The sequence below is a fragment of the Thermoflexus hugenholtzii genome (genome assembly GCF_018771565.1).
GTDB lineage: Bacteria > Chloroflexota > Anaerolineae > Thermoflexales > Thermoflexaceae > Thermoflexus > Thermoflexus hugenholtzii_A.
Genome location: NZ_CP076326.1, coordinates 2,266,949 through 2,494,074, shown reverse-complemented (window position 1 = coordinate 2,494,074; position 227,126 = coordinate 2,266,949). Strand labels below are relative to the sequence as shown.

Below are 227,126 nucleotides of genomic sequence, written 5' to 3'. Positions count from 1 at the left end.
TTCACCATCTCCTCCTGCAGCCGCTGGATCTGCTGGAGGATCTGCATCGGGTTGCCCAACCCACGCGTCTTGGTCATCGTCAGGCTCCTGAACGAAAGGATGGGGATCTCATTCCTCTTCCACCTGGGCGCCCAGGTCCTCCACCGCCCGCCGGATCAGGGGATCCTCGGCCGCCGGGCGCCGGCGCGGGGTCTTGCGGGCCACGATGTTGCGGATCGTCACCGGGACCCCAAAGGTGTGGCTCAGGATGTCCTCCACCAGCGCCTGAGCCTTCGCCCGGGGATCCTGGAACTTGTCCCGCAGCAGCTCGGAGGGCCAGGCCAGGACCACGGTGTGGCCTTCCACCGCATGGAGGGCGCAGGATTTCAGCAGCGCCTCAGTGGGCAGGCTCTGAGCCCGCACTGCCTTGAGGATGCTGGCCCAGCGCTCCCGGAGGGCCTCCAGGGTCAGCCCCCCCGACGGGGAGGCCGGGCCCGGAGGCGCGGGCGAAGGGGGCGCGGGGATCGCCGCCGCGGGCGCCGGCGAGGGAGCGGGAGGAACAGGAGGGGCGCTCCGGGCCGCTCGGGCCTGCTGACAGACCAGGGCCGCCTCCACGAAGGCCAGCTCCAGGGCGAGCTGCGGCGACCAGGCGCTCCGGAAGTCCGCCGCCGCGGTCGTGAACAGGCGGATCAGACGAGGGAGGACCTCCGGGGGCAAGGCGCGGGCGTGCCGCTGGGCCGCGGCGCGCTGCTCCGGCAGGAGATCCGCCCCGCTGGCATCCCCCCATTGCAGCCACATGACCGCACGCAGGTGTTCCACCAGCTGCCGGGCCAGCTGCGGCGGATGGGCGCCCTCCTCCACGGCGCGGGCGAGGAGGGTCAGCCCGCGGGCCGTTTCCCCTTCGCTCAGGGCCTCCACGATCTCCCCCACCAGATCCCAGCGCCCGGCCCCCAGGGTCCGTTGCACGCGCTCCACCGTGATGGGCTCTTCATCGGCGGCGAGTTGATCCAGCAGGGTCACCGCGTCCCGCAGGCTGCCGGCCGCCTGGCGCCCGATCCAGGCCAGGGCTTCCGGCTCGGCGGAGAGCCCCTCGGCGGCCACGATCTCCTCCAGCCGCCGAACGATCTCGGCCGTCGTCAGGCGGCGGAAATCGAAGCGTTGACAACGGGAGAGGATCGTGGCGGGGATCCGATGGGGCTCGGTGGTGGCCAGGACGAAGATCACGTGCGGCGGAGGCTCCTCCAGGGTTTTGAGGAGGGCGTTGAAGGCCTCGGTGGTCAGCATATGGGCCTCATCGATGACGTAGACCTTATACCGGGCCTCACTGGGGGAGAAGCGAACCCGCTCCCGCAGATCCCGGATCTCATCGATGCCCCGGTTGGAGGCGGCGTCGATCTCGATCAGGTCGATGAGGCGCCCTTCGTTGACCGCCTGGCAGATCCGGCAGCGATCGCACGGTCGCTCCTCCACCGCTTCGGCCAGGCAGTTGACCGCCTTGGCCAGCAGGCGGGCCGTGGTGGTCTTGCCGGTCCCCCGCGGCCCGGCGAACAGATACGCGTGCGCGATGCGACCCAGGCGCAGGGCGTTGCGCAGGGTGCGGGTCACATGCTCCTGGCCGACCACTTCCTCGAACCGTCGGGGGCGCCACTTGCGGTAGAGGGCCAACGGCATCGGCGGCACGCTCCGGAGTCCTGCCGGTCTGGCCGCCATTATAACCGACGGGCGGGAAACCGGCAACGCAGCGCCCTGCCCCTGCCTCCGGCGCAGGACATGGAGGGCAACTGCGAGCAGTTGCCCTACGCCCCCGGCGAAACTTGACAAAATCCCCGATCCGATTATGATAGAAGCGAATCGGAACGCAGAACCGGAGCGCGAGGGGGATGTTCTGAGGGTTTGGCCGTCGGGTCAACGCAGGACTCGCCCGACGGCTTTTTGTTTGGAAGCCCAGGCGCCTGCTCACCCCCGAGGCCGCGCCTCCCTCCCTCGGATCCCCTTCTTCCGGTCGGATCGTTCCGCAACCTGAAGCAGGGAGTCCGCCCCTCGCGGGCTTCAAAAATCTTTCTTAAGGAGTTGCAGCAATGGCTGGTCAGCGTGTCAAGGGCACCGTCCGCTGGTTCAACCGGACCAAGGGGTACGGCTTCATCCGGCCGGACGAAGGGGACCGCGACGTCTTCGTCCACTACACGGCCATCGTCGGCCAGGGGTTCCGCAACCTCGAGGAGGGCGAGCGGGTGGAGTTCACCATCCGCGAGACCCCCAAGGGCCTCCAGGCCGAGCAGGTCGTGCGCCTGTCCGAGTGAACACGGTGCCGGCTCCACCCGACCCGGGGCAGCGGGAGCCTCCGTTCGGAGGCTCCCGCTGCTTTTTACGAGGCGCCGTCACGAGAGACCTCCTTAGAGCGCGCCAATGTCGGGGGCGAGTTGCGCCTCTCGGCGATGAGAAGCAGAATACCTTCGTCGGAATACGCGGCGGACGCTCGGCCTGGATCATGCGTGGAGCGCGGGCATGCCCATTCGGGTGCTGGACCCGGAGCTGGTGGCTCAGATCGCGGCCGGGGAGGTGATCGAGCGCCCGGCCTCGGTGGTTAAGGAGCTGGTGGAGAACGCCCTGGACGCCGGCGCCTCGCGGATCGAGGTGGAGACGGAGGGGGGCGGCCGTTCGCGCATCCGGGTCGCCGATGACGGGTGTGGCATCCCGGCCGCGGAAGTCGCCCTCGCCTTCGCCCGCCACGCCACCAGCAAGATCTCCGCGCCCGAGGACCTCTTCCGCATCGCCACCCTGGGGTTCCGGGGCGAAGCCCTGGCCGCCATCGCCGCCGTCGCCCGGGTCACCTGCCGGACTCGGGCTGTCGGGGAAGAGCTGGGCACGTATGTTCGCATCGAAGGAGGAGAGATCCGGGAGCAGCGGCCCATGGCGCGCCCCCCGGGCACGGAGATGATCGTGGAGGACCTGTTCTTCAACACCCCGGCCCGCCGGAAGTTCCTGAAGGGGGAAGGGGCGGAGCGGCGGGCCATCGACCTCTGGATCAGCCGCTACGCCCTGGCTTACCCGAGGGTCGCGTTCTTCCTCCGGCATGACCGGCGGGAGGCCCTGACGCTCCCTGCCGCTCGCGAGCCCCGCCATCGCCTCGCCGCCCTCTACGGGGCGGAGGTGGCGGAAGCCCTCCTGGAGGTGCACGAAGCGGACGAAGAGATGCGGATCTCGGGGTGGATCAGCCCGCCGGGGATGGATCGCCCGGACCGCCAGGAGATGGCCTTCTTCGTGAACGGACGCTGGGTGCAGGACCGCATGCTCCCGGCGGCGGTGCTGCGGGCCTATCACACCCTGCTCCCCGCCGGCCGCTTCCCCTGGAGCTTTCTCTGGATCGATCTTCCCCTCGATGCGGTGGATGTGAACGTTCACCCGGCCAAGATCGAGGTCCGTTTCCGGGATCCGGATCGGGTGTTCCGTCTGGTCCAGCGCGCCGCCCACCGAGCCCTCCGCCAGACGGCTCCTCGCGTCTTTCAGTCCGTCGCCTCCCCGATGGCGCCGGTTTCGATGCCTGCCCGTCCCCTCCCGCCCGGGGAGCCCGCAGATGTCCTTCCGAAGCCATCCGGGGAGGAGGCCGGCCTTCCCCCGCTCCGGGTGATCGGGCAGCTCCAGGCGACCTACATCGTCGCCGAGGGGCCGGATGGCCTCTACCTGCTGGACCAGCACGCGGCGCACGAGCGGGTGCTGTATGAGGAGCTTATGGCCCGGCGTCAGGAGGGGCCGCTCCCGGCCCAACCGCTGTTGCAACCGGTGCTGCTGGAGGTCTCACCAGAGGAAAGGAGCCTGCTGGAGGAACACCAGGAGACGTTGCGGGAGCTGGGGCTCTGGATCGAGCCCTTCGGCCCCCGCGCCGTCCGCGTGCGGGCCATCCCGGCCGTCCTCTCCGCCGAAGCGATTCGGGCGGTGATCCAGGACCTCCTGTTCGACCTGCATGAAGCGCGACGGCCGATGAAGGCGGCTTTAGAGGCCCGCTGGATCCGGAGCATCTGCAAGCGCGCCGCTGTGAAGGCCGGGCAGGTCCTCGGCATGGAGCAGATGCAGCATCTGGTGCGGGCGCTGGAGCGATGCGCCATGCCCTGGACCTGCCCGCACGGCCGGCCGACGGTGTTGCGGTTCCCGCTGGGCCAGCTGGCCCATCAGTTCGGACGGGAGCCTTGAGGGGACAGGCCCGCCCATGGCCTCGGAGGGGCTCACCGGCCCCGGCCTTTGGGCATCTTGCCGCTCGGGTTCGGCTTCTTCGAAGAGGCGGAGCCCGAACCCGTCGCCGGGGTGGGGGACGGCGTGGGCGTGACGAAGGCCCTGGACCGGGCGGAGCGCATGATGACGCCCAGGCCCCGGCCGCCCGGATGGAGGCCGTAAATGCGATAGGCCTGGCCCCAGCCGACCTGGCGCCCCAGCTGGAGCGCCTGCTCCAGGGAGAGATCGTTCGTGGGATCGGCGTCGCTCTGAGAGGCCAGGACCAGCTGAAGCGCTCGGGCGATCTCGCCGTAGCCGAAGCCCTGGGCGTGGAGGCCCATCAGATCCGTGACGGAGATCGTCGGCGTGAGGCCGAAGGTGGGAAACGTCTGGCTGATCCAGCGGGCCAGGGCCAGGGCGACCGGATGGATCCGGGTCACCGGCACCGTGGGGGTGAGCGTGGGCGTCGGTGTGGGCGTGGGCTCCTCCGCCGGCGCCGCCGCGCCGGCCCCCCGGGCCATCGCCAGCCCCAGGCCCAGGGCCAACCCGATGCCCAACAGATTGCCAACCATCCCGATCACGATTCGTCGCATCGCAGATCCCTCCGGTTTGGGAGTAGGAGAACGAACACCGCTCCAGCCCCGGGTGCCCTCCGGGTCGACAGGAGGCCCGGGACCGGATGACGGCCCGTTCCAATCCGCAGGCGGAAGTGGTCAGAGCGGTCTGACTGCGGATCTTCCAAATCATAAACCGCTCCAGGGTTCGGAGAAGATACGCGTGACGTTTGCTTCATTCCGGACGGTTTCATAGGAGGATGAGGGATGGGCCTGCTCACCCCTCATCCCGAAGAGCGACGCTGGATCGCCCGGGCGCGGAAGGGAGATCCGGAGGCCATCGCGGCCCTGTATCAGCATTACGCCGATGGCGTCTACCGCTATCTGCTCTACCGGGTGGGCGACGCCGAGCTGGCGGAGGATCTCACCGCGGATGTGTTCCTCAAGATGATCGAGGACCTGCCGCGGTATGAGGAGCGGGGCCTTCCCTTCGGCGCCTGGCTGTTCCGCATCGCCCGGGCCCGTCTGATCGATCACTGGCGACGACAGGGGCGGCGCCCCCTCGTGGCGCTGGAGGACACGGAGACGGGGCCGCAGATCAGCCAGGACATCCCGGAGGACGAGATCGCGGTCTCGGAGATGATCCAGCGGGCGCTGCGGGTGCTCACCGAGGAGCAGCGGGAAGTGGTGGTCCTGCGCTTCCTGGTCGGGATGAGCCTGGAGGAAGTGGCTCGGGCGATGGGGAAATCCGTGGGCGCTGTCAAGGCCCTCCAGCATCGCGCCCTGAGCGCCTTAGCCCGTTATCTGGAGAAGATCCGGTGATGGATCCGAAGCGAGACGCGCTTGAGATCGAGATCCTGGAGCGCTGTCTGCGCCGGCTGGAGCAGGGCGCGGACCTGGAGACGCTCCTGCGGGAAGTCCCCGAGGCGGTCCCGTTGCGCCCGCTTCTGGAGACCGCCCTCTGGCTCCGGCGCGGCCAGGAGGTGGCTCTCTCTCCCGCAGCGCGCCGACGGCTGATCCGTCAGGGGCAGCTCCGCGCAGCCCGGCGGGCGGCTGCCCCGCGGGCGTCCCGGCCGGTCTTCCGCTGGGCGTGGGCGCTGGTGGCCGTCCTGGGCTTGATCCTGGTCCTTTTGAGCGCGGTGGGAGCGGCGGAGGCCAGCCTGCCCGGCGAGCCCCTGTATCCGGTCAAACGGGCCGTGGAAGGTCTGGTCACCCTGGGGATGTCGCCGGAGGAGCGGGCCCTCTACCTGGCGGAGCGACGCTGGTCGGAGTTCGAGGCGAGCGCCGCCCGGGGGCGCTGGCTCCCCGACCTCGCCGAGGAGAGCTTGGCCCGTCTGGAAGAGGCTGCCCGTCTGGGGGCGGAAGGCCCCGCAGGGCCCGCGGCGCGGCTGCGCGCCCTCTACGAGCGTCAGGGCGTCCTCCTGGAGGAGGCCGCAGCGGTCGCCCCGCCGGACGTCCGTTCCGCCCTGGCCCGCGCGCGCCAGCGCTGGGCCGGGCTGGCGCCGGTCCTCGGCCGGCCCGAAGGGGGGATCCCCGAACCGACCCGGTCGGTGGAGACGCCGGTCCTGCCGGAGCCGACGGCGGAGATCCTGCGGGAGCGAATCCACACCCCGCCGGGCCTGGAGAAACAGGAGACGCCTTCTGCGCCGCGCACCCCACCGGGCCAGGAGAAGAAAGAAACGCCTCGCCCGGTCCGCACCCCTCCAGGCCAGGAGAAAAAAGACACTCCGGGCCCTCCCCGAGGCCAGGATTCCGCTCCGCCGGGAGATCAAGGCCCAAAAGGCTCTCCGGGAAGGTAGAGGTAAGGCTCTCTCCGGCTGCATATCCTCATCACAAGGGGTGTGTCCCAATTTTGTCGGGCCTGGCTGCTTTGTAGGACAACTGCTCGCAGTTGTCCTACGATTTTGGGACACACCCATCACAAGGCCCGGCCGTCCAGGGCCGGGCCGCTTTGTCGATCCCCGACAAAACGGATAAAATGGGGGGGAACCTGCCCTCAGGCGGAGCAACGATGGAACGGCTCTGGACCCCCTGGCGGATGGCTTACCTGAAAGGGGAGGGCGAGGCGCCTCAGGGTTGCATCTTTTGCCGGAAGGTCGACGGTTCCGACGAGGCGGAACACATCCTCCTTCGCGGGCGCACCGCATATGTGACCCTCAACCGATACCCCTACAATAACGGCCACCTGATGGTCATCCCCTACGCCCACGTGCCCAGCCTGGAGGATCTGGACCCTCCGACGATGCTGGAGGTGATGCAGCTCGTCGCCCTTTCCTTGAAGGCCCTTCGTCAAGCCTACCGGCCGGAGGGGTTCAACGTCGGGGCCAACATCGGCCGGCCCGCCGGCGCCGGGGTGGCCGATCACGTCCATATCCACGTCGTCCCCCGCTGGACGGGGGACACGAATTTCATGCCGGTCATCGGCAACACCCGCGTGCTCCCCGAATGGCTGGACGACACCTATCGCCGTCTCCGGCCGCTGTTCGAAGAGCTGGCTTCCTCCCTTCAGCGGCCATCCGGAGATCCCTGATCCGAACGGAGCGGATGCGGAGGCGCATCCCGGCGGAGGGGAACGATCGTTCGTTGGCCCGGGAGGGGGATCCCCGGCAGGGCGGGATGGATGAGAGGCCTTGTTCACGGAGGGATCGCCATGCGCAAAGACGGTCGGGATCCGGTGATTGTGGGGGCGGCGCGCACGCCCATCGGGAAGCTGCTGGGGGCGCTCTCGCCCCTCCCGGCGCCCCAGCTGGGCGCCGTGGCCATCCGCGAGGCCATCCGTCGGGCGGGCGTCGATCCTGCCCATATCGACGAGGTCATCATGGGGGAGGTGGTCCAGGCCGGCAGTGGCATGGCCCCAGCCCGGCAGGCCGCGGTCGCCGCCGGGATCCCCGTCGAGGTGGGGGCGGTCACGGTCAACAAGGTCTGCGGCTCAGGGTTGAAGGCGGTGATGCTGGCGGCCCAGGCGGTGAAGGCGGGGGATGCAGACGTGGTGGTGGCCGGGGGGATGGAGAGCATGAGCAACGCCCCGCACCTGATCCGATTGCGGGCGGGGATGCGTTACGGTCACCTCCAGGCGGAGGACAGCCTGATCGCCGATGGCCTGCGCTGCCCCTTCAACCAGGTGCTGATGGGGGAGCTGGCTGAGTTCATCGCTGACCAGTTCGAAGTGACCCGCGAGGAGATGGACGCCTTCGCCCTGGAGAGCCATCGCAAAGCCGTGGCCGCCATCGACGCCGGCCGGTTCCGGGCGGAGATCGTCCCGGTGGAGGTCCCTGACGGCAAGGGAGGCACCCGGGTGGTGGACACGGATGAAGGCCCCCGGCGGGATACCTCCATGGAGGCCCTGGCCCGCCTCAAGCCGGCCTTCCGGCCCAACGGGCGGGTGACGGCGGGGAACTCCCCCGGGCTCAACGATGGGGCGGCGGCGGTGGTGGTGATGAGCCGAGCGAAGGCGGAGGCCCTGGGGATCCCGCCCCTGGCTCGGATCGTGGGCTACGCCCAGGCGGCGGTGGATCCGCAGTGGTTGTTCTACGCGCCGGCGAAGGCGATCCCTCGCCTCCTGGAGCGGGTGGGCTGGCGCTGGGAGGAAGTCGATCTCATCGAGATCAACGAGGCCTTCGCCGCCCAGGTCCTGGCCGACGCCCGGGCCATGGAACGGCAGGGATACCGGTGGGACTGGAGCCGGGTGAACGTGAACGGGGGGGCGATCGCCCTCGGGCACCCGGTGGGGGCGAGCGGCGCCCGCATCCTAGTCACCCTGATCTACGCCCTGCGGGACCGCGGGCTGCGCCGGGGCATCGCCACCCTGTGCCTGGGCGGAGGGGAGGCCGTGGCCATGGCCGTGGAGCTCGAGCCGTAGGAGCGGCTTCCGCTGCGACCTTTGCGTCATCGAAGATGGGAAGTTCGGGGCGAAAGCCCCTCCTACCGGAAAACGGATCACGCACCCCAACGATGGGGAGGATCGCCATGACGCTGCAGGATGTTCGAACGGTGGGCGTGGTGGGTTGCGGCCTGATGGGCTCGGGGATCGCCGAGGTGTGCGCCCGGGCCGGCTTTCAGGTCATCGTCCGGGAGGTGAACGAGGATCTCCTCCGCAAGGGGCTGGACCGCATCCGGGCCTCGATGGCGAAGGCGGTGGAGCGGGGCAAGCTGGCCGCCGCCGAGATGGAGGCGGCCTGGGGGCGCATCCGGGGCACCCTGCGGATGGAGGACTTCGGCGCCTGCGACCTGGTCATCGAAGCGGTGGTGGAGGACATGCCGACCAAGAAGCAGGTCTTCGCGGAGCTGGATCGCATCTGCCCGCCTCACGCCGTCCTGGCCAGCAACACCTCCTCCCTCTCCATCACCGAGCTGGGGAGCGTCACCCGGCGACCGGAGAAAGTCATCGGCTTCCATTTCTTCAACCCGGTCCCGGTGATGCCGCTTCTGGAGATCGTCATCGGGCTGCAGACGGCGGAGGAGACGGTGGCCCTGGGCCGGGCCCTGGCCGAGCGCCTGAACAAGACGGTGGTGATCTCCAAGGACCGCCCGGGGTTCATCGTCAACCGCCTGCTGATCCCCTACCTCCTGGACGCCATCCGGCTCCTCGAGGAGGGGGTGGCGACCATGGAGGACATCGACACGGCGATCCGGCTGGGCCTGAACCACCCCATGGGGCCGTTCACCCTGATGGACTTCGTGGGATTGGACACGTTGCTCTTCATCGCCGACGCGATGTTTGAGGAGTTCAAGGACCCGCGCTACGCGGCCCCGCCTCTGCTGCGCCGCATGGTGGCCGCCGGCTGGCTGGGCCGCAAGAGCGGGAAGGGGTTCTACACGTACGCGGCGTGAGGGAGGCGGGTTAGAGCAGACCCGGTGGTGTTCGATCTGGACATCGGGTCCATCCTGAGCTTTAAGGAGGTTTCCGATGGGGGTGGAGATCCTGGCGCAGGCGGGGTTGAACTTCGAGCTCTCCGAAGAGCATCGGATGTTCCAGCAGGTGGTGCGGGAGTTCGCCCAGAAGGAGATCGCCCCGGTGGCCGCCCGCTACGATGAGACAGGGGAGTTTCCCTGGGAGACGGTGCGCAAGATGGCCGCCATGGGGCTGATGGGCCTGGAGGTCCCCGAGGAATACGGCGGCCAGGGGCTGGACGCCATCGCCTCCGCCCTGGCGATGATCGAGATCGCCAAAGCCGACGCCGCCCACAGCGCGATCATGTCCGTCAACAACACGCTCTTCTGCTTCCCTATCCTCACCTTCGGGACCGAGGAGCAGAAGCGCAAATACGTGGCGCCGGTGGCCACCGGCCAGGCCATGGGCGCCTACGCCCTCACCGAGCCCCAGTCGGGCTCCGACGCCGCCGGCATGCGCACGCGGGCGGTGCGCAAAGGGGACGTCTACATCATCAACGGGCGTAAGTCCTGGATCACCAACGGCCCCGTGGCCGATTACATCGTCCTCTTCGCGATGACCGATCCTGAGAAGAAGCATCACGGCATCAGCGCCTTCATCATCGAGACCAACCGCCCCGGGTTCAGCCGCGGCAAGAAGGAGGAGAAGCTGGGCATCCGGGCCAGCGCCACCTGTGAGATCTACCTCGACAACTACGAGTGCCCGGTCGAGAACCGGCTGGGGGAGGAGGGCGAGGGCTTCCGGATCGCCATGACCACCCTGGACGCCGGGCGGGTGGGGATCGCGGCCCAGGCGGTGGGGATCGCCGAGGCGGCCTATGAGGCGGCCCTGGCCTGGGCGAAGCAGCGGGAGGCCTTCGGCCGCAAGATCGGGGAGTTCCAGGCCATCCAGTGGAAGCTGGCCGACATGCGGGTGAAGCTGGAGGCAGCCCGGCTGCTCACCCTCCAGGCGGCCTGGAAGCGGGAGCGGGCCAAGCGCACCGGCGAGCGCTACACGCTGGAGGCGGCCATCGCCAAGCTGTTCGCCAGCGAGGCCGCCCAGTGGATCACCTACGAGGCCATCCAGATCCACGGCGGCATGGGCTACAGCCGGGAGATGCCGGTGGAGCGCTACTTCCGCGACGCCCGCATTACCACCATCTACGAGGGCACCAGCGAGATCCAGCGCCTGGTCATCGCCCGTCAGATCCTGGGGTTCAAGAGCAGCGTCTGAACGCGACATCCTCCAGGGAGCGGCAGATCCACCCATGAAGGCCATCGTCTTCTATCAGCACGGGGGTCCGGAGGTGTTGCAGGCGGCGGAGCTGCCCACGCCCCATCCGGGGCCGGGGGAGGTGCAGGTCCGCGTCCACGCCTGCGCGATGAACCATCTCGATCTCTGGGTGCGGCGCGGGATCCCCGCCCTGCGGCTGGAGATGCCCCACATCCCGGGCTCGGATGTGGCGGGGGTGGTGACCGAGGTGGGCCCGGAGGTCTCGGGGGTTCAGGTGGGGGATCGGGTGGTGGTGAACGCCACCCTGAGCTGCGGGGAGTGCGAGTTCTGCCTGCGAGGGGAGGACAACCGCTGCCGCCGGGGGGCCATCCTGGGCGAGCACGTGCGAGGGGGCTACGCGGAATACGTGGTGGTGCCGGCCCGCAACGTCTTGAAGCTGCCGGGGGGCTTCCCTTATGAGGAGGCGGCGGCGGCCTCCCTGGTGTTCCTCACCGCCTGGCACATGCTGATCACCCGGGGCGGGCTACGGCCCGGGGAGGATGTGCTCATCGTGGGGGCCGGGGGCGGGGTGAACACCGCGGCCCTTCAGATCGCGAAGCTGGCGGGCGCCCGCGTGGTGGTGGTGGCTTCGAACCCGGAGAAGGCGGAGCGGGTTCGCGCCCTGGGCGCCGATCACGTCATCGATCGCTCCCAGGAGCCGGACTGGTCCCGCGTGGTCTGGCAGTGGACGGGGAGGCGGGGGGTAGATGTGGTGGTGGACAACGTGGGGCAGGCCACGTGGATGAAGAGCATTCGCTGTCTGCGGCCGGGTGGGCGCCTGCTGGTGGTGGGGGCCACCTCCGGCCCGAACCCGGAGGATTTCGACATCCGGTATGTGTTCTCCCGGCAGATCAGCATCCTGGGGTCCACCATGGGGACCCGGGATGATTTCCGGACCGTGATGGGGCTGGTCTTCGCCGGCCGGTTGCGGCCGGTGATCGACCGGGTGTTGCCCTTCACGGAGGAGGGGGTGCGGGAAGGGCATCGCCTGCTGGAGAGCGGGGTGGTCTTCGGCAAGATCGTCTTCCGGATGGATGAGGGGCGGTGAGCCCGCGGCGGCGCGCCCTGGGGGCGCTGTGGTTGGCCTACTTCGCCCTGCTCAACGCCCTGCGGGCCCTGTATTACGGGCTGGCGGTCCCGCGGGCGTGGGCCGAGGAAGGGATCCACGGCCCGTGGGGCTATCTGGCGGGGGCGGCCGGGTTGTGGGCCGTGATCTTCGGGGGGCTGGCCGTTCTCTGGTGGCGCCGGGGGCGCCGGGCTTCGAGGTGGGCCCTGGGGGCGATGGCCCTGTATCAGGCGCACATCTGGGTCCACCGCCTGCTGCTGATGCGAAGCCCCTTCACGGCCGGCAGCCACGGCTTCGCCCTGCTGATCAGCCTGCTCACCCTCCTTCTCACCGTCGGGATCCTCGGGGGCATCCGATGGGCCTGGGATGGGGCAGAAGTGAAGAAGAAGGGGATGTCCTGATCGGGACATCCCCTTCTGTTCATCGATGAACGGATCGGCGTCTGGCCCTCAGCCTTCCATCACCGCCTGGATCTGATCCAGGGCCCAGTCCAGGTCCTCCGGGGAGATCACCAGGGGTGGGGCGAAGCGGAGGATATGCTCGTGGGTGTCCTTGACCAGCACGCCCCGCTCCTTCAGGGCCTCGGCGAAGCGCCGGGCCCCGCCGGCTTCAGGATGGAGCTCGATCCCGATCAGCAGGCCGCGGCCGCGCACCTCCTTGATATACGGGCTCCGGATCGCCCGCAGCCGCTGCATGGCGTGCTCCCCCAGGGCCGCCGCCCGTTCCGGCAGACCCTCCTCCACGATCACCCGCAGGGCCTCCCGGGCCACGGCCGCGGCCAGGGGGTTGCCGCCGAAGGTGCTCCCGTGATCCCCCGGCCGGAAGACGCCCAGGATGTCCCGACGGGAGACCACGGCCGAGATGGGCACCACCCCGCCTCCCAGGGCCTTGCCCAGGATCACCATATCCGGCTGCACATCCTCCCACCACGAGGCCAGAAGCTTCCCGGTCCGTCCGAGGCCGGTCTGGATCTCATCGGCGATGAAGAGGACGTTGTGGCGCCGGCAGATCTCGGCGGCGCGGGCGAGATAGCCGGGCGGCGGCACCCGCACCCCGCCCTCCCCCTGGATGGGCTCCACCAGGAAGGCCACCGTGTTCGGGGTGATGGCCCGCTCCAGGGCCTCCGCGTCCCCATACGGGATGATCACAAAGCCCGGCGTGTAAGGGCCGAAGTCCTCCCGATACTGCGGCACCGTGGAGAAGCTAATGATGGTGGTGGTCCGGCCGTGGAAGTTCCCCTCGCAGACGATGATCTCCGCCTGATCCCGAGGGACTCCCTTCACCCGGTATCCCCACTTGCGGGCGGTCTTGATGGCGGTCTCCACCGCCTCGGCCCCCGTGTTCATCGGCAGGGCCATCTCATAACCGAGCAGCTCGCAGAGCTCCTTCAGGAAGGGCCCCAGCTGATCGTTCCGGAAGGCTCGGGAGGTCAGCGTCACCCGCTGGGCCTGCTCAATCAGGGCCCGGATGATGCGGGGATGTCGGTGCCCCTGGTTGAGGGCCGAGTAGCCGCTCAGGGCGTCCAGGTAGCGGCGCCCCTCCACATCATACACCCAGGCCCCTTCCGCCCATGCGATGACCACGTCGATGGGCTGATAGTTCGGGGCGCTGTAGGTGTTCTCCATCTCAATGTAATCGATCGAGCGAAGCAGCGTCTGAGCGGACATGGATGCCTCCTGGTTGGATCAGGATGGGACTCACCTTCATGGGGCCAGGCCCTTCGGGTCTGGGACCGGGGCCGGAGCGGCGCGGGAGGCCGGGACCCGCATCGCTTGCTCCAGGGCCTGCGCGACCAGCTCCTCCATCCGCACCCGCGCTTCGATCTCCCGTACGGTCTCCAGGGCAGGCCGGGTGATCACCCGGGGCGGCATCAGGAACTGGCAGCAATCCTCCCCGGGCATGATCGAGAGCTCATAGGTCCCGATGGCCCGCGCCCGCTCGATGATCTCGACCTTGTCCATCCCGATGAGCGGGCGCAGGATGGGCATGGTCGCCGCGTCCTCGATGACGGACAGGCTCTCCAGGGTCTGGGAGGCCACCTGCCCGAGGGAATCCCCGGTCACCAGGGCCAGCCCGCCCTCCCGGCGGGTGAGGGCCTCCGCCACCCGGACCATCAGGCGGCGGTAAAGGATGAGGCGATAGGGGGCGGGGGCGGCCAGGACGATGGCGCGCTGGAGCTCCCCGATGGGCACGATGTAGAGCCAGGGGTTCATCCCGTAGGGCTGGAGCTGGCGCACCAGGGCCGCGGCCTTGGCCTCCGAGGCGACCCAATCTCCGAAGGGCCCGCTGTGGAAGTGAATGGGGATCACCTCGCAACCCCGCTTGAGCATCAGATAGCCGGCCACGGGGGAGTCGATGCCGCCGGAGAGCAGCAGCCCCACCTTCCCGCTGACCCCGACCGGCAGTCCGCCGGGACCCCGATGGCGGGCGAAGTAGACCAGGGCGGTGTTGGTGGCGATCTCAATGTAAGCGACCCAGGCGGGCTCCTCCAGGTTCACCCGCCAGCCGGTGCGGCGCTGGACCTCCGCGCCGATGTGGCGCTCGATCTCCTGGGAGGTGAAGGGGAAGGATTTATCCGCCCGGGAGGCTCGAATGCAAAAGGAGGGGACGGGCTCGGAGGGGAGGTGGCGGAGGACGATCTCGGTGAGGACGTGGAGATCCTTCGCGGCGGGGATGGCCGGCGCGAAGTAGGCGATGCCGAAGACCGTGCGCAGGCGCTCCACCCAGAGGGCCTCCGGGATCGGGCGCGGGAGCCGGATCAGGAAGCGGCCGGGGAGGCGCTCCACGAGGGCCGGCCCGACGTCCTGGAGCCGCTCCTCGATCCGCCGGGCCAGGGTCCGCTCGAAGAAGCCCCGGTTGCGGCCTTTCAGGCCGATCTCCGCATAATGCACCACGGCATACCGGCTTTCCATCGCTCCTTCCTCGTCCTGGATCCGGATCTCGGTCCGCTCCACCGCGCCGGACGTCGGCCTTGACGCCGATTGAAATCGGCCCCTCAAGGCGCTGCGCGCCGGGCGTCGGCCTTCGCCGACGCAAAGAGGGATTCTTCGGTCGGCGCAGGTCGACCGTCGGCCGGAGGCTCTGCGCCGATTGAAATCGGCCTTCCGAGGCGCTGCGCGCCGAGCGTCGGCCTTCGCCGACGCAAAGAGGGATTCTTCGGTCGGCGCAGGCCGACCGTCGGCCGAAGGCTCTGCGCCGATTGAAATCGGCCCCTCAAGGCGCTGCGCGCCGGGCGTCGGCCTTCGCCGACGCAAAGAGGGATTCTTCGGTCGGCGCAGGCCGACCGTCGGCCGAAGGCTCTGCGCCGATTGAAATCGGCCCCTCAAGGCGCTTGCGCGCCGGGCGTCGGCCTTCGCCGACGCAAAGAGGGATTCTTCGGTCGGCGCAGGCCGACCGTCGGCCGGAGGCTCTGCGCCGATTGAAATCGGCCTCTAAGGCGCTGCGCGCCGGGCGTCGGCCTTCGCCGACGCAAAGAGGGATTCTTCGGTCGGCGCAGGCCGACCGTCGGCCGGAGGCCCCTGGAGGCCGAATTCATTCGGCGCACCCTGCGCCAAGCGTCGGCCTCCGCCGACGCAAAAGATGCTTTCCGGTCGGCGCAGGCCGACCGTTGGCCGAAGGCCTCCCGAGGTCGAATTCATTCGACTCACAAGCCGACCCCCGGCCAAAGGCCTCCCCAGGTCGAATTCATTCAACGCGCAAGCCTCCCTGGGCCCAATTCCTTCGGCGTGCAAAAGGGGCGCGGCCTTCGCGCCCCTTTTGCACCATGGGCGAGGCAGGACTCGAACCTGCGACCCTCCGCTTGTAAGGCGGATGCTCTCACCCCTGAGCTACTCGCCCGTTTTCCCCGCCGGCCGGGTCGCCGGCTGGGTGTTGAAGCGGTTCATCGCGGCCTCCAGCCCCTCCTCAATGAACGTTCGCATCGCCTGAACCGCCCGGTGCAACACCCCCTCCAGGATCTCCTCCTCATCCGGCCGGAAGTCCTGGAGGACGTAATCCGCTGGGTCCATCTGCCCCGGAGGGCGCCCGATGCCGATGCGCAGGCGCGGGAACTCGGTGGTCCCCAGAGCCTGGACGATGGATTTCATCCCGTTGTGGCCGCCCGGGCTGCCCCGGGGCCGCAGCCGGATCGCCCCCAGCGGGAGGTCCATGTCATCGTAGACCACGAGCAGCCGGTTCAGCGGCACACGGTAGGATGAAACCAGGGGACGCACGGAGCGGCCGCTCAGGTTCATGAACGTCTGTGGCTTGGCCAGGATCACCCGCTGGCCGGCCAGGCGCCCCTCGGCGAGGAGGGCCTGATGCTGGATACGTCGGAAGGCCATTTGATGGGCCTGGGCGAAGAGGTCCACCGCTCGGAAGCCGACGTTGTGGCGGTTGCGGGCATACTCCGGCCCCGGGTTCCCCAGGCCCACGATCAGCACCGGAGGCCCCTCCGGGATGTCCTCCTCCGCTGTCTCCCCCCCAGCGGGCTCCGGCCGCAGCGCCCGGAGGATCCGATCCAGCCGCTCCAGGGCGTCTTCGTAGTGCAGAGTCACCGGTTCGTTTCTCCCATGGAGGTTCCGACGCAGCGGCTCACTGGGCCCGCACCAGGATCGGCGCCCCGCGCCACAGGGATTCCAGGTCGTAGTAGCGACGCTGCGGGGGTGCGAACACGTGGACGATGATGTCCCCGTAATCCATCAGCACCCATCCGGAGGCGGGGTCTCCCTCCACCCGCGCCGGGTCCACCTGGTATCCCCGGGCCGTGGCCTCCGCGATCCCCTCCACGATCGCTTTCAGCTGTCGCTCCGAGGTCCCGGTGCAGATGATGAAATAATCGGCGAAGGCCGCCCGGGACCGGATGTCCATCAGCACCACATCCATCCCTTTTTTGTCCAGGATGGCGTCCACAATCCGGTGTGCGAGATCCAGCGTGTTCAGGGATCCACCTCCCGGGTCGAGGATCGATGGGCTCTCCGGGCTCGTTCGAACCCCCTTATCATTCTACCATGCCGAACGGGATCCTCCCATGTGGATCTTCCCCGCCTCTCGGGCCTCCCGGTTTTCCGTCGCAGGTGGATCCACGGGCTTTGCGCCCTGGCCGGCGGCAAGGCGGCGAGGGGAGATGGCGGGGATACGGGCCTTGCCCGGGCTCTTCGATCAGCGAAAAATAAGGTGAACCCGTGCGGGGTCAACGGATGTGAGCGGGCGTCCCTCTGAGTTTTCCGGTCCGAAATCCTCTGCGGACGGGAGGTGAGCATGGCGGAGGCGTTCCTGGAGACAGGGATGACGGCGGAGGAGATCGTGGCCCTCTGCCGGCAGTATACGATCTATGAGTGGTCCGCCCAGGGGATGGTGGATCCCATCCCGGTGGTGCGGGCGAAAGGGGTTTACTTCTGGGACGCCAGAGGGCGGCGCTATCTGGATTTCAACTCCCAGCTGATGAACGTGAACATCGGCCATGGCGACGAGCGGGTCATCCGGGCCATCCAGGAGCAGGCCGCCCGGCTTCCCTATGTGAATCCCTTCATGGCCACGGAGCCCCGCGCCCGGCTGGGCCGCATGCTGGCGGAGATCGCCCCCGGGGATCTGAAGAAGGTCTTCTTCACCCTGGGCGGGGCGGACGCGAACGAGAACGCCATCAAGATCGCTCGCCTTTACACCGGTCGCCATAAGATCATCGCTCGCTATCGTTCCTATCACGGGGCCACGGCAGGGGCTATCACCCTCACCGGCGACCCGCGGCGCTGGCCCGCCGAGCCCGGCATCCCCGGCGTCATCCACGTGATGGATCCATACCGCTATCGATGCCGCTGGTGCATGCGCGAGGAGCGCTGCACCCTGGATTGTCTGAATCATGTGGAGGACGTCATTCAGTTCGAAGGCCCGCACACCATCGCCGCCGTCTTCATCGAGACGGTCACGGGGACCAATGGGATCATCATCCCGCCCGATGGGTATCTGGAGGGCTTGCGGATGCTCTGCGATCGCTACGGCATCCTGCTGATCTGCGACGAGGTGATGAGCGGCTTCGGGCGGACCGGAGAATGGTTCGCCGTGAACCACTGGAAGGTGGTTCCGGATTTGATGACGGTGGCCAAGGGCCTGACCTCGGGCTATCTGCCCCTGGGCGCGGTGCTGATCTCAGAGCGCATCGCCGAGTTCTTCCGGGATCGGCCCTTCCCGGGCGGGCTCACGTATAACTCTCACCCCCTCTGTCTGGCCGCGGCCATCGCCACCCTGCAGGTTTATCAGGAGGATCGCCTCATCGAGAACGCCCGGCGCATGGGGGAGATCCTGGCCCGGGAGCTCGCCCGGCTGAAGGAGCGCCATCCCAGCGTGGGGGATGTGCGCAGCATCGGCCTGTTCGGGGTGGTGGAGCTGGTCAAAAACCGCGAGACCCGCGAGCCCCTGGTCCCCTTCAACGCCCAGCCCCGTGAGATGGGGATCATGAACCGTTTGAAGGAGTTCTTCCTCCAGAACGGGCTCTACACCTTCATCCGCTGGAACACCTTCTTCACCAACCCTCCCCTCTGCATCCGGGAGGAGGAGCTGATGGAGGGGCTGGAGATCATCGATCGGGGGCTGGAGATCACGGACGACGCGGTCGCATAGGCCGCGGATGCCCCGGCCTGTTCCGACATCCGGCAAGGAGGCGAGACCATGCGCGTCACCGTCTTCGGCAGCGGCGGCGTGGGAGGCTACTTCGGGGCCTTGCTCGCCCGGGCCGGCCACGAGGTGACGTTCATCGCCCGGGGTGCTCACCTGGAGGCGATGCGCGCCCGCGGCCTGCAGATCAAAAGCGTCCACGGGGATTTCCACCTGCGCTCCGTCCACGCCACGGACCGCCCGGAGGAGGCCCCGCCGGCGGATCTCGTCCTCTACGCGGTGAAGACCTATCACATCCCGGAGACGGTGGGGGTTCTGCCTCGCCTGCTCGCCCCGGAGGGGGTGGTGCTGACCACCCAGAACGGCGTGGAGGCCCCGGATCAGGTGGCCGCGGCGGTGGGGACGGAGCGGACCCTGGCAGGCGCTGTCTGGGTGGTTTCGCAGATCGAGGCGCCCGGCGTCATCCGGCAGGAGAGCGCCTTCCGGCGGGTCGTCGTGGGGGAGCTGGACGGACGGCTGACCCCCCGCGCTCAAGCGATCGCCGGCGCCTTCGCGGCGGCGGGGGCGGAGGCGGAGGCCACCGCGGAGATCCGCAAGGTGCTCTGGACCAAGTTCCTCTTCATCGCGGCCATCGGCGGGGTGGGCAGCCTGGTGCGTTTGCCGGTAGGGGCGTGGCGGGAGGTCCCGGAGACCCGGGCGCTGCTGGAGCAAGCGATGCGGGAGATTGAAGCGGTGGCCCGGGCGGCGGGCGTGCCGCTGGATCCCGATGTGGTGCCGCAGACGATGGCCTTCATCGACCGCCTGGCGCCGACGGCCACCTCCTCCATGCAGCGGGACGTGGAAGCGGGCCGCCCGCTGGAGATCGAAGCCATGAGCGGCGCGGTGGTCCGTATCGGGGCGCGTTACGGGGTCCCCACCCCTGCCCACGCGTTCATCTACGCGGTCCTGAAGCCCATCCACGCCCAGGCGCAACGGAGGGCCGGGGTATCCGCGGAGGCTTCCCCTTGAATTTCTTTCCGAAAACCCGGGGCGAGGAATCCGCCCAGGCGCTCACCGCTGCGGAAGGCCGAGGCTGAAGCCGCAACCCTGCGTCACCGGGGACCAGGATGCGGGGCGGAAACCCCTCCGTTGCAGGAGCGGCGTCCATCTCAACCCGTCGCCTCTGTAGGCCGGAATTCATTTCGGCATCCTTGCCGTAGGACCGGCTTTCGCCGCGATGGAGTAACCTGTTTTGCCGCCTGAACAGGCCTTAAAAGAACGCCCCCCGGCGGGTGGAGCTGAGCAGATACAGGAAGAAAGGTCCGCCCAGGAGGGCGGTGAGCAGGGTCAGGGGGATCTCCTGCGGAGGTATCAGGATGCGGCTCAGCAGGTCGGCGAGGGCCAGCAGGGTTGCCCCCAGGAGGATCGAGGCGGGGATCACCCGGGAATAACGTGGGCCGATCAGCAGGCGGGCCAGATGCGGGGCGATCAGCCCGACGAAGCCGATGATCCCGGTGAAGGCCACGGCGCCAGCCGTGGCCAGGGTGGCGGCGGCGATGGCCAGCCGTTTCACCCGCTCCACCGGCAGGCCCAGCTGCAGCGCCTGCTCCTCCCCGAACTGCAGCACGTCCAGGGGATAGCCCAGGGCGACCAGCGCCCCCAGGCCCAGGGCCACGTAGGGGAGCGCCCCCCATAGGGCTGGCCATCCGCCCAGGGCATAGCCCCCCAGCATCCAGATCCAGGCTCGATAAGGGGCGATGCGGCCGACCATCAGCATCAGCAGCCCGAGGCTCAGGGCGTTCAGCACCGCTCCCACCGCCACCCCGGACAGCAACAGCGTGGTGAGGGGGAGGGTCTTCCCGACCCGGGCCAGCCGGTAGACCAGCCCCACCGTCAGGATCCCCCCGATGAAGGCGGCGAGGGGGAGGCCCAGCAGGCCGGCGAAGACGCCGGGGAAGTTCAGCGCCACGGCGATGAGGGCGCCCAGGTTGGCCCCCGCCGCCACGCCGATCAGGTAAGGATCCGCCAGGGGGTTGCGGAACAACCCCTGATAGGCCGCGCCCGCTCCGGCCAGCGCGGCCCCGGCCAGGGCCATCAGCAACACCCGGGGGATGCGCACCTCCCACACAATGGTCATCAGGGTGGGATCCACCCCTTCCCCGGGTCGGATCCGCGCCATCAAAACCCGGCCGAGCTCCGGCAGGGGGATGCTCACCGGCCCCAGGGCCATCCCCATCCCCAGGCTCATCCCCAGCGCCAGCGCCAGGCCGGCCCACAGGCCGATCCGCATCGGGCGGGCGCGGCGTCGAAGCAGGCGAAGGGTCTCACCGGCCATTGGATGCTCCCCGGCGGAATTCCCCCACTCTCCCGCTCACGGCCAAATCCGCAGCGGGGCAGCCCGGGAGAGCCCGAGAGGCCAGCGCGGCGCCCGGACCTGCTGCGGGAACAGCTCCGGGTGGATGATCCGGGCCATCGCCTCCAGGCCCTCCACGATGCGCGGGCCGGGCCGGGAGATTCGATCCGCGTCGATGGGGTAGATCCGCCCCTCCCGCACTGCCCGCAGGCGGTTCCAGCCCGGCCGCTGTCGGACCTTCTCCGGCGTCTCGCCGTAGTTCGCTGTCCCCAGGATGATGAGATCGGGATCCTGGCGGAGCAGCTCCTCCAGGCTGAGCTGGCCCCACTCGCTGGAGAGGACGGCTCCGACGTTCTGCCCGCCGGCCATGGTGATCAGCCGGTCGATGAAGGAGCCCGGCCCCGCCGTCCAGGGCTTGCCCGGATCCGTGGCGTCCAGCTCATAGAACACCTTGGGTCGGCTGGAGGTGGAGCGGATCTTCTCCTCCAGGGCGGCGACCCGGGCGCGCAGATCGGCCACCACCTTCTCCGCATGAGCCGTGTTCCCGGTGAGCCTTCCCACGGTCAGGATCTGCTGGAAGATCCCCTCCAGATCCTTCGGGGTGCTTTGATGGAACACCGTCAGCCCCAGGTCCTCCAGAGCCTTCACCTGCTCCGGGCTGATCACCCCGGGCGCCAGGATGAGATCCGGCCGCAGGGCGACGATGGCCTCGGTGTTCAGGGTCGGATAGGTGTTGCCGATGCTGGGGACCTGCTTGGCCTCCGGCGGATAATCCGATAGCTCGTCCCGTCCGACCAGGCGATCGCCGGCCCCGACGGCGAAGATCATCTCCGTCGCCGAGGGAGCGAGGGTCACGATGCGCTGGGGACGGTCCTTCAGCACCACGGTCCGCCCGTGGTCGTCGACGATGCGCAGGAAGGGCGTGGGCGTGGGGGGGACGGTGGGCGTGGCCGTGGGCGCCGGGGTGAACGTGGGAGCAGAGGTCGCGGTGGGCGTGGGGGAAGGTGCCCCCGCGCAGCCGGCCAGGAGCATCAGGATCAAGAAGAGGATCACAGCGCGTCGCATTGGAAACCTCCCGGTTCAGGATGGGCGCCTCGCCGGAAGGGGCGAGGCGTGCCCATCCCGAACGGGGGCCGGAAACGAGCGGCCTCCCTGCCGGAACGGACAGGGAGGCCGCGTGAGGCCCGAGGGAAAGTCGGGACGGTGCAGGCGGCGCTCCTACCCCTTCCGCGAGGCTCGGAGGAGGCCGAGGCGGGCGACCGGGCTTCCATGGTCCGCGGTGGCGGCCATGGTTACCGTTGCGGGACAGCGCCGGACTTTCACCGGACTTCGCCTTTCAGCCCTGCCATCCGGGGCGTCGGGCACCTCGGCCGTATTCAGTTGTCCGACACGGCCAATGATAGTGCGAAGGGAAGGGGCTGTCAAGCCCGGCCACCGCCCATGCTACAATCAGGCCGCGTCCGATCGAGATCGGGAGGGATGCGGTGGATCAGGTGCTTCTCGCATGGATCGCGCTGATCCTGGGGATCCCGGCGGTGGCGGCGGCGCGGCGGCTGCTGGGCCTGCGCGGGCCCAGCCTGGCGATGGCCATAGCGCTGACGGGCGCCCTGGGGCTCTGGCTGGCGGCAGCCGGACAGCCGCCTCAAGAGGCTGCGTTGCGCATCGAGCGACCCTTTTCGGTCCTCCAGACCGCCTGGGTGTTCCGCCTGACTCCGTTTCTCTGGAGCCAGGGGCTGGGAGCTCTCCTGGCCGGGTTCCTGGTCGGATGGATGTGGACGGCTTACCCGGGACAGGGCCGGCGGTGGCCTCGGGTCCTGACGCTGGGGATGCTCGTGGCCGCTACCGGGGCGGTCCTGGCGGCGGATCTTTTCACCCTTCTGATGACCTGGGCCGCCCTTGACGCCATGTTCCTGGCCCTGTTGCTGGTCCGCCGGGGGCAGGCCGTTGTCGACCGCGCGGCGCTGGCCGGGCTGGTGAATGGGGCGGCGCTCCTGGCCCTTTGGGCGGCGGCCTGGCAGCTCTGGCGCGCCGGCGACAGCCTCTTCTGGAGCCGGATGGGAGGGGAAGCGGCGCTGCCCCTCTTCGTCCTGGCCACCCTCATCCGCCTGGACATCTATCCCTTCCACGTGGGGCGTCCCCCTGAACTGGCGGATGAGGTGGACCGCGCGGCGCTGCTTTACATCCTTCCCACCGCCGTGGGCTTGACCTTCTGGGCCCATCTGGTTCCGATGCTGCAGGGGTGGCCGGGGATCCCCTGGGTGGCCGGAGCGTTGGGGCTCACCGCGGTGCTCGGAGGGCTATGGGCGTGGGCGGAGCCGGATCCAAGGGCCGGGCTGGTGGAGGCGGCCTGGGGGAGCGCGGCGTGGTGGGCGCTGGTCGCGCTGATGGAGCCGGCTCTCGCCCCGCTGGCGGCGGCCCTCTGGCCGGTCTGTTTCGCCCTGCTGTTCACCGCGCCCTCCTTTCACCCGGCTTCTCCGTGGGGGTTGCCCGCCCTGGTGGCGATCTTGACCCTGGCGGGCGTTCCCCTGATGCCCGGCGCCGCTCTCTTCGCCGGGCTGTTCCGCGCCGCGCCGGCATGGGCATGGCCGATTCTGCTGCTCCCACACGGCCTGCTGCTTAGCGCCCTGGTGCGGGGATGGCTCCGTCCGATGGAGGAGGTGCTCCCCTCGGAGCGAGCCTGGCGGGTTCTCTACGGCCTGGGGCTCACCCTGGGGGTGGCCGGGTTGATCGGCCTGGGCCTCGCCCTAAGAGCCTGGCGGGAGGAGCTGTCTCCACCCCTTCGGGTGGTCCTGGTCGTCGGGCTGGGGCTTGCGGTCGGGATCCAGATGCAGGCCCATCGGGTGCATGAGGCGGCCCGGCGGTGGGCGCGGGTGCGTCCGTTCCTGACCCTGGACTGGCTGTATGCGGGCCTGACGCACCGGATCTCCCGTCCGGCCGCGGCGCTGCAACAGGCGCTGGAGTTCCTGGGCCATCCCGCGGCCATGTGGCTGTGGGCCCTGGTCGTGGGGGGGATCCTGCTCCTCCTCTGGCAGGGAAGCGCCCGGTAGCGGCGGGGAAGGCGCAGAGGCCGGCCTCCCGACATCAGCGTTCCCTGTCCGGGTCCGCTTGGTTGCAGGGCAGGTTTTCATTGCTCACTCAAATGGTTCGCCTCTATAATGCCCTTAGGGAGGCGCGCGATGGCCTTCACGGTGGAAGATCTGCGGGATCTGGCGGAGCTGCTGCGGGCGCATCCGGAGTGGCGGGAGCCCCTGTGGGCCCTGCTGGCCTCCGAAGAAGTGCGGCGGATGCCCGAGCGGATGGAGCGGAGCTTTCAGCGGGCCGCCCGCCTCATCCTGGCCCTCTACCGCGCCCAGCGGCAGCACTACAAGGAGTTCGTCGCCCATCGGGCCGAGACCGACCGCCGCTTCGCTGAGCTGGCCGAGGCCCAGCGCCGCACGGAGGAAAGCCTCCGGCGCCTGGCCGAGGAATTCGCCGCTCACCGTCAGGAGTTCATCGCCCATCGCCAGGAGTTCATTGCCCACCGCCAGGAGTTCCTGGAGTTCCGCGCCGAAGTCGACCGCCGCTTCGCTGAGCTGGCCGAGGCCCAGCGCCGCCACTACGAGGAGTTCGCCGCCTATCGGGCCGAGACCGACCGCCGCTTCGCCGAGCTGGCCGAGGCCCAGCGCCGCCACTACGAGGAGTTCGCCGCCCACCGGGCCGAGACCGACCGCCGCTTCGCCGAGCTGGCCGAGGCCCTCCGGATTCTGACCGAGCGGGTGGACCGGATGGAGCGCCGCCAGGAGGACCACAGCCGGGATCTGGGGCGGCTGAAGTCGATGCGCCTGGAGGCCCTCTACCGGGAGGACCCGGGCCTCTTCCGCCCTCTGTTGCGGCGGGCCGCCGTCGTCCCCAGCGCGCGCAAGATGGAGCTCCTGGAGGAGGCCGAGGCGGCCGGGCGCATCACGACGGAAGAGGTTGACCGGGCCGCCCCCCTGGACGCCCTGGTGGAGGGCTTCCATCGGCGGGAGGACCGCCGGGTGTATCTGGCGGTGGAGATCTCCTGGCAGGGGACGACGAAGGATGTGGCTCGGGCGGTGGAGCGGGCGGCCGTTTTTGCCCGGGCGCTGGGGGCGGAGGTGATCCCGGTGGTGGCGGCGAAGGAATTGACGGCGCCGGCGCGGCGGATGGCCCGGGCGCGGGGGGTGTGGTGGCTGCAGGACGGGAGGGCCTTCGCCCCCCAAGAGATCCCCGAGGAAGGACCGGAATCAGAAGAGGCCTGATCCCCTTTGTCCGGGCTGGCTGATCCGAGCGGGCTGAACGGCTGGATCCACCCGGATCCCATGGCGGCGACCTTTCCCCTGAGGCGTGGAGATGGCTCCCCCACATATCCTGATCGGAGGCGGCAGATGCCGATCTATCGCGGCCCGATCCCGGAGCCCGTGCGGGCCCAGCTGCGGGAGCTGGCGGGGGCCTGGCTGCCAGAGCCCGATCTCGAGCGGGCGTGCCTGCACGTGGGGACCTCCCTGGCCCGTCTGATCCTGCGCGCGATGCCCGACCCGCTCCCGGGCGTGGATCCGGCGGCGGTGACCCTGGGCCGGCACATCTTCATGGACCCCGCTTACTGGCCCCCCGATCGCCTCTCGGGGTTCCGCCTGCTGGTCCACGAGCTGATCCATGTGCGTCAATGGCGGGAGCGCGGGGTTCTGGGATTCCTGTGGGCGTATCTGCGCGATTATCTCGCCCGCCACTACGCGGGGGTGCGCCTGGAGCAGGAGGCCGAGGCGGTCGCTGCGGCGGCGGCGGAACAATGGCAGGCCCGCGGTCTTCCCGTGTAAACTTTTCCCCACAGGCTCTGGAGAACACCCCGGTATGGAGGGAGGCGATGCGACGGGTGCTGATCCTGGGAGGCGGGTTCGGGGGAGTGGCTACGGCCCATGCCCTGCGGCGGCGGCTCCCCCCGGAGGACGAGATCGTGGTGGTAGAGTGGCGTCCCTACTTCATGCTGGGCTTGCGCAAGACGTGGGCCCTGGTCGGCCGGGGCACCCTGGAGGAAGGACGCCGCCCGCTCCAGGCTCTCGAGCGCTTCGGCATCCGCGTCCTCCCCGGCACCATCACCGCCATCGACCCGGCGAACCGGGCGGTGGAGGTGGACGGCCGACGCTGGGAGGGGGACGCCATGGTGGTGGCCCTGGGGGCCGAGCTGGCCCCGGAGGCGATCCCGGGCTTCCGGGAGCACGCCCTCAACGTCTATGATCCTCAGGAGATCCCCCGGGCGATGGAGGCGGTGCGCGCCTTCCGTGGCGGCCAGGTGATGATCGGCATCTTCGGGGCGCCTTACAAGTGCCCGCCGGCCCCTTACGAGATGGCCTTCCTCCTCCAGGATTTCTTCGAGGCCCGTGGCGTCCGGGCGCGCATCTCCGTCTTCACCCCGCAACCGATGTCCCTCCCCGTCCTGGGAGCGGCCGGCTGCTCGGTGCTGGAGGGACGCCTGGCCGAGCGCGGGATCGATTTCCTCCCGAACCACAAGGCCACGGCGGTGGAGGCGGGGGCGGTGGTCTTCGGCGAGCGGCGGCGGCCCTTCGACCTGCTTCTCGGCATCCCTCCCCACCGTTGCCCGGAGGTCGTGGTCCGCAGCGGCCTGACGGACGGCGGCGCGTGGGTGCGGGTGCACCCGCGCACGCTGGAGACCCGCTTCGCCGGGGTTTACGCCATCGGGGACATCACTGAGATCCTCCTCCCCAACGGCATGCCGCTGCCCAAGGCAGGCGTCTTCGCCGAGGCCGAAGGGGAAGTGGTGGCGGAGCGGATCGCGGCCGTTTTCGCGGGGCGGGAGCCCGAGGCTTCCTTCTCCGGCGAGGGCTTCTGCTACCTGGAGCTGGGCCGGGGCGAGGCCATGCTGGTGCGCGGCCGTTTCCTCGTCGAGCCGGCGCCGGAGATCGAGATCACGGAGCCTTCGCCGAACTATCTGGAAGAGAAGAAGCGCTTCGAGGCCGAGCGCCTGCGGACCTGGTTCGGGGACGTAGCGGCCTGACCCGCGCCATCCGTTGGGGGAAAGGGGATGGAGCGACCCCGGGCGGCGCTGCGCTGGAAAGCGGAACGGATCGATCGGGCCCTGGAGGCGTATTACGGGATCCCGGCCCGCTGGCGCCTGGACCCCCTCTCCGAGCTGGTCCTGACCATCCTCTCCCAGAACACCAGCGATGTGAACAGCTGGCGGGCCTTCGAGCGGCTGCGGGAGCGCTTCCCCACCTGGGAGGCGGTGCGGGATGCGCCGGTAGAGGCGGTGGAGGAAGCCATCCGCCCGGCGGGCCTGGCCGCTCAGAAAGCCCCGCGGATCCAGGCCATCCTGCGCCGGATCACCGAGGAGCGCGGGGAGCTGTCGCTGGATTTCCTCGCCGACTGGCCGGTGGAGGAGGCGAAGGCTTACCTGCGGCGCCTGAACGGCGTGGGTCCGAAGACGGCAGCCATCGTGCTTCTTTTTTCGCTGGGCAAGCCAGCCTTCCCGGTCGATACGCATGTGCACCGCGTGGGGACGCGGCTCGGGCTGATCCCGGAGGGGATGTCGGCGGAGCGAGCCCACGCGTGGATGGAGGCCCTGGTTCCCCCGGAACGCTATCTCCCTTTTCATTTGCTATTGATCCGCCACGGCCGGGAGATCTGCAAGGCCCAGCGGCCCCGCTGTGACCTCTGTCCGGTGCGCCGCGACTGCGATTTCTACCGACGGCGGCGCGCGGCGGGGCGATGATCCCGGCTTCCGCTGTTTTAAGAGAGGACCTCCAGCCCGGCGAAGGAGGCCAGCAGCCGCTTGAGGCCCGCCTCCTCGAACATCACCACCACCTCCTCATCCGTGCCGATGGGCCGGCATTCCACCACCAGCCCCTCGCCGAAGCGCGGATGCCGGACCCGCAGGCCGGGGCGAAAGCGGGGGGCGGGGGGTGTGAAGGCGGGGGCCTCCTCCTTCCGGCGGCTACGGCCGGCGGCGGTTGGAGAGCGGGCGGCGGTTCGGGCGACGGCGGGGATGAGCAGCTCCCGGGGGATCTCCCGGAGGAACCGGGAGGGGGTGCGGAGCTCATCGTAGCGGCGGAAGGCGTAGGTGAGGAAGAGCTGGTCCTTCGCCCGGGTCATCCCCACGTAGAACAGGCGGCGTTCCTCCTCCAGCGCCCCCGGCTCGTCCATGGAGCGGCTGTGGGGAAGGAGCCCCTCCTCCAGGCCGGCGATGAACACGGTGTGGAACTCCAGGCCTTTGGCGGCGTGCAGCGTGAGCAGGATGGGGGCCTCCTCATCGCTTTCCAGCGTGTCCACATCGGTCAGCAGGGCGACGTCGGCCAGGAAGGCCGCCAGGGGATCCTCGAAGGCGCCGGGGCGGTAAGGCCCGGCGACCTTCAACAGCTCCAGGACGTTGTCCCAGCGGCGGCCGCCAACCTCCCGCTCTCCTTCCTCCAGAGACTCCACGTATTCCGCGTATCCGATCTCGTCGATGATCCGTCGCAGGAGCTCTGCCACACCGAGATGCTCGCGGTCCGCCCGCCAGACCCGGACGCGCTCGACGAAATCTGCCAGGGCGCGGCGGATCTTCGGGCCCAGGGAGATCCCCGGGGCGCCGGCGACGGCCTGCTCCACAGCAGCGAAGAGGGAGGTCTTCTCCTGGAGGGCCAGGGCGCTGAGCCGGGCCATGGTCGCCGGGCCGATCCCCCGCGGCGGGACGTTGAGGACGCGGGCCAGGCTGAGGTCGTCGTGGGGGTTGAGGACGAGCCGGAGGTAGGCGATGAGATCCTTCACCTCCCGGCGCTGATAGAACCGAACGCCGCCCACCAGCCGATAAGGGATTCCCGCCTGCAGGAAGGCCTCCTCCAGGGCGCGGGACTGGGCGTTGGTCCGATACATCACCGCGATCTCCCCCGGTCGGATGCGGCCGGCCTCGATGAGCTCCTGGACCCGCCGGGCGATGAAGGCCGCCTCATCCTCTTCGTCGAAGGCTTCGTAGAGGGTGATGGGAGCGCCGGGGCCACGGGCGGCGATCAGACGCTTCTCGTTATAGCGCTCGGTGTTGCGGCGGATGACCGCCTGAGCGGCCTGCAGGATGGTCTCGGTGGAGCGATAGTTCTCCTCCAGGACGATGATGCGGGCGTCGGGGAAATGCTCCCGGAAGCGGATCACGTTGCGGAAGTCCGCGCCGCGCCAGCCATAGATGCTCTGGTCCTCATCCCCTACGCAGAACAGGTTGCGGTGTCGGGAGGCCAGCAAGCGCAACAGCAGATACTGCACCGTGTTGGTGTCCTGGAACTCGTCCACCAGGATGTGGCGGTATCGCTCCTGATAGCGGGCGAGGACGTCGGGGTGTTCCTCGAAGAGCTCCACCGCCCGCAGGAGGAGATCGTCGAAGTCCAGGGCGTCGGCGGCCCGCAGGCGCTCCTCATAGCGGGCGTAAACCCGGGCCACGATCTCGTCGAAGTAGGTCCGGATCGGGTAGGCCTCGGGGCGGACGAACTCGTTCTTGGCCCGAGAGATGGCCGCCCGTAAGGCGCCCGGCCGGTAGCGCTTCTCATCCAGGTTGAGATCCCGCAGGGCCTGGCGGATGGCCTCGAGGGTGTCCTCCTCGTCGTAGATCACGAATTGGGGGTGGAGCCCGAGGAGAGGGGCTTCCCGCCGGAGGAACCGGGCGCAGGTGGCGTGGAAGGTCCCCAGGGTGAGCTCTCGGACCCGGTCGCCGAAGAGGACCTCCAGGCGGGAGCGCATCTCCTCCGCCGCTTTGTTGGTGAAGGTCACCGCCAGGATGTGGAAGGGAGAGACCCGGCGGGCGGTGAGCAGATAGGCGATGCGGTAGGTGAGCACCCGGGTTTTCCCGCTGCCCGGGCCGGCCAGCACCAGGATCGGCCCATCGGGGGCGGTGACCGCCTCCCGCTGGCTTGGGTTGAGCTCCTCCAGGAAAGAGAGATCCCTGCCCATGGTCCTCCGATCCGCATCAGGTCCTGGAGGCGTCCTGCCGTCGGCCACCGATGCGCCAGGGCGGATCCCCCAGGAGGGGCTCCAGGGTTTGGATCCACCGGGCCAGACGCTGGGCGAAGCGCTCCAGGCTGTCCTCATCCAGAGAGGTCAGCGGATGGGTCTCGAAGACCTTGGCCCATCCTCGATCCCAGGGCTCGGCCTCCACATAAGGGCCCAGTTGCGCGCGGATCTCCCAGATGTGCGCGCAGACGGTCATCAGCATCGCCCGGTTCCGCGCCGGATCCCGGCTCTCGAAGTGCAGGCCCACCTCGATCCGCCCCCGTCGCTCCCCCAGATGCCAGACCTCATAGTGGAAGGCCGGATCCCGGTAGTAGACCTGGACCAGCCAGGGCCGGGCGGACCAGCGGAACCCCTGCAGGTCCGGCGGCAGCAGCGGCTTCAGCCGTTGAGGAAGGGCCTCCATCCAGTCCCGCAGCCGCATGGCCTCGCTCCGGGCGCTCCACCCCATTTTACCCGGAGGCGAGGCTTCCCGGCTTTGAAGCGGGAAGATCGGGCGTGTCCCGATTTTGTCGGGCCTGGCCGCCTTGTAGGACAACTGCGAGCAGTTGTCCTACGATTTTGGGACACACCCGGAAGATCCCTTTCGGCCCGGATCGGCTCGACGATGGGGGTGAAGGCCCGCAGGTCCGTTCCCGGCGAGAAGCGGGAGAAGGCCCCGGGCCTGGAGGTCTCCGGTTGCGGTAGATCCGGTTTCCGGTTAGCATGAAGCGCCGGCCGATCCCCCTGTTTCCATGAGGATCTATGTCGCTTCCATCGGGGATGCGGGGGAACGCCGTGGGAAACAGTCTTCGATGAGGAGGTGGTTCCGATGGGTGCGTTGCCCAAGCGCCGGGTGACCCGCACGCGGCGGGGGATGCGTCGGGCGCACGATGCGCTCCGGCGTCCCAACCTGGTGCCGTGTCCCCGGTGCAAGAACCGGATCCTTCCCCACCACGTCTGCCCCCATTGCGGGACGTATCGGGGCGTGCAGGTGATCGAGGTGGAAGGGCGCGCCTGATCCTCGCTCTCCATAATGGGCAGGACCTCGGGATCCCAGGGCTGGAGGGGTGAGCGGCTCATCCCTCCGGCCTCTGTTCTCCCGGGGCGGCGCGCCGGAGCGCGAAGGGAGGTGAGGACGGATGGCCTGGCCGGGGGATGGGCAGGGGGAGGGATGGCCCTTCCCGGTGGAGGGGGAAGCGGGCATCCCGTCCGCTGCGGGACGGAAGGGACGGGTGTTCCTCGCGCTGTTCGGGGGGGTGTTGCTGGTGGGCCTCTGTGCGCTCTTCGCCCTGGCGGTCTTCGGCGCCCCCTGGACGCCGCGCTGGCTGGACACCGGGGTGCCGCCGGATCGCCTGAGCGAGGGGGCGCCGTTTCCCCTGACCCTCTCCGACCGGAGCGGACGGCTCTACCCGATGATCCTGGTGCGCACCGGCGATCGGATCCGGGCTTTCCCGATGCAGCCCCCCGGCATCCCGTGCCTGCTGAAGATCGAGGGGACGCAGCTGTGGGCGGAATGCGCCGGATGTCGCTTCGGGGCCGACGGCCGCCCGATCGCTGGGCCATGCGCGGCTCCGCTGCCGTCCTATCCGGCCCGCGTGATGAGCGGCTCCATCTGGGTGGACGTCAACCGGTCGCAGTAGCGAAGCGGAAGGCGAGCGCTCCGGCCTTCACGGCTCCGGAAACGCAGGGAGGAGGGGCACGATGCGGGAGGTGGTCATCGTCGCCGCGGTGCGGACGCCGATGGGCAAATACGGAGGGGCTTTAAAGGACGTGCGCCCGGACGACCTGGCCGCCCTGGTGATCCGGGAGGTGGTCCGGCGGGCCGGGATCGACCCGGCGATGGTGGACGAGGTCTACATGGGCTGCGCCAACCAGGCGGGGGAGGACAACCGCAACGTCGCCCGCATGGCGGCGATCCTGGCGGGCTTCCCCTACCACGTGGCGGCGGTCACGGTGAACCGGCTGTGCGCTTCGGGGCTCACCGCCGTCAACCTGGCGGCCCGGACCATCCGCTGCGGCGAGGCGGATGTGGTGGTGGCGGGCGGCGTGGAGAGCATGACGCGGGCGCCCTGGGTGATGCCCAAAGCCGCCGTCCCCTTCCCGCGGGGGAACGTCACCGTCTACGACACCGCCCTGGGGTGGCGGTTCCCCAACCCGAAGATGGAGGCCATGTTCCCCCTCGAGTCCATGGGCGAGACGGCTGAGAACATCGCCGAGGAGCATCCGGAGATCACGCGGGAGGAGCAGGACCGCTTCGCCCTGCTCTCCCATCAGCGGGCGGTGGAGGCTATCCGCTCCGGGAAGTTCCGCGAGGAGATCGTGCCGGTGGTGATCGAGCGCCCGGGGCAGCCCCCTCTGGTCATCGATGTCGATGAGGGGCCGCGCTATCGCATCGAGAACGGGGAGATCGTCCTGGACACGGATCTCGAGCGCCTCTCCCGGCTGCCCCCGGTCTTCCGGAAAGGGGGGACGGTGACGGCGGGGAACGCCTCGGGGTTGAGCGACGGCGCTGCGGCGCTGCTGTTGATGAGCGCGGAGAAGGCGCGGGCCCTGGGCCTGCAGCCGATGGCCCGCTGGGTGGCCTCGGCCGCAGTGGGGGTGAACCCCCGGGTGATGGGCTACGGCCCCGTCCCCGCCATCCGCAAGCTGCTGGAGCGGACCGGGCTCACCCTGGATCAGATCGATCTGGTGGAGATCAACGAGGCCTTCGCCGTCCAGACCCTGGCGTGTATCAAGATGCTAAGGCTGGACCTCAACAAGGTGAACGTCAACGGCGGGGCCATCGCCCTGGGGCACCCTCTGGGTTGCAGCGGGGCGCGGATCCTCACCACGCTGTTGTATGAGATGCGCCGGCGTCGGGCCCGCTACGGGGTGGCCGCCCTGTGCGTGGGCGTGGGCCAGGGGGAAGCGGCGCTGGTGGAGGGCATCCACGCGTAGCCGTTTCGCGGCGATCCGGGCTTTTCCGTTTCCCGGGCGGGGCGACCTCTCCTCTGCCTTGCTTCCATCGACCCATCGCTCGCAGGCCGGGCGCCGGGAGCGCCCGCTCCACCGCCATAGGGGGCGACCGGTTGGTCGCCCCCTTTCCCGCTCCTCCGATCGCGGGCTGCTGTCGGCCCGCTTCGCCAGGCCGTTCGTCCCGGCCACCTTCCCCCTTCCGGCTCAGGCGATCCATCCCTGCTGGCGGGCGAAGGCGGTCACCACCGGGATCTCGAAGTAATAGCCCTGGTAGGCCTGGATGGCGTAGTAGATGAAGAGCGCGAAGGCGGCCAGGCCGAGCAGCGGCGCGATGCAGCCGATGATGGGGATCAGCCCCAGGGCGAAGAAGATCACCATCAGGGCCACCTGGGCCGCCAGGGCCTGAACGGCGTGATACCGCTGGAAGGGACGGTTCTTCATGTCGGTGAGCAGGATGATCAGGGGGACGATGATCCCGATGAGGTAAGCCAGCAGGGCCATCAAACGGTCCGAATCCCCCGCTTCCTCTGCCGATGCCTTCCGAGGATTGATCAGCATGGAACCCTCCGTATAAGATTTTTGGCTTTTACTTCATTCTTGCAGCTCGCGGATGGAAGGCGCCCTTGCGAAACGTAGCCCTGCGAACACCTCTTCGATTCGCCGAAGCCTGGGCAAGCGCTCGCAGAGGTCCATGGTCCTCACCCCGGGCTCTTTCGTGCCAGCGCGGTCGCCACGAACCGCAAGAGCATCCTTCGGGCATCCTGCGATGAGGTAGGAGGATGGATGCCTGATCCGCGCTCCTGCGCCCGGGCCGGAAGCGACCTGCGCTCCCGGCCCGGCTCGTGGCCCTCCGGCCGAAGGGCTCTGGGGCTTAGGGACAGGCTGGGAAAGGCGCGCCGGAGACCGCATCCCGGACCCTGAAGGCCTTCTCCCAGGTCTGCGCGAACATCTCAGCAGAAGACATCAAGGAGCTGTGGACCTCCGGGTCCACCGCTTGGACCGCCCTCAGGAAGTCAGCGAACATGCCGTAGTGGGCCACGCCGTCGAGATGGTAGTCCCAAGTCTTGCGCCCGGTTGAGGGCTGTGGAAACCGATCATCGTAGCGGAAATAGAAGCGCATCGGTGGACGCGGCAGCTTGACGAGGCCGTTCGCGTCGGAGCCGATGGCCACCCTCCCCGTCCCCATGATCGTCCGTGCGATTCGGTAATTGGAGACGAACTCCTCGGGGGTTGTCGCCTCAGTGCCCAGGCCAAATATCCCCCCAAGGTCGCGGATTCGACGCAGCTGTTCCGGATGGCGCATGTTCTCGCCTACGTTCCTACCACCCTCTGAACGCACGCCGGTGTGACCCGAGATGAGGGGATATCCGCCGGGGACCGCCTCGGCGAGCCTCAGCGCGCATTCCAGGGTTCGATCGGACATGTGATCCACGTCGATCAGCATGCCCTTAGACATGGCGTGGATCATGGCCACTCGCCCCAGCTCCGTCATGCCGCGGGGATTGACATGGCCGACCCCGGGGGGACACCCTGGGGGTGCGGGGATCGACGGGAGCCGGGTGCCGAGCTTGACGAGCGCTGCAGCCCACAATTCCAGGCCGAGCCCAGGCTGCCATGGGCGAGTCACCCACTGCGCCGGGGCAGCGCATTGTGCCTCAAAGTAACGACCGGCTTCGCGGTAGTTTGAGACGGTGAACAGCTCCTGGTAGATGGCGGAGCCTCCGAACGCGTTGTCGATGACATGCACGGGGAAGATGTAGCGCACTCCCAGATCCCAGAGACGGTCGATCTCGCGGCGGACTTCGTCGGCGCTGGGGCGAGGGCGGGTCAGGTAGAAGTTGCCGATCGCGTCGAGCTCGACGCCGAGCACGACCGCGAGCTTGCCCTCCCCGACGATGCGACGCAGATCCGCGGGCGTGTAAGCGATCTCCATGAAATCACGGTGCCGCTCGACGAATTGCTTGATCTCGTCGATCTGCAGGTCGGCCGACTGCTTGTCCTCGACCGGGAGCGGATCGCCCGGGCCGCGAACGGCGTCCCCCAGGGTCTTGTTATTGACGGCCAGGGCGACCAGCACCCGGAGCTCCCCATACTGAACGGCGCGGCGGAGCCAGTCCACATACATCACCTGATGGGTGACGGCGTCCCAGGCCGGGTAGTGCTCAAAGGTGGGCCAGCCGACTGCCTTCTCGGGAAGGTCACGTCCCAGTTGGCTTTGTAGCTGGTTGATAATCTGCTTTCGAATCTCATCCCCGCACGGGTTGTCGAACAAACCCGGGCCGCCGTGGGTCGGGTTCGAGTTGGGAAGTGCGTCGGCGATGCTTCCCGCGCGCTGGTTCTGGCGATCGCAGGTGATCTTCGGAATGAGGGAGCCGACATCCGGACCGCCGACGATCAGATGCCCGCCGAAGCCCAGATGGGCCATGGGGTGGGTATGCAGATCGACCCAGCCCCTGAGGGTTGGCCGGATGGGCGCGATAAGGGTTGGATTCAGGACGGGCGGCACGAGAGCCAGGGCGGGAGTTGGCGTGGCCGGTGGAGGCTCGGTGGGGGTCGGCGCGGCTGGCGGAGCCGGGGTGGGAGTTGGCATGGCCGGTGGAGGCTCGGTAGGGGTCGGCATGGCCGGGGGAGCCGGGGTGGGAGTTGGCATAGCCGGTGGAGGCTCGGTAGGGGTCGGCATGGCCGGGGGAGCCGGGGTGGGAGTTGGCATGGCCGGAGAAGGCTGGATCACGACAGGAGTCGGGGGAGGCGGGACCTGGACCTGGATCGTGCATCCCATGCCGGCCATGACCAAGCCGATCAGGATGAGAATGGCCTTCAAAGAGCGTGGCCTCATGTTAGACCTCCTGTTCGTGCGTTCGTGTTCCCCGTTCGGGAACAGCTCCTTGCTCCTGCTTGAGCGCCTGTGGGCAAAGCCCCAAACGTCCGGCCTGATCGCCCCGATGATACGGAGAGAGCGCCCTCAAAACGTCTTCCGACGTAAGGATCTGCTCCGATCATGGCCGGGGGGCTGAAGGCCGCCGAAGGGATCCCCCGCGAGCCCGGAGATCGCTGCGCTTCGCTTGCAACCGGGTTCACAGCGACTAACAAAAGAGACCGCTCCCGGTGCGCATGCTGAGGGCGCCGTCCAGCGCCGACACTGCCGACACCATGCGCTCGAACCGCTCGCCAAAGAACGCGCCCCCTATCCTGCTGATGGCCTCAAACGCAGCGCTTTGCGCCAGACCGCAGACCACATCCGATGGATCCGCGATGCCCTCCGCGCCGCTGACGTCGGGCGCCGGACTATCCGGCGAAGTGGGCAACTGAGCCAGCAGGGCCGTTGCCGCTTCTAACTTCTTGTAGAGGGTGGAAGCCAAAAGCAGCCACACGCCGCCGGCAAAGCTGAACCCGCCCAATCCGGCCACCGCGGCCAGGTCGCTGACCAGCATGGCCCCGTCGAGGATCGTGGTGGCTGAGAAGCCGCTTCCGCCGCCGGCCGTCGCGGCGCCCTCGCCGCCGAGGACTCCCCAGACGCTCCCCCACGCGTCAACGACCCAACCCGCCGGCGTGGCGTCGCCGGGCCACAGAATCGTGCAACCTGGCTGAAGCCAGGGCGCGAAGAGCTCCTGCATGCGCCGGGATGTGGCCTCATCGGCGCCGGCCGCGCGCAGCGCGGCCTCGATGTCCCATCCCGTGCGCGCCAGGCGCAGCGGTTTGCCCTTCAGCACGGCCACGGTGCTGGTGGAAAAGATCAGCGCCTCGGCCAGCGCCAGGCGCGCGGCGCGTTGGGCGGTCAGCCGGAAGGCGCGGGCCGGATCGACGTCGGCCGTTCGAAAGCCCGCCAGCGGCAACAGGTCCAGCCAGCGCACGGCGGCCGGCTGGCCGTCGGCGGTCTGCCCCGGCAAGACGCGGTGCAGCGCCACGCGCAGGCCGGTCTCAAAGGTCAGCGGCTCATCGGCGTGGTCCGGCAGGGGGATGCTGGCCACGTGCAGGTCCAGGGGCGGCAGATAGATTGGGTTGCTCGCCAGGGCCGCCAGCCGCTCCGCGCGCGTGCGCGCCTCGAACACCGGCTGCAACGACAACAGCGCGGTGTAGCAGTCGTCCAGCAGGTGCGCCAGGGAGAGGGAGCCGGCCTCGAAGGTCAGCGTCGCGCGTCCCTGCAGGGCGCGGCGCACATCCGCGATGTGCTCGGCGGTGGGCGATTCATCGTTGCGCTCGGTGAACAGCCCACCCAGGGTGCGGGTGACCGCCTGGTTGCCCACCTGAACGGTGAGGAAAAGGCCGCTGAGGGCCGCTCCCGCGGCCCGTTGGGCGGGCGGCGGCGGCGTGTAGCGAGCCTCCGCCAGCAGGGCCTTGCTCGGCGGGCGCGTGGTGCCATACCGCTCGAACACGCGCACCGTGCGCGGCGCGTTGCCCCCTTCCGGCGCCCGATAGCTCAGGCGATAGGGCGGCGGGGGATTGTCGCGCAGCGCGGCGAGAACGGCCTGGACGGCTTCGTCGCGCGTTGTCGCCGTGAAGGCGCCCAGCCGGCCGGCCTGCCCCAACCGTTCCAGCATGGCCGCATCCACCTCCCCCACGCCGATGACCACCGCGGGCGGGCCAGCCTGCACGGCGGCCAGCGCCCCCGGCGGCGGCTCGCGGATCACCTGATCGTTCGCATCGGTCGCCTGTCCGTCGGTCACCATGACGATGACCGTGGGGCCGTGTCGGGCGGCGTCGGCCAGCGCCTCCCACAGGCGCGACCCATATCCGGAGATGTTTTGCACCTGAGGGGGCAGGGCAGCGGGGTCATCCGTCCAGTCGTTGTCGCCGACGCCGGCGCGCTCCTCGTCAATCTTGGCGATGCGGAACTGCGCGCGCGGATCGGCGGCCTTCAACCGGGCGGCCAGATCCTGGGCCAGGGCCTGTGCGCCCTCTGCGCGGAAGTCCTCCGGTATGCTGCCCGAGTCATCGAGCAGCAACAGCACGCGCGGGGCCGGTTGCGTCCAGCGCTCCATCACCGCCGGCATCGGCCGGCCGTCTTCCTCAACCAGGAAATGCGCCGCGGACAGATTCTCGATGACGTGGCCCTGCGCGTCCCGGGGCGTCAGCTCCAGGGTGATGAGGGGGAAAGCCGCCGCGTTCACCGTCAGGTCAAGGGAGGCGATGAGCGGCGCGTCCCCGGGCGGATCGGGCGGGGGCAGAGGCTGTCCGTCCAGGGTGACGCGGCCCGCTTCCTCACGCAACACCTGGCCGGTCACGGCGAACGGGTCGCCCACAGCGCTGAGCGCCTGCGTCGTGGCCGCGTCCACATCGGGCCCTCGCACGGCCAGCACCGGCGCGAAAAACACGCGCTGGCCGGGTTCGCTGGCCAGCACCTCCTCCAGCGTGCGGGCGCCGGCCGGCGCAAAGGCGATCTCGACCTGTCGGCCGACCAGGTCTTCCGCGCTCCACGTCTTTTCGACGAGCAGGAAACGCTCGGCCGGGGCGTGGCTGCGCGCGGCTTCCAGCCGCACCGTCACCGACAACGGCGGGCGATGGGGTTCGGCGGGCTTGAGCTCGCGGTCGGGCGGGGTGAAAATCGGTCCTTCGCGCGCCCACAGATTGACCAGCTGCGGCTGGCCGTTGAGGGTCAGGCGCACCGTGGGCAGATCATACAAGCGCGCATCGGTGCCGAAGAAGGGCACCGTGGCGCGGGCGCCTTCGCCCAACGCGGCCAGCAACGGCGTGGCCAGCTCCGCCGACGCGCGGCCTTCGGCATCGAGAGCTTGCGGGGGCTGCGGCGAGGGCAGGTTGAGGACGCGCCGCGCGGCCTCCAGCGTCGCCGGGTCCAGATCGGGGGCAAAGGGCGCCGGCGGCGCGCGGCGCAGCAAATCGGCGACCACCTGCCTCCCGCCTTGCGGGGCCTCCACCACCTCGGCCGGGAAGCCGGCTTGTTGCAACAGCCAGGCGAGCAGCTCGGCGATCTCGCGCGGGGTGCCGGCCCCGCCGCGCAACGTGGCGCGGACGCCCCAGCGCCAGCCGGCGAGCACGTTCCCCATCTCGTTTTCCGCAGCGGGATACACGGTGAACGCGTCCCGCACAAAGCGGGCGATGGCCTCGGGATCTTTGGCCGCCACCAGCGCCTCCGCGCGCGCCATCCGATGGTCGGGGCTGGCGCGCACGGCCCGGCGCAAGGCCGCCAGCGCCTCGAAGAAGCCCATCGGTCGCGGCGTCGGGGAAGGCGTGGGCGTCTCCGTCGGAGTGGGGGCTGGTGTCGGCTGCGGCCTGGCGCCCAGCCGACAGGCGGCCAGGTTGGCCGACGCCAGGGCCACCCAGAGGAGGAACTGCCGCCGCGTGAGCGCGGCGGTTTCCAGGCCGAACAGGCCACCCGCCGGCGTGGCGCCGTCGTCCGCCCCGTCCGCGAGGGCCACAGGCCCATCGGCCCGGATGATGGAGAGAAGCGCTCGGAACCCGGATGGACGGCCCATCGCACACCTCTTTCGTGTTAGAGGAACAGGGAATCCAACCCCTCCTGCCAAGCCCAAGGGTCGAACCCTTTCGCCTTTCCCGGCGCAGTCGCGCATCGTCCGGCGCGAATGTCCCGCTCCGGAGTCCCTCTCGACGTATGGCGCCTTAGGAGCGCTTCCGCCGCAGCAGAAGGACCCCGAGCAGTCCGAGCAACCCGAGCAATCCGCCCAATTGCAGCAGGGCGGCCAGGGCGTTGAGGATCAGCAGGATGCTCATCAGCGTGAAGAAGCCTCCCACCCCGATCAAGAGGTTCGAGGGCAGCCAGAGCTCCCACGAATCGATCACGACCGACTGCGGCGACTGGGGGTCGTAGAGCACCTTGACCCTGGCCCCGGTGCGATAGGACGGCGGATTGCTGCCGGTGCCGCCCTGGAAACGAACGGTTTGACCCTCCGCTGTGCGAAACTCCACGATCGGGTAGAAAAAGGTCTTGCCCCGATGGTCGGCGAGGGGAACCATTTCCACGACCCGACCTTCCGCCGGAAGCATCGTGGCGACCATCTCCTGGGTGTGGGCGCGCCACTGCCATCCCAGGGACAGGATGCCCAATCCGATGACGAGCATGATGGGGCCGACCCAAAAACCCCTGAGGCGCGTGATCGAGTTGATGATCCATAGGCTCATCATGGCCACCCTCCGTGAGCAGGGCGAGTCTTAGTGCGATGCCGAGCCGGCCCTATCCGAGCTCCTCCAAAGGCGTTTCCCTTTCCTCCGGGCGCGGGGGAGGGGGCCGATGGGAAGCGAATGGGAAGCCGGATGCGGGAAAACTGGTTCATGGCTTCACCTCCTCGGTCAGGCGCGGGCGGAGATTTCATACGCCGCGCGCAGGCCCGATTCAATGGCGCCCTGGATCCAGGCATGGCAGAGCGAGGTGTGTTCCCCGGCGAAGTGGATGCGGCCCTCGGGGGCCACGATGGAGTCATGCAGCAGGGTCTGCTGGCCGGGATCGAACAGGGCGAAGGCGCCGCCGGCGAATTCATCATCGTGCCACATCCAGGAAGCGCCGGCCTCGAATTCCTCCAGCACCTGCGGATGGATCAGGGCCACGTTTTCCAGGGCCTGCTCGATGCGATCCGCCGGGGAAAGCGACCCCCAACGCTGGGCATCCTCCGACCAGGTATAGGAGGCCAGGAGGACGCCGCGCCCCGTCTCGCGGCCGTGATCGGGATAGTAGAGATTGCGGATGGGCAGATCGGTGATCGTCCCGCCGCCGAAGATCCCGTCGTCTTCCTCCCAGAAGCGGCGGCGGCACTGGAAGAAGATCTTGGCCGCGGCATCGTAATGCAGCTGGCGGATGGCCCGCTGTTTGGCTCGGGAGAACGGCTGGAGGATCTCGATGTGCCGCAGGACCGGGAAGGGGATGGTCAGGATGGCGTAATCCCCTTTCTCGCTGAAGCGCCCGGCCCGGGTCTGAAAATGCACGGTCACGTCCTCTGGGGATTGGTCGATGGCAATGACCCTGGCCCCAAAACGGATATCGTCCATCAGTTCCGGCAGGAAAGCGCAGGGCAGGGCGTCCATGCCGCCTTCCAGTTCGATCATGTCGGTGTAGTAATGCCCGGCCTCCTCACGAAACAGTTCCAGGAAGGATGAATTCATGAGCGCCTCCTGGTTCATCAACAGGCCGAACATCTCGATCATGCCCTCCGACCACCCGTCCCGCTCCAGGAATTCGCGGATCGAGTATTCGTCATAACGGGCGACGATCTGCTCCCAGGCGGCCTCGCCTTCCTTTTCCAGCAGGTCTAACAGGGGCTGGATGGCCTTCTTCCATATTGCGGCCGCGGTCCGGCCGCGCTCGTGGGGCGCCACGTCGAAACCGAGCCGATCGGGGTGGGCGTTGGCCTCGGCTAGGCGCAGTTTCCGACCGCCGACATACACCCAGGCGTTGGGGTTGTCCATCGTGAAATCCCGGGTCTTCAGCCCGAATTTTTGGATATAGGCCATCGTCAGGCGATGCGCGCGGGGGATGCGCATGGCGCCGGCTTCGGCATACAGGCCGTGCGTGAACGGCTCCCGCAGCGTGTAGATGCGCCCGCCCACGCGCGGGCGCGCCTCCAGCAGCACCGGCCGATGCCCGGCGCGCTTCAGCTCGTAGGCGGCCACCAGCCCGGCCATGCCCGCCCCCACGACCACCACCTTTCGCGGGTGGCCGGTGGGCGGCAACCCTTTCTCGATGAGCGTGAGAGGATCGAACCGGGTCATTCGTCCTCCCGATAGCGTGACGCTTACGGTTTCCCCTGCTCGGTTTCAGCTGGCGCTTCCCCGCGCGTCAGCAGGTCCCACAGTTCTTCGGCCGATTTGAAGAACCATTGCCGGCGGCCATCGAGCGAGCGCAACACACCCCGCCACTCGCCCGGCGCAGCCAGCTCGCTCGGCTCCTGCCAGATGCGCACGATGTAGGTGATTTGACGTCGTTTTATGTTCACGTCAGGGTGCCAGGATGCTATGAACCTGGGAGGTGCGGCGGGTTCCCGCTGCGCTTTCTACTCCACACAGCGATAGGGCGGTCATTGGAGACGCCTCCTAAGCCACCGCCGGGATTCCAGCTCCTCACGGAATGGTGTAAGAGAGCAGGACGATCTCCGTCACTCCCGCGTCGCTCGATCCCCTCGTTTTCACCCACCCGACCCCCCGCGCATACCAGGACGCGTTCGTCTCCGTCATCGAAGAAACCGGAACGCCGGAGAAGGAGAGGTCCATCTTGTGCGAGCAGTCCACCCGCAGGGCTTCAAAGTCCCCGGCCGGCACGCTCACCCGCTCCATGCCAACGGCTTTGCAAGACCGATCCATCACCCCGCGCACTTCGATGCTCTGGCCTTCCCGCTCAAACCGGCCTGCCAGCACAATGTTCTGCCTCCACTCCATGCCCGGCCGGGGATCCGCCGGGAACGTGAGGCCCGTGTTGGATTCCACGGTAAAGTTCATCTGCATGCCCGCCGCAGCTACAGACGGACCGGAGGCAGGCGTCAGGCTGATGAGATTGCCCTCCCGACACTCCCAACTCCCCCGGCGGGTGACACCGGCGCTGAAGACGTCCTGATCGTCGAAGCCGTTTTCGCGGACGTTGACGATCGAGCGGGTGAACGTGTCGCCCACGGGGCCGCTCATCTGATACGTCCAGGAGGCGCCCGCCACCACCGGGTAGTAGGGGTTCTGGCACGGGCCGGCGGCAGGCGCAGGGGGAACCGGCGTGGCGGTGAGCGAAGGCCGGGCCGTCGGTTCCGGGGCGGGCGTGGCGGGGCCCCCGGCGACGGCCCGAACCGTCGGCGTGGCGGAGACCTCGGCGGTCGGTGCGCGGCCCGACGAGCAGGCCGACAGAATCAGGACCACAGCCGTCAGGGCCAGACGGATGATCTTCATCGTCTTCCTCCTTTCTTTGCAAACAGGCAGACCTGAGATCCCGGCTTAGCGAAGAATCAGAGGACAGGTTTTTTGTGAAACACGACCGATCGCCGCCCCCGATCAGGCCTTTGTCGCTGGGGTGGGCAAGCCGCTCTTGCCGGCAACGAGGGCGGCGGCCTTTTCGCCCAGCTCCCGAAATCGGGCCGAGATCGAATTCAGGCGCTCCGCCCACTCCGGACTCGGCCTCTGGCCTTCGATGGCCTTGAAGTAGACCTGCACGATGCAGGTCATCACGAAGGGATCCACCAGCGCGGCCTTCAGCGCGTATGCGGCGACGATGGCGAGGATCAACAGCCAGAAACCGGCCAGACCGGGTATCCAGGCCACGAGGGCGGCAACCGGCGCAATCGCCAGAAGAAAGATCCCAAAGGACAATATCCAGGCGAAGATGGCGAGCGATACCGCGTTTTTGAGCAACATCCGGTAGTTCTGGGCGTAGAGGATCACGCCGTCCCGGGCGCCGGCCCAGGGATTCTCTGAGTGGGTGCGGATGATGTAGGCGAGGATCGCCTCGTCCACGTAGGCGAGCGAGAGATGGATCACTGCGGTAATGAACCTCATCCCGGTCGTCAGCCCTGGTATGGGCAGGAATTCGCTGAGGCTCAGCACTGTCCGGTTGAAGGCTTGGAGGATGCTCTTGATGATCTGGTCGACGCCGAACAGCACCGATGCCTCCACGAAGCGAGCCTTGACGATCTGGGCGCCGTAAGCGATCTGACCCTTCCCCTCCGGGATCGGCCGATCGTCGAGCAGGTGCACCAGCACCGCGATGTGGCCGGCCTTGACGATATACAGCAGATACTCGCGAGCAAAGTACAGCGCCCCCGAAACGACGCTAAAGCCGACCAATCCGCCCCAAAACGCTCCGCTTCCCGCCCCATCCGCATCTTGAAGGATGCGGCCCAGCATGTATCCAATGCCGGCGCCGCCACCGGTGGCCGCTATATACGCGAGCGTGATGCCGAAGTAGATAGCGAGACGAAACCCGATGAACGGGAGGGTGCGAAGCATCAGGCTGAAGGTCTTGCCGATGTCAAAATCCCACATGATGCCCTCTCGTCTTTTAATCCGTGGCGAGATCAGCCCGGATGGATGGTTGAGCGCCTGTTCATCAGCCGCGATGGGCGAGATCGGATGCAGGAAGGCGGCCGGATGCATCGCCTCTGCGGACAGAGCCCGGGCGTCCGGCATGATCGCCCTGATTATCCGGGGGAAGCGTCTTCCAAACGTCCTCAAAGCGTCCCCGGGGGAACGGCCTGCCCGGCCTTGTCATGGCGAGAGAAGCGCTTCGGGGGCTTCACCCGCCTTGCGAGGGCGGGGGATGGGGGCGAAGGGATCCGGGGCGCTCAAAGGCAAGCGAGAAGGATGGGGCGCAGGGAGGAGTCGGGGTCCAGCGCCAGGTGAAGGGGAGCATAGGCGCTTTCAGCCAGGGCGCGCAGCTCGGCGCGGCAAGCTTGCGCCGGTTCGGCCTGATGGAGCGCCTCATAGAGGCGGAACAACATCATCAGGCTTTCGCCCATCAACGGTTGGTCCGGGCAGGCGCGCGCCAGGTTCAGGGCGCGCTGCGCGGCGGCCAGGGCTTCGGCGGGGTTCCCCTGCCTCTCCAGGTAAGCTGTTCGAACCAGGCTGGCCCGCGCCTGCTGGGGAACTTCGCCGGAGGCCCGCGCCGCCTCCGACAGGCCCTCGAACAGCGTCCAGTCGGGCGTCCCGCCCTGGGCCTGGGCCATCAGCGCCTCCAGCTGCGCCTGCTGAACGAACTGCGGCACGCCGCTGGCCTGCGCCGCCTGGAGGGCGCGCCGACAGGCCCCCAGCGCTGATTCCCACCGGCCCAACAGTCGCCACAACCCGGCGCGTGCCAGGCCGGTCAAAAACACCACGGGGTGCAGCTCGAGGGCGGCGGCCTCGGCTTCCAGTCCTGTTAGCGAATCGGCAGGGGCGCGCCCCTGCGCCAGGTCGGTGAGGGCCAGGTAGGCGCGCAGCAGCAGCTGCCCATACCTGCTTTCCACTTGTCGAGCAGCTTCGAATCCCCGCTCAAAATCCTGGCGTGCCTCCTCCAGTCCGCCCATGCGCAGGAGAGCGGCGCCGCGCCCGGCGAATTTGACCCACATGTTGGGCTGGTGGGATGCCCCGGCCAGTTCGAGGGCTCGTGAGTAGATGCGAACGGCTTCGCCGTAACGTCCCTGATTGAGGGCGATTTGTCCCAGCATAGTCAGAGCGGCAGACTCTATGCGACGCAAACCGCCCTTGTGGGAGGGTTCGATTGTTTTCGCAAGCATTTCCTGCGCCTGATCGTAGTTCTGCACAAAGACCAGCGCCGTGCCGAGATGCGTCAGGCTTTGGAGGGCCTGGGCAGAGAGGCCGTTGGTGGACTCTTCCAGCGACAGGGCCTCCTGCAGATCCTGGATCGCTTCGTGGAGGTGTCCCATCAACAAGGCGGCCATGCCGCGGACGCTGAGGGCATGGGCGATGGCCGGTTTTTCTCCCAGGGTGCGGGCGATGTCCAGGGACTGGCTGGCGGCTTGGTGCGCTTCGGGATAGCGGTCGCAGGTGTGGAGGACGGATGCTTGACGAATCAGGGCGTCGGTATACAGGGAGGGAAATTCGCGGCAGGCGGCGAGAGCGATTTCGATTTGGGAGAGCGCTTCGGCTGTCTGGCCACGATGGTGAGCGATCACCACGCGCTGCAGAGCCGCCCGCGCCCGCAGTTCCCGGCTTTCGCGGGAGGCGGTTTCTGCCCCCAGCAGGGCGACTGCCTGCTCGATGACCTCTTCCGCCTGCTCAAAGGTGCCCAGGTCGGTCAGTTCCTGGGCGTGAACCAGATAGAAGCGTGCCGCTGGAAGGGGTTTTTGGGCCGCCTCGTAATGGGCGGCGATCTCTGCCGCAAACCCGGCGCGCCCGGCATGGACGTTTTCCAGGGCGCGGGCCGCCTGCTCGTGGAGTCGGACCTTGCGATCGAGGGGGATTTCGTCAAGGATGATCTGGTAGATGAGCTGGTGTGGGAACATGTAATCGTCCGGCCCCGACGAGGCTGCATCCAGCACCAGGCCCTGGCCTTGCAGGCCATCCAGCACAGTGGCGCAGGCAGCCGGGGACCAGCCGAGCAGGGTTTCCAGTTCGCGGTGGGAGAAGGAAAAGCCCAGCACCGCCGCGGCTTCGAGCATCTGCTGCGCCTCGCGATCCAATCGGGCCAGCCGCATCCGGATCGCCTCGCGCAGGGTGAGCAAGGGCCGGCGAGAGAGCTGCTGAGCCTGACGCAGGCTTTCGGCGCCTTCACACAACAGGAGGGGAATCCCACGGGCATAACTGTTGATCTCATCATACAGGGCAGGGGTGAGGGTCTGGCGGCCCAGCAGCTTGTCCAGCAAGAGGCGGGTTTCCTCTTCGGTAAAGGCGCGCAGGGGGATTTCCCGCACGCAGCGACGGCGACGTAGCTCCCGTTTGAGGTCGAGTAACGCGGCAGGCACCCCGGTGGTGCGATGGGTGACCAGGAGCATAAGCGGCACGGTCTGACAGGCGTCGGCCAGGTCCGCCAGTAGTTCGAGGGAGGCGGCGTCCGCCCAGTGGACATCTTCCAGCACCAGCGCCAGTGGCCTTTGCATCGCCAGGAATTGAAGGCCCTGGCGCAGGGCGACGCGCAGTTCGGCGGCATCGGGCTGGGCAGGGGCGAGCAGGCCGGGGCGCAGCAGGCTCAAATCGGGAACCAGCAGGAGGATGCGACTCAGCCATTCGGGCGGGATCTCGGCGCTGCGCGCCAGCAGGGGTGCGGCGGCCGCAAAAATCTGGCGCCAGGGAGCGTAGGGGTGCGGGAGCGCGCCTCTGGCCAGGGGCGGACAATGTCCCCAAAACACGTGAGGCGACTTTTCGCCGGAGGGTTCGAGGAAACGATAGAATGCCTCGCGCACCAGCGCGGTCTTGCCTACCCCGGCCTCACCCGAGATGAAGACCATCTGGCCCTGACCATTCCGCAAAGCGGCGAGGAGGGCTTGTAGCTGGGCTAGCTCATGGGCGCGGCCGACGAAATGCGGCTCAGGCGGGATTTTCTTTTGCGGCGCGAGACGCGGCAGGCGGTTATTGAGGATGTCGTTGTAGAGGGCCATTATTTCGGGCATGGGCCGGGTGCGCAGATCACGCTCCAGGTCGCGCGCCAGCCTTTGATAGGTAGCGAGCGCAGCGGCGCGGTTGCCCGTAAGCGCCTCCAGCGTCATCTGCAACCGCGCGGCTTCCTCATCCCAGGGGTCCTGGGCGGTCAGCTTGCGCGCCCATCTCAAGGCGCGGGCGAGTTGATTCTGGTCGAGGCAAGCCTGGATCAGCCTTTTCAGCAGATCCAGATAGCGGCTGCGTAGCTCTTCGCGGCGGGCCAGGATGATCTCATCCATGTCCACGCCCGGCGCCAGGTCGCCGGCATACAGGCGGACGATTTCTTCCAGCTCGTCGATGTCGCTGCTTTCGCGCTCAAAGGCGCGCACATCCAGCCAGCAATCCTCCGAATCCGCCCACGAAACGGTCTGCGGGTAGTCACTCCTTTTGGTATTGATAATGCTTGAAGGTCAAGAACTCTTCCCAGGTCCAGATATGATCGGTCAACCCGATGGCCATCGCCGGCGTCCGCGGCCGATACCGCCGCCCCTCCGGCAGGCCCTCCCCCGCTTCCCGCAAGGCCCGATGGGGCCGCAGCCAGTTGTGCTCAAACAAACAGAGGATCACCAGCGCATCCCAGGTCCCTGTCGTCTTCGCAAAGGCATGGGTCTTACGCGTCAGCGCATTCAACCGATCGCGCAACATGCCATTCAACCGTTCCTCATGCACCGGATAGGGGCAATCCACCGCCTCCCCCAGAACCTGACGCACCTCCACGCGCACCATCCGGCCCTGATGACGACGCTTGACCGCTTGCGTCAACCCCACCCCAGGCGTGAGCACCAGGGGCGGACGCCCCCGCTTTCCCGTCGGTTGCGCGTCCCGATAGACCTGACGAACCGCCCGTCGGTAGACCGGCCGTCCATCGCTGATCCAGATCACGCCCCTCCTGCCAGATGTGCGCTGGCGGGTCTGCGCCACCACCTTCGGCGCGACCTCATCCTCCGAAGACCCAAAGCCCCACGCCACCACAAAACGAGTCGCCCGGTCCTGGCTCAAACATCCCCAACGCGGGCCCACCCCGCCCGCCGAGGCGTCTGGATCTCCAGCCTCTGGACACTTTTTTTGACAAACGACCAGAAAGCATCCACCTCGACCTCGCTCAAATGCAGGTCGTGGACCAGGACCTCGGTGAGGGCCTCAGCGTGTTGGGCGGCCATCCGGAGCCATCGGCCAATGGTTTCATATTTGTGGCCGGTGATCTCCTCAGCGGCGCTCAGGCTCCCCCGACGCATCACCACCAGCAGGGTGCGCGCCACTTCCGCAGGGGTCACACGCAAGCGATACATCGCCGTGCCCAGGGTAGGCCCAAACGAGCGCCCGCAGTTCCGACAGACCCAACGGGGCCGCCCACCCTTACTGCCGTTCTTTACCACATGGGTGGCCCCACAGCGAGGGCAGGGGGGGTTCTGGGAATTGGGCTTTCGATTCATCGGGCCCACCTCCGTCGGAATCTGGCCCCGATTATACCACCGAGCACTACTCAGGGGGGTGATTACCGGTCTGCGAGGAGACACGCAAAAACCGTTGGGCAGGAGGAGGGAGCGCGTTACGCAGGAGGTAGAGGTGACGGCGCAGGTTTGCCAGGGCGCCCGCCTCAGTCTCGTCAGGCCAGAGGGAGAACGCCAGCGCTTTGCGCGATAGCGGTTGTCCGCTCTGGAGCAGCAGGCGCACGAACAGCCGCAGCAAACTTTCACGTCGTGGCAGGGGGACGATCTTTCCCCCTATCTCCAGGCGGACTTCGCCCAATAAAAAAATCCGCAGATGCGCTGAGAGCGCGCGCATATCTCGGTCTTTCTGAGATGATAAAACGCTGCCCAGGGGCTGCTCGGGCACAAGGAGGTGGAGACGACAATGATCTGCGCACGAATCCGCACGAGCGGAGAGGACAGGTGCTCTGACGCAGTGACCTGGCCATGTGCGGCCCGCTGGACCTTGAGGATCAGAAAGCCGCCTATGGGCCTCCCCGTCGAGATCAGGCCTCTGGGTCCGTGCCGTGCTGACCGCCAGAGTTATTTTTGCTAATAGTTAATAAAAATATATCCTAAGAAGAGAGGGCTGTCAAGCGGCGATCCTGTGCGGGTGTGTCCTGATTTTGTCGGGCCTGGCCGCCTTGTAGGACAACTGCGAGCAGTTGTCCTACAGGAGCGCCGTCGACCTTCGCGAGGCTGAAGGGAAGCCAAGTCCTTTGGGCTTCAAAATCGCCGGGGTTGCCCTCGTATCCCGGGTCGACGCTCCTTGGGCAAACGCAAGGTGTTTCCGGTTCAATGAAAGGGGGCGGCCTCCGTTCGGCCGCCCCCTTTCCGGTTTCGGTGGCGAGGGCTCCTGCGCCCTTTCAGCTCCAGTCGCCCTTCTTGATGCGGGCCAGGAACTCGGCGTTGCTGCGGGTCTTGGCCAGGGCGTTGAGGAGGGACTCCATCACCTGGGTGAGGTCGTAGCCGCCCCCATCCGGCGGCGGGGCCATCATCCGGGCGATCATCCGCCGCAGCAGCCACACCTTCTCCAGGGTGTCCGGGTCCAGCAGCAGCTCCTCCCGGCGCGTCCCCGAGCGCTCGATGTCGATGGCCGGGAAGAGGCGGCGCTCCGCCAGCTTCCGGGAGAGGTGCAGCTCCCAGTTGCCGGTCCCCTTGAACTCCTCGTAGATCACGTCGTCCATCCGGCTCCCCGTGTCGATCAGACAGGTGGCCAGGATGGTGAGCGAGCCCCCGTTCTCAATGTTGCGGGCGGCGCCGAAGAACCGCTTGGGCGGATACAGGGCCGCCGAGTCCAGCCCGCCCGTCCAGGTGCGGCCGCTGGGCTCCACCACCAGGTTGTAGGCCCGGGTGAGCCGGGTGATGGAGTCCAGGAGGATCACCACATGCTTGCCTCCCTCCACCATGCGCTTGGCCCGCTCCAGGGCCAGCTCGGCCACCTTGATGTGGTTCTCCGGCGGCTCGTCGAAGGTGCTGTGGACCACCTCGGCCTCCACCGAGCGGTCCATGTCGGTGACCTCCTCCGGCCGCTCGCCGACCAGCACGACCATCAGGTGGACGTCGCGGTAGCGGGTGGAGATGGCGTTGGCGATGTTCTTGAGGACGGTGGTCTTGCCGGCCTTGGGGGGCGAGACGATGAGCCCGCGCTGCCCGCGCCCGATGGGAGCCACCAGGTTGATCAGCCGCGTGGTGAGGTTCTTGGGGTCCGTCTCCAGATCGAACATCTGGTTCGGGAAGATGGGGGTGAGCTCCTCGAACCGCGGCCGCTGGCGGGCCTGCTCCGGGTCCAGCCCGTTGACGGCCTCCACCCGCAGGAGGCTGTAGTATTTCTCCGTCTCCTTGGGCGGGCGGATCTGGCCGACAACAAAGTCCCCTCGACGGAGCCCGAAGCGACGGATCTGGGACTGGCTGACGTAGATGTCGTTGGGGCTGGGGAGGAAGTTGGGGTTCACCCGGAGGAAGCCGATCATCCCCAGGGAGTCGTCCTCCACGATCTCCAGCGTCCCGCCGCCGAAGGCGTAGCCCTGCTGCTCCGCCTTGGCCTGGAGCAGCCGCATGATGAGGTCCTGCTTCTTCAGGCGGCTGTAGCTCGGGATCTTGAGGGAGCGGGCCAGATCGCGGAGCTCATCCAGGGTCTTGGATTCCAGATGGATGTAATCGAAATCCAGGATGGGAACCTGAACCTGCGCCTGTTCCATGTCCATGGTCCTTCCGCTCAGGATGAGGATAGATGACCGCTGTGCATCGCGCCCGCCGGGGGCCGGACCGGGAGACGGCAGTGCGCCCGCTGGATCCTTGCCTTACAGGGTTATCTTCGGGGACGATGCCTCAGGCGGCTGAAGCACCCTCATTATATCGGGCTCTCGGGCCGGCGTCAAACCCGGGCCTCCCCACGGGGTTTCCCCCAGGGTCCCGGCCGGCCCCCGAGGTGTGTCCAAAAATCGTAGGACAACTGCAGGCTGTTGATCGGCATCCGAATCTCTTCAGGCGGGAAGAGCCTGTCCTGCCCAGCGGCCAGACCGGACAAATTTGGGACACACCCGTCCCCGGGGGTGTGTCCCAAGATCGTAGGACAACTGCTCGCAGTTGTCCTACAAGGCGGCCAGGCCCGACAAAATCGGGGCACACCCGCCCCCGGCCGGAAGTTGACAGGATTCCCAAGGCGGGGTATATTCAGGGGCAAAACTCCATACCGTAAAAGACGAAGAACGGGAGGAGTAGGCCCTGGGCCGGCGCCCAGAGAGGCGGGGGAAGGTGGAAGCCCGCTGCGCACGCCAGGGCTGAATGGGCCCGGGAGTCGCCGGACGAACGGGGCAAGAACCGCCCTTAGTAGTCCCGGCCGGAGTCGCCACCGTTATCCGGGCGGAGGGGATCGGAAGCCCGCGCTTCCTGTCCCCGCGAAAGAGTGGGGCTGGCCGACGAACCCCCTCGTCCCACCGGCGAGGGGGTTTTTGTTTCCGGCGGCCGGCCTCAGGAGGGTGGCACCACGGGCCATCCGGCGCCCGTCCCTCATCGAGGGGCGGGCGCTTTTTTATCCGCCCTCCGTCGATCCAAAGGGGGCTTTCACCTCGAAAGGAGCCGAGAATGCGACGCCTGATCCGGCGGACGATGTCGGCGGACCTCTGGACGCCCATCGGGCTCTACCAGGCCCTGAGCCCGGAGGGCCCCTCGTTCCTCTTTGAGAGCGTGGAGGGCGGGGCCTATCTGGCCCGCTATTCGTTCATCGGCCTGATGCCCCGCCGCGTCTACCGCGTGGACGGATGGCGGATGGAAGAGCGCGGGCCGGCGGGATGCCGGACCTATGATCTGCGTCAGGTCCACCCCTTCGTGGTGTGGCGGGAGGCCCTCGAGGCGATGGCTCCGGAATCGGCGGCGGAGCCTTTGCCCCGCTTCATCGGGGGGCTGGCAGGCTACCTGGGCTATGAGATGGCCGCTTTCTTCGACCGCGTGCCCCGCGCCCCCGGGGATGCCCTCGCCTTCCCGGATGCGATCCTGATGCAGGTGGAGACCCTGCTGGTCTTCGACCACGTGACCCAGACCCTCACGCTGTTCGCCTTAGCCGAACCCGGTGCCGAGGGCGAGGCGGAGGCGCGGCTAACCGTCCTGGAGCGCCGCCTCCGGGATCCGGTGCCGGCCTCGTCCATCCCAGCGTCCACCCCCGCCGCCGGGGCTTCCTGGGAGACCCGGGTGGATGCGGGGCGGTTTCGGGAGATGGTCCGGGCGGCCCAGGCCTACATCGCCGCCGGCGACGCCTTCCAGATCGTCCTCGCCCGCCGCTGGAGCCGTCCCATCGCTGTTCCACCCTTCGCCATCTACCGGACGCTGCGGCGCCTGAACCCTTCCCCCTATCTCTTCTTCCTGAACCTGCCGGGCCTGGGGCGGAACGGGGAGGACCTGGCGCTGATCGGTGCCTCCCCGGAGATGCTGGTGCGGGTGGAAGGCGGGGAGGCCACCCTCCGCCCCATCGCCGGGACGCGTCCCCGCGGCCGCTCCCCGGAGGAGGATGGGGCCCTGGAGCAGGAGCTGCGGGCCGACCCCAAGGAGCAGGCGGAGCACGTGATGCTGGTGGATCTGGGCCGCAACGATCTGGGACGGGTGTGCGACTACGGGACGGTGCGGGTGGAGGAGTTCATGGTGGTGGAACGCTATTCCCACGTGATGCATCTGGTCTCCACGGTGCGAGGGCGGCTGCGGCCGGGCTGTGACGCCCTGGACGCCCTGGCGGCCGCCTTCCCGGCGGGAACGGTCTCCGGAGCCCCCAAGGTGCGGGCGATGGAGATCATCGCCGAGCTGGAGGGGGAGGCGCGAGGGCCCTATGCCGGGGGCGTGGGCTATTTCGACCCGCGGGGGAACGCCGACTGGTGCATCACCATCCGCACGGTGATGGTGCAGGGAGACACAGCGATGGTGCAGGCCGGCGCCGGGGTGGTGGCGGATTCCATCCCCGAGCGGGAGGAGGAGGAAACCCGCAACAAGGCCCGGGCGATGCAGCTGGCGGTTGATCTGAGCCATGGGGCGGATAGGCGCTGAAGACGAAAGGGGGTCGCGATGCTGCTGGTGATCGACAACTACGATTCCTTCACCTACAACCTGGTCCAGATCCTGGGGCAGCTGCTCCGGGAGGCCGGGCGCACGGATGTGCCCCTCCGGGTGGTCCGCAACGACGCGGTGGATCTGGAGGACATCATGGCGATGGAACCCTCAGCGGTGGTGATCTCGCCGGGGCCGGGTCGGCCGGAGGAAGCCGGCATCACCATCCCGGCGATCCGGGCCCTCAGCGGCCGGACGCCGCTTCTGGGCGTCTGTCTGGGCCACCAGGCCATCGCCGCCGCCTTCGGCGGCCGCGTGGTGCGAGCGGGACGGCTGATGCACGGCAAGGCCTCGCCGGTCCTCCACCAGGGGGATGCGCTCTTCGCCGGGCTGCCCAGCCCCTTCATGGCCGGCCGCTACCACTCCCTCCTGGTGGCCGAGCCCCTTCCGGAGCCCCTGATGGTCACCGCCCGCACCCCCGAGGGGGAGATCATGGCGCTGCGCCACCGCCACCATCCCACCTTCGGGATCCAGTTCCATCCCGAGTCGGTCCTCACCCCGGAGGGCGTGCGGTTGCTGCGGAACTTCCTGCGGATCGCCGGATACCTGGATCCGGCGCCCGCCATCTCTTCCGGATCCTTAAGGGGAGGAGGTTCGCGATGATCCGGGAAGCGATCGCCAAGCTGGTGCGACGGGAGGATCTCACCCTGGAGGAGGCTGAGGCGGCGATGGGGGCGATCATGCAAGGGGAGGCCACGCCGGCGCAGATCGGGGCCTTCCTGATCGCCCTGCGGATGAAGGGGGAGACCATCCCCGAGATCATCGGATGCGCCCGGGCGATGCGCCGGGCGATGCAGCGGGTGCCCTACGAGGGGGTCGCGGTGGACACCTGCGGCACGGGCGGCGATGGGGCTCGCACCTTCAACCTCTCGACGGCGGCGGCCTTCGTCGTCGCCGGGGCAGGGGTGCCGGTGGCCAAACACGGCAACCGGGCGGTCTCCAGCCCCAGCGGCAGCGCCGATCTCCTGGCCGCCCTGGGCGCGGCCCTCACCCTGACCCCTGAGCAGGCCGCCCGCGCCCTGCGGGAGGTCCGCTTCGCCTTTCTCTTCGCCCCCGCCTTCCACCCGGCGATGAAGCATGCCATCGGCCCCCGCCGCGAGATCGGCGTCCGCACCATCTTCAACATCCTGGGCCCCCTCTGCAACCCGGCCGAGGTCCCCTATCAGGTGATGGGCGTGTTCGACCCAACCCTGGTGGAGCCTCTCGCGGAGGTCCTGGGCGCGTTGGGCAGCCGGCGGGCCTTCGTGGTGTGCGGGGTGGGCAACGTCGACGAGGTGACCCCGGCCGGCCCCGCCCGGGTCGCCGAATACGCCGACGGCCGGGTCCGATCCTGGATCTTCGACCCGGCCGATTATGGGATCCCGCGGGCGCCCCTGGAGGCCCTTCGGGGCGGCACGCCGGAAGAGAACGCCCAGCGGCTGCGGAGGTTGTTCCAGGGGAAGGAGAACGGCCCGCTGCGGGCGGCGGTCCTCCTCAACGCCGCCTTCGCCCTGCGCGCCGCGGAGCAGGTGGCGGACTTGCGGGAGGGACTAACGCGGGCCGAGGAAGCCCTCGAGGGCGGAGCGGCCCTGGCCGTCCTGGAGGACTACGTGGCCTTCACCCAGCGAGGCGCTCAGGAGCCCTGAGCATGTCCGTGCTGCAAAAGATCCTGGCCTGGAAGCGCGAGGAGCAGGCCCGGCGGATGCGGGAGCGCCCGCTCCCGCTGGTGCGGGCGGAAGCGGAGGCGATGCCGCCCCCACGGGACTTCGCCGCCGCCCTCGCCCGCCGGGGCGATCGCCCCGCCCTGATCGCCGAGGTCAAGCGGGCTTCCCCCTCCCGGGGAGACCTGGCCCCGACGGTGGACCCGGTGGCCCTGGCCGGGGCGTATCGGCGGGGCGGGGCGGCCGCTCTCTCGGTCCTCACCGACGCCCGCTTCTTCAATGGGGAGCTGGCCCACCTCCAGGCCGTCCGCCAGGCCTTCCCGGAGATGCCGATCCTGCGCAAGGACTTCACCCTGGATGCCTACGACATCTACGAGGCGCGGGCTGCGGGGGCCGACGCGGTGCTCCTCATCGTCGCCGCCCTGGAGCCTTCGCGTCTTGTGGATCTCCTCGCCCTCGCGGCGGAGCTGAGGATGACGGCCCTGGTGGAGGTCCATCGGGAGGAGGAGCTGGAGCGGGCCCTGCAAGCCGGGGCGCGGGTGATCGGGGTGAACCATCGGGACCTCCACACCCTGACGGTGGACCGAACGGTCTCGGCCCGGCTGCGGCCCCGCATCCCCGCCGGGATCCGGACGGTGGCGGAGAGCGGGCTGCGGACCCCCGCCGACGTCCGGGAGATGGGGATGTGGGGCTACGATGCGGTGCTGGTCGGCGAGGCGCTGGTGGAGGCCGGCCGGCGCCCGGACAGCTTCGATCTGGAGGCGGTGGTTCGCGCAACCCGGTCGCTGGCCGGTGGCGAAGAAGGGTGAGCCCGGACGAGGGGAGGCGACGGTGTTCATCAAGATCTGCGGGATCACGACCCTGGAGGACGCCCGGGCGGCCGTCGCGGCGGGGGCGGACGCGCTGGGCTTCGTCCTCTATCCGAAGAGCCCTCGCTATCTGCCGCCGGAGCGGGCGGCGGAGCTGGTGGCGCAGCTGCGCCGGGAGGCGCCCGGGGTGCGCTGCATAGGGGTGTTCGTGAACGAGCCGGCGGAGCAGGTGCGGGCGCTGCTGGAGCGCATCGGCCTGGATTGGGCCCAGCTCCACGGCGAGGAGCCCCTGGAGGTGGTGCAGGCCCTGGCGGACCGCGCTTACCGGGTGCTCCGGCTGCGCCCCGGGAGCGCCATCGATCCCACTCCCTACCGCGGGCGGCTGCCCGACGGCCCCACCCTGGGGGTGGACGCCTGGCATCCCACGGCCTATGGGGGGACCGGCCGGGTCGCCGACTGGGAGCAGGCGGCCCGGTGGGCCCGGGCGGAGCGCCTGCTTCTGAGCGGCGGGCTGACGCCGGAGAACGTGGCGGCGGCCATCGCCCGCGTCCGGCCCTGGGGCGTCGATGTCTCCTCCGGGGTGGAACAGGCCCCCGGGCGGAAGGACCCGGAGAAGGTGCGGGCCTTCATCGCCCGGGCGCGGGCCGCCTTCCGGGCCCTGCAGGAGGGGGTCCTTGTGGAACTTGAGGAGGAGGGCGGATGATCGCGCTGATCCCTCCACCGGTTTCGGAGCGGCCGGGCTACTTCGGGCCTTACGGCGGGCGGTATGTGCCGGAGACCCTCATCCCGGCTCTGGAGGAGCTGGAGCAGGCTTTCGAGGAGGCGCTGCGGGATCCGGAGTTCCTCCGGGAGTTCGAGACCCTGCTGCGCACCTATGTGGGGCGCCCCACGCCGCTGACGGAGGCCCGGCGGCTGGGAGAGGCCGTCGGCGCGCGGATCTTCCTCAAGCGGGAGGACCTGGCCCACACGGGGGCCCATAAGATCAACAACGCCCTGGGGCAGGCGCTCCTGGCGAAGCGCCTGGGCAAGCGGCGGGTGGTGGCCGAGACGGGGGCCGGCCAGCACGGGGTGGCCACGGCCACCGCCTGCGCCCTCCTCGGGCTGGAGTGCGTCATCTACATGGGCACCGCGGACATGGCCCGCCAGCGGCCCAACGTGTTCCGGATGCGCCTGCTCGGAGCCGAGGTGCGCCCGGTGGACGCCGGCTCCTGCACCCTGAAGGACGCCATCAACGAGGCCATCCGGGACTGGGTGACGAACGTGCGCACGACCCACTACCTGCTGGGCTCCGCCCTGGGGCCCCATCCGTATCCCGTGATCGTGCGCACCTTCCAGTCGGTGATCGGCGTCGAGGCCCGCTCCCAGATGCGGGAAGCCTTCGGACGGCTGCCGGACGTGGCGGTGGCCTGCGTGGGTGGGGGGAGCAACGCCATCGGCCTCTTCGCGGCCTTCCTGGAGGATCCGGTGGAGCTGGTGGGGGTGGAGGCGGGCGGGGAGGGGATCCCCACCGGCCGTCACGCCGCCCGCTTCGCCGACGGCGACCGGGGCCGCATCGGCGTCCTGCACGGAACCCGCACCTACGTCCTCCAGGATCCGTGGGGGCAAATCCTGGACACCCACTCGATCTCCGCCGGGCTGGATTACCCGGCCGTGGGCCCGGAGCACGCGTATCTGCGGGAGCGGGGGCGCGTCCGCTACACCGCCGTCACCGACGCCGAGGCCCTGGCCGCTTTCCGGGCCCTGGCCCGGCTGGAAGGGATCCTCCCCGCCCTGGAGTCCGCCCACGCCGTCGCCGAGGCCATGCGGATCGCCCGGGAGCGGCCCGGCGCGTGGATCCTGGTCAACCTCTCCGGACGGGGGGACAAGGACCTGGAGACCGTGGCGAAGGCCCTGGGGGAGGCGATCGGATGAGGGGCGTCGAGGCGGTGCGGGAGGCCTTCCGGCGCGCCCGGGCGGAGCGGCGCGCGGCGCTCGTCCTTTACTGGCCCGTCGGCTATCCGGACCTGGAGGCCTCGCTTCGAATCGTGGGCCTCCTGGCCCGGGCGGGCGCGGACCTGATCGAGCTGGGGTTGCCGTTCTCCGATCCCCTGGCGGACGGCCCGGTGATCCAGCGGGCGGTCCACCGGGCCCTGCAGGCGGGGTTCCGAACGCCCCAGATCCTGGAGGTCCTCGCCCGCCTGCGGGCGGAAGGCGTGGGCATCCCCCTCTGCCTGATGAGCTACGTCAACCCGCTCCTCGCCGCGGGGCTTCCGGGGTTCCTGGAGGAGGCGGCGCGGGCGGGGGCGGACGGGCTGATTGTCCCGGATCTCCCGCTGGAGGAGGCGGAGGCCATGCGGACGGCGGCGGGAGCGGCCGGCCTGGCCTGGATCCCCCTGGCGGCGCCCACCACGCCGGATGAGCGGCTGGCCCGCATCGCCGCCACCGCCACCGGGTTTCTCTATCTGGTTTCGGTCACGGGGATCACCGGGGCGCGGGATCGGTTGCCGGAGGAGGTGGTCGCGCACCTGCGTCGGGCCCGCCGGCATGCCGGCGGCGTCCCGGTGGCGGTGGGGTTTGGGATCTCCCGGCCGGATCATGCGGCCGGACTGGCTCCGGAGGCCGACGGGCTGGTGGTGGGCAGCGCCCTCATCCGGCATGCCGAGGCCTGCGGGTTCGACGAGGCCTCTCTGGCCGCCTTCGTCCGCGCCATGCGGGCGGCCGCGGCGCGCCCGGACGAAGGCCTCTCCTCGGCTCGGGGGCCGGGATGAGGGGCTGAAGCGGCACCTGCAACCCGATTCGGCGCACGGAGGGGTCATCGACCCGCAACCCCCGGATGGCCTCCTGCCGGGCCGAAGGCGCGCGCTTCATCGATCGGCTCGCGTTCGGCGATCGTTTGGAGTGCTCTTCCCTCGTAGGTTTCCGCCCTCGATTCTCCTAATTGCGTATCCGCGGATGTCCTTCCCAAGGCGGGAGGAATCGCATCCTCTGCGGAAAGGACGAAGGGGAGCAGGGATCCCCCCAAATAAGTTGGCAAAATGGGTATTGACATGGATCGGAAGGGATTCCACAATGGATGTGGAGACAATTAGAAGTAGCAATGAGGGTTCCTATGCCTTCTGCGTTACGCCTTTGGATATTGGGCGTGGGCTTGGCGGCGCTGGGGCTGGGTCTGGGGGGATGGATGCGGCTGGATCGGGAGGTCCAGCGAGATCGCTTTCCGCCCACCCCGGGGTGGGTCGATGCGCGGGGACAGGTGGACCTGGCGCGGTTTCCGACCCGCATTCCGGTGGTGGATGCGCAGGGTCGGCATGGGGGCTGGATCGATCTGCGGGAGGAGCCGTTCTTCATGGTTCCGCTCTGGAGATTCGCAATGCGGATCCCTTCACATGCGCATCCAGGCCATGGGATTGCAGGGTATATGCTCAAGCGAGCTCTTTCTATGTTATCTGGCCCTAATGGAGGTGCACGATGAAACTCCGTCCTCTTGCTGTCCTGTTGTCTCTGCTTTGGATCCCTTTGGTGCTTCTGATGTCTGGATCTGTGCGCGCTCCAATGTCCGTTCATGCGGTTCAGGAGTCCCCGTTTGGGGTGTCCGGCGAGCCTTTAGAATCGGCTCTCCGCCGGATCTCCTTCCCGATTTGGCTTCCCAACTGGCTGCCCTTTACGCCCACAACGCCCTTCGCCTTCGTCATCAACTATCCCAATGGAATCCAGACTATTCACATCGATTATGTGGATCCTCAAAGTCGGGCTTTTGTGGAGATATCTATCACAAATCATCCTGTAAAGACGATATCTGAGCATTATGAATTGCAGAAAGTAATCGTCAATGGGAAATACGAAGGAGTTTTCGTGGATAATAGGACAGTTCAGATGTTGGCCTGGAATCAAGAGGGGATTTCCATTATGATCACCGCCTCACGATCCGATCATCCTTATCATGTTTCTACCCTTTTACAGATCGCAGCGCATCTGAAGCGCGTTCAATAAGTTGTTTAATAAAAATTGAGTGATAAATTTCAGGATACAAAGAGGGACCTCCTCCTTTCCCCTCTCCCTTGCCGTGGGACGGTGCGGGCAGCCATCCTGGATGTGCAACCCTAAGAACAGGGATATGGCCTGGCTTCACCTCTTGCTGACTGTGTATTTCGCCCCGACCCTACGAGTGGCCGGGCTCGCCACGATGCAGCTGTGGAGATCCCAGGCCCAGCCGCACCGCCTGGAGAACTCCTCGAAAGCCCTTTATAATCAGAGCGAAACAACCGGCTTTCGCCCACGGTCGCATCCCGCAGCCCCGATCCATCCGAGCGTTTCGTCTACAGGCCGGCCAGGATCTCGAGAGTGAGGGGCCGTAGTCCATTGGGAGCGAGGGAGAGCCCCCAACCTTTCCCAGTTCGCTGGGGTAATTTGAATAGAGATCATTTGGGGAATGCTCCAAATTCGGTGGCCAGGGGTGCGTGGGGCGGTCCGGCCGGGCCTTCCGGGAGAAGCGCCTCATCGCTTCCTACGGAGCGAAGATTCGGACCTTGCGCCGGGGACGACCGGAGTCCGACTCGAGGCGCGAGAGGGATCCCTCGGGCGGTTCCCGAGCGCCCAGCGGGGGCGGAAGGACTCTCCCGAAGGGGCCCTTTTCCCTTAGAGCAAGGGGAACGCGATGGACCGAACCTTCATTTTGATCGAGGATCCCACCCGGGGCCCCCTTCTGGCCCGGGCTCTCACCGAGGCCCTGGGGGAGCCCGTCCTCTTCCTCGCTCCCTCTCAGAGACCCCCTGCTTTCCCCTGTGATTTCCTCATCGCCGCCGAACTGCCCGGCCGGTGCGGCCTGGATCTGGGCTTCACCCTGCAGCAAAGCTCAGCCTCCTACCGCATCCTCCTCTGGAGCCCTTCCCCTCCGGACCTCTATCTCTGGACGGCTTGGCGGCTGGGGTTCGCTGGGTACCTCGATTGCGCCGATCCCTGGACGGAGAACCTCCGCTGGCTCCAGGCCTTCCGGGAGACCGGAGAGGCTTGGCCTCCCCCTCTGCGCGCCCGGGTGGAGCGCTTCGAAACGGCCGTTGGAAGCCGTCTTCGACAGTTGCGCCCGGAGGAGGCAGAGCGGTTGGCAGATCTGGCTCGCCCGATCTCCTGGAAGGAACGGGCGTGCCGATGGGGGATCAGCCGGGAGGGCGCCCGGCGGGCTGCTCAGCGCCTGTGCGAGAAGCTGGGATGCGAAAGGCCGGAGGACGTTGTAGCCTGGGCATGGACCTACGGGCTGCTGAAGGCCACCTCCGAGGGCCCCATCCCGACACCGGCCCTGCAGTTGGTCCTGAGAGTCTTCTCTCGCCCGGATTCCCGAGGCCCTTCAGGGCACCCAAAGTCTGCAGGAGAGGCGGACCGAGCCCGGGCCGGGGGCGCTCCCTCCACCGCTTTCTAAAGAGCTGGAATCTCAGCGTGGCTCCTTAGCCGCGTCCCCCCTGGCGCGGAAAGAAGAGGACCCTTGTCGATCCCCTCCCATCCCTCGAGCGCGCCCCCGGGCCTGGTCCGATCTGCGCGGTCATGCGTTCCGGCTCCCTTCCGGGATGTTCGGCGGACCAGCGGTAACGCACTCCTACAACTGCCGCTGGAACCGCACGGGTCAGGATCATAAAAAGCCAGACTGCCACGCCCCCCATTATCTCGACGGTCAAGATCCGTCGGCCCTTCACTGAGAGCCTCCTTATTCCCACTCGATGGTGGCGGGGGGTTTGTTCGTGATGTCATACAGCACCCGGTTCACCCCGGGGACCTCGTTCACGATCCGCGTGGCGATGCGGTCCAGCAGCTCGTGGGGCAGGGGAACCCAGCTGGCGGTCATGAAGTCCTCGGTGGCCACCGCCCGCACCGCCACCACCTCCTCGTAGGTCCGGGCGTCCCCCATCACGCCCACGCTGCGCACCGGCAGCAGCACCGCGAAGGCCTGGGCGGCCCGCTCGGCCCAGCCGGAGCGGGCCAGCTCCTCCTGCACGATGGCGTCGGCGGCTCGCAACCGTTCCAGCCGTTCCCAGGTGACCTCCCCGACGCAGCGCACGGCCAGCCCAGGGCCCGGGAAGGGCTGCCGGCGCAGCAGGGCCTCCGGGATCCCCAGATGCGCCCCCAGGGCGCGGACTTCATCCTTGAAGAGATACCGCAGGGGCTCAATGAGCTCGAAGGAGAGATCGGGGGGGAGCCCGCCGACGTTGTGGTGGGTCTTGATCCGGGCGGCCGCCCGCCGCTCCGGCGCCCGGCTCTCGATGACGTCGGGGTAAAGGGTGCCCTGGGCCAGGAACCGGAAGGGGCCCAGCCGACGGGCGTGCTCGGCGAAGACGGCGATGAAGGTATGGCCGATCCGCACCCGTTTCTCCTCGGGATCGGTGACCCCCCGCAGGGCCTCCAGGAAAGCCTCGGCGGCGTTCACGGCGGCCACCGGCAGCCCCAGGGCCCGCAGGGCGGCCACCACCTCCTCCCCTTCCCCCCTGCGCAGCAGCCCGGTGTCCACGAAGAGGCACTGGAGCTGCTCGCCCACCGCCCGGTGGACCAGCACCGCAGTCACCGTGGAGTCCACGCCCCCGGAGACCGCGCAGAGCACGCGTTCCCCGCCCACCCGCTCCCGGATCCGCGCGATCTGCTCCTCGGCGATCGCCCCGGGGGTCCAGGTGGGCCGACAGCCGCACAGCGCCACCGCGAAGCGGCGCAGCAGCTCCCGGCCCAGGGGCGTGTGGGCGACCTCGGGGTGGAACTGCACGCCGTAAAGGCGGCGGGCCGGATCGCCGATGGCCGCGAAGGGGGCGTTGGGGGAGCGGGCCATCGCCCGGAAGCCGGGAGGGAGCGCCTCCACCCGGTCCCCGTGGGACATCCAGACGGCCATGGGGGAGGGCAGCCCGCGCCAGAGGGGATCCTCCGGCTCCAGGATCTCCACCTCCGCCCGACCGTATTCCCGGGCTGGGGCCGGAGCCACCCGCCCGCCCAGGGCGTGGGCCAACAGTTGCATCCCGTAGCAGATCCCCAGCACCGGCCGGCCGCTCTCCAGGACGTAAGGGGGAAGCGAGGGGGCGCCGGGCTCGTAGACGCTAGCCGGACCGCCCGAGAGGACGAAGCCCTTCGGCCGCAGGGCGAGGACCTCGGCGGGGTCCGCGTCCCACGGGAACAGCTCGGCGTAGACGCCGGCCTCCCGGATGCGGCGGACGATCAGCTGCGCATACTGGGAGCCGAAGTCGAGCACCGCGATGGCATCGTGGGCGGAATGGGGCGACATCTCCGGGACCTCTGTTCCTCCGCTGAAAGACTCTTGACGGCCTTGAAGGCCGGACCGGAGGCCTGCTCCGGACCCCCAACGGCATGATACCACCGGGTGGGACGACCGAATCCGGCCTGGGCGCCGAAAAAGCCGGCTGGCGGACGATCCGATCCAGAAGAACGGGCCGACGCGGGAGAGGGAGGATCCGGATGGGCCTGCGCGGCCCTCGGCAGCCCGGTTGGAAGCTGCCCCGTGGAGGACCCCGCTGCATCCGCAAGGGCCCGAGGAGGTTGGAGCGGAGGAGTTGGCAAAATGCCAACTGAGGTTGGCGAAATGGGCATTGACAGCGGACGGCCAGGGTCTTATCGTGGAGATAAATCGTAATAAAGAGGAAACGAAGATGGGTCGTAGGTCTTCTGCCTTTCGTCTTTGGATTCTGGGGGCGGGCTTGGCGGGGCTTATACTGAGCCTGGGGGGATGGAAGCAGTTGGACTTTCACACCCAGCCGCCAACGCCGGATCCTGCTCCCCCTCCCGCCTCCGATGCTTTCCTCTTCGGTTCCTCATCTGCCGCATCTTTCGAGCCGCCCCCCTTCATCCGTTATGCGACGGAATTCCCGCAGCGGACGGTGCGTCAGGAAGTGCAGGTTCGCCTTCGGATCGCAGACGGGCCTGAGTCCGTTCAGGAGCAACGGTATCGGGTTGAGCGGGTCGCCCTCACCGGCTCCGACGGCTATCCGGTGCAGGTTTATACACGGGAAGTAGACCCTCGGGGCCTTCTCCGGTATGAATCTCTGGCGGACCAAGGGGAGGAGCGGAGCTTCTACAATTCGGATCCCCCACTCTGCTTTCGGAAGCAGCCGGGTCTGAAGGCCTCGGTGTTGCAGACGTGGTTGCCCTCTCGGGTGATTGTCGAGCGGCTGGAATCCTCGGGCTACCGGTTGACGGGCCGAATGACTTTCCCCACTCCGGAACCCAACCTTCCGTTGCTCCCGGTCAGGGGGGAAGTCCCTTCATGGATTCAGCGCTGGGAACAGGTGGAGGAGATGCCGGATGGAGGTCAGCGGGTATGGGTGCTGGGAGTAGACCCGGCGGGGTGGGTAGTGTATGCGCTGGGGCGTTCGGAGATGAAGGAACAAGCCCGGTGGACGGAATATGAAGAGATCCGGGGGCCGGTGATGGTCGAGGAGCGAAGGGAGGCGTTGCGCCTTTCCGCGGAGACGGAACAGCGGTGTCAGCGCATCGGGTGGATTTCAGCTCGGTGAGGAGGTGAGGCAATGAAGCGTCTGGGGCTCGTGATTTTCGCCGTGATCCTGATGATGGGCTTCTTCGTCGCTGGAACGACCGGCGTGCAGGCCTCCTGGGGCGGCTGGTCCTGTAAATGGACAGTGGTGAATTACCCCGTCACCGGCGGTTATGTATCCGGCCGTGGATGCATCCAATGGACCACTCAGGGGATACTCCTCTGGCGGATCTGGGGGGATACCTATGCCCCGTGGAGTCGATGGGTGTATACGCGTGTTCAAGGATATGAAGGATGCGGCGAGCCCACACAGTTTCGTGTTGAGGCGAGTCGAACAGCCGAATATACGAATTATGGGACAAGTGGTGTGTCCGGTTCGGTTGTTGCGTTCACATGCCCTTCAGACCGGCCTCATCGATATCGGGTGGTCGCCCAGCATGCACGTTGGGAGGCTTCCCGTGGAACATGGGAGGGAACGATTGGCTCCGCGGATTGGTGAGGAGCAGGAACGGCCTCTGGATGATGTTGGGGATGTGAAGAGACCTTTTGGCTCTCTTCGCCCTGAAAAATCATAAAAGGATGGTTCGATGGTGCGACATCGATCTTGGGCGGTGCCCGGAGGACTGTTCGTGCTCCTGCTCCTCGGGTGGATGGTCTGGGCGGGCGCTTTCCGTCCGGCCCGGCCGGGAGCGCTTCCCCCGGTCGGGGAGGCGACCACGCCGACACCTGCTTCTCCTCCCGATGCTTCGTCTTCCACCCCGGCCGGGAGCCCGCCAGGAGCCTCGGCTCCGGATTTCCTTCGACCGCCTCCGGAAAGCCCGGGCCGTGTCCTCGCCTGGTCGTTTCGCCGGCGTTTCTTCGATCCCTCGGCGCCGGATCCGGCTAACGGTCAGGAGATCCGGGGCGAAGTCTTCCTGGAAGTGGGGGAGGACGGACAGCCGGTTCGCCTGCACGGACAATTTCGGCTCCCGGATGGCCATCTCTATGCGGAGCTGTGGCGCACCGCGGGGAGGGCCTGGGAGGCCCGCTTCGTGGATCCGGGGGGGCCGGTTTGCTTTCCAGAGCCCTCTTCTCCGGAGGCGATGCGGTGGGCCTTCCCGCCCTTCGTGGATCTGGGGAAACTGCGGGCGGATGGCTGGGAGCCGACATCGGAAGAAAGGACCGGCTTCGATCTACCGGCTCCACGTAGCCTGGAGGGAGCGGTGCCGGAGCGGATCTGGGGAGAGGGGCCTGTGACCTGGTGGAGGCGGACGGTGCGGTGGGAAGGGGGATGGGTCGAGCGGGCCTGGATGGCGATCAGCGAAGACGGGCAGTTGCGCGCGGTGCGCCAGGAGCGACGAGAGGCCGGGGGTCAGCGGCATTCCGATGAAGAACGGGTATATGGGCCTGTCTGGGTCCTCCGGCCGGATCCTCGCGGGGAGCTGCTGCTGCAGCCCAGCCCCGAGATGGCCCGGATCTGCGAAAGCGAAAAAGGGAAAACGGGAGGAACCCCGTGAGGCCCCGGCTTATAGCGGCTGTGATAGGTGTTTCCACTTTAACTTTGATTCTTATTCCCAGTGCTCATGCTTAATCGGGATGGAGTTCATGGTCGTGTCAGTGGACAGTGAGCAATGTTCCAGTTCCCGGGGGCGTATTGAGCGGTCGTGGATGCGCACCATGGTGGACAGCTTCAGGGCCACCCAGCTGGCGAATCTGGGGAGACACTTGATCAAGACACCTCCTCCCCCTTCGAATGCCGGGGCCTGGGGAGTCGTGTACGGGTAAAAGCCAGGTGATGCATCCTTTCTTCTTGGAACTGCGAAGGGAGGGGAACGATCAGACGAGGGACTCCTGGTGAGGTGGAGGAGACGATGAAATGATCAGGCATGCGTTCTCGGGAGGGATGAAGGGAGGGGTGGGGTTTCTGTTGGTGGGGGTTCTGGTGGGTCTGGGGGTCCTGGGGTTGCGGGAGGGGTTGCCGGCGGCCCTGACGCCCTCGCCGGCCCACGCGGCGGCGCTGCCGCGGGAGCCTTTCATCGCTTTTGTGGGCCCGCTTCCCTTCACCCGGGGTTTGCTGACGATGGAGGTGCTTCGAGCCGAAGGGGTGGCGCTGTTTTCGGGCTGGGTTCCGTTGCGGCTGGCGGCGATGGGGCGGCCGCTGGATGGGGTGATCGTGGATGGGGAGGCGCTGAGGTGGATGCGCCCGGAGGATCAGAAGTGGCTTCAGGCCCGGTTCCGGGAGGGGGTGGTGATCGTGGTGCTGGGGGTGGATCAGGACGAGGTGGCGCCGGTGCTGGGGTTGAGCCGCCTGCGGCTCCCGGAGGAGGGGGTGATCCCCATGGGATCGCTGGAGTATGTCATGGTCTATGAGGTGATGGAGGGGGATCCCCGGGACATCGCGATCGTGCGGGAGGCAGGACGCTTCTGGGAATCGCGGGAATTCCAGGCGCCCGCCGGCATAGCTCGTCCGCTGTATCACGGAGGCGGGAAGGCGATTGGCCGCCTGGACTCGGAGGGGGAGCTGCGGCTGCTGTTCCATCGGCTTCGGATGGCGATTCAAGGTGTTTACGAGATCCGGGCCCAGTATCAGGAAGCCCTCCGGGCTTTCGAAGGGAGGTAGAGGATGCGATCCGCGAGCCTTCGACGGTTGACAGGAATCTGGGTGGCTTTCCTGATTGCCGGGATAACATCCGGAACGGTGAGAGCGGAGATGCTGTGGTATGTTTACGCCCCAGGGATCGGTTATGTCGGCAAAGCGGGAACCACTGGTTGGGATAATGGCATTCTGCATGCTTACGGCGTTGGGGGATCGATGAGCACTCCACTTTACTATGTCTATGTCGAAACTCGAATCTGGCATTGCTATATGGGGACCTGCCAGATCTAGGATCGGAAATGGAATTCCTGTTTCAGCTGCACTCATGTCAGCACCAATGAGGTCGCTTCAGGATTCCAGCGCTCCTCTTGGGTCCGACCGACATCCCTCCGGAGCACCAGCGGAGGATGCCCTCGCCGACCGGTCGGTTGCGGATCGCGATCCACCCGGCGGATGGCCTTGGGAGGAACCTTCCGTCCATCACGGATCCCAGGCTCATCATCGTGATCCTCCGGGGGTGGAGTATTACACTTCGGTATGGCCGGCGGAGGTGATGTCCTGTGCGCGCTGCTGGTGGTCGGGCCGGCGCTGCTGAAGGGAGAGGGCTGGCGGAATGCCACGCGACTGCCTCTCTGCCTTCCCCCAAGCCTGAGGAGGCTATCCACAAAGCCGCGCCGTAAGCAGACCCGGGTCCTGTACGGAGCTGACCTTTGGAGAGAAGATCGGACAGGGGGTGGTAGGATGAGGGGGAATCCTCTTCGGGGGAGGTAGGAGTCACGGCCGAGGTCCTGCCTTTGGAGCCGATGGAGAAATTCATGGCCGAGATCTTGGAGCGGGACGAGCATGCGCAGAAGGCCGCCCGGTTGGTCCAGGCGATCCTGGAAGCCGGTTCTTTAAGGCCTACTCGGAGCTCTTGATCCTCCTCCAGCACCAGCTCCGGCTGAGGCTCAGGCAATTTTTGAGGCTCATCCGGCTGGCCCTGGACCGGTTCAGGACCATCGTCCCAGGCCGTGTCCTATCTCCTGTCTAAAGGTCAGCGGGAATGCTTTTGACGTCCTGCGCTTAGGAAGCAATAATAAATCAAAGGCCAAAGCAGGGGGACGACGGGAGGATCGGATGGCTCCAGTGCGGATCGAGGCCCAGGAGGCTCGTAACCGGTTTGCCGGTCTGCTGCGCCGGGTGGATCGCGAGGGCCAGATGATCATCGTGGAACGCTCGAGCCGGCCGATGGCGGTCATCATCCCCTTTCAGATCTATGAGCGGTTGATCGCGGAGCGCGAGCTTCGCTTTCGAACGCTGGATCGCATCCGGAGCCGCCTGCCGGAGGTTGCCCCGGAAGAGATCGAGCGGGACGTAGAGGACGCCATCGCATCCGTGAGGTCTGCCTGTGCGGAAAGCCGTGCTCGACACCAACATCTTTGTGAGCAGCCTTCTGACGCGCACGGGGCCCACCGCCCGGGTTCTGAATCGCTGGCGGCATCGGGAGAAGGGGTAAAAGGGCGCTGCGGACGGCGACCTCTCCGCCGTCCGCAGCGTGCGCTTTAGCGGATCACCCCCAGCTCCCGCCCCACTTTGGCGAAGGCCTCGAGCCCGCGATCCAGGTCCTCCCGGCTGTGGGCGGCGGAGATCATCACCCGGATGCGGGCCTTGCCCCGGGGAACGGTGGGATAGCCGATGGCCTGGGCGAAGACCCCCTCCTCGAAGAGCCGGCGACTGAAGGTCTGCGCCAGATGGGCATCCCCCAGCATGACCGGGGTGATGGGGGTCACGCTTTGACCCAGGTCGAAGCCCAGGCGGCGCATCTCCTCTTTGAAGTAGCGGGTGTTCTCCCAGAGCCGGTCCACCAGCTCCGTGGACTCCTCCAGGATCTCCACGGCGGCGATGCAGGCAGCAGTGTCGGCGGCGGTCATGGCGCTGGAGAACAGGAAGGGGCGGCCGCGCTGGCGCAGCCACTCCACGATCTCCCGGCGCCCGGCCACGTAGCCGCCCACCACCCCGAAGGCCTTTGAGAGGGTCCCCACCTCAATGTCCACCCGGCCGTGGAGCCCGAAGTGGTCCACGATCCCCCGGCCGCCTCGGCCCAGCACCCCCTCGCCGTGGGCGTCGTCCACCATCAGCATCAAGTGGTAACGCTCGGCGATCTCCACGATCTCCGGCAGGGGGGCGATGTCGCCGTCCATGGAGAAGACGCCGTCGGTGACGATCAGGCCCCGCCGGAACGTCCCCAGGTTCTCCCGGATCTTTGCCTCGAGGTCGCTGGGGTCGTTGTGGGCGTAGCGGACGATGCGGGCGCGGGAGAGGCGGCAGCCGTCGATGATGCTGGCGTGGTTGAGCTCATCGGAGAAGATGGCGTCGCCCTCCCCCACCAGGGCGGGGATGGTAGCCAGGTTGGCGTTGAAGCCCGACTGGAAGGAGATGGCCGCCTCCACCCCCTTGAAGCGGGCCAGCTTCTCCTCCAGGATCAGGTGGAGGTCCAGGGTGCCGGCGATGGTGCGCACGGCGGCCGGCCCCACACCGTATTTCTCAATGGCCTGGCGGGCGGCTTCCCGCATGCGCGGATGGTTGGCCAGCCCCAGGTAGTTGTTGGAGCAGAAGTTCAGCACCCGCCGGCCGTCCACGATCAGCCATGGCCCCTGGGCCGACTGGATGGTGCGGATGTGGATGTAGAGGCCCTGCTCCTGAAGGGCCTGCAGCTCCTCCCGGATCCACGCCAGTTTGTCGACGGTGGCAGGCTGTGCGGACATGACGCTCCCTCCCCGCGGATCATTTTTATGGGATCAGCATCACTTTCCCGCTGCGGCCGCTGGCCATGGTCGCGAAAGCCTGGTCGAACTCCTCCAGGCGGAAGCGGTGGGTGACCACCGGGCGCAGATCGACGGCCCCCGAGTTGAGCAGCCCCCGGATCTCATACCAGGTCTCCCACAGGCGGCGCCCGACGATGCCGTGGACCGTCACGCCTTTGAAGATCACCATGTTGGCCAGGTCGAACTCGATGGGGCCCGGAGGGAGCCCCAGCAGGGCCGCCTGGCCGCCCGGCTTGAGGACCGCGAAGCCTTCGCGGATGGCCGAGGGGGCGCCGGACATCTCCAGCAGCACGTCCACCTCCCCGCCGGCCAGATCCCGGATCGCCTCCACGACGTTGACCTCCTGCGGGTTGAGGACGTGGTCCGCCCCCATCCGTCGGGCCAGGTCCAGGCGGTAGGGGCTGATGTCGGTGGCGATGATCATGCGGGCGCCGATGGCCCGGGCCACGGCGATGGTCATCAGGCCCACCGGCCCGCAGCCGGTCACCAGCACCTTGCGCGCCCGCAGGTCCACGGCGAAGGCGGTGTGCACCGCGTTGCCGAAGTTCTCCAGGAGGACCGCCACCTCGAGGGGGAGATCGGGGGGATTCACCCAGGCGTTCTCGGCGGGGATGACGATGAAATCGGCGAAGGCGCCGTCGCGGTCCACCCCTAAAATGCGGGTGTTGCGGCAGAGGTGTCCTTTCCCGGTGCGGCACATATCGCAGCGGCCGCAGATCACGTGGCTTTCGGCGGAGATGAAATCGCCTACCCGGATCCCATCCACCTCCGGCCCGGTCTCGACCACCTCCCCGCAGAACTCATGGCCGATGATCAGGGGCGGGCGGATCCGCCCCTGCGCCCACGGGTCCCAGCGGTAAATGTGGAGATCCGTTCCGCAGATGGAGGCGGCCTTCACTTTCACCAGGATCTCCCCCGGACCGGGGGTAGGGATCGGACGCTGGGCCATCACCAGGCCCGGCCCCGGCGCCGCTTTGACCACGGCCCGCATGGTCTCCGTCATTCTTCCGCCTCCCGATCCCGGAATCGGGACCCATCCTCCCGGGTGGAAGGGCGGGTTCCCTTTCTATTATCGGACTGTTCGCGGGGAAAGGGGCGGTGGCTCCCGGCCGGGGAGCGGGCCGCGCTAATCCAGCACCGTCTGAGACAGCGGGCCGGACGCATGGGGGGATCGCGCTCCCGATGCGCCCCAAGCCCCTGCCCAGAGATCCGCACGGGCAGGAGCGGCTTCCGCCACGACCCTTGCGTCATCGAGGACGGGGGTTCGGGGCGAAAGCCCCCCTCCGTAAGCCGAAATTCATTTCGGCCTTCTTACCGCAGGCGCGGCTTTCGCCGCGACCCTTCGCGTCATCGAAGACAGAGGTTCGGGGCTGTAGGAGCGGCTTTAGCCGCGACCCTTGCGTCATCGAAGACGGATGTTCGGGGCTAAAGCCCCTCCTACAGGGGCCCATTTTTGTAGGAGCCGCTTCAGCCGCGACCTTTGCGTCATCGAAAACCATGGGTTTGGGGTTGTCGGGGCGGTGTCCGTTGTGACCCTTGCGTCATCGAGGCGGAAAGTTCGGGGCGAAAGCCCCTCCTACAGAAATCGTCTTTTTGTAGGAGCGGCTTCAGCCGCGACCTTTGCGTCGTCGAAAACCAGAGATTGGGAGTTGCCGGAGCGGCTTCCGCCGCAACCCTTGCATCTTCGAAGACAGAGGTGCGGGGCGAAAGCCCATCCTGCAAAAGGATGGATTTCGGCCCGCGGCGGCCGACGGGAGAGGCGCGGCCTCGCGTAATCAAAGGGGCGGGGCATCCGAACGCCCCGCCCCGGGATGAAGGGGAACGATTTCAGGAAGCGGGGACCGGCGCCCCGTGGCGTTCGCGGAGGCGGCGGGCGGCCGCCACCATGTGGCGCAGGGAGGGGATCACCTCCTCCCAGCGTCGGGTCTTGAGCCCGCAGTCCGGGTTCACCCAGATGCGCTCCGGAGGGATCACCCGGATGGCCCGCTCGATGATGGCTTCCATCGACTCGGGGGTGGGGATGGCCGGGGAGTGCACGTCGTAGACCCCGGGTCCGATCTGGCGCGGATACCGATGGCGCTCGAAGGCCTGAATGACCTCCCCCCGGCTCCGCGTGGCCTCGATGCTGATCACATCGGCGTCCAGGGCGTCGATGTATTCGATGATCTCGTTGAACTCCGAGTAGCACATGTGGGTGTGGATCTGGGTCTCCGGGCGGGCCCGGGAGGCCAGGCGGAAGGCCTTCACCGCCCAGTCGAAGTAGGCCGGCCAATCCCGACGCTTGAGGGGCGCCCGCTCCCGGAAGGCCGGCTCATCGATCTGGATCACCCGGATGCCCGCCGCCTCCAGATCCCGCACCTCGTCCTGGATGGCCAGGGCCAGCTGGAAGGCGACCTCATGGACCGGGATGTCCTCCCGGATGTAGCTCCAGGCCAGCATCGTCACCGGGCCGGTGAGCATCCCCTTGACCGGCTTCTCCGTCAGGGACTGGGCGTAGGTGATCTCCCGCAAGGTCATGGGGACCGGACGGCGCACGTCCCCATACAGGATGGGCGGCCGGTAGACCCGCGTGCCGTAAGAGAGGATCCAGCCGTGCTGGGTGATGGCGAAGCCCTCCAGCCGCTCGGCGAAGAACTCCACCATGTCCGAGCGCTCGAACTCCCCGTGCACCAGGACGTCCAGCCCCAGCTCCTCCTGCAGCTGGATCACGTAGCGGATGCGCTCCCGGATCAGCGCCTCATACTCCTCAGCCGGGAGCTTGCCGGCGCGGAAGGCCGTGCGCGCCCGGCGCAGGTCCTCCGTCTGCGGGAAGCTCCCGATGGTGGTGGTGGGGAAGAGGGGAAGGTTCAGCCGCGCCCGCTGCCGCCGGCTCCGCTCCTCGTAAGGGGCCTCGCGGGAGAAGTCCGCCGGGCCCAGCCGGCGCACCCGCTCCTGCACCTCCGGATGCTGCCAGCGATCCACCGGATGGGTGTAGGCATTCCAGCGCCGGGCTTCCTCATCCGGCTCCCCGGTCAGCAGGGCCTTCAGGAGGCGCAGCTCCTTCAGCCGCTCCGTGGCGAAGGCGATGCGCTCCTGCAGGGCGGGGTCCAGTTTCGCCTCCGCCTCCGTTGTCACCGGCAGATGATAGAGCGGCCCGGCGTTGGAGATCCAGATCTCCGCCCCCGTGTGCCGATGCAGGTCCTCGACCTGGGCCGCGGCCCTGCTCAGGTCAGTCTTCCAGATGTTGCGGCCGTCCACCAGGCCGGCGATGAGGATCTTGTCCGATGGGAAGCCGGCCCGACGGAGGGCCTCCCAGTTCCCGGGCCCGTGGAGGAGGTCCAGGCCGATGCCCCGGAGGGGGAGATCGTAGAGCGCCGGCAGGAAGTCCACCGCCTCGTAGTAGGTGAAGACCAGCAGCGCCGCCTCCTCGCCCAGGGCCGTGTAAGCCTCCCGGATGAGGGCCACGTGTTCCAGGGGCACGTCCAGTGCCCAGGCGGGCTCATCGACGTGGATGGCTTCGGCGCCGGCCGCCCGCAGGGATCGCAATAGCTCCCCATAGGCCGGCAGCAGCGCCCGCAGGATCTCCCCGAAGGCCTTGGGAGGATATCCTTTGCTCAGGCGGACGAAGGTGTAGGGCCCGATGACATAAGGCAACCCCTCCGGGTGCTTCCGGAAGGCCTCGAGGGGCTTGTTCCAGGCCAGGCGGAAAGGCGGCGGGGCGCCGGCGTCCATCCGGATCTCGGGGACCAGATAGTGATAGTTCGTGTTGAACCACTTGGTGAGCTCGAGGGCCCCTTCACCCCGGGCCAGGGCGAAGTAATCCTCCAGCCGGCCGCCGTTCGGGTAAAGGCCCAGCATCAGGGCCGTGTCCAGCATCGGGTCGTAGAGGGACATCTCGCCGACGGGGAAGCGATCGACGAACCGGCGGTAGGCGGCGAGGCGCTCCTCCTCTAAGGCTTCCAGGCCGGCCGTCAGCTCCGCCTCGGAGACCTTCCCCTGCCAGAAGCCTTCGATCAGGGTCTTGTATTCCCGCTTGCGCCCCAGACGCGGATACCCATATGCATAGGTCTGCATCGGCCTTCCCCTCCGGATCTCAGGATTCGTCTTCGGGTGAGAGCTCCCGGATCATATTGAAGTCGGCGCCTGAAGATAAAGTAAGCCGCAACCATCCCTCCTCTGCGGCTTCGATCCGATCACCAGTCCTCCCGGTAGCGTTCCTCCCGCCACGGATCCCCGCGCATGTGATAGCCCGCCTGCTCCCAGAACCCGGGGCGGTCCTCAGCCATGAACTCCAGGGCCCGGAGCCACTTGGCGCTCTTCCAGAAGTAAAGGCGGGGGACGATGAGGCGGAGCGGGTAGCCGTGCTCGGGGGTCAGGGGCTCCCCGTTGTAGTGGGTGGCCAGGAGGGCATCCTCCATGTATTCCATCGGGATGTTGGCCGTGAAGCCGTATTCACAGTGGGCCATCACGTAACGGGCCTCGGGCTTCACCCGGACGAACCGCAACAGATCCCGGAAGGCCACCCCGGTCCAGGTGGTGTCCAGCTTGCTCCATCCGGTGACGCAGTGGACGTCCACGGTGATGGTGGTGCGGGGCAGCTGCTGGAACTCCTCCCAGGTCCACCGCCGCTCTTCCTCCACCAGTCCGAAGACGCGGAAATCCCATGTGGCCGGGTCGAACTTCGGGACCGGCCCGTAGTGAAGGACGGGGAACCTGTCCGTGAGCACCTGTCCGGGCGGCAGGCGTCGCGCCGCGCGGGCGGCCTCCTCCTGGATCTTGCGTTCGAACCGCATCATCCCTCCTCCTTTCGCGACCCCATTGTTTCATCGGCCGATGAGGGGGATCGCACCATGCCGGCTTACGGGGTGGATTTGCGCGCAATCTCTACTATCTTAGCGTCCCTTCCCGGGCGCTGCCACATCCGGGCGGTCGGAGGCCTGCGGCGCAAACGGGTAAGGAACGAGGCGACGGCCCCCGCCCTCCGTCCGCGCTCCCCATGGCGGGGATGGGGATCCGGCTTACACTGGCATGAGGGGATGGAGAGCGCGGAACGAGGGAGGGAAGCGTGGGGGAGGTTCCCCTGCGGCTGGCCCTGGGCCTGGTGCTGAGCTTCGGGATCGGCGGGGTGGCCTATCGGCTGGAAGCCCTGGATCGCAGCGGATGGCTGGGCGCCGTCCTGGTGGGCACAGCGGTGTTCGGCTTCGGGGGCTGGCCGTGGGCCTTCCTGGTGCTCGTCTTTTTCATCTCTTCCTCCGCCCTCACCCATTATCGAGCAGGCCGGAAGGCGGGGGTGGCGCGGGAGTTCGCCAAAGGGGGGCGCCGGGATCTGGGCCAGGCCCTGGCCAACGGCGGCGTCGGCGCCCTCCTCGCGCTGCTCTGGGCGCTTTCCCCTCACCCGGCCCTCTGGTGGGCCTTCGCCGGGAGCCTCGCCGCGGTCACCGCGGACACCTGGGCCACCGAAATCGGGCTGCTCAGCCCCCGGCCGCCCCGACGGATCCGGGACGGTCGGCCGGTTCCACCCGGCACCTCCGGGGCGATCTCTCCGGAAGGGACGGCCGCGGCGGGGATCGGAGCGCTGGGGATCGGGCTCCTCGCCCTGCTGGGAAGCCCGGTTGGGGGATCCATAGGGGATGCGCTCCTCGTGGGCATGGCCGGTCTCCTCGCCGCTCTGTTCGACAGCCTGCTGGGGGCCACGGTCCAGGGGATCTACTGGTGCGATCGCTGCGGCAAGGAGACCGAGCGCCCGGTGCACGGCTGCGGTCAGCGAACCCGATGGTTGCGGGGGTGGCCGTGGCTGACCAACGATGGGGTGAACGCCCTGGCCGCCCTGGCCGGCGCCCTCCTGGCCGGGATCGGGGCGGCGTGGATCGGCTGAGGCGGCCCGGATCGCTCGCTCGGCTCGCTCTTCTATCATATATTGAAGGGAATGGTTCCGCACGCGGGGGAGCGATCTCCGCGTGGGAGGCGGGAGATGTCGGAGGGGGAGACGCTGTTCTGCGCCTTTCATCCGAACGTTCCCACGACCCTGCGGTGCAACCGCTGCGGGCGGCCGATCTGCGTCCGTTGCGCGGTGCAGACGCCGGTGGGCTATCGTTGCCGGGAGTGCGTGGCCGGTCAGCAGGCTCTCTTCTTCAACGCCCGCCCGCTGGATTACGGGATCGCGGCCGCGGCCGCCCTGGTCCTCGGCCTGATCGCCGCCCCGCTGGTCGCCGCCCTGGGCTTCTGGGTCATCTTCATCGGGCCGCTGGTCGGCAGCCTGACGGCGGAGGCGGTGCACCGCCTGATCGGACGGCGCCGCGGGCGCTGGATCTGGCTGGTGGCCAGCGGCGGGCTGGCCGCCGGCCTGCTCCTGTGGCGCCTGCCTCTCTGGCTGGCCTCTCCGTTTCTCCTCACACGCGCCCTCTGGGATGGCGTGTATCTGGCCATGGCCATCAGCACGGTGATCGGTTACCTGCGGTTCTGGCGGTAAGGCTTCGGGGCGGAGGATGGGATGCTGGTGGAGCTTCACGTGCGGGATTTCGCCATCATCGATGAGGTGATGTTGCGGCTGGAGCCGGGCCTGAACGTCCTCACCGGGGAGACGGGGGCGGGCAAGTCCCTCCTGGTCGACGCGGTGGCGGTGCTGGTGGGGGGCCGGGCGGACGTGGAGATGATCCGTGCCGGGGCGGAGCGAGCCCTCATCGAAGGCCTCTTCCAGGTCAATGAGGCGACCGCCGCGCTGCTGGCCCCCATCCTGGACGAATACGGGTTGCGGGAGGAGGAAGCAACTTCGGAGCTGGTCCTGAGCCGGGAGATCCGGCAGGGCGGGCGCCACGTGGCTCGGGTGAACGGGCGGCTGGTGCCCCTGCATGTGCTGAAGGAGATCGGCCAGGTCCTGGTGGACATCCACGGGCAGACGGAGCACCTCTCGCTGCTGCGGGCCCGGGAGCAGCTGGAGCTCCTGGATCGCTACGCAGGGGTGGGCGAGCTGCGGGCCGCCCTGGCGGAGCGGGTGGCCCGCTGGCGCGCGGTGCGCCGCGAGATCGAACAGCTGCGTCAGGATGAGCGGGAGAAGGCGCGGCGCATGGACCTGCTGCGGTTCCAGATTGAGGAGATCGAGGCCGCGCGGCTGCGGGAGGGGGAGGAGGAGGCGCTGCTCCAGGAGCGCAACCGCCTGGCCAACGCCGAGCAGCTGGCCCATCTGGCCGACGCCGTCTACCGGGCCCTCTACGAGGGAGAGGACGAAGCCCCCTCCGCCCTGGACCGCCTGAGCGAGGCCGCGCGGGCCCTGCAAGCCCTCGCCCGCATCGATCCCCTCTTCCAGCCCTATCTCGAGGCGATGGAGGGCCTGAGCGCTCAGGTGGAAGATCTCGCCCGCACGGTCCGGGATTATCGGGAGCGGATCGAGTTCAACCCGCGGCGGCTGGTTCAGATCGAGGAGCGCCTGGATCTGATCCGGCGCCTGCAGCGCAAATACGGGGACACCGTGGCGGAGATCCTGGCCTACGCCCGGCGGGCCCGGCAGGAGCTGGAGACCCTGACCCACGCGGAGGAGCGGCTGGCTGCCCTGGAGGAGGAGGCGGAGCGGTTGCTGCGGGAGATCGGCGAGCTGGGGGAGGCGCTCTCCCGGCGGCGTCAGGAGGCCGCGGACCGGCTGGCCCGGGAGGTGGAGGCCCAGCTGGCGGATCTCCGGATGGCCGGGGCGCGGTTCGCCGTGGCCCTGGAGCGGACGCCGGACGAGGAGGGGGCCTACGCGAACGGCGCGCGCTGGGCCTTCGACGCCACCGGACTGGACCGGGTGACCTTTCTCATCGCCCCCAACGTCGGCGAGGGGCTGCGGCCCCTGGCCCGCATCGCCTCGGGCGGGGAGACCTCCCGCCTGATGCTGGCCCTCAAAGTGGCCCTGGCCCGGGCGGACCCGGTGCCCACGCTGATCTTCGATGAGATCGACCAGGGGATCGGCGGCCGGGTGGGGGCCGTGGTGGGAGAGAAGCTGTGGCGCCTGGCGCGCCATCACCAGGTGCTGTGCGTGACCCATCTGCCCCAGCTGGCCGGCTTCGGGGACGCCCATTTCAAGGTCGAGAAACAGGTGGCCGGGGAGCGGACCGTCGCCCGGGTTCAGCGCCTGGAAGGGGAGGCCCGGGTGGCGGAGCTGGCCCAGATGCTGGGCGGGACCGGTCGGGCGGCGGTGCAGAGCGCCCGAGAGATCCTGGAATACGTAGCCCGCGTGAAGGCCGGGGAGGAGGCCCGGATGCTCTCCCGCCGTCGGTAAGATGCCCCCTGATCCGCGCCCTTGCCTCCTCCACGAGGGCCGCTCCCCTCCATTCGGCCCCGCGCCCCCCTCTCTCAGCCTCTCGAGGATTTGACAAGGCAGGGCTCCTCCGCTAAACTGTTTTTTGAAAAAATTTTTCAATAGCGGGGAAACCCATGGGCTGGGAGGAGCAGCTGAGCCGGGCCGGATGGCGGATCACGATGCCCCGGCGGGTGGTGATGCGGGTCCTGGAGCGGGCCGCGCGCCCCCTCTCCCCGCAGGAGATCCATGCCCGGGGGCGCCGGCTCCACCGCTCCCTGGGGCTGGTGAGCGTGTATCGGGCCCTCATGGTCCTCGAGCGGGCCGGGCTGGTGCGCCGCGTCCATCGGGAGGATCGGTGCGACGGCTACGTCCTGGCCTCGCCGGGCCACCACCATCTCCTGGTTTGCCGTCGCTGCGGCCGCGCCGTGGAGTTCCCCGGCGCGGAGGACCTGAGCGGCCTGATCGCCCAGGTGGAGCAATGGACCGGCTTCCGGGTGGAGGATCACCTGCTCCAGCTCGTTGGCCTCTGTGGGCCATGTCGGGATCTTTGATCTCAGAAGGAAAAGCGATGGCGCTTCGAGGATGGCGGGTTTTCCTGCCTGTGATGGTGTGGCTGGCGGCCTGCGCCCCGGGCGGAAGGGCGCCTTCCGCGGCTCCCGGCGCCCGTCCCCTTGCGGTGGTGGCCACCACCTCCATCGTGGGGGATGTGGTGCGCCAGATCGGCGGCGAGGGGGTTCAGGTGACGGTCCTGTTGCCCGTGGGGGCGGACCCCCACGCCTTTGAACCCAGCCCGCAGGATGTCGCCCGGGTGGCGGAGGCCGACGTGATCTTCGCCGTCGGGGCCGGCCTGGAGGTCTTTCTGGAGCCTCTCCTGAAGAACGCGGGGGGGAAGGCCCTGCATGTGGAGCTGGCGGAAGGGATCCCGTTGCGGCCCTTCGAGGCGATCGCCGGCTCTCACCAGGAAGAGGGAGAGGGATCCGATCACGGCCACGCGCATGAAGGGCCGTGGGATCCGCACGTCTGGCTGGATCCCCTCAACGTGATCATCTGGACCCACACCATTGAGGCGACGCTGAGCCGGCTGGATCCGGCGCGGTCGGATCGATATCGCCGCAACGCGGAGGCCTATCGGGCGCAGCTGCGGGAGCTGGACGCATGGATCCGGGAGCAGGTGGCGCAGATCCCGCCGGAGAACCGCAAGCTGGTCACGGAGCACCAGGTCTTCGGATACTTCGCCCACCGCTACGGCTTCGAGCAGGTGGGGACGATCCTCCCGGGGGTCACCACCACCGCCCAGCCCTCCCCCCAGGAGCTGGCCGCCCTGGAGGAGGCCATCCGGGCCCTGGGCGTGAAGGCCATCTTCGTCAGCAGCACGGTGGACCCCATCCTGGCCCGGCGGGTGGCGGAGGACACCGGGACGCGCCTGGTGCGGCTCTATGTGGACTCCCTGGGCGAGCCGGGGAGCGAGGCGGATTCTTACATCGGGATGATGCGCACCAACGTCCGTCGCATCGTCGAGGCGTTGCGCTGAGCCGGCTGGCATTCCCCGGATGGAGGGAGCGATGGCGCTGGCGAACCTGTGGCGGAAGGTCACCCGGCCGGGATGGGAGGCGTGGCATTCCCCCGGCCTGCCCATCCTGGAGGTCTCCGGGGTTTCCATGCGCTATGATGGCGTGGTGGCTCTGGAGGACGTCTCCTTCACGGTGGAGGCGGGCGAGCGGATCGCCATCGTAGGTCCCAACGGCGCGGGCAAGAGCACGCTGCTGAAGATCATCGCCGGAGTGCTGACCCCCACCGCCGGATCCGTGCGGATCTACGGCCACGGCCCCCGCGGCCATCTGTGCATCGCCTACATCCCACAGCGGAACCAGGTGGATTGGAACTTCCCCCTCACCGTGGCCGACGTGGTGATGATGGGGCGGGTAGGGAAGATGGGGTTGTTCCGCCATCCCGGGCCGCGGGATTGGGAGATCGTCCGCCGCGCGCTGGAGGAGGTGGGCATCGCGGAGCTGGCCGACCGTCCCATCCGGGCCCTCTCCGGGGGCCAGCAGCAGCGCATGTTCCTCGCCCGGGCCCTGGCCCAGGAGGCCGAGCTGCTGCTGATGGATGAGCCCTTCACCGGGCTGGACCTGCCCGCCCAGCAGGGGATCCTGGAGATCCTGGAGCGCCTGCGCCGGCAGGGGGTCACCGTCCTGCTCACCACCCACGATCTCGACCAGGCGGCGTCTTATTTCGATCGCGTGCTGTTGCTGAACCGACGGCGGATCGCCTTCGGCCCCCCTGAGGAGGTGTTCACCCCGCAGGCCCTGCAGGCCGCCTACGGCGGCCACCTGCGCCTGATCCGCGTGGGGGACGAGCTGATCGCGGTCGGGGATACCTGTTGCGAAGGAGGCGGAGGCGGTGGGTGAGATCCTGGGGCTCCTCCTGGACCCGTTGCGCTATGCGTTCATGGTGCGGGGCCTGATCGCGGCGGTGGTGGCGGGCGGGCTCTGCGCGCTGGTGGGCACCTATGTGGTGCTCCGCGGGATGGCCTTCTTCGGGGACGCCCTGGCCCATTCCATCCTGCCCGGCCTAGCCCTCGGCTATCTGCTCAGCGGCGGCTCCCGCGCCCACCTGTTCTGGTGGGGGCTGGGGACCGCCCTCCTGGCCGCCCTGGTCATCGGCGCCCTCAGCCGAGGAGGGCGGCTCAAAGAGGACACCGCCATCGGGATCCTGTTCGCCGGCGCCATGGCCCTGGGGGTGGTCCTGATCTCCACCTCCCGCAGCTACGCCGTGGACCTCACCCACCTCCTGTTCGGGGATGTGCTGGGGGTGGGGGAAGGGGATCTCATCCGCCTGGCGATCTTCGCCGCCCTCGTGGTCGCCCTGATCTTTTTCTTCTACAAAGAATTCTTGGTTGTCTCTTTTGATCCCGTCCTGGCGGTCACCCTTCGGCTGCCGGCTGCTTTCTTCGACCACCTGCTGCGGGTTCTGATCGCTGTCACGGTGGTGGTGGCGCTGCAGACGGTGGGCGTGGCCCTGATGGTGGCGATGCTGGTGACCCCGGCGGCGACGGCGTATCTGATGACCCGGCGGCTGCCGGCCATGATGGCCCTTGCCGTCCTTTTGGCCGTGCTGTCGGCGGTGGTGGGGCTGTATGCCTCGTATTACGCCGGCGTCGCCTCGGGGGCGGCCATCGTCCTCACCGCCACCGCGCTGTTCCTCATCGTCCGCCTGGCCCACAACGGACGGGGAGCCTCCGGATGAACCCGGGGAGGATTCGGATGGCCGGGGAGCGGATCCTGATCGTGGAAGATGAGCCCGCCGTGGCCCGCGGGCTGGAATACGCCCTGAAGAAGGAGGGCTATGAGGTCCTGTGGGCGGACACCGGGGAGAAGGCCCTGACGCTGGCCCGCCAGCGCGATCCCCATCTGATCATCCTGGACATCCGGCTCCCGGATCTCAACGGATTCGAGGTCTGCCGGCGGATGCGCGGCGAGGGCCTGCGGCAGCCCATCCTCATGCTCACGGCCCTGGACGAGGAGGTGGATCGCGTGGTGGGCCTGGAGGTGGGGGCGGACGACTATGTGGTGAAACCCTATCGGCTGCGGGAGCTGATCGCCCGGGTGCGGGCCCTGCTGCGCCGGGCCTACGGCGAGCTGGCCATGGCCGCCCCGGGGGAGCGGATCCGCTTCGGGGACATCGAGGTGGATCTGGAGCGGCTCCAGGTGACCCGGGGAGGCCGGCCTGTCCCCCTCACCCCTACCGAGTTCCGCCTCCTCCGATTCCTGGTCACCCACCCGAACCGCCCCTTCTCCCGCGAGGAGCTCCTGGAGGCCGTCTGGGGCTACGACCGCGAGGTCCTGGACGACCGCACGGTGGACGTCCACATCCGGCACCTGCGAGAGAAGCTGGAGGAGAACCCCTCCGCCCCCCGCTGGATCGTCACGGTGCGCGGGGTGGGCTATAAATTCCAGCCGTAGAAGAGGGCAGTCTCCCGGTAAGGGGGTGCGGGCAGTCGGTGTGCTTACAGGATGGGGCTTCCAGGACAGGGGAAGCACGGGCGATATCGATGGTTGCGGCTGACGTCGGTGGTGCGCAGGGCGCTGGCGGCCTGACTGGGGCGCAGTCCGAGGAGGACTCTATTCGGACGAGGCGTGTGCAGCGGAGATGATGGGTGGGGATTGTGAGGCTTGAGCATCCGTGGTAAAAACTATCATGCGGGCTTGATGAGGGAAACGTCGAAATCAGAAAACTATGTAGGCGGAAACGGGCCGGGAGGTGATTCCCATGACGGAGCGGGAGATGACGGTGGAGGCGGAAGGGGCGCTTATATTGCCTCGAGAGTTGCTGGACGAAGCCCTCCTGGGCAAACGGGTACGTCTTGTTGTGCGGAAGGGGGAGATCTCCATCCTTCCAGAAGAGCCGACTGATCCTTATCGGACGCTGGATGAACTGGCTGGATGCCTGGGGGAGGAACCTTTTGAGTTTTATGACTTCGACCTGGAAGTTGGAGGCTTTTATGAGGCTCGATGAGGTCCCTCCCGGCCCTGTCTATGTGGACACCAATGTGTGGTACATGTATCTCCGTTCCGACCGACAATATCTGACGGTTGTTCGTTCTTTCCTGGAGCGCGTCGTTAAGGGAGAGATTGTCGCCCTGGTAGGAGTTCCTGTCCTGGATGAACTGTTTTACCGCTTGCTGTTAGCACGCATTCGCGAACAGGAAGGCCAGCATCCTCTCACAGGGTTACGCCAGGATCCTGCAGGGCTGGTAAGACGTCACGCGCCGCCAATTCGCAAGGCTATTGAGATGCTACTTCGTTTGCCTAACGTGCATCTGGTCGGTGTGGAAACGGAGGATGCATATCGTTTCCTGCACCACGCCTCCCGATACGGACTGTTGCCTCGAGACGCTCTCCACGTCGCCATCATGGAGCGCCTGAACGTCCCCGCGATTGCCTCTGACGACCGGGATTTCGATCGTGTGCCGGGCATACAGCGCCACTGGATCGCCAATGCCCCTCTGCCTTAGAGGCATACGCTTCGCCTGGAGAGCCAGCATCCCCGGTTCTTCGTTATCCGCCGCCTGCGGGAGAAGCTAAGGAAAAATCCCTCCGCAAGCCCCGTCCAGGCTTCCCCCCATGGTTCAAGGCCCAATGGCAAATCCAGCCATCCTGTTAAGGAGCCTTAACGGAGGGACAACAGGGGCGCAATGCTCCGGGCGTAGCATGATCATTACGGACAGGCCTTGTGGAGAGGGAGGCGAATCGATGCGCCGGTGGGTATGGATCAGTCCGGGGGTTTTGGGAATGGCAGGGCTGATCGGCGTCGTCGTGGGGGCGCTGTTCCTGCTCGCCCGCGGAGGTGTGCTCTCCCGAGTTATGGCCGCTCCGGCTCCCGCCGCCTCTCCGATGCCGGTCCCCACTGAGTAGGGCAACTGCTTGCAGTTGCCCTACGTCTGGTCTTTGAGGAGGCACCATGCGGACGTTCGGGCGGATCCGCTCCATTCGCGGGTGGCTGATCGGAAGCTATCTGCTCCTCAGCATCGTGGCGGTGGGGATCACCGGGGTGCTGACGGTGAGCCTGCTGCGGGCGTATGGGATCCGGCAGGAGCAGGCGGTGCTGCGGGCGAACGCGGAGGCTGTGGCCCGGCAGGCCCGGATGTTCATGGAGCCGGAGCCCTGGCCGGAGGGGTTGACCCGCCTGGCCTACGCCACCGCCTTCCTGGGGAACGCCCGGGTGCGCATCCTGGACGCCCAGGGCCGGGTGCTGGCCGATTCGGGCTTCCCCACCGGCCCTGCGGGGGAGGCTTTCTGGGCCGCCCCTGCGCCCACTCCTGGCGCGGGGGGAACGGAGGTCCCTCCGTGGAGCTCCCTCTATCTGCGGGGCCGGGAGGGCTGGCCCGCCTATAGCCCCCCCGGGATGCGCTGGATGCGGATCCGCCAGTTCCGCAGTCCGTGGGGCAGCCGCTTCCACTTTGAGACGCTCCCCGGGTCCGCGGAGGCGGGAGAGGAGGTCACCGCGCCCTCGCTCCCGCTAATGGCGCGGGCGCCCATCGGGGATCCCCAGGCACCCATCGGGTATGTGGAGCTGCAGGCCGGGGTGGAGCCCAGCCTGGAGGTGATCGCCGCCACCACCCGCGCCTTCGCCCTGGCCGGCCTCGTCGCCGCCCTGCTGGCCGGGCTGCTGGGCCTGGGGGTGAGCGAGGCGCTGAGCCGCCCCATCCGGCGGCTGGCCCACGCGGCGGTGCAGATGGGCGAGGGAAACCTCCACGTCCGCGCGCCGGAGGCCGGGCCGGTGGAGCTGCGGCATCTCGCTGCCGAGCTCAACCGGATGGCCGAGCGCCTGCAGGCCAGCTTCACAGCCCTCGCCCGGGAGCGGGACGCCCTGCGTCACTTCATCGCCGACGCCTCCCATCAGCTCCGCACGCCGCTGACTGCCCTCCGCACCTTCCTGGAGCTCCTGCAGGGGCCGGCGGCGGAGGATCCGGAGGCCCGGGCCGCCTTCCTCGCCGAGAGTCAGGCTCAGGTGGATCGACTGGCCTGGATCACCCACAACCTCCTGGATCTCTCCCGTCTGGAGGCCGGCCTGATCTCCCTGGACCTCGCCCCCCATGCCCTGGAGGATGTCCTCCGGGCCGCGCTCTCCCTGTTCCGGGAAGGAGCAGCCCGGAAGGGGATCGCCCTCTCCCTCGAGCTCCCGCCGGAGCCCATCGAGGGGATCTGGGATCGGTGGCGCCTGGAGATGGCCCTGGCCAACCTGCTGGACAACGCGGTCAAGTTCACGCCACCCGGGGGGCGGATCACGGTGGGCGCCCGGCGGGAAGGGGAGCGCGTCCGCATCTGGGTGGAGGACACCGGGTCGGGGATCGATCCGGAGGACCTTCCCCATATCTTCGAGCGCTTCTATCGGGGGCGGAACGCCCCGGCGGAGGGAAGCGGTCTGGGCCTGGCCATCGTGCGCTGGATCGTGGAGGCCCATGGCGGACAGGTGGAGGTGCACAGCCAACCGGGTCAGGGCAGTCGCTTTGAGCTGATCCTCCCGCTGCGCGGCGAGAGGACGGCCTTCTGACATCCTCTACATCCGGAGGAACCCATGGGTCGACGAGGGCTTGGCTTCCTGATCCCGCTCTGGGGGATCGCGCTGGGAACCCTGCTTTACGGCGCCCTGATGGTCCTGGGGGCCCGCTTCGGCTTCCTTTATCGGAACGTGACCGGGTTCACGGCCCTGCAGCAAATCTCCCGCTGGGCCATCGGGGTGAGCGTCTTATCGGCTCTGGGGGTCGCCGCCCTCGTGGCCGGGATCGCCGCCCTCCGGCCCGCCCCGTGGCCCCGGAAGATTCTGCTGGTCCTGCCCGCCTGGTTGCTGTTCCTGACGCTCCTGGGGCTCCTGATGTTCCTCCTTCAGATCGGCACGGTGGGGCCGTTCGCTGCCCTCTGGACCGTGGGTAGCGCGGTGCTGTTGCTCATCGCGGTCACCGTCGCGGGCCTGCGGATGGAGCTCCCGTCTCGGATCCGCGGGTGGGTTCAGGCCCTGCTGGGGCTGGGAGGGATCAGCGGGCTGGTCGCAGGCCTCTCGCTCCTTCTGGCCTTCCTGCTGGCGATGGCCCGGGGGCCGGCTCCGGCCTTTGCAGGGCCTCGGGGGAGCTTCGGGCCCGGTGGGGCACCGGGCTTCCTGGGCCCTCCAGAGACCATGGGCGAAGGCGCCCGCGCCGTGCCGCCTTTCGGCGCGCCGGGGGAGCGATTCCGTGGAGAGCCGTTCGCAGGGCCCTTCCCGGGGAGGCCGCCGGAGGGGCTGGCACGGGTGCGGGTGGCTCCGTCCACGATGGCCGTCGGAGCCGGCATCCTGAGCGCCCTGGCGCTCCTCGCGCTGGGGGCGGTGGGCTGGAGCCGACGCCGATGGGGCGCCGAGGCCGCCCCCGCTGTGGAGATCGAAGGGGATCGGCCACGAGAGGGCCTTCGGGCCCTGGGCGCCGGGGCCATGCTGAGCCTGGCCGCCTTGCTGATCGCCCAGCTGATCCCGGTCCCGCGCGCCAACCCGCCGGTTCGGACGACTATCTCATGGGACTCTCCCCAGACCCAGGCCCTCTGGCAGCGGGCGTGCACGGACTGCCACAGCAACGAGACGCGCTGGCCCTGGTATACCGCGGTCGCGCCGGCCTCCTGGCTGACCGTCCTGCACGTGAGCGAGGGCCGGCAGGCCCTCAACCTCTCCGAGCTGGATCCGGCGGCGCTGTCGCCGGCCCGCAAAGCCCGCTTGGTGGAGGAGATCGCTCAGGTGATCCGTAACGGAAGCATGCCGCCGGCGGATTACCTGCTCACCCATCCGGAGGCGCGCCTCACGGATCTGGAGAAGGAGCTGCTCATTCAGGGCTTGCAGGAAACCCTCTCCCGTTAGCTCTTGGAAACGGAGGAACCGATGCGGAAAGGACGATGGGGGGTCCTCGTCTCGCTGATCCTGACCCTGGCCGTCGCCTGCGCGGGGGCTTCGACGGCCCAGTCCCCGCAGGGTCAGAACACGGTGGTCCGGGTGCGCCGGGGCACCCTGGAGGTCACCGTCAGCGGGTCCGGCAATCTTCAGCCCCACACCCTGGTGAACCTGGCCTTCCCCCAATCCGGCATCGTGCGCAAGGTTTACGTCGGGGTGGGGGACACGGTGAAAGCCGGCCAGGTGCTGGCGGAGCTGGACACGCGGGATCTGGAGCTCCAGCTGCAGAACGCTCGCATCAACCTGGAGATCGCCCGCATCCGGCTGGCCCAGGCCCAGGCGACCGCCCGGGCCCGCCCGGCCGACCTGGCGGCGGCGCAGGCGGCCCTGGCCAACGCCCAGGCCAGCCTGGAGGCCCTGAAGTCCGGCCCGGATCCCCGCGATCGGGAGATCGCCCGGCTGAACTATGAGGTGGCCAAGAACGCCCTGTGGCAGGCCCAGCTCAGCCGGGATAAGACGGCCGGCTCGCCCGGCGCTTCCTCAGTGGATCTGGAGCTGGCCCAGGCGCGGGTGGGGCAGGCGGAGCTGCAGGCCGAGGTCTCCCGCCTGCAATACGAGAAGGCCCAATCCGGACCCACGGAGCAGCAACTGAAAGCGGCCGAGGCCGCTCTGGCTCAGGCCCGGGCGAATCTGACCCGCCTGCAGGTGCAGGACCCCAGCCTGGACGTGCAGCTGGCGCAGTATCAGGTGCAGCAGGCGGAGATCGCGGTGCGCCAGCTGGAGCTGCGCCTGGAGCAGGCCCGGCTGGTGGCTCCCATCGACGGAGTGGTGACGGCGGTGAACCTGGTGGAAGGAAGCCCTGCCCCCACCGGAATGCCAGCCATCACCCTCGGGGATCTGAACCACCTGGAGGTGGTGGTGAACCTCCCTGAGGTGGACGTCGCCCAGGTGGCTCCGGGGCAGGAGGCGGTCATCATCCCCGAGGCCACGCCCGACACCCGCCTCAAGGGGAAGGTCGTCTCGGTGGCGCCGATGGGCTCCCAGATCCAGGGGGTGGTGAACTTCCCGGTGACCATCGCCCTGGAGGAGAACGCGCCGTCCGTGCGGGCGGGGATGACCGTGCAGGTCCAGATCGCCGTCGCCCGCCGGGAGAACGCGCTGCTCGTCCCGCGGCGGGCGCTGATCGCTCGGGGCGGGCAGACCTTCGTCACCGTCATGCGCGGCGACCAGACGGAGACCGTCCCGGTGCGGATCGGGATGCGTGGGGACACGATGGCGGAGGTCCTGGAGGGGCTGCAGGAGGGGGATGTCGTGGTGGTGCCGGCCGCCCAGTCGGGGGCCTCCGGCACCCGCGTCCCGGGACCCGGCTTCTTCGGCCCCGGGGTCTTCCGGTGAGCCCGTCGGCCCCTATCGACGAGGCGACTTGGCGCCCGCTTCATCCGCCGGGATGACGAAGGGGAGGTGGGAATGAGCCTTCTGGAGGGATTTCGAACGGCGATGGCGAGCCTGATGGCCAACAAGATGCGTTCCTTCCTGACGATGCTGGGGGTGATCATCGGGGTGGCCTCGGTGATCGCCCTGATGAGCATCGGCCGGGGAACTCAGGAGGCGGTCCGCGCCCAGATCGAGCGGGTTGGGACCAACCTGATCTTCGTGACGCCGGGCAGCCTGCGGGTGGGCGGGATCGCCCAGGCGCCCGGCTCCGCCTCCACGCTGACCGCGGCCGACGCCCGGGCCCTGGCGGAGCTGCCCGGGGTGACGGCGGTGGCCCCGGTCTTCCAGACGAACGCCCAGGTGATCCTCGGGCGGAGCAATCTGAGGGTCTCCGTCCAGGGCGTGACGCCGGAGTTCTTCGCCGTCCGCAACCTCCAGGTGGCCAGCGGCGACCTCCTCGCCCCCGCCCATGTGGAGACCGGGGCCCCCGTGGCGGTCCTGGGGGCGAACGTGGCCGCCCAGCTCTTCCCCGACGGGGATCCCATCGGGGGGTTCGTCCGGCTCAACAACATCCCCTTCCGCGTGATCGGCGTCCTCGCCCCGGTGGGTGGAACCGGGTTCGGCAGCCCCGACAACCAGATCTTCGTCCCGCTGTCCACCGCCCTGCAGCGGCTGGCCCGGGGCGGCCAGTTCCGGGGCAGCGAGGTGGTCTCCCAGATCCTGATCCAGGCGGAGAGCACGGCCGCGATGCCGGCGGTGATGGAGGCCGCCCGCTCCACCCTGCGGGAGCGCCACCGCCTCCTGGATGGCGACGACGACGATTTCACCCTCATCAGCCAGCAGGACCTGATCCAGACCTCGGCCCAGATCACGGGGACCCTTACGGTCTTCCTGGGGGCCATCGCCGCCATCTCCCTGATCGTGGGGGGCATTGGGATCATGAACATCATGCTGGTCTCGGTGACGGAGCGGACGCGGGAGATCGGCCTGCGCAAAGCCGTGGGGGCGCGGCGGCGGGACATCCTGCTCCAGTTCCTCACCGAGGCCGTCACCCTGAGCGGCCTGGGCGGGCTGATCGGGGTGGGGCTGGGGATCGGCGTAGCCAACCTCATCCGCGGCATCCCGGTCGGGACCGGGACGCTGCGCCCGGTGGTGAGCGGAGATGTGATCGCCCTGGCCCTGACCTTCGCCGTGGCCGTGGGCGTGTTCTTCGGCATCTACCCGGCCGCCCGGGCCGCCGCCCTGAATCCCATCGAAGCCCTTCGATATGAATGAGGCAGGCGGGATCCCGTCTTGTGGCGCTCCGGGCCGGCCGAAGGCAGAATGAACGGAGGTCCGAAACCCTCGCACACGCCATGGGAGGAGGAGGGATGGGCGATCCGGTGATGGTGATGGAAAAGGTGGAGAAGATCTACCGGCTGGGGAAGGTGGAGGTCCCGGCCCTGCGCGGGGTCGACCTGGTGATCCGGCGCGGGGAGTTCGTGGCCATCATGGGGCCCTCGGGCTCCGGGAAGTCCACCCTGATGAACCTGCTGGGCTGTCTGGACACGCCCACCCGCGGCCGCTACATCCTGGAGGGCCAGGAGGTCTCCCGGCTCTCCGACGACCAGCTGGCGGAGATCCGCAACCGCAAGATTGGCTTCGTGTTCCAGCAGTTCAACCTGCTCCCCCGGGCGACGGCCCTTCAGAACGTGGAGCTGCCGCTGATCTACCGGGGCGCCCGGGACCGGCGGGCCCGGGCCCGGCAGATGCTGGAGCTGGTCGGCCTGGGGGATCGCCTGCACCACCGGCCCAACGAGCTCTCCGGCGGCCAGCAGCAGCGGGTGGCCATCGCCCGCGCCCTGGTGACGGAGCCGGCGGTGATCCTGGCCGACGAGCCCACCGGCAACCTGGACTCGAAGACCGGTCGGGAGATCCTGGCCCTCTTCCAGCGTCTGAACCGGGAGCGCGGCATCACCCTGGTGGTGGTGACCCACGATCCCTTCGTCGCCCGCCACGCCGAGCGCATCGTCCGCATCCAGGACGGCCTCATCGTCGGCGACGAGCCCGTTCCGCCGGAGGAGCGCATCCTCGAGGACGGCGCGTAGGGAGGCCGCCATGGCTGCTCACGAACGGCGCTTTGATCCCCGAAAGCGGGCGCTGTTGCTGGATCCCGCCCGCTGGGCGAAGTGGGATCCGCCCCGCTTGCTCGCCGTCCTCCACCTGCAGCCCGGCGAGACGGTGGTGGATCTGGGGTGTGGACCCGGGTTCTGGACCCTCCCCCTGGCGGAGCTCGTGGGCCCGGATGGGATCGTCTGGGCCCTGGATGCGAGCCCGGAGATGCTGGAGGCCCTGGCCGATCGACAGCCCCCGCCCTGGGTGCGCCTCTTGCGCTCGGAGCTCCCGCGCATCGAGCTGCCGGACGCCTCCGTGGACGCTGTGTGGGGAGCTTTCATCGTCCACGAGGTGGAGCCCCTCGACGCGCTGATGCGGGAGCTCCATCGGGTCCTGCGGCCCGGCGGGCGGGTCGGGTTGCTGGACTGGCGGCCGGACGCGGTTCACGAAGAGGGTCCGCCGCGGGATCACCGGCTGCCTCCGGAGATCGTCCGTCAGGCCCTGGAGGCTGCCGGCTTCCATATCCTCCCCACGGACTGGCAGCATGAGGACGCCTATCTGATCCGGGCGCTCCGGCCCCTTCAGGCTTGAGCCCCTCGTCCGTTCGAACATCTCATCCGGGAGGTGAGAAAAGATGGCTCCTGCACGTCTCCTGCCGAGCGCGCTTCTGCTGCTCCTGATCGGCGGCCTGATGGCCGCCTGCGCGGCCCCGGCCCCGCCCGGGGCGCCTCCGACGACCCCCGCCATCCCCACGCCCGCTCCGGGCGGGGAGGGCACGCCTCCGGCTGCGCCCGCGCCCACCCCCACCGCAGCCCCCTCCGATGCGGCCGCAGGGGCTCGCATCGCCTATGAGGTCGTCCCGGCGGAAAGCGAGGCCCGCTACCGGGTGCGGGAACAGCTGGTAGGGGTGAATCTGCCCAGCGATGCCGTGGGGACCACGCGGGCCATCACCGGAGTGCTGGTCATGGAGGGGGACCGTATCGTCCCCGAGGCCTCGCGCTTCCAGGTGGACCTGCGCACGCTGACCAGCGATCAGGCGCGGCGGGACAACTTCATCCGGCGCAACACCTTGCAGGCCGACCGCTATCCGTATGCCGTCTTCGTCCCTCGCGAGATCCAGGGGCTGCCCTCGCCCCTTCCCACCTCAGGTGAGCACACCTTCCGGCTGATCGGGGATCTGACGATCCGGGAAGCCACCCGTCCGGTGACCTGGGAGGTGACGGCGCGGGTGGAGGGGGATCGCATCATCGCCCGGGCGCGCACCCAGTTCACCTTCGCTGACTTCGGGCTGGAGCCGCCTCGCGTGCCCGTGGTGCTGAGCGTGGATGAGACCATCCGGCTCGAGGTGGACGCAGTGCTTCAGCGGCAGCCGTGATCCGGAGGGCATAGAGTCGACAACCGTGGAGGATTGGATTCGCGCGCGCTGCGGGGAGGGCCGGACCGAGCCGGGGAAAACCCGGTTGGCCTGCGGCCCTCCCCGCCTTTACGGGGAAGTCCCCTGATCCCTCCGCTTGAAACCCGTGCGCGGGTCGCCCGCCCAGGCCCAGCCGCAAGTCCCCCGGAGGAGCCGAACAACCCGCCGGATCGTCCCTCCCGCTCGCGATCCGCTGCGGAATTCTAACCCATCGGGGCCCGGTTTTGTCACGCTCTTGTCACGATTGGCATGGAGAATCCGAAGAAAGACCCCCCACCATAAGACGGCTCACCGGGTATTTCACATGGGAAGCAACAGCGAGGAGGATCGGATGGTCATCGGGATCGCGGAGCCCAATCCGGGATTGGCGCCGTATCCCAAAGCTTATCCATCTGCCATGGATCCCTCAGCAAGGCCTATTCCCGGGCGTTCAAGCCGAATCCGAATCCGATCCTCCCGGTCCACCCCTTGATCCGAATGTGTGAGAATCCTAAGATAGAGATAGAATTCGGGCGGAGGGAACGCCATGGCGATCGGCGTGGTGAGCGGATGCCCCCTCCGGGCCCTCGGCCTCCAGGCCCTGGCTGAAGCGGAGGGCTTCCCCGTGGCCTGGATCGCCCCCACCGTGGCGGAGGCCCTTGGCCGCGTCCGCCGCCAGCCCCCCGCCGTTCTCCTCATCGACTTCGCCCTCCCCGATGGCTCCGGCCCGCGCCTCCTCCACGCCCTCCGCCAGGAGGGGATCGCCCTCGACGGCTTCCTCCTCCTCGCGGATCCCTATCCGGCCGGCCTCGCTCTCGCCTGGAAGGCCGGCGCCTGCGCCGTCCTCTTCACCACCCTGCCCCTCCCTCTCCTCCGCGTTCGCCTCCGTGCCGCCCTCCAGGGCACCCTCTCCTGGCACCCCGCCGACCGGCGCCGGGCCCAGGCCTGGTGGGTTCGCTTCGGGGAGCCCTGGGCGGCCCTCTCCCCCCGCCAGCGGGCCGTGGCCCTGGGGGTCGCCCGTGGCTGGAGCGACAAGGAGATCGCCCAGGCCCTCCGCCGGCGCCCCACCTCCATCCGCACCCACCTCCGCTGGCTCCTGCACCGCCTGGGGCTCCCCGACCGCGTCGCCCTCCGCCAGTGGGTCCGCAGCGGCTGCCTTGATGATCCCTACATCGCCCCCCTCCTGGACCTCGAAGACCCCCCCTGGCTCGGGGAGGATCGCCTCGAGGCGGGGTTCCTCCAAAAATGAGGAAGGCCAGGCCGCTCTTTCCTCCAAAAATGAGGAAGCGTGCCGAGGGCGGAGAAGTGGAATCCCTTTTAGGGGGGCGAGGCCATGAGCGAGCGGTATCTTCTCTTTGACGGTGGGTGTTCCGTATGTGCCGCCCTGGCGCGGGAGGTGGAGGCCCTCAGCGGCGGGCGGCTGGGGGTGCGGAATTTGCGGGATCCCGAGATCCAGGTCCTGCTGAACCGGGCCCGCCCCGGCTGGTAGTGGGAGCCGATGCTCGTCGAAATCGATGGGGAGCAAGTGCGGGTCTTCGCGGGCCTGGCGATGCGGATGCGGTTGCTCCAGATCCTGGGCCCGGCGCGGGCCTTGCGGGTGGCCCAGGCGGTGGCCCGGATGGGAGGCCCTGTGCTGGGCGTGGATTGGGGAAGGCGGCGGTTCCTCGGACGGGCCCTGGGCGCTTTCGGTGCCTTCGCGATCGGACCACGTCTCCGCTCTGTTATCTCCCCCCTCCATCCCTCTCCGTCATCCCTGGGGGAGATCGAAGTCCTGGCGGGTTCCCTTCGTGCGTTCACTGACGATGAGGTAGAGATCGAGACCCCTACTGGTCTGCGTAAGATCCGCATCCCCAACGGGATATCGGTTTGGAAAGGCGGCGAGCGTCCCCTTTCCACCCTCACAAGGGGAGACGAGCTGATGATCCGTCTCCACGTTCCTTCAGGAACGGCCCTCCGGCTATGGGCCAATTTGACTCGGGTGCAGGGGGTGGTGACGCGAGTGATTCCGGGAGGCTATGAGCTGCGGACGGGCGGTCTGTACAACGCACCGAGGACTCTCCGGTTAGAACCTGGGGAAGAGGTGTCGGTGGCCGATTGGCTTACTGAACGCCCGCGGGATGCATCTCCCCTTCGACTGGAGGAAGGGGATTTCGTGGATGTCATTGGAGAGCGGATCCCGGAGGGGATCCGGGGCACTCGTATCTGGGTGCATTCAGCCCGTCAAGTCGAGAGGCTCTCTTCCCCCGCCGATTCCCCACCTGCGGCGGATCGTATCGAGGTCGGCCCGAATGGCTTGTGCTGGTATATCTACACGGGGTATGCGGGCTGGTTTGATTGCCCGACCGGCGCAGGCCGCTGTGGGACATGCAACCTCGCTCGCAGTGATCAGGCCGCCTGGCCTGCGATGGATACCTGTGGCTGTTGCACCTGGAACTGCTGCGATTGCTCTCGGAACTGTAAAAACCAGATTTACCTCGCTTGCGGCAAGGATGTGGTGGTCTATGACCAATGCAGCACCAAGGTGAGGACCGTCTATATTGCCAGCTGTGGACCTTGCCAGCGCGCCAATTGTATTCCAGATTGTGTTCCCAATCATCCGGACACGGATCTGTGTAATCGGTCCTGCGCAGACTGCCGGGGAGGTCGAGCGGCCATCATTGATCTGACCAAGCCCACCTTCGCCTACTTCTACGATCCTGTTCGGCGAGGGTGCTTCTCCTGCGAGGTGCGGGTGCTGGCGCAATGCCCATCGTGAGATCGTAAGAATGGAGGGGACGATGATCGGAGGGGTTCATCGACTTCGAGGGATGATGCGGGCGTGGGCCATTGGCCTGGCGATCCTCGGCGCGGGATGCGGGGGAGCCCACCCGACCCCCTCCTCTCTGGGGTCCCTTTCGCCTTCCCCGCTCCCCACACCTATCCCGTCCGCTTCGCCTTCGCCCTCCCCTTTCCCTACGTCCGCTCCCACCCCCGGGCCGACCTTGCCCCCCGAGATCTATCCCTCTCCCCTCCCCCTGCGGCCTGGGGTGATCGTCCCCGGCGTCCAGGGATGCCCCAATCCCCAGGGCCTGGAAACCACCCCTCTCTCCAAGGAGGAAGCCCTGGCCGTGCTCCGGGCTGCCACCTCCGGCGACCCGGAGACGGTGCGGCAGGCCTACGATCCCTCCCATTGGGCACAGATCGACTGGGCCCGGCTGGCGACCCCGGCCACGCCTGCCCTGCCGGCGGAGGCACGGATCCCCTCGGAACGGGTGACCGATCCCCGGCCGGCGGGTGAATCTCCGTATGGGGAATTGATCGCCAATATGTGCGGGCGGGAGGTGCTGGCCCGTTCATGGTGGGTGGTAGTATGCGCAGGGCCGTGTGCGGAGGCGCTCCAGGCGGCCCCTGCCCTGAATGCCCATTTCTTCCTGATCCGGCGGCAGGGTCACTGGTTGATCTGGTGGGTTTATCCGTGAGGGGGAACGGGGGGCTTTCGCCGTTTGGGCGGCGGGCGGCTGGGGGTGCGAAGTTTGCGGGACCCCGAGGTCCAGGCCCTGCTGGACCGTGCCCGTCCCGGCTGGCGCTGGGAGCCGATGCTTGTCGAGATCGAAGGGGAGCGGGTGCGGGTCTTGGCGGGCCTTTCGCTGCGGGCGCTACGGGTGGCCCAGGCCGTGGCTCGCTTCGGGAGCTTTATCTCTAAGAGTAACAGTGGACGATTGCAATTTTTGTTTTACTTGTTTTACATTTTCTTGTTAAGTTTTGTTTTTAATACTCTCAAAGCTGCGGCTCATGACTGGAATATTTGTGGTGATGGGATTCCTGTTCGGTGGTATGGAACCTCCACCAGTCACTGGTGGCCTACTTCATGGGATTCTTCCTATCAGATTGCCATACAGCAAGCAGCGAGGAATTTCAATGCTTCAGATTTTGACTACTATTGGGCTCAACGAACTTCCGCATTAATGCTATGGGGTGACCTTAATTACCCTGACATAAATGTCGCGGGCGCTACATCGATTTATGTTAATCGCACCACCCATATCATACAAGCCGGATCTTTTTACTTCAATTTTCCTCATTTTAATGTAATTCCTCATACAGTTGACCAGAAAATATGCACCGCGATTCACGAACTCGGTCACGGAGCCGGGTTCGCTCACAATTCTCTCTATAGCATCCTTTATGCTGATCACGGACAGCGCTGCCACAATTGGCTAATCACCAATTTACAAAGTCACGATTATCAAGATATCAACAATAGGTATTGAGACGGAGGTTGACATGCGATTTCGAGTTATTGGAATGGGGATTGCAATTTTGCTGGCCCTCGCGATTAGCGCAAGGGATCGATTGACCCGTGGAGCGCCTCCCCATGACCTGCGGGGGTGGGTTGTTTTGGATATAGACTACGCTCCGGATGAACAGACCATGATACGTGAAGCGGAGTGGATCGTTCGGGCTCGCCCTCTTGGATCTCCGGAACCGATCGCGTATTCCTCGGACGGACGGCTGGTTTCGCTCGTCCAGACCGTTCAAGTGCTTGAGGTCCTGAAAGGCCCTACCCCGATCCCTCACTTGCGGATCCTTCGCTTGAGCGTGACACCGGAAGCACGGGCTCAGGGCTTTCGGATCGCAGAGGAGGAGGGAGGTTTCTCAGGACCCTTGCCCCCGGGGGAATATCTCTTGTTCCTGACCGCATCGGCGAAGCCGGGGATATGGGCCGTCGTGGGGCACTCCCAGGGGATCCTGGCACTGAATGATCGAGGGCAGGTGATTGCAACAGGGGCTTATGGGTTCTCAACGTGGGTCGGTATGGACATAACGGATATCCGAGAACGGATAAAGGCCGCTTCACGCTGAAAGAGGCCTTAAGGAATTTGCCTTGATGCCTGAGATTCGGAATGCAGTTCGGACACCGCGATTATTGGGACCCGTTACAGCCTGCCTCAGCTGGCTTCCGATAGTGACTTCAAGCCGCTCGCGGGGCTTCAATTCGGGGTTGACCTAGCCCCATTTGGGCGGGTGTCCGAACTTCTTTCCGAAGGTCGGGAAGGTCGGGATGGAACCGTGCGCCTCTGGTCCCTGCGCTGAGCCTACCCGAATGGCGGCGTTGTGCGGATGGCGGGCGGAAAGGCGGAGAGGGAGGTCGCCGGGTTCCCGGCCCCGGGTGGCCGGGAACCCGGATGGTCACTCTGTGTCCTCCTTTTTGGAGGACCACGGCTCCTGCCGGCTGGATCGAATGAAAACCGAAGGCTGATCCGAGCGGAGGGGAAGCGAGGACCGAACAATGGCTGCTGTAGGATGCGGGACGTTCCATATGCGCCGCTCTGGTCCGGAAGGTGAAGGCCTGGAGCGGCGGGCGGCTGGGGGTGCGATCGCTACGGGAGCCCGAGGTCCGGGCCCTGCTGGACCGCGCCCGCCCCGGCTGGCGCTAAGAGCCGATGCTCCTGGAGGTCGAGGGGGAGCGGGTGCGGGTCTTGGCGGGGCTGGCGATGCGGGCGCGCCTGGTGCAGATCCTGGGCCCGGCGCGGGCCTTGCGGGTGGCCCAGGCGGTGACCCGGATGGGAGGCCCGGTGCTCGGCGTGGATTGGGGGAGGCGGCGGTTGCTGCAGCAGGGCGGCGCCCTGGCTGCCCTGGCCCTCCTCCGTCGCCTCCCCGGAGGCTCCCCAATGGCCAGGCCCGAGAAGGACCCGCCCACCCCGCCCGCCACCGGAGCGGGCGAGCTCTGGGAGGGCTTCGTGCTGCTTCCGGAAGGCGCCCCGATTCCTCCCTTTGTTCGCCAGGTTCCCACCCCGATTCTGTGCCAGACCGATGGCCGCCCGGAGGCCGAGGCCCTGCGCGGGGAGACCCTCACATTTACGGAACTGGCGCCGTTGCGTTCCCTCATCCGGTTCCCCTTGTATGGGCCCTCCCGGCTGCCGCCGGGGATCGTGTGGCAGGGCGTGGCCGTCACCCGATTTGCGCGTTCGGGGGAGGTGTTTTCGGTGTCCTTGAACTTTGGGGATGGGGAGGGGGTGCCGCGGCTCCGGGTGATCGCCCAGCCGATGTATCCGTCCCCCTATCCGGTGTGGCCGGTGTATGCGCCGGATCGGCCCGAGGAGCCGATCTTTCCGGAGAAGGTCTTCTGAAGGTTGTTATGTGGGTTCTGTTTGGTTTGGGTATGTGGATTATATTCCTTACAATGATCCGGATAAATCTAAAGAGGCTCCCGATGGATGGCATGTCGTGAGTGGCCCGTTACTCCTCGGTCAAACATCTCAAGGATCATGTTGTGCTCCTTGTGGTTGCTCGTCCGGTTGCTGCTATACAGACCCTCACACGCACATGGAAAGGACGGGAGGAACTCGTGTTTCTCTATACTGCGGGCAAATAGTTACTGGAGGCACGACACCTATTTATCGATTTGATTATTCTATACCATGTCCCACAAAAACCGCCCCATAAGGAGAGATATAGAAATGCGCTGGAAAATCCTTTTGATTCTTTGCTGGATCTGTTTAAGCGGAATGCTTGCCTGCGTATCTTCAGCCTCACCTTCTGCTCCTCCTTCTGAAAATTTCCAATCTCCTGGGCGCGAGGAGAGCCCCGTAGCTCCGTCTTCTCCTCTGCCAACCCGGGAGACCCTGCGAGCCTTTCCAGGGTTCCGGCTGGAGCGGGTGATCGGCAAGGGCATCCTGCAGGAGATCGCCTGGAGCCCGGAGGGGCCCCGGCTGATTGTTGGGACTGCGAAGGGCCTGGAGGGCCTCGCGCCGAAGACCGGCGAAGGGGTGTGGCAGCAACCTCTTCCGGCCCGGCTGAAAGCCATGGCCCTCTCCTCGGATGGCCGCTGGCTGGCCGCCCTGGTGGGCCGGGACCTGTGGCTGTGGGCCCATAGGGGTCAGGGAATCGAGCGAATTCGGGTCCTCCCCGACGCCATCGATCCCGCTTTGGAATCCCCCACCCTGGCTTTCTCCCCGGATGGCCGTCAGCTGGCCTGGACCGTTTCGAACGCCGTGCGTCGGATCCGCGTCCCCGAAGGTGACGAGCTGGGGAAAATCTTTGCGCCCGGGGCCGGATGGGCCGCCTTCGCCCCCGATGGGGAGACGCTGATTCTGGCAGGTCCATCGGAGGGGGAATGGCGACGGATCGCAGACGGAGTGGGGATCCGCCGGGTGGCATGGGCCCTCCCACCGGGGGAGAGGGCCAGGACCTTCGCCCTCTCCCCGGATGGCGCGTGGCTGGCGATCGGGATCGGAGGGGAGGTGCATCTGTATTCCGGGCGCGATGGACAACTCCGCAGGAGGCTTCTCATCGGCGGCCGGGGGATTATCCGTCGTCTGGCCTTCTCGCCGGATGGGCAATGGTTGGCAGCCGGCACCGAAGGAGGGACGGTGGCCGTCTGGGAAGGAGCCGGGGAGCGCCTCCGATGGAGGCACGAGATGGGAGAGGGCGCCGTGGTGGGACTGGCCTTTGCCCCCAAGGACTTGCAGCTGGCCATTGCCCACGCCGGCGGCATCCTGGAGATCCGGCGTCTCCCGGAAGGGACGCAGGAAGGCCGCTGGGAGGGATATCTGGAGCCGGTGCTGGACCTGGCCTTCGGAGAAGATCGCCTGTGGATCGCGACCTACAGCCAGCGACCCCTCAACGCCCCTCAGTGGATCGTGTCGCTCTGGGAGGCCATCGGCCCCACGGCCCGGCGGGTGCAGCGCCTGACCCTGCCGGCGGAGCCGCTGGGAGCCCTCGCGCTTTCCCCCGATGGACGCTGGCTGCTGGCTCCCGATCCTGGTGAGCTCGGAGAGGGCGGGTGGGGGATCTGGCGGACGATGGATGGAGAGCGCGTGCTCCGGATGCCGGGAGGTGGCACGGCTGTTTTCTCCCCCGATGGTGAAGCCCTTGCTCTGAGCGATCCGACAGGTGGTCTTCGGATCCTCCGCCGCGCGGATGGGCAAGCCCTGCGCCGGCTGGATGGACTTTCCGGGAAGATCCTCCCGCTGGTGACCTTCTCGCCGGATGGCAATTGGGTGGCCGCCTCCGACGGCCGGGAAATCGGGGTATGGCAGGTCCCGGATGGCGCCCTGAGGCAGCGCGTGAAGCCGGGAACTGGAAAGCCGATCGAAGCGCTGGCCCTCTCGGAGGCGGGCGAGTGGCTGGCCGTCGCGGAGGGCGGCCTCGACGGCCCCTGGATCGCCCTGTATTCCGTGGCTACCGGACGGCTCCTCGCGCGCTGGGCGGCGGACACCGCGGCGGTGCTCCGCCTGGCCTTCGGGCCGGGAGGAGCCTGGCTGGCCTCAGGCGGTGGAGAGGGAACCGTGAAAATCTGGCGGGTGCCCGATGGGGCGCTGCTCCAGATCCTGGAAGGCCACACGGACGCCATCCTCGCCCTCAAGACCTCCCCCGATGGCCGAACGCTGGCCTCTGGATCTCTGGATGGAACCGTGCGCCTCTGGTCCCTGCGCTGAGCCTACCCGAATGGCGGCGTTGTGCGGATGGCGGGCGGAAAGGCGGAGAGGGAGGTCGCCGGGTTCCCGGCCCCGGGTGGCCGGGAACCCGGATGGCCACTCTGTGTCCTCCTTTTTGGAGGACCACGGCTCCTGCCGGCTGGATCGAATGAAAACCGAAGGCTGATCCGAGCGGAGGGGAAGCGAGGACCGAACGATGGCTGCTGTAGGATGCGGGACGTTCCATATGCGCCGCCCTGGCGCGGGAGGTGGAAACCCTCAGCGGCGGGCGGCTGGGGGTGCGGTCGCTACGGGAGCCCGGGGTCCAGGCGATGCGGAACCAGGCTCATCCCAACTGGCGGTGGGGGCCGATGCTCGTTGAGGTCGAGGGGGAGCGGGTGCGGGTCTTGGCGGGGCTGGCGATGCGGATGCGATTGCTCCAGATCCTGGGCCCGGCGCGGGCCCTGCGGGTGGCCCAGGCGGTGACCTGTGGCGCTCAGATAGCGAGCCCGTCACGTATGCAACCTCTCCTTCTTAGCTTTCTGATCCTCCTCACTATGTTGCTCTTTTTCCATAACGCATTCGCATATTCGGTGTGTTGCAAGTGGTCCACGAATTACGCCACGTATCGCTATGGCTACCTTCCAATGGCCTTCTGGGATCCCACTGATCGTGGCGCATCGGCTTGGAGCAGCGTCCCCACCACGAGCTGGCGCTATATCAAATATAGCGGATCACCCAATTCCATCGAGTGGGGAGGGTGGGATGGGCCAGGAAATGTTCTCGCAGTCACAGTCCTCTCGGGATACGGATACACGATCCAATCGTTCTGGATTCGATATGATAAAAATGAAAACTGGTATACAGGAACGGGAACTCCTGCAAGCAACCAATATGATGCCTGGTCAGTGATCACCCATGAGTTCGGTCACGCACTGGGCTTGCGTGATACCCAGTCCATTTACTGCCCTGGAAATGCCACGGATGCCACAATGTGTGGTCAAATCTTTCGAGGAACTACATGGTTTCGAAGTTTAGAGGCCGATGACCAAAATGGAGCTTTGTATTTGTATCCGCGGTAATGGACACGTTAAGGGAGCCAGGACCTTTGAAGACAATATCTCAGCCTCCCAACATGGAATTGTCCATAGTTCTTACTACGTTTGCGAAGGAGGATTTCCTATGTTTTCGTATATCATTTCGAAAAATCGAAGGTTTCTTCTCGTGCTGAGCGTGTTGAGCGGGCTGGGATGCCAGCCGGGTCTTCTCAACACCCCTCCCCCCTCCCCCTTCGTTTCAGCGCATCCGGTATACGCGGCGCTGTCCCGCCGGGAACGGATTCAGCAGGCGGATGCCATCGTGCGGGCCGAGGTGCAGGCCATCTCCCCCACCCGCTGGAACTCGGACAGCGGCCAGCCCTGGACCCCACTCCCCCCTGAAATCCCGGATCGCCCGGTTCCCGTGCCCATCCACACGGTCACCTTGCGGGTGATCCAAACGCTGGCCGCGCGCGAGTCACTCCCGGATTCGATCGAAGTCGTCGTCATAGGGAACAGCCCCCTGGAAGCGCCTCCGGCTCACCAGCGATGGGTGAAAGTGCCTGCGGAGCACCAGCTCCACGTGGGGGATTCCATTGTAGCCTTTCTGAGCCGGAGGGATCTGGTGTGGGAGGGGGGCAGGCGATCCGTGTGGATGTTTATAGGTTTCCCGGCTGCCTCGTATCTGAAGGCGCGCCCGGATGGGCGATGGGGAGAGGAGGTCTTCGATGGGCCACCGGAGGAGCGACAGCCGCTACGCTGGGAGGAGCTGGAGGCCCAGATCCGGGCGCTGCGCTTGCCATAAGACCCTCTGGTCCCCACAGGGAGAAGGTCACGAGGCAAGGCTGGATCCTTTCGGGAGGCGCGGAATGCCAGCATCTTCACGCCTGAAGAATTTCTTCTTGCGGAAGAGGCGATCACGGGGCGCGGCTGCTTCGAGTGCGGGGCCCGTTGCGGGCGTGGCGGGTGATTCAAGCGGTGGCCCGGCACGGCGGGCCGGTGCTGGGGGTGGATTGGGGAAGGCGGCGGCTGTTGCAGCAGGGCGGCACCCTGGCATGCTGGCAAACTGTTAGTGAGGGAACCACACTGCTTTACTCTTTCAAGTTTATTCATGCTGAGGAGGGGCACCGATGCAAGCCGGGACGGTCCTTCGCTGGGTCATTGTTTGGGGGGTCCTGGCAGCAGGGATCTGGGAGGCTTGCCAACCCTTGTGGCCACCCGCCCCTTCACCGGCTCCCACGCCAGCCACCCCTCTATCGATTCCCACGCGTCCCTCGGGAGGGACCACCCCTACCCGGGCCGCCGCAAGGACCCCATCCCCCGCCCCTCCGGCCTGTGTGTTTCAGGAGGTCCCGGATCCGGAGAACCCCACGCCGGCCGATCGTGCCTTGCTGCCGGATCCTTCCCACTGGCGGTGGGAGCCGGCATCGGCGGGCGGGCAACCCCTACGCGGGATCCGTGGTCTGATCCAACCCCCTCTGCCCTGGCGGGTTCTGTCGGGAGGGGCGGCGCTGGAGGTGCGGTTGTTGCTGAACCGGAACGCCCGGGCCATTCAGGTGGCAGTGGACCTGCGGAGGGAGGCCCATCGGCGGTTGCATCCGGAGAAGGCCTGGGATATCTTTCTAAGCCCGGAGCTGATCTTCCAGCCCCACGTGCGGGGAGCGGCCTGGGAGCTCTGGTTGCCGCGGGCCGCGGCCCAGCTGCGGGCGCGGCAGGAGACCTTCCCCTCGGACCGGATAGGATCCCAAGCGCTGCGGGTGACGCCGGATGGGCGGGTGAGGCTGGAGGATCCGGCTCGCGGCGTTTCTCGGGATCTGGGGGCGCCGGCGCCGATGGGGGAGGCGTTGGTGATGACCGGGACCATCGTGCTGGCGCGGGAACGGAATCGGTCGATGTGGTGGCGGGGGGACGCCGCCACGGGACAGTGGGAGCGGTTGGGGGAGATCCCAGAGGACCATCCCGGGGACTGGGTCTTTCGGAGCTGGGCGTGGGATCGCTCCGAGTGGATGTGGCTGGCGATCGGCGGCGTCAACGGCCTTGAGCCGGCCCACAGTCCCTCCTGGCGCATCCCGGCTCATCCTGGAGCTCCGCTTCAGTCCTTTCCGCCTCTCCCCATCTCCCGGATTCCAGGTGATGGCCCCGAGTCCGTGTGTGACCTGTTCCCTGTGGGGACCTCGGGCCGGTGGCTGTTGTGGTGCCGGGTGGCGATCCTGCGGCCCGAAGGCAAGCCGGTTGTGCAATTTGGGTTGACCATCGATGGGGCTACCGGGCGGGTGGAGGGTCCAGAGGACCTGGGATTGAGGGATCCGCTGGTGGATCTGCCAAAGGGCGGGGTGATGGGGCCGAGCTTTTACCTTTCCCCCGATGGACGGTGGCTGGCGGTGGAGTTCGCGGAGGTGGGGCCGGAGGGCGGCTGGCGGGGAGCGCGGAGCCTGTATTTGCTGGATGGGGCGCAGCCGGGATGGGTGCGCCGGTGGCCGGGTCGGACCTGGGTAGCCCGGGATCCGGCAGGGGGTGGGGTGGTGCTGTGGGACGTGGGGGAGGATCAGCTGGAGTGGCTGCGGCTGCCTCCGGATCCCAACGGGGAGCCAGTGTCCTTAGCGGAGGCGGCGACCGCCGGACCTCTGGCGTTTCTGGAAGGGGGATTGGTGACCCTATCCCGGATGAACCCGGCGGCGCTGCAGCTCTGGGATAAGGCCGGGCACCTGCAAGGGGAGTGGGACCTCTCCGCGGTGGTGGAGCGGATCTATGGCCTGCTGGGGGAGGGGGAACGGGTGTGGATCGGGGCCTTCGAGCGGGTGGCATCGGGGACGCCCTGTCGCTTCGCGCTCCTGGAGCTGCCGCTGGCAGGATCCCTCGTCGATACCCCGTGAGGGGCCCGCTGGGCCTTTCGGCATTTGAGGTGGGGATGGAGGGCGATGGATCGAGGCCGGAGCGGGGGATCCCGTCATCGCGCAGCGTGCTCCCCATCCGGTCCTTCCGGCGCTCGATCGAACCCGCCGATCCGGGAGGTGGTGATGCGACGGATAGGGCGTTGGGTCATCGGGATCGGATGGATGCTGATCCTGGGGTGTAGGGCGGGAGCCCCTATGCCGATCCCATCGGGTCCCCCCACCCTTCGTGCTCCCCTCCCGCCTTCCCCGACGTGGACTCCCTGGCCCTCCCCGACGCCAACCTGTCCGAGCGGGGCCGAGGCGTCCGCCGCGCCCTCATTCCCTGATCCGGCCGGCTGGTCCTGGCAGACGGAGAGGCGGGCCGGAGGGGTCCTGCGCCGGCTGACGCCGGGGGCCCCGGCGCCTCTTTACCTGCTTCCCTTTGACCGCTCCCCGGACGGCCGCTTCCTGGATGTCTGGGCTGTCCGCTGGATCGGCCAGGGGTGCGCATCGATGCGGATGATCCTGGATCGGAAGGGAGATGCCCATCGGCGCAGCCCCGCGGTTTTCCCCTTCTGCTTCATCCCGGACGTCCGATGGATCGGGCCGCGCGATCGGCCCACGCGGGCTCCGGATGGGCGGTGGGTGGCGGCGACGGCGGAGGGATCGGTGGTGACGTGGCGCGCAGGCGAGGACCTGATGAACCTGAACGCGCCGGCGTCGATGGTCTGGGCCGGCTACGCCGGTGGCGGGGTGGTGGTGGCCCTGGATGCCGATGGCGGGGTATGGCGGGGATCGCTGGGAGGAGGACGATGGGAGCCGGTGAGGGACCCGCAGGGGACGCCTCTCCGGGCGGGGTGGCTGGCGGTGGGGGCGGAGAGCCCGTGGGCGGTGGCCTTGCAAGCGGAGACGGTGGTGCGGCTTCCCACGCCCACGCCCCGACCGCCCCGGGCCGAGCCCTCGCCGCCTCCCCGGAGGCAGCCTCCCACCCCGGTTCCCGAGGTGCCGGAGGCTTTTGACGAGGTGCGGATCTGGCGGATCCCCCTGGAATGGGGGACGCCGGCGGCAGGGCCAGTTCACTACCGACGGGTGGTGGTCGGGACGGACGCGTTGCTGCCGTATGGGGCGATGGTGGTGGGGAGGGGACGCTGGGTGCTGGAGGGCGCGCCGGTCATTTTGGAGCAGGGGCCGGACGGCAGCATCCGTCTGGCCTCCCTGGGGCAGGTGGTGGAGATCCGCAGCGGGCGGGTTCTGGATGGGACGGCCCTGGGGTGGGGGCCGGAGGAGGTCCCGGTGAATTGGGAGGTGTCTTGGGATGGACAGTGGATCGGGGCGGCGATCTTCGACCGGACCGCGGGGCGGATCACCGGGGTGTGGGTGGCCCCGGCCGCGGAGTTGGATTCGGGGAAAGGATGGCGGTTCCCGGGCTGGACCGAACTCTGGCGGCCAGGCTGGGCGCCGGGGGGAAACGGGTTTGTCGTGGTGGCGCGGGAAGGACCAGCCGTCTGGGAGGTGGGCTGGCTGCCGCTGCCGCCGGATGCCGAAGGAGTGCGACCCCTGTCCGGCCTGATCCCTGGCTCGATTGGGATCCGAGGAGCGGAGGTGTGGGGGGCCAGGGAGGTCAACCCGGCGCAGGTGATGGCGGTGGATCGGACGGGACGGACGCGCGAAGTGGTGACGCTTTCCGGATCCGCCCGCGTGTGGGGAGGCTGGGATGCGGGGGAGGCGATGGTCCTGGTGGTGGAGGAGCGAGGAGGGGAGGGTTGTCGTAACACCCTGATGGAATGGCTTCCTACCCCCTGATCGGAAGGGGGAGCCCTCCGCCTCCGCTCCCTGCAACGGTGGCGGCGCTCCCACCCAGTTAGGCCTCGATGGCCGCACCGGCGGGGCCGGATCTTCGATCTCCGCTCGGGGATCCGGTTCCCAGCCGAGATCGGGATGGACGAGAGCCGGAGGATCCGAGCCCGCGGCTTCTTCAACGGCCTCCGGCAGCTTCGGGCAGCCCGGCCCAGCGTCGGAGGGCCCGTTCCAGATCCTGGGGCCAGGTGGGGCGGCGGGGGATGCGGAGGGCGCCGTCGGCGATCCAGCCGCCCAGCTCCCGCGCGATCCCATCGGCCCCGGCCGGGGCCGGCCGCAGGACCAGGGTTCGCCCCTCCACGTGGATCCGCTCGATCCCCGCCCGGGCGGCCAGGATCTTGAAGCGCAGCTGCTGGAGCAGGTTGCGGGCCTCCTCCGGGAGCGGGCCGAACCGATCCTCCAGCTCCCGGGCCATCTCCGCCACGCCTTCCAGGGTCTGGATCGCCGCCATGCGGCGGTAGAGCTGCAGCCGCAGGGCGGGGTCAGGGATGTAATCCTCCGGCAGGCCGATGGGCCAGGGGAGGTTGAGGGTCACGCCCTCCGGGGCCGGCGGCGGCGGCTCGCCCTCCCGCTCCGCCCGCAGCTCGACGATGGCCCGGTTCAGCATCTTCATGTAGAGATCGAAGCCGACGGCGGCGATGTGGCCGTGCTGACGGGTGCCCAGGATCTCCCCTGCGCCCCGCACCTCCAGGTCCCGCATGGCCAGCTGGAACCCGCCGCCCAGCCCGGGGATCTCGTAGATGGCCATCAGGCGCTCCCGAGCCTCCGCGGTGAGGGGGACCTTCGGATCATACAGGAAGTAGGCGTAGCCCTGCAGCACGCTGCGGCCCACCCGCCCCCGCAGCTGGTAGAGCTGGGCCAGGCCGAAGAGGTCCGCCCGGATCACGATCATCGTGTTGGCGTTGGGGATGTCCAGGCCGCTGCTGATGATGTCCGTGGCCACCAGCACGTCGATCTCTCCCCGGGTGAAGGCCATCATCGTCTTCTCCAGCTGCCGGGGCGGCATCTGGCCGTGAGCCATGCCGAAGCGGGCCCCCGGCACCAGGGCCTGGAGCCGCTCCTTCCAGGCCTCCAGGCCGTGCACCCGGTTGTAAACCACGAAAACCTGTCCCCCGCGGTCCAGCTCCCGCATGATGGCGGAGCGCACCAGCCGGTCGTCGTAAGGCCCCACGTAGACCTGGACGGGCAGTCGCTCCTCGGGGGGCGTCTGGATCAGGCTGATGTCCCGCAGGCCGCTCAGGGCCAGATAGAGGGTGCGGGGGATGGGCGTGGCCGTGAGCGTGAGCACGTCCACTTCCGCTCGCAAGCGCTTGAAATGCTCCTTATGCATCACCCCGAAGCGCTGCTCCTCGTCGATGATCACCAACCCCAGGTCCCTGAACACCACGTCCGGCTGGAGCAGACGATGGGTGCCGATGACGATGTCGATCTCCCCCTCCCGGAGCCGGCGCAGGATCTCTGCCTGCTCCCGGGGGGAGCGCAGCCGGGTGAGGACCTCCACCACCACCGGGAAGGGGGCCAGGCGGGCGCGGAAGGTCTCATAGTGCTGGTGAGCCAGGATGGTGGTCGGCGCCAGCAGGGCCACCTGCTTGCCGTCCATCACCGCCTTGAAGGCCGCCCGCAGGGCCACCTCCGTCTTCCCGAAGCCGGCGTCCCCGCAGAGCAGGCGATCCATGGGCCGCGGCCGCTCCATGTCCGCCTTGACCTCCTCGATGGCCCGCAGCTGGTCCTCCGTCTCGACGAAGGGGAAGGAGGCCTCCAGCTCCCGTTGCCAGGGCGTGTCCGGCGAGAAGGCGTGGCCCCGGGCCACCTCCCGCCGGGCGTAAAGCTCCAGCAGCTCCCGGGCCACCTCGGCCGCCGCCTGCCGTGCCCGCGCCCGCGCCTGGGCCCACTCCCCGCCCCCCAGGGGATGGATCTCGGGCGGCTGATCCGTCGGCCCCACATACCGGCTGACCCGGTCCGCCTGATCCACCGGCACATACAGCCGGTCGTTGCCGGCGTAGCGCACCACCAGATACTCCCGCTCCACCCCATCCAGGTTGAGGCGGACCAGGCCCTCGAAGATCCCGATCCCGAAATCCTCGTGGACCACGTAGTCGCCCTCCCGCAGCTCCCGGATCCATTCGGGGGGCGGGCCCCGTCGGGCGCGGCGGCGCCAGGGGAGGGGACGGAGCACCCCGAAGAGCTCCGCGTCGGTGAGCAGGGCGAGGCGGCGGCTGTCTTTGGAGCGGAAGAGGAAGCCGCTGCTCAGCGCCCCGCTCAGAAAGTAGATCCGCTGCGGGAGCGGGGGCGTTTCCAGGGAGGAGACGGCCTGGGTGGCCTCCCGCAGGCCCGGGGCGTGGTCGGCCCATACTGCCGCCAGGCGGCCCGCCTGCCGGCTCACGATCACCACCGCCTCCCGGAGCTGCAGGCGCCGGGCGAAATCCTCGATCATGCGCTGGATCTGCCCGCCGAAACGCGGCGGGGCCTCGAAGGGCAACGCCGGAGATCCTCCTTCCTCCGGCAGGGCGGTGATCCGAAGGGCGGGGCGCCGGCGCAGGGCGCTCTCCCATTGCACGCGATCCACCAGGGGGTCCGGATAATCGGGGGGGAGGAACCCGGCGCTCTCCCCGCGGGCCCGCAAGGCCCGGGCTTCCTCATCCACCTCCTCCCACGCCTCCCGGATCTCCGTCTCGTCCAGGAGGATCACCCATCCATCCTCGGGCAGATACGCGAGAGGGGTGGTCGCATCCCCATAGAAGTAAGGGAGGTAGAACTCGAGGGTCGGGAAGGGCGCGCCCTGGGCCAGGGCCTGGCGCTCCCGCTCCAGAGCTTCCCGTTCCGTCGCGGCCTCGGCCGCCGGCTCCCAGGTCGCCAGCCGGGCGGCCGCCGCGGGCCCATAGCCGGGCAGCGCCTCCCGGGCCGGGAAGATGCGCACCTGCTCCACCGGTCGCAGGGTCCGCTGGGTGGATGGATCGAAGGCGCGCATGCTGAGGATGCGATCGGCCTCCCATTCGATCCGCACCGGCTCCGGCGCGGTCGAGGGGAAGAGGTCCAGGATGCCCCCGCGCCGGGCGAACTGGCCGGGGTGAGTCACCATGGTGACCGGCTCGTAGCCGGCCTCCAGCAGGTAGCGGACGAAGCCCTCCAGGGGCAGCTCCTGGCCGGTCCGGATGATCCGGCGCAGGCGGTGGAACAGGCGGGGCGGCAGCGTCCGGAGCCGCAGGGCGCGGGCGGAGGCCACGCCCACCGGGGCGGGGTCGCCGTTCAGCCCGGCGAGGGCGGCCAGGGCCGTCAGCCGCTCCGCGCGGATCTCGGGGGGCCATGGGGCGCGCTCATAGGGGAGGACCGGCGGCTCGGGTAGCAGATGGGTGCGCTCCGGCCCCAGATAGAGGGCCAGGTCCTGGGCCATCCGCTGGGCGCGTTCCGCCGTCCCGGCCACGATCAGCGTCGGCCGCGGCGCTTCCTGTAGCAGCGCCGCGATCCAGAAGGGCCACGCCGCCCGGGGGAGGGAGATCCCCGCGGAATGGCCTGCCGCCAGCGCGCGGCGGGCCTCCTGCAGGGCCGGTTCGTCTTCGAGCAGAGAGAGCAAACCGCTTAAAAGCGCCATCCCTGGCCTGAACAGGGCGAGCGGGTTGGGTTCGCGTAGAGCCAGCTGGGTGGACAGTCCTTATCATTTTACGGCAGGCTTCGTGAAGGGCTCCACGGGCGCGTCTTCGGGCCTGGGAAAGTGCCTGAGAATAGCTGGCTGAGGCACTCTCAGGTGGATCACATCCGGGCGCGATGGGTTTTGGAGAAAGGGGATTTAGCCCCGAACTATCCTTCGAGACCACAACCGCAAAAGGTCGCGGCGGAAGCCGCTCCTACAAAAAGACGATTTTTGTAGGAGGGGCTTTAGCCCCGAACCCGTCTTCGAGGCCGCAAAGGGTCCTGGTGAAGGCCGTCCCTGCAACCCTGAACCTGCGTCTTCGATGACGCAAAGGTCGCGGCGAAAGCCGCTCCTACGACATGGATGCCGAAATGAATTTCGCGTTGCGAGGTGGTTCTGCGGATAGATCGGCGAGGGACCAGAGCCGGGCCGGGTCCACACGCTCCGGTTCGAGGGCGAAGACCTCTCCGAACCGCCGGGCGAGCTCCTCCTGGACCGAAGCCATCAGCCGGGATCGGGCCGCCTCATCTTCCGGCTCTCCCAGGAACATGGCCATGGAGACCACCCCTTTGTCCGCGATCCCGCAGGGGATGATCCCCGTGAAATACGTGAGGTCCGGGCACACGTTCAGGGCGAAGCCATGAGTGGTGATGCCCCGGGCGTCCACCCGGGCCCCGATGGCGGCGATCTTGGCCGGAGCCCGTCGCAGGGCGGGCGGACACCAGGCGCACCGGCTCATGGCGTCCGGCTGCACCCACACCCCGGGCGCCCCCGGGAGGGTCCCGGCGGCGATCCCGAAGCGGGCCAGGGTCTCGATCAGCATCTGCTCAATCCGCCGGACGAAGGCCACTTTGTCCAGGCCCCGGGCGTGGAGGTCCAGGATCAGGTAGCCCACCACCTGGCCGGGGCCGTGGTAGGTGACATCCCCTCCTCGATCGGTGACGACCAGGGCGACGCCCCGACGGGCGCGCTCGGCCTCGTCCCACAGGACGTGCTCGGGCCGGGCGGAGCGCCCCAGGGTGAACACGTGGGGATGCTCCAGCAAAAGCAGGGTGTCCGGGATCGCCCGGGCGGCCCGGGCCTCCGCCAGGGCCCGCTGCAGCGCCCACGCCACCTCATACGAAACGGTTCCGAGGACCGACCACCATCCGCGTTCCATCCGAGCCCCTCCGCGGGATCGCAGATGCCTTACAGGACCTCCAGGGGATCCACATCGACCCGCCACTCCGGCGGCAACGGGAAATCCCGCAGCCAGGCCACCGGGTCCGGCCCGCGCAGGAGGATATGCCAGCGGTAAAGGCCTCGCAGGCGGCTGAAGTAGCACGGAGCCGGGCCGATCATGGCCGATGGTGGCGCCCCTTTGGTCATCAGATGATGCCGCAGCGCCTCCCCCAGCCGCTCGGCGGCCTCGCGGGCCCGCTCGGCCTCCGCGTGCCAGTAAAGCAGCCGGACCAGACGGGCGAAGGGCGGATACCCGTGAGCTTTTCGGAAAGCCACCTCGCCCCGGTAGAAGCCATCGAGATCGTAGCGGGCGGCCGCGGCGATGGCCGGGTGATCGGGCCGATACGTCTGGAGGATCACCCGCCCGCCGAAGAGCCCCCGCCCCGCCCGGCCCGCCACCTGGATCAGCAGCTGGAAGGTCCGCTCCGCAGCCCGGAAATCGGGCAGCCCCAACCCCACATCGGCGAGGATCACCCCGACCAGGGTCACCAGGGGGAGATCCAGTCCTTTGGTGAGGACCTGGGTGCCGATCAGGACGTCCGCCTCGCCGTCGGCGAAGCGCTGCCAGATCAGGGCGTGCGCAGCGCGAGTGGGGGCTGTGTCCAGATCCCAGCGGAGGATGCGGGCGGCTGGCCAGCGCCGCCGCACCGCTTCCTCCACCGCCTGGGTGCCGATCCCCATGCCCTTCAACCGCCGGGAGCCGCAACGCGGGCAGCGCGCCACGGGCGGCTCCACGGCCCCGCAGTGGTGGCACACCCATCGGGTCGGATGGAGGTGTTCGGCCAGCGGGAGGTCGCATCGGGAACACCGCATCAGGTGCCCGCAATCCCGGCAGAACACGAAGGGCGCAGCCCCCCGGCGGTTCAGGAACAGGATGGCCTGCTGCCCCCGGCGCAACACCTGATCCAGCGCCCGCTCCAGGGCCCGGCTGAAGATCCCGGTGTTGCCCGCTTTCAGTTCCTGGCGCATGTCCACCACTTCAACGGGCGGCAGGCCGCTGGTCAGGGCCTCCGCCTCCGTCTCAACGAAGCCTTCCAGAGAGGCCCCGAAATGGCGGGCCTGGGCGGCCAGGCGCGGGCGATAGCCCAGGAAGCGGCGGGGGAGACGCAGCTCCTCCAGGAGGCCGTGCTCGGCCTGATATCGCAGCTCGATGCTGGGGGTGGCTGTGCCCAGGATCACCACCGCCTCCAGGGCGCGGGCCAGGGCCATCGCCGCGTCTACTGCATGATAGGCCGGGATCCGGTAAGGGATCTCGGGCCGCAGGTCCTGCTTGTAGCTCGGATCGTGGGCTTCGTCGATGACGATCAGCCCCAAATCCGGCACCGGCACGAAGAGGGCGGAACGGGTCCCGACCACCACGCGGGCCTGACGGCGTCGGATCCGCTCCCATATGGCCCGCTCCTGGGCCGGGCTCATCCCGCCGGTCCATACCGCCACCTGACCGGGAAACCGCGCCTCGAAGCGACGGGCGGTTTGGGGCGTGAGGGCCAGCTCCGGCACCAGAATGAGGGCGCCCTTCCCCCGCCCGAGGGTTTCCGCCACGGCCTGGAGGTAGAGCTCGGTCTTGCCGCTGCCGGTGATCCCGTGGAGCAGGAAGGCGTGGAAGCGGCCGGCCTTCAACGCCCGCTCGATGGCCCGCCAGACCAGGGCCTGATCCGGGGTGAGGGGCGGCGGCTCCTCCGGCACCGGATAGGGATCCGCGGCCTCCCAGATCGGCCGCTCCACCGGCTCGATGATCCCCCAGCGGGTCAGCTGGAGCAGGTCCGCGGGCGTGCAGCCGGTTTCCGCTTGCAGCCAGTCCGCCGGGAGCGGACGGCCCGCCTCCTGCAGCCGCTCCAGCAGGCGTTGGCGCCGCGCGACGATCTCCTCCCGCCGCCCCAGCCGGATCCCTCCTTCCCGCAGCGCTTGCAGGATCCCCTCCTCCTTCAACCGGATCATACGAAGGGTGGGGGGGCGGCCCTCTCGGATCCGCCAGCTCCGCCGGATCCAGCCTCGCTCCAGCAGCCGGCGCAGCGCCCGCTGTCGCTCGGCCAGGGGGAAATCCCGGAGGACGGCGTGGACCTCGCTGTGGGCGAGGGGGCCTTCCGCCAGGGCGGCCAGCAGGACCTGCTCGGCGAAGGAGACGGCCACCGCGCGCTCCAGCCCCCCGCGGGTGCCCTCCGGGGCGCACCGCTCGTAGACGGGCTCCCGGCGGGGGATCAGGCCGGAGGGGATCATCAGGCGCAGGCATTCGCTCAGCGGGGCCAGGTAGGTCCGGCTGAGCCATGCCGCCCACTCCAGGCGCATGGGATCCAGGACCGGCTCCTCGTCAAGCAAACGGATCACCCGCCGGCGGGAGCGGGCGCCTCGCTCCTCCTCATCCGGCCCGCGCCCTTCCGAGGGCTTCCCCGCAAGGCGGCGCCACACCACACCGGGCTCCGGCCGCTCGCCCCGACCGAAAGGGACCAGCACCAGATGCCCGGGCCGGAGGCGGCCGTTCAGGCCCTCCGGCTCCTCATACAGGAAAACGCCGCCGGCGTAGGCGGCGCCGGCGGCCAGCACCGCGATCTCCAGGCTCATCCCCGCTGCTCACGTCGCGCCCGGGACCTTGCCTCCTCACGCTTCACGAGCGATCCGCCCGCCCGGGAACCGGTCCGGGTGCAGGCCGGCGTAGACCCGATCCGGGGTCAAGGGGAGGGAATCGAACCAGACGCCGGTGGCATCATGAACGGCGGCCACCAGGGCGGGGGCCAGAGGCAGGAAGGGCATCTCGGCCATCCCCCGCACGCCCCACGGCCCCAGCGGATCGGGATGCTCCAGGATCAGGCTCTCGGTCTCCTCCGGGATATCGGAGATCCCGGGGATCAGATACGTGCTGAGGTGGCGGGTGAGGATGCGCCCCTGCTGCACGATGAAGTTCTCCGTGATGGCGTAACCGATGGCCTGGACCACTCCGCCCTCGATCTGGCCTCGAAGGTTGATGGGGTGGATCGCTCGCCCCACATCATCGGCGCAGATCACCTTCACCGGCCGCACCTGCCCGGTCTCGACGTCCACCTCCGCCAGGACCGCCTCGGCGACGTAGCCGTAGGTCACGTTGGGGCGCTCGGAGAAGCCGGTCTCAGGGTCGAAGGGGAAGGTGCGCACCGGCCGGTAGATGAACTCCCCGATGGCCGGGCGCTCCTCGTTGCGCCAGGCGGCCAGGGCCCGCTCCGCCGCCCCCCGGATGGCGTTGCCGGCCATGAAGGTCATGCGGGAGGCGGAGGAGCTGCCGGAGCTTTCCGTGAAAGCGGTATCGGAGGCGCGCAGCTCGACTTTCTCCGGCGGCAACCCCAGGGCCTCGGCGGCCATCTGGACCATGACGGTGTGCGCCCCCTGGCCGACGTCGGCGCCAGCGTGATAGACGATGGCCTTCTCGATGTGGGCGTCCCCGTGCAGCTCCACCCGGGCCCAGCAGTGCTCCGGGAAGCCGAAGCTGTAAGCGATGTTCTTGAAGCCGCAGGCGAACCCCCAGCCGTAGCGCTTCGTCGGATCCGACGAAGAAGGCGCCGCCGGCCGGACCCAGCCCCTCTCCGTCCGTTGCCAGCCGGCCGCCCGGGCGCAGGCCTCGATGACCTCGGCGATGCTCACCCCCTCCGGCACGATCCCGCCGGTGGGCATGCGGGAGCCCTCTCGCCAGACGTTGCGCAGGCGGATCTCCACCGGATCCATCCCCAGGGCCTCGGCCAGCTTGTTCATCTGCATCTCCGCGATGAAGAGGGCCTGGGGTGCCCCGAAGCCCCGCATCGCTCCCGTCGGGGGGTTGTGGGTCAGCGCGCCCCGGATGTCCGCCCGGACGTTGGGGACCACGTAGGGCCCGCAGATGGACATCGTGATGTTGCCCAGGACCTTGGTGGAGGTGTAGGCGTAAGCCCCCACGTCGGCGATGACGTCCGCCTCCACCGCCAGCAGACGTCCCTCGCGATCCGCCGCCCAGCGCACCCGCGCCACCACCGGATGGCGCTTGTGGTGGCCGATGATGGACTCCTCCCGGCTCCAGATGATCTTCACCGGGCGGCCCAGCTTCCATGCCGCCAGAGCCAGGAGGATCTGCACCGACATGTCCTCCCGGCCGCCGAAGGCCCCGCCGATGGCCGCGTAGATCACCCGCACCCGATCCTCCGGCAGCCCCAGGGCGTGGGCGATCTGATGGCGGTCCTCATGGGCCCACTGCCCGGCTGTCACCACTGTGATCCGTCCTTCCTCGTCGATATAGGCCACGCCGGCCTCCGGCTGGAGGTAGGCGTGTTCCTGGAAGGGCGTGCGGTAGGTGCCCTCCACGATCACCGCCGCCTCCCGAAAGGCTGCCTCCACATCGCCCTGGCGGATGCGGTAATGGCAAAGGAGGTTGCCCGGGTAATCGGGATGGACCTGCGGGGCGCCGGGGCGCAGCGCTTCCTCCGGGTCATAAACCCCCGGCAGGTCCTCATATTCCACCTCGATGAGCTCCACCGCCTGCGCTGCGATCTTCTCGCTCTCCGCCGCCACCAGGGCCACCACATCCCCCTCGTAGCGGACCACATCGGTGCCGGGCTTGCTGTCGGGTCCGCAGATCACCGGCTGATCGAAGTAGATCAGGCCGTATTCGTTCACCGGCACGTCCTTCGCCGTGAACACCGCCACCACCCCCGGCAGCGCCTCGGCCCGGCGGGTGTCGATCCGCCGGATCCGCGCCGGCGCGCGGCCGGCCCACTTCACCTTCAGGTAGAGCTGCCCCGGCAGATCCAGATCCCCCGGATAGGGGGTCCGGCCGGTTACCTTGCCCTCCGCATCGATTCGTGGGATCGAGATCCCGATGGCCATGGATGAACACCTCCGGTGATCGCATTCCGTGTTGCGCATCGGCCTGAGGATCGCGTTCAGGCCGCGCAGGCCGCCTGTTCACGCCGATTGAAATCGGCCTTCTCGGGCGCTGCGCGCCGGGCGTCGGCCTTCGCCGACGCAAGAGACAATCCTTTGGTCGGCGCAGGCCGACCGTTGGCCGAAGGCCTTTGGAGGCCGAATTCATTCGGCACACAGGCCGATCGTCGGCCGGAGGCCTTCATGCCGATTGAAATCGGCCTTCTCGGGCGCTGCGCGCCGGGCGTCGGCCTCCGCCGATGCAAGAGACAATCCTTCGGTCGGCGCAGGCCGACCGTTGGCCGAAGGCCTTTGGAGGCCGAATTCATTCGGCACACAGGCCGATCGTCGGCCGGAGGCCTTCGCGCCGATTGAAATCGGCCTTCTCGGGCGCTGCGCGCCGGGCGTCGGCCTCCGCCGATGCAAGAGACAATCCTTCGGTCGGCGCAGGCCGACCGTTGGCCGAAGGCCTTTGGAGGCCGAATTCATTCGGCACACAGACCAACCATCGGCCGAAGGCCCCTCTCGGTCGAATTCCTTCGACGGATCATCCGGCATGCCGAACCCGCTCGCGGGCCGCCTCCTCCACCGCCCGGATGATGCTGTAATAGCCGGTGCACCGGCAGAGGTTGCCGGCGAAGGCCTGCTGGATCTCCTCCAGGGTCGGCTGCGGGACCTCCTCGAGCAGGACGACCCCGGACATGATAAAGCCTGGGGTGCAGTAGCCGCATTGCACAGCCCCCTGGCGGATGAAGGCGGACTGCAGCGGGTGGAGCGACCCCTCCGTGGCCACGCCCTCTACGGTGATGATCTCCGCCCCGTGAGCCCGAGGCGCCGGCACCAGACACGACATCACCGCCATGCCATCCAGGATCACCGTGCACGCGCCACACTCGCCCTCCGCGCAGCCCTCCTTGGTGCCCATCAGATGCAGATCCTCCCGGAGCATCCGCAGGAGGGTCTTATCGGCCGCCCCGTGGACCGCCACCGTGCGGCCGTTGACGGTGGTGAGGATCGGCTCGGGCCCGTCCTCCCGATGGCGCACCCGTCCATCCCACGTGGCCAGCCCGGGGGGCACCTGGGTCCAGAAGGGGGAACGCCCCTCGCGCGGCCGCTGGAGCCGCACCGGGCGTTCCGGGAAACCCCGACGCTCGGTTCCGTCCCGCAGCTGGCGCAGGGCCCGCATGGTGAGCACCCGCACCATCTCCGCGCGATACCAGGCCGGTCCCCGGATGTCATCGATGGGGCGGGCAGCGGCCTGAGCCAGCTCCCCGGCCCGGGCGATCACTTCCTCCGTCAGGCGCTGGCCCTGCAGGAAAGCCTCCGCCTCCCGAGCCCGGACGATGGTGGGCGCCACCGCTCCCAGGGCGATGCGGGCGCGGGCCACCCGCTCCCCTTCGAAGGCCACTACCGCCGCCACGCTGACCACCGAGATCGCCTGGGCGCGCCGCAATCCCAGCTTAAGGAACGTCCCCCGTTCGTTCGGCTGCAACGGCTCAAAGGTGATGTCCACCAGCATCTCATCGGGGGCCATCGCCGTCTTCCGGACGCCCAGGTAGAACTCGTCGAACGAGAGGGTGCGCTGGCCCCGGGCGCTCCGGAGGGTCACCGTGGCGTCCATGGCCCAGAGGGGCACGATGGTGTCGTTGGCCGGCGAGGCGGTGATCAGGTTGCCGGCCACTGTCCCCCGGTTCCGGATCTGAGGAGAGCCCACCTCCCAGCAGGCTCGGGCCAGGGGAAAAGCCCGCTCCCGACAAAGGGCCGAGGCCAGGACCTGACTATGGGTGACCAGCGGGCCCAGATGGATGCGGCCATCCGCTCCGATGGCGATGGTGTCCAGGCCGGGGATGCGGGTGATGTCGATGAGGACCTCCACGCCCGGGCGTTGCCGGCGCTCCAGCTCCAGGATCAGGTCCGTGCCTCCGGCGATGATCCGCGCCCGGCTCCCGTGCTCGGCCAGCAGGCCCAGGGCTTCCTCCGTAGACGTCGGGGTGTAGTAGGCTTTCCACATGGGGTTTCCCCTCCTTGGGCTGCGCCTTGCCATCCTTACTAAGTTTAACCCATACGGGCTCCCGGCTCCGGTTCGAAGAGGGCTGGGGGTGTGTCCCAGAATCGTAGGACAACTGCTCGCAGTTGTCCTACAAAGCGGCCAGGCCCGACAAATTTGGGACACACCCAGGGCCGGGGAGCCTTCCATACAGCAGGAGGCTCGCTTATCATAGGGGGTATGGGGAAGCGTCCGCTCTGGATCGGCCTCACGGGGAACATCGCCTGCGGGAAGAGCACGGTGGCCCGCATGCTGGCGGAGATGGGGGCGTATGTCATCGACGCCGACGCCATCGCCCACGAGGTGATCCGCAAGGGCACCCCCGCCTACGAGGCCATCCTGCGCCGGTTCGGGCCGGGGATCCTAAGGGCGGATGGAGAGATCGACCGCCGGCGTCTGGGGGAGATCGTCTTCCGCGATCCGGCGGCGCTGCGGGATCTGGAGGCCATCGTCCACCCGGCGGTGCTCGCGGAGATCCAGCAGCGCGTCCTCGCCTGCCCGGACGCCCCGGCCATCGTCATCGAGGCCATCAAGTTGATCGAGTCCGGGTTCGCCCGGGCCTGCGACAGCCTGTGGGTGGTCACCTGCCCGGAGCCCGAGCAGGTCCGCCGGCTTATGGAGGATCGGGGGCTCACCGAGGAGGAAGCCCGGATGCGGATCCGGGCCCAGCCCCCTCAAGAAGAAAAGGTCCGTCAGGCCGACGTGGTCATCGACAACAGCGGGGACCTGGAGGCCACGCGCCGGCAGGTGGAGGCCGCATGGCGGCGATGGGTGCAGGAGCGGTCATCCGCTCCGGAGGAGGCCTCCTGAAGGCGGGATTCTGCGCCGGAGGAGAGGGACGATGAAGGTCACGATCCGTCGGGCTCGGCCGGCGGATGTGGACGAGATCTGCGAGCTGGTCCGCCGGGCCACCCGGGGGCGCTTGGCGCCCTCCCGGGACGAGGTGTTCGACCGGATGGCGGAGCGGGGGATGTTGCTGGCCTTCAGCCCGGCGCGCGAGCTGGTCGGGCTGATCAGCTGGCGGGTGGAGAACCTGGTGGCCCGTATCCTGGACTTCCTGGTCCATCCCCTCGACCTGCGGCCCACGGTGGGGCGCCAGCTGGTGGAGGCCGTCGAGGAGGAAGCCCGCCGTCTGGAATGCGAGGCCTGCGTCCTCTATGTCTCCCCCGAGATGTCCTCCGAGGCCCTTGCCTTTTACATCGGGCTGGGGTATACCCGCTGGCCGGAGGAGAGCCTGTCGGAGCCGTGGCGCGAGGCGGCGCACGAATTCGACGCCTTCGGGCGCGTGGCCCTCATCAAGCAGATCCGCGCCGAACGGGTGACCCAACCCATCTGAGGGGTTGCATATCCCCAGGAGAATCCCGAGAGAGGAGGTAAGATCCGATGTGGGCGACGATCCGAGGGTTCGCGGAGCGACATCCACGCCTGACCGCATGGATCGCCCTGGCCATCGGGATGGTGGCCATCCTGCTCTGGTCGGCCCGGGATGTGGGGCTCACCCCCTCCCAGATGCTGGCCCTCGTGGTGGCCACCATCATCCTGGCTGGCCTGTGCGTGTGGATCATCAGCTGGGAGGACGAGGAAGAAGAGGCTGGATCCGAGGCGCAGCCCTCGAAGAAAGCGTGAGATCCCGGCGGAACGGCGTATCCCCTCGGGCGGTGCCGCTCTCCTCTCTCCGGAGCCTGCGCGCCGGGCGGTGAGCCCTTCGGGAAGCCCTCCGCATCGATGGAGGAACCATGGAGCTCCTGGAGGCGCTGAAAGAGATCCGATCCTCTCAAGGGCTGCTGAGCTGGCTGGATGTCTTCAACGCCTGGGCGCAGGCGCGAGCGGCCGGGCCGGAAGGCCCCTTCGTTCAGGCCACAGCGGAGGCGGCCTTAAGCCACTTGGAGGAAACCCAGCCTCAGCCCTCCTATGAGGCGATGCGGTTGCTGGCCCGAGCCATCCTGGGCTGGTGGTCCCTAACGGTGGACGCGCTGGGCGGGAGCGCGGAAGCCCAGGGCCTGCGCGTCCGGGCCCTGACCCTGGCCCGCCAGCTGGATGAGATCACCGAGCGGCGCTGGGCCCTGTCCGCCTGGCTGGAGCGCCACGCCCCTCAGAAAGAGGAGTAAACCGCCCCCGGATTCCCGGGGACGGGAGGCTCGTTGCCCAAACAAAAACCCCGCCATGCCGTGGGCCGCCGGGCTGATGCACCCGCTCGCTCAGGTGGGGGCCTCCTGCCGGTTGCCGCCTTGACGTGCCCCGCGCGCAGGCCGTCTAACGCGTCCCCGGTCCAGAGTCCGGCCCCCTTCCTTTCAGGTGTTGGCGCCAGCCGCTGCACACAGCCGCACGCACATGGCCGGGCTACTTTTATTTTAGGTCAGGATCGTCCAAACGCGCAAGCCCCCAGGGCTTTCGGCTTTCCTGGGGCTCAGACCCCAGTGGGGACAGGGGGAGAGGAGGGCGTAGAAGGCGGCCCGCGCCGCGCCCACGAGGGCCCGCCACTCCCGCCTCGAAACCGACCCCTTCCGCATTCAGCGAGACAAACAAACCGGAGTCCCACGCTCATCTCCCCTTCCGCCCTATCCCCGGCAGCCCATCCAGAAAATCCCTCCGTTGCTCTCCCACCCGCAGCCCACAGGATGGGACGCGGGTGCAGGGGAGCAATGCGTCCTGGGACGGGATGATTCCGGTGGGTAGGAGTGTGGGGTTGGGGTTCAATTGGAGGAGTGTGAATCCGTTGCCGAAGGCGTTCACGCGGAGCGGGCAGCTCTGCCGTTGAGAGGCACCGCCCCCCTGATTTCGGGCACCATCAGGGGCTCCCCGCCTTCCTCGACACATAAAGGAGAAGCCATTGCTTGCTTGTCCTTCTCGGCTATAATCGAAACAGATGTTCTTCCGCAACTTGACCGTGGATCCACTCGCGCGGAGGATCTCCTTCATGAACGTGACCATCGCCCAGTCAGCGTTCGAGCGTGCCCTGTCGGTGGCGGGCCGGGCGGTTCCCTCCCGGGCCACTTTGCCAACCCTCACGCACGTGCTGTTGCAGGCCGAGCCCGGGCGGTTGAAAGTCGCCGGCACGGATCTCAATCTGGCTATCATTACATGGGAAGAGGCGCTCGTCTCCGAGCCCGGCGGCATCACGGTCCCGGCGAAGCCCCTCACGGAGTTCATCGGAGCTCTTCCGGATGAGCCGATCCATCTCCAGGTGGACCGGGAGACATGGACCCTCCAAATCGTGTGCGGAGCCTATGAGACGGCGATGAAGGGGCTGGATCCGGAGGAGTATCCGATCCTCCCGGAGCTGGAGGGAGACGGCTTCGCCCTGGACCCGGAGGATTTCCGACTGGCGATCGATCAGGTGACCTTCGCCGCGGCGACGGACGAGACCCGACCGATCCTGACCGGGGTTCTGATCCGCCGGGAGGAAGGGCGACCGGTCGGGCAGCCCGCGGGGGTGGCGACCTTCCTCACCATGGCGGCTGCCGATGGCTACCGGCTCTCCGTCAAGACCCTCCCGGCCCTGCGGGCGCCTGAGGGCGCCTTCTCGGTGATCGTCCCGGCCAGCGCCCTCGAGGAGGTAGGCCGGCTGCTGAAGGGAGAGACCGAGCCGGTGTCCATGATGGCGCTGCGGGGGCGCAATCAGGTGGGCTTCCGGCTCCGCCGGGCGGCGGTGCTCTCCCAGCTCATCGAAGGCCAGTTCCCGGACTTCCAGGCCATCATTCCGAAGCGCTGGGAGACCCGGATGGAGGCCCCCCGGGATGCGTTGCTGAAAGCGTGCAAGGCCCTCAGCGTGTTCGCCCGGGAGACCTCGAACGCGGTCCGGCTGGTCCTCACGCCGGGGGAGGAGGGACGCCCGGGGCAGGTCCTGTTGCAATCCCGCTCCCCTGAGAAAGGGGAGACCAAGGTGGCCATCGACGCTTTGGTGGAGGGCAACCGGCTGGAGATCGCCTTCAACGTCCGCTTCCTGATGGATGTGCTGGAGGCCATCGAGGACGACCGGGTGGCCTTCGAGATGACCACTCCGCAATCGCCGGTGAAGGTGCTCCCGGTCAGCGATCCTTCCTTCGTTCACGTGGTGATGCCGATGTTCCTGTGAGGAAAGCCTGCGGTAAGGAGGGTGAAGCGATGTATCACAAGCTGATCATCGCCGGGCATCTGGGAACGGACCCCGAGATGCGCTACACGCCGGAGGGAACGCCCGTGACCTCGTTCCGGATGGCCAGCAACATCCGCTATCGGGACGCCAGCGGGGAGCAGCGGGAGGAGACAATCTGGTTCCGGGTGTCGGTCTTCGGGCGGCAGGCGGAGATCGCCAATCAATACCTGCAGAAGGGACGCCCGGTGCTGGTGGAGGGCCGCCTGCGGCCGGACCCACAGACCGGGAACCCGCGGATCTTCCGGCGCTCCGACGGGACGGCAGGGGCGGTCTACGAGGTGCGGGCGGACCGCATCGTGTTCATCGGGCCGCGGCCGGCGGAAGCGCCGCCGGCGGTGGAGGCTGAGGAGCCGGTCCTGGAGGAGCCCGGCTCGATTGAAGAGGAGGAGATCCCGTTCTAAAAGCGGGAAGGACGCAGGCCGGGCGGGGTTGACCGCAGCAGCCGCCCTTATTTCGGGGCGCCCGGGAGCGGTGAGACCCAAGCCGCACAACCGGGATCCGAGGAGGGGCGACCTGTCCGGCCTGCGAACCCGCACGATAGAACAGGCGCCACACGAATCATCCGCGGAGTACCCTCCCAATGGAGCGCGTCGATGCGCCTCAAGGAACTGGAAGGGATCGCCCGCGAGATCCACGCGGTCCTGGAGGCGAAGAACGCAGCCCGGGACGCGGCTCTCATGCGTTGCCGGGAGCTGACCCGCCTGTGCGCGCTGTGCATCCGGGCCGTCCATCGAGAGGAATACGCGGAGGGCCAGCGCCTGCTTCGTGAGGCCCAGCAGGCCGCCTTTGTCCTGCAGACGGATCTCGCCCCCTTCCCCGACCTCCTGTATGCCGGATATACGCAGGACGCGCTGAAGGAGTGGGTCGAGGCCTCAGTAGTCTACGCCATCGTCACCGGACAACCCCTCCCGGGGCCGCGGGAGCTGAACGTCCCTGAAGCGGCTTATCTGAACGGCCTGGCGGAGGCGGCTACGGAGCTCCGCCGTCGTATCCTGGATTTGATCCGGACGGATCGCTTCGAGGAGGCGGAACGCCTGCTTCAGGCGATGGATGAGATCTATGAGGTGCTGATCACGATGGATTACCCGGATGCCCTTACGGGAAATCTGCGCCGGGCCACAGATGTAGTGCGGGGAACGCTGGAGCGAACCCGTGGGGAGCTCACCCTGAGCCTGCGGGAACACCTCCTCCAGATGGCGCTGCAACGGATCGACCTGCGCTTCAGCGAGTGATCCGCCCTCCCCTTTTCTTGAAGGGCTCCCGGACATGTGAAAGCATGGAAGTGAGGCGCTGGGACAGAATCCGGGCCCTGGGACCATCCCGGCCGTCTGGGCAGGTGAACGATGGCCTTTACGGTAAAGGATTTTGAAGATCTGCTGCGCATCCTGGATCGCTACCCCCACTGGCGGGAGGAGTTGCGCCGGCGCATCCTCCTGGAGGAGCTGGAACAGCTGCCTCGGGCGCACCGGCGGCTCTCCGTCCGCATGGGTCGGATCGAGAAGGCCCTGGCGGCGCTGGCCGAGACGGTCCGGAAGATGGCGCAGGACCAGCGGCGCCACGCCACCGCTCTGACGAAGTTGCGCAAGGAGGTTGCGGAGGCACGCGCCGAGGCCGATCGCCGGTTTGCCGAGCTGGCAGAGGCCCAGCGGCGGACGGAGGAAAGCCTGGCGGCCCATCGGGCGGAGACAGAACGCCGGTTCGCCGAGCTGGCAGAGGCCCAGCGGCGGACAGAGGAAAGCCTGGCCGCCCATCGCGCGGAGACAGAACGCCGGTTCGCCGAGCTGGCAGAGGCCCTGCGGCGCCTGGTGGAGCGCGTGGATCGGATCGAACAGGATGTTGGGACGCTTAAAGACCATGACCTGCGCCGGCGCTATGCGGAGCTCGCGCCCTCTTACTTCGGCGGCCCGAACTTCCGCAAAGTCCACGTGCTCACCCCCTCTGAGCTGGTCAACCGGCTGTTGGCCGCGCTGGACGAGGGGAAAATCGAACGGGAGGACTTCGAGGAAGCCCGTCGTATCGATCTGGTGGTTCGTGGCGAATGGGAGGGCCGCACGCTCCACCTGGCCCTGGAGACTTCCTGGACGATCGATCGCAGGGATGTGGAGCGCGCGGTGCGGCGTGCGCGGATCCTTCAGGCCCTCCTGGGGGAGACCTGGCCCGCAGTAGCCGGCAGCCGTCTGACCGAAGGGGCCCGCGAGCTCCTCCAGCAGATCCGCGAGGAAGGCCAGGCCATCGTGGTCGCCCAGGACGGCGGCATCGAGTGGCCCTCTTGAACGGAAGCCCCCGGCTTAGCGGACTTCGATCCGCAGGGGAGGCGCCGGGATGACCTCCCCTTCCTCCAGCTCAGCCGTCGCTTGAAAGACGTGGGCTCCGGGGATGAGGAGCCACCAAGCCCGATAGGGCGGGCTCGTCCACTCCATCCACGGCTGCCCGTCGATCTCCACTCGCACGGATCGGGGGACCCTCCCTCCGGTCCAGTGGAGCTCCACCAGGAGGCGCTGAGCCTCCGGAGGCAAGGAGGGAGCCCGTCGATAGATCGCCCCCGCAGGCGGGGAGACCCAGCGCAAGCCGCCTGCCCCCTTCGCTTCTCCCTGCTCCGCCTGAGGAGGTAGCGGAAACCCGTTTTCCTGAGCCCATTTCCAGGCCCGTGGCGGCCACATGATCATCACCCGCTCCTCCACCGCCTCGGGAGGCGTGTCCGGGCCCGCCAGGCCCCCGGTCCGACGATCGATCCGCCACCGGCGATACAGATCATCGGCCTCCTTCGGCTCGGTGCCCTCGATGAACCATTCCTCCCGGGTCTGGGGACAATCCGGTGTCGGAAGCTTGCCGGAAAGGGCGCAAACGGTCATCCGGTGCACCCCCTCCGGGACGGGGAAATCCCGAGCCGGCCGGCCGCGATGGAGGAGCTCCATCACGGCGTGCCAGATGGGAGCGGCGCCTGTCACCCCCGAAACCTCCCGCAAGGGCGTCCGATCCACGTTCCCGATCCAGACACCCACCGCCCAGTCCGGGGTGTAGCCGATGGTCCAGTTGTCCCGCCAGTCGCTGCTGGTTCCCGTCTTCACGGCGGCCGGCCGGTCCAGCCGCAGGGGGCTCCAGGCCCCGAACCCCAGCGTCCGCGCATCCGGGTCTTTCAGGATATCCGTGATCAGGAAAGCAACTCGTGGATCCAGGACCTGGGGGCCTGGGCTCGGCTCCGCGCGAGCGCGCAACCGCCCATGGCGATCCCGGATCTCGCGGATCAGGATGGGCGTCACCCGGCGTCCGCCGCTGGCCAGCGCGGCATACGCCGCCGTAAGATCCAGCAATCGCACCTCCCCGCCTCCCAGGGTCAGGGAGAGCCCATAGCGGGTGGGAGGGCCGGGGAGCTGAACCCCCAGACGATCCAGAAGATCCAGGAGGCGGGGAACCCCGACCTGCTCCAGCACGGCGACGGCGGGCACGTTCAGGGAGGAGGCCAGGGCGACCCGGGCGGAGACCGGCCCATGGTAGCGCCGGTCGTAATTGATCGGCTGGTAGCCTTCGCCCTCGGCGGTGATGAAGGTCTGCGGCAGATCCCAGAGAAGAGAAGCAGGGGTAAGCAGAGGGCCGCTGCGCGGATCAAAGGCCAGGGCGTAAGTGAAGGGCTTGAGGGCGGAGCCGGGCTGACGGGGGATTCGGACGCCATCCACCGCCCCGCTGATCGTCGCATCGAAATAGTCCGGGCTGCCCACCCAGGCCAGGACCTCCCCGGTCTGCGGGTCCAGAACCACAACGGCCCCGTTGCGGGCCCCCGCGCCCGGGCGATCCGGACGGGGGCGGTTGATCTCCGCGAGATGATGGCGCAGGATCCCGGTGATGGCCTCGTTCCACGCCAGATCCAGGGTGGTGGTGACGACCAGGCCCTCTTGGAACATGGCCTCTTCGCCGAACTGCGCCACCAGCGCTTCGCGGATCGCCATCACGAAATGAGGGGCGTGGATGGGGAAAGGGACGCTGGCGAAGCGCAAACGCTCCGCGGCGGCGATGGCCGCCTCCTCCGGGGAGAGGAAGCCATGCCGAACCATCAGGCGGAGCACCTGCTGCCGGCGCTCCTCTGCGGCCTCCGGCCGGGTGAGGGGATCATACCGGCTGGGCGCTTGCGGCAGGCCGGCCAGCAATGCGCACTCCGCGGTGTCCAGCTCCCCCGCGTGCTTGCCGAAGTAAGTTCGGGCTGCAGCCTCCAGGCCGTAGGCGAAGTGTCCGTAGAAAACCGTGTTCAGGTAAATCTCCAGCAGTTCATCCTTTCCGTAGCGTCGGCTGAGCTCCAGGGCCAGCAGAGCTTCCCGGACTTTCCGCCGCAGGGTGCGCGCGGTTCGCTCGTCCGGTTCCAGGAGCAGCGCGCGGGCGATCTGCTGGGGAATGGTGCTGGCCCCGCTCGGGGAGCCCTCCCCCCGCAGGTTCATCCAAAGGGCGCGCAGGATGGCGATGGGATCCACCCCGGGGTGCTCATAGAAACGGGCGTCCTCCGTCGCCAGCGTGGCCTGCACACAGGCCCGGGGGATGCGGGAGAGGGGAACCCAGGTGTGGCGTCCCTGATGGGGTGGGGCGATCTCATACAGGAGCCGGCCGTGGCGATCGAGGATCCGCACCCCGGGCGCAGGGGCGCGCCCGAGGAGCCCTTCGGGATCCGGGAGCGGGCCGATCCAGAGCCGCAACAGCCCCCCGATCCCGGCGAACCCGAGAACCAGGAAAAGGAGGGCCCTCCTGCGCCGCCTGCGCTCCTGATGTGCGCCCATGGCCCAACCTCTCCCGGGGCACCCTTTTTCAAAACTCCACCAGCGAGAAGGGAACGGGGACGAAGATCAGCAGGAACAGGATCCAGGTGAGCCAGCCGATGGCCTGGCGCATCGGGTTCAGGGGTGTGATGTCGTTCAGCGGCGGCGGATGGCGCAGGCCGGTCAGCATCGGCATGAAGGCCCAGAGGAACCATCCCGGCCAGCGCAGGCCCAGCAGCAAAAGGGCGAACACGCCGATCTCCGAGATCCGCCACGCGGCGCGGCCCAGCATCGCATACATGATGTGTCCGCCGTCCAGCTGGCCCAGGGGCAACAGGTTGAAGGCCGTCACCAGCAGCCCAATCCATCCCGCCCACGCCAGGACGTTCAGCTGCACATCATAGCCATCGCTCGGAAGAGGTCGTCCGAAGATCAACACCTTCAGCCCCCAGTAAAGGAGGGAGTTGCCCTCCAGGGCCACCACACCCCGCAGGGGGACCACCGGAGAGGTGTAGAGGCCGTAGATCAGGATCGGGAGGGCGACGGCCAGCCCGGCCAGAGGGCCGGCCACCCCGATGTCGAAGAGGGCCTTGCGGTTGCGGATGGGCGAGCGGATCTGGATGAACGCCCCGAAGGTCCCCAGGGTCCCGATCCACGGAGGGACAGGGATGAAATACGGCAGGGTGACTTCGCTGCGGTGTAGCCGCGCGGCGACGTAATGCCCCATCTCGTGGATCCCCAGGATCAGCAGGAGCGCCCCGGCGAAAGTGACCCCCTGGGAGAGGTTGAGGCCACCCTCGCTCCCGTAAAGCGCCCCGGCCCAGATGGTGGTCGCCACCGTGGCCAGGAAGAGAAGCAGGTTGATCCAGGGACGAGCCCGAGAGGGCCGGAACACCCCCGCCTGGGCGATGATCTGATCGGTGCTCCCATGACGACGCAGGATCGGGGTATAACCCAGGGCCTCGAAGCGATCGCGCAGGACCTCAAAAGCCGCCTCGGCGTCGGTCTGCAGATAACCCTCGAAAGCGATCACCTGATCCGGGGGATACAGCACCCGGGTCTCCGTGATCACGAAAAGCCCCCGCAACGCCGCCGCCAGCCGGTCCAGCGTGGAGGGGGTCCATTCCGTCTCATACCATACGGTTTCCATCGGATCCGTGCCTGATCGAGCGTGAGGATGGGGGATCGGGTTCTCCCTGGCATCTCGAAGGGCGGAGGGAACCCGCCCCGTTTGAACCGTCCCGCGGAGCCTTTGGCCGGCTCCCGGGGCGCTCCGCAACGTCTACCCCTTCTCTTCAGTCTAAGACACGGGTGCCGGGCGCGCAACGAGAGGCGGTGTGGCCGCCTGCTCCCCATGGCCGATTTTGCGGTAGGATTAGGACGGGAAGGATGGAACGTTGAGGACCCGCCGGCTGTGGCGAAAAAGAGATTAGAGGATTGTAACCCCAGGCCCTCGTTCATAGGCGCTCGGGAAACGAAGGAGGGAGATCCACCATGACCCTGAGACGATGGACCGGTCCGGGATGGGAGAGGGTTGTTCGCTCCCTCCGTTACTGGCTGCTTCCCGGGATGGGGGTCAAGCGGTGGCTGGTCCTGCTGCTGGTGGGGATCACGGAGCTGGCGCTGGCCTTGGCCTATGTGCTGGTCACCATCTACCGGGAGCAGCCCCTTCCGCCGGTCTTCTATTACATCACCCTGCAGTTCATCCCCCGGCTGGGCCGGGCGGCGCTCTTCGGGCTGCTGGGCTTCGTCACCACCGGTTTCGCCCTGCTCCGGTTGAACCGCACGCTGCTTTCCCCTTTCCTCCAGCCGGGGCGGGATGTGGCGGAGATCCTCCATCGTCACCGGCAGCGGGAGCGGGGCCCGCGCATTGTGGTCATCGGCGGAGGGACGGGTCAATCCACTCTGCTCCGCGGTTTAAAGGGGGTGAGCGCGCGGCTGACCGCGGTGGTCACCGTGGCGGACGATGGGGGCAGTTCCGGCCGGCTGCGTCGGGAGATGGGCCTGTTGCCGCCTGGGGACTTCCGGAACTGCCTGGCTGCCCTGGCGGAGGCCGAGCCGCTGATGACCGCCCTCTTCCAATACCGGTTCGGACGAGGGACCGGCCTCAACGGCCACGCCTTCGGGAACCTTTTCATCGCCGCCATGGCGGAGATCACCGGCAGCTTCGAACGGGCGGTCGCCGAATCCAGCCGCGTCCTGGCTGTCCGCGGACAGGTGTTGCCGTGCACCGTGGAGCACGTCATCCTGGCCGCGGAGATCCGGGATGCGGAAGGCCGCATCCATCGCGTGGATGGGGAGTCGGCGATCCCCGAGGTCCGGGGCCGCATCGAACGGGTGTGGCTGATCCCGGAGCACGCCCGGGCGTATCCGGAGACCATCCGGGCCATCCTGGAGGCGGACCTCATCGTCCTGGGGCCGGGGAGCCTCTACACCAGCGTGCTGCCCAACTTGCTGGTGGAGGGCATCGTCCCGGCCATCCGGGCCAGCCGGGCCCTTAAGGTCTACGTGTGCAATGTGGCCACTCAAATCGGGGAGACGGACGGCTATACCGTGGCGGATCACGTCCGGGCCATCGAGCGGCATGTGGGGGTGGGGCTTTTTGATCTGGTCCTGGTGAACAGCCGGGTGGACGTGCCATGGGAAGAGATCCCTGAGGAGGTGGGCGAGCTGGTGCGCTGGGATGGGCAGCCGATCCCGCCCTACACGGTGGTGGCGATGGATGTGATCGATGAGCGGATGCCCTGGCGCCATGATCCGGAGAAGCTGGCCCGGGCGCTGATGACCCTTTTCGAGCGCAGCCGCCGTTGAGGCCCGACCTGAAGGTTCTTCCCTCACAAGTCGAGGAGGTTCTGCGGTGGAGCGGCACGTCCGATCCGGGATGCGCTGGATCCTCGGGCTGGTGTTCCTGATCGGGAGCGCCTGTCTCCTGAGGCCCTCCCGTCCCGGCCCCCTGATTTATGAAGGGCCTTACCGGGTCGACCTGGCTGTGGGCGAGCGGTTGCCCGGGACGGATGTCCGTTACCTGGGGGTGGGGGCGCAGGGAGCGCGCGTGCGCATCGAGGGCCAGGAGGCGATCCGTCTGGCGGGGGATTCCCTGGAAGCGGAGGCCCAGCCGCATCCTGCGCTGGCGGTGCGCTACAACCTCCGGATCTACTCCTATGATGAACGCGCCCTCCATGCCATCGGCACCGTCCATGTTGAGATCCGGGAGGCGCAGCCGCGGATGGGACCGCTGCCGGAGAAGGCGGCGGTGCGCTTCACCGCCCCGGTCACTTATCGCGTGCCCCGGGACGGCGTGATCCCCGGGACCTCGATCGTTTATCGGGGGAAGGAGGATGGGCGGGCGCGCCTGGAAGGCCTTCCCGGTTACCCCTACCGGAACATCGGGGATTCGATCCTCTGGACCGGGCAGGTGCATCCCATGGCCCACCTGAACGCCACCCTCCGGGTCCTGCTGATCGAGGATTCCTGGCTGACGGTGGGCGGGACGGTCGAAGTGTGGCTCTCGGGGCTTTAAGAGGGATCGGTATCTCGGGAGAAGGGGGGCTTCCATGGTCCAGGCCTATGTGTTCATCCAGGCGGCGATGGGCAAGCCCAGCGCGGTGGCGGAGGCCCTGCGCGGGCTTCCCGAGGTGAAATCCGCGGTGGTGGTCACCGGACCTTACGACGTGATCGCCCTGATCGAGGCGCCCGACCTGCAGGCCTTAGGCCGGGTGATCACCGAGAAGATCCAGACCATCGAGGGGGTGGAGCGCACGCTGACCTCGCTGGTCACGGGGATCTGAGGGAGGGTCGCGTCGCGGCCGCTACGCGCCGCCCCGCTCGAACAGGTGGTCGATGGCTTCCGTCAGCTCCGCCAGGTTCTGGACCTGGTGGACCGCCGCGCAGAGCGGGGCGTAGAGGAGCATGTCGCTGTCGCCGGTGCCCCAGAGCGCTCGGGGCTCTGGATTGAACCAGAGGATGCGTTTCGCTCGACGACGGATGACCTCGAAGCAATCCAGGCGGGGATCGTTGTAATTGTTCCGCCCGTCTCCCACGATGATCACCGTGGTCTTCCGGTCCAGGGCGTCCAGGTGGCTGCGGCAGAAGGTGGCCAGGCTGGTCCCCAGGTCCGTGTTGTAATACCCCGGCGGGTTCTCCCGGAGCACCCGGCGCACGGCCTCCTCCGGCCGCTCCTCGGCGAAAATGGGCGTGATCTCACGCAGGTCATCGATAAACACAAAGCTGCGCGTGCGGCTGATCTGATCCTGAAGCAGATAGATCAAATGGAGGAAGAACTCGGAACAGTGCCGCACGGAGGTGCTGAGGTCGCATAGCACCACCAGTCGGGGCTTGAGGTGGCGCCGGCGGAAGCGCAGGTCGAAGGGGACGCCGGCGTGGCGCAGGTTAGCCCGCAGCGTGGCCTTGGCGTCCAGCCGGCGGCCATCCCCTCGCTTCATACGCAGGGCGGCCCGGGTGCGCAGACGGGCGGCCAGGCGGGCGACCATCTGGCGCATGCGGTGGAGATCGGTGGGGGTCAGGGCGTGGAACGGGCGCTCCAGGAGCTCCGCCTCGCTGGGCTCCGGGGGGCGCTCGGCCAGGCGTTCCAGGGCAGACATCCCCGCCGCCTGCTGGATCTGGCGGACCAGGGCGGCCCGGTTGGCCCGCATCCGTTCCTCCAGCTGCCGGAGCGTGTTCGCATCCATCCCGGCTTCCGCCAGCATCCGCAGGAGGGCCCGCAGCATTTCCTCCAGCCGTTCGTCCAGCCCCGCCCCTCGCTGCATCCAGCGGGCGAGGGCCTGGCGGTCCGCCCACTCCCGGATGTGACGGCTTCCGGCATAGCGGGCCAGGGCCTGGAGCTCCTCCGGCGTGAAGGGCTGACCTTCCAGCAGCCGGCGCAGCAGCTCCGCCATCTGGGGCCCGAACAAACGGGCCAGGGCCTGCAGCGCCTGTTGCAGCAGCCGCTGATCCCGGGGGGAGAGACCGCCCGTCGCGGGCATCATGGGGGGCTCGCCCAGCCCGAAGAACAGGGGGAAGAGCTCCTCGAAGATGGGGATCGCCCGGGCCTCCTTCACCAGGGCCGTGCGAAGGGCAGCTTTAAAGGTCTCCCGATCCATCACCCCCACCTGCTCCACCGCCCGCAGCGCGTCGGCCGACTCCGCGACCGAGACCCGAACGCCGGTGGCGCGAAGGGCGCGGATGAACTGAAGGATGCGCTCATCCACAGTCAGGCTCCTTTCCTCAAGGCCATTTTCGAAACGCCCGTGTCTCACTCTGGCAGATAACGGGAGCGATCCGCCCCCTTCCTGAGCGAATCGAGCGCCTGGCGGAACCCCACCCTCTCGGGATAGTGAGGGGTGTGGAGGCCACGGTCCAAGCCGCGGAAGGTGTTGCCATTCTGGCTCTGGAGCGTCTTACCGTCAAAAAAAGGCCAATGCCCTGACAAGCATCGCCAGTGGTTTCTTCTCTTCCCGCTGTGAATCTGGCCTTTTTCACCGGGCTCAGGCGCTACATGACCCCCGAGGCAGGCAGATCCAGAAGAAAGGCATTCCCTACCCGAATACGCGTGAGGCCTGCGGCGCGGGCTGCTTCCACCACTTCCCTGGCACCCAGCATACCCAAATGCCTTTCCGGGCCAGGAGACGGCCTGCGGCCAGCGCATGGGGCATCTGGGAGGATGGATCGCCGCCGAAGGGGTTCCTCCAAAAATGAGGAAGCGCGCCGAGGGCAAAGGGGATAAGATGAGAAGTGGAACCCCTTCCAGGGAGGCAAGGCCATGACCGAACGATATCTTCTCTTTGACAGCGGGTGTGCGGTGTGCACCGCCCTGGCCCGGGAGGTGGAGGCCTTGAGCGGCGGGCGGCTGGGGGTGCGATCGCTACGGGAGCCCGAGGTCCAGGCCCTGCTGAACCAGGCTCACCCCAACTGGCGCTGGGAGCCGATGCTCCTGGAGATCGAAGGGGAGCAGATACGGGTCTTCACGGGTCTGGCGATGCGCTGGCGCCTGGTGCAGGTCCTGGGCCCGGCGCGGGCGTGGCGGGTGGCCCAGGCCGTGGCCCGCTTCGGTGGACCAGTGCTGGACGTGGATTGGGGACGGCGGGAGATGCTCCGGAAGCTCGGGAGTGGGATCCTGGTTGCCTTCCTGGTTTCACCCTTCCGGCTTCCATCCAAATCCAAGGCCCATGCCTCTACAATGCCCCCCCAACCCACTGCGGTTTGCGATTGCGCAGTCTACCAGAGCAACGCATGCTCAGAATGCCGCCCGGATCCCAGCGGTGGGCAGGTGCTGTGGATCGGGGATCTTCTTCGTCAGTGGTGCTGTAGCGGGAACAACTGCTGGTGGGGAAATATCTGCGGGTGTGGAAACTGGCGTCGAACGGGCATCCCCTGTTGACGATCCTTCCTGGGGAGATCAGGGGTTGTGGAGCTTCCGATCCGAGAGGAAAGGGTGCATGGGATGGCTCTGGATTCGCTTCCGGCGGTGGGGGACCCCTCGGGGTTCGAGCGTTCTGGGACTGCTGTCGATCGCTGCTGGCCTGGTTCTCTTTCTCTCCGCCTCCAACACTTTGCAGGTCACCAGCGATCGCATCCTGGCTTATTACTGGCGGTCCTCTTATGATATCCTGGTTCGCCCTCGGGGATCCCGTTCGATCCTCGAAGAGAAATACAACCTCGTTCATGCCAACTTTCTCAGCGGAGCGGTGGGGGGCATCACCCGGGCTCAGCTGGAGGCCATCCGCTCGATCCCCGGTGTGGTCCTCGCAGCACCGGTGGCCATGGTGGGTTATCGGGCCACCACCCCGCTGGTCATCGACATGCTCTACATGAGCCAGCCGCGCTATCACCCGGAGCAATACCTGGGGCGATATCGCATCGAGCGAACTCAGCGCCTGTTCGATGGGATTCAAGAGCACGTCTATACCGATACCCTTGTTGGGGAAGTCCGTCCAGATCCAGAGATGTGGGCGGATTTCCGGCTAGCATATTCATTTTCCTTCCCGATCGCTCCCAGGGAAACCTGGATTCTTTTCCTGGCGGGGATAGATCCGGAGGCGGAAGCCAGCCTGACCGGCCTTAATGCGGCACTGAGGCGAGGCAGCAGCTATTTGGAGAACACGGCGGCCATCTCAAAGCTCCTCTCGCATGTTCCCCAGCGGCGGGAGTATTACTCCGAGGGTCTCCAGAAGGGCACCGTGATCGCTTTCCCGATGCTGCTTAACCGTCACTCTGCCTTCGTCATCACCCATACTGTTGAGATCTACCGGGAGGGGACAAACGAGCAGGTGTGGGCGCGCATCTTCCGGGCCCAGGATCCGGATTTGCTTCCCAATCATTTTCTGGAGGTGATCAGCCCGGGTGGGGCCACGCAGCTTGTGTATGCGCCCAACCCGGAACCATGTTCCTTTGACCTGCCAGCTCCGATCCGTTATCGAGAGGTTCCGCTCCCTCCTTTCCTGCCTGAAGGGACCATTGCCGTTGAGGCTGTTCCGATCGGGACCCGGGGAGGGGAGCTGGTCTTCCGGGATTCTCTGAAGCACACCACGCCATACTGCACGCGGCCGGAGTTCAACGAGATGTATCTGGTCCCCGTAGGGGAATTCAACAGCGAGGAGCTTTTCTACGCAACACCCCGTATCCTCCGGAACATCCCTATCGGCACCACTTATCCTCTTTCCCCGCAGGAGCTGGAGGAGCATGTTCGCTCCACCCTGAACCGTCTTCCCTTTGAGACCTACTTTTTGCCTCCTGTGATCCTGAAATATCGGGAGGATGGGGTTCCAATCCATCCTCCCCAAATGCTTCGGCCGAGCTTCAACTGGCGGGGCTATCTCACCACCCCACCCACGGCCCTGACCACGCTGGAGGGGGCCTGCTTTCTGCTCGGACGCGAGGATTGCATCAGCGCCATTCGAGTGGTGGTGGACGTGCAGGGACTAGACCCTCAGGCCCAGGCTCGTATTCAGCGGGTGGCGGAGGAGATCGTGCGGCGCACCGGTCTGGAGGTGGATATTATGGTGGGGGCCTCGCCTCGTCGAGTGTTTGTGCATCTCCCCGGGATCGGATGGGCTGAGGAGCTCTGGGTGCAGAAGGGCGTCACCACGAGGGTCTCCCGGGGATTCCGTCGAGCGGATCTGATCCTGTCGGGGGTCGTGTTCCTGGTGGCCTGGCTGTTCCTCCTGAACAGCCAGATGCTTGCAGTCCTGGGACGCACACGGGAGCTAGGGATCCTGAAGGCGGTGGGCTGGCGGACCCGCACGGTGTTCCGGGTGATGCTGGGGACCGCCATCCTGCAAGGCATGCTGGCAGGGGTGCTGGGATTGGGGCTTACAGCGCTGGCTGTGAAGGCCATGCGAATGGACGTGCCTGTAGAACGCAGCGGGCTGGCGCTGTTGCTGGGCCTCGTGCTTTATCTGAGTGGGGGACTGTATCCGGCCTGGCGGGCCGCCCGTCTGCCTCCTGTTACCGTGATGCAGCTGGGGGAGATCAGCGGCCGGGGGCTGGCCCTCGGTTCACTGTCCCTCTGGAGCTATGGGTTGCGCCACCTGCTGCGGCGGCCAGTACGAACAGCCATGGTTCTGACGGCGCTGGCGGTATCAGCGGCTCTGGCTGCGCTTCTCCTGGCTGTTCGCTCTGCGACCCGGGGAGAGCTCTACGGAATCCTGCTCGGGGAATATGTATACACTCACATACGCGGGTTCCATTATGGAATGGTTGGGATCGGCTTCCTGCTCAGTGGGCTCTTGATCGCAGAGGTCATGCGAGCGGGGGTGGCGGAGCGTCGCCGGGAGATCGGACTGTTGAAGGCCGTTGGCTGGCGTGATGGGACCGTGTTCCAGGCGATCCTGCGGGAAGCCCTTCTCGTGGGAGGGGTAGGGGGGGCCCTGGGCGTTCTGGGGGGCGCTCTGGCGTTCTGGGCCCTCTATCGCGCTTTGCCTCCCATCTGGCTTGCGGTGGGACCTGTGGTGGCCTGGCTGGCGATCGGGATCGGTATCTTCGCAGCCGTGCACCCGGCGATCCAGGCCGCCAGGATACCACCGGCGGAAGTGATGCGTGGGGAGTGAAAAGCTATGGCGGAGCTGCTTGTGCAGATAGAGGACGTCTCCAAGGAGTATATCGCTGGCGCGATCCGGGTGACCGCCCTCCAGGAGATCTCTCTCACGGTGGAGCGGGGGGAGTTCCTGGCCATCGTAGGTCCTTCCGGATCAGGCAAGACCACTCTGCTCAACCTGATCGGGGCGCTCGATCGCCCGACCCGGGGACGAGTGGTGGTGGACGGGATCGATCTGGGGGCACTTCGGGGAGACCAGCTGGCGGATTTCCGGCGAGAGCGAATTGGATTTGTCTTTCAGCTGTTCCATCTGGTCCCGGACCTGACCGCACTGGAGAACGTGATGCTGCCGCTGATCCCCTACCGGCGTCAGTTGAAGTTCAATCTGGAGCAGCGTGCCCGGGCGCTGCTGGAGGCAGTTGGATTGGAGAATCGAATGCGCCACCTGCCCGGACAGCTGTCAGGTGGAGAGCAACAACGGGTGGCGATCGCCCGGGCCTTGATCGGGAATCCCAAGCTGTTGCTGGCGGATGAGCCGACAGGCAATCTCGATTCGCAGACCGGGAAGGAGATCATAGAGCTGCTGCGGCGCTTAAACCGGGAGCAGGGGCTGACCGTGATCGTGACCACGCATAACCTGGAGATCGTCGCCTGGTCGGACCGCGTGGTGCGGCTGCGGGACGGCCGTATTGTAAAGGCATAATCCGCTTCATCCGCCCGGAAAGCTCCGGCTGAGCGTGTCCGCCGTGAAACGGGCCAGATCCCGGAACAGCGCCTCGGCCTGCGCTTCCTGCTCCTCGGAAGGGAGCTGGAGGTGGGCTTCCACCCGGCTGGCCATCTCCTCCAGCGCCTGAGGATCCGCCCGGGGGGCGAGCCACGCGAAGAGCGCGCGGTGGGCGCCTTTCCGCGCCATCGCCTCCAGCCCGTCCAGGATCTGGCGGTGGGGCGTCCCCTCCCAGATGGGCAGGATCATGGCCTCCCGCAGCCAGCGCTCCACCGGATACTCCCCCAGCACCCCCATCCCGCCGTGGACCTCCATCGCCCACTTCGCCGTCTGCACCGCCTGCTCCGCCGTCCAGTATTTGGCCAGATGGGTGAGCAGCCGGAAGAGGTGATAGCGCTCCGAGTAGGGAGGATGTTCCGGCCAGACTTCCTCCAGCAGACGGACCGTCGTCCAGACCAGGGCGAAGGCGGCCTGGAGCTCGCGGATGCGCTCGGCGAACTGGCGGCGCATCAGCGGGTGGTGGAGAACGGGGCGGCCGAAGGCGACGCGGCGCTCGGCGAAGGCCAGCGCCTCGGCGATGGCCCGTTGCATCAGGGCGACGCTGCCGACGCTGTTGGCGACCCGGGAGACATTGAGGACCTCCAGGATCTCGTAGATGCCGGTCTCCGGGCGCCCCAGCAGGTAAGCCTCGCTCTCCTGCAGCTCCACCTCGCCCGTGGGCACCGAGCGGGTGCCGATTTTATCCTTCAGACGCCGAATGAGATAGTTCAGGCCGCCGTCCTCCCGGTAGCGGGGGAGCAGGAAGAGGGCGAGGCCGCGGACGGTGCGGGGGGCGCCCTCAGGCCGGGCGGCGACCACGGCCAGCTCCGCCCCGGCGTTGCTGGCGAAATACTTCTCCCCCGTCAGCCGCCAGTGTCCGCCTTCAGACCGGGCGACGGTCTCCACGGTTGCCCCCAGATCCGAGCCGCCGCCGGCCTCGGTCATCCAGGTGGCGCCCTGCCAGACCTCGCCGTCCCGCCGGAGCAGAGGTGGGAGGAAGCGCGCCTGAAGCGCGGGATCGCCGTATTTGCGCAGGGCCAGGGCGGTGGCCAGAGAGACGGTGTAGGGGCAGTAAAGGCCTGCGTCATAGAAGGCTGTTACATATCCGATGAGGAACGTCGCGGCGAGCCCTTCCCCTTCGAAGGCCCGCCAGACCGCGCCGGCCCGGTAGCCCTGCAGGAGCATCCGCCGGTAATCCGGCGGGTAGAGGATCTCATCGATGCGGTGGCCGAAGCGGTCGTAAGCGCGCAGCCACGGCGTGCCCATGCGATCGATCATCGCGGAGATGGCCTTCCCCTCCGCCTCCCACCAAGCCTCCAGCTCCTCGAGCTCAGCCCGGATGGGAAGCGGAACCCCTATTGCCTGAAGGAACCGCGTGGGCGAAGGCAGGGCTTCCATGAGCTCGATCTCAGCCATGCCGATCCCCCTGTGGAAGATCCACCTCCATGATAAGCCCTCGCGAAGGGACGCGCCGGAGGATGTCCCTTCGGCCTCCGGGATCCGAAAAGATCCGTCGTATGATGAAATTGGGGAATGATGGATGACCTCGAAGGGAGGATGACGCGTGCTTCGATGGCTGAAGGCCGGGCTGGGGGGAGCTGTTCTGTTTCTGGGCCTGCTTCTCGCGATGCGCCGGGCGGAGGGGGAGGCCACGATGCTCCCGCCGCCCCTGTGGGGTCCCAACACGGTGGCCAACACCGATCGGAGCGGCTTCGCCCAGCAGGAACCCAGCCTGGCCATCCACCCCCGCGACCTCCGAAATCTGGTGGTGGCAGCCAAGGACTTCCGCCGCACCCAGGACATCACCCGTGAGGTCTGGATCTACGTTTCCTTTGACGGAGGACGCTCCTGGCCGATCCAGATCCCCTTCCCCGGCCTGCCCCCCACCATCACCCGCCAGAGCGATCCGGTCGCCCTGGCTACAGAAGAAGGGCGTTTCTACGTGCTGGCCCTGGGCGCCGGGACGCCCGCTTACCGCCATCACGGGTTGTTCCTGACCTGGTCCGATGACGGGGGGCGCACCTGGCGGGACGCTGTGACGATCATCTCGGATCCATCGACGATCCTCGATGATAAGCCCTGGTTGGCCCGCGACGCCCATCCCACCAGCCCCTACTACGGGCGCCTGTATGTGGCCTGGCGGCCCATGCACGCCGACGTGCTGTGGGTGGTCCGCTCCGAAGACGGCGGCCTTTCATGGTCCCGCCCGGTGACCGCGGCCGAGGGGGAGGGGGTGCAGGGGGCCATGCCGGTGGTGGGGGCCGATGGGGCCGTTCATCTTTTCTACGTGGAGCCGATGTCGCCCACCACGCCCGGATGGATTCGGGTGGTCACGTCCTTTGATGGAGGGGCTTCCTTCTCCGCTCCGCGGAATGTCGCTCCGGTCCTTCAGCCCCCCAGCCCTGTCCGCGCTTACGATCGGTGGCGGCTTTACACGCTGCCCAGCGCCGCGGCGGACCCCCGGGATCCGGCCCGGCTGTATGTGGCCTGGACGGAGGGATCCCCTCAGGAGGCCATGGGCACGGAGGTGGCCTTCGCCCGCAGCGAGGACGGCGGTCGCACCTGGACGCTGAGCCGGCCTTTCGCCGCCCCAGGAGACGCCGCCCATCCCATCGTGCGGACGGACGCGCGGGGATGGGTGCATCTGTTCTGGCTGGACCGCCGCGGGGATCCCCGGAACCGGCTTTTCGATGCCTTCTATGCTTACTCTCCGGACGGCGGGCGGACCTGGAGCCTGCCCTTCCGGGTGAGCACGCGCTCCTTCGATCTGAATCAGGCTGTGCCGCCCATCAGCCCGGCGCCCGGGGATTACTGGGGTCTGGATGTCCGGGGGGATCGCATCTGCGCAGCGTGGAGCGATACCCGGTTTGGCGATGAAGAGATTATGGTGACATGCGGGATCCTCCCCCTTGCCTCCTCCATCCTGCTTCCCGGGATCCCCCTGGAGTAGCGGCGGCCGGCGGAAGTTTGAGCCCCCGGCCGGGATGATGTTAGACTGAGGCGACGGATCTCAGCTCGACGGACGCGGGAGATGGCGCGTCGCGCCACCGCCCTGGCCCACCCGAACATCGCCTTCGTGAAATACTGGGGGAACCGGGATGAGCGCCTCCGGCTCCCGGCCAATCCCTCGTTCTCTATGAACCTGGGAGGGTTGCGCACGATCACCACGGTGACATTCCAGGAAGAAGAAGGGCTGGATCTCCTGTTCGTGAACGGCGTGCCGGTGGAGGGGCCGGCTCGGGAACGGGTCTCGGCGTTCCTGGATCACGTGCGAAGGATGGCCGGGTTCCGGGGCCGCGCCGTGGTGGAGTCCATCACGGACATCCCGCCCGGCGTGGGGCTGGCCTCCTCGGCGGCGGCCTTCGCCGCCCTGGCCGCTGCGGCGTCCGCCGCCCTGGATCTGCGGCTCTCCGAGCGAGACCTGTCCACCCTCGCCCGCCTGGGCTCCGGTTCGGCGTGCCGTTCGGTGCCCCCAGGATTCGTGGAGTGGGTGGCCGGCGAGCACCATGAGGATTCCTATGCTTATAGCGTGGCCCCACCGGAGCACTGGGACCTGTGGGACGTGATCGCTGTGGTCAGCGAGCAGCACAAGGCGGTGGGGTCCAGCGAGGGGCACCGCCGGGCGGCCACCAGCCCCCTTCATGGACCGCGGGTGGCGACCGCGCCGGAGCGGGTGGCCCGCTGTCGGGAGGCCGTGCTGCGGCGGGACTTCGAGGCCCTGGCGGAGATCGTGGAGACGGACGCCATCTGGATGCACGCGGTGATGATGACCTCCCGACCGCCCCTGTTCTACTGGGAGCCGGCCACTCTGATCGTGTTGCAGGCAGCCCGTCGCTGGCGGGAGGAGGGGCTGCCGGTGGCCTTCACCCTGGACGCCGGACCGAACGTCCATCTGCTCTGCCCCGCGGAGGCCGTGGAGGAGGTGGCCCGGCGGGCCCAGAGGGTGCCCGGGGTGCTTCGGGTGCTGCGCAGCGGCCCCGGCGGCGGGGCCCGAATCCTGCCGCCCGAGGGAGGCCCATGAAAGGAGGTCCCTATGGATGTTCGCGTGGAGCGGCGTCTGTTCACAGTGGAGGAGTATCACCGGATGGCGGAGGCGGGGATCCTCTCCGAGGATGACCGGGTGGAACTCATCGAGGGGGAGATCGTCGAGATGAGCCCCATCGGAAGCCGGCACGCGGCGGCAGTGAAGCGCCTCCTGAACCTGTTCCTGCCGGCTCAGGTGGCCGGCCGGGCGATCCTGAGCGTCCAGGATCCCATCCGTCTGGGGCGGCGTTCGGAGCCGCAGCCGGATGTGGCGTTGCTGCGGCCGCGGGAGGACTTCTACGCTTCGGAGCATCCGGGGCCGGAGGATGTGCTGCTGATCGTGGAGGTGGCGGAGCATTCGGCCGGGTATGATCGGGGGGTGAAGGTGCCGCTGTATGCGCGGTATGGGGTGGTTGAGGTGTGGGTGGTGGATCTTGGGCGGGGCGTGGTGGAGGTGTATCGGGGGCCGGAGGGAGAGGGATATCGAGAGGTGCGGGTGGTGGGGCGGGGGGAGGTCATCACGCCGCTCCAGCTGCCGGACCTGCACGTCCCCGTGGACCAGATCCTCGGTGAGACCTCCTGAGGGAAAGGGGGAACGATGGGGGTGGAGTTGCTGAAGCGTCTGTTCACGGTGGAGGAGTATCACCGGATGGCGGAGGCGGGGATCCTCTCCGAGGATGACCGGGTGGAACTCATCGAGGGAGAGATCGTCGAGATGAGCCCCATCGGAAGCCGGCACGCTGGGTGCGTCAACCGGATCAGCCACTGGTTCTCCCAACGAGTTGGTGGGCGCGCCATCGTCAGCGTTCAGAACCCCATTCGTTTGGGGCGGCGTTCGGAGCCGCAGCCGGATGTGGCGTTGCTGCGGCCGCGGGAGGATTTCTACGCTTCGGAGCATCCGGGGCCGGAGGATGTGTTGCTGATCGTGGAGGTGGCGGAGCATTCGGCCGGGTATGATCGGGGGGTGAAGGTGCCGCTGTATGCGCGGTATGGGGTGGTTGAGGTGTGGGTGGTGGATCTTGGGCGGGGCGTGGTGGAGGTGTATCGGGGGCCGGAGGGAGAGGGATATCGAGAGGTGCGGGTGGTGGGGCGGGGGGAGGTCATCACGCCGCTCCAGCTGCCGGACCTGCACGTCCCCGTGGATCAGATCCTCGGCGAGACCTGAGGGAAGGTCGTATCCGGCGGGGAACTTCGATTGGGGGGAGCGATGACGGAGCCGGTGATCACGATGCCGTGGGGTGTTTTGGGGTTCTTGCTGGCGCTGGGCCCGCTGATCTTCGTCCACGAGCTGGGGCATCTCCTGACGGCGAAGCTGGCCGGGGTGGCGGTGGAGGAGTTCGGGTTCGGCTTCCCACCCCGGCTGCTGATCCTGGGCCGGTGGCGGGAGACCCTGCTCACCCTCAACGCGATCCCCTTCGGCGGCTTCGTGCGGCTGCGGGGCGAGGAGGATCCGGGGATCCCGGAGGGCTTCGCCGCCCGGCCGTGGCCCTGGCGCCTGCTGATCCTCGCCGCCGGGCCCCTGATGAACATGGCCCTGGCCTGGGGGGTGCTCATCCTGATTTTCCTGCTCGGCGTGCCCTCCTCCCAGGTCCGGGTGGAGGGCGTGGCCACCGGTTCCCCGGCCGCCCAGGCCGGGCTCCAGGCCGGGGATGTCATCCTGGCGCTGGATGGCGTGCCGGTGGAGCGCACCGAGGATGTGCGGCGGCTGGCGCAGGAGCGGAAGGGACGCACGGTGACCTTGCGGATCCAGCGGGCGCAGGGCGTGCAGGAAGTATCCGTATACGTGCGGCCGGATCCGCCGCCGGGCCAGGGCGCGATGGGGGTGATCATCGCCTCGGTCCCGGATTACAGCCGGATGCAGCGGTTCGGGCTCGGGGAGGCGATGGCCCGCGGGACGGTGATGTTCGGGGCGTTGACGGCGCAGCTGTTCAGCCTGCCGGCCCGCATCCTCCTGGGCCTGGTCCCGGCCCAGGTCCTCCAGCCCGCCGGCCCTGTCCGCATCGGGGCAGAGGCGGGGGAGGCGCTGCGGACCAGCGTGGAGGTGGGCTCCGCCTATGTGTTCCTCACCTTCATCGCCCTGATCAGCCTGGCCATCGCTTTCACCAACCTCCTGCCCATCCCGGCCCTGGACGGCGGGCGGATCCTGTTCGTGCTCATCGAGGCCGTTCGAGGGCGGCGTCTGGATCCGCGCCGGGAGCAGGTGGTGCATCTCATCGGCTTCGCCTTCCTGCTGGCGCTGCTGATCTTCCTCTCCATCCGGGAGATCGGAGAGCTTTCGCGGGGGGCCGGCCCGTAAAGGAGGGGCGCCGCGCCGCTGCTCCCTCCTCCCGGAGGGAACTCTCATTCCTCTAAGAGCGGCGGTGAGGCCCGCCGCACGGGCGCGCGTCGATGCTCCGGATGACCCTGCTTCAGGAGGAGCCCGGTGGATCGGCCGGTGGTGGCCACGACGTTCTACGTGCGGTATGCGGAGACCGATCAGATGGGCCTGGTGCATCACAGCGCTTATCTGATCTGGTTCGAGGAGGGAAGAAGCCAGTATATGCGGGCCTGCGGGGCGGACTACGCGGAGATCGAGCGCAGCGGGGCGCTGTTCGCGGTGGCCGAGGCCCACGCCCGTTACGAAGCCCCGGCCCGCTACGGGGATCGGGTCACCGTCCGGACATGGGTGGAGGAGATCCGCAGCCGCTCGATCACCTTCGGCTACGCGGTCTACAACGCCGACACCGGCCAGCGCCTGGCCACCGGCTGGACGAAACATCTGTGCCTGGATCGGTCCGGCCGGGTGATGACGATCCCGGAGATCTGGCGAGCCGTCCTAACGCGCGGTCCGCAAGCAGGCTCCTTCGGGGACCAGAGCGTGCGGGTGGAGCGGACCGGGTGAGCGGGCCATGGCGTGAGGGCGGCGTGGCGCTGAGCTTCCGGACACCATTCCTGCGGGGGATGCGCCATGGAGTATCGCACCGTTCCGCAGCGCATCGTCATGGATTTCACCCGCTTGGGGCGAAACCTCATGACGGGCTGCTTCCTGCTTCATCGACCCATGGCTCGTAGACCGGGCGGTGCCCGTTCCGCCGCCAGAGGGATCTCCACAGGCGTCACTTCCCGGGGAACTCCCGGTAGGGCCGTTGAGGGTGGCCAGCCCGTCCGGGTCGGGTTCCGGTTTCAGGCTGTGCGGCTTGGTTCTCGCCGCTCTCGGACCGCCCGCCGCCCCCTGCCGCCGAGGCAAATGATAACAAAGATGGCAGCTACTGTCAACCTTTTCGTCGACACAGCGGATATCTATATCCAGGTGGCCCTGGCCTGGCTGCTGCGCAACCCGACCGTCACCAGCCCCATCATCGGGGCCAGCACGGTGGAGCAGCTCCAGGAGCTTCTAAGCGCGGTGGGCTGGTCCCTGCCCGAGGAGATCGCCCAGCGCCTGGACATGCTCACCGCATGGGATAGGGATTGAGCCGGCGGGATCGGGAACGGCAGAAGACGGTGATGCGAGTGGTGCTGCTCTCCAAAGCCCTGGTGGTGGGCGCCTACCAGCGCAAGGCGGAAGAGATCGCTCGCCACGAGGGGATTGAGCTCATCGTCCTGGTCCCGCCTGCTTGGCGGGATGAGCGGGGGGTGCTTCCTCTGGAGCGGGCGCACACCCGGGGCTATACGTTGCTGGTGGAGCCCATCGCTTTCAACGGGCATTTCCATCTTCACTTTTACCCGTATCTGGGCCGGCGCCTCCGCGCCCTGCGGCCGGACCTTTTGCACATCGAAGAGGAGCCCTACAACCTGGCCACCTATCACGCGGTCCGTCTGGCGAAGGGTCTGGGGATCCGCGTTGGCGTCTTCTCCTGGCAGAACCTCTTGCGCCGGTATCCGCCACCCTTTCGATGGTGGGAGCGCGCGGTGCTGCGGGCGGCGGACTTCCTGATCGCCGGCAGCGAGACGGCCGCGCGGGTCTGGCGGGCCAAGGGCTACGCCGGCTTGATGGCGGTGATCCCTCAGTTCGGGGTGGATCCCGAGTCCTTCCGGCCGGCTTCCCCGCGCCCCCCGCGGCCGTTCACCATCGGATACGTCGGACGCTGGGTGCCGGAGAAAGGAATCGACCTTCTGTTGCAGGCAGTGGCCGGGCTGGAGGGGGACTGGCGGCTGCGGATCATCGGCAGCGGGCCGGCGGGCCCCTTCCTGCGGCAGCTCGCGGCGCACCTGGGGATCGCGGACCGCGTCGCCTTCGAGCCGCCCTCCCCCTCGACCCGGATGCCGGAGGTCTACGCAGGTCTGGACGTCCTGGTGCTGCCCTCTCGAACCCGGCCGAACTGGACGGAGCAGTTCGGCCGGGTGCTGATCGAGGCGATGGCCTGCGGCGTCCCGGTCATCGGCTCTTCCGCGGGGGAGATCCCATGGGTGATCGGGGACGCCGGCTTGGTGTTCCCGGAGGGCGATCCGGAGGCGTTGCGGGCGGCGCTGCGTCGGGTGATGAGGGATCCCGATTTGCGGGCGGCGCTCCGCGAGCGGGGAAGGACCCGGGTCCTGGAGCGGTTCACCCACGCGGGGATCGCCCGGGCCACCGTCGCCCTCTATCACCGGGTGATGGGAGGGAACGCGGGATCGCTTCCGGAGCCGTCATGCGACGCGTCGCGCTGAACGCGCAGTTGCTGGCCGGCGAGGCCTCCTACCGTAGCGCCGGGATCCATCGTTATCTCTATGAGGTCCTGCGGCGCCTGCCGGAGGCTGCCCCGGAGATCGCCTTCACCGCCTTCATCGGGCCTCGGGCCATCCCCCCGGAGGTCCCCAGGATCCGGTGGGTTCGCACGTCCTGGCCTACCCATCAGCCTTTCGTCCGGATCCTGTGGGAGCAGCTGGTTTTGCCGCTGCGCCTGGCTCGGGGGAGCTGGGAGCTGTTGCACGCGATGGCCTTCGTGGCGCCGCTGGCGGCCCGCCTGCCTGTGGTGGTCACCGTCTACGACCTCAGCTTCCTCCTTTACCCGGAGGCCTTCCGGGCAGCGAACCGGCTGTATCTGCGGATGTTCACCCGATGGACCTGCCGGCGGGCGGCAGGGATCCTGGCGATCTCCCAGGCGGCCCGGGAGGATCTGATCCGCCGCTGGAGCCTTCCGCCGGAGCGGATCGCGGTGGCCTACCCGGGGGTGGATCCCCGGTTCCGGCCCTTGCCGGCGGAGGAGGTGGCCGCCTTCCGGGCGCGCCGGGGCCTGCCGGAGCGGTTCATCCTGTATGTGGGCACCCTGGAGCCGCGCAAGAACCTCGGGGTGCTGCTGGAGGCCGTCGCCCGCCTCTTCCCGCCGGTCCCGCTGATCCTGGTCGGGGGCAAAGGCTGGAAGCCCGCCTTTCTCCCCCGGTTGCGGGAGCTGGAGCGGGAGGGGCGGGCACGGTGGGTGGGGTTCATCCCCGATGAGGAGCTTCCTTTCTGGTATAACGCAGCCACGGTCTTCGCCTATCCCTCCCGCTATGAGGGGTTCGGGATGCCTCCGCTGGAGGCGATGGCCTGCGGGACCCCGGTGATCGCGGCGCGGGCCGCTTCGCTTCCCGAAGTGGTGGGCGAGGCGGGCTTGCTGGTGGACCCGATGGATGAGGAGGCCTGGACCGAGGGGCTTTCTACCCTATTACGGGATGAGGCGCTCCGGGAGGCCCTGCGGGCCCGGGGCCTGGCCCGCGCCGCCCGCTTCACCTGGGAGGCCACCGCCGCCGCCACCGTGCGGCTGTATCGAAGGCTCCTAAACGGGGCGGAGGGCCCCGGCTCCGGCTCGCTGCTCAGGCCGAGGGATAGGGAATAGAGTTATAATCGAAGGGGTTATGAACGGCCGAAGGGCTGGGGCTACATGGGAGGTGATCCATGCCGGTGCAGGTTAGCGTCCGCGCCATCAAGACCCGTTTGCATGAGCTCCTTCATCGCGTTCAGGAGGGAGAAGAAATCATCATCACGCGAGCCGGCAAACCGATCGCACGGCTGGTTCCGATCGAGGAGGAAAAGCCGGGCCGGCGTATGCCAGGCAGCGCAAAGGGAAAGATCTGGATCCGTGAGGACTTCGATGCGCCCCTACCCGAATCAATCATCACGGAGTTCGATCAATGAGGCTGCTGCTTGACACGCATGTCTTTCTCTGGTGGATCACAGATGACCCGCATCTCTCTGATAGGGCCCGCGAACATATAAGTGATCGCAGGAATCGCCTCTATCTCAGCGCGGCAAGTGGTTGGGAGATCGCCATTAAGTCCCAGCTGGGAAGATTGAAATTGCCAGATCAGCCCATGGATTTTGTTCTAGAACAAATGACATTGAATGAAATTGAAGAACTTCCTGTCCGCGTTCATCATGCCCTTTATGTCTTTTTCTCCCAGCATATCACCGAGATCCCTTCGATCGTTTATTGATTGCGCAAGCCAAATTGGAGCATCTCGTCATTCTTACTGCTGATCTCAATATTACTCGATACGATGTGAGAACTCTCTGGTAGGTTAGAAGATAGTGCGCCTTACAATATACAGGGAATTCGGACGTCGGGCGATCACGGATTCGGAGCGCGATGGGAGATCGAAAGGTTCCGCGGGGATGGAAGTGGCTTCGGATCGGCCTGGATCTGATGGTGATCCAGGCTGCCTTCGTCCTGGCGTATTTCATGCGTTACCGGTGGGAGTGGTTCCGGGAGATCACCTTCGACGCGCCGTTCTCCGCCTATATCCCCTTCCAGATCGCCTGGACGGTCCTGCTGCTGGTGACCTTCCGCCTGGACCGGGTGTATCCGCCTCAGATGGGGGCGCCCTGGCTGGAGGAGATGTATCGCGTCCTCAACGCAGTGGCCAAGAGCACCCTGGTGCTCATGGCCGTGGTCTTTTTCTCTCAGTCTCTCTTCTACTCCCGGTTGATGTTTCTGGAGGCCGCCCTCCTGGTGGTGTGGATGCTGGGAGCCCTACGGCTCCTGGAGAGCCGGGTCGAGCGGATGCTGCGCCGGCGGGGCCTCGGGGTGGTGCGCGCCCTGATCGTCGGGGCTGGGGATCTGGGGAGAGCGGTGATGCGGGCCGCCCTGGCCCGCCCGGAGTTGGGCTACCGGATCATCGGGTTTGTGGACGATGACCCGGAGAAGGCCCGCACGGACATCGGCCCCTTCCGTGCCCGGGGCACCCTGGAGGACCTGCCGCGGGTCCTGCGGGAGGAGGCGGTCGATGAGGTGATCATCACCCTCCCCCTGGCCTTCTACGATCGGATCCAGGAGGTGGTGCAACACTGCGAAGCCCATCGCGTCCCTGTACGCATCGTCCCCGATCCCTTCCAGCTCACCCTGAGCCGCCTGGACGTGCGGGACCTGGATGGGATCCCCCTGATCGGGATCCGGGAGGCGCGTTTTTCGCCCTGGCAGTTCCGCATCAAGCGGGCGATGGATCTGATCCTGGCCACGGTCCTGCTGATCCTCGCGGCTCCCCTGATGGCCCTGATCGCCCTGGCCATCCGGCTGGATTCGCCCGGGCCGGTGATCTTCCGGCAGGTGCGGGTGGGGAAGGACGGCCGTCTGTTCACGATGTATAAGTTCCGCACCATGCGGGTGGGGGCGGAGCAGGAGCAGGAGCGCCTGCGGGCGTTGAACGAGGCCAGCGGCCCCCTCTTCAAGATCCGCAACGATCCGCGGGTGACGCGGGTGGGGCGGATCCTGCGCCGGCTGAGCCTGGACGAGCTGCCCCAGCTGGTCAATGTGCTCAAGGGGGAGATGAGCCTGGTGGGACCGCGCCCGCCGGTCCCTTCGGAGGTAGAGGCTTACAAGCCCTGGCAGCGCCAGCGCCTGTCCGCCATCCCGGGGATGACAGGGCTGTGGCAGATCTCCGGCCGCAGCGACCTCACCTTCGACGAGATGTGCCTCCTGGACATCTACTACATCGAGAACTGGTCCCCGCTGCTGGACCTGGAGATCATTCTGCGCACCATCCCCCGGGTGATCATGGGGGAGGGGGCGTATTAACGATCCCGGGAAGCGTTTTCATGTTTCATGATTCCGCCATAAACCCAATTACTCCAGGTTCTCCATGAATTCCTCCGGCGTTACCCTGGCCTGTCAAAGGATGCCTCGAAGGGTTCCAATCGCGAGCTCTCGATGCAACGGAACTACACAACCGATATCTCCCTCCGGTGTGTTCTTTTTAAGGATCACATGGGAGCCTTTCTGTCTTACTTTCACAAATCCTAATCTTTCTAAAGCACGAATGGCCTCTTCTCCAGACACACGTCGTAATTTAGACATTGATAGCGACCTCAAATGTAGTCAGAAGAGGATGAGGAACATCGGGGATGGGAAACTCTTCGAGATAAAGCTCTGTTGCTTCTTTCAGATTTTCAAGGGCTTCCTCGATGGTGTAACCTTGACTGACCGTTCCCACTTCTGGACATTCTGCAACATAGATATCCTCTCCTTTGCGAATAATAGCGGTAAGAACGCGGACTTGCATGGCTGCCTCCCTGCCTCATCTGGGAGTTTCAAAAGCCCTCCAGCCGGCTGAGATCGGCGATCCCGTCGGCCAGGTCGGCGATGGCCTGGAGCAGGGCTAGGCGGTTGCGGCGGAGGGCCTCCGCTTCGTGCATCACCAGGACCTCTTCGAAGAACCGATCGATGGGGGAGGCCAGACGCTCCAGGGCGGCGACCAGGGATTCCACGGGGCTCTCCGGGCCCACCTGCTCCCGGGCGGCGCGCACGGCCTCCCACAGCGCCTGTTCGACATCGCTCTCAAAGCGAGCGGGATCCACCCCCGGGGCCGGCTCGCTCCCTTCGGACCGGGCTTTGCGCAGAATGCGCACGCACCGGCTGTAAGCGGCCAGCAGGCGTGACCAGTCGGGCCGCTCCACTGTCCGCTGGAGTGAGGCAACGCTCTCCGCTGCCCACGCCGGATCGTCGCCCCGGACCGCGAGGATCGCCTCGATGACATCGTAGCGATAGCCGGCCTCCTGGAGGGCGGCCCGCTGCCGGCCGATGAGGAAGGCTCGCACCTCCTCCAGGATCTCGGGAGTCACCGGCACCGGCTGGACGGTTGCCGCGGCGGCCAGACCCTGGGAGAGGGAGAACCGCAGGCCGTGGGCGGTGAGGATCTGGATCAGGCCGGCGGCCGCCCGGCGCAGGCCGTAGGGATCCGCGGAGCCGGAGGGCGCCAGCCCCACCGCGAACAACCCCACCAGGGAGTCCAGCCGGTCGGCGAGGCCCAGGGCGATCCCCGGCCGGGTCTGGGGAAGAGCGTCGCCGGCGAAGCGGGGGAGGTAGTGCTCGAAGATGGCGGTCGCCACTCCCTCCGGCTCGCCGCACCGGCGGGCGTATTCCCGCCCCATCACCCCCTGCAGCTCGGTGAACTCGATAACCATTTGGGTGGCTAGGTCCGCCTTGCACAGATGCGCCGCCCGGGCGAGGAGCCCCATCTCCTCGGCGTCCAGCCCGAGCATCTTGCCGATGCGGGGAGCCAGGGCTTCCAGGCGGCGGGTCTTATCCAGCATCGAACCCAGCCGCTCCTCGAAGGTCAGGGTGGCCAGGCGGGGGAGGAAGGCCTCCAGAGGCTGGCGGGTGTCGTGGTCGAAGAAATAGGCCGCGTCGGCGAAGCGGGCCCGCAACACCGCCTCGTTCCCCTGGCGCACCTGCTCCAGCCCGCGCCGTCCGCCGTTGCGCACCGCCAGGAAGTAGGGGAGGAGCTGCCCATCGGGCCCGAGCACCGGGAAGTAACGCTGGTGCTTGCGCATCACCGTGATCAGGACCTCGGCGGGCAGGCGGAGGGCTTCAGGGTCGAACTGGCCCCGCAACACCGTGGGCGTCTCCACCAGGTTGGCCACCTCGGCCAGAAGCTCCGGGTCCTCCGGGACCGTCCCGCCCACCTCCGCGGCCAGCCGTTCCAGCTCCTTGCGGATCCGCGCCTGCCGCTCCGCCACCGGGAGCACGATACGGGCTCGACGCATGGTGGGGAAGTAGTCGGCGGCCTGGGCCAGGCGGAGGACCGGCGAGCCCCGAGGACGGGGCCCGCGGGTCTCGCGGCCGCTGCGGACGCCGGCGAACTCGAAGGGGATCACCTCGCGCCCGTAGAGGGCCACCAGCCAGCGGATGGGCCGGGAGAAGGCCACCCCGCTGCGGTTCCAGCGCATGCTCATCTCGAACTTCAGGCTGGCGATGAGCCGGGGGAGCAGCTCCGTCAGGACAGCGGGGGTCGGCTGCCCCTCGGCCCGCCGGATCACACCCACGTAGCGGCCCTCCGGGAGCTCCCGCACGGTCAGGGCCTCCACCGGGATGCCCTGGGCCCGGGCGAAGCCGAGGGCGGCGGGGGTGGGATGGCCCTCGGCGTCGAAGGCCACGTGGGCCGGCGGGCCCTTCACCCAGGTCTCGATCGCGCGGGTGCGGGGTTGCAGGCGGCGGACGTAGAGGACCAGCCGGCGCGGCGTTCCATGGACCTCCATCGACGCATACTCCAGCCGGGCCTCCGCGAACATGGCGGGGGCGTTCTCGGCCAGCTGGGCCAGGGCCGCCTCCAGATCCCGCGCGGGCAGCTCCTCTGTGCCGATCTCCAGCAGGAGATCCTCCGCCTCCTCGACCGTGGGGAGAGGCGGCATGGGCTCGGGAGGTGGCGGGGCGGGCGCCTTCCGGAGGAAGGGATAGCCCAGGCGCTCTCGCTGTTGCAGGTAGAGGGTGGCCACTTGGCGGGCCAGCTCCCGCATGCGGGCGAAGTAGCGGGCGCGCTCGGTGACCCCGATGGCCCCCCGGGCGTCCAGCAGGTTGAAGGTGTGGGAGCAACGCAGCACGTAGTCATGGGCCGGGATCACCAGGCCGCGGGCGATGCAGGCGCGGGCCTCCGCCTCGTAGTGCTGAAACAGCTCCCGAAGCCGCTCAATATCCGCCAGCTCGAAGTTGTAGACGCAGTGTTCGACCTCCGACGTCTTGAGGATCTCCCCGTAGGTGTGGGTGCCGTCCCAGTCCAGATCCCAGACCGAGGGAACCCCCTGGAGGTAGAGGGCGATGCGCTCCAGCCCATAGGTGATCTCCACCGCCACCGGGTCCAGGGGGAGGCCGCCGGCCTGCTGGAAGTAAGTGAACTGGGTGATCTCCATCCCGTCCAGCCAGACCTCCCAGCCCAGCCCCCAGGCGCCCAGGGCGGGGGACTCCCAGTTGTCCTCCACGAACCGGACATCGTGGCGGCGGAAGTCGATGCCCAGGGCCCGCAAGCTCTCCAGATAGAGCTCCTGAGGGTTGCCGGGGTCCGGCTTGAGGATCACCTGGAACTGGTGATGGAGCTGCATCCGGTTGGGGTTCTCGGCGTAGCGGCCGTCGGCGGGCCGATAGGAGGGCTCCACGTAGGCCACCCGCCAGGGCTCAGGGCCCAGCACCCGCAACACAGTGGCCGGGTTCATCGTCCCGGCCCCCACCTTCTCGCTGTAGGGCTGCCAGATCAGGCAGCCCTGCTCCGCCCAGAACTCCTGCAGTCGGAGGATGATCTCCTGGAACGAGAGCGGACGTCGAGGCGCCATCCTGCCTCCTCTCCTGGGAATAAAAGGCGATGGGCGCGCGGGGGCGCCCACCGCCTCATTATCGCATAGCGCCGGCGGCGAGGGGAGGGGGCTACGCCGTCCCGAACTCCCGCCGCAGCTGCTCCGCGGCCTGGCGGATGGACCGGAGCTTGCGGAAGGCCACCTCCGGGGTGGCCACCGGGCGCTCGGCGAAGGTCCCGAAGCCGCAGTCCGGGTTCAGGAAGATCTGCGAGGGTTCGAAGTAGTTCAGGGCCTCCTTCACCCGGGCGACGATGAACTCAGGGGGCTCGATCTCGGCGGTGCGCGGGTTGACCACCCCCAGGCCCAGCTCCCGCTTCTGCCGGCACTCCCGGAAGACCTCCAGGTCGCCGGCCCGCGGGGTGGCGAACTCCAGCACCCACTGCTGCACCCGCATGGCCTCCAGGGTGCCCAGCAGCGGCCGGTAATCCCCGGTGAGCAGCGCCTCCTCCCGCGTGGTCCAGTTCCCCCGGCAGATGTGGACGCCGATGCGCACCCCTTCCACGCCCAGCACCACCCGGTTGATCAGCTGGGCGGCCCATGCCAGCTCCAGCTGGGGGTCCTCCCCCGCGGCCGAGAGGGAAGCGCACATGAAAGTGCGGCTGTGGACCGGCGGCTGGAACACCACCTCGGTCAACACCGGCTCGTCCAGCTGGATGAAAGCCGCTCCCGCGTCCCGCAAGCGCAGGATCTCCTCCCGCAGGATGGCCACCACGTCCTGGGCCAGATCCTCCCGGGTGGGGTAGACGCGGTCGGAGAGGCCCTGCACCCACATGGTGCGGGTGAGCAGGTAGGGGCCCGGGAGGGGGATCTTGATCGGCCGGTCGGTGTGCCGACGCAGGAACTCCAGCTCGTCCAGAGCCAGGGGCATCTTCAGGCGGATCTTGTCCACCGCCACCGGGGTCTTGATCGCGTAGGCCGGGACGTCCAGCTGGCGGAGGATCTGCTCGAAGTAGGATTTGTCCTCCGCGTAGTCATACATCTCGGCCACGCTCATCATGCGGACCCCTTCCAGCTTCTCGACGACGAAGGAGTAGAAGTTGTCACGGCGCTGTTCGCCATCGCTAACGATCTCCACGCCCGCCTCCTCCTGGGCCCGCAGGGCCTCCAGGACGGCGCGGTCGGCGATCTCCTGAAATTCCGAATACGAGAGCTGGCCGGCGTGGCGCTTGCGCAAGGCCTCCAGCAGCCATGGCGGCCGCGGCCAGCTGCCCACCACCGTCACCGGAAAGAGCGGCAATCCGTTGCGCGCCATCGTTCCCTCCTGAAATAGATCGAGGTGCGGAAACCCCGGCTGTCTCCCTCAGCAGGGCATCCCGCCGCGGGACCCTGAAGCGCTTTCCTCCGTTTCGGGGGAATACCGGAACCACCAGCCCGAGACGGTGGCGATCTCCGTGCGCAGGGCCACCGGGCGGGTGAAGGTGTTGCCGACGGGGGAGGTGGCCACCGTTTCCTCCCACAGGGCCTGTAGCGTCTCCTCATCGGCGTCCGCGTCCACGTAAGCCTTGGCGATGACCTCTCCGTAGCCGGGGTGGCCCTCCCCTTCGAAGCCCAGGAAGCGGAGCAGGTTCTCGATGCGTCCCTCCAGGGCCACCTCCAGGTTCCGGACGGCGATGCCGCGGCGGGTGGCGTGGAAGACGAAGCCCAGGCCCAGGCAGGCCCCCAGCGCTCCCAGAGCATACTCCAGGGCGCTCAGGCCCGCCTCTCGCCCCGAGCGATCCACCGACTCATCCACCGTGAAGGATTGGTTGCGGATGTAGACCCGGCCCCGCAGGCCCTCCTCCCACCGGAAGCGGGCCCAGCGCCGGGGCTGGACCGCCTCCGGGCGAGCCCGGACTTCTTCCAGCATCTGTTGCAGAGCCTCCAGATCGACGCCGTTTAGCGAAGCGCTCATCCCGGGTGCCTCCTCTTGAATCGGATCGTCCGCCTCAAGCGGCCGTCGCCCGACGGAGCTCGGGCCGCAGGGTCACCGGGCGGGCCAGCGTGTTGCCCACCGGCGAGGTGACCACCGTCTCCTCCCAGATCGCCCGGAGGGTCTCTTCGTCGGCGTCGGCGTCCACATAGGCTTTGACGATGATCTCGCGGTAGCCCGGGTGCCCTTCCTGGCTCAGCCCCAGGAAGGTGAGGATGTTATCGATCTCCCCCTCCAGGGCGATCTCCAGGTTGCGGAGAGGGATCCCACGTTTGGTGGCGTTGAGGACGAAGCCGACGGTGAGGCAAGCCCCAAGGGCCCCCAGCACATATTCCACCGCGTTGGGGGCCTCGTCCTGGCCCACCAAATCGGCGGGTTCGTCCACCACAAAGGAGTGGTTCCGGATGTAGGCCCGTCCCTTGAACCCTCCCAACCAGCGCACCCGCGCCGTCCAGCGGTTCAGGGAGCGGGCGGCCTCCGGATCCGCCTGCACCTGCGCGCTCAGCTGCTGCAGCTGCTCCACATCCAGGCCGTTCAGCACCAGTCCCATGGGAAACCTCCTCAAAAGGGTGTGAATGGGCGTTCCCGGAGAACGGATCCAATGCGTGGATGGGGAGAAGCGGGAGCAGGAAGGGGAAAAGCCGGCCGGTCCGGGGATCTGCGGGATCAACCCCCTCCTGACCCCCGCGGCGGACACCTGCAGTTCGAAGGGAGAACCCGAAGCGGATCGATCCCCGACATGCCCGGTCCCTCCGAGATCGGCGCGCTCCGGCCGGCGATGTGTTTTCATGATACACGCAGGAGCCCTCTATCTGTCAACTCGGGCCCAGCCGGCATCGCTTCTCCCCATCCGCCGATCGACCGGCTTAAGCCTTGCATTCGGGGCTGCACGATCCCGCGTGGGCCTGTATCTCCATCTGCGAGCGCCGCCCCACGGACAGGAAGGCCCATGGGTTTCCTCATCCCGGATCTCTATCCGCTATAATCCACTTAGGCGAATGGGAACCGCGGAAGGAGCCCGGTCTTCTTGAACCGGAGGTGGGGATGGGGATCCGGCTGGATCTGCTGCATCGGGTGACGGATGAGGAGCTGTGGGAGCTTTCGGAGCGCAACCCGGGCTATCAATTCGAGCGCACCGCGGACGGGAGGCTGATCGTGACCCCCACCGGCGGCGAGAGCGGACGACGCAGCGGGGAGGTGTTCTACCAGCTGGAGCACTGGAACCGTCGGACCCGCTTGGGGGTGGCTTTTGATTCCTCCACGGGCTTTCGGCTTCCGGATGGGTCCTTGCTTTCTCCGGACGCCTCGTGGGTGCGGCGGGAGCGGTGGGAGGCCCTCAGTCGGGAGGAGCGGGAGGGGTTTGTCCCCCTTTGTCCCGATGCTGTGTTTGAGGTGCGGTCGGCTTCCCAGAGCCTGGGGGAGTTGCGGGAGAAGATGGAGGCTTATCGGGCCAACGGTGCCCGCCTCGGCGTGCTGATCGATCCCTACCGGCGCGCGGTGGAGATCTACCGCCCCGGCGCCCCGGTGGAGCGATACGAAGGGGTTGAGCGGGTGTCCCTGGATCCCGAGCTCCCCGGCTTCACCCTGGAGCTGGAGCCGATCTTCGAGTGAGGAGGTGGGGATGGGGATCCGGCTGGATCTACTGCATCGGGTGACGGATGAGGAGCTGCGCGAGCTTTCCGAACGCAACCCCGGCTATCAGTTCGAACGCACCGCCGACGGGAGGCTCCTCGTGACCCCCACCGGATTGGCAAGCGGACGACGCAGCGGGGAGGTGTTCTACCAGCTGGAGCACTGGAACCGTCGGACCCGTTTGGGGGTGGCTTTTGATTCCTCCACGGGCTTCCGGCTTCCGGATGGGTCCTTGCTTTCTCCGGATGCCTCGTGGGTGCGACGGGAGCGGTGGGAAGCCCTCAGTCCCCAGCAGCGAGAAGGATTCGGCCCCTTCTGCCCCGACGCCGTCTTCGAAGTCCGCTCCGCCTCCCAAAGCCTGGAAGAACTCCGAGAAAAAATGAAAACCTACCTGGCCAACGGCGCCCGCCTGGGCGTGCTGATCGACCCCTACCGGCAAGCCGTGGAAATCTACCGCCCCGGCGCCCCGGTGGAGCGATACGAAGGGGTTGAGCGGGTGTCCCTGGATCCCGAGCTCCCCGGCTTCATCCTGGAGCTGGAGCCGATCTTCGAGTGAGGAGGAGGTGAGGATGGGGATCCGGCTGGATCTGCTGCATCGGGTGACGGATGAGGAGCTGTGGGAGCTTTCGGAGCGCAACCCGGGCTATCAATTCGAGCGCACCGCGGACGGGAGGCTGATCGTGACCCCCACCGGCGGCGAGAGCGGACGACGCAGCCTGCAGATAGCCTATCAACTGGAACGCTGGAACCGTCGGACCCGTTTGGGGGTGGCTTTTGATTCCTCCACGGGCTTCCGGCTTCCGGACGGGTCCTTGCTTTCTCCGGACGCCTCGTGGGTGCGGCGGGAGCGGTGGGAGGCCCTCAGTCGGGAGGAGCGGGAGGGGTTTGTCCCCCTTTGTCCCGATGCCGTGTTCGAGGTGCGGTCGGCTTCCCAGAGCCTGGGGGAGTTGCGGGAGAAGATGGAGGCTTATCGGGCCAACGGCGCCCGCCTGGGTGTGCTGATCGATCCCTACCGGCGCGCGGTGGAGATCTACCGTCCCGGCGCCCCGGTGGAGCGATACGAAGGGGTTGAGCGGGTGTCCCTGGATCCCGAGCTCCCCGGCTTCACCCTGGAGCTGGAGCCGATCTTCGAGTGAGCCGGGCTTCTTCGTTTGGGTCCGAAGGCGAAGCAGGGCTCCGGTCTCCCCGACGATCTCCTACCCGAGGTGGAGAAGTCGACTGAGGAGGGCACGGGGCACCAGCCTGCCCCGGAGTCGGAGCCATCGCACCCTCCACCCCCGGCTTCGAGGAAGATCAGCCAGGGTGCGCACCCGCAGGGCCCGGCGGACCGCTCCGGGGGTCCAGCCCGGAGGGAGGGGCGCGTGCACCGTCACCGTCCGCCCGGGGGGCAGATCGAAGAAGTTGTCGCTGAAGACGATGTCGGCTCCCGGGAGCATGAGCGTGACGAAGCGGGCCAGGGCGCGGGCGCGCAGGGTGATCCTCATGGTTTCTCCTTGAGCCTCCACTTCCACCATCAGGCCGGGATCCGGCAGGCGCAGGTCCTTCTCAGGGGCGAAGAGGGCCACACGCAGATCCTGCCGCGTTCCTTCCTCCCACCGCTCCGCCACGAAGGCCAGCGCCCGCCGATGGCGGCGCCGCCATGCCCCGACCTCCACCACGCGGATGAGGTTCCCTTGCAGCGGGGGCGCTTCCGCAACTTCTTCCCCTCGCTCGAGCACCTGCCCCTCGAAGGTCTCCAGGGACCAGCGGATGGTCCCCCGCCAGGGATGAGGGGTGTCGTTTAAGAGAAAGATCTCCACATGGTCCTCCTGCGCGTCCAGGGAGAGGGCGATAGGGGCAAAGAAGCGGCGGGCCGCGTAATGGAGGGCTTTCCATCGGCCGTAGACATCCAGGCTCGACCAGGAGATGGCGGGCCAGGTGTCGTTGAGCTGCCAGTAGAGGGCCCCGCCGCACCGGTTGCGGTGGCGCCGCCAGTATTCCACGGCCTGCCGCACGGCCTCCGCCTGGGCGATCTGGGTGAGCCAGGCCAGATCCTCCAGGTCCTCCGGGATCGGGAACCGCTCCGTGAGGTAATACAGGAGCCGCTGCATCCCGCCTGGGTCCCGCTGGCGGCGGCGGAGGGCAGGCGCGCGGAGGGTGGGATGCGGGGACAGTCCAAAGGCGGCGAGGGTTCCCGAGGTCGGCAGCGACTGCAGGCCGAACTCGCTCACGAACCGGGGGATGCGGGCCCGATAGGCGGCGGTGGGGGCCAGGCCGTGCCAGACCCGCCAGAGGTGGGCGTCGCCCCGTCGGTCGCCGTTGACTTCCCGGCGGAAAGCTCCGGAGGAGGGGGAGCCGGGCCAGTAAGGCCGGTCGGGGTCCTCGGCCCGGACCCATTCGGGGAGCGTGTGGTAGAAGAAGCGCTCGTGGGCGGCAGCCAGGCAGGCCAGCTCCGCTCCCCGCCTCCAACCCTGCCAGCGCCACAACGGCCATAGCATCTCGATCTCGTTGTTGCCGCACCAGAGGGCGAGGGAAGGGTGATGCCGCAGGCGGCGGACGTTCTCGCTCACCTCCGCCCGCACCTCCTCTAAAAATTCCGGCTCGTCGAGGGGATAGAGCATGCAGGCGAAGGGGAAATCCTGCCAGACCAGGATCCCACAGCGATCGCACAGGGCATAGAAGCGGTCATCCCCGTAGCCCCCGCCGCCCCAAACCCGCAGCACGTTCATCCCCGCAGCGGCCGCGCTCCGAACCAGCCGATCCAGATCCTCCTCCGGCACAAAAGGGCTTCGGGCGTCGAGCGGGACGACGTTCGCGCCTTTGGCGAAGAGGGGGACGCCGTTGACGACGAAGACGAAGGATTCGCCCCACGCATCTTTCTCCCGCTGAAGCGCCAGCGTCCGCAGCCCCAAGACCTCCCGCCTCCGGTCCAGAAGGCGATCCCCGGATCGCAGCTCCGTCTCTACGACGTAGAGAGGCTGCTCCCCCAGCCCGTTGGGCCACCAGCGATGGGGGCGCAAGACGGGCAGCTCCGCCGTGAAGGCCTCCTCCTCCACGGGAAGCTCCCATCGGGTGACGTTGCCTTCCGGAGCCATCAGGGTGATCCGCATGGAGAGGGGAAGATCCCGCCAGCGTTCCACCCGTGCTTGAAGCGCCAGGGTCACCCGCTCCCCGTGATGGTGCTGGCGGATGTGCAGATCGGCGATGCGGGCGATCGAGAACCCCTCCAGGGCCACGGGGCGCCAGATCCCCATCGGGGGGAGCTCCGGCCCCCAATCCCAGCCGAAGTGGCTGGGTGCCTTGCGCAGGTGGGCGACCCCGGGGTGTCCGAGGCCGGGGAGGGGGCGGCGGCGGTGCTGCGCCCGGACGAAGGCGAGGGGCGAGCGCAGGCGGATGAGGAGGACGTTGACGCCGGGACGGAGCAGGGGCTTCACCGCCCAGCGATACGAGCGGAACATGTTGCGGGCCTCGCCCAGGCGTTCCCCGTTGAGGAAGACCTCCGCCACGGTGTCCAGCCCTCCACACACCAGCTCCACCCGCTCCGCGGCGGCGAGGGCAAAGTCAGACTGGAAGGCGCAGCGGTATTCCCAATCCTTCTCCGCAACCCAGGCGGCGTGGCGCAGACCATCTCCGAGGAAAGGGTCCGGGATCCGGCCGAGGGCGAGCAGATCCAGGTGGACGCTGCCGGGCACCCGCGCCGGCAGCCATTCCGTCCCGTCCGCGGATCGGAACCACCAGGGCCCGGAGAGGATCTGACGGTGCATCGCTTCCCGTTGCCTTCCGAATCATCGAGGGTGAGGGGAGGGGAAGGAGGATTCCGATCCCAGGCGCTCCCGGAAGATGGCGGAAGGGCCCCCGGATCTTCCGGCCCCTCCAGCTCCTGCAGGATGCGCTCCCGCTGCGCGTTCCTTCCTCTGCCACCGGAAGGACGGAGCGGGGGGCAAGGATGCGTCTCGATGTCCATCATACCTCCGAAGCCCGGGAGGGGCGAACGCGAAGGGTTTCCTCCCAGGCGGCGGTCAACGACCGGATGTCCGCGAAGACCAGGTCAGGCTGGATCGAGCTTTCGGCCAGCCTCTCCGGAGTGGTCGCTCCGGAGAGCACCAGGATGGTGAGGAGGCCGGCGCGCTTCCCGCCCAGGATGTCGGTGGGCAGCTGGTCGCCGATCACCGCGGTGGTCTCCGGGGCGGCTCCCATTCGCTCCATGGCGATCTGGAACATCAGGGGCTCCGGCTTCCCCACCACCACGGGGGCGACCCCTGTGGCCCGCTCCAGGAAGGCGAGGGTGGCCCCGTTGCCCGGATAAAGTCCATCCTCCCCCGGCCACACCGGGTCCGGGTTGGTCCCAATGAAGCGGGCGCCGTTCCAGATGGCCCGGGCGGCTCGAGCCAGCTTCTCATACGTGAGCCCCCAGTCCAGGCCGACCACCACGAAATCGGCATGTTCTTCGTCGACCACCTGAAAGCCTGCCTCGGTCAGGGCGGCGCGGAGGGCCCGTTCGCCGATCACCAGCACCCGGGCGCCCGGGGAGGCGACCCGCCGGAGGTAGAGGGCGGTGGCGTCGCAGGAAGGAAGCACCTCCTCGGGGCGCACCGCCACGCCGAAGCGGGCCAGCTGCGCGACGTAATCGTCTCGAGAGCGGCTGGCGTTGTTCGTGGCCAGGATGAAGCGGATCTCATGGCGGCGCAGGAAATCGAAGAAGTCCGTGAGGCCCTCCATCGGCCGTTTCCCGCGCCACAGCACGCCGTCCATGTCGATGATCAGATGACGGATGTGTTGCAGGCGCTCCATATCGGAATCGCTCCGGGGCAGGGTGGATCGGGACGTTTAAGTTTACAGGTTACGGATCGTCTCTCGATAGGCTTCCGGGGTATCGATGTCCATCACCCAGGAAGAATCGGGCACCGGGACCACGGCCACGGCCTCCGGAAAGGCGCGCACGAGGGCTCGTCCCCCCTGCTCGCCTTGTAGTGTCATCAGGGCCGGGAACAGGGGGCGGGCGAACAGGGCCGGCGGACGGGGTTCTCCCTCCAGCATGCCGACCACCATCGGCCGTCCGGTGGCGCGATGGATCTCTATGAGCCGGTTCAGCCAGCGCGGGCGCACCAGCGGTTGATCCACCTGGAGGAGGACGAAAGCCTCGACGCTGGGGGGCAGCGCCTGCAGGCCGGCCCGGATCGAGCCGCTCATCCCTTCCTGCCAGTTCGGGTTCTCGACGATCTGGACGGGCAGCCCCTGTAAGGCTTGCCGCACGGCCTCGGCCTGCGCCCCCACCACGACGATCAGGGGATCCAGCCCGGCCCGCCGGGCGAGGGTGGTCACGTGACGGACCAGCGGGCGGCCGTGCCAGTCCGCCAGGGCTTTGGGGCCGCCGAACCGCCGCCCCTCCCCGGCGGCCAGCACGATCCCAGCCACCCGGGGAGCTGCCGGTCCGACGAGGGCGACCGGGTCGCCCCCTACGAGGGCCACCACACGCTCGAAAGCAGTCTGTGGGAGCGCCACGCACACCCTCTCGAAGGCTTCCGGATCGAAGGTGCGCCCCCGGGTGAGGATCAGGAGGCGGCGGGCCCCGGAGGGGATCCCTTTTTGCCCACCCTGCGGATGGGAGACCAGAGCCGCCAGCCATTCCGGTGTGACCGGGTCCTCCGGGTGCCCGCCGAGGTGGGCGAGGGCGAGGGCGCTGCGATGAGTGGCCGCGTCGATGGGGCGGCCGATGGCCTCCAGGCTGGCCACCACCGCCACGGCGTCGACCTCGGCGGGCAGGGCCGGCTCATGGTCCGCCGGCCACTTCAGCGCCATCCGGCGCGCGCCGTCCGCTTCGATCAGCCAGGAGGCCTCCGGCATCCGGAGGATCAACCGGTCGAGGTGCTCGGGCGGCGGCCCCTGGATCTTCCAGGGATGGGCCGGGTAGGGACCGTTCGGAGGCTCCGCGAGGGCCTCGACCCGCCGGGCTCCGAGAACCCAGCGGGGGAGACGCCGGAAGAGGGCTCGGAGCAGCTCCGGAGAGGGTGCCTCGCTCAGCAGCAGGCCGATCCCTTCCGGGAGCACCGGCTCCACGATATGCGTGGTGGTCGTCCACACCGCTGGGGCGTCCGGTCCTCCCAGCTCGTGCAGGAGGCGCCAGGCCGTTGTGGTTTTGCCACCGGCTCCGACGAAGGCGATCACTGCGCCGGGCGCCAGCCCCAGCGCCTCGTGGAGGGCAGCCGGCGCGGCCCGGACGGTCAGGGCCTCCCTCATGCATCTCCCTCCGGAAGGGGGAAGCGGCGGCGGAGGAACTCCCAGGCGACCCGGTCGATGGCATCGCCGGGCTGCCAGCGCTCCTCCAGGTTCTCGATGCCGAACAGCGTCTCCAGGGCGCGGCGGGTGGCCTCGTCATAAACCCCGGTGATCTCGCCGGTGTAAAGGCCGACGTGGCGCAGCAGGCGCTGGATCTCCTGGGCCAGCGCGGCGTCAATGGGGATCCGGTCTTCCGGCCGGGGGGTCCCGAAGTAGAGGTGATGGAGCTCCACCAGATCCTTCAGCTTCGCCACCGGGTCCGGGTCGTCGTCCACCCGGAGGTCCATATAGCGGTCGTTGAAGCCGCCGTAGCCGCCGCCCTCGCGGACCACCAGGATGGCGGCGGACTGGCGGCCGCGGCGGTCGCCGCCGGCGCGGTCGCCGGCGAGCAGGGCGGCGACCAGGCGATCCGCCAGTTCTCCGGTCGCTTTCACGAAGGTCTCGGCCATGGCCTCCAGGGTGCGCGCGTCCACCAGGAGGTTGCCCTGGCAACAGAACCCTTCGCCGATCCGGTGGCCGGCCCACGGGAGGCATTCGGCGCCGGTGAAGGCGGCAGCCCGGCCGGCCCGGTCCACCAGGCCGACCTGACGCTTCTCGCGCTCGGGGTCGGCGGCAAGGAGGTGGGCCAGGGTTTCTTCGGCGGAGAGCCCCTCGGCCATCCGATCCAGGCCTTCGGGGCCGAAGCGGGTGTTGGCGTAGGACTGGGTGGCGACTGCCCCGGCGCCGGCCCGGGCCCAGGGCACCACGGCGCCGGCGGCCAGGAACTTGGAGGCCACGGCCACGCCCCACTCCTGGCGGGCCGGGTCGAAGGCCACGATGGAGAAGGTGGCGCACGGGAACATCTTTGCCTCCCGGGCCTGAAGTCGTTATGGAAAAAGATGCCCTCCGGTCGGCGCAGGGCGATCGCGGGGGGCTTTCACCCCGAACCTCGGATCTTCGACGGCGCAAGAGTCGCGGCGGAAGCCGCTCCTACCGACATCGATCTGGATGGCGCAAGGGTCGTGGCGAGAGCCGTTTCTACTCGGTCACCACCGGGATGATCATCGGACGGCGGCGGGTGTGGCGGTAGAGATAGTCGGCGAGGGCGTTCTGGATCCGCTGGGCGAGGGCCTGGCGGGACTTCCCCTCCCCGTTCGCCGAGCGCACGGTCTCGAGGATCAGCTCCTCGGCTCCCGCGAGCAGCTCCTCCGCCTCCCGGGCGAAGGTAAACCCGCGGGTGATCAGCTCCGGCCGCCCGATGATCCGCCCGGTGCGGGGATCCCGCCGTACGATGGCGACCACGAACCCTTCGCGGGAGAGGACCTCGCGCTCCCGCAGCACCTCCGGGCCGATATCGCCGATGAGGGCCCCGTCCACGAAGACGTAACCACCGGGCACCCGCTCGGCGATCCGCCCCTGGCCGTCCCGGAACTCGATGACCCAGCCGTTCTCCACGGTGAAGATGCGCTCGGCCGGGATCCCCAGCTCCATGGCCAGGCGGGCGTGGGCCTTCAGATGCCGGATCTCGCCGTGGATGGGGATGAAATACTGAGGCCGGACCAGGTTGATCATCAGCTTCAGCTCTTCCTGGCTGGCGTGGCCGGAGACGTGCACGGGGGCGATCGGATCATAGAGCACATCGGCTCCCCGCTGGAAGAGCCGGTTGATGGTTCGATGCACCATCTCTTCGTTGCCCGGGATCGGGTGGGCGGAGAGGATGACCGTGTCGCCCGGCACGATCTTGAGCTGGGGATGCTGGCCGGCGGCCATGCGGGCCAGCACCGAGGAGGGCTCCCCCTGGGCCCCGGTGGTGAGGATCACCACCTGAGACGGCGGATACCGATCCACCTCGTCGAGGCGGATGAGCACCCCGGGAGGGATCTCCAGATAGCCCAGCTTCTGGGCGATCTTCACGTTCTCCAGCATGCTGGTCCCGGCGAAGGCGACCTTGCGCCCGTGGCGGACCGCGGCCTGGATCACCTGCTGGAAGCGGGAGATCAGGGAGGCGAAGGTGGCCACGATGATGCGGCCCTTCGCCTGGCGGAACGCGGCGTCGAAGGCCGGGTCGATCACCCGCTCCGAAGGCGTCCAGCCGGGGCGGTCGGCGTTGGTGCTGTCGGAGAGCAGAGCCAGCACCCCCCGCTTGCTGAACTCCGCCAGGGTGGCGAAATCCGTCGGCTTGCCGTCCACCGGCGTCTGGTCGAACTTGAAATCCCCGGTGTGGACGATCAGGCCCGCCGGGGTGGTGATCCCCAGCCCCACGCCGTCCGGGATGCTGTGGCAGACCCGGAACAGCTCCACGGTGAAGGGCCCGATGGTCAGCCGGTCCCCGGCCTGCACCGTGTGCAGGGTGACCCCCTCTGTGACCTTCGCCTGCTTGAGCTTGACCTCGATCAGCCCCCGGGTCAGGGGCGTGGCGTAGACCGGCGCCGGGATCTCCCGGATCAGGAACGGGAGGGCCCCAATGTGGTCCTCATGGCCATGGGTGACCACGATGGCCCGCACCCATGCCTTCTTGTCCCGTAAATACTGCCAGTCGGGGATGATGAAATCCACCCCCAGCATGTCGTTCTCCGGGAACATGATCCCGGCGTCGATGATCAGGATGTTGCGGCCATATTCGATCGCCATCATGTTCTTGCCGATCTCCCCCAACCCTCCCAGGGGCACAATCCGTAACACCTGAGCCATTGTGCAATTCGCCTCCTGCGTAGAACAGTTCAGATTTCGCTCTCCTTGCAATGTTACACCGCCTGCTTATCCCATGCAGCGGGCATCTCAACGCCCGCGTAGATCCTTCCTGAAACGAAAAGGCCGCCAGCGCCCCCTCGGGCATCCGGCGGCCCCATCCCGAATCGCCTGTGAGCAGGTCTTTCGCTTCCTTCATCATTCCCTATTGTAGGAGATCTTTTGCGATCCGTCAACTCCGCTCGCCTCCGGGGTGTGTCCCAAAATCGTAGGACAACTGTCGCAGTTGTCCTACAAGGCGGCCAGGCCCAACAAAAGCGGTCCTTCCCCTTGGCGGGGGACGGTGTTTTGTGTTATAAACAAGGCTCGGTTTCTCAACCATACCAGTGGCCGTTGAGGTGTCCTCGGCCTGGGCGGCGAAGGGGGAGGCGCAGGATCACCGGATGTCTGCCCGGAAGAAGCGAAACCCCTGGCATCGGAGGGACGGATGATCCCGAATCGCACGCGGGCCCGGTTGCGCGACGGAGCGGCGACCGTCGGCGCCTGGCTGGGCCTGGGCAGCCCCTACGCGGCGGCCCTGATGGCCCGCCTGGGCTTCGACTGGCTGGTGGTGGACACGGAGCACAGCCCCTTCAGCTACGACGCCATGGCCCAAAGCGTGATGGCCATCCTCCCCACCGGCACCACCCCTCTGGTCCGGGTGCCGTGGAACGACCCCACATGGATCAAGCTGGCCCTGGACACCGGGGCGCTGGGGATCGTGGTGCCGATGGTGATGAACGGCGAGGAAGCCCGGCGGGCCGCGGAGGCCGCCCGCTTCCCACCCCGGGGGATCCGCTCGGTCGGGGCCTGGCTGGGGCCCCGCCTGCACGGGGCGGACTACCTGCAGGCTATCGACGACGAGGTCCTGGTGGTGGTCCAGATCGAGCACATCCGGGCAGTGGAGCGGGCCGACGAGATCTGCGGAGCGGAGGGGGTGGACGTGGTGTTCATCGGCCCCAATGATCTGGCCTCCTCGATGGGTCTGCGAGGGAGGGACTTCCGGGAGAACCCGGCCTGGGAGGAAGCCGTCCAGACGGTCCTGCGGGCTGCCCAGCGGGCCGGCCGGCCGGCGGGGATGATGTGCATGTCCGTTGAGGAAGCCGTGCACCGGCGGGCCCAGGGCTTCCGGTTCCTCGCCGTGGCCTCCGACGCCCGCTACATCGAACAGATGGCCGGGGAGATCCTGCGACGGTGGAACAGCTCCCTTCCATAAGACGATCTGCGAATGATTTGTGTGGAACCTCAAAGAAAGAGGCCCGGCCGCGCGGCCGGGCCTCTGCGCTCTGGGGAGGGAGGACTCGAACCTCCACCCTCGGCTCCAAAGGCCGGTGTCCTGCCCCTTAGACGACTCCCCACCACTTTCTCATTATAGCGCGGCGTCGTCCTCGGGGCCAGCGCCAGCCCCCCGGGTGTGTCCCAAAATCGTAGGACAACTGCTCGCAGTTGTCCTACAAAGCGGCCAGGCCCGACCAAATTGGGACACACCCAGCCCCCCTTCACGGCTGGTGCGGGTTGAAGGTCCGGATGAAGGCGATGATGTCCGCCAGATCCTGGTCCGTCAGGGCCGGGTTGCCCCCCTTCGGCGGCATATCCACCCCCGTCGTGTTGGCCGGATCCGTCGCCGGCCGCCCCTTCTTGATAAACTCCAAAAGCTGAACGTCCGTCTGCTGCCGCACGAAGGCACTGGTCGTCAGATCCTGTCCCAGCCCCGGCAGCCCCTTGGCGTCCGCCCCGTGGCACGAGGCGCAGGTGCCCAAAAACAGCTCCTTCCCCTTCTCCGCATCCCCCTTCAGGGCCACCGCCGCCGGCGCCGCCTCCCCGCCGCCCGATGGGCGCGAGGCGGGCGCCCCGCCTCCGCACGCGCTGCCCGCCATCAGGATCCCGAGAAGCACCAGCATCCCGAGCCGCCGTCGATCCATGGCCATGGCCTCCTCATCAGGGATTCATTTCCTTCACCGTCACGGTGACCGGTTTCTCCCCGCTCTTCTCAAAGCGAAGCGTCAGCGTGAAGGTGTCCCCGACCTTCAGATCGCGCCGGAGCCCGATGAGCATGACGTGAAGGCCCCGGGGGCGGAACTCCACCTGACCCCGGGCCGGGATCTCCACCCGGGGGACCGGAACCATCTTCGCCACGTCACCTTCCATTCGGGTCTCATGAAGTTCGACCTTTTCTGCCACATCCGAGGTCGCTCCGATCAGGGCATCCGGCTGATCCCCCTCGTTGCGGATCACGAAGTACACCGCGCTGGTGGCCGCCCCGCCGTGACCCCCATGGCCCTCCCCCATGGACATCCCCCCGCTCATCGCCGGGCGAGCCCACGGATCCACAATCCGAATCTGGGGGCCAGAGGCCCCCGGCGCCCCACACGCGACCAGCGCCAGCAGGAGACCGCCTGCGAAGGCTACGCGCAAGATCTGGATCCAGGACATCGCGACACCTCCGTGCAGAGTGTCGTTAAAATGAGCTCCTCAGCGCCACGTCCATCGGAAGCGGCACCGAGGAGGCCGGCCGCTCCCGCACCAGCCGGCGGATCTTCTCCATGGCCTCCGGCAGCTCGGTTCGGCTCCCGGGCAGCAGCGCCCGCACCCGCCCCTGACGGTCCACCAGGAAGAGGCGATCGGTGTGGTTGATGAAGTAAGTCGCCGCCCCGGCGGAGGCGCCGGGCGTGGCGGCCGGCGTGCCGTTGATCACATACACCCGCTCCGTGTAGATCCCCAGCGCCTCGGTCAGATGACGGATGGTAGAAGGATCGCCGGTGAGGAAGGCCCAGTTCGTGAAATCCACCTTGCGGGCCTGGGCGTAACGCCGCAGGACCTCCGGGGTGTCCCGCTCGGGATCGAAGGTGATGGTGACGAAAAAGACCTGATCCGAGAGGCCCTCCGCAGCCACCTGCTCCTGGAGCTCCCGCATCCGGGCGGTGATCAGCGGGCAGACGTCCGGGCAGTGGGTGTAGATCATCCCCAGGACCACCACCTTGCCTCGGGTCTGTCCCAGCCAGAACGTGCGACCCTCCTGATCTGTGAACGGCCAGTCGGGGACGGTCATATACACCGGCAGGGACTCGGCCCGGGCGTCCAGGGCGATCTTCACCGCCCCTGCCGCGGCCACCAGAAGCAGACCGATCCCCACCCCCAGCCAGAACCCGCGCGGCATCCCTTTGCCTCCTGAAATTCCGGATCTCCCGTCCTAATTTTCTTCCCTTTTTCCTCTTTCCTCTCCATACAGAGGGGGCGGACGACGAGAACGTCCGCCCCCTTCGAGGTCAATGGTCCCGCCGATCAGGGCCTCAGCGGATGGGCACCGCGCTGGAGGGAAGGTAGCCGTAAGCCGAGAACGGCGAGACCTGGAGCACCTGGGTGATCACCGGCGTGTAGGAGAGCACGATGAGGACGGCGGCCACGGCCAGCCACACCCGCCAGCGCTCGAAGGCGAGAGGAGCCTCGGCAACGGTGTGCAGGGCCTCGGCGATGGGCACCTCCACCGCAGCAGGCTTTCGGGAGAACCAGAGGGTCATCGCCATGTTCAACAGGAACAGCACCCCGGCGATGAACATCAGCGTCCCACCCACCGCCGCCATGATCAGGAACGGCATCCATTCCGGCAACAGATACGGCGAGAAGCCCAGATTGGTCCGCCGCGGCTCGCCCTCCAGCCCACCGCGCATCATCCCCACGGCGAAGATCATCACCCCGACGAACCAGAGATACACGTTCGCCAGGGCAACCTTCCGGCTCCACAGGGCGCGGCCGGTCAGGTAGGGGACCAGCCAGGTGGCCATGGCCATGAAGGTCAGGGTCACCGCCGTGCCCACCGTGAGGTGCAGGTGGCCGGGGACCCAGGAGGTGTTGTGGACCACCAGGTTGACGTTGTAGGAGGCGTTGACGATCCCGCTGATCCCGCCGAAGACGAAAGCGATCATGGAGAGCGTTGCGCCAGCGAAGGCCGGCTCTCCCCACGGAAGCCGGAAGATCCAGTCGATCCACCCCCGGCCGCCCCGCTGCCGGCCGGCGTATTCCAGGGAGGCCATCAGGTTGAAAGCGGTCAGCAGGCTGGGGATCGTCACCAGGAACGTGCCGAAGGCGTGCAGCAGCTTCCACTCCTGCCCGATGGCGGGATCGGCATATTGATGATGCACCCCGATGGGGGTGGAGAAGATCAGCAGCATCAGGAAGGCCAGGCGCGCCATCGGATCGCTATACAGCTTGCCGCCAGCCAGGCGAGGAACCATCGTATACCAGACCACGTAGGCCGGCAGCAGCCAGAAGTAGACCAGGGGATGCCCGAAATACCAGAAGAGGGTCCGGGCCAGCATCGGGTTGGTCTGCTTGACCAGGCCCAGGGACCAGGGGAGCAGCAGGAAGAGGACCTCGATGGCCACCCCCAGGGTGGCGATATACCAGAGGACGAAGACCACGATGGATCCGAAGGTCATCAGCGGCGTGCGCTGCCCCGGGTTCTCCCGACGCCAGGCCACATAAGTGAGGATCAGGTTGGCCCCGCTGACCCAGGAGCCCACGATGAGCAGGGTGGCGCCCAGGTAGAAGGCCGGATGGGCCATCAGCGGCGGGTAGAACGTGTAGAGGACGTTGGCCTGGCGGGTGAGGATGGCGTAGCCAGCGGAGATGACCCCCACCGTCATCAGCCCGAACCCCGTCCACCCCAGGGCCAGGCTGTAGAGGGGACGCCCGAGGGAGGCCCGCACGGCCACCGCGAGCAACGCCACGATGTTGAAGGTGGTCCACACCAGAGCGTTCAGCACCCCATGGAAGGTCAGGCCCTGGTAGTAGTCATACAAAGGCGTGGGGGGCAGCAACTTGGCCCGGCTGAGAACCTGAAGCAGGCCGAAGAGAATGCCTACCGCGATGGCGATGTAGGCCACATACAGGTGCCAGCGGATCAGCCGCTTCTCGCCTTCGGAGATCGCAAGGGCTCCCATCGCAACCTCCTTGAGAGGCAGAGGTTCCGTCTCACAAAGCCTTGCGGATGATGTCGGTGACGGAGATCACCCCCAGCAGCCGCTCCCGGATCACCGGCGCCCGCCGGATCCCGGTCAGGGCAAAGAGACGGGCCACGTTCTCCACGGAGAGGTCCGGGTTCACCACGATGCAGGGCTTGGTCATGATCTCCCGCACCAGCACGGACTGCGGGCTCAGGCCCTGGGCGACGACCTTGTAGACGATATCGGTCTCCGTCACGATGCCGTAGGCGTCCTCCTCATTGGCCCGCTCCACGATGAGCGCCCGCAGGCCCTTCTCTTTCATCAGGGCCACCGCCTCTGCGACCGTGGCGGAGGGCTCAATGGTCACCACCTCCGTGGTCATGATGTCCTTCGCTTTCAGCCCCATGGCGCACCCCCTTCGCGTATGGCTTCAGCGGGCCCAGCACGCCAGCGCCGAGGCCACCGCCCGTGGCGTCGGGAGAGAAGGCCCCTCCGCGGCCCGCGGCTCGACGATCACCTTCGCCGACATGGCGTGGTGGCCCGTCCCGCAATACTCATGGCAAACGATCAGATACTCGCTGGGCTGATCGAAGCGGACCTGTGCCCGGTTCACCACACCAGGCACAGCCATCATGTTCACGTTGGTGTTGAGGATCTTGAAGCCGTGCTGCACGTCCTTGCTGACGAGGTTGAAGGTCACGAGGGAGCCGGCGGGGACGCGGATCTCACGAGGGTTGAAGGCCCACATCTGAGCGACGACGTTGACCACATACCGGCCGGGGGCCACCTCCTGGACGGCGGGCTGATCGAAGGGCGGGATGTCCGTCACGCAGGTGGGCACGCGGATCCCCAGGCCGAAAGCGCCGACGACGATGGCGACGAAGAACGCGGTCATCAACAAGCCGGCGCCGAAAACCGCCACGCGCTCGAAGGGATCGTGGATCATCCCTCACCTCCGCGGATGAGGATGGGGCCAGGAACGCTCAGAAGGCGGTCATCCCCCGGGGGAGGAGGACCGTCAGGTAAAGGCCGAACCACATGGCCGCGAACAGCAGGATCATGCCGATGAAGAGGAGCAAAGCCGCCTTGGGCTGGAAGGCCTCCTGCATCGCGCACCTCCTGTTCAGGGGGTGGGGATGGAGGAGCGCGGCACCGGCGAGGCCGGCGCCGCGGCGCCGTTGCGGGCCTGGGCCGCCCGGATCTGACGCCCTCGCTCCGCCACCTGAGCGAAAGTGGTGGAGCCCAAAAGGCGCTCCAGATACGCCTGCGCCTGGGCCCAGATCGGATGGATGGCGCAAAAGCTGTAGCGCGGGCAGAGATGAGGCTCCCGGGAGCAGCGGTTGAGGCGAATGGGGCCTTCCATGGCCTCGAGGACCTCCAGCAGCGTGATGGACTCGGCCGGGCGCGCCAGGCGGACCCCTCCTCGACGCCCCCGGCTGGCCTCCACAAACCCCGCCGCGCACAGATCCCGGATGATCTTCTGCAAAAAGGCGTAAGGGATAGCCTGCCGCCGCGCGATGTCCCGGGCCCGGGCCCGCATTCCCGGCGGCAGCATCGCCAGATCCAGGATCACCCGCATCGCGTAATCCGCCCGCCGACTGATCTCCATCCCCTCCCCCGATTTTGTGGAGTTTTCAGACCGGCATGATCCATTTTTTCAAACCGACCCCATCCGGGTAGTGCCCTCCCTCACGTTCTCTCTATGACATCCGGCAGGTCCCTTTCCGGGCCTTCAGGTTCAGCGCCCATAACCTGGGACCTCCTCGTCCGTTATTCATGGACGGAAGCGCGGATAGGGCTTCCCAAATCCGTAAGGCCAGGGAGGTGTGCGATGCGTCGGCAATGGATCGGGCTGATCGCGCTGACGGTGCTGGCCGTGCTGTTGGCCCCCGTGGGGGCGGCCTGGGCCCAGGAACCCACCCCCACGTCGACCCCCGCCCCCACCCGGCCGGCGACGGTCCGCGGGACCCTTACGGCCATTCGGGCGAACGGATTCACCCTTCAGACGGAGCGCTGGGGCGATCTGGAGGTTCGGATCACCGAAGGGACCCGCTTTCGCGTCCCCGGCTTCGTGCGCGCGGACCTGAGCGACGTGCGGGTGGGGGATTCCGCCACCGTACACGGCCGCTGGATCGAGGAAGGCCGCGCCCTGGAGGCGCACTGGGTGATCGTCCGCGGGCCCACCCAGGTCCGCCACGGGACCATCCAGGGCATCGATGTCTCGACCCGGCGGATGGAGGTGAAGACCCGGGCGGGGGAGGTGATCCCGGTGGAGTGGACGGAGCACACCCGCCTGCATGTGACTGGCGTGCTCTCGCCCACCTGGTCGGACCTGGGGGCGGGGTATCCGGTCACCGTGATCGGGCATTTCGTCCAGGGCACGTTCCTGGCCGGACGGGTGGTCTCCCATCGCCCGCGCCATCTCTTCCAGGGCACCCTCCAGGGGATCGAAGGGACCATCCTGATCATCCAGACCCGAAGCGGCGAGACGGTCTCTGTGAGGACCGATGAGCACACCCGCATCCGGACCCCCGGCCGTCCCCATGCCGCCTTAGGGGACTTGCAGGTGGGGGATGTCATCACCGTGTGGGCGGTGGGCCAGCCCGATGGGAGCTGGCTGGCCCGGCTGGTGGTCGCCCGCTCGCCGCGGGCCCCGAAGCCCGCTCAGGGTCCCGAAAAAGGCCCCGGCAAGGGCCCTGCCCCCACCCGACGGCCGTGACCCTCAGGCATAAGAAGCAGGCTCTCGTGGCGGGGGTGTGGCGCCGCCACACCCCCGCGATCTCCGCAATCCAGAGGGGAAGGAGGGTAAGGTGAGCCGAGCGTTCCCCCTATGGATTCTCCTGTTCTCCATCGGGATTCTGTTCTCCGCTTGCGCCCGGGGCATCCCGGAAGGAAGCCGGCCGACCGCCCCGCCACCCGGCCGGACGGGAGGTCAGGGGACGGTGGCGCGCCCTCCGGCCTCGCCGCCGCGCCCGTCCCCCATCGAGGAGCCCTCCGGGGAGGCGATGACGCTGGAGGGCCGGATCACCGCGGTCATCCCGGGAGGCTATCAGGTGGACGGTCATCGGGTGCATGTGAGCCCGGAAGCGGACGTGGAGGGCCCGCTGCCGGTCGGGGTCTACGTGACGGTGGTCGGGATCGCTCGCCCGGATGGCTCGATCGAGGCAGAGGTCCTGGAGGTCCTGCGCCGCCCGGGCGCGGAGCGGGAGTGGGAGGGAACGCTGGAGCAGGTGCATGCGGATGGCTATCAGATCGATGGACGCCGCGCCTTCGTCCTCCCCACCACGGAGGTGATCGGAGATCCAAAGCCCGGTTCCTCGGTTTATCTCTCCGGGTTCGAGCAGCCCGATGGCTCCCTGGTGGCGGACACCGTGATCGTGATCGAGACAGAGCCGTGAATCCCCACATCGGTTCTCCGCCGCGGCGGGGGCTGGGCCGGGCTCAGCCCCCGCCGATCTTTTGGACCCCGCGCGCGCTCGACGCCCATTGGGCTGTTTGACGGGCCCCTATGCGCGTGGCAACATACGGATAAGGAAATGGAGGACGATCCCGCCGGATGTGAAGATGTGCGGAGAGGAAGAGATGCGGTTGTTGCTGGTGGAGGATGATGCTTCCCTGCGGGAGACCCTGAGCGAGTCGCTGCGGCGAGAGGGCTTCGAGGTGATCGCCACCGGGGATGGCGGGGAGGCCCTGGAGCTGGCTCGCACGACCCAACCGGATCTGATCATCCTGGACCTGATGCTTCCCACCCTGGATGGCCTCTCCGTCTGTCGGATCCTGCGAAAGGAAACCGATGTGCCCATCCTCATGCTCACCGCCCGCAGCGGGCCGGTGGACCGCGTCGTCGGTCTGGAGATGGGCGCGGACGATTACGTGGTGAAGCCCTTTCATATGGGAGAGCTGCTCGCCCGCATCCGGGCCCTCCTGCGGCGCGCCCGAGGACGCCCGGCCACCACCCTGACCGCTGGGGACCTCACTCTGGATTTGCTGGCCCGCAAGGCCTTCCGGGGCGGCCGGGAGCTTCGTCTCACCATGAAGGAGTTCGATCTCCTGGCCACCCTGATCCAGCACCGGGGCCGCGTCCTGAGCCGGGCCTTCCTCCTGGAGCGGGTGTGGGGCCTGGAGCACCCGGTGGACACCCGGACAGTAGACACGCACATCCGCTGGCTTCGGGAGAAGATCGAGGAGGACCCTGCGCATCCGCGGCGGATCGTCACCGTGCGGGGGATCGGATATCGATTCGAGGGATAGGGATGCTGGAGCTCTCTCTGGCGCTCCTCGCGCTGCTCGCCCTGGGGGGCCTGGGCTTCGTCTACCGGCGGTGGCAGCGAGCGGAGGCCGCCCTCCGGGAGACCCGCTGGCGGCTTCGAGAGGAAACAGCGGAGGCGCTCCGCTTCCGCGCTGATCTGGAGACCCTGGCTCAGGGCGGGACGGAGGCCTTGCTCCTGCTGGATCAGGAGCGGCGCATCCGCTGGGCCAACCGTCCCGCGATGGAGCGCCTCGGCGCCCGGCCGGGCCGCACCCTCCTGGAGGCCACCCGGTCCCCCGAGCTGGACGCGCTGATCCCGCCCCCGGCTCCTCCCGAAGGGGAGGGGATGAGCATCCGGGAGCTGCGCTGGCAGGGACGCTGGTGGCAGGCCACCGTCTGGGAGGGACCGAACGGTTACGGTCTGGCCTTGCTGGACATCACGCGGGAGCGCGAGGCGGAGCGGGCGCGGCGGGAGCTCACCGCCAACGTGGCCCATGACCTCCGGACCCCGCTCACCACCATCCGCCTGCTGCTGGACGAGCTCCGGCCCCCGGATCCCCTCCCCCCGGCCTGGCAACGCCTGATCGGAGAGGTCGACCGGCTGATCGGGCTGGTGCACACCCTCCTGGATCTGGCCCGGCTGGAAGCGGGGGAATGGCCGATGGCCTACGAGGCGCTGGAGGTGAGCGCCTGGGTCCGGGGCGAGGTGGAGCGCTTCGCTCCGCTCTACCAGGCCCGTGGGCTGAAGGTGACGCTGGAGATCCCCGAAGGGCTCCGGGTGTGGGCGGATCCTGAGTGGGCGGGCCGGGCGCTGGGGAACCTGCTGGACAATGCCATCCGGTTCACCCCGCCAGGGGGTGAGATCCGGGTGCGGGCCTGGCCGGAGGGGGAGTGGGTCGCCATCGAGGTGGCCGACACCGGGCCGGGCATCCCGCCGGAGGAGCTGCCCCGCATCTTCGAGCGCTTCTACCGGGGGGATCGGCATCGGGGGGGTGGCGGGAGCGGCCTGGGGCTGGCCATCGCGCGCCATGCCGTGGAGGCCCACGGCGGCCGCATTCAGGCCTTCAGCGAACCCGGCCGGGGCGCGCGGTTCGTGTTCACGCTGCCCGCGGTCGGGGAGCCTTGAGAACGACGGGGAGGCGCGAATGTCCTCATCCACGCTGCAGATGCGGATCCTGACCCTGGGACCCCTGGCCACGAACTGTTATATCGTCTTCTGCTCGGAGACCCGGGAGGCGCTGATTGTGGACCCCGGATGGGATGCCCGGCAGATCCTAACGGTGGTGCGAGCGCTGGATCTGCGGGTGCGGTATGTGGTCAACACCCATGCCCATTGGGATCATATCGGGGCGAACGCCGCAGTGGTGGAGGCCACCGGGGCGCCCCTGGCCCTGCATCCGGCGGACCGCCCCCTGCTTGAGGCGAAAGGCGGAGCGGACTGGTGGTCGATCCCCCTTCCGCCCAGCCCGCCGCCGGATCTTGAGCTCCGGGATGGCGAGGTCCTGCCAGTAGGGAAGTTGCGCTTTCAGGTGCTGTGGACGCCGGGCCACACCCCTGGGCACATCTCCTTGTATGAGGCGCAGGCCGGGGTGGTCCTGGATGGGGACGTGCTGTTCGCCCGGGGCATCGGCCGCACGGATCTGCCCGGTGGGGATTACGAGACGCTCATGCGGAGCATCCGGGAGAAGCTGCTCACCCTTCCCGATGAGACGCGGGTGTATCCGGGGCACGGGCCGCCGACCACGATCGGCGAGGAGCGAGCGGCGAATCCGTTCCTGGAGTTTCTGGAGTAGATGAAGAGGCGTCCTCCTGGGCGGCCCACTCCAGCCGCCAGAGGCGCGGGAAGAAGGTTCCGACGAAGGTGGTTCCGAACAGGGTCCCTGTGAGGAGGCGAAGCAGGGGCGTGCTCTCGCGGGGGGTGAAGGGGCCGATCATCGCCAGGATGTAGGAAAGCAGCTGGGAGCCGCCGTCCAGGGCGATGGGGAGCAGGCCCACTGTGAGGAAGGCCCAGAGGGGGAGGGGGCGTCCGGGGCGCCGGCGGAGGAGCATCACGGTGGCGGTCAGGGCCATGGAGCCGTAGATGGCCAGATCCCGCTGGCAGAGGGCCGTCTTCCAGCCGACGGAGGGATCTCCGATGAAGGCGCGGGGCCACGGATCGCCGGGCAGGCGCTCGGATCCCACTCGAGCCCGGAGCTCCTCCAGCGTGTAGGCGGGCTGCTCCCCGAAGAGGAAGAAGGACCGCTGGGGAAGCTGATGGCAGGTGAAGGAATACAGCGTATAGAGGGCGGTGGCCAGGGTGTGGAGGCCGGTCCGGACCGGGGGGCTGACCCGGAGGACGTGCGGGATTCCCTCCAGCAGGGGGGCGAGGAGGCCGCCGCCCACATACAGCCAGAGCCCGAAGGTCAACAAGAGGATGCTCCGAGGGATCGGTGTCCTGCGCATCTTGACACCCATGGATGGCTCCCCGTAGAATGAAATCGACGCGCCGGGGTGGCGGAACAGGAAGACGCGCCTGACTCAAAATCAGGTGGCCGCTCAGGCCGTGCGGGTTCGACTCCCGCCCCCGGCACCTGTGCATGATACCTGCGAAACGCCCTGGCGGGGGACTTGCCGAAATCCGGGGTGTGTCCTGATTTTGTCGGGCCTGGCTGCTTTGTAGGACAACTGCGAGCAGTTGTCCTACGATTTTGGGATACACCCGAAATCCGGGGCCGGGAAGAGACCTCAGGGCTCCCTCCTCCGAACGATCCCGCGGAACACCTCATTACGGGGTGGAACCCAACCGGGTCGATCGGGAAGGCCGGGTCGCCCCCCCCAACGGCCCCGGCGTCCAGCCTTCCGGCTGCCGGATCCCGAGGAAGCCGGGGTGACCTGCGATCGCCCCTGCCCGCCGGCATGCACCTCCGGAGTCCGTGGACCATCAATCGATCCTCCGGCGCCCGGATCCGTCCCGCGTTCGGAAAAGCCGGAAAGCCCAACAGAGGAGACCGAAGGATTTGCGTGATATAATCAAGTGTGGGAATTAAAGGGCAGGAGGCTGCATGTGAATTCGGTGCGACTGCGCAACGGGCTGATCTGGCTCCTCATCGCCATCACCCTCATCGTCTTCCTGGCCATGGGCCGGGGAGGGGGAAGCCGCGGGGAATCCGTCTCCCTCACCGACATCGCCGCCCGTCTGGAGGCCGGCGAGGTCAAGAAGGTGGTGGTCAGCGGCGACTACATCCAGGTCGAGCTGCGGAACGGCAAAATCCTGACCGCGGTCAAGGAAAGCGGCTCCACCTTCCTCGATCAGATGAAAGCCCTGGGGGTGCCCGAGGATAAGCTCCGGAGCATCCAGTATGTGCCCGAGCGCCCCAACGAGTGGGGCAGCATCCTCATCGCTTTCCTGACCTATGGGCTGCCCGCCCTGGTCGTGGTCGGCTTCCTGTATTTCATCCTGCGACAGGCCCAGGCGCCGGGCAACCAGGCTTTCAACTTCAGCAAGAGCCGGGCCCGCATGTTCACCGGGGAGCGCCCCACGGTGACCTTCGATGACGTGGCCGGGGTCGATGAGGCCAAGCAGGAGCTCCAGGAAGTGGTGGAGTTCCTCAAGGAGCCGGAGAAGTTCATCGCCCTGGGCGCCCGCATCCCCAAGGGGGTCCTCCTGGTCGGCCCGCCGGGCACCGGCAAGACGCTGCTGGCCAAGGCCGTCTCCGGGGAGGCCGGCGTGCCCTTCTTCTCCATCTCGGGATCCGAGTTCGTGGAGATGTTCGTGGGCGTGGGGGCCGCCCGGGTGCGGGATCTTTTCGAGCAGGCCAAGCGGCACAGCCCCTGTATTGTGTTCATCGATGAGATCGACGCCGTGGGTCGCTACCGGGGCGCCGGGATCGGCGGCAGCCACGACGAGCGCGAGCAGACGCTGAACCAGATCCTGGTGGAGATGGACGGCTTCGACACCGACACCAATGTGATCGTCATGGCCGCCAGCGTCACCGGCGACACCCCCATCCTGATCAAGGAACGGGACGGACGCGTCCGTCTCCTGCCCATCGCGGAGGTGGTGGACCGCTACTACGCCCCGGGCGAGGAAGGGGTCGAGAAGCCCGCCGACTTCATGGCCCTCGGGCTGGTGCCCCGCCATGATCCCCGGGGGAACCACGCCCTCCTCTTCGGTCACAGCGCCTTCGTCCCGGTTCGCGGGGTGTTCCGGCACCGGGTGAATGAGATCTACGAGATCGAATTCGCCGGCGGGACCATTCGGGCCACGGGCAACCACTCGGTGTTCGTCCGCACCCGGCAAGGCCTGGTCACCAAGGCGGTGGCGGAGCTGCAGCCCGGCGATGTCCTGGTCGCCTTGCCCTACAAGGTCAACCGCACCTCCCGCGCCCGCGCGGTTCGCGCGCACCGCTTCCCCCAGGCCTTTTCGATGGAACTGCCCCTCTACGAGGAGCCTGAGGAAATCCGGGCGGCCTACGAATGGGCGGTCGCCGCCCCGCTCCCACAGGCCGCCGTCGCCGCCGCCCTCGGGGTCTCCCAGACCACGAGCTCCAAGTGGCGCCGGGGGCTGCATCTCCCGCGCTCCTTGAGCCGCGTTACCTCCCGGCACGCGCTGCCGGAGAAGGTGCCGGTGACGCCGGAGCTATGCCGGCTCCTGGGATATTTCGCCGCCGATGGATACAGCCGCAAGGAAGTGGTCTTCTCCCTGGGCGCTGACGAACATGAGGAAATCGAGGACATCCGCCGGCTGATGCGGGAGATCTTCGGCCTGGAGCCGGATCGTATCCGGGAAGAGCCGGGGCAGGCCATCCACCTGGTGTATCCCAGCAAGCCGCTGGCGGATTTCTTCGCCCGCCATGTCGGCCGGACGGCCTGGAACAAGCATGTGCCGGCCTTCCTGTTCGAAGCTCCCTTTGAGTATTTCGTGGAGTTCCTGCGAGGCTATGCCCGGGGGGATGGCTACATCGACGCCCGGGGCAAGCTGGAGATCACTTCGGTGAATCGTCAGCTGATCCTGGAGCTCCACTGGCTCTGCCGGATGCATGGCCTCAACAGTTACATCTCTACCTTCCGCGCCCGGGCCGGGCGCCGGATTGCCGGAGGCAAGCCGCTCCCCGCCACCCGAGCATATCGCCTGGGCCTGGGCCGCTGGGATAACCCCCTGCTGCCCGGTTGGCAGCGGGAGAACAGCCGCGCCCACCTGCCGGTGATCCGCTCAGTGCGCCGGATCCCTTACGATGGCTATGTCTATGATCTCTGTGGCTGTCAATATGAGGCTTTCTTCGGCGGAGAGACGCCCATCCTGCTGCATAACACGAACCGCCCGGATATCCTCGATCCCGCCCTCCTGCGCCCCGGGCGTTTCGATCGCCGGGTGATCCTGGATCGGCCGGACGTGAAAGGGCGGGAGGCGATCTTCCGGGTGCACCTGCGGGGCAAGCCGCTGGACGACGACGTGGATGTCTCGGTGCTGGCCCGGGCCACGCCGGGCTTCGTCGGCGCGGACATCGCCAACGTGGTCAATGAGGCCGCCATCCTGGCCGCCCGCAAGAACAAGAAGAAGATCTCCATGAAGGATTTCGAGGAGGCCATCGAGAAGGTCATCGCCGGCCCTGAGCGCAAGAGCCGCATCATCACCGAGCGGGAGAAGCGCATCATCGCCTACCACGAGGCCGGCCACGCCGTGGTCGCTTATTACCTGCCCAACTGCGACCCGATCCACAAGGTCACCATCATCCCGCGGGGGATGGCCGGCGGCTACACCCTCGCCCTCCCCCAGGAGGACCGCACGCTCTGGACGCGGTCCAAGTTCCTGGACGACATGGCCATGGCCCTGGGCGGACGGGCGGCGGAGGAGATCGTCTTCGGAGACATCACCACCGGGGCGGCGGAGGACCTGGAGCGGGTCACGGAGCTGGCCCGGGCCATGGTCACCCGCTACGGGATGAGCGAGAAGCTGGGGCCGATGGTCTTCGGGAAGAAGGAGGAACTGATCTTCCTGGGCAAGGAGATCGCGGAGCAACGCGACTACAGCGACGCGGTGGCCCAGGAGATCGACGCTGAGGTCCGCCGCTTGGTGATGGAGGCCTACGAGCGGGCCAAGCGGATCCTCACCGAGCACCGGGACAAGCTGGAGGCAGTGGCCCAGAAGCTGATCGAGATGGAGACCCTGGACGCGGAGACCTTCCGGGCCATTATGGAGGGACGGCTGCCGCCGGAGCCCAAGGCTCCCGAAGCCCCCGGCCCCAGCCCGCAGCCGGCCGCTCCCCAACCCAGCGCCCCCACCCCGGGCACGGGGCCTGCCCCGGTCCCCGTTCCGGCGTGACGAAACGACCGGCAAAACCCGCGGAGGCGGGCGGATCCGCGCCCGCCTCTTTGTTTATGGCGTTTATGGCCGCACCTCGATCTCCCCCAGCGGCACGGCATCCATCCGATAGCGAGCCCCCGAGGGATCCACCGCCATCCAACGTCCCTCCTCCGAATACCAGCCCGCGAAGATCGCATATCGGCCGGCTGGGAGATCCTCCGGGATCCGTAGTGTGTGGATGTCCTCCACATATTCCCCCGGCTCCCAGGTCACGATGGGGCGCTGGCCTCCCTGCGGCGGTCCATCCCCCGTCGCCCGCGGCGGCTGATCCGGCCGCCGGCTCAGGTGGACAAACACCACCCCCGGACGCTCGGGCCGGCGTCGCACATGCCAGGCCAGACGGACCTCCACGATCCCACCGGGGGCAACCCCTTCAGGTTGGATCTCGTAGCGATCCAGACAGACCGTCTCCGCAAAACAGGCTCCCCCCTCTCGAGCCAGCGGGATGGGTTTGCGACGGACCGGCCATGACGAGAGGCTCACCGGGAGGACCGGATAGCCTCGACGGTAAAACGGCCAGAAGGTGTCCCAGGGAAGCTCCCGGCCTGCCTCGTCATAGAGAGCCAACCGGATCTGCCCATAGCCTCGCAGATCCGGGGGCAAAGGGACCCAGATCCGCTGGGCCACCACCTGGCCGGCCCGCCAGCGATCCGCGGGGAAGGTCGAAGGCCCCAGCTGCCCCCGGAACAGCAGCCGGCGCTCCCCTCCCTGCTGCCAGAACAACGCCATCGTCCGCGCTTCGGGCGGGGAGGCCTCCGCCCGCCAGCGCAACCAAAGCGGGATCCCCAAGCCGGGGAAGTAAGGCGGGCCCGCCTCCGGCTGGGCCGAAAGCAGCTGCAAACCTCCCGCGGAGCGAGCGATGGGAGAGAGGGAAGAGAGCTCCGTGTAGCCCTCCAGGGAGAAGAAGGGCGACTCCCAGACCGGACCCCCATCCGCCGGGATGCGCCGGTCGAGGTCGAAGGCCTCCACCCGCAGTCGATAACGGCCGGGAGGAAGACCGGGCGGCAGCCGCAGGCGGACCTGCTGGCAAACCGGTTCCCCCTCTGGCCAGCGCTCGGGCGGATACGAAGGCCAGATCGGCTGGACCTCCCGCGCCCAGACGGTGCCGGCTTCATCGACCAGCTGGATCCCCAACCACAGGTTCAACGAAGAGGCGCTCCCCTTCTCCCAGAAAAACCGCGCCCGCAGGAAGGGACTTGAAGGCTCCACCTCAAAGCCACGGAGCCGGAAATACGCTCCGAACCCCACGCCTGTCGGAAAGGTCCGGGGCGAGGGCGTGCAACCCGGGGAGGAGAAATCGTAAACCAGCACGCGGACCCAGACGTTGCGGCTGGGGAAGACCTCCTGGCTCAGATAGCGGCCCCGGCGGCCCAGCCAGTGGAAGAGAACCTGCTCCGGTCGGGCGAGATCCTCCGAGGAGAGACCTACGATCAACCAGATCCGCTCGATGGGTCGGGGCCAGCCCTCCAGCCGGCGGACCAGCGCTTCCTGCCCCTCCCCGTCCCGGCCGGTCAGCAACAGCGGCGCGGCGCTCCGATTGTAATACCCCGCCAGGGGCGTCAGCTGAAGATCCTGCAGAATGATCAGATCCTCCAGGGCCGCCCGCTCGCCGACCCAGGCCAGCGCCCCTCGCCAGTCGTCTTTAAGAGGATATGGATCCGCGAAGTATCGATAGTCGCTGAACAGCATGCCCATCAGGAGGAGGCTCGGAAGGAGCATCCCCCAGAGAGCACGCCGCGCCAGGGCTGCAAGGCCCACCGAGGCCAGGAGATATGCCGATGGGACGATCAGAAAGAGGTGCCGGATGTTCTGGTAGAGAGGCTTTAGATGAGAGAGACCATACAACCCGAGCAGAGGACCGAAGAAGGCCGCCAGGAGCAACGCAACCGCTTCCGGCATGCGTCGGGTCAGCGTCCAGACGCCCACGCCGATTACCCCGACCCACAACCACTGGAGCGGCCAGCTCCAGGGATCTCCATAAGGAAAAGAGGTGCCAAAGGCTGAAGCCCGTAGCACATCCGTTAGGATCCCCTCCAGTGGGACGAAGAAATAATCCCGCTCCGGGCCGCTGGTCAGCCGCTGATACAGGAAGGGGAACATTGATCCGAACAGCAGCGCGGGGATCAGCAACCAGAGCGCCATGCGTCGCAGATCCCGCCGGGGCTGGGCCAGGGCCCAGAGCCCGAGGGCCGGGACCAGGAGGAACGCGGTGTAATGGGTCAGGATCATCGCGAGCAGCGTCATGAGGGCCGCAATCTGCCGGCGGAGGCCCAGGGACGCGCCGTGCCCGGAGGGAAGCAACAGGAAGAGCAGGAGCCCGCTCTCCAGGGCCAGCAGGGTATACATCCGCGCTTCCTGCGCATACCAGAGGTAGAGCGGGGAGGCCGCCGCCAGGATCGCTCCCGCCCACGCTGCCGCGGGCTCCCTCAAACGCCTCCCGGCCACCCAGGCCACCGGGATCATCAGGATGGAGGCGAACACGGAGGGGAAACGGAGGGTGAACTCGCGATCACCAGCCAGTCCCACCCAGACCTTCAGGACCGCGAAATAAAGGGGGGGATGATTGTCGATGGTCTCGATGGGCTGTATGCCCTGCAGCACAATGCGGCCGCGCAGGAGATCCTCCCAGGACGCTCGGGCCCGGTAGAGGCTCAACCCCTCATCGCCCCACAGGGAGGGCTCGCCCAGCCGATGAAGCCGGAGGCCGAAGGCCAATAGAAGCAACAGCCCCATCCCACCCATGGCCCAGGAGCGGGCCCAGGGCCGCATATGCCGTCGCATGTGCGAAACCCCGATGGGAGATCCCGGAGGGATTATATCCACGAAGGCCGGGCCAGAGCCTCAGATCAGGGGGAACACCCGCCCATGGTAACGCAGCCGGAGGGCCTGATTATGCGCGTCCGCCCCCTCCACGTTCCCGGACCGGAAGAGGGGCGGGGGGACTCCCATGGCGAGGAGGCGAGCTGCGGCCTCCACCATCACCGCCTGCAACAGCGCCGCCCCTACCACGGTGGAGGTCGGCCCCGCGGAGAGATCCGGCTCCAGGGCCACGGCCGCATCCCCTGGAGCCCCCAGGGTGTCCAGGACTACGTCCGCGAGCTCGAAGAGGCGCAGGCCGGAGGAATGCCGCGAGGGCAACGAGCGGCTGAAGGCGACGGCGGTCACGGCGATCACCGGAAGGCCCTGGGCGCGACCCTGGAGGGCCACCTCCACCGGGGCCGGGTTACGGCCGGAATGGGAGATCACGATGAGCACATCCCCGGGCTGGAAGCGGTGCGCGGACAGGAGAGCCGCGGCGAACTTCTCCACCCGTTCCGCCCGCCCGAAGAGCGGATCGAAGAGGGGATTGACGTTGGCGAACCCCCCGGCCCGGCCCACCACATCCAGGGCGACCAGCTGGGAGTGGCCGCTGCCGAAGACGTGCACGATCCGATCCTCGGCCACCGCGCGGGCGATGCGCTCCGCCGCCGCCGGGATCGACTCCCGGTTCACCTCAAAGGCCCGCTGGAGCTGATCCATCACGACCTCGCGATACACAACCCAGCTCATCCCGCTCCCTCCCGGGTCACTTCGGGGTAAGAAGATGGACCTGGAACGCGTAGCGATCTCCCCGGTAGAGGGATCGCACGAACTCGATGGCCTCGCCGCTCTCCAGGAAGGTGACCCGCTCGAACAGGAAAGCCGGCGAGCCGGCAGGCAGCCCGAACCCGCGCGCCTCCCGGGCGGAGAGAACCACCGCCCGGATCACCTGCTCCGCATGGTCCAGGCGGAGCCCGTAATGCTTCCGCAGCACCTCATAGAGCGAGAGCCGGGAGAAATCGAAAGAGAGCAACCCCGGGCACCGCGCATGGGGCAGATACGCGGTCTCCAGCGCCATGGGCTCCCCATCCGCCAGCCGCAACCGCTCCAGCCACACCACCTCCGCCCCCACCTCAATCCCCAGACGCCGGGCCACCTCCGGAGGGGCCGGGAGAACCCGCTGGCCCAGCACCCGACTGGAGGCCTTCATCCCCCGCGCGGCCATGTCCTCCGTGAAGCTGGTCAACCACTGAAGGGGTTGATGCACCCGAACCTGCGCGACGAAGGTCCCCTTCCCCGGCCGGGCGTAAAGATACCCCTGGCGGATCAGCTCCTGCACCGCCTGACGCACCGTCAGACGGTTGACCCCGAACCACTCCGCCAGCAGGCGCTCCGAAGGCAGCCGGCGATGAACCGGGATGTGCGCCGCCTGGATCGCCCGCACCAAACGCTCCCGGATCTGCTCGTGAAGGGGAACCGGCCCGTCCCGATCCAGCGGCTCCTGCAACAGGAACCGCTTCAGCGCCTCCCGCTCCGCTTCCGCGCGGCCCATCGCTCCAGCCCTGCATAGATTGTCTATACCGGATTATGCCAAATCGGCGGGGAGCACACAACCGGGAGCGTTCCCTTCCGCGAGAGGCCACATGACCTCCGGCTGTGTCAAAATACTAAGAGATCGCGAGCGAAGGGGAACCGGATGGGGCAGAAAGGGCCTTTGCGGTGGCGGAGCGGATCCGGCTGGCTGGTGTTGTGCGGCGGGGAGGAGGCCGAGGAGGTGCATCGGATGGCCCTGGCCCGGAGCGCTCCCGGGCTGGCGGTGGTGGTGGCGGCGGCGGAGACGCCGGAGACCGCCCGCGCCTATGAGCACCGGTATCGCGCGTGGGGAGGCCCCCCATGCCGGGTGCTCACCCTGCGCTCCCGAGAGGAGGCCTTCCAGACCGCCCACGCCCGCACGCTGCTGGAGGCCCGCCTGATCCTGATCGCCGACGGAGACATCCGCCGACTGCTGGAGACGTTCTTCGACACGCCGGCCCTCCAGGCGATGCTCACCGCCTATCACGCCGGCGCCGTGCTGGTCGGGATAGGGGCCGGCGCCGAAGCGATGGGGACATGGGTGTTGCGGTCCGGCCGGGAGGAAACCCTCGGCGCATGGGGCTGGCTCCCCGGCGCCTTTGTGGTCAGCCACTACACGCCTGAGGTCGCCCGCGCCCTCCAGGCCGCCCTCCACCGGCGTCCCTTCGCCTACGGCATCGGCCTCGCCGAAGGAGCCGCCCTGGCCCTGGGCCCCCACGACCAGATCGAGCGCTGGGGCGCCGGCGAGATCACCGTGATCTTCGGCGCCCGCTGGCTGCATCCCGGATGAGCGGAACCGAGATGCTCGAAACATCCTCCCCCCCAATCTGGGATCTGGAAGGACGGCCCTTCCGACCCGACCGTCCGCCCCGACGTATCGTCTCCCTGGTGCCCAGCCTCACGGAGACGCTGTTCGACCTGGGGCTGGGGGATCGGGTGGTGGGACGCACGGATTACTGCCGCCATCCGCCTGAGGCCCAATCGATCCCCTCCGTGGGGGGGACGAAAAACCCGGACCTCGCCCGCATCCAAGCGCTGCGCCCGGACGTGGTGTTCATCAACGTGGAGGAGAACCGGCGATCGGACGCCATCGCCCTCGCGGCTGAGGGGATCCCGGTGGCCGTCTCGTTCCCCCGCTCCGTGACGGAGGCCATCGCCCTGATCCGCTGGCTGGCCGGGATCTTCGAACTTCACGCGCCGCCGGTCCTGGAGGAGATCGAAGCGCTCTACGCCGAGCGGTGCCGGGCCGTGCCGGCCCGGCGCCCCCGGGTCTTCTGCCCCATCTGGAGGGATCCGTGGATGACTTTCAACGCGGAGACCTACGCCCACGACCTGCTCGCCCTGTGCGGGGGCGAGAACGTCTTCGCGCGCCGGCGGCGACGCTACCCGCTGTCAGCGGACCTCAATCCCGCCCTGCCCGCCCGCCCTGCCGACCGGGACCATCGCTACCCGCGCCTCTCCACGGAAGAAATCCGGGCGGCGGAGCCCGAGGTGGTCCTCCTCCCTGACGAGCCCTACCCGTTCCGGCCCGAGGACACCGGATGGGTGCGGGCGCTGTTCGCGGACACACCCGCCGGGCGCGGGGGCCGGGTGCGCTGGATCGAGGGAAGCCTGCTCTTCTGGCACGGCACCCGCCTGCGACACGCCCTGCGGATCCTGCCGCAAGCGCTGGCCGATTGAGGCGAGCTCAGGCGACGGAACATCCATAGCCGAGAAGGAGATGAAACCGGATGGCGCAACGGCTGATCGTGGGGATCAGCGGGGCCAGTGGGGTGATCTACGGGATCCGCCTGCTGGAAGTGCTCCGCTCCAACCCGGAGATCGAGACCCACCTCGTCCTCAGCCCCGCCGCCCGCCGGACGATCGTGGAGGAGACCGACTACACGGTCCGCCAGGTCCTGGAGCTGGCGGATGTGGTTTATCCTTTCCATGACATCGGGGCCGCCATCGCCTCCGGCTCCTTCCGGACCATGGGGATGGTGATCATCCCCTGCTCCATCAAGACGCTGGGGGCCATCGTCAGCGGTTACACGGCGGACCTGATGAGCCGGGCGGCCGACGTCACCCTGAAGGAGGGCCGTCCCCTGGTCCTGGTGGTGCGGGAGACCCCTCTGCATCTGGGCCATCTGGACCTGATGCGGCGGGCGGCGCGGATGGGTGCGGTGATCATGCCCCCCGTCCCCGCCTTCTACGGCCGGCCCCGCACCCTCCAGGACCTGATCGACCAGACCGTGGGACGGGTGCTCCTGCGCCTGGGGATCGAGAACGACCTCTACACGCGCTGGAAGGAGAACCCATGAGAACCATCGTGGTGGTCCCCACTTATAACGAGGCAGAGAACCTCCCCCAGCTGGTCCGGGCCCTGCTGGAGCTGGGACTGCCGGACCTGCGCATCCTGGTGGTGGACGACCGGTCGCCGGATGGGACGGGGGAGGTGGCCGAGGCCCTGGCCCGAGCACATCCCGGCCGCCTCCTGGTGTGCCATCGGGACGGGCCTCGCGGGCTGGGGCCGGCGTATCGGGAAGGCTTTCGCCTCGCCCTTGAGACCGACGCCGAGGCCATCGTGCAAATGGACGCCGACCTCTCTCACCCGCCCGCGGCCATCCCTCAGATGTTAGAACGGATGCCCGACTGTCACGTCGTGGTGGGCTCCCGTTACGTGCCGGGGGGACGGGTGGATCCGCGCTGGGGGCCCGGCCGCTACTGGCTGAGCCGCTGGGGGAACTTCTACGCCCGCGCGGTCCTGGGCCTCAAGGTCCGGGACGCAACGGCGGGCTTCAAATGCTGGCGCCGGGACGCCCTGGCGCGCATGCCCCTGGACCGCGTTCGTTCCACCGGCTATATCTTCCAGGTGGAGATGGCCTACATCGCCCAGCGCCTGGGCTACTGGGTGTGCGAGATCCCCATCTTCTTTGAAGACCGGCGGGTCGGGCGCTCCAAGATGGACTGGCGGATCAAGATCGAGGCGGCCCTGCGGGTGTGGGAGCTCCGCTGGCGCTATCGGGATCTGCGGCCCATCGCCCGGGAGAACCTCCGGTAAGGGAGGGTTGATGAGCGGCGATCCGGTTCGTTTCGCCCAGGCCCTGGCCGACTCCCGTCGACAGCAGATCCTGCGGCTGCTGTGGGGACGGGAGCTGTGTGTGCGAGATCTGGTGCAGGCCCTGGGCCTCTCCCAGCCCACCGTCTCTCATCATCTCCGGATCCTGCAAGGGGTCGGCCTGGTGCGCGCCCGCGAGGCCGGCCGCATGACCTTTTATACACTGGACCCGGAAGCCCTGGACCGCGGGCTGCGGGCCCTCCGGCTCGCCCTGCGACCTACCCGCCGCCGGGCGCGGCGCCGCTGAAGGCCCGCCCGCTATGGGATCCGGTGAAGCATCCGGATGGCGCGGCCGCCGAACTCCCCCGTCGGATCCAGGAGCACCGTCCGCTCCAGGAGACGACGGGCTTCGGCCCATCGCCCCTCCGCCGCCATCACCACGCCCAGCCGGTAATGGGCCGAGGCGCGCTCTGGATCCATCCCCACGGCCTGCTGCAGCAGCCGCTCCGCCTCGGTGAAGTTCCCCTGAAGGTAGCGCGCCCATCCCAGCCACTCGTAGCCCTCTACCCGCTGGGGATCCCGCCGCAGGAGCTCCAGAGCCGCCTCGATCCCCTTCCCCAGCCCGATTTGATGACCCAGGTAAAGCGCGGCCAGGGCATTCCAGACCTCGATGTTCCCCGGGGCGTCCGCCGCCGCCTGGCGAAGCCAGCGCTCGGCGGTGAGGAGATCGCCGGCCAGCATGGCGGCGCGTCCCCGCTCCAGAGCGTAAAGGGGATGGGGATCCTGCTGGTAAGCGGCGGCGAAGCGCTCCTGGGCCTCGGCGTAGCGCCCTCGCTCCAGCAGGTAAAGGCCGGCGAAGTAATGGGCCTCCGGCGGGGCTTCGGCCCCCGCGAGGGCCCGTTGCAACCACCACTCCCCTTCCTGCCCCAGCCGCCCCAGGACATATCCCATAGCGGCCATGGCAACCGGATCCCTCGGATCCTGCTCCAGCCAGCGGGCGAGGGCCCCTCGGGCTTCCCCCCAGTAACGCCCCCCGACCAGGGCAAGCCCCCATCGCCGCAGGGTCGACGGCTGGGTGGGATCCGGGAGCAGCGCCGCCCAGCCGGAGAGAGGAGCGGGAAGCCCGTTCAGCAAAGCCCGGGCCGCCTCCGGATCGGTGGCGCCCTGCAGAAGGCCCAGCCGGAAGCGGAACATCGGATCCTCCGGGCGGCGGGCAAGCCCGGCCTCCCACGCCGCCCGCGCGCCTGCCTCGTCCCCGATGGCCAGGGCCGCCTCCGCCCAGCGCATATACGCCTCCCGGTCCTCGGGATGGCGACGCGCCCAGTCCTCCCAGCGCCGTCGGGCTTCGTTCCAATCCCCGCGGCGGGTCGCCAGCTCCGCCCGACCACGCGCCGCCCAGGGATCCCCCTGCGTCGCTGCCCGGGCCCAGGCGGCCTCCGCTTCCTCCAGCTCCCCCAAAGCCATATGCAGCTGGGCGATGCGATGCCAGAGGGCCGGGTCAGCGGAGCGAAGGGTCAGGGCCCTCTGATAGGCCTTTTGGGCGGAAAGCACCTGTCCCTCTGCCCGGAGGGCATCTCCCTCCCGCAGCCACCGCGCCGCCGGGATGCCGGAGGGGTCCAGGGCGAGCAGGAGCCCGCTGAGGAGGAGCAGCCCCATCGCGCCGACGCGTCGCATCCGTGCCATGGATGCCCATCCGTTGCGGTCAGACTCTCTGGATTCGATCGCCTCTTCCATTCCAGTTCATCCGAGGGGAACACGGCCCGGGTTACAATATAGCGCGAATGCGTGGGGAACAGCGGGCATCCTTCCAGTGGAGCGGAAGATGACGTTGCGCGTGGCCATTGTGGGAGCGGGCGCGGCGGGCCTGGCCGCTGCCTATGACCTGACCCGGGCAGGGGCCCGGGTGGTGGTGTATGAGGCCGCGCCCCAGCCCGGCGGGCTGGCCTCCGGCTTCCGCGCGGAGGGCTGGTCCTGGTCCCTGGAGCGCTTCTATCATCACTGGTTCGCCTCGGATACCGAGATCCTGAGGCTGATCCGGGAGCTGGGCCTGAGCCACCGGGTTCGGTTCCCCCGGCCGGTCACCGCCGTCTGGTATAACGAGCGGCCGCATCCCTTCGACAGCCCGCTGGCCGTACTGCGCTTCCCTGGTCTCTCCCTCCTGGAGAAGCTGCGGATGGGGCTCGTGATCGCCTATCTGCGGCTGACCCCGCGCTGGGAACCCCTGGAGCGGGTGACGGCTCATGAGTGGCTCCCCCGGTATATGGGGCGGCGGGCTTACGAGCAGATCTGGCAGCCCCTTCTCGAGGGCAAGTTCGGGGAGGCGTATGCGGAGATCAACATGGCCTGGTTCTGGGCGCGGATCCATAAGCGCAGCCCCCGTCTGGGCACCTTCGAGGGAGGCTTTCAGGCTTTCTTCGACGCCCTGGCCGACCGGGTCCGCGCCCAGGGTGGAGAGATCCGCCTGGGCACCCCCGTGTTCCGCCTGGAGCCGGAGGCGGCCGGATGGCGGGTGGAGGCCGCGGATGGCCCGGGCACGTATGACGCGGTCCTGGTCACCACCTCCCCCCGCCTGCTGGTCCGCCTCGTCCCCGCGTTGCCCGCCGGGTATGTGAGCCGGCTGCTTGCCTTGCGCTCCCTGGGGGCGGTGGTCTTGATCCTGTCCCTGGCGCGCCCGCTGACCCGGGGTGTTTACTGGATCAACCTCCCCAAGCGGGCGGGGTTTCCCTTCCTGGCCCTGGTGGAGCACACGAATTACATTCCACCGAAGCATTACGGCGGGGAGCATCTGGTGTATTGTGGGGATTACCTCCCCCCCGATCACCCGTATTTCTCGATGTCGCCCGAGGAGCTGTTGCGGACGTTCCTGCCCGCTCTGCCGCGTTTCAACCCGGCTTTCCGACCGGAGTGGGTGCGGCGCTACTGGGTCTTCCGGGAGCCTTATGCCCAGCCGGTGGTGCCGGTGAACTACTCCCGGATGATCCCGGATCTGCGAGCCCCGCTGCCCGGGCTTTACTTCGCCAGCATGAGCCAGGTGTATCCGTGGGATCGGGGGACGAACTACGCGGTGGAGATGGGCCGTCGCGTCGCCCGGATGATCCTGGAGGACCACCGGCAGGGCCGCTGGGCCGCCGTGGCCCTCGAGGATGTATCCCAAGGCGCTCCGTGAAGCGCGCGCCTTCGGCTTCCCGAGCGTTCAGGCCGGGATTACTATTAGTAAAGACCGGATTTTTCCTGCTGACCGGCAGGGGGTGGGATGGTGGATCCGGCGCTGCGGGCGGCGCTGGGGGCGCAGCCTCTCTTCCGCCGGCTGGATCCGGAGGAGCTCGATCAGCTGGCGGCGCGGTTTCAGGCCCGAACCCTGAACCCCGGGGAGGAGCTGTTCATTGAGGGGGAACGGTTCCCGGCCTATTTCATCCTGCGCGCCGGGCGCCTGGCCCTGCTGCGCATCGACGCCGACGGCGTCGAGCGCCTGGTCCGCCATCTCCAGCCGGGGGAGGGCGTCGGGGCCCACGCGCTCTTCCTGGATGAGCCCCGGGATGTGACGGCGATGGCCATCACCCGGGTGGAAGGCTGGTTGCTGGAGCGAGCGGCGTTCGAAGCCCTCCTCGCCGAGCGGCCGGGCCTCATCCACCGCCTGGAGATCCCGCCGGATGTGGAGGCCCGTCTGCGGGCGCCTCGCTTCCCCTGGCTGGAGCCTGACGAGCAGGTGCTGGCGGCCATCCATCGCCACTGGATCAGCCTGATCCCCGTCCTCCTCCCTCCTCTGGCCTTGCTGCTGGTCTTCATCGTCCTCACGACCTTCCTGGTCGCCCAGCTGGGCTGGTGGCCTGTTCTCTTCCTCAACGCGATCCCTCTGGTCTTCCTGGGCGCCCAGGTGTGGAACTGGTGGGACGACCAGTATATCCTCACCACCCATCGCATCGTCCACATCGAGCGGGAGCGCTGGCTTTACGTGTTCCCGGGCCCGGAGGCCCGGCAGGACATGCCGCTGGAGCAGGTGCAGGAGGTGCAGATCCTGCGGCGCACCCCGCTGGCCAGCCCTTATCTTCTGGACTTCGGGGACATTGAGGTGGAAGCCTTCACCGGTCGGGTGGGCTTCGCCAACCTCCCGCAACCGGAGGAGATCCGCCGGCTGATTTACGAGCAGCTGGATCGGCTGCGGGCGCTGCAGCAGGCCCGCCAGCGTTACCGCCTGCAGCGGGAGCTGCGCCGTCGTCTGGGGCTGGAGCCCCCGCCAGCGGAAGCGGAGCCTGCCCCGACGCCGGAGCCCCCGCCGGGCTGGTGGGGCCGCCTCCTCCTGATCCTGCGGGCGGTGCTCCGCTATCTCCTCCCCCCCATCCGTGAGGAAGTCGGGGATCGGATCATCTACCGCAAGCACTGGGTGGCCCTGATCCGCTCCCTGCTCTGGGGGCCGCCCCTGGCGACCGGGCTGTGGATCCTGGGCTGGTTGCTCCACCTCCACCACGTGTGGCCGGTGGACCGTGTCGCGCCGGGGATCCGGTGGGGGGCGTTGATCCTGGCCGGGATCCTGCTGGGGGTCTGGTGGTGGTGGCGCTACGAGAACTGGCGGAACGACGAATACATCCTGACCCCCAGCCAGCTGATCCTCTCCCAGCGCCTGCCGGCCCTCATGCGGGAGGAGACGCAGACGGCCAGCCTGAACCGCATTCAGAGCGTGGAGTATACGATCCCCTCCCTCCTGGCCCGCATCCTCGGCTACGGACATGTGCTGGTTCGGGTCCCCGGGGGGGATTTCCACCTGCGTTACGTCGGAAAACCCCGACAGGTGCAGCAGGAGATCACCCGGCGGATGGAAGCCTACCGCCGCCGGCTCCAGGAAGAGGAGGCCGCTCGCCAGCGTCGCCACATCGTGGACACCCTCGCCGCTTACGATCGCCTCCGCTTCGGCCCCCCGGGCATCGGACCCGGCCCCCACGCCCCCTAAGCCCCATCTCTCCCTCCCATCCATCTTTTGTCCACCCCAGTCCCAGGCCTGTGATATATCTGGCCGATAATGGTGATCTAAATCTCCTTCATTTCCCAAAAATTGTATTAAAGCAAGCGATATATCCCGATTTGTGCTTGCATTTCGGGGGATGGGTTTCAACGGGATCCGTGTGGTGCTTGACGGGGGGATTGGCGCTGTGCTATAATCAGCGCAGCAGGTTTTGCCAACCTGCCCCAAAACGGATGCAGGCCAACCGGTCGATGGCCTGTCCGGGGAGGGCCCCATGAAAATGTTGCGCTATCGGGTGGGCGCGCTGGTGAGCGCGCCGGTGGGCAGCCGCATGGTGCTGGCCCTGGAGGAGGGACCCGGGGATTTGGGATATGGGGTGGAGGTGGATTATCTGCGCGGGGAGATCGAGCTGGTCCGCTCCGACCGTCGGCTCCTGGCCTCCGGCACCATCGCCACGCAGATCCACACCCAGTGCGCCCGCTGCCTGGAACCGGTTGCCTTCCCGATGACCTTCGAGTTCGAGGAGGCCTTTTTCCTTTCCCCCGTGGACATCCCGGGGGAGACGTTCTATGCGGTGACCGATGATGGTTATCTGTTCCTGACGGCGCCGCTACGGGAGCACATCCTGCTGAACACCCCGTTGCGGGTGCTCTGCCGGCCGGATTGTCGTGGGCTGTGCCCGGAGTGTGGGCAAAACCTGAATGAGGGGGAGTGCGGATGTGTTCGGGAGCCGGACCCGCGATGGGCGGCTCTGGCCGCATTCCGCCTGCAGGAGGAGTGAAGGGGGCCGTTGGGAGCGGGAAGGAGCGTTTCGAGATCCCTGGGTGCGGAGAGGAGCGACGATGGCGAGCTTCGACGAAGTAATCGGCGAGCTGCTGTCCCTGGCGGAGCGACAGGGCTATCTCACCGTCACGGACATCCTGGAGATCTATCCGGAGGCGGAGGAATCCCCCGAGGAGCTGGATGAGATCTGCCTCTGGCTGCAGGAAGCGGGCATCGAGCTCTACGACGACACCCGGATCAACATCGAGGAAGAGGAACGGTTCCTCCGGGAGATCGAAGAAGAAGAGGAAGAGGAGAGCGAGGAGCATTTCGAGACCAGCGATGTGGTCCTGGGGGAGGACGACGATCTGGCGGACATCGATGTGGATGACACGGTCGGCCTCTACCTGAAGGAGATGGCCCGTGTCCCCCTGCTGACCAGCGAGGAGGAGGTGCGGCTGGCCCGGCAGGTGTTCCGCGGGCAGCAGGCCGCCCGGCGGTTGCGGGAGGCGCGGCGGCTGACCCCTCAGCAACGGGCGCGGCTGGAGAAGCTGGTGGAGGAGGGCCGCAAAGCCCGAGAGCACCTGATCAAGGCCAACACCCGCCTGGTGGTGAGCATCGCCAAGAAATACATGGGCCGCGGGGTCCCCTTCCTGGACCTCATCCAGGAGGGCAATCTGGGCCTGATGAAGGCGGTGGAGAAGTTCGATTACCGGCGCGGCTACCGCTTCAGCACCTACGCCACCTGGTGGATCCGCCAGACCATCACCCGGGCCATCGCCGACCAGAGCCGCACCATCCGCGTCCCCGTCCACATGAGCGATCGCATCCGCAAACTGTATCGGGTGGCCCACGAGCTGGAGCAGAGCCTGGGCCGTAAGCCCACCGTGGAGGAGATCGCCGCCGAGCTGGGCGTGGATCCCCGCAAGGTGGAGTGGATGTTCCGGGTCTCCTGGCAGCCCCTGAGCCTGGAGAACCCGGTGGGGGAGGACGAGGAGGACGAGCTGGGCTACTTCATCGAGGACGAATCCTCCCCGTCTCCCAACCAGATCGCTTATCAGAACCTGCTCCGGGAGAAGATCGAGGAGATCCTCTCCACCCTCAGCCCGCGGGAGGCCCGCATCCTGCGGCTGCGGTTCGGCCTGGTGAACGGCCGCTGCTACACCCTGGAGGAGGTGGGCAAGAAGTTCGGGCTGACCCGGGAGCGCATCCGCCAGATTGAGGGGCGCGCCCTGCGCCGGCTCCGCCACCCCCGTCGCAGCCGCCAGCTCCGGGAGTTCCTGACCTGAGTCGGTGTCGCCTTCTCGCAATCCGATGTCGGGGCGCCGTGTGACGGCGCCCCGATTTTTTGCGAGTCTCCTCCTCTGCGGATGGCTTCTTTCTGAAAACGAAGGGGCCGCCTCCCGACGCCGGGGGCGGCCCCTTCCGGCGGGCCGTCGCTTATCGGTCCTCACCGGAGGTGATGCGACGGCCCGCCTCCCTCAGGTCTGTCCGACGTTTTTCGTCCATGTCGCATCACCTCCTTTCCGGTGGGATGGCACATCCGGGGGCGCCGCGCCCGCCATCGGCGGGGGGCGCCCGGAACATTGAGGATCATGCCCGCGATCCGGGACGCTGTCAATTCCTCACCCCCCGACGGCCTCCCGACCCCGCAGCCGGCCATACAGCCACCAGAAGCGCTCCCGGGGGAAGGCGCGTTGCAACGCCTCCTCCCACAGGAAGGGGCCAGGCACCCAGTGACGACGCAGACGTTGATCCAGGGCCTCCACCCGGCGCCGGGCCGGCTGGGCCTCTAACCCCAGCCGCTCGGCTTCCTCCAGCAACAGATCGATCTTCACGCGGATGTGGACCTGAGCGGGATAGCTAACGGCCGCCTCCTCCGGCCGCTCCTCATAGTCCTCCAGATACCAGGACCAGGCGTCCAGACGGCTGCTGAGCTCCCGCTCGACCTTCCGGCGATATCGATCCGGATGGACCTCCCGCACGCGCGCCAGCTGGCCCTTCACGGCCTCCAGCTCCGCCTGAGCCCCAGGCGGCAACTCCTCCCGGCGGGCCTCCAGACGACGCAGGCTCTCCAGCAGCCCCCCCACGCTGAAGGCAGGGAACGTGGCGGAGAAGGGGCGGAGCGTCCAGTAGACCAGATCCGAGCTCAGGTAATCCTCCATCGCGGCCATCCCCTCACGGACGAAGGTCAGCTCCTCCTCCGGCTTCATCGCGATCCCTCCAGGGATGGGTTGCCCGGGCCCTGTCCCTCCTCCGCCGGCGAACGAGGCACGGAGGGAAGACCGGGAAGTGGCCACGCCGGCTGGCGGATGGCCTGCACCAGCTCCGGCAGGAGGGCCTCCAGATCTCGGGAGGTGTCCACCTCCAGATAGGGGCGCCCGATGGGCTCCATCTGCCGGCGCATCCGCTCGTAGACCGGCCAGGTGGCCTCGCTGGCGTCCGTCGGATCCCGATGGCGGAGCCGCCCCTCCAGGCGATCCCGGACCACTTCCGGAGGCGCGGTGACGAGGAGGATGATCAGGGGGATGCGGAGGCGGTCGGCGATCTGATAGACCAGGGCGCGATGCGCTTCGATGAGGTTGGTGGCGTCGAAGATGGCGGAGGAACCCTGGCGCAGCAGCTGCTCGAGGAGCACCCGACATACCTGATGAACCCGCCGGCTCTCCTGAAGGGAGTGGCGGGGCCACTTGAAGAGGACGCGGCGCACCCGGTCGGACTCCACGATGGGAGCCGGCAGGGCCGCGGCCAGGCGGCGGGCCAGGGTGGACTTCCCGGTCCCGGGCAGGCCGACCATCAGGACCAGGCGCGGATGCGGCGTAGGGATCGGACGGATGTCTAAGGCCTGAGCGGCCCGCCGGGCCATCGCCTCCGCCTCCTCCCGGGTCAGAGGATAAGGCGAAGGCCCACCCGCGCCGCGCTCCCGCTCCGGGCTCCGTCCGGGGACGCCGGATGCGGGCCTCTCCGGCTGCGCAAGCCTCCGATCCTCCATGGATCTGATCCTCGCGCCGGAACCGCCACGGACGATTTGTCAGGACTTCTGGCTCAGAATTATAAAACCGGAAGGCCGTGAGCGCCGCGCCGGTCTCCTCCCTCCAGCGCATCACCCGGGCTGGGGCGGAGACGGTGGGATGGAAGCCCCGCCGCCGGAGGAGGAGGCAAGAGGCGATCCGGGAATCGGTCCGGGTGTGTCCCGGTTTTGTCGGGCCTGGCCGCCTTGTAGGACAACTGCTTGCAGTTGTCCTACGATTTTGGGACACGCCCCCGGGAACTCAACCCTTTCCGGGAGGGATCATGATGCCGCATCGGGAGAGACCCCCCGTTCCGCCCTATCTGGTCCTGGCCCTGGGCATCCTGGCGGTTTCCATGGCCTCGATCTTCATCCGCTTCGCCCAGCGCGAGGCCTCCTCCCTGGTCATCGCCGCCTATCGCCTGACCCTGGCCACCTTGCTGATCCTGCCCGTGGCCGTCGGGCGCTACGGGCACGAATGGAAGCGGATCGGCCGCAGCGATCTGCTCTGGATGCTGCTCTCCGGGGTCTTCCTGGCCCTGCATTTCGTGACCTGGATCACCTCCCTGGAATACACGACGGTGGCCAGCTCGGTGGTGCTGGTCAGCCTCTCCCCGGTGTTTGTGGCGATTGCGGCCCCCCTCTTCCTTCGGGAGACCATCTCCCTTCGCACGGCCCTGGGGATCTTGCTGGCCCTGGTTGGGAGCGGGATGGTGGGCCTGAGCGACGCCTGCACGGGATCTCCCCTCCGCTGCGAACTGGGAGGGAGCCGATCCCTGATCGGCAACCTCCTGGCCCTGGCGGGAGCGGTTATGGTGGCCGGCTATTTCATGATCGGGCGCCGCGTGCGCGGCCGCTTCTCCCTCCCGGTCTATATCGCCCTCGTCTACGGGACGGCGGCTGTGGTCTGCCTCCTGATCGTCGCCGCCGCCCGTCTCCCCTTGCTCGGCTACGCGCCCATGACTTACGTCTGGATGAGCCTGGTGGCCATCTTCCCCCAGCTCATCGGACACTCCTCCTTCAACTGGGCCCTCCGCTACCTGCCGACAGCGGTGGTCACCGTGACCACTCTGGGCGAGCCCATCGGCTCCACCGTCCTGGCCTACCTGATCCTGGGGGAAATACCAGGCTGGATCAAGCTCCTCGGGGGCGGGCTGATCCTCACCGGCATCGCCATCGTCTCCCGGGAGGGGGCCGGCGCTTGAAAGCCGCGCCTCGTTTCACTTTTCTGCTGGAGGTTCCCCATGCCGATCCATCCGCCGGAGCCGTTTCGCATCAAGATGGTGGAGCCTATCCGGCTCCTCCCGCGGGAGGAGCGTCGGCGGCGCCTGGAGGAGGCCGGATACAACCTGTTCCGCCTGCGGGCGGAGGACGTCTTCATCGACCTGCTCACGGATTCGGGGACCGGGGCGATGAGCGACCGGCAGTGGGCGGGGATGATGCAGGGGGACGAATCCTATGCTGGGGCCCGCAGCTTCTACCGGTTCCAGGAGACAATCCAGGAGATCACCGGCTACCCATATGTGGTGCCGGTCCATCAGGGCCGGGCCGCGGAGCACCTCTTCTTTGCGGTCGCCGTCCGCCCGGGCCAGAAGGTCCCCAGCAACAATCACTTCGATACCACGCGGGCCAACCTCCTGGCCCGACCGGCGGAGCCGGTGGATCTGGTCATCGAGGAGGCTTACGACCCGACCCTGGAGCACCCCTTCAAGGGCAACATGGACCCGGCGAAGCTGGAAGCTTTCTTCGAGCAGGTCGGGCCGGAGAACATCCCCTTCGTGATGCTCACCCTGACCAACAACACCGTGGGCGGGCAGCCGGTGTCTATGGAGAACGTGCGGGCTGTGTCGGCGATCGCCCGGCGATACGGGAAGGGACTGTATCTGGACGTGGCCCGCTATGCGGAGAACGTCTATTTCATCCGGATGCGGGAGCCGGGATATGCGGGCCGCCCGGTGCGGGAGATCGCCCGGGAGCTCTTCGGATACGCCGACGGCTGTCTGATGAGCGCCAAGAAGGACGGCCTGGCCAACATCGGCGGGTTCATCGCCCTGAAGGATCGTGACCTCTATGAAGCCCTCTGCGCCCAGCTGGTGCTGCGGGAGGGCTTTCCGACCTACGGCGGCCTGGCCGGCCGCGATCTGGAGGCCATCGCCATCGGGTTGCAGGAAGCCCTCGATGAGGCGTATCTGGCCTATCGCGTCGGCCAGGTGAGTTATCTGGCGGAGTCCCTCCGGCAGGCGGGGATCCCCATCGTGGTGCCGCCCGGGGGCCATGCCGTGTATCTGGACGCGCGGCGTTTCCTCCCCCATATCCCCCAGAGGGAATACCCGGGCCACGCCCTGGCGGTCCACCTGTATCTGGAGGGGGGCATCCGCGGGGTCGAGATCGGCAGCGTGATGCTGGCCCAGGAGGATCCCCGCACCGGGGAGATGATCTATCCCCGACTGGAGCTGGTGCGCCTGGCGATCCCCCGCCGGGTTTATACCCAGAGCCATCTGGATTACGTGGCCGAAGTGTGCGCCCGGGTCTACGCCCGACGGGAGCGCATCCGGGGCTTCCGCATCGTGGAGGCGCCGAGGTTGCTCCGGCACTTCCTCGCTCGCTTCGAGCCCCTGGGTGAGCTGGACGATGGGGCCTGATCCCTCATTCCCAGAGCCACACGTCCACCGGGTCTCCGGCCTGCAGGCCGTTGAGATCCAGGGGGACCATCACCAGGCCGTCGGAGCGGGCCAGGGTGAAGATCAGGTTGCTCTTGCCGAACACCGGCTCGGCCCAGAGGCCATCCGCTCGAGGGACGAGGCGGGCGGGCACCCAATCGATGCGCCCGGGGGCGGAGGGGATGTTGTGGGTCAGGCGGGCAGGCTGACGGCGCGGCGGGGGCGGCTCCACGCCCTGAAGGAGATAGAGAAGGGGGACCAGGAGCATCCGAGCGACCACGAAGGCGGAGACCGGGTTCCCGGGCAGGCCCAGCACCGGCTTGCCGGCGCAGAAGGCCACCAGGGTGGGTTTGCCGGGGCGGATGGCCAGGCCGTGGGCCAGGATCCCCGGCGGGCCCAGGCGCTCGATGACCGTCGCGGTGAGATCCCGCGTGCTCACGGAGCTCCCGGCGGTGAAGACCAGGACATCGGCGGCCTCAAAGGCCTCCCGGGCCATTGCCTCCAGGACCTCCAGGCGATCCGGGGAGATCCCGCAGGGAAGGGGCTCCCCGCCGTGCTGGCGGATCAGGCCGATGAGGGAGAAGGTGTTGACATCCCGCACCTGGCCGGGCTGGGGCCGCTGGTCAGGCGGCACGATCTCATCGCCGCTGCCCAGGATGGCCACCCGGGGGCGGCGGGCCACCGGCACGCGGGCCACCCCCAGGGCGGCCAGGGCCCCCAGATCCTGGGGGCGCAGGCGATGGCCCGCCGGGAAGGCGATCTCCCCCTGCCGGATGTCCTCGCCGATGGCGATGACGTTCTCCCCCGGGGCCACCGGCCGCAACACCTCGATGGTCTCCGCATCCAGCCGCTGGGTCCGCTCCAGCATGACCACCGCGTCGGCTCCCTCCGGCAACATCCCCCCGGTGTGGATCAGGGCGGCCTCTCCCGGGCCGATGGCGAACCCCGGGGCCCGTCCCATGGGCACCTCGCCGATCACCCGCAGGTAGGCCGGCAGGCCTTCGGTGGCCCCAAAGGTGTCGGCCGCCCGCACCGCATAGCCGTCCATCGCGCTCCGCGGGAACGCAGGCAGGGGCTCGGGGGCGACGACAGGCTGGGCCAGGGCTCGACCGAGGGCCTCGGAGAGCGGGAGGATCTCGGCCGGCAAAGGGCTCAGGTGAGCGCGCAGCCGCTCCAGCGCCTGATCGGGCGGGAGAACCGTGAAGAACTCCGGCATCGATCCCTCCGGGCCAGGTCGTTGACGGTCGGTCTTCCATTTTCTCAGGAATTACGCAGTTGGATTCGTCCTTCTCCCCACGCGGCGGATGGGTTATCATCATGATGGAGGCGGCGACGATGCCGACGGTCTGCCTGCGGTTCCGATTCGAGGAGCATCCCAGGATCCGCGCCCTGATGGAGGCCTGCGCCGACATCCAGCGGCAGGCCATTGATTATGCTTTGGAAAACGGCAAAACCGCCACCTTCACGATCATCCAGGCCCTCTATCCCTCCCTGCGCGCGCAGCATCCGGATCTCCACTCCAACCTCATCTACGGAGCGATCCGATCCGGCGCCCGGATCGTCCACGGCTTCCGGAACCAGCAGCGGAAGGGGAAGACCCAGGCGGACCGGCCGGAGATCCGGCGGCCATCGGTTTATCTCACCAAGCAGGCCGTGAAAATTGAATGGGACGGGGAGCTCCTGACCGTCACGATCCCGGTCTCCCCTCGGGATCCGGAGCCCATCATCCTCACCTTCCGCCCTCACCACAAGTATCGCCGGCTGCTGGATGAATGGAAAGCAGGGCGGGCGCGGATGGGGGAGCCGACGCTCACGGCCCACTCCCTCTCCATCCCCCTGAAGTTCCCGGATCCCATCCCCTATAAGCCGGAGGGGGTGATCGGGATCGACAGCAACGAGGGGAATCTGACGGCCTTCGTGACCTCCACCGGCGAGATCCGGGAGATCGACACGGGGTATGTGGGGAAGATCAACCGGGACCATCTGCGGCGCGAGATCAAAGGGACGAGAGGGAAGCACAACCCAAAGGCCAAAAAGAAGATCGCCTCCAAGCATCGAAGGATTCGCCGGGAGAAGACGGAGAACTTCTGGCATCATCTGGCCCTGGCCTTGATCGCCTGGGCGCTGGGGATGCGGGCGGCCCTGGTGCTGGAGGATCTGAAGGGGATGAAGGAGCGGATCGGGAAGGGAAAGTCCAGGAGGATGCGGCAGCGTCTGCTCAATTTCTGGAGCATTATGACTTTCCATCGCATTCTGGTTCACAAGGCGAGGTTTTACGGGGTTCCCTTGATCTTCGTGAACCCACAGAACACGTCCCGGGCGTGTCCGGTATGCGGCAGGGTGGGTGAAAGGCTAAGGGGACACGCCTTGGCGTGCCCTTGCGGGGCGAGGATGGGCCGTCACGAGGCGGCGGCGGTGAACATTGCCCGCAGGGGGGTGGAATTCCTCGGGGGCTTGGGCTCCCGGGGCAGGGGTCGGTGGGCGACCCCCGTGGCCGGTCCTCTGGCCTTGGGATAAAACCCAAGGCCACGACCGGAATGCGCAGGAAACTGCGTAAGTCCTAAATACCTGCGGAGTGGGAATTCAGGGAACTTCGGCGGGAGGGAACCGGAGATGATCGATGTGAATGACCTGCGGAAGGGGACGACCTTCATCCTGGACGGTCAGATCTATGAGGTGCTGGAGTATCAGCATCACAAGCCCGGCCGGGGGAACGCCTTCATCCGCACCAAGCTGCGCAACCTGCGCACCGGGGCCATCATCGACAAGACGTTCCTCTCAGGCGATCGGGTGCAGGACATCCGGGTGGAGAACCGGGAGGTGCAGTTCCTGTATCGGGACGGCGATCTCTACTATATGATGGACACCCGGACCTATGAGCAGATCCCGGTGCCGGCCGAGCGGCTGGGGGAGGCGGTGAACTTCCTGAAGGAGGGGATCACCCTGATTCTGCGGGAATACGAGGGCGAGCCCCTGGGGGTGGAGTTGCCGGTGACGGTGGACCTGCGGGTGGTGGAGGCGGAGCCGGGGGTGAAAGGCGATACCGCCTCGGGCGCCGACAAATGGGTGGTGCTGGAGACCGGCTATCGCCTCCGGGTCCCCCTCTTCGTCAACGAGGGCGACATCGTCCGGGTCGACACCCGAACCGGGGAATACGTGACCCGCGTGGGTTAAATCCATCATGGAACCTGATCACAGGAGGAGACGAATGCGGCCCCGTCGTGTGGTGATCACCGGGATGGGGGCCATCACGCCGCTGGGGCTGGATGTGCCCACCACGTGGGCCAACGCCGTCGCCGGCCGCTCCGGCGTGGGGCCGATCACCCTCTTCGACGCCTCCGGTCTGAACGTGCGCATCGCCGCCGAGGTCAAGGGGTTCGATCCATTGAATTATATGGACGCCCGGGAGGCCCGGCGGCGGGACCGGTTCGAGCAGTTCGCGGTGGCCGCCACCCAGGAGGCGGTGCGCCAGGCTGGGCTGCGGATCACCGAGGAGATCGCCGATGAGGTGGGGGTGATCATCGGCTCGGCCATCGGCGGAGCCCAAACCTTCGCCGATGGGGTGGAGACGGCCCTGCACAAGAGCCCCCGCCTGCTCCATCCCTTCGTCATCCCCATGGTGATCACGGACGGCGCCTCCGCCCAGATCGCCATCGAGCTGGGGGCCCGAGGCCCCAACTTCGCTACGGTCTCCGCCTGCGCCGCCGGGGCGGACGCCATCGGCATCGCCTACGAGCTGATCCGCAGCGGAGATTGCCGGGTCTGCATCGCCGGGGGCGCCGAGGCCAGCATCACTTTCATCGGCATCGCCGCCTTCGACCGCATCGGGGCCATGTCCCGCCGCAACGACGACCCCGCTGGGGCGTGCCGGCCCTTCGACCGGGATCGGGACGGCACGGTGATGGGGGAGGGCGCGGCGGTCCTGGTGCTGGAGGATCTGGAGTTCGCCCTGGCCCGAGGCGCCGAACCTCTGGCCGAGATCATCGGCTACGGGGCGACCTCCGATGCTTACCATCCCATCGCCCCCGATGAGAACGGGGCGGGGGCGGCCCGGGCGATGGCCAAGGCCCTGCGCAAAGCCGGGATCCGCCCGGAGGAGGTGGATTACATCAACGCCCACGGCACCGGGACGCCCCTCAACGACAAAACCGAGACCCTGGCCATCAAGACGGTCTTCGGCGAGCGGGCCTACGAGATCCCGGTCAGCGCCACCAAATCCATGACTGGCCACATGATCGGGGCCACGGGAGCCCTGGAGGCCATCTTCTGTGTCATGGCCATCCGCGAGGGAATCATCCCCCCTACCATCAACCTGCAGAACCCGGACCCGGAGTGCGACCTGGATTACGTCCCCAATCAGGCCCGCCGCAAAGAGGTGCGCATCGCCATCACCAACGCCTTCGGGTTCGGTGGCCACAACAGCGTTCTGGTGCTCAAGCGCTGGGAAGGCGCGTGATCAGATCACCGCGTCCCTACATCTCGAAACGGATCGGACGGAGAGGATCCTCCGTCCGATCTTTGTTCGGGGGACCCTGGGGCCAAGCGGCGGGGAGGCGAGCGGGATGGAACCGGAAGGCGGGGAGATCGCGGCGTTCTTCGATGTGGACCACACGGTGCTCTCGGTGAGCTCGGGGAGGCAGTGGGTGCGCTATCTGCGTCGCAGCGGCCGGATGACGGGGGCGCTCTGGTGGACGTTCCTATGGCTGGCGTTGCGGTATTATCTGGGGTTGCTGGAGTTCCCCCGGGCCAGCGCCCGCCTCACGGCGATGATCGCCGGCGCCGATGAAGGCGCCTTCCGGGAGGAGACCCGGCGCTGGTTCGAGGAGTGGGTGCGGCCGTATATCGCTCCCGGGGCCGTGGAGCGGATCGAGGCCCATCGCCGGCGGGGACATCGGGTGGCCCTGATCTCCGCTGCCACGGAATATGTGGTCCGCCCCCTGGCGGAGGCCCTGGGGATCCCCGATTATCTCTGCACTCGCCTGGAGGTGGTGGACGGACGCCTCACCGGCCGGGTGGTGGAGCCTCCGTGCTACGGCCCGGGGAAGGTCTACTGGGCCGAGCGCTACGCGGCGGAGAAAGGCGTGGACCTCTCCCGCAGCTACTTCTACACGGATAGCTATACGGATCTCCCGCTCTTGCTGCGGGTCGGCCATCCGGTGGCGGTGAACCCCGATCTTCGGCTGCGCCGGCTGGCCCGCCGGCGGGGATGGCCCATCGAGCGCTTCTATTGAAAGCGCGGCGCAACGCGTTGCCCAGGCGCCTGCGCGAATCAGGAGGTCTTTTTGACCGGCGCAGGCCGACCGTGGGCCGGAGGCTTTCACGCCGATTGAAATCGGCCTTTCGGGGCGCTGCGCGCCGGGCGTCGGCCTTCGCCGACGCAAAGGGGGATTCTTCGGTCGGCGCAGGCCGACCGTCGGCCGAAGGCCTCCCAAGGTCGAATTCATTCAACCCGCAGGCCGACCGCGGGCCGGAGGCTTTCACGCCGATTGAAATCGGCCTTTTGGGGCGCTGCGCGCCGGGCGTCGGCCTTCGCCGACGCAAAGGGGATTCTTCGGTCGGCGCAGGCCGACCGTCGGCCGGAGGCCTCTGGAGGCCGAATTCATTCGGCGTGCAGGCCGACCGTGGGCCGAAGGCCTTCGCGCCGATTGAAATCGGCCTTCAAAGGCGCTGCGCGCCGGGCGTCGGCCTTCGCCGACGCAAAGGGGATTCTTCGGTCGGCGCAGGCCGACCGTGGGCCGGAGGCTCTGCGCCGATTGAAATCGGCCTCTTCGGGCGCTATGCGCCGGGCGTCGGCCTTCGCCGACGCAAAGGGGATTTTCGGTCGGCGCAGGCCGACCGTGGGCCGAAGGCCTCTGGAGGCCGAATTCATTCGGCGTGCAGGCCGACCGTGGGCCGAAGGCTCTGCGCCGATTGAAATCGGCCTCTTCGGGCGCTATGCGCCGGGCGTCGGCCTTCGCCGACGCAAAGGGGATTCTTCGGTCGGCGCAGGCCGACCGTGGGCCGGAGGCTCTGCGCCGATTGAAATCGGCCTTCAAAGGCGCTGCGCGCCGGGCGTCGGCCTTCGCCGACGCAAAGGGGATTCTTCGGTCGGCGCAGGCCGACCGTCGGCCGAAGGCCTCTGGAGGCCGAATTCATTCGGCGTGCAGGCCGACCGTGGGCCGCAGGCCTCTGCGCCGATTGAAATCGGCCTTCAAAGGCGCTGCGCGCCGGGCGTCGGCCTTCGCCGACGCAAAGGGGATTCTTCGGTCGGCGCAGGCCGACCGTGGGCCGAAGGCCTCTGGAGGCCGAATTCATTCGGCGTGCAGGCCGACCGTGGGCCGGAGGCTCTGCGCCGATTGAAATCGGCCTTCAAAGGCGCTGCGCGCCGGGCGTCGGCCTTCGCCGACGCAAAGGGGATTCTTCGGTCGGCGCAGGCCGACCGTCGGCCGAAGGCCTCTGGAGGCCGAATTCATTGGACACGATCACGGGAACGATACGGAGGGGAGATGCGGCGTCCGGTTCGCATCCTGGGCGTGCCCATGGACCTGGGGCAGGGGCGGCGCGGCGTGGACATGGGGCCCAGCGCGGTCCGCTACGCTGGTCTGCAGGCCCGCCTGGAGGGCCTGGGTTACCAGGTGGAGGACGGAGGAAACATCATCGTGCCGGTCCCGGAGGAGGTGCGTGCCGTCGGCCCCGGCGGGATGCGCCACCTGGAGGCGGTGGCCGAGACCTGTGAGCGGGTGTTCCAGGCGGTGCGGGAGACGGTGGCGGATGGGCGCTTCCCCATCATCCTGGGCGGAGATCATTCCATCGCCATGGGGACGATCGCCGGGATCATCGCTGCGGCGGGGCCGACCGGCGTGTTGTGGATCGACGCCCACGGGGATTTCAATACGCCGGAGACCTCGCCCTCCGGCAACATCCATGGCATGCCACTGGCCCATCTGGTCGGCCGGGGCCACCCCCGCCTGATCCAGATCGGCGGGCCGGAGCCCAAGCTTCGGCCCGAACAGGTCGTCCTCATCGGGGTGCGCTCTCTGGACCCCGAGGAACGCCGGGCCATGGCGGAGAGCGGCATGCTGATTTTCACCATGCGGGAGATCGACGAGCTGGGGATCGCCACGGTGGTCCGGCAGGCCCTCACCCGCCTGAAGGCGTGGCCGCGCCTCCACGTCAGCCTGGACCTCGACGTCCTGGATCCCCAGGTGGCGCCCGGGGTGGGCACGCCGGTGCCCGGCGGGCTGACCTATCGCGAAGCCCATTTGATGATGGAGATCCTGGCCGATAGCGGCCGGGTGGGCTCGGTGGATGTGGTGGAGATCAACCCGATCCTGGACGAGCGCAACCGCACCGCCGAGCTGGCCGTGGAGCTGCTCGCCTCCCTGCTGGGTCAGCAGATCCTGTAGCGCGCTATCCCTCCCGGGGCAACCGGTGGACCACCAGCGGCCCCAGGAGCGCGCTGAGGAGCACATATGCGGTTGCAAGGGGAACAAAAGTCACGGTGGGCAGGGTCAGGCCCACCAGCCCGGCGATCACCCCGGAGAGCTCCCCCCGCGCGATCAAGAGAGCCCCTGCCCGAGCACGCGCCCATCCCCTGATCCCAGCCCGATGGGCCGCGATCCATCCGGTGAGCCCCTTGGTCAGCCCGGTGGCCAGTGTGAGGAGGACCGCCAGGGGCAGGACGGGGAGGAGCAGCCCCGGATCCGTGCGCAGGCCCAGGGTGAGAAAGAAAACCGTGGCGGACAGGTCCCGCACCGGCCCGATCAGCTGCCGGGCCCGCTCTTTCACCGGATCCGAGATCGCGATCCCCAGAAGGAAGGCCCCCACGGCCGCCGGGATCCGAAGGGCCAGGGCGATCCCTCCCGCCAGCAGCACCAGCCCGAACAGGGAAAGCAGAAGCACCGCCTCGTTCTCGTGATCGATGGCCCGGCTGAGGACCTGGCCGTAGCGAATGGCGATCCCCATGGCGGCGACGGGCAAGAGGAGGGACAGCAGCAGGGGCCCGACGGCCACCCCATTGGTTCGAAAAAAGAGCACCATCACCGGCGGCAGCAGGAGGGCGATCAACAGGTCCTCCAGGATCGAGAGGGAGACGGCCACGCGCGCCTCCGCGCGGCCTTCCCATCCCAGCTCGTCGATCAGATGAGCGAGGATGCCGGAGGAGGTGACAAAGGTCACCCCGCCCATCAAGAGGGCCAGAGGCAGCCCCCACCCGAACGTCAGCGCCAGCAGAAAGCCCGGCGTGAAGTTCAGGAAGGCATCCACGAGGCTGTCCGGGAAGTGAGCCCGGAGCGCGTCCCACAGCTCCCGACCGCTGTATTCCAGGCCCAGCATGAACAGCAGGAGGAGGGCGCCGATCTCCGCCGTGGTCCGGACGAAGGGCTCGCTCAGCCGAAGGGCGAGGAGGCCTCCTTCGCCGAAGGCCAGGCCGACGAGCAGGACGAGGGGGATTGGGGAGAAGGCGAGGCGATGCGCCAGGCGGTGGACCAGGGCCAGGCCCAGGAAGATCGCCCCCAGCTCGACCAGGATCATCCCCGCCTCCGGCACCGGATGCCCGCCCGGCTCCGAGAAGACCCGGGGAGCGCGGAGAACCGCTCTGCGCTCCCCGGGCCCAGCGCCCCGCTCCAGGAACCGGGGGCCTCAGCGCTCCGCCCCGCGGCCCTCCGCCATGCCCGGCTCCGGATACGCCGGCCCGGCCACGAGAGGACTCACCAGATTGCGGAACTCCACGCGGCTCCATCCGCATCGGGTGCAGGCCACCCGGAGTTCCTCCACATAGGGGTCATGGTCGTCCGGCTGGACCGCCGCCCAGCGGAGCCGGCCTCCGCACTGCGGGCAGGTCGGGGTGATCAGCCAGGCGTAAACCCCGGGCGGGACGATGAGGGCCAGCCCGGTCATGATCAGGGCCAGCCCGATGCCGATGAGGGCCGGGCCCTGGGGCCGGAGCGCAAGCCAGATCCCCAGCCACAGGAGGGCGAGGAAGGCGATGAAGACGCGCACGTAACGGTATCGGATGAACAGCATCGGCTCCCCCTCACAGACGGCGCGGGCTCATTCTTTCTTTGCGTTCTTGGAATTGGCGGTGAAGATGGGCAGATGACCCAGGGCGATGATGTGCCGCCACTTCGCTCGCTCCCCCTCCGTGAACACGGCGGCCTCGGCGATCACGATGGCCCCCGCCTTGTTCATCAGCAGGCGCATCGCCTGGAGGGTGGATCCGGTGGAGATCACATCGTCCACCAGCACCACCTTCCGGCCGCGGACCAGCTCGATATCCTTCTCATCCAGATAGAGGGTCTGGGGCTGGCCGGTGGTGATGGAGAGGGTCTCGGCGCTCAGGGCCTCGCCCATGTAGGGCTTGTAGCTCTTGCGCAGGATCACATAGGGAAGGCCGGTTTCGATGGAGAGCTGATAGGCGAGGGGGATGGCCTTCGCCTCCGGGGTGACGATCACCTCGGCCTCCTTGGGGATCCGTCGGGCCAGCTCTTTGGCCGCCGCCAGGACCACCTCAGTGTCCCCGAGCATGTTGAAGATGGCGATGCGCACGCCGGGGGCGATCTCGAACAGCGGGAGATGCCGGACCAGGCCGGCGATCTCCACGGTGTAGGTCTCGCGCTTCGGGCCCATCGGGTCCACCTCCACCCAGGATGCCGGGGATATTATACCATCCTCACGAGGAGTATAATGGCCATGAGGGCGGATCGATCGGCAGGGCGCGTTTTCACGAATGGCCATGAGGGCGGATCGATCGGCAGGGCGCGTTTTCACGTTTTCATGGGCGGGAAAGCGCTTCCCCTGTCGGAATGGCTGATCCGGGAGCGGGCGGCCCTCTATCGCGAGCGGCCGGATTGGGTAGAGCCCCTGCTGGAGAGCGAGGAGCGGCTGGGATTTCACGAACTGGGTGGGGACATCGGGATGGGGCCTGTGTTCTGTCATAATAGACCTGCTTACCGTGCAGAGCCCTCCGGAGGAGAAGGAGATGTCGGAACGCGCGGCGCCGCACATCGATCGGGGATGGGAGCTGCATGCCCAGCGCCGTTATGAGCAGGCCATGGAGGAATTCCGCAAGGCCATCGAGGTGGATGGGAACGCCATCGACGCCTACTACGGCCTGGGTTTGGCTGCGAAGGCGGCGGGCCGCACGGAGACCGCCATCGCCGCCTTCGAGAGGGTCCTCGCCTTACTTCCCACGGTAGAGGACCGGGGCAAGGCCCAGATCCTCTCCCGCCTGACCCAGGCTCACCTGCAGCGGCTGCGAGGATCCGATGGAGAAGCGTGAGCGCCTCCAGGCGGCCCTCCGGGGCGAGCCCGTGGACCGCCCGCCGGTGGCCCTCTGGCGCCACTTCCCGGTGGCGGATCAGGATCCCCGGGCCTTCGCCGAGGCGGTGGTGGAATTCCAGCAGCGCTTCGATTTCGACTTCGTCAAGATCACCCCCGCCTCCAGCTACTGCGTCCGGGACTGGGGGGTAGAGGACGTCTGGGAAGGGGATACCGAAGGGACCCGACGCTACATCCGGCACCCGGTTCAGGATCCCGAGGACTGGACGAGGTTGCCCGTTCTGGATCCCGAGCGGGGGGTCCTCGGGGAGCACCTCGAAGCGGTGGCCCGCATCCGGCAGGCCCTCCCCGAAGTTCCCCTGGTGGTCACCGTGTTCAGCCCCCTGGCTCAGGCGAAGAACCTGACCGGCTCCCAGCGGCTGTTGCTGCATCTGCGCCAGGCCCCGAAGGCCCTGGAGAGAGGGCTGGAGACGATCACCGAGAGCACCCGTCGCTTCGTCCGGGCTGCCCTCGCACGGGGGGCGGATGGGATCTTCTACGCCGTGCAGCACGCCTCGTATCTGCTGCTCTCGCCCGAGGAATACCGGCGTTTCGGCCGTCCGTATGATCAGGCGATCCTGGAGGAAGCGGGCGGGGCCTGGCTGAACCTCCTTCACCTGCACGGCGAGGCGGTGATGTTCGATCTGTTCGTGGATTACCCGGTGGCGGTCTGGAACTGGCATGATCGGGAGACCCCGCCGGCCCTGGCGGAGGCGCAGCGGAAGGTCTCCGGGGCGGTGCTCGGGGGGCTCTCCCGGGTGAAGGCCCTGGTCCAGGGGACGCCGGAGCAGGTGATCGCAGAGGCCCGGGAGGCCATCGCCCAGACCGGAGGCCGGCGCTTCATCCTGGGCACCGGTTGCGTGGTCCCCATCCATGCCCCTGAGGTCAACCTGCGGGCAGCCCGCCGCGCCGTGGAGATGCTCCCCCGGTAAAGCTCCGTTCTTCTCTCCTTCGCCCCGAACACGGAGCCCTTCAAAAAAGCGCGCAGAGGGCCGTTTGCTACCCAGCCCTCTGCGCCGGGATGGCGCCCCCTCCGGGATTCGAACCCGGACACGCCGCTTAGAAGGCGGCCGCTCTTTCCCTTTGAGCTAAGGGGGCGATCTCAGTGTAAAGAAAAACCTACCCAACCGGGATAGGAAAAAAGTCCCAGGGGATACCCCTACGGACCGGCCGGCGTCGAAGTCAGCGTGCTCTCTTTAGAGAAACCGTGGAGAATCGATAGGAAGAAACGGCTCGCCTCTGCAGGAGGTCGAGCCCTGGATCGGAAGCGGTGAATCGGGGATGCTCCGGCTGAGCCATCGACGAAGCCTGCCGTAAAATGATATGGACTGCCCACCGGGCTGGCTCTACGATAACACAATCCGCGCACTCTGTCAAGGCTGAGGACACGGATCATGGAGTCCATAGAATGATTTCGGAGCCGTCGGATCCGCCGGTTTCGGCTCATACCCCTTGCCCGGAGACGGTGTCCGTGACGACGGCCAGGCGGTTCTCGGGGTCGTAAACATAGCGCCACGCCACCCTGTCCTGATGCGGGTCGTCGGGCTCGGGAGCGATTCGCTTGTTCAAGCGCTGGATCCCACCAGGTAAACCGGCCGGATCGCCGTCTTCGCGGCTATAGGGGGGACGGCGGATCCTCAACGGGGAGTTGCTCCCGGCAACCCCAGACGCCGGGCCAGGAACCGCGCCAGCTCCTCCAGCTCCCCAAACCGGAAGCAGGGGGCCCCCAGCTCAAGGGGCACATCCGAGACGATCGCCCAGTGCTCCCCCGGCTGGGTCACCGGCTCCAGCCCTGTCTCCGAGCGCATCACCTCCACCTTGGGAGCGGCTTCCGTGTGGAAGCCTTCCACGAGGATCACATCCACCCCCTGGAGCTCCTGAACGAGGTCACGCAGGGTGAGGGGGCGCTCGAGGCGCCGGGAGATCCAGAGCCAGCGCGGCGTCACGCCGATGACCAGGTCCGCTCCGGCCTCCCGGTGCCGCCACGTGTCCTTCCCGACCTGATCCCACTCCATCCCCCCGTGGGGATCATGCTTGATCGTCCCCACCCGGAGCCCCCATTCCCGGAAGATCCGCACCAATCCCTCGAGGACCGTCGTCTTCCCTGCGCCCGATCGCCCGACGATGCAGATCCAGGGAGGAGGAGCACGGCGCATGGCGGATCTCCCACGTTTTGATCCGAAAGGAGGAACAGCGCCCCGGCTCACTTCGGGCCCACCAGCAACACCCCGATGTCATTCACGTTGGTCCCCGTCGGCCCGGTGCGGATCAGATCCCCCAGAGCCTCGAAGAAGGCGTAGGCATCGTTGGCATGCAGATGGGCCATCGCGTCCAGGCCCAGGAGGTAAGCCCGGTGCACGCTCTCGCCGTCCGCCAGGGCGCCGGCCGCGTCCGTCGGTCCATCGATCCCATCGGTCCCCATGGAGGCCACCACGCAATCCGGCCAGCCCTGCAGGGCGATGGCCGCTGCCAGCACCAGCTCCTGGTTCCGTCCGCCCCGACCGCTCCCGCGCACGGTGACCGTGGTCTCGCCGCCCCAGACGACACAGGCCGGGCGGGGGATCGGTTGGTCCGTGGTGGCGATCTCCTTGGCGATGGCGGCGATCACCCGGGCGACCTCGCGGGCCTCCCCCTCCACGAACGTGGAGAGCAGAAGCGGATGATAGCCCAGGCGGGCCGCTTCCTCCAGAGCGGCGCGGGCGGCCAGGCGGTTGCTGGCGATGATGTGATGGAAGACCCGCTGGAAGATCTCATCGCCGGGCTTCGGGGTTTCAGGGATCCGCCCGTGGAGACCGGCCTCCAGGTGAAGGCGCACCGGCAGGGGGACGCGCTCGAGCAGGCCGTAGCGGTTCAGCACCCGCCAGGCATCCTGGAAGGTCGACGGATCGGCGGCCATAGGACCCGAGGCGATCACCGAGAGATCATCGCCCACGACGTCGGAGAGCACCAGGGTCACCACGGTGGCCGGGTAGGCGAACCGGGCCAGCCCTCCCCCCTTGATCCGATCCAGATGCTTGCGCACGGCGTTCAGCTCGTGGATGGTGGCCCCCGCCCGCAACAGCAGGTCCGTCACCGCCTGGAGATCGCTCAGGCTGAGGCCCTCCACCGGCCACGTGGCCAGGGCGGAGCCTCCCCCGCTGAGGGCACAGAGGATCAGATCCTCCGGCCCGGCTTGTTCTGCCAGGGCAGCCAGAGCCTGGGCGCCCCGCACGCTGTTCTCGTCCGGGACCGGATGCCCGGCTTCGACCACCGTCCAGCGCTCGTCGAGGGCGGCGGCCAGGTGCCCGTATTTGGTCACCAGGACTCCCCGATCGAGGCGGCTGCCCAGCAGCACCTGCAGGGCATAGGCCATCGGGTAGGCGGCCTTGCCCAGGGCCAGCACGAACACGTGACGGTAGCGCTCCAGGTCGAAGCGCTCCCCCTCGATGAGGAGCTGGTTCCCCTCCCGGCGGACGTGCCGGCGGACCGCAGCGCTCGGGTCCACCGCGCCCAGGGCCGCGTGCAGGATCTGCAAGGCATCCCGGCGAAGGGCGTGCTCTTCCTTTTCGACCGACATCCCTTTGCGCTCCTCGAAGAGAGAGGTGGATCCTCCACCCTCCATTTTAGCGATGCTGCTCCCGGTAGTGATCGATCATCCGGCTCAGGGCCATCCAATCGGAGACCAGGCAGACGAAGCCGGTGCCCTCGGGCAGGCAGAGATAAGGGCCCAGCAGCCAGCGGATCCAACGGGCGGGGATGGGGTAGCCGGCGGTCTCGATCACCAGCACCGTGTGATCGTAAAAGGGCTCCACCCACCGTCGGTGGCGAAAGGGGAGGCGTGGGAAGATCTCCGAGAAACGGGTGGGGCGGGTGGCGCGGATCCGGCGGTAGGAGACCCGGAGCGCGAAGAAGGGGGCCCGGAAGATCAGGGCCTCCGGGCGGGGCTCCACCCCGGAGAGCCGGCTGCCGATCTCCGGGACCAGCCAGACCCCCAGGGCGGCTCCCGCCAGGATCAGCAGCAGGGCGTCCTGTTCCGGAGGCCAGGGATAATTGACCTCGGCGATCAGGGGGAGATAATACAGCCCAAGGGCCAGGAGCGCGATCCACCACGCGGGGCCTCGATACATGCGAGCCAGCCGCTGATACAACAAAAAGGGAAAACGCCGGGGGCGGATCCCACCCCGCTCGCGCTCTCCGGCAACCGCTCTCCAGGTCTCCTGAGGCCGGTGGAAGGCCATGCGCGTAATGAGTTCCCGAGAGAACGCCTTCGGAAGATAAACGCTCCCCGTTCGCCTTTAAGGGAGAACGCCTGTCTGTCCCCCTCGCCTCGCCCGGGCTCAGTTCAGCTCCTGCAGCTCCCCGGTGACCATGAAGATCACCCGCTCCGCGATGTTGGTCACCCGGTCTGCGATGCGCTCCAGGTTGTGGGAGATCCAGAGCAGGCGGGTGGCCCGGAAGATCGTCCGCGGGTCCTGCATCATATACGTGATCAGCTCCCGGTAGACCTGCTCGTCCAGCGCGTCCACCTCGTCGTCCCGGGCCACGGCCGCGCGGGCCTTCTCCGGATCCTGCTCCACATAGGCTTCCAGGACCTGCCGCAACATCTCCTTGGCGATCTGGGCCATGCGGGGGATGTCGATGAGCGGCTTGAGCAGGGGTTCGTCGGCCATCTCAATGGTGAGCTTGGCGATGCTCTTGGCGTGGTCGCCCATGCGCTCCAGGTTGGTGGCGCAGAACATGGCGGCGATGATGGCCCGCAGGTCGCTGGCCATCGGCTGCTGGGTGGCGATGGTCTCCAGGCATGCCTCTTCGATCTGATAGCGCATCCGGTTGATCTCCTCATCGAAGGCGATGATCTCCCGGGCCATCTCCACGTCCAGCCGCTTCAGGGCCTCGATGCAGCGATCGATGGCCTGCTCCACCATCCCCCCCAGCCGCAGCACATCCTGACGGATGGCGCTCAGATCGCGCTCCAGCATCACGCGCGCCTGCATCAGCCCCTCCTTTCCGGACCTGGCGCCCGTATGGTAATCCCCGGCCGGCACCCGGTCAAGCATCCTCTGCTCCGTCTCCCGTCGCTCCAGCCAGCGCCGCAGGGCCGGGATCAGCTCCTCTCGCATCCGATCCCGGACCTCGCGGAACTCCTCCAGCATCCCTTCCTCGTCCCAGGCCCGCCGGCCGGGGTCGGGGTAACCGATATGCATCCGCTCGCCCTGGCCGGGCCAGACCGGGCACTCCTCGGCCGCATCGTCGCAGACCGTGAGGACCAGATCGAAGGGCTGTCCGATGAACTCGGACAGCGATTTGCTGCGCTGGCCGGAGATGTCAATCCCGATCTCCCGCATCACCCGGATGGCCATCGGGTGCACGTAGCCGGCCGGATGGGTCCCGGCGGAGAAGACCTCCACCCGGTCCCCCAGGGCGGCGCGGATCAGCCCCTCCGCCATCTGGCTGCGGGCAGCGTTCCCGGTGCACAGCACCAGCACGCGCGGCTTCCGCGTGTTCATCGACCCTCCTCATCCGAACCGTCCGGTGATGTAGTCCTCCGTGCGTCGATCCCTCGGGCGGGTGAAGATCTGCTGGGTGGGCCCGAACTCGATGAGCCGCCCCACCCGATCCTCCCCGGCCAGCATGAAGGCGGTGTAATCGCTCACCCGGGCGGCCTGCTGCATGTTGTGGGTGACGATCACGATGGTGTATTCCCGGGCCAGCTCCCGCATCAGGTCCTCGATCTTCATGGTGGCGATGGGGTCCAGGGCGGAGGCCGGCTCGTCCATCAGCAGCACCTCGGGTTCGGTGGCCAGGGCCCGGGCGATGCACAGGCGCTGCTGCTGGCCGCCGGAGAGGGTCAGGGCGTTCTGGTGCAGCTTGTCCTTGACCTCATCCCACAGGGCCGCCGCTCGCAGACAGCGCTCCACGATCTCGTCCAGCTTGCGTCGGTCCCGGATCCCCTGGATGCGCGGGCCGAAGGCCACGTTCTCATAAATGCTCTTGGGGAAGGGGTTCGGCTTCTGGAAAACCATCCCGATGCGCCGCCGCACCTCCACCACATCCACATCCGGGCCGTAGAGGTCGAGGCCCTCAAACAGGACCCGGCCGGTCACGCGGGCGGAGGGGATGAGGTCGTTCATCCGGTTGAAGCAACGCAGCAGGGTGCTTTTGCCGCACCCGGAGGGTCCGATGATCGCCGTGATCCGCCGGCGGGGGATCTTCATGGAGATCCCCTCGATGGCCGGACGGCCGTCGTAGTAGACGGTGAGGTTCTGCGTCTCCAGGACGATCTCCTCCATGCGTTCCCCCTCACCACTGATAGCGCCGCTGCAGGCGATAGCGAAGATAGATGGCCAGCCCGTTCATAGACAGCAAAACCGCCAGCAACACCAGGATGGCCCCCGCCGCGCGGGCGTGGAAGCCCGCCTGGGGTCGAGAGACCCAGTTGAAGATCTGGATGGGAAGCACCGTGAACTTGTCGAAGGGGCTCCGGGGATCGAAGGCGATGAAGGTCAGGGCCCCGATGGTGATCAGCGGGGCCGTCTCCCCGATGGCCCGGGAGAGGGCCAGGATCATCCCGGTGAGGATGCCGGGGAAGGCCACCGGCAGCACCTGATGACGGATCACCTGCCAGCGGGTGGCCCCCAGGGCGAAGGCGGCCTCCCGCAGGCTCATCGGAACCGCCCGCAGCGCCTCCCGGGAGGCGGCGATCAGGATGGGCAGGACGAGCAGGCTGAGGGTGAGGGCGCCGGCCAGGATGCTGCGCTCCAGCCGCAGCGCCCGGACGAACAGCTCCAGCCCCAGCAGGCCGTAAATGATCGAAGGCACGCCGGCCAGGTTGTTGATGTTCAGCTCGATGAGCCGGGTCAGCTGGTTGCGGGGCGCGTATTCCTCCAGGTAGATGGCGGCCGCCACCCCCAGGGGCACCGCGAAGAGCGCCGTCAGCGCCATGACCCAGATGGTCCCCAGCAGCGCCGAGCGGATCCCCGCCTGCTCCGGGAACCGGGAGGGATAGGAAGTGAGGAAGGACCAGGAGAGCACCCCCAGCCCCCGGCGGGCCACATCGAGCAGCAGGAAAGCCAGGACCAGCAAGCCGAAGACCGTGGCCGCCAGCGCGATCCCCTCGAACAGCTTCCCTAACAGCTCCCGCCGTTGCCGATGTCCCATGCGCGCACCTCCCGGCCTACCGATAAACCTCCCGATAGCGTTCAATGATCCTCATGGCAATCAGGTTCAGGACCAGGGTGATCAGGAAGAGCACCAGGCCCACTGCGAAGATCGTGCGGAACTCCAGGGTGCCGTGGGGGGTGTCCCCCAGGCTGACCTGGACGATGTAGGCGGTCATCGTCTCGATCGCCCGCCGGGGGTCCAGGGTCAGCGTCGGCCGCTGCCCGGCGGCGATGGCCACGATCATCGTCTCCCCGACGGCGCGGGAAGCCGCCAGGATGAACGAGGCCGCGATCCCGGAGAGGGCCGCCGGGATCACCACGCGCACCGCCACTTCCAGGCGCGTGGCACCCAGGGCGTAAGCCGCCTCCCGCAGCGAAGAAGGGACCGCATACAGGGCGTCCTCGCTCAGGGAGGAGATCAGGGGGATGATCATCACGCCCATGGTCAGGCCGGCGCTGAGGGCGTTGAAGGTCTCCAGATCCGGGATGATCCGCTTCAGAAGGGGCGTAACGGTGAGCAACGCGAAATACCCGTAGACCACGGTGGGGACGCCGGCCAGAAGCTCCAGGGCGGGCTTTAAGACGGCCCGGACTCGCGGCGAGGCGTATTCGCTGAGATAGACGGCGCTCAGCATCCCCACCGGCATGGCCAGGGCCAGCGCCACCGCCGAGGTGAGGAACGTTCCCGCCACCAGCGGCATGATCCCGAAATGTTTCTGGGCGAACAGCGGCGTCCACTGGGGATCCAGCAGGAACTCCTTCAGAGAGACCTGCTGGAAGAAGGGGAGGGCCTCCACCAGGAGGACCGCGACGATGCCGATGGTGGTGAAGACGGAGACCATGGCCGCGAAGAACAGAAGGGCCTGGACGGCCAGCTCCCCCCATTCCCGCCAGCGGGCCGCCATGCCCCTCTGGAGGCGGGCCGCGGAGATCTCCACCGCCGAGCGAGCAGTCAGCCCCATGGATCCCGGCTCCATGAGCGGAGGGTCCTGCGAGGGGGCGGCATCCCCAAAGGCGCCGCCCCCTCGCCCATATCCAGTATAGGCGATCCAGGCCGTTCCCGGACGCCCGGAAAGCTTCACTGCTCCGCTTTCAACAGGTCCTCAATCGACAGTCCCACCGGGGGCTCGCCCTTAAACAGGGTCCCCACCTTGCGAGCCTCGAAGCGCTTGAGGGCCAGCTGGTAAACCGCATCCGGCAACGGGATGTATCCGACCTGCTTGACCAGGGCGGGGCCCTTTTCGAGGTAGAACCGAACGAAGGCCTCCACCTCCGGGCGATCCGCGGCCTTGCGGCTCACGTAGATGAAGAGGGGACGGGAGAGGGGCTGATAGGTTCCGTTCCGCACCGTCTCCTCCGAGGGGAGCACGCAGCCCTTCCCGTTGTCAATGGCGACCGCCTTCAGTTTGTCCTGGTTCTCGATGTAGTAGGCGAGGCCGAAATACCCCAGGGCGTATTGATCGTTGGCCACCCCCTGAACCAGGACGTTGTCGTCCTCGCTGGCGGTGTAGTCGCCCCGGCTGGCCTTGGCCTTGCCCACGATGGCCTCGGTGAAATAATCGAAGGTCCCGCTGTCCGTGCCCGCGCCGTAGAGATTGAGGGGGGCGTCCGGCCACTCCGGCCGCACCTGGTTCCAGCGGGTGATCTTCCCCTGGGCGTCTGGCTCCCAGATCTTCTTCAATTCCGCCACGGTCATGCAGGCGACCCAGTCGTTCCGGGGGTTGACCACCACCGAGAGGGCGTCATAGGCCACGGGGAGCTCGATGTATTCGATGCCGTTCTGGGCGCAGGTGTCGATCTCCTTCTGCAAGATGGGGCGTGAGGCGTCCGAGATGTCCGTCTCGCCGTTGCAGAACTTCTTGAAGCCCCCGCCGGTGCCGGAGATCCCCACCACCACCTTCACGTCGGGGTGGAGCTTCTGGAACTCCTCACCGACCGCCTCCGTGATCGGGTAGACGGTGGAGGACCCGTCGACCTTGATCTCGCCGCTCAGGCGGGCGGGCGTCTGAGCTGAAGAAGGGGACGGGGGAGTCGCTGTCGCCGCCGGCTGGCACGCCGCCGCCGCGATCACCAGCAGCGCCGCAGCCTTGCTGAGAACGGAACGCCATTTCATCGCACACCTCCCATCAGTTAGGTGGAGTGAATCGGGGAGGGAGCTCGGGCGCCTCTTCTCCCCGCGCCAGGCCATCGCTTCTCCGCATGCGCGGCGCGACGACCCGGCCCGGCGAGAGGAGATCTACTTCGAGCCCCGCTTCCCCCGGCGCGCCGGAGAAGCGGCGGCGCGCACCTCCACGCGGATCCCCTGCTCCCTCAAGAACGCGCGGAGGGCTTCCGTGTCCGGCAGGCTCAGCAGCACGTAGCGCCCCTCGCGCTTGAGAAGGATGTGGTAGTAAGGACGCCAGCCGGCCTCCGCATAGGCATAAACCGGCGGATCGATCTCCCAGCCGGAGTCAAGGGCGAACAGCAAATCGGCCAGATCGGCGTAGCCGGGCTGCAGGCCCTCCGGCCGGTGCTGCAGCCGGCCCCACGCCGGCAGGCCCTCCGCGAACTCCTCCGCCACCGAGGGGCGCATCTTTCCCTCCCGGGTCATCGGCGATCGGAACCGATCACGCCGCCTGGCGCCACGCCCGCAGCTCCCGACGCAGCGCCTCCAGACGCTCCAGCTCCGCCAGCATGCGTCGCAAGCGGAGCCCCTCCTCATCCTCCCCGTTGCGCACCATCCGGGTGAGCTCCTCCCGGAGCTGCCGGAGCCGCTCATCGATCTGCACCACTGTCTCCATATGCAGCCTCCTTCTCCGAGATTCCACCCTCATCTTACCGGCGTCCCCTCAAAGCGGGGTGAAGGGACCTTCCCGGTTTCTTAAAAGGATCGTTAAATCTTTTTGACATCAACGCCTTCGCTCCGGAGGGAGAAGCCACGGCCGTCTTCCTGGGGGAAGCCGAACCGCCTCCCCACGGACTTATCTGGTTCGCAGGGCCGTGCGCGGATCCAACGGGGGGCGATCCGGCGGTCCGCTCCCCCGCATCCATATCCACCGTTTTGTTTTACAATTTCCTAAGATGCGAACTCCTTCGAAGCGTCATAGAAGTCTGATCCTCAGGCTTGTGTGGAGCAGAAAGGGGCGGCCGATGACGATCCCTTTTGAGTCCCTGCGTCAAGCGCTGGAGGAGGAGCGGAGCCGCTTGCGGGAGGAGCTGGCGCGCCTGGATGCCCGGGCGCCGGAGGGCATCGGCTACCATGATCACATGGCCGATGATGCCACCGATGTGATGGATCAGGCGACCCGGGTAACCCTGCGCCGTCACCTGGAGGCCCGCCTGCGCGAGGTGGAAGCCGCCCTGCGACGGATGGAGGAGGGCACGTATGGGATCTGCCAGGAGTGCGGCCGGCCGATTGAGGTCGCCCGGCTGAAGGCTCTCCCCTTCGCCGCCTTCTGTCTGGAATGCCAGGCCCGTCGGGAGCGGTGAGCCGGACGCGGGAGGGATGCGCGACGGGGGCCGTCCGTGAACAGGGGCGCGAACGAGCGGGCGGGAGCGTGCGAAGGTCTTCGGAGATCGGATCCATGCATCCGCATCGAGATCCGTGGACGCTTCCCTGGATTGGGGCCCTGCCCGCGCCCGGCGAGGGCGGCTTCGATCCCTGAGGCGGACGTTCGGGGCTTGCGTGGAACCATGCAGCGCGTGGAGGAGGATTGCGGATGGGGCGACGCAGGTTGTTATGGGCGGTGGCGATCCTGACCTTCGCCGCCGATCAGGGAAGCAAGGCCTGGGTCCGGGAGAACCTGGCCCTGTATGAATCGTGGGCGCCCATCCCGGCCCTGGCCCGCTATTTCACGTTCACCCATGTGACCAACACGGGGATCGCCTTCGGCCTGTTCCGGGAGTGGGGCTCCGTCCTGGTCGCCGTGGCGGTGGTGGTCATCGCCTTCCTGTTGCTCTACACCCGACAGCTTGCCACCGCCCGCTGGCCGGTTCAGATCGCCCTGGGCCTGCAGCTGGGCGGGGCCTTCGGGAACCTGCTCGACCGGCTGCGCTTCGGCTTCGTCACCGACTTCCTGGACTTCAAGTTCTGGCCGGTCTTCAACCTGGCCGACAGCGCCATCGTGGTCGGGATGGTGCTGTTGCTCCTCTTCCTGGAGGAAGACAAAGCGCGCGCCCCGGCCGCGTCCCCCCCGCCGGAGGATCCCGGCCAGAACCCGTGACGCGACGCCTGGATCGATCCCATGCATGCCATTGAGGTCCGCCACCTTCACAAATACTACACCGTCCATCACAAGGCCCCCGGTCTGATGGGCTCCGTGCGCTCTTTCTTCCGTCGGCAGTATCGGGTGGTCCGGGCGGTGGCGGACATCTCGTTCACCATCGATCCCGGAGAGATCGTGGGCTTCCTGGGGCCGAACGGCGCCGGCAAGACCACCACCCTGAAGGTCCTGGCGGGCCTGTTGCACCCCACCGCCGGCGAGGTCCGGGTGCTGGGGTTCATCCCCCAGCGTCGGGAGCGGGCCTTCCTGCGCCGGATCACGCTGGTGATGGGCCAGAAGCAGCAACTGCTATGGGATCTGCCGGCCATTGAAACCTTCCTGCTGAACCAGGCGGTCTACGGGATCCCGGAGGCGGAGTTCCGACGCACGCTGGATGAGCTGGTCGAGCTGCTGGATCTGGAAGGATTGCTCACCAAGCAGGTGCGCAAGCTCAGCCTGGGGGAGCGCATGAAGTGCGAGCTGGCCGCCGCCCTCCTCCACCGACCGCAGGTGCTGTTCCTGGACGAGCCCACCATCGGCCTCGATGTAACCATGCAGGCCCGGATCCGGGAGTTCATCCGGGAATACAACCGCCGCACGGGGGCGACGGTGCTGCTGACCAGCCATTACATGGCCGACGTGGCTGCCCTCTGCCGGCGGGTGCTGGTGATCCACCGGGGGCGTCTGCTCTACGATGGGGACCTGGAGGAGCTGGCGGAGCGGGTGGCCCCCTACCGCGTCGTGCGGGTGACCATGGCCCAACCCCTTCCCGTCAGCGCTCTCTCCCCATATGGGGAGGTGCTGAGCCTGAACTCCCACCGGGCGGAGCTGCGGGTGCCGCGGGCCCGCACGGCGGAGATCGCCGCGGCCATGCTGACCGCCCTCCCGATCACCGACCTGGCCATCGAGGAGCCGCCGGTCGAGGAGGTCATCCGGCGGGTGTTCGCGGAGGCCTCCGCGTTGGAGATCGATGAATCGGGATCGCAAGAGGAAGGGGAATGAACGGCTCCCCGCGCCCCACCACGCTCTCGGAAGGATGGGCCGCTGCGGCCGCCACGCTGCGGGCCTATCCCACGCTGTTGCGTATTTACTGGGCCCGCACCCTGGAATACCGGATCCAGATCCTGATCTGGATCCTCTCGGGGGCGGTGCCGCTGGTGATGCTCGCTGTTTGGCTCTCCATGGCGCGGGAGGGCCCCGTCGGCTCCTTCGACGCGGGGACCTTTGTGGGGTATTATCTGGCGGCGATCTTCCTGCGCCGCATGACGGGCGTCTGGATCGTGTGGGAGCTCAACCGGGACATCCGGACCGGGGGGTTGAGCGCGCGGCTGCTCCGTCCCCTCCATCCGCTGCATTACGATCTCGCGCGCACCCTGGCCTCCCGCCCCCTGCAGGCCCTCCTGGTCGGCCCGCCCATCGCCCTGGCCCTCTATCTGTATCCGGGCCCTCAACTGGATCTCGCCCCTGTGAACGTCGTCCGGGTCCTCCTGGCGACGTTCCTCGCCCTGTTGCTGGAGTTCTTCTTCCAGTATGCCATCGGCCTCACCGCCTTCTGGACCTCCCAGGCGGTGGCCTTCCATGAGGTCTGGTTCTTCATCAAAGCGCTGGGATCCGGTTATGTGATCCCCCTGGCCCTGATGCCCGAGGGGATCCGGAACGCCCTCCGCTGGACGCCCTTCCCGCTGATGCTCTCCTTCCCCCTGGAGATGCTCCTGGGCCGTCTCCCTCCGGACCGCATCGCGCAGGGGTTCCTGGCCCAGATCCTCTGGCTGGCGGTAGCGGTCTCCCTGGTGACGTTGCTCTGGCGGCTGGGGATCCGACGGTATGAGGCCTTCGGTGCCTGAAACGGTCGGCGCATTCCGACCGCGGGCCGAAGGCCCTGATGCCGATTGAAATCGGCCTCTTCGGGCGCTATGCGCCGGGTGTCGGCCTTCGCCGACGCGAAGGGTTTTCTCGGTCGGCGCAGGCCGACCGTTGGCCGAAGGCTTTCGCGCCGATTGAAATCGGCCTCTTCGGGCGCTATGCGCCGGGCGTCGGCCTTCGCCGACGCAAAGGATGCCTTTTTGGTCGGCGCAGGCCGACCGCGGGCCGAAGGCTTTCGCGCCGATTGAAATCGGCCTCTTCGGGCGCTATGCGCCAGGCGTCGGCCTTCGCCGACGCAAAGGATGCCTTTTTGGTCGGCGCAGGCCGACCATCGGCCGGAGGCCTCTGGAGGCCGAATTCATTCGGTGTGCGGGCCGGTCGTCGGCCGGAGGCCTTCGCGCCGATTGAAATCGGCCTCTTCGGGCGCTATGCGCCGGGCGTCGGCCTTCGCCGACGCAAAGGATGCCTTTTTGGTCGGCGCAGGCCGACCATCGGCCGAAGGCCTCTGGAGGCCGAATTCATTCGGCGTGCAGGCTGGTCGTCGGCCGGAGGCCTTCGCGCCGATTGAAATCGGCCTCTTCGGGCGCTATGCGCCGGGCGTCGGCCTTCGCCGACGCAAAGGATGCCTTTTTGGTCGGCGCAGGCCGACCATCGGCCGGAGGCCTCTGGAGGCCGAATTCATTCGGCACACATCTATCCCGGGAGGTGAGGGGAAGATGACGGAGATCTTGCCCGTCGGCAAGCTCCCGCTGGAGTGGATGCGGCGCCTGCTGGATTACCCCATCTCGGACCCACGGGTGCGTCTGGGGCCTGGAGTGGGACTGGATGCCGCCGTGGTCGAGATGGGGGACCGATGCCTGGTGGTCAAGGCAGACCCCATCACCTTCGCCACTGAGGCCATCGGCTGGTATGCCGTCCAGATCAACGCCAACGACATCGCCACCACCGGCGCCGCCCCCCGCTGGATGCTGGCCATCCTCCTCCTGCCGGAGGGGCGCACGGACCGGGCGCTGGTGGAGGAGATCTTCGGGCAGCTGCGCGCCGCATGCGAGGCCCTGGGGATCACCCTGATCGGGGGCCACAGCGAGGTGACCTATGGGCTGGACCGGCCGATCCTCGCCGGTTTCATGCTGGGGGAGGTGGAGGCGGAGCGCCTGATCACGCCGCGGGGGGCGCGGGCGGGCGATCGGTTGATCCTGAGCAAACCCATCGCCATCGAGGGGACGGCGGTGATCGCCCGGGAGAAACGCGCCGAGCTGTTGCCGGTCTTCGGGGAGGAATTCCTGCGGCGGTGCGCCGATTTCCTTTACACCCCCGGGATCAGCGTGGTGGAGGACGCCCGGATCGCCCAGCGCGCCGGGCGGGTGCACGCCATGCACGATCCCACCGAGGGGGGGCTGGCCACCGGGCTGTGGGAGCTGGCGGAGGCCGCGGGCCTGGGCCTTCGGGTGGAGGGCGAGGCCGTGCCGGTGTATCCGGAGACCCAGGCGCTGTGCGCCCATTACGGGCTGGATCCGTGGGGGTTGCTGGCCTCAGGCTCCTTGCTGATCGCCGCCCCTCCGGAGGACGCCCCGGCCATCCGGGAGGCGCTGATCGCTGCCGGGCGCCCGGCCGCCCTGATCGGCGAGCTGCGGCCGCCGGAGGAAGGGCGATGGATCGAGCGAGGGGGCCGGCGGATCCCTCTCCAACCCTTCCCCCGGGACGAGCTGGCCCGCCTCTTTGAAGGCTGACGCTCCGGAAAGGCTTCTAAAGCTGCTTTTCGCCGCGTCCGGCGGACAGATCCCGTCGCGGGATCTGGCCCCCCAGCCCCCACCTTTTCCGCCCTTGCTGGGTATTCCATGGTGGAAACGATCCTCAAGGAGGTGGATCATGATCCGTATCCGGCAAGGGCTTCGGGTTGCGGGCTTGGGCCTGGCCCTCCTGGGAGCAGGAGCGCTGGCCCTTCTCAGCGTGGGGGCGGCCACGCGCCCTTCCTGGGGAGATCCGGCGCGTCCGGTGTGGTATAAGGGGCAGTGGGTTCCCTTCGGGGAGCTGATCGCCCGAGGCGTCGAGCCGAAGTGCCATGACGGGGCCGGCCCAGGGGTGATCACATGCTACGACACGAACGAGGAGCTGGCCGCAGCGACCGGGCTCGACCTGCCGAACACAGACCCCGAGAGGGTCCGCGCTCTCCGGGCTGCCATGGACGGCGGTTCGACGCCCACACCTTCCCCCCGCTACGTCCCGGTCTGGTATTACGGGCAGCTGGTTCCCTTTGAAGCGCTCCTGGCCCAGGGGATCGAACCCCATTGCCATGATGGGCGGGGCCCGGGCATCGTGACCTGCTACCGCACAAACGAGGAGCTCGCAGCGGCCACCGGGCTGGAGCTGCCGGGCGTTCATCCGGAGGCGGTAGAAACCCTGCGACGCCAGGGAGCCGTCGTCCCGGTGGCCTGCGCATATTACGCGGTAGTGTGGGAGCACACATATTACGGAGGACGGAACTTCGCGCTGTGCTATGACTACAACGATTTCCGCGCCATCAACTTTAACGATATCACTTCGTCCATCTGGATCCCCTCCGGGGCAGGGGCCAGCACTTACTTTGAACATATCAACTACGGGGGAGATCGCCGCACCTTCACCGTGAGCGTCCCGGATCTGACGGCTTATGGCTTCAATGATCGGATCTCTTCCGCACGGCGAGGTTACTGAACACTGGACCTCACCACGCGCTCCGGAGGGATGGGTGGATGGATGAGGCCCAGGCCGTTGAGCGGTGGCAGCGGGGCGATCCGGAGGGACTGGAGGTGCTGGTCCGGGCATATGAGCTGCGGGCGCTTCGCACCGCCTATCTGATCCTGCGGGATCGCATGGACGCCGAGGACGCGGTGCAGAACGCCTTCCTGCGCGCCTGGGAACACCGTCATCGGTTCGACCCTCGACGTCCTTTCTGGCCCTGGCTCCTGCGCCTCGTCATCCGGGAGGCCCTGCGCCTGGCCGGACGGCGGGATCGGCATCTTCCAGCCTCTTCTCCCTCCTTCTTGGAGATGGAGGATCCTTTGGAATCCACCTGGGGGGATCCCCATCCCTCTCCGGAGCAGATGGCGGAGCAGGCGGAGCAAAGGCGACGCGTCTGGCAAGCTCTGGGGCTGCTCTCCCCAACCCAGCGGACCGCCATCGTGTTGCGTTACTATCACGAGCTCCCGGAGAAGGAGATCGCCGAGCTGATGGGATGCACCACAGGCACCGTGAAGCACTACCTGTATGAAGGGCGGATCCGCCTGCGAGGCATCCTCGGATCCCCCGGCGCGCCGGACCGAAAGGGAGAGGACCATGGATGAGCGCGAGCTGTCCCGATGGTTAAGGGAAATCGCGGAGGAAGAAATCCCTCGCTCGCCGGATCTCTGGCCGGCTATCCGGGAGCGGATCGCTTCGTCCGCTTCCCGGAAAGCTCGCCTCGGGAAGCTCAGCGGATGGCCTGCCTGGGGAATCCCGCTGCTCCTCGTGGCGCTGGCTGTCGGGGCCATCGCCTCCGCCGGAAGCCTGTGGGAATCCTTTGTGCTGTCCCAAGGCCCGGAGGGGGCGCTCTCCGTTCAGCCATTGCATCTGCAACAGGAACAGGGAGGCTATCGGGTGCTTCTGGAGTGGGTCTATGCGGACTGGAGCTCCATCCGCATCGGCTATCGCGTGCAGGGCCCCGCGGATCCCGGGCAGCGGGCTGCGCTCTCCGAGGTCCTTCTAACCGACGAGGCTGGGCGGTCATTTCCGCTGGAGATGGAGGAGGGGCTGATCGGCGCTTCGGAGGCAATGCAAATGGCGCTGCCTCCTGGAGAGCAGGCTTCCATCCTGTCCTTCGAGAGCGCAGCTTATGCGCCGCTTCCGGAGCTCTTGCGGCTCCGGTTGCGCCTGCGCCTCGCCATTGACCTCCCATCCGGTGTTCGAGAGGAGCGAGGGCCGTTCGTTTTCGATCTCCATGTCCCTGTCCATCCCGGCGTGATCCGGGAGGATCGGCGGACCGTGGTCGCGAACGGGGTCGCCATGACGATGGAGCGAGCGGTGATCGCCCCCTCCGGCGTGCGGGCACAGATCTGTTTCCCGCCGCCGGACCCCCGGCGCGTCTGGCGTCCGCTCCCGGATGGCGGAGCGGTTCGGGAGGAGGGGGATGGTTGCTTTCGTGTTTTCTTCTTCCCAAGGCCCGGCGCGGCCGCGCCGGCTCCCGGTGCCCTGCGCATCCTGGAATTGATCGGCGTGGACCCCAGGGGACAGGACGAGCCGCTCCGGCTGCCCGGGCCATGGGTGTTCCCCCTCGATCTTTCCGGGATCGAGGCACCTTCGCGCCGGTCTTCCGGGATGCCGGACGCCCGTTCCTCCGACCATGGGCCCCGGCATCCGGTTCTCGGAGGAGATCCGCATCCTTTCCGTCCGGATAGCGTCCAGGAACTTTCCGGCACCTCGATACGTTTATAATTTAGAGAGGGCCACCCGAGGGTAGCGCCCGGAAGCTCTGAACCGACCCGCCGGGGGGAACCATGTGGGGCCTTATTTTGCTGTTCATGGGTATGATGCTTCCAACCGTTGCGGACTGCGTGCCGCCGGATGGGGATCCGCAGTTCTGCCCCCGACCTCGTCTCCCGCGGACGGCGGCCTCGATATCGGGCCGCCCCGCTTCGGAAGGAGGCCGTCCTGGAGGGGGTGGGGTGAAGCAGGCCGAGCCGCTGGTGCCCTACACCTACGCCTATGTGAAGGCGCCCGCCCCGACCTATCGCTCCCCGGAGGAAGCCCTCAACGGAGGCGCGCCGCGCCGCGTCTTTCCGGCCGGCTACGTGTGGGTGAGCGTGCACGGGCGGGTCGAGGCGGGCGGGAAGGTGTTCTATCTGATCAACCCGGACGAATACATCGACGCCGCCTACCTGGCCTTCGGGGCGCCGTCCGCATTCCAGGGCGTGGTGTTCAGCGAGCCGCCCTCGCGCCCCTTCGGCTGGATCGTGCAGGCGACGCGGCCTTCCACAGCGCCCGGCCGGGCCCCTGATCCGCAAGCCCCGCTGTTAGGGCGCTACACGCGCATCACCGTGGAGGAAACCCGCGAGATCGGCGATCAGGTCTGGTATCGGGTCGGCCCGGATCAGTGGGTGAAGGCCCAGGCCGTCGGCCTGGTGTTCCCCACCCGACGGCCGGAGGGGATCCCGCCCGGCGCCAAGTGGATCGAGGTGAATCTTTACGAGCAGACCCTGGCGGCCTATGAAGGGGATCGCCTGGTGTTCGCCACCTTGATCTCCTCCGGGCGGCCGTGGACCCCCACCGTCACCGGCCTCTACCGGATCCAGGTCAAGGTGCGGGCGACCCGAATGGACGGGGACATCTTCGGCTACTACTATCTGGAGGACGTCCCCTGGACCATGTTCTTCTATCAGGGATATGCCCTCCACGGCACCTACTGGCATGACCGCTTCGGGTTCCCGCACAGCCGCGGGTGTGTGAACCTCTCCCCGCGGGACGCCCGCTGGCTCTACGAGTGGGCGGAGCCTTACGGGGATCGGCCCCTGGTGCGAGCCACGCCGGACAACCCCGGCACCTACGTGTGGGTGCACCGCTAAAGCAAACGAAGGGCCCGGCTCCCGAAAGAGCCGGGCCCGCGCGTTCCGGTCGGATCAGGCGGATGGGGGGAGATACTTCCCCAGGATGGGGGCGAGATCCCGCTTGAGGGATTCGGGGACGAGGGAGAGGTCGGTGGCGAAGGCGTGCTGGAGGGCGCTGCCGCAGGCACACGGCCGCTCCTCCGGGAGCGTCCGGGCCAGGACCCGGATGGCCTCCTTGGCCAGGGCCACGTTGGCCGCCAGACGCCGGATCACCATCTCCGCGGTCACCGGCTCCTCGGCCTCCCGCCACACGTCGTAATCGGTCACGTGGGCCATGGCCGCGTAGCAGATCTCTGCCTCCCGGGCCAG

General features: G+C 67.9%; 202 protein-coding genes, 4 tRNA genes, 1 pseudogene and 1 riboswitch (2 of these 208 running past the window's edge). Of the genes and pseudogenes, 126 read left to right on the top strand and 81 right to left on the bottom strand.

From position 1 onward, the window contains the following. Both KNN16_RS11245 and dnaX read right to left on the bottom strand, forming a co-directional pair. Positions 1–77 carry the 5' portion of a YbaB/EbfC family nucleoid-associated protein gene (locus tag KNN16_RS11245; RefSeq protein ID WP_299283995.1) on the bottom strand. The gene continues 259 nt to the left of window position 1, outside the view, so the window shows 77 of its 336 coding nt (coding positions 1–77); the start codon lies at positions 75–77; its stop codon lies beyond the left edge, outside the window. A 31-nt stretch (positions 78–108) separates the two neighbouring features. Further along, positions 109–1,650, bottom strand: a complete 1,542-nt coding sequence (gene dnaX, locus KNN16_RS11240) for a DNA polymerase III subunit gamma/tau (RefSeq protein WP_299283994.1) — start codon at positions 1,648–1,650, stop codon at positions 109–111. Positions 1,651–2,057: 407 nt separating this feature from the next. Here dnaX and KNN16_RS11235 point away from each other — a divergent pair, with 407 nt between their 5' ends. Next, positions 2,058–2,279: a cold-shock protein gene (locus KNN16_RS11235; RefSeq protein ID WP_088571520.1), complete on the top strand. Its 222-nt coding sequence runs from the start codon at positions 2,058–2,060 to the stop codon at positions 2,277–2,279. A gap of 205 nt (positions 2,280–2,484) precedes the next feature. Next, positions 2,485–4,167, top strand: a complete 1,683-nt coding sequence (mutL, locus tag KNN16_RS11230; protein WP_303896996.1) for a DNA mismatch repair endonuclease MutL — start codon at positions 2,485–2,487, stop codon at positions 4,165–4,167. Between the two features lie 32 nt (positions 4,168–4,199). Here the strand turns inward: mutL and KNN16_RS11225 are convergent, their stop codons facing one another. After that, positions 4,200–4,778, bottom strand: a complete 579-nt coding sequence (locus tag KNN16_RS11225) for a hypothetical protein (protein ID WP_303896994.1) — start codon at positions 4,776–4,778, stop codon at positions 4,200–4,202. 228 nt (positions 4,779–5,006) lie between these two features. On the opposite strand from KNN16_RS11225, the gene KNN16_RS11220 reads away from it, so the two are divergent. The 8 genes from KNN16_RS11220 (at position 5,007) to KNN16_RS11185 (ending at position 12,348) form a co-directional block, all read left to right on the top strand. Then, positions 5,007–5,561, top strand: coding sequence for an RNA polymerase sigma factor (locus KNN16_RS11220; RefSeq protein WP_303896993.1), 555 nt, complete (start codon positions 5,007–5,009; stop codon positions 5,559–5,561). Continuing rightward, positions 5,561–6,538: a hypothetical protein gene (locus KNN16_RS11215; RefSeq protein ID WP_303896991.1), complete on the top strand. Its 978-nt coding sequence runs from the start codon at positions 5,561–5,563 to the stop codon at positions 6,536–6,538. The genes KNN16_RS11220 and KNN16_RS11215 overlap by 1 nt, the downstream gene beginning before the upstream one ends. A 212-nt stretch (positions 6,539–6,750) precedes the next feature. Continuing rightward, the gene (locus tag KNN16_RS11210; protein WP_303896990.1) at positions 6,751–7,269 is read left to right on the top strand and encodes an HIT domain-containing protein; all 519 of its coding nucleotides are present in this window, start codon (positions 6,751–6,753) and stop codon (positions 7,267–7,269) included. A gap of 120 nt (positions 7,270–7,389) precedes the next feature. Beyond that, complete coding sequence (locus KNN16_RS11205; RefSeq protein ID WP_299283988.1) at positions 7,390–8,598, top strand: acetyl-CoA C-acetyltransferase; 1,209 nt, start codon at positions 7,390–7,392, stop codon at positions 8,596–8,598. Between the two features lie 107 nt (positions 8,599–8,705). Further along, entirely contained in the window at positions 8,706–9,569 is an 864-nt protein-coding gene (locus KNN16_RS11200; RefSeq protein WP_303896988.1) for a 3-hydroxyacyl-CoA dehydrogenase family protein, read from the top strand. Between the two features lie 106 nt (positions 9,570–9,675). After that, the gene (locus KNN16_RS11195; RefSeq protein WP_366972250.1) at positions 9,676–10,842 is read left to right on the top strand and encodes an acyl-CoA dehydrogenase; all 1,167 of its coding nucleotides are present in this window, start codon (positions 9,676–9,678) and stop codon (positions 10,840–10,842) included. Positions 10,843–10,876: 34 nt separating this feature from the next. Then, positions 10,877–11,929, top strand: coding sequence for a zinc-binding dehydrogenase (locus KNN16_RS11190; protein ID WP_303896987.1), 1,053 nt, complete (start codon positions 10,877–10,879; stop codon positions 11,927–11,929). Continuing rightward, positions 11,926–12,348, top strand: coding sequence for a hypothetical protein (locus tag KNN16_RS11185; RefSeq protein WP_299283984.1), 423 nt, complete (start codon positions 11,926–11,928; stop codon positions 12,346–12,348). The genes KNN16_RS11190 and KNN16_RS11185 overlap by 4 nt, the downstream gene beginning before the upstream one ends. A gap of 48 nt (positions 12,349–12,396) precedes the next feature. Here KNN16_RS11185 and rocD read toward each other — a convergent pair whose 3' ends face one another. From rocD to rsfS, 5 genes are all read right to left on the bottom strand, one after another. Further along, on the bottom strand, positions 12,397–13,614 hold the full coding sequence (gene rocD / locus KNN16_RS11180) for an ornithine--oxo-acid transaminase (protein ID WP_299283983.1): 1,218 nt from the start codon (positions 13,612–13,614) through the stop codon (positions 12,397–12,399). A 36-nt stretch (positions 13,615–13,650) separates the two neighbouring features. Next, positions 13,651–14,859, bottom strand: a complete 1,209-nt coding sequence (thiI, locus tag KNN16_RS11175; protein ID WP_273093292.1) for a tRNA uracil 4-sulfurtransferase ThiI — start codon at positions 14,857–14,859, stop codon at positions 13,651–13,653. An 852-nt stretch (positions 14,860–15,711) separates the two neighbouring features. Beyond that, a tRNA-Val gene (locus KNN16_RS11170) sits at positions 15,712–15,784 on the bottom strand. Next, positions 15,775–16,368, bottom strand: a complete 594-nt coding sequence (pth, locus tag KNN16_RS11165) for an aminoacyl-tRNA hydrolase (protein ID WP_366972248.1) — start codon at positions 16,366–16,368, stop codon at positions 15,775–15,777. Before pth ends, KNN16_RS11170 begins: the two co-directional genes overlap by 10 nt. Positions 16,369–16,519: 151 nt before the next feature. Then, entirely contained in the window at positions 16,520–16,837 is a 318-nt protein-coding gene (gene rsfS, locus KNN16_RS11160; RefSeq protein WP_273093776.1) for a ribosome silencing factor, read from the bottom strand. 348 nt (positions 16,838–17,185) lie between these two features. Between rsfS and KNN16_RS11155 the strand changes: the two genes are divergently transcribed. Together KNN16_RS11155 and KNN16_RS11150 are read left to right on the top strand one after the other, a co-directional pair. Beyond that, positions 17,186–18,541 carry an aminotransferase class III-fold pyridoxal phosphate-dependent enzyme gene (locus tag KNN16_RS11155; RefSeq protein ID WP_299283980.1) on the top strand — a complete coding sequence of 452 codons (1,356 nt, stop codon included), beginning with the start codon at positions 17,186–17,188 and terminating at the stop codon, positions 18,539–18,541. A gap of 48 nt (positions 18,542–18,589) precedes the next feature. Next, on the top strand, positions 18,590–19,543 hold the full coding sequence (locus KNN16_RS11150) for a 2-dehydropantoate 2-reductase (protein ID WP_303896981.1): 954 nt from the start codon (positions 18,590–18,592) through the stop codon (positions 19,541–19,543). Between the two features lie 241 nt (positions 19,544–19,784). Here KNN16_RS11150 and KNN16_RS11145 read toward each other — a convergent pair whose 3' ends face one another. Together KNN16_RS11145 and KNN16_RS11140 are read right to left on the bottom strand one after the other, a co-directional pair. Further along, complete coding sequence (locus KNN16_RS11145; protein ID WP_303896979.1) at positions 19,785–20,849, bottom strand: iron ABC transporter permease; 1,065 nt, start codon at positions 20,847–20,849, stop codon at positions 19,785–19,787. 36 nt (positions 20,850–20,885) lie between these two features. Beyond that, entirely contained in the window at positions 20,886–21,932 is a 1,047-nt protein-coding gene (locus tag KNN16_RS11140; protein WP_303896977.1) for an ABC transporter substrate-binding protein, read from the bottom strand. A gap of 167 nt (positions 21,933–22,099) precedes the next feature. Then, a riboswitch (cobalamin riboswitch) is annotated at positions 22,100–22,251 on the bottom strand. A gap of 100 nt (positions 22,252–22,351) precedes the next feature. Between KNN16_RS11140 and KNN16_RS11135 the strand changes: the two genes are divergently transcribed. From KNN16_RS11135 to nth, 5 genes are all read left to right on the top strand, one after another. Then, a complete protein-coding gene (locus tag KNN16_RS11135; protein WP_303896975.1) occupies positions 22,352–23,914 on the top strand; it encodes a hypothetical protein in 1,563 nt (520 codons plus the stop codon). A 129-nt stretch (positions 23,915–24,043) separates the two neighbouring features. Next, complete coding sequence (locus KNN16_RS11130; RefSeq protein WP_303896974.1) at positions 24,044–25,126, top strand: hypothetical protein; 1,083 nt, start codon at positions 24,044–24,046, stop codon at positions 25,124–25,126. Between the two features lie 126 nt (positions 25,127–25,252). Beyond that, positions 25,253–25,681 carry a DUF4157 domain-containing protein gene (locus KNN16_RS11125; protein WP_303896972.1) on the top strand — a complete coding sequence of 143 codons (429 nt, stop codon included), beginning with the start codon at positions 25,253–25,255 and terminating at the stop codon, positions 25,679–25,681. A gap of 47 nt (positions 25,682–25,728) precedes the next feature. Continuing rightward, entirely contained in the window at positions 25,729–26,877 is a 1,149-nt protein-coding gene (locus tag KNN16_RS11120; RefSeq protein WP_303896971.1) for an NAD(P)/FAD-dependent oxidoreductase, read from the top strand. Between the two features lie 27 nt (positions 26,878–26,904). Then, on the top strand, positions 26,905–27,591 hold the full coding sequence (nth, locus tag KNN16_RS11115) for an endonuclease III (RefSeq protein ID WP_303896970.1): 687 nt from the start codon (positions 26,905–26,907) through the stop codon (positions 27,589–27,591). A gap of 17 nt (positions 27,592–27,608) precedes the next feature. Here the strand turns inward: nth and KNN16_RS11110 are convergent, their stop codons facing one another. Beyond that, entirely contained in the window at positions 27,609–29,792 is a 2,184-nt protein-coding gene (locus KNN16_RS11110; protein WP_303896969.1) for an ATP-dependent helicase, read from the bottom strand. A 16-nt stretch (positions 29,793–29,808) separates the two neighbouring features. Next, positions 29,809–30,273 (bottom strand): hypothetical protein, encoded by a 465-nt coding sequence (locus KNN16_RS11105; RefSeq protein ID WP_303896967.1) that lies wholly within the window; start codon positions 30,271–30,273, stop codon positions 29,809–29,811. Positions 30,274–30,660: 387 nt separating this feature from the next. On the opposite strand from KNN16_RS11105, the gene rpmF reads away from it, so the two are divergent. The 3 genes from rpmF (at position 30,661) to KNN16_RS11090 (ending at position 32,768) form a co-directional block, all read left to right on the top strand. Beyond that, the gene (gene rpmF / locus KNN16_RS11100; RefSeq protein ID WP_088571545.1) at positions 30,661–30,849 is read left to right on the top strand and encodes a 50S ribosomal protein L32; all 189 of its coding nucleotides are present in this window, start codon (positions 30,661–30,663) and stop codon (positions 30,847–30,849) included. 121 nt (positions 30,850–30,970) lie between these two features. Beyond that, a complete protein-coding gene (locus KNN16_RS11095; RefSeq protein ID WP_303896965.1) occupies positions 30,971–31,471 on the top strand; it encodes a hypothetical protein in 501 nt (166 codons plus the stop codon). 61 nt (positions 31,472–31,532) lie between these two features. After that, positions 31,533–32,768: a thiolase family protein gene (locus KNN16_RS11090; protein WP_303896964.1), complete on the top strand. Its 1,236-nt coding sequence runs from the start codon at positions 31,533–31,535 to the stop codon at positions 32,766–32,768. A 222-nt stretch (positions 32,769–32,990) separates the two neighbouring features. Here the strand turns inward: KNN16_RS11090 and KNN16_RS11085 are convergent, their stop codons facing one another. From KNN16_RS11085 to rho, 11 genes are all read right to left on the bottom strand, one after another. Beyond that, positions 32,991–33,344 (bottom strand): DUF4870 domain-containing protein, encoded by a 354-nt coding sequence (locus KNN16_RS11085; RefSeq protein WP_303896963.1) that lies wholly within the window; start codon positions 33,342–33,344, stop codon positions 32,991–32,993. A gap of 313 nt (positions 33,345–33,657) precedes the next feature. Next, entirely contained in the window at positions 33,658–35,211 is a 1,554-nt protein-coding gene (locus KNN16_RS11080; RefSeq protein WP_303896962.1) for a membrane dipeptidase, read from the bottom strand. A gap of 658 nt (positions 35,212–35,869) precedes the next feature. Next, entirely contained in the window at positions 35,870–39,217 is a 3,348-nt protein-coding gene (locus KNN16_RS11075; RefSeq protein WP_303896961.1) for a vWA domain-containing protein, read from the bottom strand. Positions 39,218–39,362: 145 nt separating this feature from the next. After that, complete coding sequence (locus KNN16_RS11070; protein WP_303896960.1) at positions 39,363–39,884, bottom strand: DUF3592 domain-containing protein; 522 nt, start codon at positions 39,882–39,884, stop codon at positions 39,363–39,365. A gap of 165 nt (positions 39,885–40,049) precedes the next feature. Continuing rightward, positions 40,050–41,462, bottom strand: coding sequence for a flavin monoamine oxidase family protein (locus KNN16_RS11065; protein WP_303896959.1), 1,413 nt, complete (start codon positions 41,460–41,462; stop codon positions 40,050–40,052). Between the two features lie 348 nt (positions 41,463–41,810). Then, on the bottom strand, positions 41,811–42,620 hold the full coding sequence (locus tag KNN16_RS11060; protein WP_303896957.1) for a hypothetical protein: 810 nt from the start codon (positions 42,618–42,620) through the stop codon (positions 41,811–41,813). A gap of 102 nt (positions 42,621–42,722) precedes the next feature. Next, positions 42,723–43,709 carry a hypothetical protein gene (locus KNN16_RS11055; RefSeq protein WP_369685900.1) on the bottom strand — a complete coding sequence of 329 codons (987 nt, stop codon included), beginning with the start codon at positions 43,707–43,709 and terminating at the stop codon, positions 42,723–42,725. A 299-nt stretch (positions 43,710–44,008) separates the two neighbouring features. Further along, positions 44,009–47,128: an AAA family ATPase gene (locus KNN16_RS11050; RefSeq protein ID WP_303896953.1), complete on the bottom strand. Its 3,120-nt coding sequence runs from the start codon at positions 47,126–47,128 to the stop codon at positions 44,009–44,011. Positions 47,129–47,177: 49 nt separating this feature from the next. Continuing rightward, positions 47,178–47,819, bottom strand: coding sequence for a hypothetical protein (locus KNN16_RS11045; RefSeq protein ID WP_303896951.1), 642 nt, complete (start codon positions 47,817–47,819; stop codon positions 47,178–47,180). Further along, the gene (locus KNN16_RS11040) at positions 47,795–48,088 is read right to left on the bottom strand and encodes a hypothetical protein (protein WP_303896281.1); all 294 of its coding nucleotides are present in this window, start codon (positions 48,086–48,088) and stop codon (positions 47,795–47,797) included. Before KNN16_RS11040 ends, KNN16_RS11045 begins: the two co-directional genes overlap by 25 nt. A 1,046-nt stretch (positions 48,089–49,134) precedes the next feature. Further along, positions 49,135–50,475 carry a transcription termination factor Rho gene (rho, locus tag KNN16_RS11035; protein WP_322794824.1) on the bottom strand — a complete coding sequence of 447 codons (1,341 nt, stop codon included), beginning with the start codon at positions 50,473–50,475 and terminating at the stop codon, positions 49,135–49,137. Positions 50,476–51,355: 880 nt separating this feature from the next. Here rho and KNN16_RS11030 point away from each other — a divergent pair. The 9 genes from KNN16_RS11030 to KNN16_RS10990 all read left to right on the top strand — a co-directional run bounded on the left by KNN16_RS11030 (position 51,356) and on the right by KNN16_RS10990 (position 60,702). Next, on the top strand, positions 51,356–52,801 hold the full coding sequence (locus KNN16_RS11030) for an anthranilate synthase component I family protein (protein WP_303896949.1): 1,446 nt from the start codon (positions 51,356–51,358) through the stop codon (positions 52,799–52,801). 18 nt (positions 52,802–52,819) lie between these two features. Then, on the top strand, positions 52,820–53,464 hold the full coding sequence (locus KNN16_RS11025; protein ID WP_303896947.1) for an aminodeoxychorismate/anthranilate synthase component II: 645 nt from the start codon (positions 52,820–52,822) through the stop codon (positions 53,462–53,464). Continuing rightward, a complete protein-coding gene (trpD, locus tag KNN16_RS11020; RefSeq protein ID WP_303896945.1) occupies positions 53,461–54,486 on the top strand; it encodes an anthranilate phosphoribosyltransferase in 1,026 nt (341 codons plus the stop codon). The genes KNN16_RS11025 and trpD overlap by 4 nt, the downstream gene beginning before the upstream one ends. 2 nt (positions 54,487–54,488) lie before the next feature. After that, on the top strand, positions 54,489–55,310 hold the full coding sequence (trpC, locus tag KNN16_RS11015; protein WP_303896943.1) for an indole-3-glycerol phosphate synthase TrpC: 822 nt from the start codon (positions 54,489–54,491) through the stop codon (positions 55,308–55,310). Positions 55,311–55,332: 22 nt separating this feature from the next. Further along, positions 55,333–56,013 carry a phosphoribosylanthranilate isomerase gene (locus KNN16_RS11010; protein ID WP_303896942.1) on the top strand — a complete coding sequence of 227 codons (681 nt, stop codon included), beginning with the start codon at positions 55,333–55,335 and terminating at the stop codon, positions 56,011–56,013. After that, positions 56,010–57,221, top strand: coding sequence for a tryptophan synthase subunit beta (gene trpB, locus KNN16_RS11005; protein ID WP_299286871.1), 1,212 nt, complete (start codon positions 56,010–56,012; stop codon positions 57,219–57,221). The genes KNN16_RS11010 and trpB overlap by 4 nt, the downstream gene beginning before the upstream one ends. Continuing rightward, positions 57,218–58,057 (top strand): tryptophan synthase subunit alpha, encoded by an 840-nt coding sequence (gene trpA, locus KNN16_RS11000; RefSeq protein ID WP_303896940.1) that lies wholly within the window; start codon positions 57,218–57,220, stop codon positions 58,055–58,057. The genes trpB and trpA overlap by 4 nt, the downstream gene beginning before the upstream one ends. 700 nt (positions 58,058–58,757) lie before the next feature. Further along, the gene (locus KNN16_RS10995) at positions 58,758–59,279 is read left to right on the top strand and encodes a hypothetical protein (RefSeq protein ID WP_303896938.1); all 522 of its coding nucleotides are present in this window, start codon (positions 58,758–58,760) and stop codon (positions 59,277–59,279) included. A 664-nt stretch (positions 59,280–59,943) separates the two neighbouring features. Beyond that, positions 59,944–60,702 (top strand): hypothetical protein, encoded by a 759-nt coding sequence (locus KNN16_RS10990; RefSeq protein ID WP_303896936.1) that lies wholly within the window; start codon positions 59,944–59,946, stop codon positions 60,700–60,702. Between the two features lie 282 nt (positions 60,703–60,984). On the opposite strand, the gene guaA is transcribed toward KNN16_RS10990, so the two are convergent. Then, a complete protein-coding gene (guaA, locus tag KNN16_RS10985) occupies positions 60,985–62,538 on the bottom strand; it encodes a glutamine-hydrolyzing GMP synthase (RefSeq protein ID WP_299287942.1) in 1,554 nt (517 codons plus the stop codon). 610 nt (positions 62,539–63,148) lie between these two features. Between guaA and KNN16_RS10980 the strand changes: the two genes are divergently transcribed. From KNN16_RS10980 to KNN16_RS10965, 4 genes are all read left to right on the top strand, one after another. Further along, a complete protein-coding gene (locus KNN16_RS10980; protein ID WP_303896934.1) occupies positions 63,149–63,784 on the top strand; it encodes a hypothetical protein in 636 nt (211 codons plus the stop codon). 565 nt (positions 63,785–64,349) lie between these two features. Beyond that, positions 64,350–65,258, top strand: coding sequence for a hypothetical protein (locus KNN16_RS10975; protein WP_303896932.1), 909 nt, complete (start codon positions 64,350–64,352; stop codon positions 65,256–65,258). A 398-nt stretch (positions 65,259–65,656) separates the two neighbouring features. After that, on the top strand, positions 65,657–66,361 hold the full coding sequence (locus KNN16_RS10970; protein WP_303896930.1) for a hypothetical protein: 705 nt from the start codon (positions 65,657–65,659) through the stop codon (positions 66,359–66,361). A 1,101-nt stretch (positions 66,362–67,462) separates the two neighbouring features. Then, positions 67,463–67,882: a type II toxin-antitoxin system Phd/YefM family antitoxin gene (locus KNN16_RS10965; RefSeq protein WP_303896929.1), complete on the top strand. Its 420-nt coding sequence runs from the start codon at positions 67,463–67,465 to the stop codon at positions 67,880–67,882. Here KNN16_RS10965 and KNN16_RS10960 read toward each other — a convergent pair. The 4 genes from KNN16_RS10960 to KNN16_RS10945 form a co-directional block, all read right to left on the bottom strand. Further along, on the bottom strand, positions 67,879–69,081 hold the full coding sequence (locus KNN16_RS10960) for a glycine C-acetyltransferase (protein ID WP_303896927.1): 1,203 nt from the start codon (positions 69,079–69,081) through the stop codon (positions 67,879–67,881). The genes KNN16_RS10965 and KNN16_RS10960 overlap by 4 nt on opposite strands. A gap of 25 nt (positions 69,082–69,106) precedes the next feature. Continuing rightward, positions 69,107–70,144, bottom strand: coding sequence for an L-threonine 3-dehydrogenase (tdh, locus tag KNN16_RS10955; RefSeq protein ID WP_299288730.1), 1,038 nt, complete (start codon positions 70,142–70,144; stop codon positions 69,107–69,109). 824 nt (positions 70,145–70,968) lie between these two features. Next, positions 70,969–73,194, bottom strand: coding sequence for a 5-methyltetrahydropteroyltriglutamate--homocysteine S-methyltransferase (gene metE, locus KNN16_RS10950; protein ID WP_303896924.1), 2,226 nt, complete (start codon positions 73,192–73,194; stop codon positions 70,969–70,971). A 119-nt stretch (positions 73,195–73,313) separates the two neighbouring features. Beyond that, the gene (locus tag KNN16_RS10945; protein ID WP_303896922.1) at positions 73,314–73,916 is read right to left on the bottom strand and encodes a sulfite oxidase-like oxidoreductase; all 603 of its coding nucleotides are present in this window, start codon (positions 73,914–73,916) and stop codon (positions 73,314–73,316) included. A 269-nt stretch (positions 73,917–74,185) separates the two neighbouring features. Between KNN16_RS10945 and KNN16_RS10940 the strand changes: the two genes are divergently transcribed. From KNN16_RS10940 to KNN16_RS10810, 28 genes are all read left to right on the top strand, one after another. Continuing rightward, on the top strand, positions 74,186–74,995 hold the full coding sequence (locus KNN16_RS10940) for a DUF92 domain-containing protein (RefSeq protein WP_303896920.1): 810 nt from the start codon (positions 74,186–74,188) through the stop codon (positions 74,993–74,995). A 96-nt stretch (positions 74,996–75,091) separates the two neighbouring features. Then, the gene (locus KNN16_RS10935; protein WP_303896918.1) at positions 75,092–75,589 is read left to right on the top strand and encodes a B-box zinc finger protein; all 498 of its coding nucleotides are present in this window, start codon (positions 75,092–75,094) and stop codon (positions 75,587–75,589) included. A gap of 21 nt (positions 75,590–75,610) precedes the next feature. Continuing rightward, the gene (gene recN, locus KNN16_RS10930; RefSeq protein WP_303896916.1) at positions 75,611–77,371 is read left to right on the top strand and encodes a DNA repair protein RecN; all 1,761 of its coding nucleotides are present in this window, start codon (positions 75,611–75,613) and stop codon (positions 77,369–77,371) included. 155 nt (positions 77,372–77,526) lie between these two features. Beyond that, positions 77,527–77,943 (top strand): Fur family transcriptional regulator, encoded by a 417-nt coding sequence (locus tag KNN16_RS10925; protein ID WP_303896914.1) that lies wholly within the window; start codon positions 77,527–77,529, stop codon positions 77,941–77,943. A 17-nt stretch (positions 77,944–77,960) separates the two neighbouring features. Beyond that, entirely contained in the window at positions 77,961–78,923 is a 963-nt protein-coding gene (locus tag KNN16_RS10920; protein WP_303896912.1) for a metal ABC transporter substrate-binding protein, read from the top strand. Between the two features lie 31 nt (positions 78,924–78,954). Continuing rightward, positions 78,955–79,800: a metal ABC transporter ATP-binding protein gene (locus KNN16_RS10915; RefSeq protein ID WP_303896910.1), complete on the top strand. Its 846-nt coding sequence runs from the start codon at positions 78,955–78,957 to the stop codon at positions 79,798–79,800. Next, complete coding sequence (locus tag KNN16_RS10910; protein WP_303896908.1) at positions 79,793–80,638, top strand: metal ABC transporter permease; 846 nt, start codon at positions 79,793–79,795, stop codon at positions 80,636–80,638. Before KNN16_RS10915 ends, KNN16_RS10910 begins: the two co-directional genes overlap by 8 nt. Before the next feature lie 17 nt (positions 80,639–80,655). Beyond that, a complete protein-coding gene (locus KNN16_RS10905) occupies positions 80,656–81,354 on the top strand; it encodes a response regulator transcription factor (RefSeq protein WP_303896906.1) in 699 nt (232 codons plus the stop codon). Between the two features lie 307 nt (positions 81,355–81,661). Beyond that, positions 81,662–81,907 (top strand): hypothetical protein, encoded by a 246-nt coding sequence (locus tag KNN16_RS10900; protein WP_303896904.1) that lies wholly within the window; start codon positions 81,662–81,664, stop codon positions 81,905–81,907. After that, complete coding sequence (locus tag KNN16_RS10895) at positions 81,894–82,406, top strand: type II toxin-antitoxin system VapC family toxin (RefSeq protein ID WP_299287287.1); 513 nt, start codon at positions 81,894–81,896, stop codon at positions 82,404–82,406. The genes KNN16_RS10900 and KNN16_RS10895 overlap by 14 nt, the downstream gene beginning before the upstream one ends. Before the next feature lie 238 nt (positions 82,407–82,644). After that, positions 82,645–82,806: a hypothetical protein gene (locus KNN16_RS10890; protein WP_299287289.1), complete on the top strand. Its 162-nt coding sequence runs from the start codon at positions 82,645–82,647 to the stop codon at positions 82,804–82,806. Between the two features lie 46 nt (positions 82,807–82,852). After that, on the top strand, positions 82,853–84,445 hold the full coding sequence (locus tag KNN16_RS10885; protein ID WP_303896902.1) for a cell wall metabolism sensor histidine kinase WalK: 1,593 nt from the start codon (positions 82,853–82,855) through the stop codon (positions 84,443–84,445). A gap of 24 nt (positions 84,446–84,469) precedes the next feature. Then, positions 84,470–85,771, top strand: a complete 1,302-nt coding sequence (locus tag KNN16_RS10880; protein WP_303896900.1) for a heme-binding domain-containing protein — start codon at positions 84,470–84,472, stop codon at positions 85,769–85,771. 21 nt (positions 85,772–85,792) lie between these two features. Continuing rightward, a complete protein-coding gene (locus KNN16_RS10875) occupies positions 85,793–87,196 on the top strand; it encodes an efflux RND transporter periplasmic adaptor subunit (RefSeq protein ID WP_303896898.1) in 1,404 nt (467 codons plus the stop codon). A gap of 72 nt (positions 87,197–87,268) precedes the next feature. Then, a complete protein-coding gene (locus tag KNN16_RS10870) occupies positions 87,269–88,510 on the top strand; it encodes an ABC transporter permease (RefSeq protein ID WP_303896896.1) in 1,242 nt (413 codons plus the stop codon). Between the two features lie 95 nt (positions 88,511–88,605). Then, a complete protein-coding gene (locus tag KNN16_RS10865) occupies positions 88,606–89,322 on the top strand; it encodes an ABC transporter ATP-binding protein (RefSeq protein WP_299287304.1) in 717 nt (238 codons plus the stop codon). A gap of 10 nt (positions 89,323–89,332) precedes the next feature. Beyond that, positions 89,333–89,920: a class I SAM-dependent methyltransferase gene (locus KNN16_RS10860; protein WP_303896894.1), complete on the top strand. Its 588-nt coding sequence runs from the start codon at positions 89,333–89,335 to the stop codon at positions 89,918–89,920. Between the two features lie 43 nt (positions 89,921–89,963). Further along, entirely contained in the window at positions 89,964–90,704 is a 741-nt protein-coding gene (locus tag KNN16_RS10855; RefSeq protein WP_303896892.1) for a YceI family protein, read from the top strand. Positions 90,705–91,269: 565 nt separating this feature from the next. Then, positions 91,270–91,971: a response regulator transcription factor gene (locus tag KNN16_RS10850; RefSeq protein ID WP_303896890.1), complete on the top strand. Its 702-nt coding sequence runs from the start codon at positions 91,270–91,272 to the stop codon at positions 91,969–91,971. Between the two features lie 84 nt (positions 91,972–92,055). Next, the gene (locus tag KNN16_RS10845) at positions 92,056–92,211 is read left to right on the top strand and encodes a hypothetical protein (protein WP_303896889.1); all 156 of its coding nucleotides are present in this window, start codon (positions 92,056–92,058) and stop codon (positions 92,209–92,211) included. A 1,288-nt stretch (positions 92,212–93,499) separates the two neighbouring features. Beyond that, the gene (locus KNN16_RS10840; RefSeq protein WP_303896888.1) at positions 93,500–94,180 is read left to right on the top strand and encodes a hypothetical protein; all 681 of its coding nucleotides are present in this window, start codon (positions 93,500–93,502) and stop codon (positions 94,178–94,180) included. A gap of 117 nt (positions 94,181–94,297) precedes the next feature. Continuing rightward, on the top strand, positions 94,298–94,972 hold the full coding sequence (locus KNN16_RS10835; protein WP_303896886.1) for a hypothetical protein: 675 nt from the start codon (positions 94,298–94,300) through the stop codon (positions 94,970–94,972). A 1,173-nt stretch (positions 94,973–96,145) separates the two neighbouring features. Next, complete coding sequence (locus tag KNN16_RS10830) at positions 96,146–96,832, top strand: hypothetical protein (RefSeq protein ID WP_303896884.1); 687 nt, start codon at positions 96,146–96,148, stop codon at positions 96,830–96,832. A 528-nt stretch (positions 96,833–97,360) separates the two neighbouring features. Then, entirely contained in the window at positions 97,361–99,142 is a 1,782-nt protein-coding gene (locus KNN16_RS10825) for a WD40 repeat domain-containing protein (RefSeq protein ID WP_303896882.1), read from the top strand. Between the two features lie 311 nt (positions 99,143–99,453). Beyond that, positions 99,454–100,203: a matrixin family metalloprotease gene (locus KNN16_RS15200; RefSeq protein ID WP_369685859.1), complete on the top strand. Its 750-nt coding sequence runs from the start codon at positions 99,454–99,456 to the stop codon at positions 100,201–100,203. A gap of 142 nt (positions 100,204–100,345) precedes the next feature. Then, on the top strand, positions 100,346–100,963 hold the full coding sequence (locus KNN16_RS10820; RefSeq protein ID WP_303896880.1) for a hypothetical protein: 618 nt from the start codon (positions 100,346–100,348) through the stop codon (positions 100,961–100,963). A 325-nt stretch (positions 100,964–101,288) separates the two neighbouring features. Next, positions 101,289–103,031: a hypothetical protein gene (locus KNN16_RS10815; protein WP_303896878.1), complete on the top strand. Its 1,743-nt coding sequence runs from the start codon at positions 101,289–101,291 to the stop codon at positions 103,029–103,031. A 144-nt stretch (positions 103,032–103,175) separates the two neighbouring features. Then, positions 103,176–104,834 (top strand): hypothetical protein, encoded by a 1,659-nt coding sequence (locus KNN16_RS10810; RefSeq protein WP_303896876.1) that lies wholly within the window; start codon positions 103,176–103,178, stop codon positions 104,832–104,834. Positions 104,835–105,006: 172 nt separating this feature from the next. Here the strand turns inward: KNN16_RS10810 and mfd are convergent, their stop codons facing one another. The 5 genes from mfd to KNN16_RS10785 form a co-directional block, all read right to left on the bottom strand. After that, a complete protein-coding gene (mfd, locus tag KNN16_RS10805; protein WP_303896874.1) occupies positions 105,007–108,477 on the bottom strand; it encodes a transcription-repair coupling factor in 3,471 nt (1,156 codons plus the stop codon). A gap of 391 nt (positions 108,478–108,868) precedes the next feature. Next, the gene (lipB, locus tag KNN16_RS10800; RefSeq protein ID WP_303896872.1) at positions 108,869–109,675 is read right to left on the bottom strand and encodes a lipoyl(octanoyl) transferase LipB; all 807 of its coding nucleotides are present in this window, start codon (positions 109,673–109,675) and stop codon (positions 108,869–108,871) included. Between the two features lie 29 nt (positions 109,676–109,704). Next, on the bottom strand, positions 109,705–112,296 hold the full coding sequence (gene priA / locus KNN16_RS10795) for a primosomal protein N' (RefSeq protein ID WP_303896870.1): 2,592 nt from the start codon (positions 112,294–112,296) through the stop codon (positions 109,705–109,707). A 36-nt stretch (positions 112,297–112,332) separates the two neighbouring features. Then, positions 112,333–114,558 (bottom strand): xanthine dehydrogenase family protein molybdopterin-binding subunit, encoded by a 2,226-nt coding sequence (locus KNN16_RS10790; RefSeq protein ID WP_303896868.1) that lies wholly within the window; start codon positions 114,556–114,558, stop codon positions 112,333–112,335. Between the two features lie 583 nt (positions 114,559–115,141). Continuing rightward, on the bottom strand, positions 115,142–116,605 hold the full coding sequence (locus KNN16_RS10785; RefSeq protein ID WP_303896866.1) for an FAD binding domain-containing protein: 1,464 nt from the start codon (positions 116,603–116,605) through the stop codon (positions 115,142–115,144). Between the two features lie 216 nt (positions 116,606–116,821). Between KNN16_RS10785 and coaE the strand changes: the two genes are divergently transcribed. From coaE to KNN16_RS10745, 8 genes are all read left to right on the top strand, one after another. Continuing rightward, positions 116,822–117,451 carry a dephospho-CoA kinase gene (coaE, locus tag KNN16_RS10780; protein ID WP_303896865.1) on the top strand — a complete coding sequence of 210 codons (630 nt, stop codon included), beginning with the start codon at positions 116,822–116,824 and terminating at the stop codon, positions 117,449–117,451. Positions 117,452–117,482: 31 nt separating this feature from the next. Further along, positions 117,483–117,977, top strand: a complete 495-nt coding sequence (locus KNN16_RS10775; RefSeq protein WP_303896863.1) for a GNAT family N-acetyltransferase — start codon at positions 117,483–117,485, stop codon at positions 117,975–117,977. A 47-nt stretch (positions 117,978–118,024) separates the two neighbouring features. Beyond that, positions 118,025–118,267: a hypothetical protein gene (locus tag KNN16_RS10770; RefSeq protein WP_299287998.1), complete on the top strand. Its 243-nt coding sequence runs from the start codon at positions 118,025–118,027 to the stop codon at positions 118,265–118,267. 110 nt (positions 118,268–118,377) lie between these two features. Beyond that, the gene (locus tag KNN16_RS10765) at positions 118,378–118,749 is read left to right on the top strand and encodes a hypothetical protein (protein ID WP_299288001.1); all 372 of its coding nucleotides are present in this window, start codon (positions 118,378–118,380) and stop codon (positions 118,747–118,749) included. Between the two features lie 809 nt (positions 118,750–119,558). Beyond that, positions 119,559–120,716, top strand: coding sequence for a DNA polymerase III subunit beta (dnaN, locus tag KNN16_RS10760; protein WP_299288004.1), 1,158 nt, complete (start codon positions 119,559–119,561; stop codon positions 120,714–120,716). Positions 120,717–120,745: 29 nt separating this feature from the next. Continuing rightward, the gene (locus KNN16_RS10755; protein WP_088572388.1) at positions 120,746–121,177 is read left to right on the top strand and encodes a single-stranded DNA-binding protein; all 432 of its coding nucleotides are present in this window, start codon (positions 120,746–120,748) and stop codon (positions 121,175–121,177) included. A gap of 192 nt (positions 121,178–121,369) precedes the next feature. Further along, positions 121,370–122,008 (top strand): hypothetical protein, encoded by a 639-nt coding sequence (locus tag KNN16_RS10750; protein WP_303896859.1) that lies wholly within the window; start codon positions 121,370–121,372, stop codon positions 122,006–122,008. Positions 122,009–122,119: 111 nt separating this feature from the next. Further along, positions 122,120–123,049 carry a hypothetical protein gene (locus KNN16_RS10745; RefSeq protein WP_303896858.1) on the top strand — a complete coding sequence of 310 codons (930 nt, stop codon included), beginning with the start codon at positions 122,120–122,122 and terminating at the stop codon, positions 123,047–123,049. Between the two features lie 15 nt (positions 123,050–123,064). Here the strand turns inward: KNN16_RS10745 and pbpC are convergent, their stop codons facing one another. Beyond that, positions 123,065–125,536, bottom strand: coding sequence for a penicillin-binding protein 1C (gene pbpC / locus KNN16_RS10740; protein ID WP_303896856.1), 2,472 nt, complete (start codon positions 125,534–125,536; stop codon positions 123,065–123,067). Between the two features lie 28 nt (positions 125,537–125,564). After that, positions 125,565–126,665 carry a site-2 protease family protein gene (locus KNN16_RS10735; RefSeq protein ID WP_299286273.1) on the bottom strand — a complete coding sequence of 367 codons (1,101 nt, stop codon included), beginning with the start codon at positions 126,663–126,665 and terminating at the stop codon, positions 125,565–125,567. 344 nt (positions 126,666–127,009) lie between these two features. On the opposite strand from KNN16_RS10735, the gene yvcK reads away from it, so the two are divergent. From yvcK to KNN16_RS10720, 3 genes are read left to right on the top strand one after another with little or no spacing between them, the layout of a single operon-like run. Continuing rightward, positions 127,010–128,326: a gluconeogenesis factor YvcK family protein gene (gene yvcK / locus KNN16_RS10730; protein WP_299286276.1), complete on the top strand. Its 1,317-nt coding sequence runs from the start codon at positions 127,010–127,012 to the stop codon at positions 128,324–128,326. Between the two features lie 46 nt (positions 128,327–128,372). Then, on the top strand, positions 128,373–129,035 hold the full coding sequence (locus KNN16_RS10725) for a hypothetical protein (protein ID WP_299286278.1): 663 nt from the start codon (positions 128,373–128,375) through the stop codon (positions 129,033–129,035). Between the two features lie 34 nt (positions 129,036–129,069). Next, positions 129,070–129,303, top strand: coding sequence for an Lrp/AsnC family transcriptional regulator (locus KNN16_RS10720; protein ID WP_088572395.1), 234 nt, complete (start codon positions 129,070–129,072; stop codon positions 129,301–129,303). A 21-nt stretch (positions 129,304–129,324) separates the two neighbouring features. Here the strand turns inward: KNN16_RS10720 and KNN16_RS10715 are convergent, their stop codons facing one another. Further along, positions 129,325–130,722 (bottom strand): VWA domain-containing protein, encoded by a 1,398-nt coding sequence (locus KNN16_RS10715; protein WP_303896854.1) that lies wholly within the window; start codon positions 130,720–130,722, stop codon positions 129,325–129,327. Positions 130,723–131,273: 551 nt separating this feature from the next. Between KNN16_RS10715 and KNN16_RS10710 the strand changes: the two genes are divergently transcribed. The 3 genes from KNN16_RS10710 to KNN16_RS10700 are packed head-to-tail and all read left to right on the top strand — an operon-like array spanning position 131,274 to position 135,249. After that, the gene (locus KNN16_RS10710) at positions 131,274–131,891 is read left to right on the top strand and encodes a hypothetical protein (RefSeq protein ID WP_299286287.1); all 618 of its coding nucleotides are present in this window, start codon (positions 131,274–131,276) and stop codon (positions 131,889–131,891) included. Positions 131,892–131,949: 58 nt separating this feature from the next. Beyond that, complete coding sequence (locus KNN16_RS10705) at positions 131,950–134,559, top strand: ABC transporter permease (RefSeq protein ID WP_303896851.1); 2,610 nt, start codon at positions 131,950–131,952, stop codon at positions 134,557–134,559. Positions 134,560–134,565: 6 nt separating this feature from the next. Then, positions 134,566–135,249, top strand: coding sequence for an ABC transporter ATP-binding protein (locus tag KNN16_RS10700; protein ID WP_303896849.1), 684 nt, complete (start codon positions 134,566–134,568; stop codon positions 135,247–135,249). A 6-nt stretch (positions 135,250–135,255) separates the two neighbouring features. Here KNN16_RS10700 and KNN16_RS10695 read toward each other — a convergent pair whose 3' ends face one another. Next, positions 135,256–136,725 carry an acyl-CoA dehydrogenase family protein gene (locus tag KNN16_RS10695; protein WP_303896847.1) on the bottom strand — a complete coding sequence of 490 codons (1,470 nt, stop codon included), beginning with the start codon at positions 136,723–136,725 and terminating at the stop codon, positions 135,256–135,258. A gap of 148 nt (positions 136,726–136,873) precedes the next feature. Between KNN16_RS10695 and KNN16_RS10690 the strand changes: the two genes are divergently transcribed. From KNN16_RS10690 to KNN16_RS10635, 12 genes are all read left to right on the top strand, one after another. Continuing rightward, complete coding sequence (locus KNN16_RS10690; protein WP_299285020.1) at positions 136,874–138,259, top strand: sialidase family protein; 1,386 nt, start codon at positions 136,874–136,876, stop codon at positions 138,257–138,259. 81 nt (positions 138,260–138,340) lie between these two features. Then, positions 138,341–139,330 carry a diphosphomevalonate decarboxylase gene (gene mvaD, locus KNN16_RS10685; protein ID WP_303896844.1) on the top strand — a complete coding sequence of 330 codons (990 nt, stop codon included), beginning with the start codon at positions 138,341–138,343 and terminating at the stop codon, positions 139,328–139,330. A gap of 12 nt (positions 139,331–139,342) precedes the next feature. Continuing rightward, positions 139,343–139,915 (top strand): Uma2 family endonuclease, encoded by a 573-nt coding sequence (locus KNN16_RS10680; protein ID WP_303896842.1) that lies wholly within the window; start codon positions 139,343–139,345, stop codon positions 139,913–139,915. 15 nt (positions 139,916–139,930) lie between these two features. Continuing rightward, positions 139,931–140,497, top strand: coding sequence for a Uma2 family endonuclease (locus tag KNN16_RS10675; protein WP_303896841.1), 567 nt, complete (start codon positions 139,931–139,933; stop codon positions 140,495–140,497). 42 nt (positions 140,498–140,539) lie between these two features. Beyond that, the gene (locus KNN16_RS10670; protein ID WP_303896839.1) at positions 140,540–141,628 is read left to right on the top strand and encodes an RIP metalloprotease; all 1,089 of its coding nucleotides are present in this window, start codon (positions 140,540–140,542) and stop codon (positions 141,626–141,628) included. A 126-nt stretch (positions 141,629–141,754) separates the two neighbouring features. Next, entirely contained in the window at positions 141,755–142,213 is a 459-nt protein-coding gene (locus KNN16_RS10665) for a thioesterase family protein (RefSeq protein WP_088572403.1), read from the top strand. A gap of 357 nt (positions 142,214–142,570) precedes the next feature. Beyond that, positions 142,571–142,783, top strand: coding sequence for an aldo/keto reductase (locus KNN16_RS10660; RefSeq protein ID WP_303896837.1), 213 nt, complete (start codon positions 142,571–142,573; stop codon positions 142,781–142,783). Between the two features lie 32 nt (positions 142,784–142,815). Continuing rightward, positions 142,816–143,958 carry a glycosyltransferase family 4 protein gene (locus tag KNN16_RS10655; RefSeq protein ID WP_303896835.1) on the top strand — a complete coding sequence of 381 codons (1,143 nt, stop codon included), beginning with the start codon at positions 142,816–142,818 and terminating at the stop codon, positions 143,956–143,958. Continuing rightward, positions 143,940–145,106, top strand: a complete 1,167-nt coding sequence (locus tag KNN16_RS10650) for a glycosyltransferase family 1 protein (protein WP_303896833.1) — start codon at positions 143,940–143,942, stop codon at positions 145,104–145,106. The genes KNN16_RS10655 and KNN16_RS10650 overlap by 19 nt, the downstream gene beginning before the upstream one ends. 59 nt (positions 145,107–145,165) lie before the next feature. After that, complete coding sequence (locus KNN16_RS10645) at positions 145,166–145,405, top strand: type II toxin-antitoxin system Phd/YefM family antitoxin (protein WP_303896831.1); 240 nt, start codon at positions 145,166–145,168, stop codon at positions 145,403–145,405. After that, the gene (locus KNN16_RS10640) at positions 145,402–145,704 is read left to right on the top strand and encodes a type II toxin-antitoxin system VapC family toxin (RefSeq protein ID WP_303896829.1); all 303 of its coding nucleotides are present in this window, start codon (positions 145,402–145,404) and stop codon (positions 145,702–145,704) included. Before KNN16_RS10645 ends, KNN16_RS10640 begins: the two co-directional genes overlap by 4 nt. A 152-nt stretch (positions 145,705–145,856) precedes the next feature. Next, positions 145,857–147,281, top strand: a complete 1,425-nt coding sequence (locus KNN16_RS10635; RefSeq protein WP_303896827.1) for an undecaprenyl-phosphate glucose phosphotransferase — start codon at positions 145,857–145,859, stop codon at positions 147,279–147,281. A 93-nt stretch (positions 147,282–147,374) separates the two neighbouring features. Here KNN16_RS10635 and KNN16_RS15195 read toward each other — a convergent pair whose 3' ends face one another. The 6 genes from KNN16_RS15195 to KNN16_RS10605 all read right to left on the bottom strand — a co-directional run bounded on the left by KNN16_RS15195 (position 147,375) and on the right by KNN16_RS10605 (position 153,285). Then, positions 147,375–147,560, bottom strand: a complete 186-nt coding sequence (locus tag KNN16_RS15195) for a type II toxin-antitoxin system HicA family toxin (RefSeq protein ID WP_369685858.1) — start codon at positions 147,558–147,560, stop codon at positions 147,375–147,377. Next, a complete protein-coding gene (locus tag KNN16_RS10630) occupies positions 147,553–147,765 on the bottom strand; it encodes a type II toxin-antitoxin system HicB family antitoxin (RefSeq protein ID WP_303896825.1) in 213 nt (70 codons plus the stop codon). The genes KNN16_RS15195 and KNN16_RS10630 overlap by 8 nt, the downstream gene beginning before the upstream one ends. A gap of 28 nt (positions 147,766–147,793) precedes the next feature. Continuing rightward, positions 147,794–150,805, bottom strand: coding sequence for a glycine--tRNA ligase subunit beta (glyS, locus tag KNN16_RS10625; protein ID WP_322794759.1), 3,012 nt, complete (start codon positions 150,803–150,805; stop codon positions 147,794–147,796). A 91-nt stretch (positions 150,806–150,896) separates the two neighbouring features. After that, positions 150,897–152,078 (bottom strand): cobalamin-independent methionine synthase II family protein, encoded by a 1,182-nt coding sequence (locus KNN16_RS10615; RefSeq protein WP_299285051.1) that lies wholly within the window; start codon positions 152,076–152,078, stop codon positions 150,897–150,899. A 48-nt stretch (positions 152,079–152,126) separates the two neighbouring features. Next, a complete protein-coding gene (locus KNN16_RS10610) occupies positions 152,127–152,717 on the bottom strand; it encodes an OsmC family protein (protein ID WP_299285054.1) in 591 nt (196 codons plus the stop codon). Between the two features lie 34 nt (positions 152,718–152,751). Next, entirely contained in the window at positions 152,752–153,285 is a 534-nt protein-coding gene (locus KNN16_RS10605; protein WP_299285057.1) for an OsmC family protein, read from the bottom strand. Positions 153,286–153,779: 494 nt separating this feature from the next. Here KNN16_RS10605 and KNN16_RS10600 point away from each other — a divergent pair, with 494 nt between their 5' ends. From KNN16_RS10600 to KNN16_RS10590, 3 genes are read left to right on the top strand one after another with little or no spacing between them, the layout of a single operon-like run. After that, positions 153,780–154,346 (top strand): Uma2 family endonuclease, encoded by a 567-nt coding sequence (locus KNN16_RS10600; protein ID WP_303896822.1) that lies wholly within the window; start codon positions 153,780–153,782, stop codon positions 154,344–154,346. A 10-nt stretch (positions 154,347–154,356) separates the two neighbouring features. Continuing rightward, a complete protein-coding gene (locus KNN16_RS10595) occupies positions 154,357–154,923 on the top strand; it encodes a Uma2 family endonuclease (RefSeq protein WP_303896820.1) in 567 nt (188 codons plus the stop codon). A gap of 13 nt (positions 154,924–154,936) precedes the next feature. After that, a complete protein-coding gene (locus tag KNN16_RS10590) occupies positions 154,937–155,503 on the top strand; it encodes a Uma2 family endonuclease (protein ID WP_303896819.1) in 567 nt (188 codons plus the stop codon). Between the two features lie 60 nt (positions 155,504–155,563). On the opposite strand, the gene KNN16_RS10585 is transcribed toward KNN16_RS10590, so the two are convergent. The 5 genes from KNN16_RS10585 to KNN16_RS10565 form a co-directional block, all read right to left on the bottom strand. Further along, entirely contained in the window at positions 155,564–158,110 is a 2,547-nt protein-coding gene (locus KNN16_RS10585; RefSeq protein WP_303896817.1) for a glycoside hydrolase family 2 protein, read from the bottom strand. 199 nt (positions 158,111–158,309) lie between these two features. Next, positions 158,310–159,137: an HAD-IIA family hydrolase gene (locus KNN16_RS10580; protein WP_303896816.1), complete on the bottom strand. Its 828-nt coding sequence runs from the start codon at positions 159,135–159,137 to the stop codon at positions 158,310–158,312. A gap of 42 nt (positions 159,138–159,179) precedes the next feature. Beyond that, the gene (gene yqeC / locus KNN16_RS10575; protein ID WP_303896814.1) at positions 159,180–160,583 is read right to left on the bottom strand and encodes a selenium cofactor biosynthesis protein YqeC; all 1,404 of its coding nucleotides are present in this window, start codon (positions 160,581–160,583) and stop codon (positions 159,180–159,182) included. Next, on the bottom strand, positions 160,580–161,464 hold the full coding sequence (locus KNN16_RS10570) for a DUF1028 domain-containing protein (protein ID WP_303896813.1): 885 nt from the start codon (positions 161,462–161,464) through the stop codon (positions 160,580–160,582). Before KNN16_RS10570 ends, yqeC begins: the two co-directional genes overlap by 4 nt. A 175-nt stretch (positions 161,465–161,639) precedes the next feature. Continuing rightward, the gene (locus tag KNN16_RS10565; RefSeq protein WP_299287679.1) at positions 161,640–163,292 is read right to left on the bottom strand and encodes a ribonuclease J; all 1,653 of its coding nucleotides are present in this window, start codon (positions 163,290–163,292) and stop codon (positions 161,640–161,642) included. Positions 163,293–163,776: 484 nt separating this feature from the next. On the opposite strand from KNN16_RS10565, the gene KNN16_RS10560 reads away from it, so the two are divergent. Further along, positions 163,777–164,544, top strand: coding sequence for an HpcH/HpaI aldolase/citrate lyase family protein (locus KNN16_RS10560; RefSeq protein ID WP_303896812.1), 768 nt, complete (start codon positions 163,777–163,779; stop codon positions 164,542–164,544). A gap of 70 nt (positions 164,545–164,614) precedes the next feature. Here KNN16_RS10560 and KNN16_RS10555 read toward each other — a convergent pair. From KNN16_RS10555 to KNN16_RS10515, 9 genes and pseudogenes are all read right to left on the bottom strand, one after another. Beyond that, a tRNA-Gln gene (locus KNN16_RS10555) sits at positions 164,615–164,686 on the bottom strand. A 141-nt stretch (positions 164,687–164,827) separates the two neighbouring features. Next, positions 164,828–165,250: a cytochrome c gene (locus KNN16_RS10550; RefSeq protein ID WP_303896810.1), complete on the bottom strand. Its 423-nt coding sequence runs from the start codon at positions 165,248–165,250 to the stop codon at positions 164,828–164,830. 16 nt (positions 165,251–165,266) lie between these two features. Then, complete coding sequence (locus tag KNN16_RS10545; protein WP_303896809.1) at positions 165,267–165,761, bottom strand: copper chaperone PCu(A)C; 495 nt, start codon at positions 165,759–165,761, stop codon at positions 165,267–165,269. Between the two features lie 25 nt (positions 165,762–165,786). Beyond that, positions 165,787–166,485 carry an SCO family protein gene (locus tag KNN16_RS10540; protein WP_303896808.1) on the bottom strand — a complete coding sequence of 233 codons (699 nt, stop codon included), beginning with the start codon at positions 166,483–166,485 and terminating at the stop codon, positions 165,787–165,789. Positions 166,486–166,618: 133 nt separating this feature from the next. After that, a complete protein-coding gene (locus KNN16_RS10535; RefSeq protein ID WP_303896806.1) occupies positions 166,619–168,268 on the bottom strand; it encodes a b(o/a)3-type cytochrome-c oxidase subunit 1 in 1,650 nt (549 codons plus the stop codon). A 37-nt stretch (positions 168,269–168,305) separates the two neighbouring features. Beyond that, positions 168,306–168,677 (bottom strand): annotated as a pseudogene (locus tag KNN16_RS10530) (CBS domain-containing protein); the annotation flags it as partial. 24 nt (positions 168,678–168,701) lie between these two features. After that, entirely contained in the window at positions 168,702–169,217 is a 516-nt protein-coding gene (locus KNN16_RS10525; protein ID WP_303896802.1) for a cytochrome c oxidase subunit II, read from the bottom strand. 37 nt (positions 169,218–169,254) lie between these two features. After that, entirely contained in the window at positions 169,255–169,380 is a 126-nt protein-coding gene (locus KNN16_RS10520; protein WP_268808076.1) for a hypothetical protein, read from the bottom strand. A gap of 14 nt (positions 169,381–169,394) precedes the next feature. Next, positions 169,395–169,880, bottom strand: a complete 486-nt coding sequence (locus KNN16_RS10515; protein ID WP_299285199.1) for an Rrf2 family transcriptional regulator — start codon at positions 169,878–169,880, stop codon at positions 169,395–169,397. A 222-nt stretch (positions 169,881–170,102) separates the two neighbouring features. Between KNN16_RS10515 and KNN16_RS10510 the strand changes: the two genes are divergently transcribed. The 5 genes from KNN16_RS10510 (at position 170,103) to KNN16_RS10490 (ending at position 174,313) form a co-directional block, all read left to right on the top strand. Continuing rightward, entirely contained in the window at positions 170,103–170,990 is an 888-nt protein-coding gene (locus KNN16_RS10510; protein WP_303896799.1) for a DUF5666 domain-containing protein, read from the top strand. Between the two features lie 91 nt (positions 170,991–171,081). Next, entirely contained in the window at positions 171,082–171,669 is a 588-nt protein-coding gene (locus tag KNN16_RS10505) for a DUF5666 domain-containing protein (protein ID WP_299285193.1), read from the top strand. Between the two features lie 166 nt (positions 171,670–171,835). Continuing rightward, positions 171,836–172,522, top strand: a complete 687-nt coding sequence (locus KNN16_RS10500) for a response regulator transcription factor (protein ID WP_299285190.1) — start codon at positions 171,836–171,838, stop codon at positions 172,520–172,522. 2 nt (positions 172,523–172,524) lie between these two features. Continuing rightward, complete coding sequence (locus KNN16_RS10495) at positions 172,525–173,646, top strand: sensor histidine kinase KdpD (protein ID WP_299285188.1); 1,122 nt, start codon at positions 172,525–172,527, stop codon at positions 173,644–173,646. A 19-nt stretch (positions 173,647–173,665) separates the two neighbouring features. Beyond that, entirely contained in the window at positions 173,666–174,313 is a 648-nt protein-coding gene (locus tag KNN16_RS10490; RefSeq protein ID WP_303896797.1) for an MBL fold metallo-hydrolase, read from the top strand. Here KNN16_RS10490 and KNN16_RS10485 read toward each other — a convergent pair. Then, positions 174,213–174,974 carry a DUF2085 domain-containing protein gene (locus KNN16_RS10485; RefSeq protein ID WP_303896795.1) on the bottom strand — a complete coding sequence of 254 codons (762 nt, stop codon included), beginning with the start codon at positions 174,972–174,974 and terminating at the stop codon, positions 174,213–174,215. The genes KNN16_RS10490 and KNN16_RS10485 overlap by 101 nt on opposite strands. A 30-nt stretch (positions 174,975–175,004) precedes the next feature. On the opposite strand from KNN16_RS10485, the gene KNN16_RS10480 reads away from it, so the two are divergent. Both KNN16_RS10480 and KNN16_RS10475 read left to right on the top strand, forming a co-directional pair. Beyond that, a tRNA-Leu gene (locus KNN16_RS10480) sits at positions 175,005–175,089 on the top strand. Positions 175,090–175,563: 474 nt separating this feature from the next. Next, positions 175,564–178,821: an ATP-dependent metallopeptidase FtsH/Yme1/Tma family protein gene (locus tag KNN16_RS10475; RefSeq protein ID WP_303896793.1), complete on the top strand. Its 3,258-nt coding sequence runs from the start codon at positions 175,564–175,566 to the stop codon at positions 178,819–178,821. A 63-nt stretch (positions 178,822–178,884) separates the two neighbouring features. On the opposite strand, the gene KNN16_RS10470 is transcribed toward KNN16_RS10475, so the two are convergent. From KNN16_RS10470 to KNN16_RS10460, 3 genes are read right to left on the bottom strand one after another with little or no spacing between them, the layout of a single operon-like run. Further along, positions 178,885–181,644, bottom strand: coding sequence for a glycosyltransferase family 39 protein (locus KNN16_RS10470; RefSeq protein WP_303896791.1), 2,760 nt, complete (start codon positions 181,642–181,644; stop codon positions 178,885–178,887). A 60-nt stretch (positions 181,645–181,704) separates the two neighbouring features. Further along, positions 181,705–182,412 carry an SIS domain-containing protein gene (locus KNN16_RS10465; RefSeq protein WP_303896789.1) on the bottom strand — a complete coding sequence of 236 codons (708 nt, stop codon included), beginning with the start codon at positions 182,410–182,412 and terminating at the stop codon, positions 181,705–181,707. 16 nt (positions 182,413–182,428) lie between these two features. Continuing rightward, a complete protein-coding gene (locus tag KNN16_RS10460) occupies positions 182,429–183,214 on the bottom strand; it encodes a GntR family transcriptional regulator (RefSeq protein WP_299285170.1) in 786 nt (261 codons plus the stop codon). 144 nt (positions 183,215–183,358) lie between these two features. Here KNN16_RS10460 and KNN16_RS10455 point away from each other — a divergent pair, with 144 nt between their 5' ends. Genes KNN16_RS10455 through KNN16_RS10435 form a run of 5 tightly spaced genes read left to right on the top strand, consistent with a single transcriptional unit; the run spans position 183,359 to position 186,578 of the window. Continuing rightward, a complete protein-coding gene (locus KNN16_RS10455; protein ID WP_299285167.1) occupies positions 183,359–184,024 on the top strand; it encodes a Type 1 glutamine amidotransferase-like domain-containing protein in 666 nt (221 codons plus the stop codon). Between the two features lie 11 nt (positions 184,025–184,035). Further along, positions 184,036–184,914: a helical backbone metal receptor gene (locus KNN16_RS10450; RefSeq protein WP_303896785.1), complete on the top strand. Its 879-nt coding sequence runs from the start codon at positions 184,036–184,038 to the stop codon at positions 184,912–184,914. A 50-nt stretch (positions 184,915–184,964) separates the two neighbouring features. Then, on the top strand, positions 184,965–185,534 hold the full coding sequence (locus KNN16_RS10445) for a UbiX family flavin prenyltransferase (protein ID WP_299284956.1): 570 nt from the start codon (positions 184,965–184,967) through the stop codon (positions 185,532–185,534). Then, positions 185,531–186,274, top strand: coding sequence for a polyprenol monophosphomannose synthase (locus tag KNN16_RS10440; protein ID WP_303896783.1), 744 nt, complete (start codon positions 185,531–185,533; stop codon positions 186,272–186,274). Before KNN16_RS10445 ends, KNN16_RS10440 begins: the two co-directional genes overlap by 4 nt. A gap of 10 nt (positions 186,275–186,284) precedes the next feature. Continuing rightward, entirely contained in the window at positions 186,285–186,578 is a 294-nt protein-coding gene (locus KNN16_RS10435; RefSeq protein ID WP_299284950.1) for a helix-turn-helix transcriptional regulator, read from the top strand. Between the two features lie 11 nt (positions 186,579–186,589). On the opposite strand, the gene KNN16_RS10430 is transcribed toward KNN16_RS10435, so the two are convergent. Further along, the gene (locus KNN16_RS10430) at positions 186,590–187,954 is read right to left on the bottom strand and encodes a tetratricopeptide repeat protein (protein ID WP_303896781.1); all 1,365 of its coding nucleotides are present in this window, start codon (positions 187,952–187,954) and stop codon (positions 186,590–186,592) included. A gap of 139 nt (positions 187,955–188,093) precedes the next feature. Here KNN16_RS10430 and KNN16_RS10425 point away from each other — a divergent pair, with 139 nt between their 5' ends. The 4 genes from KNN16_RS10425 to KNN16_RS10410 all read left to right on the top strand — a co-directional run bounded on the left by KNN16_RS10425 (position 188,094) and on the right by KNN16_RS10410 (position 193,279). Beyond that, entirely contained in the window at positions 188,094–189,437 is a 1,344-nt protein-coding gene (locus KNN16_RS10425) for an NAD(P)/FAD-dependent oxidoreductase (protein ID WP_303896780.1), read from the top strand. Between the two features lie 87 nt (positions 189,438–189,524). Then, positions 189,525–191,216, top strand: coding sequence for a cyclic nucleotide-binding domain-containing protein (locus KNN16_RS10420; protein WP_303896779.1), 1,692 nt, complete (start codon positions 189,525–189,527; stop codon positions 191,214–191,216). 286 nt (positions 191,217–191,502) lie between these two features. Next, the gene (locus KNN16_RS10415) at positions 191,503–192,009 is read left to right on the top strand and encodes a DUF177 domain-containing protein (protein ID WP_273091734.1); all 507 of its coding nucleotides are present in this window, start codon (positions 191,503–191,505) and stop codon (positions 192,007–192,009) included. Between the two features lie 61 nt (positions 192,010–192,070). Beyond that, positions 192,071–193,279: a sigma-70 family RNA polymerase sigma factor gene (locus tag KNN16_RS10410; protein ID WP_088571918.1), complete on the top strand. Its 1,209-nt coding sequence runs from the start codon at positions 192,071–192,073 to the stop codon at positions 193,277–193,279. A gap of 336 nt (positions 193,280–193,615) precedes the next feature. On the opposite strand, the gene KNN16_RS10405 is transcribed toward KNN16_RS10410, so the two are convergent. Both KNN16_RS10405 and KNN16_RS10400 read right to left on the bottom strand, forming a co-directional pair. Further along, entirely contained in the window at positions 193,616–194,203 is a 588-nt protein-coding gene (locus KNN16_RS10405; RefSeq protein WP_299284925.1) for a hypothetical protein, read from the bottom strand. Beyond that, a complete protein-coding gene (locus tag KNN16_RS10400; RefSeq protein WP_299284922.1) occupies positions 194,200–194,982 on the bottom strand; it encodes an ATP-binding protein in 783 nt (260 codons plus the stop codon). The genes KNN16_RS10405 and KNN16_RS10400 overlap by 4 nt, the downstream gene beginning before the upstream one ends. Before the next feature lie 302 nt (positions 194,983–195,284). On the opposite strand from KNN16_RS10400, the gene KNN16_RS10395 reads away from it, so the two are divergent. Next, a complete protein-coding gene (locus KNN16_RS10395) occupies positions 195,285–196,205 on the top strand; it encodes a DMT family transporter (RefSeq protein WP_303896775.1) in 921 nt (306 codons plus the stop codon). A gap of 39 nt (positions 196,206–196,244) precedes the next feature. Further along, on the top strand, positions 196,245–197,642 hold the full coding sequence (locus KNN16_RS10390) for a tryptophanase (RefSeq protein ID WP_303896773.1): 1,398 nt from the start codon (positions 196,245–196,247) through the stop codon (positions 197,640–197,642). A 4-nt stretch (positions 197,643–197,646) separates the two neighbouring features. Here the strand turns inward: KNN16_RS10390 and glp are convergent, their stop codons facing one another. Beyond that, complete coding sequence (gene glp, locus KNN16_RS10385; protein WP_303896771.1) at positions 197,647–198,876, bottom strand: gephyrin-like molybdotransferase Glp; 1,230 nt, start codon at positions 198,874–198,876, stop codon at positions 197,647–197,649. A gap of 119 nt (positions 198,877–198,995) precedes the next feature. Here glp and KNN16_RS10380 point away from each other — a divergent pair, with 119 nt between their 5' ends. The 5 genes from KNN16_RS10380 to rocF all read left to right on the top strand — a co-directional run bounded on the left by KNN16_RS10380 (position 198,996) and on the right by rocF (position 205,045). Then, positions 198,996–200,177, top strand: coding sequence for a transposase (locus tag KNN16_RS10380; protein ID WP_303896769.1), 1,182 nt, complete (start codon positions 198,996–198,998; stop codon positions 200,175–200,177). A 96-nt stretch (positions 200,178–200,273) separates the two neighbouring features. Beyond that, positions 200,274–200,834, top strand: a complete 561-nt coding sequence (efp, locus tag KNN16_RS10375) for an elongation factor P (RefSeq protein ID WP_088571912.1) — start codon at positions 200,274–200,276, stop codon at positions 200,832–200,834. 34 nt (positions 200,835–200,868) lie between these two features. Then, positions 200,869–202,116: a beta-ketoacyl-ACP synthase II gene (gene fabF, locus KNN16_RS10370; RefSeq protein WP_303896767.1), complete on the top strand. Its 1,248-nt coding sequence runs from the start codon at positions 200,869–200,871 to the stop codon at positions 202,114–202,116. Positions 202,117–202,222: 106 nt separating this feature from the next. Beyond that, positions 202,223–202,891, top strand: coding sequence for an HAD family phosphatase (locus KNN16_RS10365; RefSeq protein WP_299288718.1), 669 nt, complete (start codon positions 202,223–202,225; stop codon positions 202,889–202,891). Between the two features lie 1,254 nt (positions 202,892–204,145). Further along, complete coding sequence (gene rocF, locus KNN16_RS10360; RefSeq protein WP_303896766.1) at positions 204,146–205,045, top strand: arginase; 900 nt, start codon at positions 204,146–204,148, stop codon at positions 205,043–205,045. Positions 205,046–205,049: 4 nt separating this feature from the next. Here the strand turns inward: rocF and KNN16_RS10355 are convergent, their stop codons facing one another. From KNN16_RS10355 to KNN16_RS10345, 3 genes are all read right to left on the bottom strand, one after another. Beyond that, complete coding sequence (locus tag KNN16_RS10355) at positions 205,050–206,171, bottom strand: cation:proton antiporter (protein ID WP_303896764.1); 1,122 nt, start codon at positions 206,169–206,171, stop codon at positions 205,050–205,052. A 108-nt stretch (positions 206,172–206,279) separates the two neighbouring features. Further along, on the bottom strand, positions 206,280–206,663 hold the full coding sequence (locus tag KNN16_RS10350) for a zinc ribbon domain-containing protein (RefSeq protein ID WP_299288807.1): 384 nt from the start codon (positions 206,661–206,663) through the stop codon (positions 206,280–206,282). Positions 206,664–206,690: 27 nt separating this feature from the next. Next, positions 206,691–207,266, bottom strand: a complete 576-nt coding sequence (locus KNN16_RS10345) for a phosphoribosyltransferase family protein (RefSeq protein ID WP_088571906.1) — start codon at positions 207,264–207,266, stop codon at positions 206,691–206,693. Positions 207,267–207,618: 352 nt separating this feature from the next. Between KNN16_RS10345 and KNN16_RS10340 the strand changes: the two genes are divergently transcribed. Then, complete coding sequence (locus KNN16_RS10340) at positions 207,619–207,918, top strand: tetratricopeptide repeat protein (RefSeq protein ID WP_299288802.1); 300 nt, start codon at positions 207,619–207,621, stop codon at positions 207,916–207,918. Further along, complete coding sequence (locus KNN16_RS10335) at positions 207,905–208,888, top strand: uroporphyrinogen decarboxylase family protein (protein ID WP_303896761.1); 984 nt, start codon at positions 207,905–207,907, stop codon at positions 208,886–208,888. Before KNN16_RS10340 ends, KNN16_RS10335 begins: the two co-directional genes overlap by 14 nt. 90 nt (positions 208,889–208,978) lie before the next feature. Here the strand turns inward: KNN16_RS10335 and KNN16_RS10330 are convergent. From KNN16_RS10330 to KNN16_RS10270, 12 genes are all read right to left on the bottom strand, one after another. Beyond that, positions 208,979–209,054, bottom strand: a tRNA-Arg gene (locus KNN16_RS10330). Positions 209,055–209,399: 345 nt separating this feature from the next. Then, positions 209,400–209,525 (bottom strand): hypothetical protein, encoded by a 126-nt coding sequence (locus tag KNN16_RS10325; RefSeq protein WP_303896759.1) that lies wholly within the window; start codon positions 209,523–209,525, stop codon positions 209,400–209,402. Positions 209,526–209,593: 68 nt separating this feature from the next. Next, on the bottom strand, positions 209,594–210,112 hold the full coding sequence (gene mobB / locus KNN16_RS10320) for a molybdopterin-guanine dinucleotide biosynthesis protein B (protein ID WP_303896758.1): 519 nt from the start codon (positions 210,110–210,112) through the stop codon (positions 209,594–209,596). A 47-nt stretch (positions 210,113–210,159) separates the two neighbouring features. After that, positions 210,160–211,512 carry a glycerate kinase gene (locus KNN16_RS10315; RefSeq protein WP_303896757.1) on the bottom strand — a complete coding sequence of 451 codons (1,353 nt, stop codon included), beginning with the start codon at positions 211,510–211,512 and terminating at the stop codon, positions 210,160–210,162. Between the two features lie 46 nt (positions 211,513–211,558). Further along, positions 211,559–212,173: a hypothetical protein gene (locus KNN16_RS10310; RefSeq protein ID WP_303896756.1), complete on the bottom strand. Its 615-nt coding sequence runs from the start codon at positions 212,171–212,173 to the stop codon at positions 211,559–211,561. Between the two features lie 99 nt (positions 212,174–212,272). After that, positions 212,273–213,442, bottom strand: coding sequence for a phosphate signaling complex protein PhoU (phoU, locus tag KNN16_RS15190; RefSeq protein ID WP_369685857.1), 1,170 nt, complete (start codon positions 213,440–213,442; stop codon positions 212,273–212,275). 9 nt (positions 213,443–213,451) lie between these two features. Further along, positions 213,452–214,225 (bottom strand): phosphate ABC transporter ATP-binding protein PstB, encoded by a 774-nt coding sequence (gene pstB, locus KNN16_RS10295; RefSeq protein WP_299284533.1) that lies wholly within the window; start codon positions 214,223–214,225, stop codon positions 213,452–213,454. 10 nt (positions 214,226–214,235) lie between these two features. Continuing rightward, on the bottom strand, positions 214,236–215,093 hold the full coding sequence (gene pstA / locus KNN16_RS10290) for a phosphate ABC transporter permease PstA (protein WP_303896753.1): 858 nt from the start codon (positions 215,091–215,093) through the stop codon (positions 214,236–214,238). 16 nt (positions 215,094–215,109) lie between these two features. After that, entirely contained in the window at positions 215,110–216,000 is an 891-nt protein-coding gene (pstC, locus tag KNN16_RS10285) for a phosphate ABC transporter permease subunit PstC (RefSeq protein WP_369685899.1), read from the bottom strand. Between the two features lie 173 nt (positions 216,001–216,173). After that, positions 216,174–217,208, bottom strand: coding sequence for a PstS family phosphate ABC transporter substrate-binding protein (locus KNN16_RS10280; RefSeq protein WP_303896750.1), 1,035 nt, complete (start codon positions 217,206–217,208; stop codon positions 216,174–216,176). A gap of 123 nt (positions 217,209–217,331) precedes the next feature. Then, positions 217,332–217,667, bottom strand: coding sequence for a hypothetical protein (locus KNN16_RS10275; protein ID WP_303896749.1), 336 nt, complete (start codon positions 217,665–217,667; stop codon positions 217,332–217,334). 34 nt (positions 217,668–217,701) lie between these two features. Continuing rightward, positions 217,702–217,875 (bottom strand): hypothetical protein, encoded by a 174-nt coding sequence (locus KNN16_RS10270; RefSeq protein ID WP_159461723.1) that lies wholly within the window; start codon positions 217,873–217,875, stop codon positions 217,702–217,704. A 349-nt stretch (positions 217,876–218,224) separates the two neighbouring features. On the opposite strand from KNN16_RS10270, the gene KNN16_RS10265 reads away from it, so the two are divergent. From KNN16_RS10265 to KNN16_RS10220, 10 genes are all read left to right on the top strand, one after another. Continuing rightward, positions 218,225–218,563 (top strand): TraR/DksA C4-type zinc finger protein, encoded by a 339-nt coding sequence (locus tag KNN16_RS10265; protein WP_299284551.1) that lies wholly within the window; start codon positions 218,225–218,227, stop codon positions 218,561–218,563. A 230-nt stretch (positions 218,564–218,793) separates the two neighbouring features. After that, positions 218,794–219,297: a signal peptidase II gene (gene lspA / locus KNN16_RS10260; protein ID WP_299284554.1), complete on the top strand. Its 504-nt coding sequence runs from the start codon at positions 218,794–218,796 to the stop codon at positions 219,295–219,297. A 21-nt stretch (positions 219,298–219,318) separates the two neighbouring features. Continuing rightward, complete coding sequence (locus KNN16_RS10255) at positions 219,319–220,338, top strand: ATP-binding cassette domain-containing protein (RefSeq protein WP_303896748.1); 1,020 nt, start codon at positions 219,319–219,321, stop codon at positions 220,336–220,338. After that, complete coding sequence (locus KNN16_RS10250) at positions 220,335–221,180, top strand: ABC-2 family transporter protein (protein WP_303896747.1); 846 nt, start codon at positions 220,335–220,337, stop codon at positions 221,178–221,180. The genes KNN16_RS10255 and KNN16_RS10250 overlap by 4 nt, the downstream gene beginning before the upstream one ends. A gap of 38 nt (positions 221,181–221,218) precedes the next feature. Next, a complete protein-coding gene (locus tag KNN16_RS10245) occupies positions 221,219–221,767 on the top strand; it encodes a hypothetical protein (RefSeq protein ID WP_303896746.1) in 549 nt (182 codons plus the stop codon). A 148-nt stretch (positions 221,768–221,915) separates the two neighbouring features. Continuing rightward, positions 221,916–222,929: an AIR synthase family protein gene (locus KNN16_RS10240; protein ID WP_299284563.1), complete on the top strand. Its 1,014-nt coding sequence runs from the start codon at positions 221,916–221,918 to the stop codon at positions 222,927–222,929. Positions 222,930–223,068: 139 nt separating this feature from the next. After that, positions 223,069–223,893 (top strand): hypothetical protein, encoded by an 825-nt coding sequence (locus tag KNN16_RS10235; RefSeq protein WP_303896745.1) that lies wholly within the window; start codon positions 223,069–223,071, stop codon positions 223,891–223,893. Positions 223,894–223,931: 38 nt separating this feature from the next. Continuing rightward, a complete protein-coding gene (locus tag KNN16_RS10230; protein ID WP_303896744.1) occupies positions 223,932–224,522 on the top strand; it encodes an RNA polymerase sigma factor in 591 nt (196 codons plus the stop codon). Then, complete coding sequence (locus KNN16_RS10225) at positions 224,515–225,648, top strand: hypothetical protein (protein ID WP_303896743.1); 1,134 nt, start codon at positions 224,515–224,517, stop codon at positions 225,646–225,648. The genes KNN16_RS10230 and KNN16_RS10225 overlap by 8 nt, the downstream gene beginning before the upstream one ends. 230 nt (positions 225,649–225,878) lie before the next feature. After that, on the top strand, positions 225,879–226,775 hold the full coding sequence (locus KNN16_RS10220) for a L,D-transpeptidase (protein ID WP_303896742.1): 897 nt from the start codon (positions 225,879–225,881) through the stop codon (positions 226,773–226,775). A gap of 54 nt (positions 226,776–226,829) precedes the next feature. Here KNN16_RS10220 and mtnP read toward each other — a convergent pair whose 3' ends face one another. Then, positions 226,830–227,126: the final stretch of an S-methyl-5'-thioadenosine phosphorylase gene (mtnP, locus tag KNN16_RS10215; RefSeq protein WP_299284569.1), read on the bottom strand. The gene runs 585 nt beyond the window's last position; 297 of the gene's 882 nt are visible here — the last part of the coding sequence; its start codon lies beyond the right edge, outside the window — the gene reads right to left on this strand; its stop codon occupies positions 226,830–226,832.

Bases quoted from the DNA above. Each gene is read 5' to 3' on its own strand.
- KNN16_RS11070 (WP_303896960.1), bottom strand. From the start codon at position 39,884: ATGATGAGCCTATGGATCATCAACTCGATCACGCGCCTCAGGGGTTTT.
- KNN16_RS11130 (WP_303896974.1), top strand. From the start codon at position 24,044: ATGGCCTTCACGGTGGAAGATCTGCGGGATCTGGCGGAGCTGCTGCGG.
- KNN16_RS10775 (WP_303896863.1), top strand. From the start codon at position 117,483: ATGAAGGTCACGATCCGTCGGGCTCGGCCGGCGGATGTGGACGAGATC.
- KNN16_RS10630 (WP_303896825.1), bottom strand. From the start codon at position 147,765: ATGCAAGTCCGCGTTCTTACCGCTATTATTCGCAAAGGAGAGGATATC.
- KNN16_RS10240 (WP_299284563.1), top strand. From the start codon at position 221,916: ATGACGGAGATCTTGCCCGTCGGCAAGCTCCCGCTGGAGTGGATGCGG.
- trpA (WP_303896940.1), top strand. From the start codon at position 57,218: ATGAGGGGCGTCGAGGCGGTGCGGGAGGCCTTCCGGCGCGCCCGGGCG.
- KNN16_RS10745 (WP_303896858.1), top strand. From the start codon at position 122,120: ATGGCCTTTACGGTAAAGGATTTTGAAGATCTGCTGCGCATCCTGGAT.
- KNN16_RS11155 (WP_299283980.1), top strand. From the start codon at position 17,186: ATGGCGGAGGCGTTCCTGGAGACAGGGATGACGGCGGAGGAGATCGTG.
- KNN16_RS10465 (WP_303896789.1), bottom strand. From the start codon at position 182,412: ATGAGCTGGGTTGTGTATCGCGAGGTCGTGATGGATCAGCTCCAGCGG.
- KNN16_RS10975 (WP_303896932.1), top strand. From the start codon at position 64,350: ATGGTGCGACATCGATCTTGGGCGGTGCCCGGAGGACTGTTCGTGCTC.
- KNN16_RS10870 (WP_303896896.1), top strand. From the start codon at position 87,269: ATGAGCCTTCTGGAGGGATTTCGAACGGCGATGGCGAGCCTGATGGCC.
- KNN16_RS11190 (WP_303896987.1), top strand. From the start codon at position 10,877: ATGAAGGCCATCGTCTTCTATCAGCACGGGGGTCCGGAGGTGTTGCAG.
- KNN16_RS10410 (WP_088571918.1), top strand. From the start codon at position 192,071: ATGGCGAGCTTCGACGAAGTAATCGGCGAGCTGCTGTCCCTGGCGGAG.
- KNN16_RS10340 (WP_299288802.1), top strand. From the start codon at position 207,619: ATGTCGGAACGCGCGGCGCCGCACATCGATCGGGGATGGGAGCTGCAT.
- KNN16_RS10430 (WP_303896781.1), bottom strand. From the start codon at position 187,954: ATGGCACGGATGCGACGCGTCGGCGCGATGGGGCTGCTCCTCCTCAGC.
- thiI (WP_273093292.1), bottom strand. From the start codon at position 14,859: ATGGAAAGCCGGTATGCCGTGGTGCATTATGCGGAGATCGGCCTGAAA.
- KNN16_RS10500 (WP_299285190.1), top strand. From the start codon at position 171,836: ATGTGCGGAGAGGAAGAGATGCGGTTGTTGCTGGTGGAGGATGATGCT.
- KNN16_RS10610 (WP_299285054.1), bottom strand. From the start codon at position 152,717: ATGAGCGCTTCGCTAAACGGCGTCGATCTGGAGGCTCTGCAACAGATG.
- lspA (WP_299284554.1), top strand. From the start codon at position 218,794: ATGGGGCGACGCAGGTTGTTATGGGCGGTGGCGATCCTGACCTTCGCC.
- KNN16_RS10425 (WP_303896780.1), top strand. From the start codon at position 188,094: ATGACGTTGCGCGTGGCCATTGTGGGAGCGGGCGCGGCGGGCCTGGCC.
- KNN16_RS10705 (WP_303896851.1), top strand. From the start codon at position 131,950: ATGGGATGGCTCTGGATTCGCTTCCGGCGGTGGGGGACCCCTCGGGGT.
- mvaD (WP_303896844.1), top strand. From the start codon at position 138,341: ATGGCGCGTCGCGCCACCGCCCTGGCCCACCCGAACATCGCCTTCGTG.
- lipB (WP_303896872.1), bottom strand. From the start codon at position 109,675: ATGGAACGCGGATGGTGGTCGGTCCTCGGAACCGTTTCGTATGAGGTG.
- KNN16_RS10680 (WP_303896842.1), top strand. From the start codon at position 139,343: ATGGATGTTCGCGTGGAGCGGCGTCTGTTCACAGTGGAGGAGTATCAC.
- KNN16_RS10615 (WP_299285051.1), bottom strand. From the start codon at position 152,078: ATGGCGCGCAACGGATTGCCGCTCTTTCCGGTGACGGTGGTGGGCAGC.
- trpD (WP_303896945.1), top strand. From the start codon at position 53,461: ATGATCCGGGAAGCGATCGCCAAGCTGGTGCGACGGGAGGATCTCACC.
- KNN16_RS10545 (WP_303896809.1), bottom strand. From the start codon at position 165,761: ATGTCCTGGATCCAGATCTTGCGCGTAGCCTTCGCAGGCGGTCTCCTG.
- KNN16_RS10350 (WP_299288807.1), bottom strand. From the start codon at position 206,663: ATGCTGTTCATCCGATACCGTTACGTGCGCGTCTTCATCGCCTTCCTC.
- KNN16_RS10440 (WP_303896783.1), top strand. From the start codon at position 185,531: ATGAGAACCATCGTGGTGGTCCCCACTTATAACGAGGCAGAGAACCTC.
- KNN16_RS10735 (WP_299286273.1), bottom strand. From the start codon at position 126,665: ATGGAAACCGTATGGTATGAGACGGAATGGACCCCCTCCACGCTGGAC.
- KNN16_RS11075 (WP_303896961.1), bottom strand. From the start codon at position 39,217: ATGGGCCGTCCATCCGGGTTCCGAGCGCTTCTCTCCATCATCCGGGCC.
- KNN16_RS10485 (WP_303896795.1), bottom strand. From the start codon at position 174,974: ATGGGTGTCAAGATGCGCAGGACACCGATCCCTCGGAGCATCCTCTTG.
- yvcK (WP_299286276.1), top strand. From the start codon at position 127,010: ATGACCCTGAGACGATGGACCGGTCCGGGATGGGAGAGGGTTGTTCGC.
- KNN16_RS15195 (WP_369685858.1), bottom strand. From the start codon at position 147,560: ATGTCTAAATTACGACGTGTGTCTGGAGAAGAGGCCATTCGTGCTTTA.
- KNN16_RS10960 (WP_303896927.1), bottom strand. From the start codon at position 69,081: ATGTCCGCACAGCCTGCCACCGTCGACAAACTGGCGTGGATCCGGGAG.
- KNN16_RS10835 (WP_303896886.1), top strand. From the start codon at position 94,298: ATGCTTGTCGAGATCGAAGGGGAGCGGGTGCGGGTCTTGGCGGGCCTT.
- KNN16_RS10565 (WP_299287679.1), bottom strand. From the start codon at position 163,292: ATGGCTCAGGTGTTACGGATTGTGCCCCTGGGAGGGTTGGGGGAGATC.
- KNN16_RS10495 (WP_299285188.1), top strand. From the start codon at position 172,525: ATGCTGGAGCTCTCTCTGGCGCTCCTCGCGCTGCTCGCCCTGGGGGGC.
- KNN16_RS10720 (WP_088572395.1), top strand. From the start codon at position 129,070: ATGGTCCAGGCCTATGTGTTCATCCAGGCGGCGATGGGCAAGCCCAGC.
- KNN16_RS10580 (WP_303896816.1), bottom strand. From the start codon at position 159,137: ATGGAGCGCCTGCAACACATCCGTCATCTGATCATCGACATGGACGGC.
- KNN16_RS10880 (WP_303896900.1), top strand. From the start codon at position 84,470: ATGGGTCGACGAGGGCTTGGCTTCCTGATCCCGCTCTGGGGGATCGCG.
- KNN16_RS10455 (WP_299285167.1), top strand. From the start codon at position 183,359: ATGGGGCAGAAAGGGCCTTTGCGGTGGCGGAGCGGATCCGGCTGGCTG.
- trpC (WP_303896943.1), top strand. From the start codon at position 54,489: ATGTCCGTGCTGCAAAAGATCCTGGCCTGGAAGCGCGAGGAGCAGGCC.
- pstA (WP_303896753.1), bottom strand. From the start codon at position 215,093: ATGGGACATCGGCAACGGCGGGAGCTGTTAGGGAAGCTGTTCGAGGGG.
- KNN16_RS10570 (WP_303896813.1), bottom strand. From the start codon at position 161,464: ATGTTCCCGTGCGCCACCTTCTCCATCGTGGCCTTCGACCCGGCCCGC.
- KNN16_RS10600 (WP_303896822.1), top strand. From the start codon at position 153,780: ATGGGGATCCGGCTGGATCTGCTGCATCGGGTGACGGATGAGGAGCTG.
- KNN16_RS10670 (WP_303896839.1), top strand. From the start codon at position 140,540: ATGACGGAGCCGGTGATCACGATGCCGTGGGGTGTTTTGGGGTTCTTG.
- KNN16_RS10250 (WP_303896747.1), top strand. From the start codon at position 220,335: ATGAACGGCTCCCCGCGCCCCACCACGCTCTCGGAAGGATGGGCCGCT.
- mobB (WP_303896758.1), bottom strand. From the start codon at position 210,112: ATGCGCCGTGCTCCTCCTCCCTGGATCTGCATCGTCGGGCGATCGGGC.
- KNN16_RS10905 (WP_303896906.1), top strand. From the start codon at position 80,656: ATGGCCGGGGAGCGGATCCTGATCGTGGAAGATGAGCCCGCCGTGGCC.
- KNN16_RS11140 (WP_303896977.1), bottom strand. From the start codon at position 21,932: ATGCGACGCGCTGTGATCCTCTTCTTGATCCTGATGCTCCTGGCCGGC.
- efp (WP_088571912.1), top strand. From the start codon at position 200,274: ATGATCGATGTGAATGACCTGCGGAAGGGGACGACCTTCATCCTGGAC.
- KNN16_RS10280 (WP_303896750.1), bottom strand. From the start codon at position 217,208: ATGAAATGGCGTTCCGTTCTCAGCAAGGCTGCGGCGCTGCTGGTGATC.
- recN (WP_303896916.1), top strand. From the start codon at position 75,611: ATGCTGGTGGAGCTTCACGTGCGGGATTTCGCCATCATCGATGAGGTG.
- KNN16_RS10995 (WP_303896938.1), top strand. From the start codon at position 58,758: ATGAAACTCCGTCCTCTTGCTGTCCTGTTGTCTCTGCTTTGGATCCCT.
- KNN16_RS10540 (WP_303896808.1), bottom strand. From the start codon at position 166,485: ATGCCGCGCGGGTTCTGGCTGGGGGTGGGGATCGGTCTGCTTCTGGTG.
- KNN16_RS10990 (WP_303896936.1), top strand. From the start codon at position 59,944: ATGGACCGAACCTTCATTTTGATCGAGGATCCCACCCGGGGCCCCCTT.
- glp (WP_303896771.1), bottom strand. From the start codon at position 198,876: ATGCCGGAGTTCTTCACGGTTCTCCCGCCCGATCAGGCGCTGGAGCGG.
- KNN16_RS11095 (WP_303896965.1), top strand. From the start codon at position 30,971: ATGGCCTGGCCGGGGGATGGGCAGGGGGAGGGATGGCCCTTCCCGGTG.
- KNN16_RS10790 (WP_303896868.1), bottom strand. From the start codon at position 114,558: ATGGCCATCGGGATCTCGATCCCACGAATCGATGCGGAGGGCAAGGTA.
- KNN16_RS10525 (WP_303896802.1), bottom strand. From the start codon at position 169,217: ATGATCCACGATCCCTTCGAGCGCGTGGCGGTTTTCGGCGCCGGCTTG.
- KNN16_RS10315 (WP_303896757.1), bottom strand. From the start codon at position 211,512: ATGTCGGTCGAAAAGGAAGAGCACGCCCTTCGCCGGGATGCCTTGCAG.
- KNN16_RS10230 (WP_303896744.1), top strand. From the start codon at position 223,932: ATGGATGAGGCCCAGGCCGTTGAGCGGTGGCAGCGGGGCGATCCGGAG.
- KNN16_RS10390 (WP_303896773.1), top strand. From the start codon at position 196,245: ATGCCGATCCATCCGCCGGAGCCGTTTCGCATCAAGATGGTGGAGCCT.
- KNN16_RS15200 (WP_369685859.1), top strand. From the start codon at position 99,454: ATGCGGAACCAGGCTCATCCCAACTGGCGGTGGGGGCCGATGCTCGTT.
- KNN16_RS10395 (WP_303896775.1), top strand. From the start codon at position 195,285: ATGATGCCGCATCGGGAGAGACCCCCCGTTCCGCCCTATCTGGTCCTG.
- KNN16_RS10840 (WP_303896888.1), top strand. From the start codon at position 93,500: ATGATCGGAGGGGTTCATCGACTTCGAGGGATGATGCGGGCGTGGGCC.
- KNN16_RS10335 (WP_303896761.1), top strand. From the start codon at position 207,905: ATGGAGAAGCGTGAGCGCCTCCAGGCGGCCCTCCGGGGCGAGCCCGTG.
- KNN16_RS10225 (WP_303896743.1), top strand. From the start codon at position 224,515: ATGGATGAGCGCGAGCTGTCCCGATGGTTAAGGGAAATCGCGGAGGAA.
- KNN16_RS10785 (WP_303896866.1), bottom strand. From the start codon at position 116,605: ATGTGGAAAGCCTACTACACCCCGACGTCTACGGAGGAAGCCCTGGGC.
- KNN16_RS10770 (WP_299287998.1), top strand. From the start codon at position 118,025: ATGTGGGCGACGATCCGAGGGTTCGCGGAGCGACATCCACGCCTGACC.
- KNN16_RS11025 (WP_303896947.1), top strand. From the start codon at position 52,820: ATGCTGCTGGTGATCGACAACTACGATTCCTTCACCTACAACCTGGTC.
- KNN16_RS11150 (WP_303896981.1), top strand. From the start codon at position 18,590: ATGCGCGTCACCGTCTTCGGCAGCGGCGGCGTGGGAGGCTACTTCGGG.
- KNN16_RS10660 (WP_303896837.1), top strand. From the start codon at position 142,571: ATGGCAGCTACTGTCAACCTTTTCGTCGACACAGCGGATATCTATATC.
- pbpC (WP_303896856.1), bottom strand. From the start codon at position 125,536: ATGGGCGCACATCAGGAGCGCAGGCGGCGCAGGAGGGCCCTCCTTTTC.
- coaE (WP_303896865.1), top strand. From the start codon at position 116,822: ATGGGGAAGCGTCCGCTCTGGATCGGCCTCACGGGGAACATCGCCTGC.
- mutL (WP_303896996.1), top strand. From the start codon at position 2,485: ATGCCCATTCGGGTGCTGGACCCGGAGCTGGTGGCTCAGATCGCGGCC.
- KNN16_RS10655 (WP_303896835.1), top strand. From the start codon at position 142,816: ATGCGAGTGGTGCTGCTCTCCAAAGCCCTGGTGGTGGGCGCCTACCAG.
- KNN16_RS10585 (WP_303896817.1), bottom strand. From the start codon at position 158,110: ATGCACCGTCAGATCCTCTCCGGGCCCTGGTGGTTCCGATCCGCGGAC.
- KNN16_RS10710 (WP_299286287.1), top strand. From the start codon at position 131,274: ATGACCGAACGATATCTTCTCTTTGACAGCGGGTGTGCGGTGTGCACC.
- KNN16_RS10650 (WP_303896833.1), top strand. From the start codon at position 143,940: ATGCGACGCGTCGCGCTGAACGCGCAGTTGCTGGCCGGCGAGGCCTCC.
- KNN16_RS10270 (WP_159461723.1), bottom strand. From the start codon at position 217,875: ATGGAGACAGTGGTGCAGATCGATGAGCGGCTCCGGCAGCTCCGGGAG.
- KNN16_RS10520 (WP_268808076.1), bottom strand. From the start codon at position 169,380: ATGCAGGAGGCCTTCCAGCCCAAGGCGGCTTTGCTCCTCTTCATCGGC.
- KNN16_RS11145 (WP_303896979.1), bottom strand. From the start codon at position 20,849: ATGGCCGGTGAGACCCTTCGCCTGCTTCGACGCCGCGCCCGCCCGATG.
- KNN16_RS10510 (WP_303896799.1), top strand. From the start codon at position 170,103: ATGCGTCGGCAATGGATCGGGCTGATCGCGCTGACGGTGCTGGCCGTG.
- rho (WP_322794824.1), bottom strand. From the start codon at position 50,475: ATGGACATGGAACAGGCGCAGGTTCAGGTTCCCATCCTGGATTTCGAT.
- KNN16_RS10365 (WP_299288718.1), top strand. From the start codon at position 202,223: ATGGAACCGGAAGGCGGGGAGATCGCGGCGTTCTTCGATGTGGACCAC.
- mfd (WP_303896874.1), bottom strand. From the start codon at position 108,477: ATGGCGCTTTTAAGCGGTTTGCTCTCTCTGCTCGAAGACGAACCGGCC.
- KNN16_RS10595 (WP_303896820.1), top strand. From the start codon at position 154,357: ATGGGGATCCGGCTGGATCTACTGCATCGGGTGACGGATGAGGAGCTG.
- dnaX (WP_299283994.1), bottom strand. From the start codon at position 1,650: ATGCCGTTGGCCCTCTACCGCAAGTGGCGCCCCCGACGGTTCGAGGAA.
- KNN16_RS10895 (WP_299287287.1), top strand. From the start codon at position 81,894: ATGAGGCTCGATGAGGTCCCTCCCGGCCCTGTCTATGTGGACACCAAT.
- KNN16_RS10640 (WP_303896829.1), top strand. From the start codon at position 145,402: ATGAGGCTGCTGCTTGACACGCATGTCTTTCTCTGGTGGATCACAGAT.
- KNN16_RS11060 (WP_303896957.1), bottom strand. From the start codon at position 42,620: ATGAAGATCATCCGTCTGGCCCTGACGGCTGTGGTCCTGATTCTGTCG.
- KNN16_RS10920 (WP_303896912.1), top strand. From the start codon at position 77,961: ATGGCGCTTCGAGGATGGCGGGTTTTCCTGCCTGTGATGGTGTGGCTG.
- dnaN (WP_299288004.1), top strand. From the start codon at position 119,559: ATGAACGTGACCATCGCCCAGTCAGCGTTCGAGCGTGCCCTGTCGGTG.
- KNN16_RS11125 (WP_303896972.1), top strand. From the start codon at position 25,253: ATGCCGATCTATCGCGGCCCGATCCCGGAGCCCGTGCGGGCCCAGCTG.
- KNN16_RS11210 (WP_303896990.1), top strand. From the start codon at position 6,751: ATGGAACGGCTCTGGACCCCCTGGCGGATGGCTTACCTGAAAGGGGAG.
- KNN16_RS11200 (WP_303896988.1), top strand. From the start codon at position 8,706: ATGACGCTGCAGGATGTTCGAACGGTGGGCGTGGTGGGTTGCGGCCTG.
- KNN16_RS11030 (WP_303896949.1), top strand. From the start codon at position 51,356: ATGCGACGCCTGATCCGGCGGACGATGTCGGCGGACCTCTGGACGCCC.
- pstC (WP_369685899.1), bottom strand. From the start codon at position 216,000: ATGGCGGCCCGCTGGCGGGAATGGGGGGAGCTGGCCGTCCAGGCCCTT.
- KNN16_RS10515 (WP_299285199.1), bottom strand. From the start codon at position 169,880: ATGGAGATCAGTCGGCGGGCGGATTACGCGATGCGGGTGATCCTGGAT.
- KNN16_RS10875 (WP_303896898.1), top strand. From the start codon at position 85,793: ATGCGGAAAGGACGATGGGGGGTCCTCGTCTCGCTGATCCTGACCCTG.
- KNN16_RS11105 (WP_303896967.1), bottom strand. From the start codon at position 30,273: ATGCGGCTGCGGGACTGGATGGAGGCCCTTCCTCAACGGCTGAAGCCG.
- KNN16_RS10695 (WP_303896847.1), bottom strand. From the start codon at position 136,725: ATGGCTGAGATCGAGCTCATGGAAGCCCTGCCTTCGCCCACGCGGTTC.
- KNN16_RS10420 (WP_303896779.1), top strand. From the start codon at position 189,525: ATGGTGGATCCGGCGCTGCGGGCGGCGCTGGGGGCGCAGCCTCTCTTC.
- KNN16_RS10255 (WP_303896748.1), top strand. From the start codon at position 219,319: ATGCATGCCATTGAGGTCCGCCACCTTCACAAATACTACACCGTCCAT.
- KNN16_RS10765 (WP_299288001.1), top strand. From the start codon at position 118,378: ATGGAGCTCCTGGAGGCGCTGAAAGAGATCCGATCCTCTCAAGGGCTG.
- KNN16_RS10245 (WP_303896746.1), top strand. From the start codon at position 221,219: ATGCCGATTGAAATCGGCCTCTTCGGGCGCTATGCGCCGGGTGTCGGC.
- yqeC (WP_303896814.1), bottom strand. From the start codon at position 160,583: ATGAGGGAGGCCCTGACCGTCCGGGCCGCGCCGGCTGCCCTCCACGAG.
- KNN16_RS10830 (WP_303896884.1), top strand. From the start codon at position 96,146: ATGCTCCTGGAGGTCGAGGGGGAGCGGGTGCGGGTCTTGGCGGGGCTG.
- KNN16_RS11080 (WP_303896962.1), bottom strand. From the start codon at position 35,211: ATGGCCCATCTGGGCTTCGGCGGGCATCTGATCGTCGGCGGTCCGGAT.
- KNN16_RS10935 (WP_303896918.1), top strand. From the start codon at position 75,092: ATGTCGGAGGGGGAGACGCTGTTCTGCGCCTTTCATCCGAACGTTCCC.
- KNN16_RS10405 (WP_299284925.1), bottom strand. From the start codon at position 194,203: ATGAAGCCGGAGGAGGAGCTGACCTTCGTCCGTGAGGGGATGGCCGCG.
- KNN16_RS10605 (WP_299285057.1), bottom strand. From the start codon at position 153,285: ATGGGACTGGTGCTGAACGGCCTGGATGTGGAGCAGCTGCAGCAGCTG.
- KNN16_RS10675 (WP_303896841.1), top strand. From the start codon at position 139,931: ATGGGGGTGGAGTTGCTGAAGCGTCTGTTCACGGTGGAGGAGTATCAC.
- KNN16_RS11235 (WP_088571520.1), top strand. From the start codon at position 2,058: ATGGCTGGTCAGCGTGTCAAGGGCACCGTCCGCTGGTTCAACCGGACC.
- KNN16_RS11110 (WP_303896969.1), bottom strand. From the start codon at position 29,792: ATGGGCAGGGATCTCTCTTTCCTGGAGGAGCTCAACCCAAGCCAGCGG.
- KNN16_RS10850 (WP_303896890.1), top strand. From the start codon at position 91,270: ATGGCGATCGGCGTGGTGAGCGGATGCCCCCTCCGGGCCCTCGGCCTC.
- KNN16_RS10470 (WP_303896791.1), bottom strand. From the start codon at position 181,644: ATGCGACGGCATATGCGGCCCTGGGCCCGCTCCTGGGCCATGGGTGGG.
- KNN16_RS10460 (WP_299285170.1), bottom strand. From the start codon at position 183,214: ATGGGCCGCGCGGAAGCGGAGCGGGAGGCGCTGAAGCGGTTCCTGTTG.
- KNN16_RS10275 (WP_303896749.1), bottom strand. From the start codon at position 217,667: ATGCGCCCCTCGGTGGCGGAGGAGTTCGCGGAGGGCCTGCCGGCGTGG.
- KNN16_RS10415 (WP_273091734.1), top strand. From the start codon at position 191,503: ATGAAAATGTTGCGCTATCGGGTGGGCGCGCTGGTGAGCGCGCCGGTG.
- KNN16_RS10535 (WP_303896806.1), bottom strand. From the start codon at position 168,268: ATGGGAGCCCTTGCGATCTCCGAAGGCGAGAAGCGGCTGATCCGCTGG.
- KNN16_RS10860 (WP_303896894.1), top strand. From the start codon at position 89,333: ATGGCTGCTCACGAACGGCGCTTTGATCCCCGAAAGCGGGCGCTGTTG.
- trpB (WP_299286871.1), top strand. From the start codon at position 56,010: ATGATCGCGCTGATCCCTCCACCGGTTTCGGAGCGGCCGGGCTACTTC.
- KNN16_RS10865 (WP_299287304.1), top strand. From the start codon at position 88,606: ATGGGCGATCCGGTGATGGTGATGGAAAAGGTGGAGAAGATCTACCGG.
- glyS (WP_322794759.1), bottom strand. From the start codon at position 150,805: ATGGCGCCTCGACGTCCGCTCTCGTTCCAGGAGATCATCCTCCGACTG.
- pstB (WP_299284533.1), bottom strand. From the start codon at position 214,225: ATGGAGGAGATCGTCCTGGAGACGCAGAACCTCACCGTCTACTACGAC.
- phoU (WP_369685857.1), bottom strand. From the start codon at position 213,442: ATGAACACGCGGAAGCCGCGCGTGCTGGTGCTGTGCACCGGGAACGCT.
- KNN16_RS10915 (WP_303896910.1), top strand. From the start codon at position 78,955: ATGGCGCTGGCGAACCTGTGGCGGAAGGTCACCCGGCCGGGATGGGAG.
- priA (WP_303896870.1), bottom strand. From the start codon at position 112,296: ATGAGCCTGGAGATCGCGGTGCTGGCCGCCGGCGCCGCCTACGCCGGC.
- KNN16_RS10890 (WP_299287289.1), top strand. From the start codon at position 82,645: ATGCGCCGGTGGGTATGGATCAGTCCGGGGGTTTTGGGAATGGCAGGG.
- KNN16_RS10400 (WP_299284922.1), bottom strand. From the start codon at position 194,982: ATGGAGGATCGGAGGCTTGCGCAGCCGGAGAGGCCCGCATCCGGCGTC.
- fabF (WP_303896767.1), top strand. From the start codon at position 200,869: ATGCGGCCCCGTCGTGTGGTGATCACCGGGATGGGGGCCATCACGCCG.
- KNN16_RS11085 (WP_303896963.1), bottom strand. From the start codon at position 33,344: ATGCTGATCAATCCTCGGAAGGCATCGGCAGAGGAAGCGGGGGATTCG.
- KNN16_RS10810 (WP_303896876.1), top strand. From the start codon at position 103,176: ATGCGACGGATAGGGCGTTGGGTCATCGGGATCGGATGGATGCTGATC.
- KNN16_RS10945 (WP_303896922.1), bottom strand. From the start codon at position 73,916: ATGATGCGGTTCGAACGCAAGATCCAGGAGGAGGCCGCCCGCGCGGCG.
- KNN16_RS10755 (WP_088572388.1), top strand. From the start codon at position 120,746: ATGTATCACAAGCTGATCATCGCCGGGCATCTGGGAACGGACCCCGAG.
- KNN16_RS10445 (WP_299284956.1), top strand. From the start codon at position 184,965: ATGGCGCAACGGCTGATCGTGGGGATCAGCGGGGCCAGTGGGGTGATC.
- KNN16_RS10265 (WP_299284551.1), top strand. From the start codon at position 218,225: ATGACGATCCCTTTTGAGTCCCTGCGTCAAGCGCTGGAGGAGGAGCGG.
- rpmF (WP_088571545.1), top strand. From the start codon at position 30,661: ATGGGTGCGTTGCCCAAGCGCCGGGTGACCCGCACGCGGCGGGGGATG.
- nth (WP_303896970.1), top strand. From the start codon at position 26,905: ATGGAGCGACCCCGGGCGGCGCTGCGCTGGAAAGCGGAACGGATCGAT.
- KNN16_RS11220 (WP_303896993.1), top strand. From the start codon at position 5,007: ATGGGCCTGCTCACCCCTCATCCCGAAGAGCGACGCTGGATCGCCCGG.
- rocD (WP_299283983.1), bottom strand. From the start codon at position 13,614: ATGTCCGCTCAGACGCTGCTTCGCTCGATCGATTACATTGAGATGGAG.
- KNN16_RS10490 (WP_303896797.1), top strand. From the start codon at position 173,666: ATGTCCTCATCCACGCTGCAGATGCGGATCCTGACCCTGGGACCCCTG.
- KNN16_RS10815 (WP_303896878.1), top strand. From the start codon at position 101,289: ATGCAAGCCGGGACGGTCCTTCGCTGGGTCATTGTTTGGGGGGTCCTG.
- KNN16_RS10355 (WP_303896764.1), bottom strand. From the start codon at position 206,171: ATGATCCTGGTCGAGCTGGGGGCGATCTTCCTGGGCCTGGCCCTGGTC.
- KNN16_RS10310 (WP_303896756.1), bottom strand. From the start codon at position 212,173: ATGGCCTTCCACCGGCCTCAGGAGACCTGGAGAGCGGTTGCCGGAGAG.
- KNN16_RS10380 (WP_303896769.1), top strand. From the start codon at position 198,996: ATGCCGACGGTCTGCCTGCGGTTCCGATTCGAGGAGCATCCCAGGATC.
- KNN16_RS11215 (WP_303896991.1), top strand. From the start codon at position 5,561: ATGGATCCGAAGCGAGACGCGCTTGAGATCGAGATCCTGGAGCGCTGT.
- KNN16_RS10855 (WP_303896892.1), top strand. From the start codon at position 89,964: ATGGCTCCTGCACGTCTCCTGCCGAGCGCGCTTCTGCTGCTCCTGATC.
- KNN16_RS11120 (WP_303896971.1), top strand. From the start codon at position 25,729: ATGCGACGGGTGCTGATCCTGGGAGGCGGGTTCGGGGGAGTGGCTACG.
- KNN16_RS11225 (WP_303896994.1), bottom strand. From the start codon at position 4,778: ATGCGACGAATCGTGATCGGGATGGTTGGCAATCTGTTGGGCATCGGG.
- KNN16_RS11090 (WP_303896964.1), top strand. From the start codon at position 31,533: ATGCGGGAGGTGGTCATCGTCGCCGCGGTGCGGACGCCGATGGGCAAA.
- tdh (WP_299288730.1), bottom strand. From the start codon at position 70,144: ATGACGGAGACCATGCGGGCCGTGGTCAAAGCGGCGCCGGGGCCGGGC.
- KNN16_RS11040 (WP_303896281.1), bottom strand. From the start codon at position 48,088: ATGTATCGCTTGCGTGTGACCCCTGCGGAAGTGGCGCGCACCCTGCTG.
- guaA (WP_299287942.1), bottom strand. From the start codon at position 62,538: ATGTCGCCCCATTCCGCCCACGATGCCATCGCGGTGCTCGACTTCGGC.
- rocF (WP_303896766.1), top strand. From the start codon at position 204,146: ATGCGGCGTCCGGTTCGCATCCTGGGCGTGCCCATGGACCTGGGGCAG.
- KNN16_RS10450 (WP_303896785.1), top strand. From the start codon at position 184,036: ATGCTCGAAACATCCTCCCCCCCAATCTGGGATCTGGAAGGACGGCCC.
- KNN16_RS10845 (WP_303896889.1), top strand. From the start codon at position 92,056: ATGAGCGAGCGGTATCTTCTCTTTGACGGTGGGTGTTCCGTATGTGCC.
- KNN16_RS10885 (WP_303896902.1), top strand. From the start codon at position 82,853: ATGCGGACGTTCGGGCGGATCCGCTCCATTCGCGGGTGGCTGATCGGA.
- KNN16_RS10435 (WP_299284950.1), top strand. From the start codon at position 186,285: ATGAGCGGCGATCCGGTTCGTTTCGCCCAGGCCCTGGCCGACTCCCGT.
- KNN16_RS11055 (WP_369685900.1), bottom strand. From the start codon at position 43,709: ATGTGGGATTTTGACATCGGCAAGACCTTCAGCCTGATGCTTCGCACC.
- KNN16_RS10550 (WP_303896810.1), bottom strand. From the start codon at position 165,250: ATGGATCGACGGCGGCTCGGGATGCTGGTGCTTCTCGGGATCCTGATG.
- KNN16_RS10645 (WP_303896831.1), top strand. From the start codon at position 145,166: ATGCCGGTGCAGGTTAGCGTCCGCGCCATCAAGACCCGTTTGCATGAG.
- KNN16_RS10900 (WP_303896904.1), top strand. From the start codon at position 81,662: ATGACGGAGCGGGAGATGACGGTGGAGGCGGAAGGGGCGCTTATATTG.
- KNN16_RS10635 (WP_303896827.1), top strand. From the start codon at position 145,857: ATGGGAGATCGAAAGGTTCCGCGGGGATGGAAGTGGCTTCGGATCGGC.
- KNN16_RS10560 (WP_303896812.1), top strand. From the start codon at position 163,777: ATGATCCCGAATCGCACGCGGGCCCGGTTGCGCGACGGAGCGGCGACC.
- KNN16_RS11205 (WP_299283988.1), top strand. From the start codon at position 7,390: ATGCGCAAAGACGGTCGGGATCCGGTGATTGTGGGGGCGGCGCGCACG.
- KNN16_RS10345 (WP_088571906.1), bottom strand. From the start codon at position 207,266: ATGGGCCCGAAGCGCGAGACCTACACCGTGGAGATCGCCGGCCTGGTC.
- KNN16_RS10925 (WP_303896914.1), top strand. From the start codon at position 77,527: ATGGGCTGGGAGGAGCAGCTGAGCCGGGCCGGATGGCGGATCACGATG.
- KNN16_RS10700 (WP_303896849.1), top strand. From the start codon at position 134,566: ATGGCGGAGCTGCTTGTGCAGATAGAGGACGTCTCCAAGGAGTATATC.
- metE (WP_303896924.1), bottom strand. From the start codon at position 73,194: ATGCAGACCTATGCATATGGGTATCCGCGTCTGGGGCGCAAGCGGGAA.
- KNN16_RS11065 (WP_303896959.1), bottom strand. From the start codon at position 41,462: ATGACCCGGTTCGATCCTCTCACGCTCATCGAGAAAGGGTTGCCGCCC.
- KNN16_RS10750 (WP_303896859.1), top strand. From the start codon at position 121,370: ATGCGCCTCAAGGAACTGGAAGGGATCGCCCGCGAGATCCACGCGGTC.
- KNN16_RS10235 (WP_303896745.1), top strand. From the start codon at position 223,069: ATGATCCGTATCCGGCAAGGGCTTCGGGTTGCGGGCTTGGGCCTGGCC.
- KNN16_RS10590 (WP_303896819.1), top strand. From the start codon at position 154,937: ATGGGGATCCGGCTGGATCTGCTGCATCGGGTGACGGATGAGGAGCTG.